The organism is Micromonospora sp. NBC_01796, assembly GCF_035917455.1.
Classification (GTDB): domain Bacteria; phylum Actinomycetota; class Actinomycetes; order Mycobacteriales; family Micromonosporaceae; genus Micromonospora_G.
Map to the genome: position 1 here is coordinate 286,981 of NZ_CP109078.1, position 227,224 is coordinate 514,204.

A 227,224-nucleotide genomic window follows, 5' to 3' on the forward strand; every position below is an offset into this window, starting at 1 on the left:
GTCGACGCCCCCGTCCTCGGCCGGCACGGCGAGCCCGGACTCCGGTCCGAGGAACGCCTGGTCCTGCATGCCTACCCGGTACTCCCCGGTGACCACCACCTCGGCGGTCGCGTCGGGGTCGCCGTACCGGACCGGGACGTGCCGGACCAGGTGTCCACCGGCCAGTGCCGCCTCGGCGTCGGTCACCGGATCGAGGACCTCGTAGTCGACCTCGATCCGGGCCACCGCCCGGCGGGCGGTCTCCGGGTGGTCGGCGGCGACGATCGCGATTGCCTCACCCTGGTAGTGGATCTCCGGCCAGGCCAGCACCGGCTGGTCGGCGGTCTCCAGGCCGTAGCACTTCGTGCCGGGCACGTCGTCGGCGGTGAGGACCGCGTACACCCCCGGCAGGGCGAGCGCCGCGGTCAGGTCGATGCGGAGCAGCCGGGCCCGGGGGTACGGGCTGCGCAGGGTCGCCCCCCAGAGCATGTCGTCGGCCCAGAGGTCGGAGGAGAAGGCGAACTCCCCGGTGACCTTCAGCCGCCCGTCCGGCCGTCGCGCGCTCTGCCCGACACCACCCTCCACGGTGGTGGCGGGGGCGGTGGTGCTGACCGGTGTGCTCATCCGCGGGACCTCCGGTTCAGGGTCCGGTGCGCCCGGCGGATCCGCCGCACCAGGTCCCGCTCGTCGGCCGTACGCAACTCGCCGCGCTCGACCACCGGTCGACCTCCGACGAGCAGCAGTTCGACCGGGGCGGGCGGGCCGAACACGAGCGCGGCGACGGGGTCGTCGATGCCGATGTGCCCGAGCCCGTCGATCCGCCACACGGCCAGGTCGGCGAGCTTGCCGGGCTCGATCGAGCCGATCTGGTCCTCCCTGCCCAGGCAGCGGGCACCGCCGGTGGTGCCGAGCGCGAGGGCCTGCCGGGCGGTGAGCGCGGTCGGGCCGCCGCGCAGCCGGGCGGCGTAGAGCGCCTGGCGGAGTTCGGCGCCGAGCTGGTTCGCCTCCTGCGAGGCGGGTCCGTCGACACCGAGCCCGACCGGGACACCGGCGTCGAGCAGGTCCCGGGTCCGGGCGATGCCGGCACCGAGGCGGGCGTTGGAACTGGGACAGTGGGCGACCGAGGTGCCGGTGGCGGCGAGCCGGCCGACGGCGTGGTCGTCGAGGTGGACCGCGTGCGCCAGCCAGACGTCCGGGCCGAGCCAGCCGAGGCGTTCGGCGTACTCGACCGGGGTGCAGCCGTGCGTCTCGCGGCAGTAGCCCTCCTCCTCGATCGTCTCGGCGAGGTGGGTGTGCAGCCGTACGCCCCGGCGGCGGGCCAGCGCGGCGGCCTCGGTCATCAGCTTCGGGGTGACCGAGAACGGCGAGCAGGGCGCGACGGCGACCCGGACCATGGCGTCGTCGGCCGGGTCGTGGAACCGGTCGATCGCCTCCTCGGTGGCGGCGAGCGCGGTGTCGGTGTCCTCCACGATGTGGTCCGGCGGCAGACCGCCGTTGGATTGGCCCAGGTCCATCGAGCCCCGGGCGGGATGGAACCGCAGCCCGATCTCGGTCGCCGCCTCGACCTGCGCGGCCATCAGGTCGCCGCCGTCGCGCGGGTAGACGTAGTGGTGGTCGGTGCTGGTGGTGCAGCCGGACAGGGCGAGCCAGCCGAGGCCGGCGGAGGTGGTGGCGGCGACCACCTCGGCGTCCAGCCCCGCCCAGACCGGGTAGAGCTCGCCGAGCCACCCGAAGAGGTTCTCCTGCTGGGCCATGCCCCGGGTCGCCCACTGGTAGAGGTGGTGGTGGGTGTTGACCAGGCCGGGGGTGACCAGACAGCCGGTGCCGTCGACCCGGCGTACGGAGCGGTGGTAGCGGCCGGCGTGGCCGGGGCCGACGGCGACGATCCGGCCCTCGTCGATCACCACGTGGCCGTCGAGGTACTCGGTCCCGTCGGCGTCGACGGTCGCCACCGCACAGTTCTCAATGATGATCATCGTGACCGTCCGTGGACGCGGGGGTGGCGGCGGCCAGTCGTACGGCCGCCATGATGTGCTCGTACCCGGTGCACCGGCACAGGTTCCCGGCCAACGCCTCCCGGATGTCCTGGTCGGCCGGGGACGGGTCGCGGGCCAGCAGGTCGTGCACCGCCACCATCAGCCCCGGCGTGCAGAACCCGCACTGCACCGCCCCGGCCGTGACGAACGCCCGCTGCACCCGGTCCAGGGTGCCGTCCGGGCCGGTCAGCCCCTCGACCGTACGCACCTCGCGATCCTGCGCCTGTCCGGCCGCCACCAGGCAGGCGCAGACCGGCGTACCGTCCAGGTAGACCGTGCACGAACCACATTCTCCCTGCTCACAGGCGTTCTTGGCGCCGGGCAGGCCGAGTCGTTCACGGAGCAGGTAGAGCAGGCTCTCCCCCGGCCAGACGTCGTCGGCGGTACGCACCTCCCCGTTCACCACACAGTTGACCCTCATCCCCGTCCCCCCTCCCGAAGGTCGCGCCAGGCCCAGTGCAGGGTCCGGCGGGCCAGTACGGCGAGCGCGTGCCGGCGGTAGGCGGCGGTGCCGCGTACGTCGTCGATCGGGCTGGCCGCCGCCGCGACCAGGTCACCGAACCGTCGGGCGAGCGAATCCGGCAACGCCCCGACGTCGTCCCAGGGCAGGTCGGCGGCGAGCAGGTCCTCGGCCGCCCCGGCCCGCAACGGGGTCGGCCCGGCCGAACCGATCCCGGTGCCGACCCGGCGCTTCACCGGGTCCAGGGCCAGCCCGAACGAGCAGACCGCGATCACCATCGCGTTGCGGGTGCCGACCTTCGCGAACTGCTGCGGTCCGCGCGCCGGGGGCACCAGGAACGCCGCGATCAGCTCGTCGGGTGCCCGTACGGTGCGTTTGGGTCCGGTGAAGAACTCGGCCACCGGGACCCGGCGGGTGCCGCGGACCGAGGCCAGCTCGACCAGGGCACCGGCGGCGAGCAGCGGCGGGTGCGCATCCCCGGCCGGCGACGCGGAACCGAGGTTGCCACCGACCGTTCCCCGATTGCGGATCTGCGGCGAGCCGACCGTACGCGCGGCCAGCGCCAGCCCCGGCAGGGCCCGGCCGAGTTCGTCGATGATCCGCCGGTACGTGACCCCGGCACCGACCCGGAGCAGTTCACCGTCGGACGACCACTCGGTCAGGGCGCCGACCCGACTCAGGTCGAGCAGCACCCCCGGTCGGCGCCGGTCGAAGTTCAGCTCCACCATCACGTCGGTGCCGCCGCAGATCGGCACCGCCTCCGGGTACGCGGCCTTCGCCGCAAGCGCGTCGGTGAAGCTCGCCGGGGCCAGGAACTCCATCACCGTCCCCCGCCGTCCGCCGGGTCGACGGTCCCGTCGTCGGCCCGGCGGACGGTGCCCTCGATCAGCCCGTACGGGCGGTCGGTCGCGACGAACACCTCGTTCGGGTTGTCCAGCCCGAACGGGGTCAGGTCGACCAGGAGGTGGTGTTTGTTCGGCAGCGACAGCCGTACCTCGGTGATCTCGGGCCGGTCGGTCAGCACCCGGTGGCCCATCGCGTACAGGGTCTGTTGCAGGGAGAGGCTGTAGGTCCCGACGAACGCGTCGACCAGCGCCGCACGGGCGCCCGCGTACGAGCCTTCCCAGTCGAGGGCCTCACCCCGGTAGCGCCACCGCGCGTCGACGGCGGTGGCGAGGATCCGGTCGTTCGTCTCCGGCAACGTCGTGTACGGGTCCTTGACGTAACCGTGGAACTCCGAGTCGGTGGAGTTGAGCAGCACCAGCCCGGTCAGCCCGGCCTCGACCTCGGTGCGCTCGTCGGTGCGGGTCACCGTGGCGGTACGGACCTCACCGCCGGCCCGCTGGAACGAGTGCGGACCGAGCCGGTGCCAGCCGTACTCCTCGATGTGGACGGTGGCGGTGTCGATCGTCGGCTGGGAGGTGACGAAGTGCCGGGCCAGCCGCAGCCCGAACTCCTCGATCCCGTTGACCCCGTGGGCGCGGGCGAAGGCGTACACCGTGTTCTTCTGCGAGTCGGTCGGCAGGACCACGGTGTTGTCGCCGGTCAGGTGGGTGGCGGCCAGGTCACCGGCGAGCGTCACGCTCACGTTGAGGTCGCGCAGGTCGTGCCGCCCACCGGTACGGACCACCCGGACCAGGCGCACCTCGGCCTTGCCGTACTGGTTGGCTCCGAGCACGATCGACATCGCTCAGCTCCCTCGGTAGGTGGTGTAGCCGTACCGGCCGAGCAGCAGCGGCACGTGGTACGCCTGGTCCGGATCGCGGAGCTGGAAGGCGACGGTGATCTCCGGGAAGAACGTGTCCCCGTCGAAGTACGTCTCGACGTAGAACACCAGCCGGTACCCGCCGGCCTGGCAGGCGTGCAGCGGCACCCAGTCCCGCAGCCGCCCGTCGGCGTCGGTACGCCCCTGCGCCACCAGGGTCCAACCACCGGAGTCGTGCCGTTCGAACCGGACGTGCACCCCGGCGGCGGGTGTTCCGCGTCCGGTGTCGAGGACGTGGGTGGAGATCCGGGCGTAGGTCTCGGTCATGACGCCGGTCCCGACGCTTCGGTCGTGGTGGCGGCCTCGGTGCCGAGCAGCCGCTCCAGGCGCAGCCGGGCGATCCGGCGCAGTTCCCCGTGGACCACCCGGCGCTCGGTCTCGTCGTCGTGGCCCAACCGCTGCCGAGCGGCGGCGAGCATCTCGTCCTGCGTCCGGCCACTGGCGAAGATCAGGAAGAGGTGGCCGAAGCGGCGTTCGTACTCCCGGTTGGCCTGCGCCAACGCGGCCCGGACGTCGGTGTCGGCGTCGGTGACGCCGGCCTGTTCCCGGCGCGACCAGGCCGACTCCCGGTCGGTCCCGGTGGGGCGCTCGCCGATGCGCGGGTGCGCGGCGAGGGCCTGCGCGACCTCCGCCCAGGTCAGTGCCGCCAGCGCGGCGTCGGCGGTCGCGACCAGCACCCCCGGATCCGGGTACGGCCGCCCGGCGACCACCGCCCCCGCCCACGCCGGTACGGCACAGCAGGCGAGCAGGTCGCGCTCGACCTCGTCGGCCGGTCCGGTGTTGAAGCTCTCGAGGGTGTGGCCGGATGCGTCGATGCCTTCCACCTCCCCAGCGGTTGCGAGAAGTACAACAGTCCGTCAGCGACAGATGAACCGGCAGCAACACCCAATTCGCAACAGTGGACCCGTAGGGTTTCCGTAGCTTCCTCCAAACCCGAGTCAACTCCCCGTGGCCCGACCGGAAGGAACCGCTCATGCTGCTACGCGAGGCGCTGCACCGGCCACGGTTGCGACTAACCCTGCTGACCGGCGCCGACGAGCTGGAACGACCGGTGAGCCGGGTCTACGTGACCGACCTGCCCGACCCCCGGCGTTACCTGTCCGGCGGCGAGATCGTGCTGACCGGGCTGGTCTGGTGGCGCGACGCCGGTGACTCGGAGGCGTTCGTCGCCGCCTGCGCGGAGGCGTCGGTGACCGCGATCGGCGCCGGTGACGCGGTTTTCGGTACGGTCCCCGACGACCTGGTCGACGCCTGCCGCCGGCACCGGATGCCGCTGTTCGAGGTGCCGATCGAGGTGTCCTTCCGGGACATCGTCGACGAGGTGAACCCCTCCCTGTGGGCGCAGCGGGCCAGTGGTCTGGCCACCGTCCTGGGCCGGCACCGGGGTCTGGTCGCGGCGATGGCGGCCGGCGCCCGCCTGGTCGACCTCCTGCCGCCGGCCGCCGCCGAACTCGGCGTGGACTGCTGGGTGCTGGCGCCGACCGGTCGCCCGATCGCCGGCACCACCGGTCTGGCCCCGACGGACCGGGCTGCGATGGCGCGTGCCTTCCTCGCCGCCGGTCGGCTGCCGGCACAGGTCACCGTGGACGGTCGCCGGGTCGCGGTGTTCGGTGTCCCCGGCCGTCCCGAACACCGGCTCGCCTCCTGGCTGCTCGCCTGCGCGGTCGCCCCGCGGCCCCCGCTGGCGACCGCCGGGCACACCAGGTCGCCCGGCGGGCACACCCCGACGGGCGGTGATCAGGCGGACGCGGCCGAGGCGAGCGGGCTGGCCGACGCGGCGGCCGAGCTGACCAGCCTGGTCGCGCTGGAACGGGCCCAGGTCGACGAGGCGCTGCGGATCGAGCGGCGCCTGTCGGACCAGCTCGGTGCCGCGCTCACCGGAAGCGAACAGGTCGACCTGCGCGGCCGGCTGCTCTCCTGCGGGCTGCCGCCGGAGTCGACGTTCCTGGTCCTGAACGCCAGCCTGACCGGCCTGCGTACGCCGCCGGAGCTGGCCGTCACCGTCTGCGCCGAACTCGTCGGGCCGGCCGCGGACCGGGTCGCGGTGACCGACGCGGGCTCACCCGACACCGTGCTCGCCGTGCTGGCCGTGTCGCCGGAGCAGGCACCGGCGGCGCTGGAGACGATCCGGGCCGGGGTCGCCGCGTACGGGCCGGGGCTCGGCAACGGTCGGTTGGCGGTCGGGGTGAGCGGGTTGGCGGCCGGACCGGGGGCGCTGGGCGGGGCGGTCGAGGAGGCCCGGCACGCGTTGCGTACGGCGGTCGCCCGCGACGAGCAGGTGAGCCTGGTCAGCGCCGACGAACTCGCCTCGCACCTGCTCCTGCTCGCCGGTGTACCGGCCGACACCCGGCGGGCGTTCCAGCGTCGGCTGCTCGCCCCGCTGCTCGCGTACGACCGGACGCACAACGCGAACCTGCTCCGGACCCTCGACTCGTTCCTTGCCGCCGGTGGGTCATGGACCCGTTGCGCGACCCTGCTGCACCTGCACGTCAACACGTTGCGCTACCGGATCGGCCGGATCGAGCAGCTCACCGGCCGGGACCTGTCCCGGTTCGAGGACCGGGTCGACTTCTTCCTCGCCCTCCGTCTCCCCCGCTGACCCGGCCCGCGCCTGTCCGAACGTACGGTGCGGGCGGGGCTGGTGGTTGCGGGCGTGGATCCGGCCCTCGGTGTGGGACAGGCGGGATCCGTCGCCGCCCCACCGGTTGGCCACGATCTCGGCGGCGATGCTGACCGCGGTCTCCTCCGGCGTACGGGCGCCGAGGTCCAGCCCGATCGGGGAGGCGAGCCGGGCCAGCGCCGCCTCCGGCACCCCCGCCTCGCGCAGCCGGGCCAGCCGGTCGTGGTGGGTACGCCGGGAACCCATCGCGCCGACGTACGCCAGCGGCAGGTCGAGCGCGACCCGGAGCACCGGTACGTCGAACTTCGGGTCGTGGGTCAACACGCAGACCACGGTCCGCTCGTCGAGCTGCCCTGCCTTTGCCTGCTCGGCCAGGTAGCGGTGCGGCCAGTCGACCACCACCTCGTCGGCGTCCGGGAACCGGCGGGCGGTGGCGAAGACCGGGCGGGCGTCGCAGACCGTCACCCGGTAGCCGAGGAAGGTGCCCACCCGGGCGACCGCCGCGGCGAAGTCGATCGCACCGAAGACGATCATCCGGGCCGGCGGGGCGTACGCGTTGAGCAGCAGGGTCAGCCCGGTCCCCCGGCGTTGCCCGTCGGTGCCGTAGTGCAGCAGTCCCGTGCGTCCGGCGGCGAGCAGCCCGCGCCCGTCATCGGTCGCCGCGTCGTCGAGCCGATCCGAGCCGAGTGACCCGCGCCGACGGTCGGGCCAGAGCACCATCCGCCGGCCGAGCCGCTCGGCCGGCCCCGCCACGCAGGTGAGTACGGCCACCGGGGTCCGTGCGGCGATCGACGCGGCCACGTCGGCGAGGTCGGGGAAGGTGCCCCGGTCCACCCGTTCGACAAACACCTCGATGCTGCCACCGCAGGTCAGTCCCACCGCGTACGCGTCGTCGTCGTGTACGCCGTACCGCTGCGACTGCGGCACCCCGGCGGCCACCACCTCCCGGCAGAGGTCGTAGACGGCTGCCTCGACGCAGCCACCGGAGACGCTGCCGACCGCGCTGCCGTCCGGTCCGACCAGCATGGTGGCGCCGGGCTGCCGGGGCGCGCTGCGCCAGGTGGCGACGACGGTGGCCATCCCGACCGGCGCGTCCGCGTGCCACCAGCGCATCAGATCGTCCAGTACCTCACGCATGGAACCAGTGTGGCCGCTCAGCCATCGACCACTGCCACGATCGACCCGCGCACCACCCGGTCGAGGTCGGCCGGGGTGTCGACATCGGTGCTGTCGGCGACGTCGGCGCAGGGCACCACCAGCAGGCTCGACTCGTGCTCGCGCAGGTAGCCGCGCGCACCCGCGTCCCCGATCGCGAGGGCGGACACCCCGGCCCAGTGTTCCCGGCCGAGCAGGACGGGGTGGCCGCGCCGGTTGCCGTACCCGGCGGTGGCGAGGGTGTCCGGACCGGCCAGCGCGACCAGCCGGCGGACCGCTGCCGGGGTGATGCCGGGCATGTCGACCAGGAGTACGACGGCGGCCACCGCGGCACTGTCGCCCAGGGCGGCGAGGCCGGCGCGCAGCGACGACCCCAGCCCGGTTGCCCAGTCGGGGTTGTCGACCGGTACGGCGCCGTCAAGGTCTGCCTCGGTCCGTACGGTGTCGGCCTCGGCACCGAGCACGGTCACCACCGGCGCGCAGCCGCCGGCGCGGGCGGTCGCCACCGCGCGCTCGACCAGCAGCCGGCCGTCAACCTCGATCAGGGCCTTGGGACGCCCGAAACGCCGGCCGCCTCCGGCGGCGAGGATCAGCGCGGCAACCGGCTCCGGAGCGTGTGTCGGCTCACATCCCACGCCTCGGAGCGTAGTCGGAGTCCGAAATTGGGCCTGATTTTTACCCTTGAGTGCAATATGAGAACTATATACATCGTACTTTCGGCTAGCATCCCGCTGACTAAACAGGTTATGGTGGCTGCACTGATCGGCCCTAAGCGAACAACCGGTCAGCTCACAGCAACACCGAACGACCTACAACGAACTTTTGTGCAGCACTTGTCTTGTCCGCGGACGAGGTGCAGGGAGGACCACCATGACCGCGTCAACCACCACCGAGCAGGACACCACCACAGCGGTAGCCGCCAAAGCAGCGCCGAAGCTCGACCCGAACGCGCTCACCGACTCGGCCACCGACCTGCTCCTCGCGATGACCGCCCTACCGGCGAAGCACCCCTCCCGCGCCGCCCTGCGCGACCGGGCCATCGAAGCCTGGCTCCCCCTGGCCAACCACCTCGCCCACCGCTACGGCGGACGCGGCGAACCCACCGACGACCTCACCCAAACCGCCGCCATCGGCCTCATCAAAGCCATCGACAAATTCGACCCCACCCGCGGCGTCGACTTCGCCGGCTACGCCATCCCCACCATCATCGGCGAACTGAAGCGCCACTTCCGCGACCGCACCTGGGACATCCGCGTCCCCCGCCGCCTCCAGGAACTCCGCCTCAGCATCAGCGAAGCCAACAGCACCCTCCTGCAAACCCTCGGCCGCTCCCCGACAGTCGCCGACATCGCCACCCACCTCAAAGTCACCGAGGAAGAAGTCCTCGAAGGCCTCGAAGGCGCCCGCGCCTACAACGCCGTCTCCCTCTCGACCCCCACCGGCGACGGCGAACGCGCCACCGAACTCGGCGACATGCTCGGCGGCGAAGACCCCGACTTCGAACAAGCCGAACTCCGCATCGCCCTCGGCCCCGCACTCGCCACCCTCGACGAGCGCGAGCAGAAGATCCTCACCCTCCGCTTCTACGGCAACCTCACCCAATCCCAGATCGCCGACCAGATCGGCGTCTCCCAGATGCACGTCTCCCGCCTGCTCACCCGCGCACTGACCAAGCTGCGCGGACAGCTCAGCGAGACCTACTGATTCTTTGGGGGAGGTACCGGCGTTGCGCCGGACGGCAGGGGCCGGGCCAGTACTGGCCCGGCCCCTGCCGCGTCACCGATCGGTCATCCCGCCGAGTTGACCGATTGGGCGTTCACCCTCCCGCCGGCCGCCACATGGGCCAGAACGGGGTGCCGTCGGGCAACCGGAACGGCTCGGCGACCTTGTAACCGTGCCGGGCGTAGAGATCCCGGCTGTCGGTGCTGCTCGCGTCGAGGTACGCCGGCAGCCCCTGCTCGTCCAGCCAGGCGTGCCGGTGCCGGAGCAAAGCCGACCCGATCCCCTGCCTCTGCCGGTCCGGTGCGACGGCGAGGAAGGCCAGGTGGTGGTGCGGGTCGTGCGGGTGGTTCGCCTCGAACAGGTCGTCGAGCAGCCGGAACCGGTCGGTCAGCTCGCCGCAGGCGGCGGCCAGACGATTGTCGTAGTCGGCCGGTGGGGGCAGCGGATCACCGACCGCCGGCAACCAGACCGCGACCGCCCGACGATCCTCGGTGGTCTCCACCAGACCCCACTCGATCGCGTACTCGACCAGGATGTGGAAGTCGTCGGTCAGGATCTTCGGCCGGACCGCCGGGTCCGGCACCAGCCAGGCGGTGGCGGCCAGCGGGTGGAACGCCTCGGCGATCAGTTCGGCCAACGCGCGGGCCTCGGCCGGTTCGGCCCGCTCGATCACCGGGGCGGTCACGGCCGCGCCTCGACCGGCTGCCGCTCGGCGGCCGGCGGCAGGACCGGCCCGCCGGTGGCGCTCTCCGGGCCGAGGCCGATGGTGGCGTACACCTCCGGACGGCGGGCCCGCAGGACGAGCGCCCAGATCACGCCGAGCACCGCGGCGACCGGGTAGACCGCCGGCAACGCCCAGCGCAGCACCGAGTCGGGCGCCACGCCGAGCAGGATGGCGAAGTTGTCCAGCGCGATGAACACGATGGCCGCCAGGGCCACGGTGGCCAGACCGGGGGCGATCATCCGGTGCCAGCCGCTCTCACCCGACGGGTTGCGGGCGAAGAAGGCGATGACCGCGATCGAGGTGGCGGTGATCAGCAGCAGTACGCCGAAACCGCCGCCGGTGCCGCCCCAGTAGAAGAGCTGGACCAGCGGGTCCCAGCCGGCGATCGCGTACACGGCGATGACCACCAGCCCGAGTACGCTCTGCGCGATCGACGCCGCCCGTGGTGCGCCCGTACGGGGTGCGGTGCGACCGAAGAGCGCGGGCAGGACCCGCTCCCGGCCGAGCGCGAAGGTGTACCGGGCGGTGGTGTTGTGGAACGAGATCATCGCAGCCAGGACCGAGGTCAGGAAGAGCACCTGCCCGATGCTGACGAAGGTGCCGCCGAGGTTGCCGTCGGCGAGTACGAAGATGAGTCCGACCCCCTCCGCCTGTGACGACTCGACGATCTTGTCCGGGCCGGTCGCGACCGTCATCGCCCAGGCGCTGAGCGCGTACAGGCCGGCGATGATGGCGACGGAGAGGTACGTGGCGACCGGGACGGTCCGCTTCGGATCCTTGCTCTCCTCGCTGAACACGACCGCTGACTCGAAGCCGGTGAAGCCGGTCGCCGCCAGCACCAGGATCGCCCCGACGCCGGGCACGAACAGGTTCGACGGGGCGAGCGTCTCCAGGCTGACGCTGCCCCCGGCCGGGCTGAGCAGGTCGGCCAGGTCGAAGGCGACGATGATGGCGATCTCGGTGAGCAGCAGCACGGCCAGCACCATGCCGTTGATGTCGACCCGCAGTACGCCGAGCCCGGCCACCACCGCCCAGGCGATCAGGGCGATCACCCACCACCTCGGCTCACCGATGCCGAACATCTGGTCGAGTACGGGCGCCGCCGCCGCACCGACCGCGCCGTAGAGCCCCACCTGCAACGCGTTGTACGCGATCAGCGCCACCCAGGCCGCGCCCACCCCGGCCGGCCGGCCGAGCCCACGGGAGACGTACGCGTAGAACGCCCCGGCGTTGGCGGTGTGCCGGGCCATCGCGACGTAGCCGACCGAGAAGAGGGCGAGCACCGCGCCGATCAGCAGGAAGGCCAGCGGAATGCCGGTCACACCGGTCACCGCGAACCCGGTGGTGACCACACCGGCCACCACGGTCAGCGGTGCGGCCGCCGACAGCACGAAGAAGACCACGGACGGGATGCCGAGCCGGCCACTGGCCAGCGCGGAGGAGACGTTGCTCGGTCGGGAGGTCGCTAACGGAGGGGCCATCGAATCTGCTCCGGGGGTGAGGAGGGGAGAGTGGCCGGACCGGGATTACCCGGGCGGTCAGGGTCGACCGTCGGCTCCGGCCGATCGGTCCCGCCGGTCGGAGCGGCCGGTCAGCTTCGACCGGTCAGAGGCGACCGGACAGCACAGCGGCCCCCACAGCCGCCTCGGTGTGCCGGGCCAGGTCGCCGAGGGGTGGCGGCAGCCCGTCTATCAACTGGTTGAGCCGGTACTGCGCACCGGGTTCGGTGCCCCACAGCACCTCGCGCAGCAGGTTTGTCGCGGCCAGCAGGGCGAGCAGCAGCACGTCCGCCACCGGCAGTGGTTCGCCGCGACTGAGCGACGCCCGCAGCCGGGTGACCGGCCAGGCGGCGGCGTTCATGTCGGCGGGCTGGTAGACGACCGTGGTACGCAGCAGGCGGCGGGTCTCCACCCGCCGTACCGTGCCGGCGCGGGCGAGCCGCTCGCCGACCGACTCGGTCGCGCTGTTGCCCAGAAACCCCAACCAGGTACGCACCGACCGGTGCTCCGGCTCCCCCACCAACTGGTCGAGCACGGTGTGCGCCAGGGCGTCGTCCGGTGGTCGACGGTCGACGACGGTGACCGTGCCCGCGGAGATGACGATGCGCCGGGCCAGCAGGAGTTCGCCGAGCAGCCCGGCCGCGAGCCCGAGCCCGGTGGCGGACGGGTGCAGCCGGGGTTTGCCCTTGGCGTCGTCATGGGCGATCAGGAAGAACTCGTCCGCGAGAAGCAAGACTCTCCCCTTCGTCCGGCGCGTGTGGACTGTCCACACGGGAAGGAAGTGCTGTTGATCGACGCCGGAGAAAAGGATGCACCGGGGGACGGATGCAATGCAACTCCCGGATTCAATCGGTTTCAAGACCGGGCGCCGGGCCCAAGGGTCCGGTCGTGGGAAACTCGGCGCCGTGACCGCCAGCCCAACCGTCCGCCGCCGCCGCATCGCCCGTGAGCTCCGTCAGCTACGCGAGCGGGGCGGGATGACACTCGACCAGGCCGCCCGCCAACTGGACATGTCCAAGAGCAACCTGTCCCGGATCGAGAACGCGCAGATCGGCATCAAGCCTCGCGACGTACGCGCCGCGCTCGCGCTCTACCAGGTGACCGGGGAGGAGGCCGAAGCCCTGATCGAGGTCGCCCGGGGCGCCCAGGAGCGCGGCTGGTGGCAGAGCTACAGCGACGTACTGCCCGACTGGTTCGAGTTTTATGTCGGTCTGGAGGCGGAGGCCGCCAACCTGCGGACGTACGAGGCCGAATCGGTGCCGGGGTTGTTGCAGACGGAGGAGTACGCCCGCGCGATCTACCTACTCACCGCGGGCGACAGCGGTGTGGAGCGGAAGGTCGCCGCCCGGTTGCAACGCCAGGCGGTGCTGCACCGCGATCCGTCGGTGCAGTTGTCGGTCGTCCTCAACGAGGCGGTCCTCCTCCGGGCGGTCGGCGGGGCGCACGTGATGGCCCGCCAACTGGACCACATGATCAAGGTTGCGGAGTTACCCAACGTTACAATCCAGGTACTTCCCTTCGCAGCCGGCGGACACCCGGCGATGACCACGCCGTACGTCATCCTGGGCTTCGCCGAGGCCGCCGACGGGTCCGTGGTTTACCTGGAAAACCTCACGATGGGGCTGGCTCTGGAGGAAGCCGATCATGTGCTCGGGTATACCCTGCTGCACGAGAAGCTGTGCCGGATGGCGCTGACTCCGGCGGAGTCGATGACCCTGATTCGGGAGGCTTCTCTTAACTATCCGTGATCATTCCGGTGGCTCATCGGGCGGAAGACAAGAGGTACCAATGACGGGGATCGACCTGGCCCGGGCCGACTGGCGTACGAGCCGCCGCAGCAGTGGCAACGGCAACTGCGTGGAGGTGGCTCTCCTCGACGCCACGGTGGCGGTACGGGACAGCAAGGACCGGCCGGGGCCCGTACTGCTGTTCGGCCGCGAGGGGTGGACGGCCTTCGTCAACGGCACCCGCGCGATGCCCGACACCGACTGACCCGGCGCGCCGACGCCCGTACCGGCCCCGGTGCGACACTGGCCCGGTGCTACCCGAGACGATCACCGAGGACCTGCCCGTCCGCCACGTCCTGCCGGAGCTGCTCGCCGCGCTCCGGGGCGAGGGCGCGGCGGTGCTGGTCGCGCCGCCCGGCACCGGCAAGACCACGCTGGTGCCGCTGGCGCTGATCGACGAGGTCGAGGGCCGGATCGTGGTCGCCCAACCCCGCCGGATCGCCGCCCGGGCTGCTGCCCGCCGGATGTCATCGCTCCTCGGCGAGCAGGTCGGCGGCACGGTCGGCTACGCCGTACGCGGTGAGCGGCGCGTCGGTGCGCGTACCCGGATCGAGGTGGTCACCACCGGTCTGCTGGTGCAGCGCCTCCAGCACGACCCGGAACTGGCCGGCGTCGGCGCGGTGCTGCTCGACGAGGCACACGAACGGCACCTCGACTCCGATCTCGCGCTCGCCTTCGCGGTCGAGGTACGCGCCACCCTCCGCCCCGAACTGCGACTGCTGGCGATGTCGGCGACCGCCGAGGCGGAACGGCTGGCCGGCGTGCTCGGCAGCACCGGGGAGGGGCCGGTGCCGGTGGTCGAGACCCCGGCGGCGCTGCACCCGGTCGAGGTGGTGTGGGCGCCGCCGCTGCGCCCGGTGGATCCGCCGCACGGGCTGCGGGTGGATCCACGGATGCTGGACCACGTGGCGGCCACGGTGCGCCGGGCCCTGCACGAGGCCGACGGCGACCTGCTGGTCTTCCTGCCCGGCGCGGGCGAGATCGGCGGGGTCAGCAACCGCCTGTCCGGCGTACGGGGCGAGGTCGACGTGGTGCCGCTGCACGGCCGGCAGTCGGGGCGGGACCAGGACGCCGCGTTGCGCCCCGGCACCCGTCGCCGGGTGGTGCTCGCCACCAACGTGGCCGAGACCAGCCTGACCGTGCCCGGCGTACGGGTGGTCGTCGACGCCGGGCTGAGCCGGGTGGCCCGTACGGACCTGGCTCGCGGGCTGGGTGCCCTGGTCACGGTGGCGGTGTCCCGGTCGGCGGCCACCCAGCGGGCGGGCCGGGCCGGCCGTGAGGCACCGGGTTGGGTCTACCGGTGCTGGTCGGAGGCGAGCCACGACCGGCTCCCGGCCCAGCCGGAACCGGAGATCGCCACCGCCGACCTGACCGCGTTCGCGCTGCAACTGTCGTGCTGGGGCCAGCCCGACGGCACCGACCTGGCCCTGCCCGACCCGCCGCCGGCCGCGGCCATGCAGGTCGCCCGGACCACACTCGTCGCACTGGGCGCGGTGGAGGGCGACGGGCGGGTGACCACGCGGGGCCGGGCCATCGCGGCGGTCGGCGCGCATCCGCGTCTGGCCCGCGCGCTGCTGGACGGCACCGAGACCCTCGGCGCGCAGCGGGCCGCGGAGGTGGTGGCGCTGCTCTCCGAGGACTCGGTGGCCGGTCGCGACGACGATCTGGCCGTGGTGTGGCGGCGGTTGCGCGGCAACACCGACCAGGCCGCCACCGCCCGCTGGCGGGCCGAGGTCACCAGGCTGCGCGGTTCCGCAGACTCCCAGTCCGCCGACGACGGTTCCGGGCCCGAGAACGGGACCGGCAACCGGAGCGGAAATGCCGCCGGAGCCGGGAGCGGCACCGCTGGTGGGAAGCGGCTGCCCGATGACCTGGCCGCCGGGCTGCTGGTCGGGCTCGCGTACCCCGAACGGCTGGCCAGGGTCCGCAAGTCGGGCGGGATGACGTACCTGATGGCCGGCGGAACCGCCGCGGACCTGGCGGCGGGGTCGGCGCTGACCGGGTCGGCGTGGCTGGCGATCGCGGTCGCGGACCGCGCGCCGGGCCGGCGGGGCGCGCAGATCCGGCTGGCCGCCGTGATCGACGAGGCGACCGCCCGGGAGGCCGGTGGCCCGCTGCTCGTGCAGGAGCGGGAGGTGGTCTGGGCCGGCAACGACGTGCAGGCCCGGGACGTACGCCGGCTCGGGGCGCTGGTGCTGGCCGAGCAACCGCTCAAGCCGGACCAGGCGGAACTGACCAACGCCCTGCTCGACGGCGTACGCAAGGTCGGGCTCGCCCTGCTGAACTGGACACCCGAGGCGGAGTCGACCCGGCTGCGGCTGGCCTTCTGCCGGGAGGCGTTCGGCGATTCGTGGCCGGCGGTGGACGACGAGTCGCTGCTGGCCGCGATGCCGCAGTGGCTCGCCCCGGAGCTGGCCGGTGCGCGGCGGCGGGCCGACCTGCACCGGATCAACGTCTCCTCGGCGTTGCGCCGGCTCGTCCCCTGGGCGCAGGCCGCCCGACTGGACGAACTGGCCCCGGAACGGCTGACCGTGCCGAGCGGTTCGCGGATCAGGGTGGACTACACCGACCCGACCGCGCCGGTGCTGGCGGTCAAGTTGCAGGAGACCTTCGGCTGGGCGGACGTGCCCCGGCTCGCCGACGGACGGGTGCCGGTACGGCTGAGCATGCTCTCCCCGGCCGGTCGTCCGGTCGCCGTCACCAGCGACCTGGCCTCGTTCTGGGAGACCGGCTATCCACGCGTACGCAGCGAGCTGCGCGGGCGCTATCCCCGCCACCCGTGGCCGGACGACCCGAGCAGGGCAAAGCCGAGTGGGCGGGTCAAGCCTCCTCGGCAGTGACAGCGGCGCCCGGAGCGGGCCGGGTCACGCGCCCGGGTCGTCGACGATGTCGGCGATCACCACGGTGATGTTGTCCGGCCCACCGGCCCGCAGGGCCAGGTCGATCAGCCGACGCGCGCAGGCGTCCCGGTCCGGAAACGACCGCAGGACCTCGGCGAGCGAGTCGGAGCGGACCACGTTGGACAGCCCGTCGGAGCAGAGCAGCCACCGATCGCCCTCGCGCGGCGGCTGGGTGGAGTACGCCGGATTGGCCGGCTCACCCTGCAACGCCTGGGTGACCACCGCCCGACGCGGGTGGCTGCGCGCCTGCTCGGCGTCGATCACGCCCTCGTCGACCAGCAACTGCACGAAGGTGTCGTCCCTGGTGACCTGGGTGAACACGTCGTCGCGCAGCAGGTACGCCCGCGAGTCGCCGATGTGGGCCAGCGCGAGGGAGGTGCCGGTCACGGAGAAGAGCAGGGCGGTGAGGGTGGTGCCCATGCCGTGCCGGGTCGGCTCCTCGTCCACGGCGGCACGGATCCGGACGCTGGCCTCGCCGAGCACACCCTGTAGCACCGCCACCAGGTCCTCGTCCGGGGTCGGCCGGTCCACCGGTGCGATCGCCTCGATGGCGATCCGGCTGGCCAGGTCACCGGCGGCCATGCCGCCCATCCCGTCGGCGACGGCGATGAGCCAGTCGCCGGTGTGCACGGAATCCTGGTTGCCGCTACGGATCAGGCCACGATCGGTCACTGCGGCGGCGCGCAGCTTGAGGGTCATGGCAGGCAGCCTGCCAGGAGAGGGGCCACAATGTCTCTAGTAGATCACCGGAGCCGGCCCACAAAAGCGGTGATTTAACTTTAGGTAGTCATCGCGTCACGGGAATCGCCGTATCAGGGGCGTCGTCGAACGGTCGACCGGAGCAGCGCGGGTCGGGGTCGGCGGGTGGGCGGCGCGGGATCGCCCACTCCAGTGCCGTCTCCTCCGCGTGCCAGCCGTGCACCCGTACGGTGCTGTAGGGGACCTGTTCGAGTTCGGGACAGAGCGTCTGCGACCGTACCCTGTCGTTGCGGACGAAACGCACCGAGCCCAGTTCGTCGAGCAGGGTGGTCGTCCGGTCGTCCACGGCGATCACCCGGCCGATCAGCACCTCCACCGGCTCGGTTGACGACCCGGCGGCCGGCGGTTCGGGTACCGCCGACACGGGTGTCGAGATGATCTCGACCGCCACCGTCGGCAGGATCGGCGCCCGCAGGAAGATCGCCCCCAGCAGGAACGGCGCGATGAGGGCCGCCGCGACCAGCACCCACCGGATGAGCACGGGCGCGACCGGCCGCGGGATCGGACCGGTCAGGAACACGGTCAGCAGTGGCGGCAGGGTCAGCAGGGCCACCGTCACCCACTCCTGCGCCCGTACGGCCGCGATCACCGCCGGTGCCACCCATGCCCCGGCGAGCACCGCCGCGACCAGTGGCAGTACCAGGCAGAACAGGTACCGGCGGAGGCGGTCCTCGCGATGCCGTTGCCGGGTGCGCAGGCCGAGGATGGCCAGGGCCAGCATCAGCAGGCTGGGCAGGAACCGGAACTGCCAGGTGAGCAGGGCCAGCAGCACCGCCGCCATGATCACCCAACCGGGCAGCCGGGCGGTGGCGCGGGCCAGCAGGGAACGCTCGGGGTCGAACCGGTCCGGGGCGCTGACCCAGAGCAGGGTGCCCAGCGCGGCCACCACCAGCACCACCAGCGGCAGCACCCAGATCAGGGTGATCAGCAGCGCGCTGACCAGGCCGAGCGGGCTGACGTACTGGACCAGGACCAGCATGGTCGACAGGTCCTGCCGGCTCAGGTGCCAGAGCCGCAGCACGAGCAGGAGCAGCGGGAACGCCGGGACCACGGTGAGCACCCAGTGCTGGGCCTGCCGGGCGCTTACCGTACGGTCGCCGGCACCGCCCTCGGTCGGATCGCCGCCGTCTCCCAGGGCCACCGCCGTACCTCCACCTCTTCCACGTCCGGCTGCTGTGCGACCGCGACCGGTTGGGGCAGGTTCACCGGCTGCTCGGGGCGCAGGTGCCGGTCGAACGCGTCCTCCCACCGGCGGTCCCGCGGATCGGTCAACGAGTCGTGGAGCGAGAGGTTCACCAGGTCCCGCAGCGCCTCGTTGGCACCGGTGTTGACGCCGTACATCTCCGACGGGTCGAGTCCGATGTCGTGGTGGCGCAACTGTTCCGGGTACCTGGCGACGAAGCCGGCCAGGATCGCGGCGTCGGTGGTGACGGCCTCCACCTGTTTGGCGAGCAGCGCGTCGACACACTCGCTGACCCGCTTCTTGCTGATCAGCTCGACCCCGGCCTTCGCGGCCGACGACTCCGAGGTGGCGGTGGAGAGGCTGCACACCTTCTTGCCGCGTAGGTCGATCAGGGTGTCGACGGGACCCGCGTAGTCCAACCGGGTGATCACGGACTGCTCGGTGGCCAGGTACGGCGCGGAGAACGTGACCCCGTTGAGCCGTTCCCGTTCCTCGGTGATGCTGTACGAGGCGATCACCAGGTCGACGATGACAAACTGGCCGTCGTCCGTACGTGCCTGCATCTTGGCCCGGTCCTCGCTCTCGATGGCGAGGAACCGTACGGCACTGGGCCGGAACCCGAGGTCGGCCGCGATCATCCAGGCGATGTCGATGTCGAAGCCGGAGTAGGCGCCGGTCTTCGGGTCGACCTGGGCGATGCCCGGCTGGTCGTCCTTGACCCCGATCAGCAGCTCACGTTTGCCGATCACCCCGGCCTCGCGGAGCAGGTCCTGTTCGGCCGGCGGGCCGGTGAGCAGCACGGTGGTGATGACGGCCGCGACCGCCACCACAAGACTCAGGAGCACCGCCACCAGCCGTACGCCACGGGTCACCGACCCACGACGGGAACCCTTGTCCTCCTGGGTCACCCTGCTCCCCCGATCGCCCCGGCCCGAACCATCCATTTTGGCCTATCCGCTACGTTCCCGACAGTCGTGGCGTCGCGCGCCCACTGTCGGCTAACCGATCGTGTTCGACAAGGTCGAGCCGTCGGTACGGGCCGGACCGAAAGCCGGTCCATCCAGGATCACCAATTGACAGTCCAGAAACGGCCTGGCAACATCGCTGTTGTCTGGGAGCGCTCCCAGTCATAGCTTTCGATACGTTCGCCGCGGGACCGGCCGAGTCAGCGGGATCGACCGGGTCGGCGTCACCGCGGGCACGCACCCCACCGGAAGGAAGCTCCGTGACCCGACCCCGACGCCTGCGGCGGGCCGTCGCGCTCCTCGCCGCGACCGCCCTCGCCGTCACCGGCACCGGCCTGACCGGCGGCGCAGCCCACGCCGCCCCCACCGAGCACATCGTCAACGGCACCTTCGACAGCGGCACCGCCCCGTGGTGGGCGACCGACAACCTCACTCTCGCCGTGGTCGACGGCCGGCTCTGCGCACAGGTGCCGGGCGGCCTGGCCAACCCGTGGGACGCCAGCCTCGGGCACAACAGCATTCCGCTGGTCGACGGGGCCGCGTACGCGCTGTCGCTGCACGCCACCGCCAGCGCCCCGACCACGGTCAAGGCGAACGTGCAGCTCAACGAGGCGCCGTACACGACGGTGCTGGCCCGGGATCTGACGCTCACCCCGGCCGGACAGACCTTCGGGTACGACTTCACCGGCACCCTCGACTCCACCAACGGCACCCTCACCTTCCAACTCGGCGGCAGCGCCCAGCCGTACACGTTCTGCCTCGACGACGTGTCGCTGAGCAGCGAGGCGGGCACCGATCCGCCGGACGACCCGGCCGGGCCGGAGCAGCTCACCAACGGCGACTTCGCCAACGGCAGCGACGGCTGGTACTCGTACGGGACCACCAGCACCGGGGTGCAGGACGGGAAGCTCTGCTCGGCGGTGCCCGGTGGGCTGGCCAACCCCTGGGACGGCGGGGTCGGGCAGAACGACGTGACGCTGGTCGCCGGGGCGGAGTACACCCTCGCCTTCGACGCCTCGGCGACGCCCGGCGCCACGGTGCGCGCGGCGGTGCAGCTCGGCGCGGAACCGTACACCTCGTTCTTCGCCGCGGACCTGCCGCTGACCGCGACCCCGCAGCGGATCACGCGGACCTTCACCGCCACCATGGACACCGAGCTGGGCCAGGTCGCGTTCCAGGTCGGCGGCAACGCCGCCGGCTACACCCTCTGCCTGGACAACGTCTCACTGCGCGGCGGTGAGGAGGAGCCGCCGTACGTGCCGGAGACCGGCCCACGGGTACGCGTGAACCAGGTCGGTTACCTGCCCGGCGGCCCGAAGAACGCCACCGTGGTCAGTACGGCCACCGAACCCCTGCCCTGGCAGCTCAAGTCCGCCGCCGGAGCGGTGGTCGCCCAGGGGCTGGCCACCCCGCGCGGGTTGGACGCCGCCTCCGGCCAGGAGGTGCAGACGATCGACTTCTCCGCCCACCGGACCGCCGGCACCGGTTACACGCTCACCGCCGACGGCGAGACCAGCCACCCGTTCGACATCACCGGCGACCTCTACCGGCAGCTCCGCTCCGACTCGCTCCAGTTCTTCTACATCCAGCGCAGCGGAACCGCGATCGACGGCGACCTGGTCGGCGACGAGTACGCCCGCCCCGCCGGTCACCTCGGCGTGGCCCCGAACCGGGGTGACACCGACGTGCCCTGCCAGCCCGGCGTCTGCGACTACCGCCTCGACGGCCGGGGCGGCTGGTACGACGCCGGCGACCACGGCAAGTACGTGGTCAACGGCGGCATCGCCACCTACCAGCTCCTGAACGCGTTCGAGCGGACCAAGACCGCACCCACCGGCGGCGCCGGTGCCGGGCTCGGCGACAGCACGCTGCGGGTGCCCGAGCGCGACAACGGGGTGCCGGACATCCTCGACGAGGCGCGCTGGGAGCTGGAGTTCCTGCTCCGGATGCAGGTCCCGGCCGGCAAGCCGAAGGCGGGCATGGCCCACCACAAGCTGCACGACCAGAACTGGACCGGGCTGCCGCTGGCCCCCGAGGCCGACCCGCAGTTGCGCGAACTGCACCCGCCGTCGACCGCCGCGACGCTCAACCTGGCCGCGACCGCAGCCCAGTGCGCCCGGCTCTACGCGACCTACGACGCGGCGTTCGCGGCCAGGTGCGCCACCGCCGCCCAGACCGCCTACGCGGCGGCCAAGGCCAACCCCGCCGTGTACGCCAGCCCGACCGACGGCAACGGCGGCGGCACCTACAGCGACAACGACGTCAGCGACGAGTTCTACTGGGCCGCCGCCGAGCTGTACCTGAGCACCGGCGCGGCGAACTACCTGGCCGACCTCACCGCGTCGCCGCACCACACCGGCAACGTCTTCGACGCCAACGGTTTCGGCTGGGGCAGCACGGCTGCACTCGGCCGGCTCGACCTGGCCACCGTGCCGAGCGGGCTGGCACCGCAGGAACGCGACCGGATCCGGGCCTCGGTGCTCACCGCCGCCGACGGCTACCTCACCACCCTCGCCGGCCAGGCGTACGGGCTGCCGATGCCGGGTGGGCCGGGCAGCTACTTCTGGGGCGCGAACAGCAACATCATCAACAACGCGGTGGTGCTCGCCACGGCGTACGACCTGAGCCGGGACGTGCGCTACCGCGACGGCGCGGTGCAGGGGATGGACTACATCTTCGGCCGCAACGCGCTGAACCAGTCGTACGTGACCGGCTGGGGCGAGCAGGCGTCCCGCAACCAGCACAGCCGGATCTTCGGCAACCAGTACGACCCGTCCCTGCCGAACCCGCCCGCCGGTTCGATCGCCGGTGGTGCGAACGCCAGCCTGGACGACCCGTTCGCGGAGAACCTCCTGGCCGGCTGCGCCCCGATGTTCTGCTACGTGGACGACATCGCCTCGTACGCGACCAACGAGGTGGCGGTCAACTGGAACTCGGCCCTGGCCTGGATCGCCTCGTTCCTCGCCGACCAGGGCGCCGCCGCCGCGCCACCGGCGGCGAACTGCCGGGTCGGCTACGTCAACTACGGCGCCTGGCAGGGCGGTGGCGGCTTCACCGCCCAGGTGACCATCACCAACACCGGCACCACCCCGGTCAACGGCTGGACGGCGAGCTTCGCCTTCACCGGTGACCAGCGGCTGCGCGAGGCGTGGATGACCCGGGCGACCCAGTCCGGCGCCACCGTCACCGCACGGAACGAGACCTACAACGCCCGCATCGCCCCCGGTGGTACGGCCACCTTCGGCCTGAACGCCACCACCCCGACGGGTGGTCCGAACCCGTCACCCGGCCTGTTCACCCTCAACGGCGTGGCCTGCACCTAGTCCACGCCCCGCTCGTGGCCGACCGCCATCCCCGGCAAGATGGCGGTCGGCCCCCCGTGCCGGCCCGACCCAATCGGCCAGATCACGGCTGCCAGTCGGCGGCTCGGGTGCGGTGACATGCCGAGGGAACGCGGTTGCGTCGCCTGGGCGGACACTCTCGTTGAGGACGTACATCGTCTTTGATGTGAGTACATCGAAGATGATGTACGAGTTCGCCGAGTCATACGTCCCAGACGGAGGGACATGGACGTCGGTCGCCCTGGCTCGCGCCGCGCCGAGCGGGCGACGTGATCGTTCGGGGGAAAGTGCGGGGATCTTGGAGTCAGGGCGCCGAACGGGTCCACAATCGGGGGATGACGGAGGTGACGGGCGGGGCGGTGGTGCGGAGTCGGTGCGCGACGATGCCGGTGCACCGGCGGCTGCTGGACACCCGCGAGGGGTACGCGACCGCCGCCGCCGAGATCGAGAACTTCACCTTCCACGAGTGCCGGCGCGGACGCTCCCGCCTCGACCAGGTGGTACGGATCCCGGTGGTGGCACACGTGGTGTGGCACGACGAGGCGCAGAACGTCAGCGACGAGCAGGTACGCAGCCAGCTCGACGTACTCAACGCGGACTTCCGGCAGCGCAACGAGGACTGGACCGGCGTACCCGAGGTGTGGCGGTCGGCGGTGGCGGACGCCCGGGTGGAGTTCTTCCTCGCCGAGACCGATCCGACCGGCGCGCCGACCACCGGCATCACCCGTACCCGGACCGACGTGACCGGGTTCGCGCCGGAGGACGACGCGGTGAAGTCGGTGACCACCGGCGGTGTCAACGCCTGGCCGGCCGACCGCTACCTGAACCTGTGGATCTGCCAACTGGTCGGCGGGGTGCTCGGTTACGCCCAGTTTCCCGGCGGCCCGGCGGAGACCGACGGGGTGGTGCTGCTGCACTCCGCCACCGGCACCACCGGCACCGTCGTGGCGCCGTTCAACGGCGGCAGGACCTGCACCCACGAGGTCGGACACTGGCTCAACCTGCGGCACATCTGGGGTGACGACGGGGACGGGTGCGGGGGCGACGACTTCGTTCCGGACACGCCCAACCAGGCCGGGCCGAACTACGGCCGGCCGAGTTTCCCCAGGGTGACCTGCGACAACGGGCCGGACGGGGACATGTTCATGAACTTCATGGACTACACCGACGATGGTGCGATGGTCATGTTCACCGCCGGGCAGGTCGCCCGGATGGCCGCGACCCTGGCCGGACCCCGCGCCACGCTGGCCGCCGGTGCCACACTGACAGGATGACCGAGCAACCGCCGGAGGCACTGTTCCGCCGCTGGGTGCACGTCCGCGAGGAGGACGACGCGGACGTACGCGTCTACCGTCCCGCCGACCGCCCGCTCCCGCCCGCGCGGGGCCGGGACGGGATCGAGTTCCGCCCGGACGGCACGTTCATCGACTACCTGCCGGGGCCGACCGACGCACCGACCCGCGCACCCGGACAGTGGCGTACGGACGCCGCCGACCGGCTGCGCCTGACCGGTCCCGCCGGCCGGGGCAGTACGGTCTTCCACCTGGTCGCGGTCGACGACAACACGCTGCGGCTGCGCCCGCTCGGCGGCGAACAACCGCCGAGCTGAGCGCACGGCGCCGGCTCAGGCGAACGGCCGCCCGGTCAGCCGACCTGTTCGTCGGCGTAGCACCAGCGCCACGACTCGCCGGGCTGGAACGACTGGATCACCGGGTGGTCCGTGGCGTGGAAGTGGGCGGTGGCGTGCCGGCGCGGCGACGAGTCGCAGCAGCTCACCCGGCCGCAGGTCAGGCAGAGGCGCAGATGCACCCAGTCGGACCAGCCGTTCTCCAGGCAGTCCTGGCAGCCGTCGGTGCTCTGCGGTTCCGGTTTGGCCGCCTCGGCCAGATGTGCGCAGCTCATCGCTCACCCTTCCGTCGCAGCAGCGACTCTTCCAGATCCAGATCGCGGTACGCGCGCACGAGCACCTCTTCCGTGATCCGCCCCTGGTCACGGGCGGTCCGGAACACCTCGCGCTCCGCGTCGATCATCTCCTGCCGCAGCCGACCGTACGCCTGCGAGGGCGTTTCCCGTCCGTCGCCCCCCAGCCGCTCCCAGGCGCTGTTGCTGCGATACTCGACCATCGCCCGGAGGCGCTCGACGACCGCCGGTGGCGAGCCCTCGGCCGCCGCCTCCAGTCGCGCCTTCGCCGCCGTGCCTGCCTGCTGCTGGACCGCGGCCTCGGCGAGGGCGTCCTTGGCCGGGTCGTCGGCCGGGAGCCGCAGCCGGCGGGCGACCATCGGCAGGGTGGCCCCCTGGACCCCGAGGGTCACCACGATCACCGCGAACGCGAGCCAGACGAACAGGTCCCTCGGGTAGGCCAGTTCGTCGCTGGGCAGCGGCAGGGCGAGCGCCGCACCGAGGGTGACCACCCCGCGCATCCCGGCCCAGGACAGGACGGCCGATATCCGGGCCGGCAGCGCGGTCCCGTTGCGGCGCACCTGCGGCACCAGCCGGACCAGCAGGCTGGCCGGGAAGATCCAGAGGAACCGGGTGAGGAAAACCGTACCCAGCACCGCGACGGTGACCAGCACCATCATCCCGATCTCGGTGTCGAGCCGGCTCAGCAGGTCCCGCAGTTGCAGCCCGACGAGCAGGAAGACCAGGCCCTCGAGCAGGAAGGTGACCAGCCGCCAGAAGGCCATCGTCTGGAGCCGGGAGGCGGCGGAGAGCAGGACCGGCAGCTTGTGTCCCAGGGCCAGCCCGACCACCACCACCGCGACCACACCGGAGGCGTGGATCTCCTCGGCGACGAACACCACGATGAACGGGGTGAGCAGCGACAGGGTGTTGTCCAGGATCGGATCCTTGATCCGCTTGTGCAGGTAGCCGATGACCACGACCCCGACCAGTCCGACCAGCAGCCCGCCGCCGGCGGTGAGGAGCACCTGCCCGGCGACTCCCCAGGCGTCGAGCCCGCTGCCGATCGCCGCCAGGGTGGCCACCCGGAGCAGGACCAGCGCGGTGGCGTCGTTGACCAGGCTCTCGCCCTCCAGGATGGTCACCACCCGTCGGGGCAGACCGATCCGACGCGCGACCGCGGTGGCGGCGACCGCGTCGGGCGGCGCGACGACCGCGCCGAAGGCCAGGCAGATCGCCAGCGGTACGTCCGGCAGCACCGCGTGCACCACGAAGCCGACCACGAACGCGGTGAACAGCACCAGCCCGATGGCGAGCAGCAGGATCGGCCGCAGGTTATGCCGGAACGCGGGCACCGAGGTCTGGATCGCGGCGACGTACAGCAGCGGTGGCAGGATGCCGACCAGGACCAGTTCGGGGTCGAGGCGTACCAGGGGGAAGCCGGGCACGAACGAGAGCGCCACCCCGGCCACGAGCAGCACGATCGGCGCGAGCAGACCGAATCGGCGGGCCAGGGCGGCGCCCAGGGTCGCGATCGCCAGGAACAGAACGACCTCGAAGAGTGCCTCCATGCGGCACAGCCTAAGGGGGCTACTCGCTGTGCGAACCAGCGCCGCCGGTGGCCGTGCCCTCCCCCACCCAGACCGTCTTGGTGTTGCAGAACTCCCGGATGCCGTGGGCGGACAACTCGCGGCCGTAACCGGAGTTCTTCACCCCGCCGAAGGGCAGCTCCGGGAAGGAGGTGGTCATGCCGTTGATGAAGACGCTGCCCGCGTCGAGATCCCGCGCGAAGCGTTCCTGCTCGTCCGGGTCCCGGGTCCAGGCGTTCGAGCCGAGCCCGAAGTTGGTCCCGTTGGCCAGCTCGATCGCCTCCTCGTACGAGTCGACCCGGAACAGTCCCGCCACCGGGCCGAACACCTCCTCGGTCCACATGCGCATCGACGGGGTCAGGTCGGTGACCACGGTCGGTGGGTAGAACCACCCGTCCCCCTCGGGCCGCTGCCCGCCGCAGAGCAGCCGCGCCCCCAACCGGACCGCGTCGTCCACCTGCTCCTCCACGTCGATGCGCCCCTGTTCGGTGGCGAGCGGTCCGACGTCGGTGCTCGGGTCCATCGGGTCGCCGACCTGCAACGCGTCCATCCGGAGGGCGAACGCCTCGGCGAACGCGTCGAAGACGTCGGTATGCACGATGAAGCGTTTGGCGGCGATGCAAGACTGGCCGTTGTTCTGGCACCGGGCGGTGGTGGCCACCTCGGCGGCCCGCTCGACGTCGGCCGAGGGCATCACCACGAACGGGTCACTGCCGCCGAGTTCCAGCACCGTCTTCTTGATCTCCTGGCCGGCGATCCGGGCGACCGACCGGCCGGCCCGTTCGCTCCCGGTGAGCGTCGCGGCACGCACCCTCGGGTCGACCAGCACCTGCTCGACCGCCTCGTAGCCGACGATCAGGGCCTGGAACGCGCCCACCGGGAACCCGGCCCGGCGGAAGAGTTCGTCCAGGTAGAGCGCGGTCTGCGGCACGTTCGACGCGTGCTTGAGCAGGCCGACGTTGCCCGCCATCAGGGCCGGTGCGGCGAACCGCATCACCTGCCACAGCGGGAAGTTCCACGGCATCACCGCCAGCACCGGGCCGAGCGGCTGGTAGCGGGTGAAGGCCCGGGTCGCGCCGACCGCCTTGGCGTCACCGGGCTCGTCGGCGAGGAGCCGCTCGGCGTTCGACGCGTAGAACCGGCAGGCCGAGGCGCACTTGGCCACCTCGGCGCGGGCCGAGACGAAGGTCTTGCCCATCTCGACGGTCATCAGCTGGGCCAGCTCGTCGCACTCCCGGAGCAGCAGGTCGGCCGCCGCGTTCATCCACCGGCCGCGTTCGGCGAAGGTGGTGGAGTGCAGCGTACGGAACGCGTCGGCGGCCCGTCCGATCGCCGCGTCGACCTGCTCCGGCGACATCGGGTCGTACGTCTTGAGCAGCTGTCCGTTGGCCGGGTTGATGGTGGCGATCGACATGTCGTACCCCTTGTTACTCGAAGAGCGAGTGGCTCGTGCCCGGCGGTTCCTCCCGGCGTCGCTGGGCCCGCCGCCGCATGATGATCACGAGGTCGACGACGGCCACGGCGGCGAGCACGAAGAGGATCACCGCGGGCACCCAGTGACCGGTGAGCACCACCAGCACCCCCAGCCCCGCGGAGACCACCAGCCCGAACGAGGCCAGCACCAGCCGCAGGTTGAGCGCGCTGTACGGATGCCCGACCGTCCCCCTTGCCCCGGTGGGCTGCGATTTTCCCGCCATCTGGTCGAACTACCCGGCCGGGTCGCCGGTTAACCTGTTCGGGTGTTCCGGGCGAAGCGGTTCCGGTTGTCGCCCCCGCCCGAGCCGGGTAGAACGAGATCATGACAACTGAGCCCACGGTCCCCTCGAGTCACGCGGATCTGCTCGAACGCCCGCTCTTCACGCACCTGGCCACGGTCCGCCCCGACGGCGCCCCGCAGAGCAGCCTGATGTGGTTCGTCTGGGACGGCGAGCGGATCCGGATGACCCACACCAGGGGGCGGCAGAAGTTCCGTAACCTGGCGCACGATCCGCGCGTCGCCCTCTCCATCGCCGACCCGGAGGACGGTTACCGGTCCCTGGAGCTACGCGGGGTGGTGGAGTCGATCGACCCGGACGACGAGCAGGCGTCGTTCTACCAGTCCCTCCAGCGGCGGTACGGCGCGGAGGGCGAGATCAGCGACATTCCGAACCGGGTGGTGGTCACGATCCGGCCGACCCGGTTCGTGGCGGTCACCGGCGGCGCGGTGCAACCACAGAGCTGACACCGGGGTGCAAGCGCAGAGCTGACACCGCAGGGTGTTCCGACCATCGGGGTGTCAGCGTAGAGTTACCGGGCCTGTGCTTTCCGCTGAAGGACCGGGGGAAAGAGTGTCTCGTCGCTGGACCACCACGGCCGCCGTCACCCTGCTCGCCCTCGCCGCCCTGGCCTGTGAGGGCGGCAGCGGCGGCGGGATCGGACAGCCCAGTGCCCCACCACCGGCCTCTCCGTCCGCCCGACCCGACCTACCGGTGTCGATGGCCGCGCTCGGCGACTCGATCACCACCGGCTTCGGCACCTGCCTGGTGCTGAGCAACTGCCAGCGCAACTCCTGGTCCAGCGGCGACGGTCTGCGGGTCGACAGCCACTACCGGCGACTGCTGGAGGCCAACCCGGCGATCCGCGGCAACGGGCACAACCAGGCGGCGGCCGGAGCACGGGCGCGTCAACTGCCGGAGCAGGCGACGGCGGCGGTGAACGCCAAGGCGGACTACGTCACCGTGCTGATCGGCGCCAACGACGCCTGTCGGGGCCGGATCGAGGACATGACCGAGGTGACCGACTTCCGGTCCGAGGTCGACCGGGCCCTGGCCGTACTCAAGCAGGGGCGGCCGAAGGCCCGGGTGCTGGTGGTGAGCATCCCCGACCTGTACCGGCTCTGGGAGATCGGCCACCCGGAGGCCCAGGTGGTCCGGGTCTGGGACCGGGGGATCTGCCCGGCGCTGCTGGCGAACCCGACCTCGACCGCCGACGCCGACACGAGCCGCCGGTCGCTGTTCCGGGCTCGGATCGACGCCTACAACAAGCAACTCGTCGCCGCCTGCAAGGCGTACGGGTCACGCTGCCGCAGTGACGGTGGTGCGGTGCACCGGGTGCGGTTCAGCGTGGACATGCTGAACCGGTTGGACTACTTCCACCCGGACGTGGACGGTCAGAACAAGCTCGCCGAGGTCACCTGGGGCGCGTCCGGCTTCAGTGGCTGAACCCGCCCCGGGTGCCCGCCCGGTCAGGACCCGCGCTGGGCCGGTGCGCTGATCGCGCGCCGGCCGTAGAGGTCGACCGTCCGCTTGGCCAGGTCGGTGGTGGCCGACGAGTTGGCCCAGGTGCCGAGGATGATCGCCGCGCCCGGTATCACCTTGGCGAAGACCCGCTTCGCCGCCCGGATCCCGGCCATCCTGGCCAGCCGTACGGTCAGCCGTAGCACCGCCTGGCGCAGTGGGGTGTTGCCACTGCCGAACAGCGCCCCGGCACGTTCCCGACCGGCCGCCACGCCCAGCGCCAGCCGCGCGGTCTCGGCGGCCTTGTGCACCTTCTGCAGCACCAACAGGTCGGTGGCCCGGTCCGGGTGCTCCGGGTCCACGCCGTACGCGGCGGCGATGTGCAGGACCATCCGGGCCTGGGTCCAGGCCAGGACCCCGATGTCGAGCACCGCTCCGGGCAGCCCGGCGGCTCCGGAGACCGCGCCGGAGAGGCGGGCGCGGGCTACGAACCGTTTCGTCGCGAGCTGCGCCAACCCGTCCCGGTCGAGTCCGGGTTGGGCGGCACGGGTGGACTCGACCCAGGCCTTCGCCTCCGGGCCGAGCCGGCGTACCGCCTCCAGGGCGAGGTGCTCCGGGGCGTACTGCGGGTCGTCGCGCATCCGTTCCCACAGCCCGGCCGGTGGGGCGGCGGTCGGTTCCCCGGCGTCCGCCGGGTCGCCACCGGGAAGATCCGGGGACGGGTCGATGCGGGTGGCCGGGGCGACGGTGGGGTCAGAGTCGGTCACGGAACACTCCGGGGTTCGCTGCACGGACATCAGACGGGAAGGGGGTACGGAACGCGGCCTGCCCGGTCAGCGGCGACGACCGTTGAACCGGGCCATGAGCTGGCGCAACCGCTGCTGGTTGCTCGGCTTGGCCATCTCCCGCCGGCCCCGGTCGACCAACTGCCGACCTCGGGGAGACTGGAGAAAGATCTTGACTCGTTGTACCAGTGATGACATCTCGTACCCCTCTCGTTGTCCCTCAGTTGTACCCACCCCGGTCGAGCGCCACACCGGATCAGCCCGACAACCCGTCCAAAGTGGGCGCCGGGCGCCTCGTACGGGCATCGATCGGAGGGGCCACCGTACGGGCGGTCCGGCTGGGGTAGCGTCGTCGGGCGTTGGACGGTCCGGGACGTACGGAGGACAACTTGGCCGGGACAGGCGACGAGCGTCCGGTACCACTACGGATCGGTGGGTGGCTTCCACCCAGCGGTCGGCGACCGGTGCGGCCGGAGGACGCCGCGGCGACGGCACTGCTCCCGGTGGTGACCGTGACGGGTCCCGACCCCTCGGATCCGGCCCCGGCGACCGGGGACCCCGGCCGGAGGCGGGGTGCCCGACGCGGTACGGCCCGGGGCGGGCGTTGGCGGGTCACCGCGCTCGTCGCGGTCGCCACGGTGGCGGCGGCGGTCGGCGTACCCGTCCTGCTCTCCCGTGGTGCTGACGAGTCCGGACCGGACCGGCAGGTGCAGCCGCCCCCACTCGCCCTGACCCGAGGGGCCGACCCGGAGAGTCCCCTGGCCACCACCCCGGTTCCCGGTTCGCCCAGCGGTGGCAGCCGTACGCCCGCGGCGAGCCGGAGCGCGACCCGTACGGCGATCGTCGCACCGACCGGCACCCCCGCGGTCCCGCCGGCGCCCCTCGGTGGTGCGGCGGTACCACCCCCGGCGGTACCACCCCCGGCGGCACCGCCCCCGCCTGCGCCGAACAAGCCGGACCAGTTGGCGCCGCCACCGCCACCGGCGGTGTTCACCGTGTCGGTCGAGGCCGAGGGCTCGTCGGCGGAACGCCGGGGCCGGACCGACACCCGGTCACGCAGCGGCGCGTCCGGCGGCGCGGTGGTCACCGGCATCGGCGACGGGTCCGGCAACACGGTCCGGTTCTCCCGGCTCACGGTGCCCGCCGCCGGCCGCTACACCCTCACCCTGTACTACGTCAGCAGCCAGCGACGGTCCGGCACGGTCACCGTGAACGGCCAGCAGCGCGAGGTGTCGTTCGCGGACACCGGTTCGGACAGTGCCCCGATCGGCGAGGTGTCGATCACGCTGTCCCTGCGGGCCGGTGACAACTCGGTCGAACTCGGCAACCGGCGCAGCCGGACCGCCGACCTGGACCGGATCGTGGTCACCGGTTCGGCGGGATGATCGCGTCGACCACCTCGGTCGCCGCACCCTCGTGCTGGGCGTAGTAGCCCGGGAACGCCGACACCTGTACGGCCTGCGCCGCGTCGGTCAACGCCATCTGCTGCCAGCCGGGGATCCGCCGGAGCGCGTTGAAGAACTGCGCCGTCGCGTACGCCGGGTCCATCAGCTTGTCGACCGGTCCCCAACCGCTGCTGGTCCGCTGCTGGAACAGGCCGACCGAGTCGTGGTCCCAGCCGGTGCCCTGGTGTGAGTGGTTCAGCGACTCGGGCAGGGCGTTGTTGGCCAGGTTGAGCAGGTTGCTCTCCTGCATCGCGGTCGCCACCCCGATCACCAGAGCGCGCCGGGGCATGCCCATGTCATGCCCGGTCCGCACGATGGCCTTGGCGTTGTCCATCTGCACCCCGGTCAGGCCGGCGACCGGGCCCGGGTCGACCGGCGGGGCGGGCGCGGGGGCGGCCGGTGCCGGTGTCGGTTGCGCCGCCGGTACGTCCGGGTCGGCCGTCGCCGCCGGGGCGGCCGCCGTACGCTTCTCCGACCGGGACGCGGCCTGTTCCGCCTGTGCCCGCTGGACCAGTGCGGACCGCGCGGCGCTCGGCTCGCTCTCGGCGGGTGTGTTCCCGGTCACGATCCGGCCCTGGGTGAAGGCGAGCAGGCCGAGGGCGCAGAGCAGACCGACGGCCACCGTACGGGGCACGGGGCGGATCTGCTTGAGCGAGCGCCCTCGCCGGACCAGGGCCCGCAGGTCCGATGCCCGCAGTTGCGAGGCTTTGGTGATCACGTTCAGTGACTCCCGCCGGAGTCCCGCGACTGCCGTCGCCAGTCCCTCGGTCCCGGTCGCGGTGACGCTCCGGACTCCGGTCGTCAGTCGGTCGAGCCGGCCGCGGATGTTGCCCTCCCGGCCGGACGAGCTGGTGGCCGGCTCGTCGGAGGCCGCATCGGCCGAACGGTCAGTGGTGCCTACGGCGTCTTCCTTGGGTTCAAGTCTGTCGTCGTCACGCATCCGACGAGGCTAGGCACGGAAAACCCCAACTACACAGGGTGATCGAGTGGCTCTCGCCACACTTACCGGTCGGGCAACCGGGCAGCGGGTGACGGGGCAGGAGCCGAACCGCCATCTCCGGCGAGGCGGTCATACCTCCGATAGCGCGACCGCCGGATCATCCCGGCATTTACCTTCGAACCACCCCGCGCCGCAGACCCGCCCGCCGCCCTCGACCGTTCGGTGGACATTCACCGGAACGACAGGCGTTCCCGGTATCGGCCGTTCGGACAACCGCGCTGGCAGGAGGCCCTGTTCCCGGTGTAGACCGGGGAGCGTACGGCCCGTTTTTCCAGCCGGGCGGCGACAACCCGACGCCACGACCCCTGCCCAGACGCTCGCTCGCGAGTCATGCTCAAGGGGGGTGACGGAGTCGCCGAACGGAATGGACCAAGATGGCGGAAGCGTTGCGTACACCGAGGTGTCGTCTGTCGTAGGCGCATCCCGTTGAGGAGGTCCTTACCGGTGCTCGATCCGCACGAGCTCTACCAGCTCACCGATGACCTGCCCGAGCTGGGTCAGCCGGTGTTGATCCAGGCGCTGACCGGCTTCACCGACGCCGGAAACGCGACCCGGCTCGCCCGGGAACAGCTCCTGTCGACGCTGGAAGGTCGGCCGATCGCCACCTTCGACATCGACCAGCTGCTCGACTACCGCTCCCGGCGACCCACGATGATCTTCGTCGAGGACCACTGGGAGTCGTACGAGGATCCCAAGCTCGAACTCCACCTGCTGCACGACGACGCCGGGACGCCACTGCTCCTGCTCACCGGCCCGGAACCGGACATGCAGTGGGAACGGTTCACCGCCGCCGTGATCGCGGTGGCCAACCGGCTCGGCGTACGCCTGACCGTCGGGCTGAACTCGATCCCGATGGCGGTCCCGCACACCCGGCCGACCGGAGTCACCGCGCACGCCACCCGGCCGGAGCTGATCAGCGGGCACGAGCCGTGGTTGCAGCGGGTCCAGGTGCCGGGCAGCGCCGGGCACCTGCTCGAATACCGGCTCGGCCAGCAGGGTCGCGACGCGATCGGCTTCGCGGTGCACGTGCCGCACTACGTGGCACAGACCGAGTACCCGGCCGCCGCCGAGCTGCTGCTCAGTTCGATCTCCCGGTCGACCGGGCTGCTCCTGCCCACCGAGAGTCTCCGTACCGCCGCCGAGTTGGTCCGGACCGACATCGACCGGCAGGTGGCCCAGACCGACGAGGCCGGCGCACTGGTGCACGCCCTTGAGGAGCAGTACGACGCGTTCACCCGTGGTCGCGGCGGCGCCAACCTGCTCTCCGCACAGACCGGACCCCTGCCGACCGCCGACGAACTCGGCGCGGAGCTGGAACGGTTCCTCGCCGAACAGCAGGGTCCCCGTCCGGGCGACACCCCCGGCACCTGACGAACCCGACGCCGGTCGGCCCCTGCCGGGCCGATCGGCGCCGAGCGGACCGTCGACTCCGGCCGGTGGCGAACCTCGCCCCCGACCGGAAGCAGTTCCGCTGCCGGCGACGGCGCGGCGCGCGGCTCGGGTGCCGGCAGCGGCGCGGCAAGGTCTGCAACCGGGCCCGGCGTACGGCAGGCTGTGCACATGCGCCTGGCTACCTGGAACGTCAACTCGGTCAAGGCCCGGCTCCCCCGGTTGCTGACCTGGCTGGCCGACACCGAGCCGGACGTCGTCTGCCTTCAGGAGACAAAATGCCCGGACGGCGCCTTCCCGGTCGCCGAGGTCGGCGAACTCGGCTACTCGACCGCGAGCCACAGTGACGGCCGGTGGAACGGGGTGGCGATCCTCTCCCGCGTCGGACTCGACGACGTGGTGGTGGGCTTCCCCGGCGAGCCCGGCTTCCCCGAACCGGAGGCCCGCGCCCTCGCGGCCACCTGCGGTGGCGTACGGGTCTGGTCGATCTACGTACCGAACGGGCGCACCCCGGACTCGCCGCACTACACGTACAAGCTGGCCTGGCTGGCCGCGCTGCGCGAGGCACTGGCCACCGAGCTGCGCCCGGACCGGCCGCTGACCGTGTGCGGGGACTACAACGTCGCCCCGACCGACGCCGACGTGTGGGACCCGGCGCTCTTCGTCGGGTCGACCCACGTCACCCCGGCCGAACGGCAGGCCCTCGCCGACCTACGCGAACTCGGGCTGCATGACGTGGTCCCGACCCCGATGAAGGGGCCGCACCCGTACACGTACTGGGACTACCGGGCCGGGATGTTCCACCAGAACAAGGGCATGCGGATCGACCTGGTGTACGCGACCGAGACGTTCGCCGACGCCGTCTCCTCGGCGTACGTGGATCGGGAGGCCCGCAAGGGCACCGGCCCCTCCGACCACGCCCCGATCGTGGTCGACACCGAGCCGTCGGTCGGTTCCGGGCCTCCGGTCGCCGTCCCGTGACCGACGCCCGGTCGGGCAGCTCGCCGTGCTCTGACCGACGCCCGGTCGCGCAGCTCGCCGTGCTCTGACCGACGCCCGGTCGGGCAGCTCGCCGTGCTCCGACCGGCACCCGGTCGGTCAGTTCGCCGGGAGTGACACGCGGCCGGTCGAGCAGCCTGGCGGGAGACGGCCGGCTGCGCAGCCCCTAGGCTGGTGCCATGGCAGTCGTGAAGATCAACGCTATCGAGGTCCCTCCGGGTGCGGGCGAGGAACTGGAGCGGCGCTTCGCCGCCCGCAAGGGCGCGGTGGACAACCAGCCCGGTTTCCTCGGCTTCGAGCTGCTCCGCCCGGTCGGCGGGGAGACCCGCTACTTCGTCTACACGAAGTGGGAGAGCGAAGAGGCGTACCAGGCGTGGGCCGCCGGCCCGTCCCAGGCAGCGCACGGCCAGGGCGGCACCCCCGCCGGGGAGCGCCCCAAGCCGGTCTCCACCGGCGCCAACCTGCTGGAGTTCGAGGTCGTACAGCTCGCCGGACCGCCGGCCGCGTAGGTTGCCCCGGGTGCGCCTGCCGCCAGCGAAACCAACGCCGCCGGTCGTACATCGTCTTTGGCGTAAATACATCAAAGACGATGTACGAGCTCGACGCGTTATGCGTTCGCCCGAAGTTCGCCGAGAGGGACCTCAGGGTGCCGGCAGTGGCTGTCCGTCCTGCCAGGTGTTATCCGGCGGCGTCGGCGGCGGACATCTTGCCGGCAGCGTCACCTGGCCCGGCAGGTGGCTGAACGTCGTCATCGTGAACCACTCGTCCAACTGCGGGTCGAAGAGGTTCTGGAAGCCGAACTGCAGCACCTGCCACCATTGGCTCGGATTCCCCTGGTCGACGTAGACGTCACCGAGCGCAATCGGAAACCGGAAGAACTCCCCCGGCTTGGTCGAACCCCCGACGACACCGACCCGCCAATGATCGACGTACCGGTCCTTGGCTCCCTGCAGGACCTCCGGTCCCACGAAGCGGGCGGTCCGCAGTGTCGCGTTGAGAATCTCGCGGTTGAAGATCCCCGGAATCTTGTCGCACGGGCGGGGTGGGTCCAGTGGAATGTTCGGCCACTTGTACGTGAGCGTGTAGAGCGTGTTCCGGTAGATCAGGTTGGTGAACCAGATCGGGTGCTCCGGTCCACCGGCGATCATCTGACTGTCGCCGCCCTTGCCCTGCCAGGTGAAGGGAACGTCGATACCGAGGTCGGGTACGAGGTATCGGCCGGCTCCCCGAAAATCCGCCGGCAGCTGAGGGGGATGCGGCCGCTCCGGGTCGGTCGTCCGGGTCGGCACGCTCGCGGTGACGTCGTCCGGAGCCGTACCGGGCACCGCGCTACCACCGGTCAACTCGCCGAGCGAGCGGGCCGGCGGCGAGGTGCTGGCGCCCAGCGCCAGCACCAGGACGGATCCCGTGGCGCCTACCAGGGTGGCCAGCTTCCACATGTCTGCCCCGTCTCTCAGCGGATGATCCCGCCCCTGATCCTCCTCACCCACCAGGCGAATCCGGTTCGCATCACCGTCCGGATCCACCGGTCGGGTGAACGGCGGTCGCGGGGTCAGGGGTCGCGGGGTCAGGGGTCGCGGGGTCAGGGGTCGCGGGAGTCGACCAGGGAGGCGAAGGCGACGATGTTGTCCGCGTAGCCGATCCCACCGCCGACCCACTCGCCGCCGCAGGTGATCAGGCGCAACACCGGCCGCTCGTACGAGCCGTAGAGCCGCTCCTCCGGAAGCTTGGCCTTGTCGAAGTGCTCGACCGAGTTGACCTCGAAGATGGCCACCGACCGGTCCTCCCGGGTCACCTTGATCTTCGCTCCCGGGCGGAGTTTGACCAGGTCGTGGAAGACCGACGGGCCCTGCTTGGTGTCCGCGTGACCGACGATGATGGCCGGGCCGAACTGTCCCGGTGTGGGGCCGCGCTCGTACCAGCCGGTCTCGTTGTGCTTCTCCAGCGCCGGTACGGCGATCGAACCGTCGTCGGCGAGCCCGACCCGGTGCACCGGTGCCCGTACGTCGATCGAGTCGATCTCCAGCTTGATCGGCGGGCTCGGCTCCAGCACCGGGAAGTCCAGCGGCGGTGGCTTGTCCGAGCGGCTCATCAGCGTGGCCCAGAGGCTGCCGCCGGACTGCCCGAGCCCGGCTCCGGTGGCGAAGACCCCGAGCAGCACGAGCACCACCGCGAGCGGGCCGATCCAGCGGCGGCGACCGGGGCGCTCCGAGCGACCGGCGCGGGGGCGGGGGGCCGGCTGGTACCTGCCGCGCGCCGACCCACCCCAGAAGTTCGTCCGGTTCGGGGCGGGGGGCTCCTGCTCCTGCGGCGGTCGGGACGGGCCGACGGTCGCACGGGGGCGCCCGAGCTTCGAGCGGGTGTGATCCGTTGTCAGCAGCGACCACTGCACCGACGACCGGGACGGGTTTCCCGGTCGGGGCGCGTTGGCCGGCGGGCCGGCTGAGGACTGGCGGGGCATCGGCGTACCGGTCAGGGAGCGTGCCGGCCGCGGGCCGGCACCGTTGCGCCACGGCGGCGCAGCGCGACCAGGCCGAGTACGGCACCGAGCAGGGTGACCGTGATCCCGCCGACGAGCAGCAGGTCACCGGCGTCCGGGCCGGCCGAGCCGCCGAAACCGGTCGCCGGACCGCGCTTGGGCCGGTCCGCCGCCACCACGTTCAGCATGGTCGAGGCGTTGCGGCCGTCCGGGCAGTTGAGCTTGACCCGGAACGTGCCCGCGTCGGTGCCCTCCGGCACCAGCGCCGCCGCGGTCAGCAGGCCGTCCTGCGGCTGGGCGGTGACGGTGCCAAAGGCCGCCGACTCGACCGTGGCCGGCACGGTGTTCTCGCTGCAACTGGCCCGGATGCCGACCAGGTAGCCGGCCTCGACGGTGCTCGGGCTGAGCTGGACGTAGATGTCACCGGCCTGCGCCGGGGACGGGACGAGCAGGACGCCTGCGAGCGCGAGGGTGGCGGCGAGCAGCGCGCCAGCGCGTCGATGTGGAGTCGCCATGACACCTCCCGGCACCGTCGGGCAGCACCGGGCGGGCGACACCTGGCCTGCCGTACGGAAGAAATTCTCTCATTCGGTGACCACGAGCACACGCGTTCGATCTCGCTGATCGCGTAGGCTCACGTTCCTGTGACCTCCACCGACCACTCCCGGAGCGATACCGTGCCCGCACGGCATGGCGCCGGGATCCGCACCTTCCATCCCCGCCGGGGTCGCCTCAGCGGGCGGCACCTCGACGCACTGGACCGGCTCTGGCCCAGTTACGGCCTGATGGTCCCGGACCCACCCGAGGTGCAGGTGGATCTGTCCACCCTCTTCGGTCGCCGGGCCCCGGTGGTGCTGGAGATCGGCTCCGGAATGGGCGACGCCACCGTGGCGATGGCCGCCGCCGACTCTGGCCGAGACTATCTCGCGGTCGAGGTGCACACGCCGGGAATTGCCAACCTGATGGCGGTCACCGAACGCCGCGCGCTGACCAACGTACGGGTCGCCCGGGGCGACGCGATCGAGCTGCTGCACTGCCTGCCCGAGGCGAGCCTGGACGCGATCCACGTCTTCTTCCCCGACCCGTGGCCCAAGGCCCGGCATCACAAGCGCCGGCTGATCCAGCCCGCCCACGTCGAGCTGCTGGGCTCCCGGCTGGTGCCCGGCGGGACCCTGCACTGCGCCACCGACTGGCCCGAGTACGCCCAGCAGATGCGCCAGACGCTCACCGACGACCCCGCCCTGGTCAACGCGTACGCCGGGTACGCGCCCCGGCCGGAGCACCGACCGGTGACCAAGTTCGAGCGGCGCGCCCTGGCCGCCGGCCGCCCCATCTCGGACCTGATCTTCCACCGCCGCTGAGCCCGCCGCCGATCCCGCCGTTGAGCATCCAGAGGGTGGACAGGAGGCGGATTGGCGTTGGCGGGGTGATCCAGGCACGATTGACCGGCCATGACGCTCACCGATCAGCTGCCGGGCAGCCCCGACCCAGACCTGCTCTTCGACGCCTTCGCCAACTGGGCCAAGGATCAGGGGCTCACCCTCTACCCCCACCAGGAAGAGGCGCTGATCGAGATCGTCTCGGGCGCCAACGTCATCCTGAGCACCCCGACCGGCTCCGGTAAGAGCCTGGTGGCGACCGGTGCCCACTTCGCCGCGCTCGCCGGCGACCGGGTCAGCTTCTACACCGCTCCGATCAAGGCGCTGGTGTCGGAGAAGTTCTTCGCGCTCTGCGACGTTTTCGGCGCGGAGAACGTCGGCATGCTCACCGGCGACGCCAGCGTGAACGAGGACGCCCCGATCATCTGCTGCACCGCGGAGATCCTGGCCAACATCGCCCTGCGCGACGGCGACCAGGCCGACGTCGGCTTGGTGATCATGGACGAGTTCCACTTCTACGCCGAGCCGGACCGGGGCTGGGCCTGGCAGGTGCCGCTGATCGAGCTGCCCCAGGCGCAGTTCGTGCTGATGTCGGCCACGCTGGGCGATGTCAGCCGGTTCACCGACGACCTGAGCCGGCGTACCGGGCGGGACACCGCCGTGGTCAAGAACGCCGAGCGGCCGGTGCCACTGCTGTTCTCGTACGTCACCACGCCGATGCACGAGACGCTCGAAGAGCTGCTCACCACCCACCAGGCGCCGGTCTACGTCGTGCACTTCACCCAGGCGGCGGCCCTGGAACGGGCCCAGGCGCTGATGAGCATCAACATCTCCACCCGGGCCGAGAAGGACGCCATCGCCGAGGCGATCGGCAACTTCCGGTTCACCGCCGGCTTCGGCCGTACGCTGTCCCGGCTGGTCCGGCACGGGATCGGCGTACACCACGCGGGCATGCTGCCGAAGTACCGCCGGCTGGTGGAGACCCTGGCCCAGGCCGGCCTCCTCAAGGTCATCTGCGGTACGGACACCCTCGGCGTCGGCATCAACGTGCCGATCCGGACCGTGCTGTTCACCGCCCTGTCGAAGTACGACGGCGTACGCACCCGGCTGCTCAAGGCGCGCGAGTTCCACCAGATCGCCGGGCGGGCCGGACGGGCCGGTTTCGACACCATGGGCCGGGTGGTGGTGCAGGCCCCCGAGCACGTGATCGAGAACGAGAAGGCGCTCGCCAAGGCGGGCGACGATCCGAAGAAGCGGCGCAAGGTGGTACGGAAGAAGCCGCCGGAGGGCTCGATCGGGTGGGGCCAGCCGACGTACGAGCGGCTGATCGACGCCGAGCCGGAGACCCTCACCTCCAGCTTCCACGTCAGCCACTCGATGCTGCTCAACGTGATCAGCCGGCCGGGCGACGCGTTCGCCGCGATGCGGCACCTGCTCACCGACAACCACGAGGACAAGGCCGCCCAGCGCAAGCACATCCACCGGGCGATCGCGATCTACCGGGCGCTGCTCGCCGGTGGGGTGGTCGAGCAGCTCGACGAGCCGGACGCGTCCGGTCGCCGGGTACGCCTCACCGTCGACCTCCAGTTCGACTTCGCGCTCAACCAGCCGCTCTCGCCGTTCGCGCTGGCCGCGATCGAGCTGCTGGACACCGAGTCGCCGACGTACCCGCTCGACGCCCTGTCGGTCATCGAGGCGACCCTGGACGACCCGCGCCAGATCCTCTCCGCGCAGCAGTTCAAGGCGCGCGGCGAGGCGGTCCAGCAGATGAAGGCCGACGGGATCGAGTACGAGGCCCGGATGGAGCTGCTCAACGACGTCACCCATCCGAAGCCGCTGGCCGAGCTGCTCGACGCCGCGTACGAGATGTACCGGCAGGGCCACCCGTGGGTCGCGGACTACGAGCTGGCCCCGAAGTCCGTGGTCCGGGACATGTACGAGCGCGCGATGACCTTCGTCGAGTACGTCGCCTTCTACGGGCTGTCCCGCTCCGAGGGACTGGTGCTGCGCTACCTGGCCGACGCGTACAAGGCGGTCAAGCAGACCGTGCCCGAGGACGCCAAGACCGAGGAGCTGATCGACCTCATCGAGTGGCTGGGTGAGCTGGTCCGCCAGGTCGACTCCAGCCTGATCGACGAGTGGGAGCGGCTGCGCAACCCGACCGAGGAGGGCGTGGAGGCGGTGGTCGACCTGCGCCCGCCGGCCGTCACCGGCAACCTGCGCGCGTTCCGGGTGCTGGTGCGCAACGCGATGTTCCGCCGGGTCGAACTGGCCGCCCTGCGCCGCTACGACGAGCTGGGCGAGTTGGACAACGAGGCGGGTTGGACCGGGGACGACTGGGCCGACGCGCTGGAGCCCTACTTCGAGGCGTACGACGAGATCGGCACCGGTCCGGCCGCGCGCGGTCCGGCGTTGCTCCTGCTCGACCAGCAGCGGGACAAGTGGACGGTCCGGCAGATCTTCGACGACCCGAACGGCGACCACGACTGGGGTATCAGCGCGGAGGTCGACCTGGCCGCGTCCGACGAGGCCGGCGCGGCGGTGGTCCGGGTGACCGAGGTCGGCCAGCTCTGACCGACCGGCGGGCCGCCTGAGCAAGCCCGACGGACCTTCCTCAGTGACCGGACCTATCCTGCGGTCTCCGCGGGGACGGGCCTCCGGTGATTCTTGCTGCGTTGTTGTCTTGGCCGCCGTTCGTGTTGGAAAGGGGCAGCCTCCTCGCCCAAGTCATGAACGCCGACAGCGTCAGCAGCACCGCGCCCACGGCACCGATGAGGACCGCGTACGGCGCCACGACGTCAGCCACGCTGATCCAGTTCGGTACCCCGGCGTCGTGCACGATGCCCAGGCGTTTCGGATCGCTGCCGTCGTTCGGCGCGGCCACCACCCAGCCGCCGCCGCAGACGGCGAGCACCCCGCAGATCGGCCCGATGACCCCGGGCGACCGCGATCCGGCGACGCGTGCCCGCCGCGCCGCGATCCACAGAATAGGCACCAGCAACGTCGTCACGCTCAGCCGTAGGTAGGCGAAGGCTCCCTCCAGCAGGTAGGCGATCGCCCCGTTCTGGCTGCTGCCGTAGTTGAACAGCGCTTTGAAATGCAGCAGGTCCCAGACGGTCACCCCGGCGTTGAGCAGCAGGCCGGCGGTGAGAACCGCGATCGGAAGCGGTATCCAGGTGAGCTGCTGTCGATGTCGGGGCAAGGCGGCGTCGATGGTCACGGTGGTGAACGTACAAGCCGGTTGTGAGCGAACGGTGGTGCCGGCGTGCAGGCACCGGGTACATCGGCGGCAGCGTGGACGGCACGTGGACACCGGGATCAATCACACCTCCTGGGCCAGATCCCCGCTCTCGCGACCCCAATCAGGCGGGCGAGGATCAAGGCGCTGACCAGCGACTCGCAAGGTAGGTCCGCACGGCTTGGGCGCGATTCGTTCGGACTTACCTTGCCGAGATCCTGATCTTGATACGTCAGATCGCGGCCAGGGCCTTGGCGATGTTCCACTCGGCCAAGTCCAGCATCCACCGGCGGTCCGGGAAGTCGGTGTCGGCGATCCGAAGGGGGCCATCGATCAGAGACAGGACCTGGGCATATCGGTAGAACTCCAGCCGGTTGGGGTCGAGTTCGACTGGGTGCAGCGCGGAGTACGCGTCACCGAAGCGCATACGCAGCCAGGCGTGCTCCCACTCCACGTCGAAGAACGTCAGCCCCTCGATGTCGACCATGGCGGGTTCACCGGAGGGCGTGACGAGCACGTGGTCGGGTCCGAGTTCGCCGTGTATCAGCCCGTATTCCTCGCGGGCGGTGACAGCGCCGCGCAGGTGCCGGACATGGTCGGTGATTCGTTCGCGGGCGTCGGCGAGCCGGACGTCGCGGGCTGCCGCCGCGTCGAGGTGACCGAGCGCTCGGTCCTGGATGATGTCCTCGGTGCTGCGGGCCTGGAGTGCCTCCCCGCGAGCAATGGCGGCGAGTTTGCCGTATTGGGAGCCGCGTGTGGTGTGCATGCGGCGCAGGGCGTCACCAAGCGTGGACAGTGGCGTCGCGGCTGCGGCTGGATCTTGTGCCATGAGAGCCTCGAGCGTCACCCCACCGACATCCTCCACCAGTGCAAGGTCGGCCGGGTGGTAGCGGCCGTCGCGGTCGAGCATCAGCAGCCGTGGCGTCCGCACGTCCGCGGCCGTGAGGGCTGCGTAGTTGGCGGCGAACAATTCGGCGCCCGACGCGTCGGTGAATGGATCGTCGGGGACAGCCCGCGCCGGGGGCCAGTAGTTCTCGCCGGCCGCCCAAACATAGAGAATCACTGTCGCCTGGTCGTCCAGCCTGAGCCGGTAGACGCCCTTTTTGCTGCCACCGGTCAGCCGCTCCAGGGCGGCGAGTCTGCGGTCTGTGCCGAACTGGTCCATCACCAAGTCGCGCAAATCGTCAGGTTGTAGGAATACCCGTGTCATGATCGCCTTCCCTCGTGTTGCCCGGCGATGGTTCCTGACGCGTCGGCATCGCGCAATCGAGTTGTCACCATTTCCTGGCTTATGGTCGGTCAGGCGCACTCTCGACGGACAGGCGGCTGTCGAGGGTTCTCGGCCGGGCGCGGACGGGCCAGGGCGCTGAGCTGACGGCGCCGCAAGGTTCGCGCGGACGGGACAGCGGACAGCAATATTCGCTGTCCGGTACGGCCGTTTTCGGCTGGGCGGAACGGCTCCGATCAATTAGAATGGGTGTACTAATCCGGCATCTGACCTGGGAGGACTGCCGTGACTGCGCCCGCCTCCAGTGCACCAACCGCAACCACCGCGCCCGCCGCCGCCACCCAGCCCGCCGCCCCCGTTCTTCCCTACGCGACCCTGCTCGCCTTCTCCCGCTACGTCGACCGCACCGGCCCGGCGAAGGCGAACTTCGTCGGTGGGCTACGCAAGCAGCGGGCCAGCCGCTCCGGCTTCAACCCCCACGGCCAGTTCGTCAAGGCCCTCAAGTCCGACCTGGCGTTCCACACCGGCGGCACCCACATCAACCAGGTCCCCGACCTGGTCAAGCCGCGCTGGCGCCCGCTCTACCAGGCGCTGGTCCCGGGCACGCTGGCGTACCTCAACTCTCTCGGCGACCCACGGTCGGTCGAACTGGCCCAGACCCACGACGCGCTCGGCCTGCTCGGCGGGCTACCCGTCAAGATCAACCCACACCTCGGGCTGCGGTTCGCGGATGGCCACGCCGAGGCGGTGCGGTTGCACTTCGACGAGGCGCCGCCGAGCGACGAACTGGTGCTGGCGAGCCTGCACCTGATGGCCCGACACATGGACCAGGTGCTCCCGCACGCCGAGCCGGTGCTGGTCGACGTCCGCCGGGGCGTCACCCACCGCCGCAGCCCCTCCGTCCGCGCCGAACAGGTCGAAAGCTGGCTCGCCGGCGAGGCCGCCGCCTTCAGCGCCATCTGGTCCACCGCCGCCTGACCCTCACCCCGCATCATCAAGATCTTGACTCGCACGGAAAAAGTGGCTATCCCCGCCCCGGATAGCCACTTTTTCCGTGCCGGCGAAGCTAGGGCTGGCGGTGCGCGAAGAGGACCGCGCCCGGAACGCCCTGGTCGAGTCCGATCAGCAACTTGGCCTGGACCGTGAACCCGGCCTCGTGCAGCCAGGCTGCCACCCGGTCGGGCTGGCGGCGGTGAAAGTAGACGTTCATCGGGTGGCCGCCATAGCCCTCAGTCCTGAGCACCGACTCGTCGCCGACGTGGAAGCCGAGCAGCAGCGGTCCGCCCGGACGCAACACCCGGTGAAAGTGGCCGAGAACCGTGGGGATCGCGTCGTCGGGGACGTGGATCAGCGACCAGAAGGCGAGCAGGGCGGCGGTCGAGGCGTCAGCGAGGTCGAGGTCGGTCATCGAGCCTACCTCGAACCGCAGGTCAGGGTGGTCTCGCCGAGCAATGTCGATCATCGCGGGTGACAGATCGATCCCGAAGGCGTCGACCCCCAGCTTTTGCAGGTGGGCGGTGATCTGTCCCGGTCCGCAGCCCACGTCCGCGACCGGGCCGCCGCCTGCGGCGTGGACCAGGTCGGCGAACAACGCCAGCGCCGCACGTAGATAGGCCTCCTTGTCCAGGGCCTCGCGCACGAAGTCGGCATAGCTCTCGGCGACCGTGTCGTAGGAGGTCCGGGTGTTCGCCAACCAGCTGTCCAGGTTCCCGCTCCGCGCCAGGGATGGGTTGTCGTCTTCCACCAGGCTCCCGGTTTCCGTCATCGGTCGACTCCTCCTGATCGGGCTGGAGTGGACATGATGCCCTGTGGACCGACCCCACCCGCAGCGCCCCCATGCGGAGAACGAGTGGCTGTCCGGGGTGGGACAACCACTCGTTCTCAACAAAGGCAGACCTCGAAGAGGAGGGCTGGGTCAGGCGGTGATGAGGTACTTTTCCAGGTCGTCGAGGATCTTGCCGGCGGCGGTGACGCCGATGCCGGTCATCCAGGTCTCGTCGGAGACGGTGTACGCCTTGCCCGCCTTCACCGCGGAGAGGTTGCGCCACAGGTTGCCGCCGGTCACCTCGGTCTGCCGCACGACGGCCTTCTCGCCGAACGCGCAGACGAAGATGACGTCGCCGTCGACCTCGCTGATCCGCTCCGGGCTGACCGAGTCGAACCGCTTGTCCTCCTTGTTCGCCAGCAACTGCCGCTCGGTACGGCCGAGGCCGACGTCACGCAGGACGATGCCGGAGAAGGAGTCGGGTCCGTACACCCGGATCTCGGTGGCCCGGAACCGGACGATGGAGATCTTCTTCGCGGCCGGGTCGCCGATCTTGGTGCCGACCTCCTTGGCCCGCTTCTCGTAGCCGGCCATCAGGTCCTTGGCTTCCTGCTCCTTGCCGAGTGCCTGACCGTCGAGGAGGAAGTTCTCCTTCCAGGTGATGCCGACCTTGTCGGTGAAGACGGTCGGTGCGATCGCGCTGAGTTCGTCGTAGAACTTCTCCTGGCGGAACTTGCTGCCCATGATCAGGTCGGGCTTGAGCGCGGTGATCGCTTCGAGGTCGGGCTCGGTGGTCAGGCCGACGAGCTTGATCGAGGCGACCTTGTCACCGAGGTAGGTGGGGAGCCCGTCAGACTCACTGGCGATGGCGGTGCCGACCGGGACGATGCCGAGCGACAGCGCACTGTCGATCTTGTCGCTGTCGAGCACCACGACCCGCTGGGGGTGGACCGGGACCTCGGTGGTGCCCATCGCGTGCACAACCTGGTGCGTCTGCGCCTCGGTCGCGCCGGCCACCGGGTCGCTCTTGGCGCATCCGGTCAGGCCGACACCGAGGGCGACGACCGCGGCAAGGGTGGCGGCGGGACGGCGCATGGGTGTTCCTTTCGGTTCAACTTCGACGGGTACGGCGGGTCGCCGCACCCTCTCGTGACCGGGTACGGCGTTCGGCCGTACCCGTTCGGGCGGGTCAGGCGGACACGGCGGTTGCCGTACTCGCCGGTGACGGGGTGGTGAGCGCGGGTACGACCAGCGGCGCGCCGCTCACCGGGCAGGGCACGACGACACATTCGAGCCCGAAGACGTCCCGGACCAGGTCGGCGGTGAGGATGTCCCGGGGCGGTCCGGCGGCGACCACCTCACCCGCGCGCATGGCGACCAGGTGGTCGGCGTACCTGGCCGCCTGGTTGAGGTCGTGCAGGACGGCGACCACGGTCCGGCCGCGCTCGGCCCGCAGGCGGTGCAGCAGGTCCAGGATCTCCACCTGGTGCGCCAGGTCGAGGAAGGTGGTCGGCTCGTCGAGCAGGAGCGCGTCGGTCTGCTGGGCCAGGGTCATCGCGATCCAGACCCGCTGCCGCTGACCACCGGAGAGGGTGTCCACCGCGCGGTCGGCCAGCGTGTCGACGGCGGCGAGCGTCATCGCCTCGCGTACGGCCTCGGCGTCCTGCGGTGACCACTGCCGCCACCAGCTCTGGTGCGGTTGCCTGCCCCGTCCGACCAGGTCGGCGACGGTCACCCCCTCGGGGACCAGCGGGCTCTGCGGCAGTACGCCGAGCCGCCGGGCCACCTCGCGGGTGGGCAGTTCCCGGATGGCCGTGCCGTCCAGCAGGACGGTGCCGGCGCGCGGGGTGAGCAGCCGGGCCATGGTGCGCAACAGGGTGGACTTGCCGCAGGCGTTGGGGCCGACGATGACGGTGAAGGCGCCGGCCGGCAGGTCGAGGTCGAGCCGGTCGAGCACGGTCCGCTCGTCGTATCCGGCAACGAGTTCACGGGTGGACAGCATCACGAATTCCTCCGGCGTCCGCGCACGAGCAGGAACAGCAGGTACGGCCCGCCGATGGCCGCGGTGAGTACCCCGGCGGGCAGTTGCGTCGGCGCGAACAGGCGCCGCCCGGCGAGGTCGGCGAGCACCACCAGCAGGGCCCCGACCAGCGCGGCGCAGACCAGTGGGGGCCGTTCGGTGCGGGCCAGCCGCCGGGCCACCTGGGGTGCGACGAGGGCGACGAAGTCGACCGCGCCGACCTGCGCGGTGACCATCGCGGCGACGAGTACGCCGACGCCGGCCAGGCCGATCCGCCGGGCGGTCGGGCGCAGCCCGAGTCCCCGTGCGGTGTCGTCGTCGAGTGCGCTGGTGTGCAGCGCCCAACCGGCCCAGAACAGCACCGGCAGCAGCAGAACGAGGGTGACCGCGATCCAGGTCGCCTCGGTCCAGCCCTTGCCGGCAAGGGTGCCGACGAGCCAGATCTGGGCCCGTTGCCCGTCGATCGGGTCGGCGGAGATCATGACGACCTCGGTGACGGCGCGCAGCGCCATCGCGACCGCGACACCGGCGAGGACAAAACGCTGGGCGGCCAGGCCGTGCCGGGCGCCGAGGGCGAACACCGCCGCGGCTGCGATCAGGCCACCGGCGAGCGCGCTCGGGGCGAGGATCGCGGCGGAGGCGCCGGTGGTCAGCGCGACGGTGGCGACCAGGCCGGCGCCCTGGGTGATGCCGATGATGTCGGGGCTGGCGAGCGGGTTGCGGGCGACGCTCTGGATCAGGGTGCCGGCGATGCCGAAGGCCGCGCCGACGGCCACCGCGAGCACCACCCGGGGCAGCCTGAGCCGGTTCACGACCACGTCGTACGGGGTGCCGGTGCCGTTCGGGTCGCCGAGGTTGCCCAGCGAGTGCAGTACGTCGACCGGTGCGACGTACGGGGTGCCGAGCGACAGGCTCAGCACCATGGCCCCGGCGAGCAGGAGTACGAGCACCACCGCGACCAGGATCGACCGGCGCCGGACGAGCACGTTGACCCGCCCGAGGCGCAGCAGGGAACGGCCGGGCAGCAGTTCGGTGGAGGCGCTCACGCGGTCACCACCCGGGCCCGGCGGACCAGCAGGGCCAGCAGCGGAGCGCCGATCAGGGCGGTGACGATGCCGGCGGGCACCTCACCGGGCGGGGCGATCAGCCGGCCGATGATGTCGGCGGCGAGCAGCAGTGCCGGGCCGAGCAGCACCGAGACGGCGAGGGTCCAGCGCTGGTCGACGCCGACCAGCGCGCGGGCAAGGTGCGGCACCGCGAGGCCGACGAAGGCGATCGGCCCGGCGGCGGCGACTCCGGCGCCGGTGAGCAGCACGGCCGCGGCTCCGCCGCCGATCCGGATCAGTCCAACCCGGTTGCCCAGGCCACGGGCGACGTCGTCGCCGAGGGCGAGTGCGTCGAGCCCTCGGGTGACCATCGCGGCGAGCAGCAGGCCGGCGATGACAAACGGGGCGACCTGGGCGGCAACGTCGACCCCGCGACCGCCGAGCCCGCCGACGACCCAGAACCGGTACTCCTCGAAGGTGCGGGCGTCGATGGTGAGCAGGCCGATGGTGACCGCCCCGAGGCTGGCGTCGAGGGCGGCGCCGACCAGGGCGAGCGTGACCGGGTTCGCACCGTCGCGGGTACGGCTGGCGACGCCGAAGACGAGCAGCCCGGCGAGGAGCGCCCCGACGATGCCGAACCAGACGTACCCGTTGAGGGTGCCGACGCCGAACACGGAGATGGCGGTGACCACGCCGAGCGACGCGCCCGCGCTGATGCCGAGGATGCGCGGCTCGGCGAGCGGGTTGCGGGTGAGGGCCTGGAGCAGCACCCCGGCGACGGCGAGGGCCGCGCCGACGGCCAGCCCGAGCACCGTACGGGGGATGCGCAGGTCGTGCACGATGCTGCTGGCCTCTCCCCCGTCCGGGGCGACCAGCGCGTGCCAGACCTCGGCCGGCGCGAGCGGCTTGCTGCCCAGCGCCAGGCTCGCCAGGACCAGCAGGCCGAGCAGGATCAGCGCTCCGAGGACGACCGTGATCCGGCTGCGCCCGGACCGACGGGTCGGCGTCACCGCCACCCGCGGTCGTTCCGCGACGTCATGCACCCGCTCTCACCTCCCCTGCTTAGGATCGGCTTACCTTAGGATCTTGCCGGTCCCCGGCCTAGTGAGAGATGACCGATCTCACCGTCAGCCGCCCCGCGCGCCCTAGCCTGGAGGCATGCACTTCGAGCACCACACGGTGGTCCTGGTACGTCGCCCGACGGCTCCGCCGGAGCTGCCCGCGGCGGCGCTGCTCCGGCTGTGGGACGCCCACCGGGCCCACCAGGAGGGGCTGGTCGGGCAGGGGCACGTGATCGCCGCCGGGCCGCTGGTGGGGCCCGACGGCACGGACGCCGGTGAGCTGTGCGTGTTCGTGGGCGAGCCGGAGCTGGCCGGGCGGCTCTACGACAACGACCCGGCCGTACGCGCCGGTCAGCTCTCGGTCGAGGTGCTGATCTGGGGTACGCCGCCGGGCAACGTCCGGTTCGCCAACGTGCCGTTGCCGGCCTCGCTGCTCGAGCCCGGTCCGTCGCCGACCTGACCCGACGCCGACCGTTGACGGTGCCGACTTCCGGGCGCCGATGCCCGACTTACCGGATGCCGGTGCGGTCGGTCCGGCAGGCTGGCGGCATGGGGGTCGACATCATCTTCGAGACGCACGCGATGACCACCGACGACGAGGCCGGACGGGCAACCGGCTGGCTGCCCGGTGAGCTGTCCGCGGACGGGCGGCGGTGGGCCAGGCAGCTCGGCGAACGCCGCCGGGGCGACGGGCTCAATGTGATCTTCTGTTCCGACCTCGATCGGGCGGTGGCCACCGTCGAGCTGGCGTTCCTCGGCGTCCGGATCCCGGTGCACCGGGACACCCGGCTGCGCGAGTGTGATTTCGGCGACCTCAACGGGGCGCCGCTGACCGAGGTGCTGTCCCGGCAGGCCGAGCACCTCGACCAGCCGTTCCCCAACGGGCAGGGCTTCCGGCAGGTGGTCGACCAGGCGTACGGCTTCCTGTGCGACCTGGCCGGCGCCTGGGACGGCCGCCGGGTGCTGGTGGTGGCTCATCCGACGAACCGGTGGGCCCTGGAACACCTGATCAACGGGCGGCCGTTGACGGACCCGGTGGCGGCGCCGGAGCACCGCCCGGAAGGCTGGGCGTACGCGCTGCCGTCGGGTTGGGCGGGACAGCGGGCGGACGACGGGGGATAACCAGGAGCACTCGTCGGCGACGCTGCCTATCCTTGGCAGCGACATGCAGACACCATCCGCCCGCGCGCTGCCCGACCCGATCCGCGAGGTGCAGGCCAGCCTGCCCGAACTGATCTTCCGCGACCAACGCCGGCTCCAGCGCCGGCTGGACGGCGTACGCCGGATCCGGGACCCGCTCAAGCGGGAGCTGGCCGGCGAGGAACTCGTCGCGGAGCTGGCCGGGGCGCAGGAGCGGCTGGCCCGACGGCGGGCCGCCGTACCGGTCATCACGTACCCGGCCGGGCTGCCGGTGAGCGAGAAGCGCGAGGACATCGCGGCGGCGATCCGGGACCACCAGGTGGTGATCGTCGCGGGCGAGACCGGCTCCGGCAAGACCACCCAGATCCCGAAGATCTGCCTGGAGCTGGGGCGCGGCGTACAGGGGTTGATCGGGCACACCCAGCCGCGCCGGCTGGCGGCCCGTACGGTGGCCGACCGGATCGCCGAGGAACTCGGCACCGAGCTGGGCGGCACGGTCGGTTACAAGGTGCGTTTCACCGACCAGGTGAGCGACCGGAGCCTGATCAAGCTGATGACCGACGGCATCCTGCTGGCCGAGTTGCAGCAGGACCGGATGCTGCACCAGTACGACACGCTGATCATCGACGAGGCGCACGAGCGCAGCCTCAACATCGACTTCATCCTCGGTTACCTCCGGCAGCTCCTCCCCCGCCGACCCGACCTGAAGGTGATCATCACCTCTGCCACCATCGACCCGCACCGCTTCGCCCGGCACTTCGGCGGCCTGACGGGCGCCGCCGGCACCGGGAGCGGGGACGGTAGCGGGGACGGGCACAGCAGCGGGGACGGCGACGGCAGCGGCGGGCCGCCGGTGGTGGAGGTGTCCGGTCGGACGTACCCGGTCGAGGTCCGTTACCGGCCGCTGGTCGAGGTCACCGAGGAGACCGAGGACGGCGACAACGTACGCGACCAGGTCCAGGCGATCGGGGACGCGGTCGAGGAGCTGGCCGCCGAGGGGCCGGGCGACATCCTGGTCTTCCTCAGCGGTGAGCGGGAGATCCGGGACACCGCCGACGCGTTGAGCCGGCTGGTCCAGGGCAAGCCCCGGCTGCGCGGCACCGAGATCCTGCCGCTCTACGCCCGGCTGTCCACCGCCGAGCAGCACCGGGTCTTCCAGTCGCATTCGAACCGCCGGGTGGTGCTCGCGACCAACGTCGCCGAGACCTCGCTGACGGTCCCCGGCATCAAGTACGTGATCGACCCCGGTACGGCCAGGATCTCCCGCTACAGCCACCGACTCAAGGTGCAGCGGTTGCCGATCGAGGCGGTGTCGCAGGCGTCGGCGAACCAGCGCAAGGGTCGCTGTGGGCGTACCTCCGACGGGATCTGTATCCGGCTCTACGACGAGTCGGACTTCCTCAGCCGGCCCGAGTTCACCGAGCCGGAGATCCTGCGGACGAACCTCGCCTCGGTCATCCTCCAGATGACCGCGATCGGGCTCGGTGACATCGCCGCGTTCCCGTTCATCGACCCGCCGGACCGGCGCAACATCGCCGACGGGGTGAACCTGCTGCACGAGTTGGGCGCCCTGGACCCCGCCCAGACCGACCTGAACCGCCGGCTCACCCCGCTCGGCCGCAAGCTGGCCCAGCTCCCGGTCGACCCACGGTTGGCCAGGATGGTGCTGGAGGGCGAGACCAACGGCTGCGCCGAGGACGTGATGGTGATCGCCGCCGCGCTCTCCATCCAGGACCCTCGGGAACGGCCGGTCGAGAAGCAGGCCCAGGCCGACCAGTCGCACGCCCGCTTCGCCGACCCGGAGTCGGACTTCATCACCCTGCTCAACCTCTGGCGGTACCTGCGCGAACAGCAGCAGGAGCTGTCCTCCAGCGCGTTCCGCCGGATGTGCCGGGCCGAGTTCCTCAACTACCTCCGGGTACGCGAGTGGCAGGACATCTTCAGCCAGCTCCGCCAGGTCACCCGTACGCTCGACGGCGGCAACCCGCGCGGCCAGCGACCGGGCCGCGACCGCCGGGGTCGGGGCGACGCCGAACCGGCCGCGACGACACGAGGCCAGGTCGAGCCGGCGCCGGACGGGGACGGCACCGAGGTCACCGTCGACCCCCGGCGGATCCACCAGTCGCTGCTGGCCGGTCTCCTCTCCCACGTCGGGGTCAAGGACCTCCAGGGTTCGGCGAAGGGTGCGCCGGCCGGGTCCGGCGGCGGCGGGCGCGGCAGCGAGTATCTCGGCGCCCGGGGCGCGAAGTTCGCCATCTTCCCCGGCTCCGCGCTGGCCCGCCGTCCCCCGCTCTGGGTGATGGCGGCGGAGCTCGTGGAGACGTCCCGGCTCTGGGGTCGGGTCGCGGCCAAGGTGGAACCGGAGTGGGTCGAGGCGCTGGCCCAGCACCTGGTGAAACGCACCTACAGCGAGCCGCACTGGGAGAAGAAGCAGGCCTCGGTGGTGGCCCAGGAGAAGGTCACCCTGTACGGCGTCCCGCTGGTCACCAACCGGAAGGTGAACTTCGGTCGGATCGACCCGGAGCTGTCCCGCGAACTGTTCATCCGGCACGCCCTGGTGGAGGGCGACTGGCAGACCCCGCACCGATTCTTCCAGGCCAACCGGGAGTTGCTCGACGAGGTCGAGGAGTTGGAGAACCGGGTCCGGCGACGGGACATCCTGGTCGACGACGAGACCCTGTTCGACTTCTACCAGCAGCGCATCCCGGCCGAGGTGGTCTCCGGCCGGCACTTCGACACCTGGTGGAAGCGGACCCGGCGGGAGCAGCCCGAGCTGCTCACCTTCGACCGGAACATGCTGATCAACAGCGGTCGCGGCGGGGTCGAGGAGGCGGACTACCCGGACGAGTGGCACTCCGGCGGGCTGGCGCTGCCGCTGACGTACCGGTTCGAACCGGGGACGAACGCCGACGGGGTCACCGTCGACATTCCGCTGCCGATGCTGAACCAGGTGCCGGCGGAGAGCTTCGACTGGCAGGTGCCGGGGCTGCGGGAGGAGGTGGTGATCGCGCTGATCCGGTCGCTGCCGAAGGCCGTACGCCGTAACTTCGTCCCGGTGCCCGACTATGCGCGGGCCGTGCTCGCCGCGATCAAACCCGGAGCGGAGCCCCTGGTCGACGCGCTCACCCGCGAGCTTCGCCGGATGACCGGGGTGACCGTCCCCCGGGAGTCGTGGGACCTGGAGAAGCTGCCCGCGCACCTGCGCCTCAACTTCCGGGTGTTGGACGACGAGAACAAGGCGGTCGCGCAGGGCCGGGACCTGACCGCGCTGCAACGGCAGCTCAAGACCGAGGTACGCCAGACCGTCGCCGCAGCCGCGCCGGAACTCGAACGGCACGGTCTGCGGGAGTGGAGCATCGGCACCCTGCCCCGCACGATCGAGCAGGTCCGGGCCGGTTACCGGGTGACCGCCCATCCGGCGCTGGTGGACGAGGGCGAAACCGTCGGCGTACGGGTCTTCGACTCCGCGACCGAGGCGCAGCAGGCGATGTGGGCGGGCACCCGTCGGCTGTTACGGCTCACCGTCGCGTCCCCGGTGAAGTTCCTCCAGGGGCGGCTGAGCAACGAGGCGAAGCTGGCGCTGAGCCGCAACCCGCACCGCAACGTACTGGACCTGCTCGACGACGCGTCCGGCGCGGCGATCGACAAGCTGATCGCGGACGCGGGCGGGCCGGCGTGGGACGCCGAGGGCTTCGCCGCGCTGCGCGACAAGGTCCGCGCCGACCTGGTCGACACCGTGGTCGAGGTGGTCGGCCGGGTCCAGCGGGTGTTGAGTGCGGCGTACGCGGTGGAGCAGCGCCTGGGTCGGACCACGAGCCTGACCCTGGTGGCGGCACTGGCCGACATCCGGGCACAGCTCTCCGCCCTGGTGCACCGGGGTTTCGTCACCGAGACCGGGTACGCCCGCCTGGCCGACCTGCCCCGCTACCTCACCGCGATCGAGCGGCGACTCGACCGGCTGCCACAGGACCCGGTACGCGACCGCAACCAGCTCGCCCGGATCACCCAGGTCCAGCAGGAGTACGACCAGATGCTGGCGAACCTGCCCCCGGCCCGCCGGAACGACGACGCCGTACGGCAGATCCGGTGGCTGATCGAGGAGTTGCGGGTGAACGTGTTCGCCCAGGCTCTCGGCACCCCGTACCCGGTTTCGGAGCAGCGGATCTACCGGGCGATGGACCTGGCCGAGGGGCGCTGACGGCGCTTTCGTCGGGCCGTGGCTCAGGCCATCGTGAAGGTCTGGCAGTCGGCGGCGTCGAGTCCCGGTGCGACCGTGATCGCCGAGGCGTGACACTCGAGGCCCTGGTTGTGTTGGCACTCGGTCCGCTTGCACGCGCCGACCTGCGCGCTCGCCTCGTCGGTGCCGCCCTTGTCCGTGCTGTCGATGAACGTGTCGCACTGGGAGTTGCCGAGGCCGATCGTGATCGCGAAGGCGTGGCATCCGTCGTGGTTGTAGCCGCAGTCGCTGACCGAACAGTCCTGTACGCGCGGCATTTCCAACATCTGGGTCATGGTTTTTCCTCTCCCTATTTCCCCACACGTTAGAGCCGCCCACTGCGCGAGGCAGCCGGTTCGGCGAATCAAACGCTCGACCTATTCCGGGCACCCCTATTAATAAGGCTTGCCTTTCCTTATGCCGAAAAGAGCGGCTTCGGGCGGCGGCGCGGTGCTCTCCCGGCGGATCAGTTCGGCCGGTACCTGTTCGGCGTGGTTCGGCTCCGGGGGTTGCAGGGCGAGGGTCATGGCGCGGGCGCCCATGTCGGCGAGGGGGAGGCGGACGGTGGTGAGGGTGGGGGTGACGTCGCGGGCGATGGGCATGTCGTCGAAGCCGGTGATGCTGATGTCGTGGGGGACTTTGATGCCTCGGGTGCGTAGGAGGGCGAGGGCGCCGATGGCCATGGTGTCGTTGAGGGCGGCGATGGCGGTGAGGTGGGGTTGGGTGTCGAGGAGGTGGGCGGTGGCGGTGGCGCCGCCGGTGCGGTCGAAGTCGGCGTAGGCGATGTTGCGGGTGGGGAGTTTGTGGCCGTGGTCGCGGGCGGCGTGGCGGAGGCCGGTGAGGCGGTCGGTGGTGGTGGTGAGGTGTTTGGGGCCGGCGATGACGCCGAGGTGGGTGTGGCCGAGTGCGTAGAGTTCGGTGCCGATGAGGTAGCCGCCGGTTTCGTTGGCGGGGATGACGGCGTGGCCGGTGTGTTCGTGGCGGCCGATGACGGCGATGTGTCCGCCGGTGGCTTGGTAGACGCGGAGTTTGGCGTCGAGGGTGTTGGTGAAGGTTTCGTTGTGGTGGCCGCTGCCGGCGAGGATGATGGCGGCGGCTTGGTGGGCGCGGAGGAGTTCGACGTATTCGAGTTCTTTGTCGGGGTCGCGGTAGGTGTTGCAGATGATGACGAGTCGGCCGTGTTCGGTGGCGACGCGTTGGAGTCCGCGGGTGATTTCGGCGAAGTAGGGGTCGGAGACGTCGTGGACGATGACGCCGACGGCGGAGCGGTGGTTGCGGGCGAGTAGTTGGGCGTGCGCGTTCGGGACGTACTGGAGTTCCTCGACCGCGGCCAGCACCCGGTCGCGCAGTTCGGGGGCGACCCTGCGGGAACTGCGGCTGACGATCCGGGACACGGTCGCCGGAGACACCCCGGCGAGCCGGGCCACGTCGGCGAGTGTGGTCATCGGCGGCCTCCGTCCGGACCAGCCCCGGCACGCGTACGCGTTGACGCTCGTCAACGCCGGAGACTAGCGTCAGACGGGCCGCAGGAAAACCCTTTCCCATGAACGGTGGTCCCCATGACCGGCCAGCCCGCCACGTATCCCCTGCCCCTGCCCGGTGGAGTCGGTGTCTCCCGGCTGTGCGTGTACGACACCGTCGCACCGGACGGCGCGGTCGGCGGTACGCCACACCTGCACCTGTGCTGCGCCGAGGCGTACGTGGTGGCGGCAGGTACGGGACTCGTGCAGACCCTGACCCTGGACGGGTACGCCGAGACGCCGCTGCGTCCGGGTGCGGTGGTCTGGTTCGCCCCGGGGACGATCCACCGCCTGGTCAACCACGGCGGGCTGGAGATCGTCGTGCTGATGCAGAACAGCGGGCTGCCGGAGGCCGGGGACGCCGTACTGACCCTGCCCCCGGAGGTGCTCGCCGACCCGGCCCGGTACGCCGCCGCCGTGGCCCTGCCCGGAGGCGGTGCGCCCGGTGGTGACCCGGCTGCCGCGTACCGCCGCCGTGACCTGGCGGTGCGCGGCTTCGAGGCGCTCCGCGACAGCGCGACCGGCGGCGACCTCGCGCCCCTGCGGGAGTTCCACGCCGCCGCGATCCGGCTGGTCCAGCCGCAGCTCGACGCCTGGCGGGGGCGCTGGCGCGACGGTGCGTTGCGGGCGGCCGAGCAGACCGGTCGGCAGTTGGACTCGCTCGTCCGGGGTGAGGCGCCGCACCTGGCGGAGGCCGCCGTGTACGCGTTCGCCGAGCCGCGCGAGCAGGGGCGCCAGGGCATGTGCGGGCTGTTGAACACGTACCCGGTGCACTGAGTCGGGGTGTGGTTCCCACCCCGCTCTTGCCGGGGAGCGGGGTGGGAACACACGTCTCAGGCGGATCGTCGCCGACGACCGGAGGGCGGGTCGGGAATCCAGCCGAAGAAGCGGGTATCCAGCTGCCTCGTCGACAGCTCGGGCAGTTGCACCGCCGCCCGGTCCTGGAAGTGGCGCAGGTAGATGCGCAGTTTCACCGGCTCCCGCCGGTAGAGCACCAGTAGGCGCCGTCGGATGACCGGGCAGGGCCATTCCCTGCGGCAGTCCACGCAGCGCCACCGCTCGTCGTTCCGGTGTACGGCGGTCAGGTCGTCACTCTCGCCGCAGGTGTGGGTAACGTCCACAGTCGACGGACTCGTCATCCACTGTCACCTCCCGATGCCCATATCAACATCGGGACGGGGGCGGGCGACGCACCCGAGGTGCGTCGCCCACAACGGAATCAGGCGAGCAGGGCGCGGAGCGCGTCGGCGTCGAGGGGTACGCCCGACACCTGCCAGAAGTCGGTGCTCCCGCCGGCGTACGTTCCGCCGTACGCCTTGCTGCCGGGCTCGAAGCGGCGGCCCTCGGCGAGCGGGCCGGCGTCGACGGTGTCATAACCGATCGCGTCGAAGAACGCGGTCACGGTCGCCTTCGCCGCCGGGTCGTCACCGGCGATGGCCAGCGCGCTGCGGTCGGCGGCGCCCACCGGACGGGCCAGCTCCCGCAGGTGGGTGTAGTAGATGTTGTTGAACCCCTTCACCACCTTGGCCGCCGGCAGGTGCTGTTGCAGCAGCTCGCTGCTGGTGGTCGAGCCGTTGTCGAGCTCCGGGAACTTCCCGTCGCGGTCCGCGTAGTAGTTGTTCGTGTCGATCACTACCTTGCCCGCCAGCGGTTCGACCGGCACGTTGCGGTACGCCTTCAGCGGGATGGTGACGACCACCAGGTCCCCGGCCTCGGCCGCCTCGGCCGGCGTCGCGGCACGGGCCGCCGGCCCGAGTTCGTCGACGAGTTCCCGGAGCGTCTCCGGCCCGCGCGAGTTGCTCAGCACCACGTCGTAGCCGGCGTCGATCGCCAGCCGGGCGACCGTGCCGCCGATCAGTCCGCTGCCGATAAGTCCAACAGTTGTCATGTCTTGGGCCAACCCCGGCCCCGGCGGCGGCATTCCCCGAAGCCCGTGTCCCGTCCGCCACTCCCGGTGCCGGAGCCGACACACCCGTCACCATCGATAACAATCGCATCGATGATCGTTATGGGAAAGGCCTTGCCCAAACCAGGACAAGCCTTCTACTGTCCCGAGAAAGCGCTTGCCCGCCCCGAGCGCCAGCACCGCCCGTACACCCCCACACCGCCCTCGCAGCAGCCCGACGGGACACCCGACCACCGAGGAGGAGTGCCCGTGTCCGACCGCACCGTGGACGACGGCATCGATGTGGCCGCCCCGGTCCGACCGACCGGCGACACCGCCGAGGCCGGCACCGATCCGGCCCCGGCGGCCGACCGACCGGCCGGATCCGCCGCCCGTACCGGCGCGTTGTCACCGCCGGAACACCGTCCCCGCGCCCGCCGCAGCGTCGGCAGCCGGGTCGGTCGGCTGGCCGACGCGCTCTGGCGCCCGGCCCTGCTGCTGGCCGCCCTGTTCGCCGTCTGGTGGTTCGTCGCCGCCCGCGAGTACGTGGCGAACTACCTGGTCCCGACGCCGGGTCAGGTCTGGACCACGATGGTCGACCAGTGGTCGTTCCTGCTCCGCAACACCTACGTCACGCTCTACGAGACGGTCATCGGGTTCGTCCTGGCCGCCCTGCTCGGGCTCGGCACCGCGATCCTGATCGCCTACTCCCCCACCATGGAGAAGGCGCTCTACCCGATCGTGCTCTTCGCCCAGGTCATCCCCAAGATCGCGATCGCCCCGCTGCTGGTGGTCTGGTTCGGGGTCGGCTTCACCCCGAAGATCGTGCTGGCCGTACTGATCGCGTTCTTCCCGGTGGTGATCTCCGGCGTGGCCGGTCTGCGGTCGACCGACCCGGAGCTGATCGACCTCGCCGCCACCATGGGCGCCGGACCGTGGAAGACGTTCCGCCGGATCCGGTTCCCGAACGCCCTGCCGCACCTGATGTCCGGTCTCAAGGTGGCGGTGACGCTGGCCGTGGTCGGCGCCGTGGTCGGTGAGTTCGTCGGCGCCGACGAGGGCCTCGGGTACGTGCTGCTGCTGGCCAACGGGAACCTCGACTCGGCCCTGCTCTTCGCCGACCTGTTCCTGATGTCGCTGATCGGCATCGTGCTCTTCCTCGTCGTCGAGGTGGCCGAGGCACTGCTCATCCCCTGGCACGCCAGCCGCCGCTCCGCCGTACCGCTCACCACGTCCTGATCCCGGCCCACGGACACCACCCATCACCGCACCGTCCCGCGACCCACAGGAGGCGCACCACCATGAGACGTCTCGCGTTCACCGCCGCCGCGTTCCTGCTGCTCGGATCGGTAGCCGCCTGCGGCGGTGCCGACGACGACCAGCCCACCACCGCCGACGGCCGAAAGCAGGTCACGCTCACCCTGAACTGGGTCCCGTACGGCGAGCACGCGCCGTTCTACTACGGGCTGAAGAACGGCTTCTACGAGGCCGAGGGGATCGAGCTGGAAATCAAGCCCGGCGGCGGGTCGGGCAAGACCATCCAGGCGGTGGCCCAGCAGCAGACCGACTTCGGCTGGGCCGACACCCCGCCGATGCTCAAGGCGATCGCCACCGGCATGAAGGTGAAGAGCGTCGGGGTGTTCCTCCAGAAGGGACCGACCTCGATCGAGTTCCTCGCCGACAAGGGGATCAGCAAGCCGGCCGACCTCAAGGGCAAGACCGTCGGCGGCACGCCCGGCGACGCCATCTACGCCACCTTCCCAGCCTGGCTCAAGGCGAACGGGCTGGCCGAGAACGACGTCAAGGTGGTCAACCTGGACGCCGCCGGCAAGGTCGCGGCGCTGGCCGAGGGTCGGGTCGACGCGATCCAGGGCTTCTTCCACGACCAGGCCCCGACGATCGAGGCGAAGACCGGCAAGAAGGTCGACTACCTGCTCTATGCCGACTGGGGCATGAACATGCTCGGCACCGGTGTGGTGGTCAACGAGGCCACCCTGAGCAAGGACCCGGAGCTGGTCAGGGCGTTCGTCCGGGCCACCCAGAAGTCCTGGGCCGAGTCGGCGAAGGACATCCCGGCGGCCACCGACGCGATGGTGGAGCTGGCGGAGAACGAGCCGGCCAAGGACGTACTGGTCAAGCAGCTCACGCTGGCCGTACCACTGCTGGAGCTGACCGGGGGTGCGCCCGGGGTGAACCCGCCGGCGAAGTGGACCGAGACGATCGACCTGATGACCCGGTACGCCGAGCTCAAGGACGCCGGTGGGCCGGAGAAGTACTGGGACAGCAGCTACACCAGCCAGGGATGAGCCGAGGATGACCAGCGCCCCGAGCACCACCGCCACCGGCACCGCAGTCGAGCTGACCGGGCTGACCGTACGGTTCCGGTCCAAGCGGTCGCAGACCACGGCGGTCGAGGACGTGACCCTGCGGGCGGAGCCCGGTGAGTTCGTCACCATCGTCGGCCCCTCCGGCTGCGGCAAGTCGACCCTGCTCAAGATCGTGGCCGGGTTGGTCCGGCCGACCAGCGGGTCGGTCTCGCTGCTCGGGCGGCCGGTCACCAAGCCGCAGCGGGACATCGGGTTCGTGTTCCAGCGCGCGGCCCTGCTGGAGTGGCGCGGCGCCCGCCGCAACATCCTCCTCCAGGCGGAGATGCGCGGGCTGGACCGCAGGCAGGCCGCCCGCCGGGCCGACGAGCTGATCGAGCTGACCGGGCTCACCGGGTTCGAGGACGCCCTGCCGCACGAACTCTCCGGCGGCATGCAGCAACGGGTGGCGCTCTGCCGGGCGTTGCTGCACCAGCCCAGGGTGCTGTTGATGGACGAGCCGTTCGGTGCGCTCGACGCTCTGACCCGCGAGCAGCTCAACACCGAGCTGAACCGGATCTGGCGGGAGACCGGCACCACGATCCTGCTGGTCACCCACTCCATCGCCGAGGCGGTCTTCCTCGGCACCCGGGTCGAGGTGATGAGTCCCAGACCCGGCCGGATCGTCCGTACGCTCCCGGTCGACCTGCCGGTGGAACGCAACTACGCGGCGGTGATGTCCGACCCTCGGTTCGACCGGCTGTCGACCGAGATCCGGGAACTGCTGGGGGCGGGAGCCAACCACTGATCGCGCCGCTGGGCGGGCAGTCCGCCCAACTCGACCCGCCCCGGCGGTGGACCGCCGCCGCCGGGGCCTGGCTGGGGCTGGGTGCCGCCCCGGCCGCCCTCATCCTGGGCGCGGGCATGGCCGACCGGCATCACGGGGCGGTGCCCGTACTGGCGTTCGTGGGTGGGGCGGCGCTGATGGCGTTGCTGCTGTTCGGGCAGGGCGCCCTCGGGGTCCGGCCGCCCTACGGGGAGGGCGGGACGCTGACCGAGGTGGCGCCGCGTTACCTGCCGCCGGCCGGGCGGACCGTACTGAGCGTGGTGCTCGGGGTCGCCATGATCGGCTGGTTCGGCTTCAACGTCGGGTTGGGCGGGGCGTCGCTGTCCACGGTGCTCCGGCTGCCCGGACCGGTCGGCGCGCTGCTGCTGGCGGGGGCGGTGATGGCGGTGTCGTACGCCTCGCCCCGGCTGGGCAACCGGATCGCGGTGGCCACCACGCTGGCCGCCCTCGGCCTGGTCGCGGTCTGCGTGGCCCAACTGCGCCCGGCGTCCGCGCCGGTCACCCTGGCAGCCGGCGGCTGGTCCACCGCCGCCGACGTCGCCGCCATGACCGGGTACGTCTCCGTGTTCGCGCTGCGTGCCCCGGACTTCAGCCGGGGGCTCGCCAGCCGGCGTGACCTGGGCTGGTGCGTGCTGCTGCTGGTGGCACCGGCGGTGGCGGTCGGGGTGGCCGGGGCGGGGGTGTGGCTGCGCACCGGCTCGACCGACGTGGTGGCGGTGCTGGCCGGCACCTCCGGCGTCGCCGCGTACGGCAATCTTTTTGTCACCGCCGCCGTCTTCGCACCGGCTCTGACCACGACGTACTCCGGTGCCCTGGCGTTGCGTGGCGGTTGGCCGGCGCTGTCGTCGACGGCCGGGATGCTCATCGTCGCGGTGCCCGGCGCGGCGCTCGCCGCCGCCCGGTTCGACCGGCTGCTGCTGCCCTGGCTGGCGGTGCTCGCCGCGACCCTGCCGCCGCTGATCGTGCCGATGGCCACCGAGGCGTGGCGGCGCCGACGGGGGCGTCCGCCGAGGACGGTGCCGGTCTGGACCTGGCTGCCGGCGGGCCTGGTCGCGACCGGGCTGACCGCCGCCGGGCTGACGATCGCGGCGGTCACCGGGTTGGCGATCGCGGCCCTGGCCACCGCCGTGCACGTGGGTGCCGGCCGACCCCGAAGGCCATGATCGATTACCGCAATGCCAGAAAGGGCTTTCCCGTTTCTTTGCCGGTACGCGAAAACGTCCGGACCCAACGCCCGACCTTCACACATTGACCATTTCGGATTGGTTACGTACGCTTGATCCGTCGGCGGCAGGAAAGCGCTTTCCATTTATCCGTCCCTATTACCGGGAGCGCCTGCATGAGACGCTTACGATCCATCCCGATCGCCCTGCTCGCGATCACGGCCCTCGTCCTGACCATTGCCCCGGCTCCCGCATCGGCAGCGGCCCGGTTCCGGGTACTGGTCTTCTCGAAGACCACGAACTTCTACCACGACTCGATCCCGGCCGGTGTCGCCGCGATCCAGCAACTCGGTCTCACCCACGACTTCGAGGTCGAGGCGACCACCGACGCGGCCGCGTTCACCGACGCCAACCTGGCCCGGTTCGACGCCCTGGTGTTCAACAACACCAACTCCACCCCGGAGGCCGGTAACCTGCTCAACGCCGCCCAGCGGACCGCCTTCCAGAACTTCGTCCGGCAGGGCGGCGGCTGGGTCGGGCTGCACGCGGCGACCGCGAGCGAGCGCGACTGGACCTGGTACGAGGGCCTGGTCGGCACCATCTTCGACTACCACCCGGACTTCGGCTCCACCGGTGGCGTCTTCCCCGGTCGGATCAAGGTGCTGGACAAGGCGCACCCCTCCACCTCGTCCCTACCGGAACTCTGGGAACGCAGCGAGGAATGGTACAACTGGCGAACCAACCCGACCGGCAAGGTGCACACCCTCGCCCAGATCAAGGTCCGCGACGGGATCAACGGGTTGGACGAAGGCGTCGACCACGCCTATTCCTGGTGCCAGAACTATGACGGCGGTCGATCCTGGTACACCGCCGGCGGGCACGCCTCGTCGTCGTTCAGCGAGCCGAACTTCCTCAATCACCTGCGCGGCGGCATCGAATGGGCGGCCGGCGCGGTGCCCGGCGACTGCGGCGCCACCAAGGCCAGCAACTTCCAGCGGGTGCCCCTGGTCAGCGCCGATCTGGCCGACCCGTTCGAACTGGCCGTGGCGGCGGACCGGCGGGTGTTCTACATCCAGCGCACCGGCGCGGTGAAGGTGATCAACCAGAGCACGCTCGGCGTCACCACCCTGGTCGACTTCGCCTACACCCCGGCCCAGACCAGCCAGTCCGACGGGTTGATCGGGATGACCCTGGACAACAACTTCGCCACCAACAACTGGATCTACCTGCTCTGGTCGGACAAGACGCTCAACCAGCTGAACCTGTCCCGGTTCACGGTCACCGGCAACTCGATCGCCCTGACCAGCGAGAAACGGCTGCTCGTCATCCCCACCTACCGGGGTGAGGGGCGGGCGAACTCGCACATGGGAGGCTCGCTGACCATGGACCGCCAGGGCAACCTGTACGCGGCCACCGGCGACAACACCGACCCGTTCGACTCCAGCGGCTTCACCCCGATCGACGAGCGCAGCGGGCGCCGGGCCTGGGACGCGCAGGCCACCGCCGGCAACACCAACGACCTGCGGGGCAAGATCCTGCGGATCAAGCCGCAGGCCGACGGTACGTACACGGTGCCGACCGGCAACCTGTTCGCGCCCGGCACCGCCCGTACCCGATCCGAGATCTACGCGATGGGCATGCGCAACCCGTTCCGGATCACCGTCGACCCGATCACGAACGCGGTGCTGGTCGCCGACTACGGTCCGGACGCGACCGCCGCGAACCCGAACCGGGGGCCGGAGGGCACGGTCGAGTTCAACCGGATCACCTCCGCCGGCAACTACGGCTGGCCGTACTGCGTCGGCAACAACATCCCGTTCAACGACTACAACTTCGCCACCTCGACCTCGGGGGCGAAGTTCAACTGCTCCGCGCTGGTGAACAACTCGCCGAACAACACCGGCCTGACCAACCTGCCGGCCGCCCGCTCCGCGCTGGTCTGGTACGCGTACTCGGCGTCGGCGCAGTTCCCGGAGGTCGGCACCGGTGGCGGTGGACCGATGGGCGGCCCGTCGTACGACTTCGACCCGGCCAACACCCGCACCACCAAGTTCCCGCAGTACTACGAGGGCAAGTGGATCGTCTACGAGCTGACCCGCAAGTGGTTCAAGACGCTCTCCACGCACACCACCGCACAGACCTTCAGCAACTCCCGGTTCGGTCCGACCGCCGTCGGCGACCTCCAGTCGATCAACGGCGTACTCGGTGACTTCTCCTGGATCCAGCCCTTCGACGCCGAGTTCGGCCCCGACGGTTCGCTCTACGTGATCGACTTCGGGGCCGGCACCGGCAGCGGCCGGGGCGGCACCAACGAGGGCGCGGGCATCTACCGGATCGACTACGTGGCCAGCGGCCGACCGCCGGTGGCGAAGGCGAGCGTCAACCGGGACAGCGGGCCGGCCCCGCTGACCGTCAACTTCTCCAGCGCGGGTTCGGCGTCGGGCGACGGAAACCCGATCAGCTACGCCTGGGACTTCGACGGCAACGGCAGCACCGACTCCACCGCCGCCAACCCGACGTACACGTACACCAACCGGGGCAAGTTCACGGCCAGGCTGACGGTCACCGGCACAGCCGGTACGACCGCGGTGGCCACCACCGAGGTCACGGTCGGCAACACCCGGCCGGTGGTCACTCTGAGCGTGCCGAACGGCGGGTTCTTCGAGTTCGGGGACCGGGTGCCGTACACCGTGACGGTCACCGACCCGGAGGAGGGCACGATCGACTGCTCGAGGGTGATCGTGCAGACCCAGCTCGGGCACGACTCACACGCCCACCCGCTGGACAACTACACCGGTTGCTCCGGGGTGGCGGTCACCGACAGCAGCGCCGGTGACGGGCACGGTCCGGGCCAGAACCTGTTCACCCTGCTCACCGCCCAGTACACCGACGGCGGCGCGACCGGCGGGGTGCCGGCGCTGGTCGGCTCGACCCTGGTCGAGTTGCAGGTGAAGCCCAAGGAGGCCGAGCACTTCGACGGCTCCCACGCCGGCATCCAGGTGCTCGACCGGGCGACCGCAAGGGCCGGCAAGCGCCTCGGCGACATCGACCACAACGAGTGGGTCAGCTACGATCCGGTGAACCTCCAGGGGATCAGCTCGGTGACCGTCGGGGCCAGCTCCGGCAGCACCGGCGGAAACATCGAGTTCCGGTCCGGTTCGCCGACCGGGCAACTGCTCGGCACGGCCACCATCCCCAGCACCGGTGGCTGGGACAACGTCATCTCCCCCACCGTCAACCTGACCAACCCCGGCGGGACCATCAACCTCTACGCCGTCTTCGTCAACCCGGCCCAGGTCGGCGGCACGCCGGACCTGATGTCCGTGGACTGGTTGCGGTTCAACGGGGCCGGCGTCAAACAGGAGAGCGGTACGACGGTGAGCGTCGCCGCCACCCCCACCTCGGGGACGGCGCCTCGGACGGTCGCGTTCACCGGTAACGCCGTTGTCGCCCCGGGTCGGACCATCACCGACTACGCCTGGGACTTCGGCAACAACGCCGCGGTGGTCCACACCGCCAACGCCAGTCACACCTTCACCCGCAAGGGCAGCTACACCGCCCGGTTCACCGTGACCGACAGCAGCGGCGCCACCACGTCGGCGCAGGTCGTCATCACCGTCACCTGACGCACTCCGGTCGTGACGCCGGATCGGAACGGGGCAACCCGTCGAGATCCGGCGTCACCACCGCTGACGGTGATCAGATGGGGATGACGGGGAGCTGATCGACGTCGTCCCCGTACGCCTTCGGTTCCGCCGTGAGGACGTAGGTGGTGTGTGCCATGGCGGCGGCCAGGTCGACGCGTCCGAGGATGCGGGTCCATTCGACGAGGACGCGCCACTCGTCGTCAGGGGTGGTGGTGACAACCGCACAGACATGTTGGCTGAGCAGCAGCAGTCGCGGTGTCTGGTCGTCATCGGCGAGGCGGCTGGCCTCGGCCAGGCACACGGCGGGGATGGCGAACCGTCCGCCTTCGTCGACCACCTCGGCGATCGTTTCGCCGACCGCGATCGAGGTACGGGCGTAGGCGAGGATGGCCGAGGTGTCCAACACCAGTCGGATTGCCCCGGTCACGACGTTGTCCGGCCTACCTTGCGTACCTTGTCCCATCCAGCGGCGGTCATCCTGCCTCGGGCACTCTCGAGCCGCTCCCGGGCCTCACGGCGGCCCTCCTCGGTGAGGTGGAAGCCGTGTGTCGCCAGCAGGCTGGTCGTCTGCTCACGATCCATCCGCTCCCGGACAGCCTCGGCCACGAAGGCGGAGGCGTTCTGCTCTGCTTCGAGGCGCGCCGCGACATCGTCCGGGAGGCTCACGGTCACACGCTGAGTCATACTCGAAGCGTACCTTGTTCATACCCTGGCCGAACAGGGAAAACGCCCCCGACGCGCCGCGAGCTATCGACCCTCTCCCCGTCGCCCCACACCCGAGAAATGAGGGCTGCCGAGCATTTGATGATCATGGAAGGGTCCACGGTTAGCAGCCTTGCCGGGCGCCGCCCACTCATGCGGGAGTGATAATTGTCGTTCGCTTCGCCCTGACCGAGGCTTGACAAGCAGCCGGGTCCGGAGTGGACGATCAAGCGTGAGAATTCTTGTGGTGGGTGGAAGTGGCCTGATCGGTGCCCATGTCGTGGACGTGCTGCGCGAGCGGGGCCACGCTGTGACAACGGTGGCGCGTACCGCCCGTCCGGGTGTTGACCACCTGCTCGATCTTGAGTCCGCCTCGATCGACGACCTGCGACCACTGCTCGCCGGACACGACGGTGTCGTGTACGCCACCCGCTCGGACGAGCAGCGGCCGCTGCCCAAGCCGATCCTTCCGGCGTTCCGCCGGGACATCGTCGAGCCCGTGGTACGCCTGTTCACCGCGGCCCGCCTCGAAGGTCTCAGCCGTGGCGTGATCATGGGCTCGTACTACACCTACTTCGATCGACTGCACCCACAGTGGCGCCTCGCGGACCGCCACACGTACGTCCGATGCCGGCTGGAGCAGGCCCTGGAGGGACGGGCCGCCGCTGGTCCGGAACTACCGGTTGCCGTACTCGAATTGCCCTTCATCTTCGGTCGGGCCGGCGACCGGCTGCCGAACTGGGCCGGTCCGCTGGACCGTTGGGCAAAGTCCCGTTCGCCGCTGGTCGCTCCCGTCGGCGGGAGTGCGGCGGCGGCGGCGCGCAGCGTGGCCGAGATCGCGGTCGACGCCCTGGAAAAGGCCAGCGGTGCGGACATTCCGGTCGCCGACGAGAACCTCACCTGGAACGACATGATCACGCGGATCGCGGAGGCGGTCGGTCGACCCCGCCGGGTCGGTCGCCTGCCCGCCGGAGCCGTACGGGCGTTCCTGCGATTCGGTGGCAGGATGCAGGCCCTCGGCGGCAAGGAATCGGGCATCAACCCCAGCTACTTCGGTGATTTGCTGACCACTGAGCTGTTCATCGAACCGACGACCGGCCGCCCACTGGACCCGGCGCTCCGCGAAACCTTCGCCGACACCGCGTCGGAAACGCAGCACGACCGGGTGCCGCCCTCGGCCTAATCCGAGTATCTCCGAACCTCCGCCGATGCCCGCACCACCGATTCCCTCGACGATCTTGCAGTTGTGGCGCCCGGATCAGGGCACTCATCCGGATTTGTGCCCCACCACAACTGCAAGATCGTCGCCCAGCCTCGGCCATTCCTCGGCGATGCGCAGGTGGGTGCCGCGATCCGGAGCCGACCGTGATCCCGTTCAGGCTGGTGTCGTCCCGCCGCCGAGGGCAACTGTCAAACGTTCCGACCCACCGTCATCGTCGAACGCCAGCGTCAGCGTGCGCGCCTCGTCCGGAGCGCCGGGTTCGAAGACCACGGTTTCCATCCACAGCCCTCCGCGCCGTTCTACGCTGCCGCTGCGGGACCGATACTGCGTTCCCGCATCGTCCCACCCGCGCCACCGTTTCAATCGGACCTGCATCCTGTCCAGCGAACCCGGATCGCGGGTGTCGGTGCCGGCATACGCCAGCCTTACCACGAACATCGTCGACCAGCGTTCCAGGCTGATCAGAGTGGCGGGCACCGCATCAGGCATTGGCGTGCGACCGGCCAGCGAGATCACCTCCCGCAACTGAGCAGGGTCGACAACCGGCTCCTGCCACTGCGCGCGTTCACGACCGTGCTGCAACACCAACTGTTGCCGGGCCTCGACCGGCAGAGGCGCCCAATGAGCGGGCGATACCCGGCCCTCGGCCGACGCGCGCGTCTCTACGCGGGCCAACCGGCCACGTCGCTCCAGTTCCTGATCCAGACCGGCGAGGATGCGTTCCATCTCCTCCTGAGCCAGGGCGCCGGCCGCCACCAACCCGATCGCCACTCCGCGGACCTCCGAACGGTCCAACGTCAGGCGACGCCCTTCCGGCGGCTGACCATGACCGGCCGCCAGTCGATCGGCAACGTACTTCTCCAGGTACGCTCGTCCCTCCATCCGCCCATCATCCGCGCGCACCCGAGCCAACCCGGCAAAGGGCACCTGGCCCAGCCCACCGCCACAACCAAATCAGGTGCACACACATGTCGTGATCTGCGCGCATCCTCCATCGCCGAACCGTGATCGCCGCGCCTACGGTGGTGTGGCCACCCGTATTCACGTCACCGGCTGGATCGGCGCTGCGTAGAGTACGGATCGTGCAGACCACGGCCGGCGTGCCGATACAGGACGCCGAAGCCACCACCATTCGCCCCACGGAACCGGAGCGCGGCTACCGGGCACTGGCCCGGAACTCGGCGATCGCGGCCGGGGCCGTCATCGCCAATGGACTGCTGAGCGCAGCGATCCTGGCGCTGTGTGCGGCGTTCGGGCAGACGGACGAGATTGCCGCGTACACGGTGATGACGTCGGCCCTGTCGTTTGTACTCATCGTCGCCAGCGGCGGATCGGCCCTGCTCTACCTCAACGGCACCGAGGAGCAACGCACCCTCGTACGCAGCCAGTGGACGCTGGTGGTCGTACCCGGCATGCTGCTCGGCGCGGTGGTGATCGCCGAGTTCTACGCCCGCCGGGGCTACAGTGCGACCGCGCTGGCGGCGGCGGGTGTGGTGACGCTCGGCAACGGCCTCGCCCAGCTCCAGATCGCCGACTTCAGCCGACGGATGCGGTTCCTGACCACCGCGGTGCTGATGTCGGCCAGCAAGGCGGCATCGCTGGTCATGGTGCTGTTCGGAGTACCGCTCACCATCGCGCTCGCCACCGCCGGGCTGGCGCAGCTCGTTGTCGGGGAGCTGATCCTCGGGCAGGACGGTTCGCTGCGGCGCGCGCGGTTCCGGGAAATCTCACTGCGGCGTGCCTTCGCGGGATACCGCTCCAGCCGGCATCTCTTCGGCTTCTCCCTCGGTGACCTGTACGTGACACGGCTCGCCACGCTCGTACTGTCACTGGTAGCGACGCCTGCGCTGATGGGCAGCTACGGGGCGCTCGTCACCGCCTATCAGGCCATCGGTGGCGTCGTACAGTCGGCGTTGCAGGTGCCGATGGTGGCGCGGACCCGCAGCCGCCTGGGTCTCGACGACTCGACGCATCCGGCGCACTTCTCGGTCGTGGTCGCACTAGTCTGCGCGATCCCGATGGCGGCGGGCGTCGCGGTGCTCGCGCCCTGGCTCACCGGCACGGTGCTCTCCCTGCCGCATTCGGAAGCTGCCGGCTGGCTGGCGCTGTTCATGCTGGCGCTGCCGTTCATGGCGGTCAGTCGGGCCCTGATGTTCGACTGGATCGGGGACGGCGACTACGGCCGGGCGACGAGGGCCATGGGCGTACTCGCGGTGCTGTTGACCGTCGCCGTCGCGCTCGGCGTACCCAGGTTCGGACCGCTCGGCGCGGCCGCCGCCACGGCGGCGGCGGAGGTGTCCGCCCTCGTCGTGATCCTGCTGATCGCCCGTCGCGTCAGGGCCCCGGGACCGCGCGATGTCGGGTGATTTCACGACGACGGTGCTCGACAGGTTCGGTGTCATCGGCCAGGCGTCGGTGGCGCGGATCGAGTCCCGGTCCGCCGCAGGGGTCGGTGCCGTACGCACGCCCGACGGGCAGGACGCCTACCTCAAGGTCACTCCCGCTGCCCTGGGGCGGCAGGCACTGGCAGCGGCTCGGCGGGAACTCGCCTTCTACCGGTACGTGGCACCGGTCGCGCCGTTGCGTACGCCGAGGCTTCTCGATTCGATAGATATCGAGGTCGGCGTGGCTGTGCTCCTTGAGGCGGCCGGCGAGACCCGGGCGGTTGCGTCATGGACTGACGGCATGTGGGCAGATCTTGGTCGGGAGCTTGCTGCCCTGCACAGCATGCCGCTACCGGAGGGTGCGGGCTGGAACCGCCCCGATGCACTCCACGAGGCACTGGTCAACCCGGACCTGGACGGGATCCACGACTTCTGGGCCGGCGTGCTTCCGCAGCTTGCCGACCTCGTCGCCCGACGCGTCGAACTCGAAGAGGACCTCGGAGCACTGCCGCCGGTCTTCGTCCACGGCGACTGCCACACCGACAACATCGTGCACTCCGCCGGGTCGCTGGTGTTCTGTGACTGGCAGGCGGCCGGCATCGGACGGGCCGTATCCGACCTGGCCTTCCTCAACGTCCGTGCCACACCTGCCGGGGTGACCGTTCCGCAGGCCCTGATCGACACCTACCTGGAACATCGGCCGTACGATCGCCACGCACTCCGGCGTGCACTGCTGGCCGAGGAACTCGCGATCCTCGTCTTCCTGTGGCCGCCCTTCGCCGCGTTCAACAGCCCGGCGGGAATCAACCGGATCCGCCGGAGAGCGCGCGAGCTAGCGGAGCAGTGGTTCGAAACACTGGCCTGAGAGACCGACGATGCCCCTCAGGCTCGTTGACGAGCCTCGTAGGCGGCGATGACCCTGGCCGTGGGGTCGGCACTTTCCGGCGTACGCAGACGGTCGGTCAGCAGGAATCCGGGCAAGGTAAAACCGGCGGCATGCTCGCGCTCGGACAGCAGGAACGTCCCGCCCCGCAGCTCCGGCTGCCAGCCGTGTTCCAGCCCGTAGCTGATGATCGTCCGTAGGTCGGCGGATGTGGGGTAGGAGCCGTCCGTCGCACACATGCTCCACGGTGACGGCCAGGCGTCCGACAGCAGATCCGCGTCGAGTGCCCGGCTGGTCTTGCCTGCACCCCAGACCCGGACGCGGATGCACCGGTGGCAGTCACCTGCGCCCCGCACGTGATGAATGTTCGCCCGCCACACGAAGGTCCGCGCGCCGACCCGTATCTCCCGCAGCCGATTCCGCATGTGAGTCACCCCCCGACGGATCTTGCCCGCTTCCCCGCGCCCCCGCCAACGTATTTGCTGGCGGCGCCGCGACGGATCACTGCGCAAGTGCGACCCAGTACGTCTGCTTGTGGCCACGCCGCTCCATCAGCTCGGCCAGCGCGTCTGGGCTTGACCCGTTTCGACGGACAGGGTCGTTGTGTTGATCTTAGTTAGGCGGCTCGGTCGATCGGTAGCGGTTGTGAGCTGGTGGTCTCGAAGGCCGCAGGGCTGAGGTAGCCGAGGGTTGAGTGTCGGCGGCGGGTGTTGTACCAGCCCTCGATGTATTCGAATATGGCCTGGCGGGCGGCTTGGTGGGTGGGCCAGGCCTGGCGGTGCAGGAGTTCGGTTTTGATGGTGGCGAAGAACGACTCGGCGACTGCGTTGTCCCAGCACTGTCCGCGCCGGCCGACGGACAGGCGGATGTCGTGACGGTGTGCCAGGCGGGTGTGCTGGGCGCTGACGTATTGCGTGCCACGGTCGGAATGAAACACCAGCCCGGGCTCGGGTCGGCGGCGTGCGACAGCGTCGGCGAGGGCGGCGTCGACCAGGTCGGTCTTGAGGTTGTCGGCCACGGCCCAGCCGACGACCCGGCGTGATGCGAGATCGATGACAGTGGCCAGGTAGAGCCAGCCCTGCCACGTGTTGATGTAGGTGATGTCGCCGCACCAGCGGGTATCGATTACGCCAGGATCAACACGGAAATCGCGGCCGACCAGGTCAGGTCGGAGCCCGGCGGCCGGATCCGGGATTGTGGTCGTGCGCCAGCGGCGTGGGCTCTTGCCGGCGAGTCCGGCGATGCGCATCAGCCGGGCGACGCGTTTGCGGCCGTGCCGTAGCCCCTGTTCGGTGAGGTCAGCGTGGATCCGCGGCGCCCCGTAGGTGCCCTTGGACCGTTCGTGCAGCACGGTGATCTTGTCGGTGAGCCGGGCATCGACCCGCTCGCGCTGCGACTGGGTGCCGGTTTTCTGCTGGTAGTAGGCGGATCGGGAGACCTCGAGCAGTTCGCAGGCACGTTTAACGTTGTGCTTGCCGGCCTGCTCCGCGGCGATGAACGGGAAGACGTTCACCGGGTCTCCTTCGCGAAGAAAGCCGTTGCCCGTTTGAGCACATCGACGTCTTCGCGCAGCCTGCGGTTCTCTTTGCGCAGCTGTGCGAGTTCGGCCCGTTCGTCGGTGGTCAGCCCATCGGCGCGGACGCCGGTGTCGAGTTCGGCCTGCTTGACCCACTCACGCACTGCCGTCTCGGTCAGGTCGAAGTCCTGGCTGACCTGCCGGAGCGTGCGGTCACCACGCTGACACAACTCGACGATCTCGGCCTTGAACTCCGGCGTGAACGAACGCCGAGGCCGCGGCCGCTTCTTTCCCATGCTCTCCATGATGCTGGACATCCTCCCGGAGACCCCAGGTCCCCTGATCTCGGATGTCCGTCAAAACGGGGCAGGCCCAGTCGGCATCCGTACGGGACTCCCGTCGCGCAACCTCGAAGCGGTTCCCGTTGTCGTCCTGGCGCCAGACCACCCACGACCCTTCCGGAAGCGTCGGCGCAACGTCGTCCTGCTCCTGGTCTCCTGACACCACACCTCGATCCTTCACCGGAGCTTCAACCACCGCAGGCCGGCGGGCTACCGGACACCGTCGTCCGCTGCCCCGGATCGCAACCGGTGCTGAATCGCGGTTTCGAGTTCGCTGGGAAGACGGAACCAACCGGCCGCCGCGAGCAGTCGGTGTCGCGGGTTGTGCTGATAGGAGCCGGCAACGGGTTGGCCGTCACGGACCTCGATCGAGCCGATGATGTCCTCCGGCGGCACTCGCCCGCCCGGATCCTGCGTACGTTCGTCCAGCAGGTAGAAGTAGCCGGCGCTTTGGAGATCGGCCCGACGCCGAATGTCGGCGCAGCGGTTGACGTTCTCGAAGATGACCCTCGACAGCAGCCGGAGAAAGGGACCGCTCTCCCGGACATCGACAGGCTCCAGGTCGTACGGGTCCGCTCCCTCGCGGACGACAGCCATCACCGCCTCAGGATGCAGGCCGTGCCGAGACACCCAGTCGGCCTCCAGCAACGACACGACCTCTCGCTCACCGCCGCCGAAGTCCAACCGGTAGCGGTACACCTCGCGATCATGTCCGGCCACGTACACACGCTATCCGTGCCGAGGGTCAGCACGAAGCCCCACCGTCAGCGGGACACTCGACCCGCCGAGCGCCCTCGGCTCCTTGATCGTCAGATGCTCAGCCTTGTGACACGCCGCGAAAAAGACAGCTAAGCATCTGACGATCATGGAGACACTCAAGGAAGCACAGTGACGCCAAGGTTCCATACGGCCAGGGCGGGGAAATCGCCGAGCCGATCGGGACCGAGGGTGACGCCGCGCTAGGTTGGGCGTCGCACCGATGACCTTGCCAAGGTCATTGGCTCGCAGATCCGCACCCCTTAGGTCACACGTGTCGAACTCCAGCTTGCTCAGCCGACAGTCCCAAAGCACAAGTTCCCGTAGGCCGCAGTTCGTCATGCTCATTCCGATAAGTCCGTATCGACAGTAGGCTATCTATTTGTGAGCCTCAGGTGGCGTCCGTGAGCCTTGCCGAGATCGCCGCCGGGCTCAGGGCCGTGCTCGAGCAGATCAAACGCCAGCGCGCCGTCCTGGCCGCAGCGCGATCCTCGGTCCGTGAGGAGTACCAGCGCTTACTAGCCATCAGCACGGGAGCCAACCACGCCCTGGTCCATCGAGCGCTCACTGCGGCGAGCACTGCCATCGAGCGGGTCCACAACGCCGACCAGCAACTCGCCGTCGTGCCGTCGCAATCAGCGAGTACGGGCAGATCATCGGTATTGACCTAACCTCGGCCAGCAGGGCGACACCATCCACCACGCCCCCCACTGGAGCGCCCCCTCACATAGCCGAACCCTCTCCCGCAATGCCCGCAACACCCTCGCCTCCGCCATCCTGGCTGGCGGACGCCGCCCGCACCCTGCCGGCGCGGCAGCCAAAGGACCCTACCCACGGTGTCGCGGTCATCGACGGCAGGCAGATCCCGATGATCCGATCCGGCCGAGAGGCCGAGGCCGCCGCCGACTTGAAACCGGCGTACCGGCTCATCGCTACGACCACCGACCACGTCGAGGCGAAACTAGCCGCCCGAATGCGCCGCGAACATGCCACCGAGGCGACCCTGCTGGTCAACAACCCGCCCTGCGAGTACACGCCGTACGGCTGCGAACAGATACTTCCCCGGCTCCTGCCCGCCGGCACTCGAATGACCGTGTATGTGCGCAATGATGACGGACAGGTACGGCACTGGCGGACCTACGTCGGCAACGGAAAGGCAATCGCATGAACCTCACGTGGGCCTACGACCGAGGCGACTACCGCGACAGCCACGAGACCGCCGTGACCGACCCCCGCGAGTTGGAGAAGGTCCTCCACGACATTCAGGAGCAACGGGAGCCCGTCGTCGTCACCATCTATGCGGACGCGCCGGTCGACCCGGACGACCTACCGCCCGGCCTACAGATCGGCCTCGGGCACGCCGAGCACGCCTTCGCCGTGCACATCACCGAAGACGGCGGCTACCTCGCCGACCCCCAGGTCAGCCCACCTCCCCGCCCAATCTCCTTCGACGTGGCAGGCGTACCGACGGAGGTGCCGCCGGAGCACCTGACGCTACGGCCTGACAGCGCCGTGTCCGCCGCCCTGGCCTTTCTCGCGAGCAACGGCCAGAGCGCCGGGTTCCGAGCCGCCTGACGCTACGGGGGAACCGACTCCCTGGCTCGAACCGCGATCGCCCACGACAGTTGCGGGCAGCCTGTTGGGGTGCACTGGCGGCAGGTGCCGGGCCGCCAGGTGTTGCCGCCGGGTTGGTGTTGCTGCCAGGTCAGGTCGGCAGACGTACGGATGACTTCGGGGTTGATCGGCTCCAGGTTCCGACTCATCGCGGCGGCTCCGGCTAGATCGGGTGTACGCGGTCGTGGGAGCCGTCCGGCTGGACGATCGTGAAGCGCCCCTCGGGTGCCAGGTCGGTCATCAGCGCGGCCAGCCGCAGCGCGAAGTTGATCGCATCGGTGCGGTTGGTGTGTATCGCGGCGAGTTTGGTCAGCGCGGCTTCGGCCGCCGGAGTCAGGTTGACGGTGACCTTGGTAAGTCCGCTCATCGCGTACGCCGTGCCGGAACCCAGCCGATGAAGCGCTCGTAGAGAACGCGTGGGTCGGGTGGCTGTCCGATGGCCGGGTCGATCGTGTAGAGGTCATCGAGCGCTTCGACGAACTGTGAAGCGAGGAACAGGGTCAGGTTGATCGTCTTGTCGCGGTACCCGTTGGTCAGGTCGAGTCGGGCGTCGGCGCACGGCCACGGATAGGCGTCGATTCGGCAGATCCACAGCGGGCGCAGCGGCAGGTGCAATGCGGCGGACGGCTTTGCCCCACTCCCCCTCATCCTTCGACCGTCCCGAGTTCGGTCATCGGCGGTCGCCGCCTGGTCGGCGTACCCGATAACCGAGCTGCTGCCCGTAGGTGAGCAACGGCCCGGCGTGCACGGTCGGCGCCGCCGCCCACCCCGGAGGCGGCACCGCGCTGCGCCCGGACGCGGCCGGCACCGGCACACTCCGCCGCGCCGCCCACGGCCACAGGCGACACCACCAGCGGCGGAACCCCCCGGTCGGGCGGGTGCGCGTCGGTTGCGCGGGACGAGGCCCGTCGGAGCGATGCCGCGGCCGAAGCAGCGCCACGTCCGACTCGGCGTGATTCCGGCGTACGCCGTAAAGCCCGGTCACGACCGATCCTCCTGCTCGGCGGCCATCATCTCCGGATCGGCCAGGCGGCTGTGCGCTCCCCGGAGCCGCCCACAGTCGCCGGGTTCGATGCAGTAGTCACACAACCTGCCACCCTCGTGCGCGGCGACAACATTGCGGGCCTGCTGCATCAACGCAGGCCAAAGCGACCGGCTGTAGGTGAGACGGATCGGGTTCGACTCGCTCATACCGACCGCCAGTGCGACCCACGGTTCTCCGGCCACCTCGCCCGGGTCCCGGCCCGCTGGACGGCAACCGGCTCCTCACCGCGTACGGGCCTCGCCTCGGCACCATCCGGCACGGCCGCCCTCAGATAACCACCGGACCGACCCCCGTACTGCGTCGCCGGCCCCACCCGATCAACGGCACCACTTGAGGTAGCGGCTCGGGACCACTTCAAAGAAGTGAACGAACCTCTGCGAATGGTTCGCGGCTGCGACAGAGAGTCCCCATCCGACCATGATCGAAAATATCGCCACCAGCGGCGGGTAAAACGCATCAGGGCACCTCCTCAGCGTCGGGCGGCAGGCCGATATCGGGGAAAATTGATGTCTGCCCTCTCACGTCCGGCTCGCTCGTCCGGGTCCATGACGGACGGTCCAGAACGGTCGGGCTACGCTCAGTTTTGTGAGCAGAGCACTACGCTCGGAAGGCAATCGATGCTTTCAGGACCTTTCAAGAAGGGGCACCCGGTGAGCGATCTCGGCGCCCAGCTACGGCAAGCTCGGACAGAGGCCAGCGTCACGTTGGCCTACATCGCGACCCGCTCCTGCTACTCGGCAACGCACCTGAGCAACGTCGAGGCAGGACGCCGGACCGCGACGGACGATGTCGTGCTCGCCTACGCGCGGGCGTTGGGAGACGCGGACGTGAACCGAAGGCAGGTGCTCGCGGCAGGCTTGGTCGGCCCCGTCGCGGCCAGTGAGCTGATCCGAACCGGCTTCAGCGCCGCGCTCGTCGGACGAGGCGCCGAGGAAGACTGGCGGGAGCGAGTCGCCCAGTACGGCCGCGACTACATGGAGATCGGCGCGGACGCCCTGCAACACCGGCTCGCTGGCGACCTAGTGGTCATGCAGCAGCACCTCGACACTCCCGTGATGTGGGCGAACGCGGCGCGAGCGCTCGCCGTCTACGGCAAGACCACGAAGGATCCCCGCGAGGCGATCAGGTGGTACGACCTCGCCGCGACAGCCGCCGACCGCTCCGAAGATCTCGGCGTCCGGGTATGGGTCCGGGGCCGAGCCGCAATCGCCCTCGCGTACGAAGGTGCCGTACTGCCCGTCGCAAAGCGCTACTCCGACGAGGCGATCGGACTGTCTGACGCGCCCTCGCTCGGGCGTCTCAACGCACTGATGGCACGGGCACACGTCGCGGCCGGGCGAGGCGACCTGACCGGGGCGGTTTCCTCGGACGAGGACGCACAGAGGGTGTTCGACCGAGTCGCGTCCGACGAACTGGTGTCCGACTTCGCGGTACCGGCCTGGCGAATGGCCACGTTCCGTTCGATGCTCTACGCCCGGCTCGGGATCGTCGGTCCGGGCGCCGAAGCACAGGACGAAGCCGATCGACTGAGGCCAGCCGCTCTGACCCGCTTCGCGACGCATATCGAGCTGCACAGAGGTCTGATGATGGCCAAGGCCGGCGACAAGGCCGGCGGCGTCACGCATGCCCGGCGAGCCTGGGCAGCGCTGCCAGCGGATCGACGCTCACAGACCCTCGGCCTCGTGCTCCAAGAGGTCGAACGAGCAGGCCGGTAACCAGCAGCTACTCGCACATCCGAAGGTGGAAGCGATGACCACCCCGCGCTGGACCAGCACATCCGACCCTTACGTCACGCCCGGCGCCGGCGACGCGTGGGCGAACGAGGCTGCCGCTCGTGGCCGTACCGGCACCCAGCAACTCCTGGGCGTCGAGACACTGACCCCCGAGACGCCCATCCGCACCGCCCTGGCCCTGGGCGAGGAGGGTCAAGCTGTGGTGCGGCGCCGGCTCATCCTGGAGGACGACCAACCCGTGGAACTGGCCGACTCCTACTACCCGTTCTGGCTGGCCAGCGGCACCCCACTCGCCGAGAACCGGAAGATCCGAGGCGGCGCCATCGCCGTACTCGCGCAACTCGGCCACACGGCGGCCACCATCACCGAACACATCACCGCCCGCCAACCCACCGAGGCGCAACGGACGCTGCTCGACATCGGCGCCGACGAACCCCTGCTCGTGATGAGGCGACTGAGCCGGAACACAGACGGCACACCGGTCGAGTACGTCGTCACCCACACCGTCTCTCGACTGTCCCCCGGCTTCACCTACTCCTACAGCGGTTCGACGCCCGGTGGCAGTGCGCCCTGTTCGGCGGCCGTACGCACGTAGTTGAGCAGGATTCCGCGCAGCGCCCGCGCGGCATGCGTCGGTACGGCCTCCCGCCGCCGGGCCAGCGCGATGGTCCGGCGTACGCCGGGCGGGGCGAGCTGGGTGACCCGGATCCGGGGCCGTCGGGCGACCACGATCCCCGGCACCAGTGCCACCCCGAGTCCCGCCTCGACGAAGCTGAGCACGGCGTCCATCTCGCCCCCGTCCACGGCCAGGGTCGGTTCGAAACCGGCGTCCCGGCACGCCTGGAGGGTGACATCGCGCAGGTCGTAGCCCTCGCGGAACATGACCAACGGCTGGTCGCGCAGGTCCTGTAGGCGCAGGGTGCCCATCGGGGTGGCCGCCGGCAGTGGGTCGAGGGAGGCGACGACCAGGCTCTCCCGCAGGATCGGTTCGACCCGCAGGGCGGGGTCGGGTCCGGGTGCCGGCTGGATGATCAGCGCCAGGTCGAGTTCGCCGCGCAGCAGGTCGCGTACCAGGTCCTGGGAGCCGCCCTCCTGGACCGACAGGTCGACGCCCGGGTGGTTGTCGCGGAACCGGCGCAGGATCTGCGGTGCCAGCGAGGTGACCAGGCTCGGCGTCGCGCCGAGCCGGACCCGACCCCGGCGTACGCCGACCAGCTCCTGCACCTCGCGGCCGGCGGTCTCGACGTCGGCCAGGATCCGCTTCGCCAGGGGCAGTAGGACCTCGCCGGCGGCGGTGAGGGTGATGTTTCCCCTAATCCGGTCGAAGAGCGGGGCTCCCAGGTCAACTTCGAGGGCGTGAATTTGCTTACTCAACGAGGGTTGGGTGATGCCGACATTGTCGGCCGCATGGGTGAAATGCCGGGTTTCGGCGACCGCTACGAAGGACCGTAACTGGTGTAGCTGCACCTGCATAGCCTATCGCTATCGACACTGCGCCCTTGATGCATTGGACGACTAATCACAGCTCCTCCTAGCGTCGTTCAGGTGGCAGTAGAGACGCGTTCGCCGGTCCGTTCGTCGGTCGGCAAGAAGGCAGTGATGGCGGTGACGGGCATCCTCCTGGTGCTCTTCCTCATCGCGCACATGCTCGGCAACCTCAAGATCTTCTTCGGCGCGTCCTCGTTCGATCACTACGCGCACTGGTTGCGGACGATCGGTACGCCCCTGCTGCCCGAGGTCTGGTACCTCTGGCTCCAGCGCGGCGCCCTGACGATCGCCCTGGTGCTGCACATCTGGGCGGCGACCTCGCTCGCCATCGCGGCCCGCAAGGCCCGCCCGGTCCGGTACGCCCACCGCAAGCCCGTACAGGCCAGTTACGCGGCCCGGACCATGCGCTGGGGCGGGGTGCTGATCCTGCTGTTCGTGATCTACCACCTGCTCGACCTGACCACCGGCACGGTCAACCCGATCGGCGACCCGCGCCGGCCGTACGCGAACGTGGTGGCCGACTTCGCCCCGGAACGCTGGTACGTGACGCTGTTCTACACCCTGGCCATCGTCGCGCTCGGCTTCCACCTGCGGCACGGCATGTTCAGCGCGTTCCGCAGCCTCGGTCAGCAGTCGCCCCGGGGCGAGCGCCGGGCCCGTGCCATCGCCCTCGTCTTCGCCGTCGGGCTCTGCGGCGGCTACCTGCTGGTCCCCTTCGCCGTACTAGCCGGATGGGTGTCATGACCATGGAGATGTTCAGCCTCGGCGAGCCGATCGCCGACCAGAAGGCACCGGAAGGGCCGATCGAGACCCGGTGGGAGCGGCGCCGGTTCGACGCCAAGCTGGTCAACCCGGCCAACCGCCGCAAGCTCACCGTGCTGGTCGTCGGGACCGGGCTGGCCGGCGGTTCGGCCGCCGCCACGCTGGCCGAGCAGGGCTACCGGGTGAAGTCCTACTGCTACCAGGACAGCCCGCGCCGGGCGCACTCGATCGCCGCCCAGGGCGGTATCAACGCGGCGAAGAACTACCGCAACGACGGGGACTCCGTACACCGGTTGTTCTACGACACGGTCAAGGGCGGCGACTTCCGTGCCCGGGAGTCGAACGTGCACCGGCTCGCCGAGGTCTCGGTGAACATCATCGACCAGGCGGTCGCCCAGGGGGTGCCGTTCGCCCGCGAGTACGGCGGACTGCTCGACACCCGCTCGTTCGGCGGCGCGCAGGTGCAACGGACCTTCTACGCCCGGGGCCAGACGGGTCAGCAGCTCCTGCTCGGGGCGTACCAGGCGTTGGAGCGGCAGATCGCGCTCGGCCGGGTCGAGATGCACACCCGGCACGAGATGCTGGAGCTGATCGTGGTCGACGACCGGGCCCGGGGCATAGTGGTCCGCGACCTGGTCACCGGCGAGATAACCACCGAGTACGCCGACGCCGTGGTCCTCGCCTCCGGCGGGTACGGCAACGTCTTCTACCTGTCCACCAACGCCAAGGGCTGCAACGTCACGGCCACCTGGCGGGCGCACCGCAAGGGCGCGTACTTCGGCAATCCCTGCTACACCCAGATCCACCCGACCTGCATCCCGGTCTCCGGCGACCACCAGTCGAAGCTGACCCTGATGAGCGAGTCGCTGCGCAACGACGGCCGGGTCTGGGTGCCGAAGCAGTCCGGTGACGACCGGAACCCGGCCGACATCCCGGACGACGAGCGGGACTACTTCCTGGAGCGGATGTACCCGGCCTTCGGCAACCTGGTCCCCCGTGACATCGCCTCCCGCGCGGCGAAGAACGTCTGCGACTCGGGGCACGGCGTCGGCCCGACCGGGCTCGGGGTCTACCTCGACTTCGCCGACGCGATCAACCGGCTCGGCCGGCACACCGTCGAGGAGCGGTACGGCAACCTCTTCGAGATGTACGAGCGGATCACCGGCGAGGACCCGTACCGGGTGCCGATGCGGATCTACCCGGCGGTGCACTACACGATGGGCGGGCTCTGGGTCGACTACGACCTCCAGGCCACCATCCCCGGCCTGTTCGTCATCGGTGAGGCGAACTTCTCCGACCACGGCGCCAACCGGCTCGGCGCCTCGGCGCTGATGCAGGGCCTGGCCGACGGCTACTTCGTGCTGCCGAACACGATCGCCAACTACCTGTCCGCCGGTCCGTTCGGCCCGATCGACGACAACCACCCCGAGGTGGTCGCCGCCCGCGCCGACGTCGAGGACCGGCTGGCCCGGCTGCTGGCGGTCAACGGGGACCGTACGGTCGACTCGTTCCACCGCGAGCTGGGTCAGATCATGTGGGAGCACTGCGGGATGGAACGCAGTGACGCGGGGCTGCGCAAGGCGATCGAGCAGATCCGGGCCCTGCGTGAGCAGTACTGGCGCCGGGTCAAGGTGTCCGGTGACGCCGACGGCATCAACCAGTCGCTGGAGAAGGCCGGCCGGGTCGCCGACTTCTTCGAGTTGGCCGAGCTGATGTGCATCGACGCGCTGCACCGTACCGAGTCCTGCGGCGGGCACTTCCGGGCCGAGAGCCAGACCCCGGAGGGTGAGGCGCAGCGCGACGACGACCACTTCAGCTATGTCGCCGCGTGGGAGTTCACCGGCGCCGACCGCCCGCCGGTCCTGCACAAGGAAGACCTGAACTTCGAGTACGTCCACCCCAGCCAGCGGAGTTACAAGTGAACCTGACCCTGCGCATCTGGCGGCAGTCCGGCCCGGCCGACCGTGGCCGGATGGTCTCCTACCAGGTCGCCGACGTCTCCCCCGACATGTCGTTCCTGGAGATGCTCGACGTGCTCAACGAGCGGCTGATCCTCGACGGGGACGACCCGGTGGCCTTCGACCACGACTGCCGGGAGGGGATCTGCGGCGCCTGCGGCATGGTGGTCAACGGCGTACCGCACGGGCCGGAGCGGGCGACCACCATCTGCCAGCTCCACATGCGGCACTTCTCCGACGGGCAGACGATCGACATCGAACCGTGGCGGGCGCGGGCCTTCCCGGTGATGAAGGACCTGATGGTGAACCGGAGCGCGTTCGACCGGATCATCGCCGCCGGTGGTTACATCTCGGTGCCGACGGGCAGCGCGCCGGACGCGCACGCCCAACCGGTGCCGAAGGTGGACGCGGACGCGGCGTTCGAGTCGGCCGCCTGCATCGGCTGCGGTGCCTGCGTCGCGGCCTGCCCGAACGGTTCGTCGATGCTGTTCACCGCTGCGAAGGTGACCCACCTGAGCATGCTGCCGCAGGGGCAGCCGGAGCGGGCCGGCCGGGTGCTCGACATGGTCGCCCAGCAGGACGCGGAAGGCTTCGGCGGGTGCACCAACATGGGCGAGTGCACCGCCGTCTGTCCGAAGGTGATCCCGCTGTCCACCATCGGGCGGCTGAACCGCGACTTTCTCAAGGCCGCCAGCACCCGCGGCGGCGCGCCGGGCACGGACTAGCTCTCCGCGTACGCCGGACCCGGGCCGACCCGTCGGCGGGCGGCCGGGCCCGGTGCACGCCGGGACGGTGCGGGAGCGTTCGACGGGCTGGTCAGGACTCGGTACGCTGACCCGCGGATCAGGCGCGATCATGAGGTGACGGCGGGGGCGACGACATGCTCATCACGGCGGACCAGGTGGTACCCGAAAATCTTGCCGAGGCGACCTGGCAGCTCTACAACAACGCGTTCGAGGAGTTGCGGGCCGCCGCCGTACAGCGGCACGTGATGTTCCGTGACGAGTTCGACGCGGTGCTCGCCGACCCCCGGGTGACGAAGTACCTCGGGCTCGACCCGGATCGGCCGGACGACGTACTGGCGTTGGCCACGTTCACCAACAACCTGGACGCCGTACCGCTGATCTCACCGGACTACTTCGCGCGCCGCTGGCCGGAGCTCTACGCCGAGCAGCGGATCTGGTACATCGGCTTCTTCGCGATCGACCCGGGGGTCCGTGGCGACGGGGCGTTCGAGCTGGTGATCGAGCGGATGTGGGAGCGGGTGCTGGCCAGCGGGGGCATCGCCGCCCTGGACATCTGCCGGCGCAACAACGACATCGGGCTGCCGAAGGCGATCCACCAGACCCTGGACCACCTCACCACCGGGGTCCGGACCACCCCGCTCGACGAGCAGGTCTACTGGCTGTTCGAGCCGCCCGAGTCGGCCTGACCGGCTTCCGGCCCGTCGTTGACGCGGGACCCGTCCGGTCCGACCGCCACCCCGGAACCGTCCGGTGCGAGGGCCAGGCCGGCACCGTCCGGTGCGAGGGCCAGGCCGGCGCCGTCCGGGCCGACGGCCAGGGCGGACCAGCGTTCGGCGAAGGGGTGCGGGCGTACCGGGCCGCCCCAGAGCCGGCCCTGGCCGAGTACCACCCCGAGGGTCTCCAGCACCCCGCGCTGGGTCGGGGTCTCGACCCCCTCGGCGACCACGGTCAGCCGGAGCGCGCTGCTCATCGCGACCACCGCCCGGACGATCTCCTCGTCCTCCGGGTTGCCGCCGAGCCCGGCGACGAACGCCCGGTCGACCTTCACCCCGGTCACCGGGTGCCGGCGCAGGTAGCCCAGCGCGGAGTAGCCGGTGCCGAAGTCGTCGACCACGATCCGTACGCCCATCCGGCGCAGTTCGAACAGGACCGAGTCGGTGCCGGCGGACGGGTCGACCATCACCGACTCGGTGATCTCCAGGACCACCACCCCGGTCGGTACGTCGTGCCGCAGCAGCGACTCGGCGATGCTGTCCGGCAGACCGGGGTCGCGCAGTTGCCGGGGCGACACGTTGACCGAGATCCAGAACTCGTCGTCCACCACACCGTCGGCCCGCCAGTCGGCGAGCTGCCGCAGCGCCTCGTCCAGCACCCACCGGCCGATGGCGGCGATCAGTCCGGTGTCCTCGGCGATGGAGATGAAGTCCAGCGGTGAGACCGCGCCCCGTACCGGGTGGTCCCACCGGAGCAGCGCCTCCGCGCCGACCAGCCGCCCGCCGCGCAGTTCGACGATCGGCTGGTAGACCAGGTGGAGCTGCTCCTTGGCCAGGGCATGCCGGAGTGCGAACTCGATCTCGACCCGGTCGCGTACCCGGTCGCGCATCGAGGTGTCGAACAGGGCCCACTTGCCCGGCCCCTCGGCCTTCGCGTGGTACATCGCGATGTCCGCGTCGCGCATCAACGACTCGGCGGTCACCGGTGCCGCGTCGTGCTGCTCGGCCGCCGCCGCCGTGGGCAGGCCGCCCCATCCGCCGGTGCTGCCGGTGGTTGCGTCCGGGTCGTGCGCCAGCTCGTCCGGGGTGCCGGTCGGCTCGCCCGTCGTCGCGAGGACCGTGGTGCCGACCATGCCGACGGACGTGCTGACCACCACCTCGATCCCGCCGACCTGCAACGGTGCGGCGAACGAGCCGAGGATCCGTTCGGCGAGCGCGACCGCCTCGTCGCGGGTGCCGCTGAGCACGACCACGAACTCGTCCCCACCGACCCGGGCGACGATCGCCGCCGCCGGCACCAGCGCCCGCAACCGCTTGCCGACCTCGACGATGAGCTGGTCGCCGGTGTCGTGGCCCCACGAGTCGTTGACCATCTTGAAGCCGTCGAGGTCGAGGAAGTACACCCAGATCCCGGTCGGGACGGCCGCCGCCCGGCGCAGCAGCCGGCCGACCTCGCGCGACAGCGCCCGCCGGTTCGGCAGCCCGGTCAGCGGATCGTGGGTGGCGTGGTGCTCGTAGCGGCGTTGGGCGGTGGCATATCCCTGCACCGCCGACACCGCGCGGACCAGCAGCAACGCCACCATGGTCGCCCCGGCGAACGCGGGAACCAGCCGTTCGACCGACGTCGGCCGGTCGAGTACGGCGATCAGCACGAACGGCGCGGCCAGCGCCGGGCAGATCAGCAGCAGCCTCGGCCAGGACCAGGCCTGCACCGGCAGCGGCATGGCCCGGCCCAGGAACACCACCGAGGGGTGCAGTGCGGCGGCACCGACCATGGCGAAGCCGAGCAGGAACGGCAGGTCCAGGATCGGTGCACCGGAGAGGGTGCCGTACAGCCCGACGATCGCGTACGCCAGGTCACCGAGGAGCAGCGACGACATCATGGCGACCAGCAGCCAGTAGCTGGGCCGGCGGGCGGCGGTGGTGAAGGCGAGGTTGACCAGGAGCAGGAGCAGCACCACGTCGAAGACCGGGTACGTGCCGGCGAGCGCCGAGACCATCACCGGTCGGCCCTGGATCGACGCCGCCGGTACGGCGAGCAGCAGCAGCGATACGCAGGCCGCGCCGAGGCAGACGATGAGGCCGTCGATGACGGCGTGCCGTTCCAGCCCTCCCCTGGCCCGGAGCAGCCCGCCCACGCCGAGGATCATCAACAGGTAGCCGGGCACAGTGAACGCGTCGGCGGCCAGGGCGGACAGTCCGCTCCGGTCCGCGGCCCAGGGTCGGACCAACGCCCCGACCAGGAACAACGAGCTGGCCGCACTGAGCAGGTACCAGGGGTGGCGGGGCACGGCGCGGTGCCACCAGGGCCCGATCACCAGGACGACGGCCGTACCGACGCCCACCGCGCCGAACAGGGCGGCGCCGAGTCGGTCGGAAAGGTTGGCGGCGTACAGCAGGGCGACGGCGACCCCGGCGGCGAGGAACGCCACCGAGCCGGACGCGGAGGCCCGGTCGACCGGGGTCGAGCGTCGCATCGAGATCGCCCCCAGCGAACCTTCCGTCATCTGACCGACCAGCAGGCGCACCACGCTACCAACCGGATCATCCGACGTGCTGTGGATGATCGACTGGACTTGGTGGGCCGATCGGATGAGTAACGCACTGCCTGTGCGATCACGCACGACAACTACCCCGAACGCCGGGCGCGGAATCCCGTTCCGCGCTCGTCGGGCGATCTAGGGACAACGGAGCGATTTGGGGTGGTCTATGGTGTCCGGGTCGAGCCCACGGGGGGTTCGTAACGGCTCCGAACGGAGAACTAACTTGTCCACCACGGTGAATCGCAGGACCGCACTGGGTTTCGGCACGGCGGCAACGGCAGGGCTGGTGTTCGGCACCGGCAGCGGCGCCTCGGCCGCGAACACGTCCGACCGGGGTGCGGCCACGGACACCCTCGGACCGGCCGAGCACCGGGTCGGGAAGATCTACTACCGGGCCTCGACCGAGGCGGGCGGGACCTGGCGGGCCCGGATCAGCGTCAACGCCCCCGACGGCAGCGCTCTGCCGGCGGTGGAACAGGGCGCCGACGACCAGGTCGAGGCGTACAGCGTGAACAAGGTGGCGGTGGCCGTCGCGGTGCTGGACAAGGTCGACCGTGGCCTGCTGCAACTGAACCAGACCGTCGAGGTGAGCGCCGCGATCGTGATTCCCGACGGTGACGGCATCTTCCGGCTCGACGGCGCGTACCCGAGCACGGTGACGATCGGGCACGCGCTCGCCGCCCTGCTCACCGTCTCGGACGACACCTCCGTACGGCTCTGCGGCCTGGTCTGCCCGGCACTGGAAATCAACCAGATCCTGGTCGCCAAGGGCTTCCCGAACACCCAGGTCGAGCCGGTCGCCAACCCCAACCGCTTCTTCCTCGGCACCACCACGCCCCGGGAGACCCACGACCTGCTCCGCGCCCTGGTCGCGGGCACCCTGCTCTCCCCCGCCTCCACCGCGTTCCTGCTGGCCGCGCTCCGGTCGCCGATCGCCTACCCGGACGGCATCCGGCACGACATGTCCTCCGCTGACCGGGAGCGGGTGGCGACCAAGGCCGGCTGGTTCAACGGTGGCCGCAACGAGGCCGGCATCATGTTCGGCACCGACGGCACGCCCCGGCTGACCTACGCGATCTTCGCCGACGGCCAGGCCGACCCGGACAACTTCGGCCCGACCCACCCGGCCACCCACGCCCGTGCGGTGATGGGCCGGCGGTTCCTGGAGACGGTCACCGAGCCGGGTGCCGCAGCGGCCACGTCCCGCGCCCGGTCGGCGTACCGGCCGAGCAACGGCGGCTGACAAATCCACGCCCGATCCGGGGGCCGGCCACCGGTCGGTTCCCGGACCGGGGAGGATGGGCGGATGGGTAGGGCGAAGATCGTGGGCGAACCGGGCCGGGGCCACGCCGACCGTTCAGGGGCGCGCCGCCGTCGGCGCCGCCGCGCCGGGGGTCTGCTCGCCCTGGCCGCCGTCGCCGCCGCGGCCTGGGCCGTCCGGGACATCCCGGTCGCGATGGGTGCCCGCGCCGCCGGTGACCGGGCAGCCAGGCTGCGGTCCTCCCCGCAGTACGAGGGCGACAGCTTCCGCAACCAGGCCAGCACCCGGACGATGGTCGCCGAATCCGGGCGCAACGTCCTGCTCCAGTTCCTCTTCGGCGGCCACCGGCGCAAGCCGGCCGACCCGGTCCCGCTGGTCGACCCCGGCACGACCGACCCGGCCACGGCGCCCGCCGACGAACTGGCCGTCATCTGGTACGGACACGCCTCGGTCCTGGTCGAGATCGAGGGCCGACGGGTGCTGGTCGATCCGATGTGGAGCGAACGGTGCTCGCCGTCGCGCCTGGTCGGGCCGCAGCGGCTGCACCCGCCACCGGTGCCGCTGGAGCAACTCCCCACGGTCGACGCGATCCTGATCTCGCACGACCACTACGACCACCTGGACCTGGCCACCGTACGGGTGTTGCTGCGGACCCAGTCGGCGCCGTTCCTGGTCCCGCTCGGCGTCGGCGCCCACCTGGCCCGGTGGGGTGTGCCGGAGTCGCGGATCGTCGAGCTGGACTGGACCGAGAACGTCACGGTCGCCGGGCTGCGGTTCACCGCGACCGCCGCGCAGCACTTCTCCGGGCGCGGCTTCACCCGCAACCGCACCCTCTGGGGCTCCTGGGTCATCAGCGGGGAGACCCGGCGGGTGTTCTACTCCGGCGACTCCGGCTACTTCTCCGGGTACGCCGAGATCGGCCGGGAGCACGGCCCGTTCGACGTCACGCTGATCCAGGTCGGTGCGTACGCGCCCGCCTGGCCGGAGATCCACATGTTCCCGGAGGAGGCGGTCACCGCCCACCTGGACCTGCGCGGGGAGTTGCTGGTCCCGGTGCACTGGGCGACGTTCAACCTCGCCGTGCACGCCTGGGCCGATCCGGTCGACCGGCTGTGGCGGGAGGCGAAGGCCCGCGACGTACGGCTGGCCGTGCCCCGACCCGGTGAGCGGGTCGTGGTCGACCTGCCGCCACCGGTCGACGGCTGGTGGCAGGACATCGTCTGACCCGTGGGCGGGTCCGGCCCCGGTGAACGGGGTCAGAGCACGAACGCGTCGGTCCAGAGCTGCCCGGAGCGGCCGGAGAGGGCGTCGAGCAACGCGACCGCCTGGCTGTCGGTCAGCGAGGCGACGAAGTCGATGATCGCCCGTCCGCGCGCCTTACCGGCCCGGCCCGGCGTACGCGGGTGCAACTCCGCCTCGGCGAGGTCGATCAGGTCGTGCAGCCTGCGCGGTAGCCGGGCCTCCTCGCGGGGGTCGAGGATCCAGTCGAGCAGGGCCTGGACCAGGGTGTCCAGCAGCCGGGCCTGTCCCCGCTGGTGCAGGGCCAGGTCGGGCCGGGCGAGCACGAACTGGTGGTGGACGAACTTGAGTACCTGCACCTCGTGCCACTGCACCGGGGCGAGCAGGACGTGCCCTGCCCGTACCGGCGGGTCGGGGACCACGGTGATGGCGTCCACCAGCCGGCGGGTCCACCGGGCGGAGAAGCCCGACACCCCCTGCTCGGCCTCGATCGAGCCGTCGAAGGGTGCGGCCAGCAGCCCGTCGACCAGTTCGAGTCGTACGTGTTCGACCGCGGCGGCGAATGCCTCGTCGTCGCTGATCCAGGCGTCCTTGCGGTGCAGTTGCCGGCGCAGCCGCTCGATCGGGGCGCCCTGCCGGCGCAGCCCGTGTTCGAGGGCCGCGTCGGTCATCGACCGGTACCGGTCGATGTCGCGCTGCCAGGCGAGCAGTTCGGCCGCGACGGCGCCTTGGCGCAGCACCCCGACCCGGTGGAAGTCCTCCACGTCGTGGATCGCGTACGCGATGTCGTCGGCGGTATCCATGATCGACGCCTCGACGGTCTGCTGCCAGTCGGCGATCCGCCCGGCGAACGGCGCCCGAGCCTGCCGCAGGTCCTCCACCTCAGTGCTGTAGGCGCCGAACTTCGCCGACCCGCTGTCCGGGTCGTCCGGCGGCGCGGTCGCCCCGCGCGGGGGCGGGTCGAACTGCCGGGGGTGCGGGTCGGGGTAACCGGACCGGGTCCACGGGTACTTCAGGATGGCCGCCCGGACCGCGGCGGTCAGGTCCAGACCGATGGTCGCCATGCCGCGGATCTCGGTGCTGGTGACGATCCGGTACGACTGGGCGTTGCCCTCGAACCCGTCCGGCAGCCCGAGCCGCTGCCGGGCGATCCGATCGAGCACCTCCTCACCGAGGTGCCCGAACGGCGGGTGCCCGAGGTCGTGGGCGAGCGCCGCGGCCTCGACCACGTCCGGGTCGCAGCCGCCGAGGGAGTCCAGCAGGTCGCGGTAGCGCTTGTCGGCGGTCAGCCGCTCCGCCACCGCTCGCCCCACCTGGGCGACCTTCAGGCTGTGCGTCAACCGGTTGTGTACGAGCAGCCCGGAGCCGCCCGGGGAGATCACCTGGGTGACGCCGCCGAGCCGGGCGAAGAAGGGTGAGCTGACGATCCGGTCCCGGTCGGCCCGGAACGGGCTCCCGGCGAGGTCACCGAGGGCACCGGCACTGCCGCCGAAGAGGCGTCTGGCCCGGGGATCGACCTTCGCCGCGTTCAGCGCCTCGTTCGCCGCCGAAGACTCCATGATCAGACGCTAGCCCAGCCGGACCCGGCAGGTGTGCGCAGCCCCGATCGATCACGCCTTGGCCTCGGCCCTCGGCACGGCACCGGCGGGTGGCGACGCCGGGACCGGTTCACGGGTCCCGCCCCCGATGCCGGCGTAGACCTCCGGTCGCATCGACCTGAGGGCGACCCCCCGGAGCAGGCCGATCAGGACGGCGAGCACGGGCAGGGCCGGCAGCAGGGCACGCAGGTAGGTGGGGGTGCCGGGGGCGAGCAACGTACCGAAGTCGGCCAGCAGGACGACCAGGACCACGCTGAGTCCCATGGTGGCGAGGGTGGGCGCGATCAGCCGCTGCCAGCGCGACTCGGCGGTGACCGTACGGCCGTTGAAGAACCCGACCACGGCCACCGAGGTCAGCGTCAGCAGGACCAGTACGCCGACCGCCCCGACCCCGCTGAGCCAGGTGAACAGGTCGGTCAGCGGGTCCCGACCGGCAGCGGCGAAGCCGAGCAGCACCGCGAGCGCCAGCCCGGTCTGGACCAGTGAGCCGGCAACCGGTGCGCCGGTGCGTACGCCGACCCGGCCCAGCCTGGCCGGCAGCACCCGTTCGAATCCGAGCAGGTAGAACTGGCGGGCGACGGTGTTGTGCCCGGCGAGCAGCGCGGCCAGTACGGCGGTGGCGAGCAGAGCCTGGGCGGTGACCGCCAGCGCCACCCCGCCGTGCCGGGCGAGGACGTCGGCGACCAGTCCGGGACCGGCGACGGCGGCCACGGTCGCGGTGTTGTCCGGACCGGTCGCCACGGTCAGCGCCCAGGCGCAGAGCGCGTAGCAGCCGCCGATGCCGGCGATGGCGAGGTAGGTGGCGCGGGCGACGGTCCGGCCCGGATCCCTGACCTGCGTACGGTGGGCCGGGCCCGATTCCACTCCGACGAAGGCGGCGACGGCGAGGGCGAGCACGGCACCGAGTCCGGCCACCGGAAGGTTCGCCGGGTCGAGCCCGGTGGTGGTGACCGAGGCGCCGGCCGGGTTGTCGAGCGCGAGGGCCACCAGGGCGGTCAGGACGAGCAGTTCCAGGACCAGCAACCCCAGCAGGACGGTCCCGGAGAGATCCAACTGGCGCAGCCCGAGCAACCCGACCACCGCCCAGGCGAGCAGAGCCCAGATCCACCAGTCGAGTTCGACGGCGAATTCGTCGCTGGCGAACTCGCCGAGAATCGCGCCGATCAGTCCGTAGAGGCTGATCTGGATCGCGTTGTACGCGACCAATGCGACGAACGCGGCGCCGACCGCCCCGACCCGCCCGAGCCCATTCGCGATGTACGAGTGCGACGATCCGGGGTTCGGCACGTACCGGCCCATCGCGGCGTAACCGACGGCGAAGACGCCCAGGACGACGGTCAGCACCAGAAAGCAGAACGCGGCGCCGACGTTGCCGCTGACGGCGTACAGGATGGGGATGGTCCCACCGACCGCGGTCAGCGGCCCGGCGGTCGCGGCGACGAAGAGGGCGAGCCGTCCGGTGCCGAGTCGACCGGGGTGCAGTGGGATACCGGGGGCGGGCGGCTCGGTTGGCATCGTGGATCGCTCCTGGCCGGTCGAAACATTGTCGATCGACAATCAGGAGAGGTTATGGCCGTTTCCGGCGGGCGACAAGTTCGTACGGAGATCCGACAGTTTCGCCCCCGTCGAGTCCATTGCCCGACGCAACGCCGAGAACGGGTTGAGCGCCGTGATTCCTTGCCGTAGCGTCCTGCATCAACACGCGGAGCAATCGAAGCGTCACGACGGTACCGGGCGGGGCCGGAGAGCCATGAACAACTTCCTGGGCGATACCGAACGACTCGCCGATGAGCTGTTCCTCATCGGACACGACGACTACAACGGCCGTCCGCTGGCCGCCGCCAACCTGCTCGACCCGGCCCTGGCCGGTGCGATCCTCGCCGAACTGGCCCTCGCCGGCCGGATCACCATCACCCGCGGCGAGGTCTTCGTCGCCGACAACCGGGCCTGGCAGGACCCGGTCGCGGACCGGGCACTGGGCGAGATCGTCCGGCACGGCGACGGGTACGACGCCCGGGGCTGGCTGGAGTTCATCCGCCCCCAGGTCCACGAGCAGGTCGGACTCCGGTTGGTCAGCGCGGGTGCGCTGCGGCGGGAGAGCCGGCGCGGGCTGAGTCTGCGGATGAAGGTGCGCTGGCCCGGCCGCGACCCGAACCGGGTGGCCGCACCCCGGGTCCGGCTCGCCGCCGTCCTCGAACGCTCGGACCAACCCCTGGACATCCGCAACGCGACGCTGGCCGCGCTGGTCCGGTCCGGTGGCATGATCGGCGTACTCGGCCTGCCCGAGCATGCCGTTGCGCAGCGCATCTCGGCCGCCCGTCGGCTGCTGCCGCCCGCCCTGGCCGACCTGCTGAACGCGGTCGACGCGACGGTGGCCGCCGCCACCCTCACCCCCCGCCGCTGAGGACCGCCTCTGTCGGGCGCCGGCCGGGCGGCGCGACGCGGACGGGTGGCGGACGGCAGAATGCGTACGTAACCCACCCGGAAAAGGCGGACCAGGATCGTGACGACGTCTGTTCATCAGCGGATCGCCGAGGAGCTCGGCGTACGCGAGCGGCAGGTAACGGCCGCCGTCGAGTTGCTCGACGGCGGGGCCACCGTGCCCTTCATCGCCCGTTACCGCAAGGAAGTCACCGAGATGCTCGACGACGCGCAGTTGCGCACCCTCGAGGAGCGGCTGCGCTACCTGCGGGAGTTGGAGGAGCGGCGGGCGGCGATCCTGGAGTCCATCCGGAGTCAGGGCAAGGTGGACGACGCCCTCGAGGCGCAGATCATGGCGGCCGACTCGAAGGCCCGGCTGGAGGACATCTACCTGCCGTACAAGCCGAAGCGGCGGACGAAGGCGCAGATCGCCCGGGAGGCGGGGCTGGAGCCGCTGGCCGAGCAGCTCCTCGGTGACCCGACGCTCGATCCGCGTACGGCCGCGACCGCGTTCGTCGACGCCGACAGGGGCGTGGCGGATCCGACGGCGGCGCTCGACGGGGCGCGGGCGATCCTGGTCGAGCGGTTCGCCGAGGACGCGGACCTGATCGGGTCGCTGCGCGAGCAGATGTGGTCGCGGGGCCGGCTCGCCGCCCGGGTACGCGACGGCCAGCAGGACGCCGGGGCGAAGTTCTCCGACTACTTCGACTTCAGCGAGCCGTACACCCGGCTCGCCTCGCACCGGGTGCTGGCGATGTTCCGGGGTGAGAAGGAGGGTGTACTCGACCTCACCATGGAGCCCGAGGAGGCGCCCGAGTCGGAGTCCGGCCCGGTCGGACCGACCCGGTACGAGACGGAGATCGGCGCCCGGTTCGACATCTACGACCGGGGACGGCCGGCGGACCGTTGGCTGACCGACACGGTGCGCTGGGCGTGGCGTACCCGGATCCTGATCCACCTCGGCGCCGACCTGCGGATGCGCCTGTGGCAGGCGGCCGAGGACGAGTCCGTACGCGTCTTCGCGATGAACCTGCGCGACCTGCTGCTCGCCGCCCCGGCCGGCAGCCGGACCACGATGGGCCTGGACCCCGGCCTGCGTACGGGGGTGAAGGTGGCGGTGGTCGACGCGACCGGCAAGGTGCTGGCGACCGACACCATCTACCCGCACGAGCCGCGCCGGCAGTGGGACGCCTCGATCGACTCCCTGTCCCGGCTGGCCCGGACCCACTCGGTCGACCTGATCGCGATCGGCAACGGCACCGCCTCGCGGGAGACCGACAAGCTCGCCGGTGATCTGATCCGGCTGCACCCGGACCTGAACCTGACCAAGGTGGTGGTCTCGGAGGCCGGCGCCTCGGTCTACTCCGCGTCGGCGTACGCCTCCCAGGAACTGCCCGGCATGGACGTGTCGCTGCGCGGGGCGGTCTCGATCGCGCGCCGGCTCCAGGATCCGCTGGCGGAACTGGTGAAGATCGAGCCGCGCTCGATCGGGGTCGGCCAGTACCAGCACGACCTCTCCGAGGCGAAGCTCTCCCGCTCGCTGGACGCGGTGGTCGAGGACTGCGTGAACGGCGTCGGGGTGGACGTGAACACCGCCTCCGCACCCCTGCTCACCCGGGTCTCCGGGATCGGGGCCGGGCTGGCGGAGAACATCGTCATGCACCGGGACACCCACGGCCCGTTCCGTACCCGCCGGGCGTTGAAGGAGGTCCCCCGGTTGGGGCCGAAGGCGTTCGAGCAGTGCGCGGGCTTCCTGCGCATTCCGGGCGGGGAGGACCCGCTGGACGCCTCCGCCGTGCACCCGGAGTCGTACCCGGTGGTCCGGCGCATCCTCGCCTCCACCGGAACCGACCTCGGCTCGCTGATCGGCAAGAGCACGCTGCTGCGGGCACTCAGGCCGACGGACTTCGTCGACGACACGTTCGGCCTGCCGACCGTCACCGACATCATCGGCGAGTTGGAGAAGCCGGGACGTGACCCGCGACCGGCGTTCCGTACCGCGACCTTCGCCGACGGCGTCGAGAAGATCGGCGACCTGACGCCGGGCATGCTGCTGGAGGGTGTGGTCACCAACGTCGCCGCGTTCGGCGCGTTTGTCGACGTCGGGGTGCACCAGGACGGGTTGGTGCACGTGTCGGCGATGTCGAACACGTTCGTGAAGGACCCCCGGGACGTGGTCAAGTCCGGTGACGTGGTCCGGGTGAAGGTGCTCGACGTGGACGTACCGCGCAAGCGGATCTCGCTGACGCTGCGGCTGGAGGACGAGGCGACGCCGGGCGCTCCGCGTACCGGTGGCGGTGGTGAACGCCGCGACCGCCCGGCGGGCGGCGGCGAGCGCCGGGACCGGGGCGGCGCCGACCGGGGTGGGCAGCGCGGTGGCGGTGGCCAGCCCCGGCAGGGGCGCGGTTCGTCGCCGGCTCCCGCTGCCGGCGGGGCGATGGCCGACGCGCTGCGCCGCGCCGGGCTCGACAAGGGGATCGGCAAGTCGGGCCGCTGACACTCACCGCCCGTCGCGACGATCCCTCGTCGCGGCGGGCGGTCTCTTCCACCCCCGGCGGTACGGTCTGCTGATGGTCGACGACGAGGCTGCCGCCTGGCGGGAGCAGCACCGCCACGCGGTCGAGGTACGGGCCGAGGCGGAACGGCTGCGCCGCGCGGCGGAGACCGGACAGGCGCGGGAGTTGGTGGCCGAGTTCGTCCGCGAGGCGCAGCGGCGTGGCCTGCCGGTGCGTCCGCTCACCGCCGTCGCCCCGACCGGTGCCCGCTACCGCACCGGCCTGACCGGCTGGTACGTCGACGTGAACCTGACCCGCGCGGTCACCACCGACGGCGAGTTCTACCTGTTGACCGTGCCGACGAGTCTGCGGGCCCGGTTGACCGGGGTGACGATCGAGCCACGGGAGCCGAAGCTGATCGTCGGCGAGGGCGGACGCGACGGCGAGTCGATGCCGCTGCGCCAACTCCTCGACCGCCGCCTCGACGCCGGCCCCCACTGGTAGGGCGGGGCGGGCTGTGGCGGGTAGGTGCCCCCATAGGGACAGTTGGTCGCCACAGCCCGGGCGATCGGATGTCCGCTTGACCGTGTCATCGGGCGTTGCGTTCTGCTGCGGCGTGCCACCAGGCGGGCGGGGTCGGGCCGGGGACCACTGCGGTCGGCTGGTCGGGGTGCAGGCCGAGACGGCGGAGAGCGGCGGCCCGGACGTGTACGCCGTACCAGCCGTGCCAGTGCCCGTCGGGGCCGATGCCGCAGGTCAGATCCCAGCGGATGTCGCTCGGCTCCAGGGGCATCCAGTCGATGCCCCGGTCACGCAGTCAAGCGCGTACGGCCGCCTGCGGCTGCGCACAGCCGGGCGCGTTCTCGTACGCCGCAATGATGATCCAGTCCCCCACACCGCTCATCATCCCCCACGGGGCAAACAAGCCAGCGTGAAGAGTTCGGCTCGCTCCAGCCGGCCGGACTCCCCCTGATCATGAAGACCCCTCAGGGGAGGGGCGGGGGCGGTGGGGTGGGAGGGTGGGAAAGGGCGGGGCGGGGTGCTGCTTCGGCGCGGCGGACCGCGAGGGTTACCCTGATCCGGCGCCGGGCCTCCCGGCGCCAACGCGCATCGTGGCTGGTCAGGTGGCCGATGGCCGCGCTGCCGTGTAGCTGACGTACCGACATGCGGGCTACCGTAGGTGGCCGGGTGTGAAGAACCGATCAAGAAGCGGTTGCCTCACCGTGCGTCGAAGCGGACGTCCGGTGCCATATGGGTTCCGCACCCTGTCTTCACGAATACTTAACGGGTCACCGGTTGAATCCGTACGACCGTTACCCGTCAGGATGGGGAGTCATGGGCGCGCGGATCCTGGTTGCCGAGGACGATCGTAAGCAGGCGAACCTCGTGCGGATCTACCTCGAACGCGAGGGACACAGCGTCCTGCTGGTCGGCGACGGCCGGGCCGCACTCGACCAGGTACGGATCCGCCGGCCGGACCTGGTGGTGCTCGACGTGATGATGCCGGTGGTCGACGGGCTGGACGTGTGCCGGGTGCTGCGGGCCGAGTCCGATCTGCCGATCCTGCTGCTGACCGCCCGTACCACCGAGGACGACATCCTGCTCGGCCTCGATCTGGGCGCCGACGACTACCTGACCAAGCCGTACAGCCCGCGTGAGTTGGCGGCGCGCGTACGGGCGCTGCTGCGCCGGGCCGGTGTGGTCAGCGCGGGCGGGCAGGCGGTGCTGCGGGTCGGTGACCTGGAGATCGACGCCGGGCGGTTCGAGGTACGGATCGAGGGCCGACCGATCACCCTGACCGCCAAGGAGTTCGGGATCCTGGAGGTGCTGGCCAGCGAGCCGGGTCGGGCGTTCACCCGCGCCCAGATCATCGACCGGGCGTTCGGGTTCGACCACTACGTCCTCGAACGCACGGTTGACGTACACGTGATGAACCTGCGCCGCAAGATCGAGGCTGACGCCACCGAACCCCGGTACGTCCAGACCGTCTTCGGCCGCGGCTACCGACTCTCCGACCTCGGTGTTCCGGCGACGGCCACGCCGTGAGTTTCCGGTTCCGGGTGCTGGGGCTGGTCATGCTCGTCGCGCTCAGCGCCACCGCCGCGACCGCCTGGCTGACCCTTCGGCAGGCCCGGCAGCAGCTCAGCGCCACGGCCAACGCGGACCAGGCCCAGGTCGACATGATCAGCTCCGAGCTCAAGTCGTACGGCACCCGGCAGGGCACCTGGGAGGGCGTACCCACCCTGGTCCAGCGGCTGCACCAGGACACCGGTCAGCGGATCCGCCTGGAGACGGATTTCGTGGTGCTGGTGGACTCCGACACCCAGGACAACCCCGACAGGGCCACCCGGCCCCTCGGCCCGCTCACCGCCGTGGTCAACCCGCGACCGACCCTGTCACTGGCCAACGTGCCCATCGAGAGCCTGGCCTCCAGCACCGTCAAGGCGATCGGGAACTACCGCTCCGGGGTGCTCTTCGCGGCCTGCCTCACCCGGGAGGGGATTGCGGTGACCAGCACGCCCGGCCCGCTCGGGGTGCCCGTGTTCGATGCCGGTCCGAACAGTCCACAGTCGGAACCGGAGTTGGTCAACAACTGCCGGGTGGGCACCGCCGAGGCGGGCCGGGACATCGCCACCGACATCGCCAGGGCCGGTGACTGCGGCGCCCCGATGGACGACCTGCTGCCACTCATCCACGGCGAGTCGGGCGCGGAGACCGAGCGTCCCGCGACCCCCACGAAGCCGCCGCAGGGATCGACCGACGGCGGCACCGGGACCACCGAGGACCGGGTGAGCTGCCTGACGCAGGTCTTCGACCTGCAGATCAACGACGTCGCACCGCAGCCCGTACGGCTGTATCTCGGTGCGGCGAGCGACCCCGGAGCGGCGTTGACCAGCGGCCCGATGCTGGCCGGGGTGGCCGGGGTCGCCGGGGTCGCCATCCTCTGCACGGCTCTGCTGAGCCACCGGGTGCTCCGCCCGATCGGCCGGCTCACCGCCGCCGCGCAGCGGCTCGGTCGGGGCGACCTCGGGGGCAGGGTGCCGGTGGAGGGCCGGGACGAGCTGGCCGAGCTGGGCCGCTCGTTCAACCAGATGGCCGACTCGTTGCAGCGCGGCGAGGAACGGCAGCGCCGGTTGGTGGCCGACGTCGCACACGAGCTGCGCAGCCCGCTGGCGAACCTGCGCGGTTATCTGGAGGCACTCAAGGACGGGGTGATCACCCCCGACCCGGAGCTGTTCGCCTCGTTGCACGAGGAGGCGGTGCTCCAGCAGCGGATCGTCGACGATCTCCAGGAACTGGCGCTGGCCGAGGCCGGCACGCTCGCGTACCACAGGGTGTATGTCGACCTGGCCGAGTTGCTGGAGACCTGCCGTACGGCGCACCTGGCGCTGGCCGAGGCGGCCGGGATCACGCTGCGGGTGGTCGCCGAGCCGGTCCTCGTCTACGCCGACCCCGACCGGTTGCGTCAGGTGGTGGGGAACCTGATCACCAACGCGCTGCGGGCCACCGCCGTCGGCGGCAACGTCACCCTGCACTGCGCCCGGACCGGTGCGGCGACCGCGCTGGTGCGGGTCGCCGACGACGGTTCCGGGATCGCCCCGGACGCGCTCCCGCACGTGTTCGACCGGTTCTGGCGGGCGGACTCGGCCCGTGGGCGCGGCACCGGCGGCAGCGGACTCGGGCTCGCCATCACCCGGCAGATCGTCACCGACCACGGCGGCACCATCGAGGTCACCAGCGAACTCGGCGCCGGTACCACCTTCCGGATCGTCCTGCCCTCCCCACTCGTCCCCGATGACCGAAAAGGATCCGTCCCTCGCTAATGGGTGGTAAAACACTTTGTAGCGATTTGGTCCGCTTTCGACCGGTTGAGTGGTCGGAACGCGGATCCGAACATCCGGGCCGGGGCGACCCCCGGAAGGGGGACGGCGATGAAGAGTTCGACGGATCTGACCAGCACCGAGTCCTGGGACCAGTTGTGGACGCAACCCAGGTCGGGCGGGGTGGCGAGTCGGGTCAAACAACGACTCAAGGCCACCCGGACCTGGCACCAGTTGCTGGCCGACCTGCTCGACAGCACCGGCCGCGAGGGCCCGGTCGACGTACTCGAACTGGGCTGCGCCCCCGGCAGCATGCTGCTCCAACTGCACCAACTGCGGCCGATGCACACCTACCACGGGATCGACTTCGCGCCCGAGGGCCTGAGCACCGCGCGGCGGCTCCTGCACTCGGCCGGCGTACCGGCGAACCTGCAGCTCGGCGACGTCCGTACGGCCGAACTGCCGCCGGTCGACCTCGTCCTCTCCTTCGGTCTGGTCGAGCACTTCGAGGAGCCCGGCGAGATCATGGCGCACCACCGGCGCTTCCTCCGCCCCGGCGGGGTAGCCGCGGTGACGGTGCCCAACTACGCCCACCCCGCCCTGGTCGCGCTCCTGCGGCGGTTCAGCCCGGAGACCCTGGCCACCCACAATCTGCGGGTGATGTCGGAGGACTCGCTGCGTACGGCGTTCGCGGCGGCCGGTCTGGTCGATATCGTGACCGGGGTGAGCGGCGGACCGACGATGCCGAACTCCCGCGTCCGGCCGGACCTGTCCGGCAGCTCGTACCGGCTCGCCGCCCGGACCTGGAACGCCTGTAGCGGACTGCTGCCGGACGGCTGGCCGTGGTCGGCGAACATCTGGGCCACCGGCGTACAGCCCGGATGATCCTCGACGGCCCCGCGGCCAGTACCGCGACTCCCACCAGCACCGCGACCGCCACCGGCCGTCCCGGTACGGTCGCCGGGCGCTCCGGCGGTCTGCATCGCAGTCGCCATGCCGTCGCCGGGCAGATCAGCTGGAGCCTGCTGGGCATCCTGGTCGCCTCCCTGGCGCAGTGGGTGGTGATCGTCGTCCTGGCCAGGTACGGCAACCCGGCCATGGTCGGCCAGTACGCACTCGGCCTGGCCGTGGCGGCACCGGTCCTCCTGGTCGCCAGCCTCGCCCTGCGGACCGTCCAGGTGACCGACGCGCGCTCGCGTTTCGGCTTCGACGACTACCTGCGGCTGCGCGTCCTCGGCATGGTCGCCGCCACCGTCGTGATCGCGGTCATCGCCGCCTTCGTCGGCTCGGGCGGTGCCCTGGTGGTGGTGCTGGTCGGCGTCGCCAAGGCGTTGGACGGCGTCGGTGACATCTACCTCGGCCTCTTCCAGCGGCACGGACGGATGCGCAGCATCAGCCTCTCGATGATCCTGAACGGGGTCGCCACGGTGCTCGCCGTGACGACGCTGCTCCTGATCACCGGCAGCGTGGCGTGGGCGGTGCTGGGGTCGGTCGCCGGATCCGCGCTCGGCGCGATCGGCTACTGCGTCATCACCGCGCGCCCGCTGCGTCGTGGCGCCGGCCCGGTGCCGGACGACGACACCCGGGCACCGGACGGCCGGCGAGGGGCGGTCGGGCGGCTGGCGAGCCTGGCGGCGCTCGCCCTCCCCCTCGGCATCGCCTCCGGCCTCGCCTCGTTCACCATCAACCTGCCGCGCTACCTGGTCGGCCACGAACTGGGCACGGCCGCGCTGGGCATCTTCGCCGCGATCGGGTACGTCGTACTCGCCGCCAACGCGATCTTCGCGGCGGTCGCCCAGACCATGCTGCCCCGGATGTCCAATCTGTACGCCGACGGCCAGGTCACCGCGCTCACCCGACTCGTCAACCGACTCGTCCTGGCCACGCTGGGCATCGGCGCACTGGTGGTCGGCGCGGCGGCGATGCTCGGGCGACCCGCCCTCGACCTGGTCTACGGCGCCGAGTACGCACGACACGCGTCGGTCCTGACCCTGCTCACCGTGGTCGCCGCGCTCAGCGGGGCGGTGTTCGTCGTGGGCACCGCCCTGTCGGCGCTGCACCGGTTCGGCAACCAGTTCACCGCGAGCGTCGCCACCCTGCTTCTGACCGTGGTCGCCGCGTACGTGCTGATTCCCCGCTACGGGCTCGACGGTGCCGCCTGGACGGTGGTGCTGACGGTGGCCGGTGACGGAACGCTCAAGGCGCTGATGCTGCGCCGTGCCCTGAAAGGACGGCCGTGGACCTGAACAGCACCACGGTGATCTGGGCCTGTGTCGCGGGAGCCGTCGCGGTTCCCGTACTGCTGCTGCTGCGCTCCGGGCGTCGGGACGTGCTGCCGTACCTGGCCGGCTACTTCGCGTTCTTCGGCCTCGGCCCGGCGCTCAACCACGTGCTGGGGCGGGAGATCTACCCCGGCATCGCCATCGACAAGATCGGCGCGGCGTCGTTCGGCCTGTTGCTCGCCTTCCTCGCCATGCTCGTGGTGGGGGTCGTCGTTCCGGTCCGCCGGGGCGCGCTGGACCGGACCCGGATCGACCAACCCGAGCACCGCCTCCCGCTGCTGGTGCCGTTCCTGCTCGCGCTGGCGCTCTACGCGCTGACGATCATGGCACTGCACGGTCCCGCGATGCTCTCCGGGAACAAGCTGGACCGGATCACCCTCGCCGGTCCCTGGCACTACGACTACCTGCTCTTGCAGACCATGGCCTGTTCGCTCTACTTCGCCGCCCGGTCGACCCGGCTCGGCACCATCGCGTACGCGGTGAACGTCGCCTGCTACGTCGGCTACTGCCTGGCCACGAACGAGCGGGACTTCCTGTTCGCGCTGTTCAGCGTTCTGCTGCACGTCCAACTGTTCCGTCGGCGTGCCATGTCGCTGCGGCTGGCCCTGATCGGTGTCGCCGGTGTCGTCCTCGCCACGTTCCTGGCCAGCATCCGCAGCCCCGGTGTCGGGATCGGCACCACCCGGGCCCTGAACGAGGGGACGGTGATGTTCCCGGACACGTACGTGATGAGCCTGGTGCCGCACCAGTTGCCGTTCGCGCACGGCGGGACGTACTGGGACGCGGTCCAGGGTGTCCTGCCCATCGGTCCCCAGTACGCGCTGGCGCAGTGGCTGGTCGACTCGTACGCCCCCGGTTCGCCCGGTGGCTACGGCTTCTCCCTGACCGCCGAGGCGTACCTGAACTTCGGCCTGGTCGGCATCCCCCTCGTCTTCGCCGCGCTGACCGCCGTGCAGCGCTTCCTCGTCAACCGGGCGGTACGCGGTGGCTTCTACACGTACGCCAGCGTCCTGTTCACGGTCACCTGGATGTACAACTTCCGGGGCGAGAGCTTCGCGCTGGTGAAGACCCTGGTGTACGGGGCCGTCCTCTACGGGATCCTGCACCTGTCCGGCAAGGTGCTGCGGACGTACGGACGCGACCGCAAGACGTCGGCGCCGGTCGCCGGATCGGCTGCCGGGATCGGCGCCCGCCCCGGCAGGATCGGTGCCGCCGCCGGCCGGGTCGGGGTGAACCGGCCCGCCGCCGTGCTCGCCCGGACGAGACGGGCACCCAGGGGTGCGTCCTAGTGGAGCACCCGCAGGTCGACCCTGGCATGCGCCGCCCGACCGGAACTCCGCTTCGGTCCGCCGGAGTCCCGCCTCGGCACCGCGAAGGCGAGCAGCACCACCACCGCCAGCGGCACGAACCGGCCGAGCAGGAACACCACGATGTTGTCCAGGTCGCTGCTGAGCACCAGCACGGTCGCGACGCCGAGCGACGGCGCGAGCAGTTTCGGCACCAGGTCCGGTTGGTCGCGGGCGCGCCGGTAGAGCCGCCGGGACCAGCGGACCAGCAGGGCGAGCGGGACGAACGACACCACCGCACCGGCCGCGCCGAAGTTGAGCATCGCCTCGCCGGCGATGCCGTAGATCCGGGTGGCCCACTGGCCGTTGTCCCGGTCGTAGCTGCCCGGCCCGAGCAGGACCTCGGTGCCGATGACGAGCTTGGTGGTCGGGCGTTCCGGCAGCAGCCAACCCGGCACCATCAGGGTGGCCGCCCCGAGGTACGTGACGCCGTACCCCAGGTCGCCCTCGCCGTGGCGCTTGCGTTCGAGCAGTACCGCCTGCATGTCGGCTCGGGCGAGGTCGTTGAGGAGCACTTTCGGCAGGTCCCGCCCTGTTTCCGAGGAGATCTCCTCGATGCTGCGGTCACCGCGTACGACGTCGATGACCTCGACCCCGGCGCTCTTGTAGAGGCCGTAGACGTACATGAACACGACGAAGATCAGGCCACAGACCAGCAGGGCCTTGCGGGAGATGGTGAAGACGATCAGGTGGACCAGGATCAGGGCGAGCAACATCGGCCAGACGGTGTTGCTCCGGCTGCCCCGCAGGCCACCGACCATGAACTGGACCAGGGCCAGGCCGATCAGCAGCCACACCACCAGGGAACGGCGGCGGGCCAGCACCTCCCGCCACCGGACGAGGACCAGGGCGAATCCGATCAGCGGGAAGGACTCGGCGAGCATCAGCAGCCAGCCCATCCCGCTGAGCGCGTCACGACCCTGGGTCATCACGGCGAGGAATCCGCTCAGGCCGCCGAACACCACGATCTCGAACCCGAACGCCAGCACCCCGGCCGCCACGGCCAGCGACCCGATCAGGTAGAACCGGGACACGTTGAGCTGGGGACCCCAGGCCGTGTGCCGGCCCCGGACCGGAAGGGACAGCAGCCACCGGTAGATCAGCAGCCCGACCAGGTTGAGAATCGCCATCGCACCGAGCGCGTCGCGCCACTCGGTCGGCGGGTTGACGAACAGTCCCCAGTGGTCGAGCGTCACGTGCAGGATCGGGGCCAGGTAGAAGAAGTGCAGCCCGAGCAGGCCGAGCAGGGCCTGCGGGTCGAAGATGTCGAGCCGGCGACGGGCGCAGGCGACCACGTCCAGGGCGATCAGCACACCGCAGCCGGTGACCGGGACGACGAACCAGTGCTGCATCCGGTCGTCGAGGATCACCAGCACCAGGCTGACCGCGCACACCAGCCCGCCGGCGAGCGCCCAGGTCACGGTGTCCGGGCCGGTTCGGCCCGACCGTCGGCCCCGGCCCGTGGGACGGCTCCGGCCCGCCCACCCGGTCCGGTCCGCCGAGGGTGGGGCATCGACGGTACGGGCCGGGCCGTCGACGGTGAAGATGTCCTCGCCGTCGCCGTCGGAGGTGTCGTCGTTCTGCCCGGTCGGGCCGATCCGCGCGGACCTCATCGGCGGCCGACCGTCCAGAGCGTCCGCCACTGGGTGACGGCGTTGGCCAGCAGGAACGGGGACGAGTGCAGGCTCCGGCGGATCTCCTCCCGGGCGACCGGGCCGAGCTGGATCTGGGCCACCGTCGCGTCCGCCCACCTGTACGGGCCGTCGGCGAGCGGCAGCAGCGCGAGTCCGCGTACGCGGGGTTCGACCTCGCGCAGGCACGGCAGGTCGGTGGCGACCACCGGAACCCCGGCGGCCAGCGCCTCCAGCACCACGCCCGGCAGCCCCTCCCGCCGCGAGGGCAGCAGCAGCACGTCGGTCGCGGCGAGTACCGAGGCGATCTCGTCGGTCTCACCGGCGAGCACGACCAGGGGATCGTCGACGATCTCCGGGTACGCCCGGATCAGGTCGCCGGGGCCGCCCGGGCCGACGACGAACAGCCGGGCATCCGGCCACCGGGCGCGTACGGCCCGGTGCACCTCGATCAGGAACGGTCGGTTCTTCTCCGGGGCCGAGCGCCCCAGGTACGCCAGCACCGGCACGTCCGTCGGCAACCGCCAGCGGGCTCTGGCCGCCGCCCGTTCCCAGCCCCGTACCCGGGCCGGGTCGACGCTGTTGTAGAGCACCCGGTAGCGGTCGTCCCCGGTCGGCGGGCCGGCGAGGGCGAGTGCCGCCGTGGTCACGCCCACCACGTCGGTGGCGACCCGACGCAGCAGCCGACGCAGCAGGGCGCGCCGGACCCGGCGGTAACGGGTGTCCGCCCGGCCGTCGCCCTCGCTCCAGAACCTGGCGATCCGTACCGGCACCCCGGCGAGGCGGGCCACCAGCAGGATCACCGCGCTGGTGAGGCTGACGTGCGAGACGACCACGTCGGGGCGGATCAGCCGCAGGCACCGCCACAGCCTCGGCCCGAACGTGCGCAGCGGGATGACCGGGCACTGGGCCACCTCGGCTCCGGCGGCCCGGAAGTCGTCGGCCAGGGTGCCTTCGCGCCCGTTGAGGGTGATGAAGGTCTGTTGTACGTCGTCCGGCGGGATCGCGCGGCAGATGTCCAGCGACACCGTTTCCGCCCCGCCCCGGTCCAGCCAGCCGATCACGTGCGCCACCCGTACGGTCGGGTCGGACACGGTCGGGCGTGGACGCTGCCGCTGCCGGACCGGTCTGCCGCCGCGCCGGGTCTGCTCCGCTCTGGAACTCGTCACGCGCGACCACCCACCGGTGTCCGGCTCGCGGTCGCGTCCCGTACACCTCGGTAGAAGAGGTCCCGGCGGGGGCGCAGCGAGGCGTGCGAGTAGTCCCGGGCCCGGTTCAGGTTGCGGGCCGAGGCGGCGCCGAGCCGTCCGGGCTGGGTGAGGAAACGACGGATCGCCTCGGCGAGGGCGGCCGGGTCGTCGGGGGGCACCAGGTCGACGTCGGCGAGCAGTTCGGGAATGCCGCCGACGGTGGTGCCGACCGCCGGCAGGCCCCGCGCCATCGCCTCGATCAACGCCCGGGGCAGCCCCTCGGTACGCGACGGCACGACCACCAGGTCCGCCGCGTCGAGGTGGGCGCGGACCGCCGCACCGGCCGGTACGGTCCCGACGAAGGTGACCCGGTCGGCCACCCCCAGTCGCCCGGCGAGCTGTTCGAGACGTGGCCGGAACCGCCCGTCGCCGAGGTGCACCAGGCGGGGGGCGACGCCGGTCCCGGCGAGCCGGGCGAGCGCCTCGATCACCGTGTCGATGCCCTTGTAGAGCTGGTCCAGCGAGCCGACCGAGATCAGGGTTCCCGGATCCGGCGGCTGTTCGACCTGCCGGGGGCCGGACACGAACGCGTCCTCGGGCAGGTCCACGCTGGAGTACGCGGTGCTGACCGCACCGGGCCGGCTCGGGTACCGGGACTGGAGGTGGCGCTCGGTGACGTACGCGACCGCGCCGGCGGACCGGCACAGGTGGCGCAACCGGGTGGTCCCCCACTGGCGCAGGAACGGCCGCAGTGGGTGGTCCACCACACCGGGGGCGAACACGTCGTACGGGTCACCGACGACCTCGATCGCGTACGGCAGCCGCTGCCGCTCCCGCCACCCGGCCAGGATCGAACCGGTCGGCGACGGTACGCGCAGGATCACCGCGTCGGTGGGCTGGGCGGCGGCGCGGACCGCCTCCCGGATCGACCGCCACCGGGACAGGTACTGGCGGGGGCCGACGTAGTGCGGGACCGGCCAGAGTTCGACCCCCGGACCGTCGACCCGGTGCGCGTCGGCGGGCGGTTCCTCGACGTGCCGGAGCCGGGCCACCACCCGTACGGTGTCGAACGCCGCGAGGTAGCGGCTGAAGAACGGGTACGCGGGACCGTCCGGGGTCCAGACCGAGCCGTCCGGCGTACGGGAGAACCGGGTCTCGGTCGTCACCACCACCCTCATCGCGACCGCACCCCGTTCGCGGTCCGCTCCACGATGTCCGCGATCATCTCGGCCGCCGGTCGGTGGTCGAAGAACTTGACCATCCGTTCGCGGGCGGCGTCACCCCGACGGGTGAGCACCCCGGCGTCGAACTCCCGGTACGCGGCCCCCAGCGCCGCCTCCAGCGGACCGGCCCGCCCCGCCGGGACCACCCACCCGCTGGCCTCGTCGACCACCTCGGGCAGCCCACCGGCGTCGCTGACGATGCTCGGCAGGCTCATCGCGCCCGCCTCGACCGGTGCGCCGTGCCCCTCGGACAGGGACGGGCTGACGCTCAGGTCGGACGCGTTGTAGTACGGCCGCACCTCGGTCACCGACTCGATCCAGGTGATGCTCGGGTCGGCGTCGGTGCCGAACCGGCGGACCAGTTCCCGGCGGTGGGTCTCCCCGGTGGCGGAGAACCCGCCCCCGATCAGCAGCAGGTGGGCGCGGGGGTGCCGGGCCTGGAACGCCTGCCACGCGGGGAGCAGGATGTCGTGGCCCTTGATCCCCCGCCCGTGGTACGTCAGCCGCTTGGGTGCGTACACGTAGGCGACCATGACCACGACGAAGGCGTTCTCGGCGATCCCCAGCTCGGCCCGGATCTTGGCCCGCAGTTCGGCCGCGGTCGGCCCCTGCTCGGCGACGAAACGCTCCCGGCTGAAGTGGTCGGTGTCGATGCCGGGGGTGGTCGACGGTCGGCGCTCCGGCGGGGCGCCGAGGGCGCCGTACTGGCGGGAGGTGTAGTCGGTGCCGCAGATGATGACGTCGTCCGCGCGCCAGAGCCAGCGTTCGACCGTACGGATGAGCCGGGATTCGAGGAACAGCGGGCCGACGACCACGTGCACCCGGCCCAGCCGGAGCCCGACCGAGGTGAACCGGGCCGCGAGGGCGGACGCGTACAGGTGGTACTTGAGGATGTCGAGGCGCAGGTCGCGCAGCAGCCGGCGGAGGCGCCACAGCCCGCGCAGGGTCGCCAGGTTGGGCCGGAAGCGGAAGTCGAACGGCGACTCGACCACCTCGAAACCGCGCCGGAGCAGTTCCGCCGGCAGTGGCCCGGTGCCCGGTGGCAGCACCACCATCACCTGGTGGCCACGGCGGCGCAGTTCCTCCACCTGGGGCAGGATCCATCGGCCGCTCTGCCGGTGTTTGTACAGGATGGCTACGCGCAGTCCTGCCACTGTCGGTCCTCTCCGGAACGAGGGTCGGAAACGGGGACGGGGTGGAGGGTCGGGGACGGGAGGACGGTCGGGCGGTCAGGTACGGGCGGCCGGGTCGAGGTGTCGGGCCGGTTTGGTGGGGCTCGGTTGGGACGGCAGTGGCGGGGTCGGGCCGCAGGCCCGGTCGACGTACTCCGGGGCGTCCGGGAGGGCGTCGAACTCCGGCCGGAGGATCGCCACCCGGGTCAGGTCGTGCCAGCGGCCCCGGCGGAAGACCGCCTCCCGGTCGCGCCCCTCGACCTGCCAACCGCACCGCCGGACGTACGCGCCGAAGCTGGCGGCGTTGAAGTCGAGAATGGTGCTGTGCAACCGGCGCAGCCCGACGTCGTAGAAGCTCCAGGCCATCGTCAGCATGATCGAGTCGCTGCCGGCGCCCTTCGGTGTCGCACCGGGCATCAGCTTGACCGCGGTGAGCGCGGACCGGTTGTGCCAGTCGATCTCCCACAGCCCGGTCAGACCGACCGGTCCGCCGGTGGCCAGGTCGACCACGGTGAGCCGGCGGTTGCGGGGGTCGTGGGAGGCGCCCTGGAACCAGTCCCGTTGGGCGTCGCGCGCCACCGGCCAGTCCCAGCCCACCACGTTGCCCCGGACCTGCGGCGCGTTCGCCAGGTCGGTGAGGAAGTCGAGGTCGTCGGCCTGCATCGGGCGCAGTCCGACCAGTCGGCCGGTCAGCATGGTTCTCCTCTTCCCCTACCGTTCGGTGCGGTTCCCCCGCTGCTCGGGACGGTTCCGCCGCTGCTCGGGACGCCGTCGCCGCCGGTACGGACCGGGTTCGCCGCGGTTGTCGGGTGGATCTCGCGTACCAGTTCGGCCACCTGGGCCAGGTCGGAGCCGGTGCACCGGTAGTCGGTGTGCAGGAAGAGCATCCGGCGGGAGAAGCTGACCCGGTCGTCCATGGTCAACTCGACCGGTGCCCGGTCCTCGGGTGCGGGATCGGGGCCGAGCCGCCAGAGCACCGCCGGGTAGACCCGACGGTCGATCAGCGCGTGCCGGACCGCCTCGCGTCGCCGGTGCGAGTCGAACTCCAGCACCACCCCGAGGGTGTGCGCGCGGGCGCGCAGCCCGGACAGCCCGGACAGTCCGGCGGCGAGCAGGGCGGCGTTCTCGATCCGACGGCGGCGGAGCCGGTCGGTCGGCAGCACCCGCAGCATCTGGCGGGAGAACTCCGAGATGCCACTGATCCCGCTGTCCCGGAACAGGTCCTCGCCGGCCGCGTACCGGGCCAGGTACTGCTGCTTGTCCACCGGACCGCCGCTCAGGTAGGCCGCCTTGAGGTACATGGCGGACAGGACCCGGTCGACCAGGCCGAGGTGGCGGGCGGTCGGCGGGCCGGCGGGCGGGACCGGGCGACCGGTGTCCGACCAGAGCGCCCCGCCGTCGGGCACCGGCAACGTCTTGCGCAGGGAGGCGAAGACGTAGTCGGCGCGTACCGAGGCGAGCCAGGGGGCGCGGGGGTCGTGGGTCGCGTCGACGACCAGGGTCGCCCCGGACGTCGCCGGCACCACCGGTGGCGCGCCGAAGTACGACACCGCCACCACCGCGTCGGTCGGCGCGGCGACCGGGGGCACCCCACCGGTCGGCCCGACCGGATAGCGCCGGACCGGCAGTACGTCGGCCACCTCGTCCACCACGTCGGCGCAGTAGTACGCGGGCAGGTGCAGCGCGGTCCAGCCGTACTCGCGCCGGCCGAACTCGACCAGGGCGCGCAGTGCCTGGCGGCCGGAGCCGAACAGTTCGCCGTACTGGGGGGTGGCGGACGGCGGGTCGGGGTGTCCGGGCGTACGGGCCCAGTCCGGCTCGGCCGGCAGGTGCAGCGGGAAGCTGGAACCGACCTCCCAGCGCTGCCCGAGCAGGGCGGGACCGTGTTCGCGGTGATCGTCGGCCATCGGTCAGCTCCGACCCAGCCGGTAGCCGGGGAAGTAACCCGACCGGCGCAGCTCGTCGACGTCGCGGCCGAGCGTACGGGCGTGCTCGGTGAGCAGGCCCGCGTAGCGCCGCTCGTCCAGCACCACCGCACCGGTCCAGAACTGGGTACGTCGACCGCCGAAGGAGCGTTTGAACTGGAACAGCCCGTCGTCGGGGCGTACCCCGCCGCCGAGGTGGACCAGGGCGCAGCCGTTCTCCGCGGCCCATTCCAGGATGGTCCAGAGCAGCAGGTTGTTGGCGCCGTCGCGGACGGTACGCGGGTCGGAGCCGGCGAGGTGGTAGTGCGCCCGGTCGCGGTGGCGCAGGACGAGGGCGGAGGCGACCACGGCTCCGCCGGGTTCGCGTACCTCGGCGATCAGCAGTGCCTTGCCGAGGCCGTCGACCAGTTTGCGGTAGTACTCCTGGGCGAAGAGGTATCCGGGGGCGCTGCCGACCCGGAGCATCGTCTGCTCGTACAGCCGGCGGAAGGGTGAGCCGGCAACCACGTCGTCGGGGTCGGCGGCCCGGATGGTGCCGCCGAGGCCGGCGTTGCGGGCCTTGCGGATCGCGGTACGCGACCGTCCCTCCATCCCGGCCCAGATCGCGGTGCTGCCCTGGTTGACCGGGACGGTGATGGTGTCCGCGCGGCGGGTCAGCTCGATCACGCCCAGCCGCTGTACGGCGACGACCGAGGCGAGGTCCAGCGGGGAGAACCGGAGGAAAAGGGTGACCATTCCGGTGTCCCGCCAGTGGTCGAGCGCCCCGCGCCAGAATCCGGCGAGTTCGGTCGAGGCGCAGTCGGTTTCGACGTGGATCCCCGAGTAGCCGTACGGGCTGACCGCGTCGGACGTGGTCGGATCGAGCCGGCGGACCACGTACGGAAGCAGGATCCGGTCCGCCCGGTGGGCGAGTTGCCAGGTGCCGGGTTCGGTGCTGGCCGCGGCCGTGCCGTAGCCGGCGGTGAAGTAGACGTCCGGGCAGTCCGCCCCGAGCAGGGGTCCGGCGGTGTCGGCGTCGACCACCGCCAGGTCCGTGTTCACCGGTCGGCCAGGAACTGCTCGATGGCGTGGAAGACCCTGCCTGTCTGGGTCTCGTCCAGCGCGGACCCGCTGGGCAGGGTGAGCCCGTCCTCGAAGAGGCGCTGGGCGGCACCGGTGAGGACCGCGCGGGCCTGGCCGAAGATCGGTTGCAGGTGCATGGGTTTCCACACCGGCCGGCTCTCGATGTCCTGGGCGGCGAGGTGGGCGCCGAGTTGCCCGGCCCGCCACCCGGCCCGGTCGGGATCGACGACGATGGTGGTGAGCCAGCAGTTCGCGCCGCGTGCGCCGGCACCGTCGGCGGTGATCCGGACCCCGGCCGGGATGCCGTCGCCGCCGGGTCCGCTCTCGTCACCCTCACCGAGCAGTCGTACGCCGGGCACGGCGGCGAACAGTTTCGCGTACCGTTCCCGCAGTTCTCGGCGGCGGGCGAGCATCTCGTCCAACCGGCTGAGCTGGGCCCGGCCGAGGGCGGCGAGCAGGTTGCTGAGCCGGTAGTTGTAGCCGATGTCCTGGTGTTCGTAGTGCGGGACGGGTTGCCGGGCCTGGGTGGCCAGGTGACGGCTGCGGGCGATGATCCCGGCGTCGTCGGAGACGAGCATCCCGCCACCCGAGGTGGTGATGATCTTGTTTCCGTTGAAGGAGAACGCGGTGACCCGGCCGAACGACCCGGCCGCCCGGCCCCGGTACGTGGCCCCCAGCGACTCGGCCGCGTCCACCAGCACCGGGACCCGGGCGGCGGCACAGACGGGCAGGAGTTCGTCGTAGTCGGCGCAGGCGCCGAACATGTCCACCGGCACCACCGCGGCGACCCGCCGGCCCTCGGCACGCAGCCGGTGCAGCAGGTCGGCCAGCAGGTCGACGTCGATATTGCCGGTGGCCGGTTCACAGTCGACGAAGACCGGTTCCGCGCCGGTGTAGACCACCGCGTTGGCGGTGGCGACGAAGGTCAGCGTGGGCACCACCACCACCTGACCCGGACCGGCGCCGAGGGCGAGCAGGGCGAGGTGCAGGGCGGCGGTGCCGGAGCTGACCGCGACCGCGTATGCGGCACCGACCCGCTCGGCGACCTCGCGTTCGAACGCGTCCACCTCGGGGCCGACCGGCGCCACCCAGCCGGAGCGCAACGCCCGGACCAGGTACGACTCTTCGAGCGGCCCGACATCGGGCGGGGACAGGTACACCCGGCCGGTCATCGTGCTGGCGTCGGGTCGGGGACGGCGCGACGCCGCCCGGAGTTGCCAGGACGAAGCTTCACGGGCACGGCCTCCGACCCCAAACACGCTCAAAGTATCCAAAGGGTTTGTATCAGTTCGAGCCCCGTACAAGGGTGCGTTTTGGCTATTCTGGTCAGATTCAACAATCTGCCCGGACAAGGCGGTACAGCATGGAGAACGCGGGAACGGGCACGCAGGTCGCGGGTCAACGCCGGCGATCTCCGGTGGCCTTCCTGACCGGGTCCAGCCTCGCCCAGTCGGCCAGCTACGCGCTCAGCGCCGTACTGGCCAGTACCCTGCTCGGACCACACCAGCGCGGGCTGATGGTGCTGGGCATCACCACCGGCAGCATCGCCGGGCTGCTCTCCGGCCTGGGTACGGGTTCGGCCCTGCGCTCCCGCCTGCCCGCCGTGACCGGTACGCCCGCCGCCCAGCGCCTGCTCGCCTCGTACACCTGGTGGTCGGTGGTCTCCGCGGTCACCGGGGGCGGGCTCGCCGTACTGCTGTCGATCCTCTCCGGACCGCTGATCGACCCCGGCCTGGCGGAGCCGCCGTTCCTGGTCGCCGTACTGGTGATCACGATCGGGTACGTGGCACTGACCCAGTTCCCCGACGTCTGGTACGCCGCCGGCCGGTTCCGCGCCGGCAGCGCCTGGGCGGCGGCGGTCGCCGCCGGTGGCCTGGTCGGTGTCCTACTCGGAGCGCTGCTCGACCGGAGCGCCTGGATCCTGCTGCTGGCCCAGGGGCTGGGCATGGTGACGGTCGCGATGGTCCAGTGCGCCCGGCTGCGGATGGTCGGCCTGGTCCCGCTGGACTCCCCCGACCGCCGGGAAATGGTCGATATGCTCCGGCACGGTTTCCGGGCGCTCGGCCTGACCATGGGGCTCGCTCTGGCCCTGCGCGCCGACCGGTACGTGCTGGGCGCGGTGGCGGGCGCCGCCACGGTCGGCATCTACTCCGTCGCGGCCACCCTGAGCGAGGGCCCCCGGGTGGTGCCCGCCGCCCTGGGACAGCTCGTCAACCGCGAGGTGGCACTCGGGGGTGGACTGTCCCGGGTGGCCCGTGCCCGGCGGACGGCCCTGCTGGCGGCGGCGCTGATCGGCCTGGTGGTGGCGGTCGGCGGCTGGTTCCTGATCGTCCCGGTGTTCGGGGAGGCGTTCGCCGACGCCCGCCCGCTGCTGCTGGTCCTGCTGGTCGCCGAGGTCGCCTTCGCGCCGTTCGCGGTGGCGAGCCGCGCCCTGCTCGGGGGCGGGTGGATGACCACCGCCGGGCTGCTCGGCGCGGCGGGCAGTGTGGTGGCGCTGATCCTGTTCGCACTGGCCATCCCCCTCTGGGGCGCGTACGGTGCGGCGATCGCCTGCATCCTCACGTACGCCGGACTGTCGGTGGCCTCGTGGCGGCTGCTGCGCCGCCGGCTCGGCCGCAACGTGGCACCCCGTCCACGCGAGACGGTCTCACCTCCGATTCGGATCGGACGGTCCACGTAACGCGTTGTCGGTCATCCCTGGTCACGAATTGCTCTCGGCTGCCATTCGAGACCCGGTACCACCTTTCTGCCGGCCATCCGATCAGGCATACTCCGCATAGAAAAGAGTCAATTGGAGGGGTCGGGGGCGCAGGCGAGGAGACCGGTGGTTGAACACGGATGTGCGCGCAAGTGATCCGGCACCATCGATGGTCGGAAGAATGGCGCGGTACGGCGGCCACGTGCTCCGGGAACAACTCGTCCGGCACCGGGCCACCGGACCGACGGACATACCCGTACGGACGGGTGAGGTAACCCGGGAGTGGCTGACCGCCGTACTCTGCACCGGAATTCCGGATGCGGCGGTGCGGGCGTACGCGGTGGCCGACGTGAGCAGTGGCACCTCGACCCGGTGGCGCGCCACGGTCAGCTACAACGACGCGGGTCGGGACGCCGCCCTGCCCACGGAACTGTTCGCCAAGACCACCCGGAGCTGGACCCAGCGCCTGTTGTTGGGGCTGGCCGACGTGCTCACCGGCGAACCGGGCTTCTACCGGCACCTGCGCCCCCACCTGGAGATCGAGACCCCGTACGGGTACCACGGGGCGGTCGACCCCGCATCGGGCCGCTCGATCGTGTTGATCGAGGACGTCGCCACCACCCGGCAGGCCACCTTCTGTACGCCGCAGACGCCGATCTCCCGCGCCGAGCTGGAGGACCTGCTCACCGGCATGGCCACCTGGCACGGGCGGCACTGGAACGATCCCGGGTTGGCCCGGCACCCGTTCCTGCACCAGACGCCGCGTACGTTCGTCGGCAACCTCGCCCGGTTCGCCCAGCTCCGCAGGCGCGGGCGGGTCGGCGTCCAGCGGGCCAGGACGGTGATCCCCGACCCCGTCGTGGCCCGCTACGAGGACCTCTACCTGGCCCTGTGGCGGTCGCTGGAGCTGACCACCGAGGGGCCGCTGACGCTGCTGCACGGCGACCCGCACATCGGCAACGTCTACCGGACCGGCGACGGGCGGATGGGGTTCGCCGACTGGCAGGTGGTCATGCGCGGTAGCTGGGCGTACGACGTGGCGTACACGATCGTGACCGGGTTGAGCGTCGACGACCGCCGCAGGTGGGAACGTGACCTGCTCGGCTTCTACCTGGGCCGGCTGGGGGCGGCCGGCGGCACCGCACCCGACTTCGACGACGCCTGGCTGGCCTACCGGCAGCAGACCCTCTGGCCGTACTTCGGTTGGCTGCTCTCCACCGGGCGCAGCGCCATCCAGCCGAGGTTCCAACCCGCCTCGACCAATTTCGGAATGCTCGAACGCACCTCGAACGCCATCCTGGACCTCGACGCCCTCGGCGCGGTCAGAGGCGCGATCCGACGGGAGCGGTGAGATGGACTGGGTCAAGGATTTCTACTCCCGGACGGGCAACTGGTGGGGTCGGGCCGAGGCGCGGGTCACCGAACGGGACCGGGCGCGGGTGGCGCTGCTGCACCAGCACTGCGGCGAGGAGCCGAAACGGGTGCTGGAGCTGGGCGCGGGCTACGCCGCGACTGCCGTCCAGACGGCGCGGGCCGGGCACACGGTCACCGCGGTCGACATCAGCGACCGGATCGACTTCGGCACCGAACTCGCACGGGACCTCGCTCCCGGCGCCCTGACCCTCGTCAAGGACAACTTCTACGCCGTACGCCTCGACGGGCCGCCGTTCGACGTCGTCTGCTACTGGAACGGCTTCGGCGTCGGCACCGATGCCGACCAGCGCCGGCTGCTCGGTCGGATCGCCACCGAGTGGTTGCGCCCCGGCGGTGTCGCCCTGCTCGACGTGAGCAACCCGTTCGTCTGGGCTCAATGGGACGGCGACGAGGAACACCGGATGCCGGCCCCGGACCGGGGCTACCACCACGAGCTGCGCGAGCGTACGACCTTCGACCCGGTGAGCTGTGTGGCGGTCGACACCTGGTGGGAGGTGTCGAACCCGAGTGAGCGGATCAGCCAGTTCCTGCGCTGCTACACCCCGGCGGACCTGGCACTGCTGCTCACCGGCACCGGGCTGGCGCTGACCGCGATCACGGTCGGGGAGCGCACGTTCGCCCCGACACCGCAGCCGGGCCTGCGTGAACTGCTGCACGAACGGTACGACTACCTGGCGGTCCTGCGACACGATCCGACGTGAGCGGTCGACGGGTCAGCGGCGGGAGGCGTACACGTAGTAGCGGACCCACGGCCGGGGATCCTCGGGACGCGTACGGACGCTGTAGCCGGCGGCCCGCAGCAGGTCGATGACCGGGGCGAAGGTCCGTTGCCAGGACCGGTCCGTCCCGTCGGCGTACGGGGGTTCGGACAGGAAGTCGTGGCAGGAGACGACGAGGTTCTCCACGATCGCGAACTGCTGGAACGACTTCTCCAGCACCGACAGTTCGGCGCCCTCGATGTTCATCTTGAGCAGGTCGATCCGGTCCACCCCGAGCGAGGCGACGATCTCGTCGAGGGTACGCCCGGCGACCTCGATCCCGCCGTCTGCGCCACCGGTCAGGCGGTTGCTGATGTGGTCGACCCGGTCGTCGGTGAGGTGGACCGGGCCGGGGTCGCCGACCACGGCGCACTCCAGAGCGGTCACGTTGGGCAGCCCGTTCAGTTCGACCGTACGGCGCAGGCAGGCGAAGGTCCGGGGGTGCGCCTCGATGCTCACCACCCGCCCGGCGAGCCCGACCAGGCGGGACAGGAGCCGCACCTCGCTGCCCACACCGGCACCGATGTCGAAGACGGTGTCACCGGGTTGTGGCTGGTAGTCGAAGAGGAAGACGTCCCGGGTCGCCTGGTCCTGGGCGCGGGCGGAGAGCCCGCCGAGGGTCGTGTTGACCACGACCCCGGTCGGGTACCGGTGCACCCAGTGGCCCTCGGCGTAACGGACCCGGCAGCGGGACTGCGAGCGGGCGGAGAGGAACAGCGAACCGAGCCCGGCGACCACGCGCCGGTCGACCCGCTCGTCCAGGGTGTCGAAGAGCCGTTTCCTGAGACTTGTCGACATGCGTCGTGCTCCGATCTCTGCGCCGAGCGGCGGGACTGGTCAGCGGGCGGGACCGCTCAGCGGGCGGGGCTGGCCAGCGGGGCCGGCTGCCGGGGCAGGGATCCCGTCGCGTCCAGCCGGTCGCGGTACCACTCGAAGGTGCGGCGTACCCCGTCGGCCAGTGGGACGGTGGGTTCGAAGCCGGTCAGCCGGCGGAGTTTGCCCAGGTCGGGGCGGCGTCGCGTGACCGATCCGGGTGGTGCCGGCAGCCGCTCGATGGTCGGGCTGACGCCGGCCAGGTCGAGCACGAGGTGCGCCAGGTCGGCGATGTTGGTCTCGGCGGTGTCGTCGCCGATGTGTACGACCTCGCCGGTCACCTCCGGGCGGGCCATCAGCCGCAGCACCGCCTCGACGGCGTCGTCCACGTGGCAGAACGCCCGGTACTGGTCGGCGCCCCAGACCCGGAACGGGTCCTCGCCGCTCAGCGCCCGCAGCGCCATCTCCGGGATGACGTGGTCGGTGCCCATCCTCGGGCCGTAGACGTTGTGGAACCGCCCAACGACCGCGGTGCACCCCTTGGCGGCGGCGCCGTGGATGAAGGCCGCCTCGCCGAGGAGTTTGCTGATCGCGTACGCGAACCGGGGCGAGGTCACGTCGGCCACCATCACCGGCACGTCCTCGGCGGTGGGTACGGGCACGATGCCGGCGTCGACGCCTCCGGCGTACACCTCGCTGGTGGAGCTGAAGAAGATCCGTTCGCCGGGCTGTACCCAGTCCAGCAGGTGCAGGGCGGTGAGCGTGTTGACCCGGATCACCCGGGCCGGGTCGGCTTCGACGTTGCGTACGCCGACCACCGCGGCGAGCAGGTAGATCTGGTCGTAGCCGGGTGGCAGTTCGGCCCATGCCCGCGCGCTGGTCAGGTCGGCGGAGCGGACGTCGACTCCGGGATGCGCGCGGAGCGCGCCGATCCGCTCGTCGTCCCGCCCCCGGGAGAAGTCGTCCACGATGGTGACGGTGTGCCCGTCGGCCACCAGCCGGTCGGCGAGGTGCAGGCCGACGAAGCCGGCGCCGCCGAGGATGAGTGCGCGCATCAGGCACCTCTCGCCGGGGTGGGTACGGGTGGGGACGGTGGCACCGCCGGGGTAGGCGCGGGCGTACGCGGAAGCGGCAGGTAACCGATGCCGGCGTAGCGGACACCGGCCGCGGTGATGGCCGACTCGTCCAGGATCCGCCAGGAGTCGTAGACCAGAGCAGGTCGTGGACCGCCCCCGGCGAGCAGGGTATCGACCCGGATCGCCCGGTAGTCGGGGTGGTCGTTGATGACGAGGACCGCGTCGGCGTCGCTGAACGCCTTGTCGATGCTGGTCGGCTCGCCACCGTAGCGGTGGATCACCTCGTCCGGCACCATCGGGTCGTGGCCGACGACGGTCAGTCCGGCGGACCGGAACACCGGCATCATGGTGGCGATCGGGGTGCCGCGCATGTCGTCGGTGGGCGGCCACCCCTTGTACGCCCACCCCAGTACGGCCAGCCGGGCGCCGATCGTGCCGCCGCGTATCTGGCGGAGCAGTTCCACGACCCGGTTGGCGACGTGCAGCGGGAGGTACTCGTTGAGCCGTCGGGCCGCGCCGACCAGGAACGGTCCGGGTTCGCCCCCGGCACTGTCGATCATGATGTACGGGTCCTTGGACAGGCAGCCGCCGCCGACGTACCCGGGCCTGCTCAGGTCCGGCCGGGGGTAGTCGAGGTTGGCCGCGCCGATCACCTCGAGCGGGTCGAGCCCGTGCCGTTCGGCGATCAGCGCCAGCTCGTTGCCGAACGAGTAGATCAGGTCGGTGTGGCAGTTGTTGGAGAGCTTGACCAGCTCGGCCGCCTCCAGGCTGGACACCGGCACCACCTGCGTGGCGAGCCCGCCGAAGAACTCGGCTCCGGCCCGCCCGCTCTCCTCGTCCAGTCCCCCGACCACCTGCGGCAGCTCGACCAGTTCGCGCAGGGCCTGGCCCTGGATGGTCCGTTCGGGCGCCATCACCAGCCGGGCCCGGCCCCACGCGGCCAGGAGTACGGGCAGCACCACCCGGCGGCTGGTGCCGACCGGTACGGTGCTGCGGACGACCACCAGCGTGTCCGGCCCGCACCGGGCGGCGACGTGCTCGGCGGCGGCGGCGAGGTTGGTCAGATCGGGTTGCCGGGTGTCGTCGTCGACCGGTGTGGAGACGGAGATGACCGCCACGTCGACGTCGGCCGGCAGGTCGGTGTGGACGAAGACGGTCCTGCCGACGGCTTCGGCGAACACCTCCTCGATGCCGGGTTCGAAGAGGTGGACCCGCCCCTGGCGCAGTGCGTCCCGGACGGCGGGCGAGGTGTCCACGCCGTGCACCTCGTAGCCCTTGCGCGCGAGCGCGGCGGCCAGGGTCAGGCCGACATAGCCGAGTCCCACAACGCCGATCTTTCGGTACAACTCAGGCCTCCTCAGGTAGGGAACACATCGGTTAGGGCAGGTAGCCGTCGGGTCAGGCGGGTACTCCGCTCGTCGCCGGGGTCCGGGCGGGGTCGGGGCCGATCCCGGTGGCGGTGGCGACCGCCGCGTCCCAGAGGTCGCGGACGGAGTCGACCAGGTCGTGGGTGGGTGCCCAGCCGAGCACCCGCAGGGCGAGCGAGTTGTCCCCGCACATCCAGGGCACGTTGGCCGTCCGGGCGGCGGCGGGGGCCGGGGCCTCCTCGCGGATGGTGCCGGTGAATCCCGCGCTCCGGGCCAGCATCCGCACCGCGTGCCGGGTGGCGACCGCGTACCCGCTGGAGATGTTGAAGACGACGTGGGGCGGCTCGGGCACGCCGATCGCGGCCCGGACCGCGAGCGCCACGTCGCGGACGTCGACAAAATCGCGGTACGCCCCGAGCGCGCCGAGCCCGATCTCCGGTGTCCCGGTCTCGCTCGCCTCCAGCAGCAGTGCCGCCGTCCGGCCGAGCACGTTCTCGGTGGACAGTCCGGGGCCGATCGGGTTGAACACCCGGAGCACCACCGCGTCGATCCGCCCGGCGGACCGGGCCAGTTCGACCAGTTGGGTGCCGGCGAGGTGGCTGAGGCCGTACTCGCTGACCGGGGTGGCGGGTTCGTCCTCGGCGACCGGGGCACCGAACGGGACCGGCCCGTACTCGCCGGCCGAGCCGAGCCGGACGAACCGGGCCCGGGGGGCGCCCGCCGAGACCGCCTCGATCAGCTTGGCGGTGACCAGGGTGTGCGCGCGGATCATCGTGTCCGCGCCGCCGGTGAGCTGCCCGGTGCAGTTGACCACCGCGTCCGGCCGGGCCGCGTGGACCAGTTCGGTCAGCTCCGCCACCTCGGCGGCGAGCAGGTCGCACTCGGCCCGTCCGGGGCAGGTCAGCTCGGTGTCGGGTTCGAGTACGGCACGTACCCGCGCCCCGACGAAGCCGGACGCGCCGAAGAGCAGCACCCGGCTCACACCGGCTCCCGTACCCCGGTGGGGAGCAGGGTCGACCGGAGGTCGTCGAAGGTCCGGTTCGCCTCGTCGTAGTCCTCGGGGCGGCCGATGTCGAGCCAGTACCCGTCGAACGGGTAGCTGGCCGGCAGCCGGCCCGCCCGGAGGAGGTCGATCATGAGCTGGTCGAAACCGAACGGCAGCCCGGCCGGGTACGCCGAGATGGTGTCCCGGGACAGGCCGTAGAGCCCCATGCTGACCTCGTAGTCGAGGGTGGGCTTCTCGGTGAACTCGACCACGTGGTCGCCCCGGCTGACCAGGACCCCAAAGTCGATCTTGACGCTCCGGCGGAAGGTCGCCACGGTCAGCGGGGCGCCCGAGACGCTGTGCGCGGCCAGCAGGTCGGCGTAGTTGAGGTCGGTGAGGATGTCGCCGTTCATCACCAGGAAGTGCTCGGGGAGCCGGTCCCGGAGCCCGAACAGCGGGCCGACCGTGGAGAGCGGCACGCGCTCCTCCACGTAGTCCACCCGCAGGCCGTAGCGGGACCCGTCGCCCACGAACGCGCGGATCAGCGATCCCATGTGGTTGATCGCCAGGGTCGCCCGGGTGAATCCGCAGTCCGCCAACTGGAGCAGGACGATCTCCAGGATCGCGTGGCTGTCTCCGATCGGCACCAGGGGCTTCGGCAGTGACGTGGTGTACGGGCGAAGCCGGACTCCCTTGCCGCCGGCCATGATCACCACGTGCTTGTCGTCTTCCACGCAACCCCCCACCCGCCTGGCCCGGTCCTCTGTCGTCAACGACGGGCCCACCGACGAGTCACGCAAAGGGGCCGACTGCGCAAATAAAGTGAATGTGATGCCAAATAAAGTGAAACAACCCACCTAACGCGAAAAGAGCGACTAAGTGTTTGTTACCTGACAGCACCCGCAGCAGCCGCAGGCCCGGACGCGGCGACGCCAGACCCGGATCAGGGAGTCACCCCATGCCACTTGCCGCAGTCCCCGCTCCCCACCTCCACCCCGTACGCCGACGACCGGGCGCCCGGCGTCGTACGGTGGCGCTGCTCGGCGTCGACACGGCCGCCTGGATCGCCGGCTTCCTCACCGCGGCCTGGACCCGGTACGAGTTCGACCTGAGCACCCAACTGGTGAGCCGGGTCCTCGTCGCCGCCCTGCTGGCCAGCGTGATCTTCACCGGTCTGACCACGCTGCACCGCCTCTACCTGGGACGACACCCGCTGGGCAGCCTCCTGGAGGCGCGTACGCTCACCGGCGCGGTCGCCGCCACCGCGGCCCTGATCGTGATCGGGGTGCTGCCACTGGACACCCACCCGATCCCGGCCAGCACTCCCCCGGTCGGCGGGGCGATCGCCCTGCTGCTCATGCTCGGGCTCCGGTCCGTGCACCGGCACCGGCGCAGCCGGTCGCTGCGACCGAGCACCGGGTCGGCCCGCCCGGTGCTGCTGTTCGGTCTCGGCTCGGCCGGTCAGTCCCTGCTCAAGGCCATGGTCAGCGATCCACGCGGCAAGTACCTGCCGGTCGGGCTGCTCGACGACGATCCGGAGAAGCGGCACCTGCGCCTGGACGGCGTACCGGTCCTCGGCGGACGCCCCGAGATCGCCACCGCGATCGGCCTGACCAGGGCGAACACCCTGATTCTGGCGATCGCCAGCGCCGAACCCGAGCTGATCCGTCAGGTCCGCGCGACCACCCTGGAGGCCGGCGCCGAATTCAAGGTCCTACCCCCGGTACGCGAACTCGTGGACCACCGGATCAGCGTCGCCGACGTACGCGACCTGAAGATCACCGACCTGCTGGGACGCCCGCACGCCGTCGCCGACCTGGGCACCCGGGGCGCGGAGGTAACCGGGCGGCGGGTGCTGGTGACCGGCGCCGGGGGCTCGATCGGCTCCGAACTCTGCCGGCAGCTCATGCGGGCCAACCCGGGCGAGCTGATGATGCTCGACCGGGACGAGTCGGCGCTGCACGCCCTGCAACTGTCGCTGACCGGACGGGCTCTGCTGGACGGACCGGAACTCATCCTCGCCGACGTACGCGACGCCGAGGGGATCGCCCGGGTGGTGGCCGAGCGCAAGCCGGACATCGTCTTCCACGCCGCCGCGCTGAAGCACCTCACGCTGCTGCAACGGCACCCCGGCGAGGCGATCAAGACCAACGTCTGGGGCACCCTGTCGGTGCTCAGCGCCTGCCGGGACGTGTCGAGGTTCGTCAACATCTCCACCGACAAGGCGGCGAACCCGATCAGCGTGCTCGGCTACTCCAAGCGGATCACCGAGCGGCTGACCGCGCACACCGCCGCCGCCACCGACGGCACCTTCCTCAGCGTCCGCTTCGGCAACGTACTGGCCAGCCGGGGGTCGGTGGTGGGGGCGTTCCAGGCCCAGATCGACGCCGGACTGCCGATCACCGTCACCCACCCGGAGGTGACCCGCTACCTGATGACGGTGCAGGAGGCGGTGCAACTGGTGCTCCAGGCATCGGCGATCGGCCGCGACGGTGAGGCGCTGGTGCTGGACATGGGCAGTCCCGTACGGATCGACGACATCGCCCGCCAGCTCGCCGCGCAGGCCCCCGGCGCCCCGCAGATCGTCTACACCGGCCTGCGTCCCGGCGAGAAGCTGCACGAGGACCTGATCGGTGCCGGTGAGGAGGACCTGCGTCCGCTGCACCCGCTGATCTCGCACGTGACCGTCCCGCCGCTCGACCCGATCGAGGCCAGCGCACTGGATCCGTTCGACACCCCGGCCAAGGTGATCGAGCGTCTGGCCTGGCTCTGCGAGCAGCCCGCCACCTTCGCCCCACCGGTCATGCACGTCCCCAACACCCGCGCCACCCACCCCCCGATCACCATCCCCACCGAGGGGTGAGGGTGGCGTCTCAGAGGCGTACGGGCAGCGCGGCCAGCCGCCACGCACCCGGCACCAGCTCGCGCCGGAGTTCGTCCGGCGGCACGGCGAGCGCGAGGTCGGGGAACCGGCGCAGCAGGGCCCCGAACGCGACCTCGCACTCCTGCCGGGCCAGTGGCGCGCCGAGGCAGTAGTGCAGCCCGTGGGCGAAGCCGACGTGCCGCTCCCCGCGTCCGTCCCGCTCGCGGGTCAGGTCGAGCCGATCCGGGTCGTCGAAGACGCGCGGGTCGTAGTTCGCGGCGACGAGGATGGGCATCACCGCCTCTCCCCGGCGTACGAGCACGTCGCCGATCCGGAGGTCCTCGGTCGCGAACCGCATCCGGGTCGCCTGGGCCGGGCCGCACCAGCGCAGCAGTTCGTGGACGGCGCCGGGCATCAGGTCGGGGTCGTCGCGCAGCAGGGCGAGCTGGTCGGGGTGGGTGAGCAGGGCGACCGTGCCGTTGCCGATCAGGTGCGCGGTGGTCTCGTGGCCGGCGATCAGCAGGGTCAGGATCATGGCGATCATCTCGGTGTCGCTGAGCCGGTCGCCGTCCTCGTCCTGGGCCCGGATCAGCCCGGTAATCAGGTCCTCCGCCGGTTCGGTCCGGCGTTGCCCGATCAACTGCCGGGTGTGGTCGACCAGGTCGGCCAGGGCTTCGGCCAGGCCTGCGCCGGACGGGTCGACCAGGGCCGCACTGGCCCGGCGCCACCGTGGACGGTCCTGCTCCGGTATGCCGACCAGGTCGCAGATCACGATGATCGGCAACGGGTACGCGAAGTGCCGCAGCAGGTCGACGGCACCGCCCTCGGCCGCGTCGGGGAGCCGGTCGAGCAGGTCCTCGGCGATCTCCTCGATCCTCGGGCGCAGTTGCGCGACCCGGCGGGCGGTGAACGCCCGTGACACCAGCCTGCGCAGTCGGGCGTGGTCGGCCCCGTCGAACTCGAGGATGTTGGCCAGCAGGTAGCGGGCGTGTTCGTCGGGGACCCCACGGGCCCTGAACACCATCTCGGCGAGGTTGACCCCGTTGCTGCCCGGCACGCTGGCCGGGTTGGTCACGAAGCGCGGATCCCCGAGGACCGCCCTGACGTCCTCGTGCCGGGTGACCACCCACGGCGGTTCGACGCCCGGAATCATGGCTCGGGCCATCGGTGTCTCCTCCCGGATCCGGGAGTATCCGGTGAACGGGTCGCGCAGCAACCGCTCGTCCATCAGGTCGAAGGTCCCGGTGCTGGCAGCGGCGTCGGGCGGGGTCGCGGTCATGGCTTCTCTCCCGGGGTGCTCAGATCTTGCACGGTGCTCAGAAGGCGAGCTGACGGCTCAACTGGTGGTGCAGGCGGTCGAGCGTGCGATGGAGCAGGGCGCGTACCTGCTGTGCCGCCGGGTCGGGTGTCCCGTGGGCGGGCGATGGTTCGAAGGCCGCACCGGCGATCCCGGCGACGAAGTCGGCGGTGGTCTCGGCGGCCGACGCCCCGACCGGCGCGCTGTCCTCGGTGAGCAGGTAGCCGGTCAACAGGGCGACGAATCCGTGGCACTGCTGCTCGGCGTCGGCATCCGTACGGGCCACCCCGTGCTCGCGCAGGATGTCGAAGTAGTCCGCGACGATCCGGTCCCGCTCGTGCGGGATGCCGGCGACGTCCGGGCTGTGCGCCAGCGCGCCGAGGGTGTCGGTGTCCCCGGTGAACAGTGCCCGGCTGATCGGCTCCTCCCGCAGCCACCGGTAGCCGAACCGGGCGACCCGGCCCGGTGACACGGCGGTCGGGTCGGCGTCGATGTCACGCAGCAGCGCGTCGACCAGCACCACCGCGGACCGGGTCAGCAGGGCCAGGAACAGCGCCTCCTTGGTGGGGAAATGCAGGTAGACGGTGCCCTTCCCGATGCCGGCCCGGCGGGCGACCTCGCCGATCGTGATCCGCTGGTAGCCCCACGACACCAGCAGGTTGCCGGCGGCGTCCAGGATCCGATCGGTCCGCAGGCCGCGCTCGACATCCACCTGGCCGGAGTTCTGGCGCTCGACCTGGTCCACCCGAAATCTCCCCTCGTGACCCCGTGACCAGATTTGACGATCTGGTCACGAGCTGCCTGGGGGCACAGTAGGGCAGCACGGAGTCCGTACGCAAGCCATCGGTCCCTGTGACAACGCCGGGGACCCCTATCCGGCGAAGACCTCGGGGATCCCGGTCCTGATCCGGTCCACGGTCTCGGCGACGTCGAGCCGGGTCGTGTCGATGCCCAGGTAGCGGTAGTCGGCGTCGGTCGCCCGCCGGAGGGTCGGGTCCTCCGGAATCAGGTCGACCATGTCCCGCCACTCCTGCGTGGTCCGCTTCGCCCGGGTGGTTCGCCGCAGGTCCCGTACGTCCTTGGCGACCAGCAGTTCCACCAGGAACACCGCCGAGGGCCGGGGCAGCAGTTGGCGGAAGGCCAGGTAGTCCGGATAGCCACGGAGGAAGCTGCCGGCGATGACGTTGACGTACCCCGCCGCCCAGAAGTTCTCCACCAGGCCGGCGACGTTCCGGCGGAGCAGGCCGAAGAACCGGTCGTCCATCGGGCAGGGGTTGGTCTGTCCGATGTCCTCCGCGTCGATCCGGGCACCGTCGGGCGCGTACGGCAGCAGGGCGCGGACGATGGTGGACTTGCCCGCACCCTCCTCGCCGTTGACGATGACGAGCCGGCGCTCCCGCCGCGGGTCGGGGGTTCGTTCCGGAGCAGACATCCACCGAGTATCACCGGACGGAGCCGCCGCTGACCGGTGCTGCCCGCCGCTGCCCGGTGGTCAGATCGAGCGGAGGCGGCGGCGTACCGGCGGGTTGTCGATCCAGCCGACGAAGCGCGCCTCCACCTGCTCCGCCGTCAACTGGACCAGTACGAGTGCCGCCCGGTCCCGGAAGTGCACCATGAACGTGGCCAGGCGGTCGTGGTCGTCCTGGTAGAGGACCCACATCCGGCGTCGGAAGACCGGGCAGGGCCACTGCTCGCCGTCGTCGCGGCAGAGCCAGTCCCCACCGGGTCGATGCGGGGCCACGAGGTCGTCGTCGTCCGCATCGTTCACACCCGCGCCCCCATCTGCGTCGCCAGTTCGGTGACCAGCGCGGGCGCCGTACCTTTTGTTCTCCGGAGGATGTCCGCCATCAGCTCGTGCGCGATCGGCCGACCCCGGATCTCCCACGGCGCGACCCGGTCCGCCTCGACCAGCGCCTCTCCGGCACAGCCGGTCTCGCCGACCAGGAGGTAACCACGGGCGAGGTCGAGCAGGTGGTGCGCCCGCCGCTCCGGCAGCAGCCCGGCGAGCGCCCGGTGGTTGAGCTGGTGCGCGTGGATCGAGACCGCCTGTCGGCCGTCCCCCAGCTCGACCGCCGCCGCCGCGCGGTGCAACTCCACGTTGGTCGGGCCGAAGCTGGTCCAGTATTCGTTCCGGTCCCCGCCGAGCATCTTCGCCGCCTCGTCGGCCCCCCGGAACAGGTCGTGCACGCCCGCGTTGTCGCCGAGCCGGGCCGCCGCCATCGCCGCCTGGAGCAGCAGTGACCCGTACACCGACAGGTGGGCCGGGTCGGCGGTGCCGAGGTCGGTCGGGGCGAGCCGGTGGGCCATGACCATGTTCGCCTCGAAGGCCGGGCGGGCCCGGCCCATCGCCAGGAGCGCGTTGGCCATCCTGCTGGTCGCCACCGCCGCGAGCAGGTCGTCCTCGGCTCGCCGGGCGGTCCCGATCGCCCGGTCGGCGGCCAGCCGGGCCAAGTCGCACTCGCCGAACTTCCGCAGCGCCGAGGAGGCGATCTGGAGCACCTGTCCGAGCAGGCTCGCCGCCTGCCGCCCGGCGTCGCCACGGTGGTACGCGTCCGCCGCCTGGGCGTCGCGCAACAGTCCCGGCAGCCCCCGGACCAGTACGCCGTACCGCGCGTACTGGTAGGTGAGCCAGGCGTGGTTCACCGACTGGGCCAGCTCGTGCAGCGGCGTCGCCGGGGCCCGACCGAGCGGGGCGACCGGCGCGGACCGCTCCAGCGCCTGCCGGAGATCGTCCAGCTCCCGTTGGTCGTAGCTGCCCGACGGGCTCGACCCCCGCTCGGGATCCCGGTTGAGCAGCATCGCCACGTCGATCTGGAGCACGACGGCGATCTGGTAGAGCATCGAGAACTTGTCGAGTCGCCGGTCCCCCCGCTCGACCTTGTCGACCCAGCTCTTGGACCTGCCGATCCGATCGGCGAACACCTGCTGGGACATCTTCCGCTGGCCACGCCAGTAGGCGACCCGACGCCCGATCGGCAACTCGTCCATCACGCGGTCGGGTTGCGTCGGATCCGACCGGACACCCCAATCGAAAAGAATTCGTACGGTTCAGAGGCCGACTTGGTGTTGAACCTCCCGCCGTTGCGGGGCTGTTTGCGATTTTCTGTTTCTGCCGGGACGACAGGGGTGGTTGTCACCTGTTCCGGGGTGACGGTCGTATCCGAGCCGAGCTTTGTTTGCGATTCGCGTTCCTCGTTGGACATCGCGCTCTCCCTTTCGTCGTTGGAAGGGGCCGCCCCGGACGCTGGCTGGGGAAGCCGGAGCGCCTTCCACGGTCGCACCCGGTCGACTTCGTTTGCCGCCAGATCCAAACACTTCCGCTAGTGACACTCTGCTGTGGAACCCCCTACTGTCGGGAGCGGTTACGCCCCGGCGTGGTTTGGTACCGAATCGACGGTCCACGCGTGAGACACGCGACGGACGATGTGAGGACGGTGTGGGATCCGATGGATGACCGGCTGCAATTTCTCCTGGACGAACTGCGCCACGCCCGCGCGTCGCGGGGCATGACGCAGGAGGATCTGGCCAGGGCGATGAACTACTCGCCCTCCACGATCGGGATGGTCGAGACCGGTGGACGCCGCCCGCCGCCCGGATTCTGGGAACTGTTGGACAAGGTGCTCAAGACGGGCGGCCTCTTCGTCCGCCTCCTGAAGCGACTCGGCTCCCCGCAGTGGATGCAGGAGTGGGAGGGCGCCGAACGCGAAGCCCTGGTGCTCCGGTCGTACCAGTCGATGGTGGTGCCGGGACTACTCCAGACCGAGGCATACGCCCGCTCGATGTTCCAAGCCGGAAACATGCTCACGGACGAGGAGATCAACAATCGGGTGACCAATCGCCTGGACCGGCAGTCGGTGTTCACCCGCGAGAAGCCCCCGCAGTTCACGGCGGTACTCGACGAGGCCGTGCTCCGCCGCCCGATCGGCAGCCCGCGCGTCATGCGCGAACAACTCCTGCACCTCGTCAAGGCGACCGAGCGCCCCCGCCTGCGCTTGCACATCGTGCCCTCATCCGTCGGGGCGTACCTTGGATTGGGCGGACCCTTTGTCCTCGCTACGCTGCCGAGCGGAGAGGACGTCGCCTATCTGGACAACCAGCTCAAGGGTCAGGTCATCGATCGAGCCGAGGACGTGACGCTGGTCCGGGAGGCGTGGGAGTCCATCCACGGCGAGGCACTTCCGCACCAGCAGTCAGTCGAGTTGATTTTGGGAGTGGCGGAGACATGGATCTGAGCGGCGCGATCTGGCGCAAGAGCACCCGCAGCAGCACCAACGGGGGTGACTGTGTCGAGGTGGCCGACAACCTGACCGGACACGTGTACGTCCGGGACACCAAGGACCGCGACGGCGGCACCCTGACCTTCGGGCCGAACGCCTGGCGTGCGTTCGTCGGCGCGGTCAAGGTCCGCTGATCCGACTCGTACGACGCCCCCGCGCCGCCTGGGCCGGGGGCCTCGTCCGATCCGCCGCTCTGAATCCGTGTCGCCGGGCCGCTTCCGTCAGGCCCGTGGCCGGCGCCGGGTCCGACCGGACATGCCGATCACGAAGGTCTTGTACGGCACCGACGCACCACCGCCGTTGGCCGTCGAGCCGTCGGGGTCTGCCGTCTTTCCCGATGTCGTCTTCGGGATGACGGTGGTCGGGCGCTTGGGCGTGGAGGTCGTGGTCGACTCGGACTCTTCGCTGGGCATCAGGAGCTTCCTCTTCGTTGGGATGTGTATGCGGTACCCAACCGTAGGAGCTGACAACCGCCGACCGTACGCATCGACATGGAACTTGATCAGAACTTGAGCCTCCGTACTGCGGGGCGGATGGTGGTGGGCCTCACAGTGCTTCGCCTGGTCACGCTCGGGGTCGTACGCCGGGAACGCCGGATAGCCTTGCCGGTTGGACGATGACCCCGACCGGGAAAAGTGGCAGCGATGAGCATCAGGCCCGACGAACACGACATCTCAGGTAACCCCGTCTGGTCGTCGCTGACCGGTCGGCATGCCCGTTTCGCCACCGCCCACGGTCGGGCCGTCCGCTTCCAGCCGGACATCTCACCGTTCTCCGCCGTCACCGACTGGCACGACGAGGGGGCCTGGTCCGACCTGGCGACGCTGGCCGGACCCGGTGCGATCGTTGCCGTCGCGGGCGTCGGACTCGTGCTGCCCGCAGGGTGGGACGTGGTGTGGCACGGGGAGGGGCTGCAAATGGTCGACGTCGCCGTGGAGGCGGCCGACGATCCGGAGGCGGTGACGCTGACCGGGGCTGACGTACCGGAGATGCTCGACCTGGTGGCGCGTACCGAGCCGGGGCCGTTCGCCCCGCGCACGATCGAGCTGGGGACGTACCTGGGGATTCGCCGGGGCGGTGCGCTCGTCGCGATGGCGGGCGAGCGGCTGCGGGTGCCCGGCCTAACCGAGATCAGCGCGGTCTGCACCGATCCCGGGCATCGGGGCCAGGGGCTGGCCAGCCGGCTGATCAAGGCGGTGTCGGCCGGGATCCGTCGCCGGGGCGACACCCCGTTCCTGCACGTCGCCGGGAACAACATCAACGCGATCCGGCTCTACGAGGCGATGGGGTTCAAGGTGCGTACGGAGATCACCTTCGCCGCCCTCCGTACCCCGTCGGCCGAACCGACCGGGATCGCCTGACCCGCGCGGACCGGGTCTTTCGAATTGATCGCGGCCGAGGCACCATGCCCACATGCGTGATCGGGAAACCCTGACCCCTGTCGAACCGCTCATCCGCCCGGCGGTGCCGGCCGATGTCGACGTGCTGCACCGTTTCGTGGTCGAGCTGGCCGAGGCGGTGCAGCTTCCGGAAGCCGTCACCGCCCAACCCGGGGACCTCGCCGAGGCGCTGTTCGGCGCGCGTCCCCTCGTCGAGGCGGTGGTGGCCACCGTGGACGGGCAACCGGCCGGGTTCGCCCTGTTCTACCCCACCTACAGCACGATCCTCGGTCGGCCCGGTCTGCACCTCGAAGACCTCTACGTCAGCCCCGGACACCGGGGCGGTGGCCTGGGCCGGGCGCTGCTCGTCCATCTCGCCGAACTGGCCGTACAACGTGGCTGTGCCCGGCTCGAATGGTGGGTGACGCGGACGAACGAGTCGGCGCAACGCTTCTACGACAGCCTGCACGCGCGCGGCCTGGACGAGATCGAGGTCCTGCGCCTCGACGGCGACCTGCTGCGGAACCTGGCGGGCGCTACTCGCTGAAGGCCCGCCGGGCGTGCACCAGCAACTCGCGCACGGCGGGGCTGTGCGCGTTCTTCCAGACCAGGGCGAGCAGGGCCGGCGTCTCCAGGTCGTCGATGGTGCGGGCGACGAGCCGGTCGGTGTAGCGGGTGGCCATCGAGTTGCTCAGGATGCCGACGGCGAGGCCCCGGGCGGCCAGGTCCGCGATGGCATCGGCGGCGCTGGCCTGTAGCGCGATCGTCGGCCGGAGGCCCCGCGCGGCGCAGGCCTGGTCGAACACCGTGCGCAGGCCGGTCCCGACCGGCATACAGACGATCGGGTACGCGTCCAGGTCGCGCAGGGCCACCCGTCGCTTGCTCGCCAACGGATGCCCCGCCGGGACCGTGACGACGAGCCGCTCACTGATGATCGTCACCGCCTCCAGCCCGTCCGGGGTGGCGGTCGCGCAGCCGACGAGTGCCAGGTCGATGCTGCCGGCACGCACACCCTCGACGAGCCGGTCGGAGTTGTCCTCCAGTAGTGCGACCTCCACACCGGAGTGGGCGCGATGGAAGGAGGCGAGGGCATCGAACAGCGGCGTGACGGTGCACCCGATGACCATCCCGACGGTGAGCCGCCCCCGGATCAGGTCGGTCACCTCACCCACCGCCTGCCCGACCGCCCCGGCGGCGGCGAGCGCGACGCGGGCGTGTTCGAGCGCCGCCTTCCCCGCGACGGTGAGCGTGGCGGTACGCGCCGAGCGGTCGAACAGGTCGGCACCCACCTCGCGTTCGAGCTGGCGGATCTGGGCGCTGACCCCGGACTGGCTGATGTGCACCCGCTCGGCGGCCCGGGTGAAGCTCTGCTCCTCGGCCACCGCGACGAAGTATTCGAGCTGCCTCAATTCCATAACCAGCGATTCTAGATCCCAGTAGATCCATCTGTTGGACTTCTGATCGCCGGGCTACCACGCTGGGAAGCAACCAAGCCCCACGCACCTCCCCACCGCCCCGAGAAACGCAGGTATCGACATGCGCAAGTGGCTGCCGCTGATGACGGTCTGCCTCGGTACGTTCATGCTCCTGATCGACGTCACCATCGTGGTCGTCGCCCTGCCCGACATGGTCGGTGACCTGGACGCCTCCTTCGGCGCCCTGCAATGGGTGATCAACGCTTACGCCCTGGCGCTGGGCGCCCTGGTGCTCGGGGCGGGTTCGATCGCCGACCTCGTCGGGCACCGCCGGGCGTACGTCGTCGGGCTCGCGATCTTCGCCGCCTCGTCGCTGGTCTGCGGCCTCGCCCCCAACACCGGCGTGCTGATCACCGCCCGTACGGTCCAGGGCATCGGTGCGGCGGCCATGTTCGCGACCACGTTCGCCCTGCTCAACAGCGCGTACGCCGGACGCGACCGGGGCACCGCGTACGGGATCTGGGGTGCCGTGTCGGGCGCCTCCGCGGCGGTGGGCCCGATCCTCGGCGGGCTGCTCACCGAGGGCCTGTCGTGGCGCTGGATCTTCTTCGTCAACCTGCCGGTCAGCGCCGTCGCCATCGTGCTGTGTCTGACCACGCTCGCCACCGTCCACGTACCGGGCCGGGGCAGGGTGGACATCGGTGGCATGGCCAGCTTCACGGCGGCAGCGGCCTGCGCAACGTACGCGCTCATCCGGGCGAACGAGGACGGCTGGTCCGATCCGGGGGTGTGGGCGCTGCTCGTACTGGCGGTGGCGCTGCTGGCCGGGTTCGTCGCGTTCGAGTCACGCTCCCCGTACGCGATGTTCGACCTCGCCCTGCTGCGCAACCGCTCGTTCGTCGCGGTGCTGCTCGCCGGCCTGCTGCTGACGTTCGCCGCCTTCGCCACGTTCACCTACACCTCGATCTGGCTCCAGTCGGTGCTGGGCATGACTGCGATCGGGGCGGGGCTGACCGGGCTGCCGATGTCGATCACGGCGTTTGCCGTCTCGGCGGTACTGGGACGGATCCTGCACGGGCGGCGGCCCGATCTGGTGATCGGTGGAGGGCTGCTGCTCGTCGGTCTCGGCAGCCTGCTCACCGCCGTGCTCGTACGCGGTTCGGCCGGCTGGCCGGCGCTGGTTCCCGGTCTCGCCGTGGTCGGGGTCGGCGTCGGCCTGGTGACGCCGATCCTCGGCTCGGTCTCCATGTCGCTGGTGCCGCCACAACGCGGCGGCATGGCCGCCGGTGCGGTCAACACCGCCCGCCAACTCGGCTTCGCCTTCGGCATCGCCGTGCTGGGCAGCGTCTTCGCCGCCCGCGCGCAGGCTGTCCTGTCCGGACGTGAGGTGCCGGACGCGGGTCGGGTCGCGCACGCCATTGCCGGGGGTCAGACGCCCGGCCTGCTGCACGCGGCCCCGCCGGACGGGCGGGAACTGCTCGACAGCGCGGCGCACGCGGCGGCGGTCACCGGCGTCCAGGGGACCTTCGCCGTGGCCGGAGCCGTCGGCATCGTCGCCGGCCTGGTCGTGGTCTTCCTCATGCGACCCGCCCCGGCTGGGATGAGGCAGGAGCACGAGCGCCCGCCGCTCCCCCAGCCGACGCCGCGCTGACACTGGGGCGTGCGCGGTCCACCGGCTCCCACCGTGCTGTGGCGTGCGCGGTCCACCGGCTCGGCCTGCCGAACCGGTGGACCCCCCACGTCCGCCCAGCGGCTCGCCGCCGAACGACGGTGACTCGATCAGGGCTTACATACCCAGCGGAGTAGGTACATCAAAGATGATGTAAAGAAAATTCGCGTCGTACGGCTCAGGCGGTGTCCGTTGCCTTCTTGATCACTGCCCAGCCGGCGCCTCCGGTCGCCCAGGGTCAGCGTCTCAGCGACGACCGCCCGGGCCGTACCACGGGGTCAGGCCGCCGGGCGGTCGGACAGTGGGCGTCGGCGGCGGGCCGGGTCGGTCAGGGACACGGGACGCCAGGCGCCGTCGGGGTGGTAGACGTTGGTGCCGGGCGGGACGATCTCGTCGATCCGGTCCAGGGTGGCGTCGTCCAGCACCAGCGAGGCGCCCTTGAGCGACGCTTCCAGGTGCTCCATCGTGCGCGGCCCGATGATCGCCGAGGTGACGCCCGGGTGGGCCACGGCGAAGGCCAGGGCAAGCTCCGGCAGGGTGCAGCCGATGCCCTCCGCGACCTCGACGAGCTGTTCGACGATCTCCAACTTGGTCACGTTGACCGGGAGGGAGGGGTCGAACCGGCCCGGGTTGAGCCGGGGACGGCCGGTCGAGAGGTCGACGGACTCCCCCCGGCGGTACCGACCGGAGAGAAAGCCCGAGGCGAGCGGGCTCCAGACCAGGACGCCCATGCCGTACCGCTGGGTCACCGGGAGCACGGAGGTCTCGATCCCCCGGGCCAGGATCGAGTACGGCGGCTGCTCGGTCCGGAACCGCCCGATGGCTCGGCGCTCGGCCACGTGGTGCGCCTCGACGATCTCCTCAGGTGGGAAGGTCGAGCACCCGAAGGTACGGATCTTGCCTTGGCGTACGAGGTCGTCCAGGACCGACAGGGTCTCCTCGATGTCGGTGGTGTGGTCGGGGCGGTGGATCTGGTAGAGGTCGATCCAGTCGGTCTGCAACCGCTTCAGGCTCTCCTCGACCTCCTTGAGGATCCAGCGCCGGGAGTTGCCGCCCCGGTTGCGACCCTCGCCCATGTGGAAGTGGACCTTGGTAGCGAGGACCACGTCGTCGCGCCGGCCCTTCAGGGCCTTGCCGACGATCTCCTCGGACTCCCCCAGGGAGTACATGTCCGCGGTGTCGACGAAGTTGATCCCCTGGTCGAGGGCGGCGTGGATGATCCGGATGCTGTCGTCGTGGTCGGGGTTGCCGACGGAGCCGAACATCATCGTGCCGAGGCAGTGGATGCTCACTTCGATGCCGGTGCCGCCGAGAATTCGATAACGCATGGACGGCAACGTATGACCTAGAGTCGACTCTAGGTCAAGCTCGTATCCTTGGCGGCATGGAGAGCACCCGGACCGAGAGCCCCGGTCTGAGCATCGGACAGGTCGCCGAACGCACCGGACTCAGCGTGCACGCCCTGCGCTTCTACGAGCGCGAGGGCATCATCGAGCAGGCCGTACGGCGCGACGGCGGAGGCCGCCGGGTCTACACCGAGTACGACGTGGCCTGGCTGCGGGTCTGCATCATCCTGCGCGCCTCCGGCATGCCGCTGCCGACGATCCGCCGCTACACCGAGATGGTCCGGCAGGGCACCGGCAACGAGACCGAACGCCTCGCCCTCATGCTCGAACACCGCGACCGGGTCAACGCCCAGATCGCCCAGCTCACCCGGTCCCTCGACCTGATCAACCACAAGGTCGGGGTGTACGAGGACATCCTCGCCGCGAACCCCGCCGACCCGTCCGCCTCCTGCGTCATCCCGGAGGGCTGACGCAGGGCGGGGACGCCGGTCGGGGCCACGCCGGTCGGGGCGACGGCGGGGGCGACGCGGAGGCTCACCGGGTGGTCGTCCGGTCGACGGCGACGAAGCGGAACTCGGCGCAGTAGCGGCGGCCGGCGGTGTCGGCGAGCCAGAGCTGGTCCGGGCCGGGCAGCATCTCGGTGACGGTCACCCGGGCACCGTCCGGGTCGAGCCGGGTCGCCCGGCGGACCGCCCGCGCGAGCACGTCCACCGAGGCGAGACTCGTCAGGTCCAGGTGGATCGGCTTGCGCTCCCCGGTGACCCGGGCGAAGACGTACCGGGGCAGGCCGTGGCGGGCGACCCAGCGGCGTACGGCGAGGAACCGGTCGGCCTCGTCCGGCTCGGCGAACAGGGTCAGGTCCCCGGGCCCGAAGGTCCACGACTCGCGGTGGATGACCAGCCGGTCGACCTGCACCCTGGGCGTGTGCGGGGCGGGCGGCAGCAGCCGGAACTGCTGCACCAGCCGGGCCGAGACCAGGTCGGCGACGACCTCCAGCAGCTCGTACTCCGGGCCGCCGGAACGACGACGGACCACCAGGCGACCGCCGGAGTCGTACAGCTCGCAGGCACCGACGAGCAGGTCCCGGTCCGGGTCGTACCCGCAGGTGTCGGGGGCGAAGACCAGCCGTACGTCGCCCGGCCCGGCCAGTTCCGGCGCGGTACGCACGGGTGTCCCGCCCTGCGCCTCGGTCGCCCCCATCAGCACCACGCCCGGCGAAAGATCCGCCGCCATCGCCGCCCGCATCCGCTCCGGCTCCGGGTGGTACGCGTACCAGCTCGCGTACCGCATGGTGTTCGCGCCGGGGTGCAGCTCACCGAGGATCCACTCGAAGTCGCCGGCCTCGATCGCGGCCGGGTCGGCGGCGGCGAGCATCAGGTCCGGGCTGTGCTGCACCGCGCCGGTCCAGCCCGGTCGGGCGGCCGGGAACGCTCCCCGGACCGCCGCCCGCAGCGCGGCGCTGTCCCGGTGCACCCGCCGTCGCTCCGGCCCACCGATCCTGGGCGTGGTGCCACCAGGCGTCCCGACACCGAGAACCTCGCCGCCGAGCGTGCCGGCACCGGGAGCGTCGGCGGTGGGCAGCGCCAGGATCCGGGCCCAGCGGGCCTGCAACGCCCGGGTCAGCGGCCGGACCAACGATTCCGCCGGCTGGACCAGCAGGTCGTGGGCGAGCAGCCAGAACTCGGCGAACGGGACCGGACCGGCACCGGTCGGGCCGGCGAGTTGCCGGTAGAGGTCGCGGAACGCCCGGCGGTAGAGCGCCGCGCCGGCCGAGGTGAACCAGCGAGCGCTGTCGAGGACCAGCCCGAGCGGGGCCCGCAGCGGCTCCAGCAGTGCCGGACCGAGGGTCACCTCGTCGGCCCGCCGGCACTCCTCGAACACCAGCGTCCGGCCCGCGTACGCCTGGCCGTTGTCGCGTCGGGCCGCCAGGTCGGTGAGCCGGGTGAAGGTGGCGTCGAGCCGGTCGAGGGCCGGCAGCAGCGCCCGGTCGTCCCCGCGTGCCGCCGCGACCGCGTCACGGGCGGCGGTCAGCTCGGCCAGGGCGGCGACCGCCGGGGCACGCACCGCCGGATCGTCCACCCGGTCCAGGATCCCCCGCAGGGTGATCTCCGAACGCAGGTCGTCGGCCGGTGCCTCCAGGTCCCAGGTGATCCACCGGGCCGCGTGCAGGCGGTCGAGGGTGGCGAACACCTCGGCCGGGTCGGTGGTCGCGGTGCTCGGGTCGGCCAGCACCTCGGCCACGATCCGATCCGGCAGACGTACGCCGTCACAGGCGCGCAGTACGGCCGCCGCGCACGGGTCCAACGGGACAGGGTCGGCCAGCGGCACCCGCAACGCACCGTCGACCACGTCGAGCAGCGGCATCCGGCGGGGTGCCAGCCACCGGCGCAGTGCCGGGGCGTGTGCCACCGCCACCGCCGCCACCGCCCAGTGCTCGAAGTAGAGCGTCCGGGCGGCGACCGGGTCCGCCGTCCGGCTGTGCCGCAGCGGGGTGACCTGGTCGGGGACGATCTCGGCCCAGCCGACCGGGCCGAAGAAGCCGATGGTGTCGTTCTTCGCGCAGTACCGGTGCAGATAGTTGGTGACCAGCGCCTCGTACCGGCGGTGCCGGGCTGTCCGTACGACGGTGTCCGGGTCGCGGCGCAGGAGGGTGTCCAGTCCGGTGCGTACGGCGTGCGGGTTCTGCCAGGTGACCGCCTCCCGGAAGCGCGGCTCGGCCGCGACCCGGTGCAACGCCGCCGCCAGGTCCCGTCCGGCCACCCGGAACCGTTCCCGGTACGCCTCGGTCCCCGCCGCCGGCGCGCCCGATGTGATCAACTGGTCGGCGGTGGCCGCGAGTGCCGGGCTGGCCAGCCCGTCGAGCAGGTCGAACGGGAAGCCCGTGCCCCGCAGGCAGACCGACCACCAGAGCGCCCACTCGCCGTCGACCAGGGGTGTCAGGTGCGGGGCGGCCCCGGTGACCCGCTCCCCGGCCGGTGCTTCGTCGAGGTCGGCCGGCACGGGTTTCCTCCACAGGAGACGGTGGATCGGGCCGCGCAACGGTAACGCGAACGGGTGCCTACGGGACATGGCGAAACAGTGGGTTACCAACCGGTCACTGATCGCCGTAGAGCAACCGATCGAATCATTGACACGTCTGAGCCGGCACAGAATGCTCGCGCGTAGAGATCCTTCGAACGAGGGGGCGCAATGCGCAAAACACGGCTGGCGATCGCCGGCGTGTTCACTTTGGTCGGCGTTCTGGTGCTGACCACACCGGTAAGTGCGAAGCCACCGGCCACACCGGATGGCGGCAACAGCAACCTGGAGGTGTACGTCGGCTCGGCCGATGCGAAGCAGATCGACGTACTCCGAGATAGCGGGGTCGACGTCGGGCACGCGGTCGGTGCCGTCGACAAGGCCGGCAACTCCGCCGTACAGGTGGTGATCACGAAGGAGCAGGCCGCTCGGCTGGCCACCAAGGGTGTCAAGCTGACGGTCAAGAAGGTACGCGGCAAGGAGGCCTCCCGGGCGCTGCGCGAGCAGTCCGCCAACGGCTGGTCGGCGTTCCGGTCGTACAGCGAGCCCGGCGGCATCCGGGACGAGATCACCTCGACCGCGGCCCGGTTCCCGAAGCTGACCAAGGTCGAGACGATCGGCAAGACCACCCAGGGCAAGCCGATCCTCGCCATCAAGGTCACCAAGAACGCCAAGAACGTCGAGGACGGCAAGCGCCCGGCCGTGCTCTACGGCGCCACCCAGCACGCCCGTGAGTGGATCACCCCGGAGATGACCCGCCGGCTCCTGCACCACGTGCTGGACAGCTACGGCACCGACCCGGAGATCACCCGGCTGGTCGACACCACCGAGCTGTGGTTCCTGCCGGTGTCGAACCCGGACGGTTACGACTTCACCTTCACCGAGGGTAACCGGTTGTGGCGCAAGAACCTGCGCGACAACAACGGGGACGGTCAGATCACCTCCGGCGACGGGGTGGACCTGAACCGGAACTTCTCCTACAAGTGGGGCTACGACAACGAGGGCTCGTCGTCGGACCCGTCGAGCGAGACCTACCGTGGTCCCGGCCCGAACTCCGAGCCGGAGACGAAGGCGCTCGACGGCCTGTTCCGGCGGGTCGGCTTCGAGTTCTACATCAACTACCACTCGGCCGCCGAGCTGCTGCTCTACGGCGTCGGCTGGCAGGTCGACACCCCGACCCCGGACGACGTGATCTACGAGGCGATGGCCGGTGACGACGCCAACCCGGCGGTCCCCGGCTACGACCCGGACATCTCGGCCGAGCTGTACACCACCAACGGCGACACCGACACGCACGCCACGGTCCGCTACGGCACGCTCGGCTTCACCCCCGAGATGACCACCTGCGAGACCGTGTCGGACTCGGACCCGAACGACGAGTGGCTGTCCGAGGACTGCGCCAGCGGCTTCAACTTCCCCGACGACGAGGACCTGATCGCCGCCGAGGTGGCGAAGAACATCCCGTTCGCGCTCGCCGTGGCGAAGTCCGCCGCGACCCCGGACAACCCGGTGTCGGTGGTCGGCCGCAGCACCCCGGACTTCGAGGTCGACAAGTTCGACACCTCGTACGGCAGCCGCCAGCCGGTGGCCACGATCGCCCGGCGTTCGCTGAAGAACGTACAGATGCACTACGTGATCAACGGCGGTCGCCCGAAGTCGGTCGAGGTCAAGGAATGGCGTGGTGGCGAGCGGTACGGCGACACCCACGACGACTACTACGCCGAGGTACGCGGCACGGTGACCGGCGCCAAGGCCGGTGACCGGGTGGAGGTCTGGTTCACCGGCACCAAACCCAAGGGCGGCGGACCCACCGCCAGTGAGCACTTCACGTACCAGGTCAGCACCGACATCGGTGGCGACGTGCTGGTGCTGGCCGTCGAGGACGTGACCGGGCCCAGCCCGGTGCAGACCGGCACCAGCGCCAAGTACGCCGACGAGGTGGCCGCCGCGCTCACCGCCGCCGGCAAGACCAGCGACGTCTACGACTTCGACACCCGTGGTCGCAAGGCGCCGCACCCGCTCGGGGTGCTGTCGCACTACGACGCGGTGGTCTGGGAGACCGGCGACGACGTGATCCTGCGGGCGCCGGGCCAGGTGGCCGGCACCACGGCGAAGGCCGCGATCGAAACCGAGTTCGCGGTCCGGGACTACCTCAACGAGGGCGGCAAGCTCCTGGTCAGCGGGAAGAACGCGCTCTTCGCGCAGTCCGCGGACGGTGCGTACTACTACGCGCCGGGCGCACCGCCGGAGTGTCCCGCACCGGGCGGGACCTGCCTGCCGATCCTCAACGATTTCCAGCAGTACTACCTGGGCGCGCACACGTACGTCAGTGGCGGCGGCCAGGACGGCGACGGGAACCCGTACCCGGTGGTCGGCAACGACGGTGCGTTCGCCGGGTTCAACGGGGTGCTCAACGCGCCGGGCTCGGCGGCCAACCAGGACCACACGGCGTCGTTCCTGACCACGTCGAGCTTCCTCCCGCCGGACCAGTTCCCGCAGTTCACCAGCACGGCACCGGTCGGCTGGGGCCGTCCGGGCGGTGCGCCGTTCGACCCGCGTACGGGTGACTGGTACCTGTTCAGCGGCCAGGCGGACGTGTCGTACAAGCGGCTGACCCGGACGGTCGACCTGACCGGGGCGACCAGCGGTGCGTTGAACTTCTTCATCTCGCACGACATCGAGGCGGACTGGGACTTCCTGTTCGTCGAGGCGCATGAGGTGGGGACCGACAACTGGACCACGCTGCCGGACGCCAACGGGCACACCGGCACCGGCACCGGCGAGAGCTGCGCGTCCGGTTGGGTGGCCGAACTGCACCCGCAGCTCGCCCACTACATCGGCGAGGACTGCTCGCCGACCGGCACCACCGGCACGTGGAACGCGGCCACCGGCGCCTCCGGTGGCTGGCAGGAGTGGTCGGTCGACCTGTCGGCGTACGCCGGCAAGCAGGTCGAGCTGTCCATCTCGTACGCGTCGGACTGGTCCACCCAGGGCCTCGGTGCCTTCGTCGACGACACCAAGGTGATCAAGAACGGTGTCGCCGTCGAGGAGACCTCGTTCGAGACCGACCTGGGCGGCTGGACGGTGGCCGGTCCGCCGGCCGGCTCCTCCCCCGGTTCGAACGACTGGTCGCGCAGCCAGACGGCGTTCGAGGAGGGTTCCGTGGTGACCACCCCGGACACCGTCTACCTCGGCTTCGGTCTGGAGGGGCTCGCCCCGGCGGCCCGTGACGACCTGGTGGCCAAGTCGCTCACGCACCTGCTCGGCAGTGGCGCGAAGAAGCCGCTGTCGTAACGGAACCACGCACCACGGCGGGGCGGTCGGCGCGAGCCGGCCGCCCCGTCGGCGTCAAAACCCTTTGCGGTACGGGTGACGGCGCTGACAGGATCATCGGATGCCCACCCTCACCAGCGTTGACGGGACCCTGCTCGCCTACCACGTCACGGGAACGGGTGAGCCGCTGCTCGTCCTGCCCGGCGGGCCGATGCGCGACTCGGCGTACCTCGGTGACCTGGGCGGGCTCGGGGCGCACCGGACCCTCTACCGGCTGGACCTGCGGGGCACCGGGGAGTCGGGTATCCCGGCCGACCCGGAGTCGTACCGGGCCGACCGTCAGGTGGCCGACGTCGAGGCGTTGCGCGAGCACCTGGGCCTGGACCGGATCGACCTGCTCGCCCACTCGGCCGGCGGCGACCTCGCCACCCTGTACGCGGCCCGCCACCCGGACCGGGTCAGCCGGCTGTTGCTGATCACGCCGGCCCTGTACGCGCTGGGTATCGCGTTCACCGCCGAACAGCGCCAGGAGGGGGTCGCGCTACGGGCGGGGGAGCCGTGGTACGCGGAGGCGGTGGCCGCGTTCGGCAACATCGCCGCCGGCAACCCGACCGACGAGGACTGGCGGGGTATCGTGCCGTTCACCTACGGCCGGTGGGATGCCGCCGCGCAGGCGCACGCCGCGGCCGGTGTCGGGCAACGCCACGCCGAGGCGGCCGAGCGTTACTACGCCGTGGAGGCGGCCGACCCGGCCGGCATCCGTTCGGCGATCGCGGCGCTCGACGCCCCGGTCCTGATCCTCGCCGGAGAACTGGACACCAGCCCGAGGCCGGCGACCGCACGGGAAGGGGCAGCGCTCTTCCCCAAGGGTGAGAGCGTCGTCCAGCCGGGCGCCGCGCACTACCCCTGGCTGGACGACGCCGAGACCTTCACCCGCCTGGTGGCGGATTTCCTGCGCTGATCCGGGAGCCGCTACCGCTTGTTGCGGTAGAGGTACATGGTGACCGGGCCGAAGACCCCGACCAGCACCGCGCAGGTCAGCAGCACCGCAACCAGTTGACCGGCGGTGACCGTACCGGCCATCAGGCCGCGTACGGCGGTGGAGGCGTGACTGATCGGGTTGGCCCGTACCGCCGCCTCCAGCCACCCCGGCATGGTGCCCGGGTCGACGAAGATGTTGCTGCCGAAGGTCAGCGGGAAGAGCACCAGCATGCTCACCCCCATCACCGAGTTCTGGGTGCGCAGCAGCAGACCGAACATCGTCCACACCCAGGTCAGGCTGAACGAGAAGACCAGCACCAGGAGCACCCCGAGCAGTACGCCGAACACGCCGCCACCGGGTCGGAAACCCAGTGCCAGTCCCAGTCCGAGCACCACGACCGAGGCGAGCGCGTACCGGACGGCGTCGCCGAGCAGTGCGCCGACGATCGCCGACGGCCGCCAGATCGGCAGCGTACGGAACCGGTCGAAGATGCCCTTTGCAATGTCGTTGTTCAACGTCATGCCGGTGTACATGGTGATCATGACAACGGTCTGGAGCAGGATGCCCGGCAGCAGATACTGCAGGTATTCGCGGGGTGATCCGGCCAACGCCCCACCGAGCAGATAAGTGAAGATCAGGGTCAGCATCACCGGGAAAATGGTGACGTCGAAAAGCTGTTCCGGCACGTGCTGGATCTTGCGCATGGCCCGCCACCCGAAGGTCACCGAGGCCGACAGCGCGCTGGGGCGGGGCGGCCGGTCCCGGGTGGCGAGCACCGTACGCAGCGCGTCGGAGTCGACCGGACGGGTCGGGGTGGTGGTTGTCGTGGTGGTGGTCATGCGGGCACCTCTGCCTTGGTCTCGTCCGCGCCCTCCCGGGCCGGGTGGCCGGTCAGGGCCAGGAAGACCTCGTCCAGGCTGGGCTGCCCGAGCGAGAATTCGGTGACCGCGAGTCCGGCCCGGGTCAGCGCGGCCAGCGCACCCGCCACCCGCTCCGGGTCGTTCACCCTGGCCGAGAGCGCCAACGGGTCGGACTCCAGCGTCACCGGCACACCCAGCGCCCCGGTCAGTACGAGTTCGGCCGCCGGTCGCTGCTCGGCCTCGCCCAGCCGGACGCGTACGGCACCGGCGCCGACCGACGACTTGAGCTCGCCGCTGGTCCCCTCGGCGATCACCCGCCCGTGGTCGATGACCGCTATCCGGTCGGCAAGCTGGTCCGCCTCGTCCAGGTACTGGGTGGTGAGCAGCACCGTCGTGCCCGAGGCGACCAGGGCCCGGACGATGTCCCAGACCTGGTTGCGGCTGCGCGGGTCGAGCCCGGTGGTCGGCTCGTCCAGGAACAACAGGTCCGGCGTGACCACGATGCTCGCCGCGATGTCGAGCCGACGGCGCATCCCGCCGGAGTAGGTCTTCACCAACTTTCCGGCGGCCTCGGTCAGGCCGAACGCGGCGAGCAGCTCGTCGGCCCGCCGACCTCCCGCCGCCCACCGGAAACCGAGCAGCCGGGCGAGCATGAGCAGGTTCTCCCGGCCGGTCAGCTCGTCGTCGACCGAGGCGTACTGGCCGGTCAGGCCGACCCTGGCGCGTACCGCGTCGGCCTGCCGGACGATGTCGTGGCCGAACACCCGCCCGGTGCCGCCGTCGGGGCGCAGCAGGGTGGCGAGCATCCGGATCGTGGTGGTCTTGCCGGCACCGTTGGGTCCGAGGAAGCCGTAGACGGTCCCGGCCGGTACGGCGAGATCCACCCCGTCGACCGCCCGGTTGTCGCCGAAGATCTTCACCAACCCCGACGTTTCAATGGCGAGATCCGTATCTGAACTCAAGAAACCGTCCTCCAGTGGATCAGCATCACCGGGCCCCGGTTCTCTGTCGCCGCGCCCCCGGTCACAGTTGCCCGACGTTATAACAGCGCGGTACGACATTCAGACGAATAAAACCGAACAAGGGCCGCTCTGTTGTCGACCGGCGACGACAAAGCGGCCCTGTTGCGATTCCGGATCAGCCCACGACGGTGCCGGAACTCCATATTGGTCGACCCGCGGAATAGATCACCAGGTTGCCGTCGCCCTGGACGTAGAACACGGTGTCGGATTGGCCGGCGGTGGCCGTACGCCAGATGGTCTCGCCGGTGGAACCGGTCAGGGTGAGGTCGCCGTCGGACCGCAACGCCGCCTGGGCGACCGCGCGCCCGGCCGTCCCGGTGGACCAGAGGACGGCGGTGCCCTGGTAGAGCACCAGGTTGCCGTCGCTCTGGAGGCGCAACTGGAACTGACCGTCGCACGACGCCAGGGTCTGGCCGGTGGTCAGGCCCTGGCCCGGCAGCAGCCGGCCGCAGGCGGTGGGGGCACCGATCGGCGTGGTCGGCGGCGGGGTGCCGCCACCGGTGAACAGGTTCGGGTTGACCGCGTTGGCGATCGCCTGCAGTCCCGCCTCGTTCGGGTGCAGGTGGTCGCCGGTGTCGTACGCCGGCAGGAACCACGTCGGCCGGGCCGGGTCGTGGGTGGCGTTGTCCTGGTCGACGACGCCGTCACAACCGCTGCCGGCGCTGCGTACGAAGTTGTTGATCGCCGCCCGCGACTGCTCGCCCTCGGCGGACCAGCCACCGGAGCCCTGGAACGGGGTGAGGGTCGAGCAGAGGAACCTGACCCCGCGCTGGTGCGCCCGGTCGATGAGCTGCCGGAGCCCGGCGATGAGCTGGTCGGCGCCCGGTCGGCCGCTGCCCGCCCCGAGGTCGTTGATCGGGTCGTCGGAGAAGATCACCCACCGTACGCCCGGCTGGTTGAGGACGTCCCGGTCGAACCGCTTCAGCGCGCTCTGCCCGGCCCCGTCCTGGAGCAGCTTGTTGCCGCTGATCCCCTGGTTCAGTACGCCGATCGTCCGCCCGGCGGAGGCCAGGTTGCGGGCCAGGTGGTTGGGCCAGCGGCGGTTGACGTCGAACCCGGAGCCGATCCCGTCGGTGATGGAGGCGCCGAGCGTCACCACCGCCCCCTCGGCGGCCGGGTTCTGCACGTCGAGGTTGGCCAGGAAGTAGTAACTGCCGTTCGTCTGCGCCCCGGTCAGGGTGGCGCTGCCGCTCTGGTTGCCGGCCGCGACATAGTTGTTCTGCAACCCGCTCTGGTGGTAGGTCGCCGGCCCGGTCGGCTGGGGCAGGTAGAGGCTGACCACCACGTCGGCGCCGGTCGGGACGGTGAACGCGACCGCGTCGCTGGCCGCCAGCGCACCGACCGGGATGGTCACGCCCGGCTGCCCGCCGAAGGTGACCCGCCGGTCGGTGCCCGGGTCGATCGAGGAGCCGGAGGTGCGCCGGGCGACGTGCACCTCGCTCACCACCAGCGGCCGGTCGCCGAAGGCGTTCGAGAGCTGGATCCGGGCGGCGGTTCCACCGATGCTGGTCCGGACGATCTGCCGGATCGTCTGCTGGTTGAAGCTGGTGCCGCCGCTCTGCGGTGACGCGGCCCAGGTGCCGGTCCAGGTGTCCGCGGCGGCGGCGGCCTGCGCGGGCCCGGGTGGGGTGAGGGTGAACGCGAGCATCGTCACCGCCCCCAGTGCGGCGCCCCAACGGGTGACTCTCATCCTGACTTTTCCTTCCTCTCCGACCGGTACGGGTACGTCACGTACCGGTCGGGTGATTTCGGACCAACCGGGTGGGTTTACCCACCTGCGGTACGAAGATCACAAAAGGAAAGATCACGTTCGGACAACAGGAGTGAGCCGGGTCACACCTTAGCCAGGACCTCGGTCACCAGGGCCCGCGCCTCCTCCTGGATCCGGGTCAGGTGCTCCGGACCCCGGAACGACTCCGCGTAGATCTTGTAGACGTCCTCGGTGCCGGACGGGCGGGCCGCGAACCACCCCGACTCGGTGGTCACCTTCAGCCCGCCGATCGCCGCACCGTTGCCCGGCGCACTGGTCAGCGTCGCCGTGATCGGCTCACCGGCCAACTCGGTCGCGGTCACCTGGTCCGGCGAGAGCTTGCCCAGCGCCGCCTTCTCCGCCCGGCTGGCCGGGGCGTCGATCCGGGCGTACGCCGGGTCGCCGAAGCGGGCCACCAGGTCGGCGTAGTGCTGGCTCGGCGAACTGCCCGTACTCGCCTGGATCTCGGCGGCGAGCAGGCAGAGCACGATCCCGTCCTTGTCCGTGGTCCAGACCGACCCGTCCCGGCGCAGGAAGGAGGCGCCCGCGCTCTCCTCACCGCCGAAGCCGACCGAACCGTCCAGCAGCCCCGGCACGAACCACTTGAAGCCCACCGGCACCTCGATCAACGTACGTCCGAGGTCGGCGGCGACCCGGTCGATCATCGAGGACGAGACCAGGGTCTTGCCGATCGCCGCCTGCGGGGACCAGTCCGTCCGGGTCCGGAACAGGTGCGCGATCGCCACGGTCAGGTAGTGGTTCGGGTTCATCAGGCCACCGTCGGGCGTGACGATCCCGTGCCGGTCGGCGTCGGCGTCGTTCCCGGTGGCGATCTGGTAGTCGGCGCGGGCGGCGATCAACGACGCCATCGCGTACGGGGACGAGCAGTCCATCCGGATCTTGCCGTCCCAGTCCAGGGTCATGAACCGCCAGGTCGGGTCGACACCGGGGTTGACCACCGTCAGGTCCAGCCCGTGCCGGTCGGCGATCTCGCCCCAGTAGCCGACGCTCGCCCCGCCCAGCGGGTCGGCGCCGATGCGCACCCCGGCGGCCCGGATCGCCGCCACGTCCACCACCGAGGGCAGGTCGTCGACGTACGCGCCGAGGAAGTCGTACCGGTCGGTGGTGCCCGCCGTCCGGGCCCTCGCGTACGGGATCCGCCGGACCCCGGCGAGGCCGTCGGCCAGCAGTTGGTTGGCCCGGTCCTGGATCCACTTCGTGGCGTCGGTGTCCGCCGGCCCCCCGTTGGTGGGGTTGTACTTGAACCCGCCGTCCGACGGCGGGTTGTGCGACGGGGTGACCACGATGCCGTCGGCCAGGCCGCTGTTCCGCCCCCGGTTGTGGGTGAGGATCGCGTGCGACAGCGCCGGGGTCGGGGTGTATCCGTCCCGGCTGTCGATCAGCACGGTGACGTCGTTGGCGGCCAGCACCTCCAGCGCGGTGACCAGCGCCGGCTCGGAGAGGGCGTGGGTGTCCCGGGCCAGGAACAGCGGGCCGTCCACACCCTGGTCCCGCCGGTACTCACAGGTCGCCTGGGTGATCGCGGCGATGTGGTCGTCGTTGAACGCGGTGTTCAGGCTCGATCCCCGGTGCCCGGAGGTGCCGAACGCGACCTGCTGGCCGGGATCGGCCGGGTCGGGATGCTCGGCGTAGTACGCGGTGACGAGGTGCGCCACGTCGATCAGGTCGGCGGGGTCGGCGGGCTGGCCGGCACGGGCGTGGACCGACATCGGCGATTCTCCTCCTGGGTGTGGCACGGGCTGTACAAGCTGACCTTACGGCTCGACCCGTTGGCCCTTGCCGATGACGACGATCCCGCCGTCGGAGACGGTGTAGCGGGTCCGGTCGAGTTCCAGGTCGACGCCGATCTCGGCCCCCTCGGGGACCACCACGTTCTTGTCCAGGATGGCGTTGCGGACCACCGCGTGCCGACCGATGTCGACGCCCTCCATCAGCACCGACCCCTCGACGTGCGCCCAGGAGTTGATCCGGGCGTTCGGCGAGACCACGGAGTTCTCCACCAGGGCGCCGGAGACGATCACACCGGGCGAGATCAGCGATCCGATCGCCCGACCCACCCGCTCCTGCCAGCCGTGCACGAACTTGGCCGGCGGCCACGGCGGGTGGTCGGTGTAGATCGGCCAGGCCGAGTTGTAGAGGTTGAAGATCGGGTGGATGGCGATCAGGTCCATGTGCGCCTCGTAGAACGAGTCCAGCGTCCCGACGTCGCGCCAGTAGCCCTGGTCCCGTTCGGTGCTGCCTGGGACCTCGTTGTCGCGGAAGTCGTAGACGTTCGCCTCGCCCCGCTCGACCAGCATCGGGATGATGCTCCCGCCCATGTCGTGCCGGCTGGTCTTGTCGGCCGCGTCGCGCTCGACCGCCTCGCAGAGCACGTCGGTGGTGAAGACGTAGTTGCCCATCGAGGCGTAGATCTCCCCCGGCGCGTCCGGCAGGCCGCGGGCGTCGGTGGGCTTCTCCCGGAACGCCTGGATCCGGCGCCCGTCGGCGGCCACCTCGATCACCCCGAACTGGTCCGCCTGGCTCAGCGGCTGGCGGATCCCGGCCACGGTGACACCGGCACCGGAGGCGATGTGGTCCTCCACCATCTGCCGGGGGTCCATCCGGTAGATGTGGTCCGCCCCGAAGACGATCACGTAGTCGGGCTTCTCGTCGTTGATCAGGTTGAAGCTCTGGTAGATGGCGTCCGCCGAGCCGGCGAACCACCAGGGTCCACGGCGCTGCTGGGCGGGGACCGGGGCGACGTAGTTGCCGAGCAGGTTCGACATCCGCCAGGTCTTGGTCACGTGCCGGTCCAGCGAGTGCGACTTGTACTGGGTCAATACGACGATCTTGAGATAGCCGCCGTTGGCCAGGTTGGACAGCACAAAATCGATCATGCGGTACATACCGCCGAACGGCACGGCCGGTTTGGCACGGTCTGCGGTCAACGGCATCAGGCGCTTGCCCTCGCCGCCGGCCAGGACGATGGCGAGGACCTTGGGCGACATGCACCGACGCTAACCACACCCGGCCGTTCGCACCAGTCGTACCGGGCAACATGCTGGACTAGTGTGCGGAACGTGGCCGAAACCGCTCCGTACGACGGACGACTCCGGATCGATCTGCTGACCCGCGAGTACCCACCCGAGGTCTACGGCGGGGCCGGGGTGCACGTCGAGTACCTCGCCCGGGAACTGCGCCGGCTGGCCGACCTGCGGGTGCACTGCTTCGGCGCGCCGCGTACCGGTCCGGACGACCCGCCGGGGGTGACCGCGTACCCGGAACCGGTGGAGCTGGCCGGCACCAACGCCGCGCTCCGGACCATGGGCGTCGACCTGGCCATGGCCGCCGGAACCGCCGGGACCGACCTGGTGCACAGCCACACCTGGTACGCCAACCTCGCCGGTCATGTGGCGAAGCTGCTGCACGGGGTGCCGCACGTCGTGACCGTGCACAGCCTGGAGCCGCTGCGGCCGTGGAAGGCCGAGCAGCTCGGCGGCGGTTACGCGCTCTCCTCCTGGTGTGAGCGGACCGCGCTGGGCGCCGCCGACGCGGTGATCGCGGTCTCCGCCGGGATGAAACGGGACCTGCTGGGCGCCTATCCGGAGGTGGCACCGGAACGGGTCCGGGTGGTGCACAACGGCATCGACACCCGCCAGTACGCCCCGGACCCGGAAACCGACGTGCTGCGCCGGATCGGGGTGGACCCGGACCGGCCGAGCGTCACCTACGTCGGCCGGGTGACCCGACAGAAGGGGCTGCCGTACCTGCTCCGGGCGGCCAGGTCGCTGCCGCCGGAGACGCAGCTCGTCCTGCTCGCCGGTGCCCCGGACACGGCCGAGATCGCGGCCGAGGTGGAATCCCTGGTGGCCGAGCTGCGGGCCAGCCGGTCCGGGGTGTTCTGGGTGGCCGAGATGCTGCCCAAGCACGAGGTGGTGCAGGTGCTCACCCACAGCACGGTTTTCGTCTGCCCGTCGATCTACGAGCCGATGGGCATCGTCAACCTGGAGGCGATGGCCTGCGAGACGGCGGTGGTGGCCACCGCCACCGGCGGCATCCCGGAGGTGGTCTCCGACGGGGAGACCGGGCTGCTGGTCCCGATCGAGCAGGCCGCCGACGGCACCGGCACCCCGCTGGCGCCCGAGGTCTTCGTCGAGGACCTGGCCGGGGCGATCAACAAGCTGCTGGCCGACCCGGCCCGTACCGCCGAGTTCGGCCGAGCGGGACGCCGTCGCGCGGTCCAACACTTCTCCTGGGACGCGATCGCGGAGCGGACGATGGGGGTCTACCGCTCGGTCCTGCCCGCCCTCTGACCGGAAACGGCCGTCCGACCTGCGGCGGCGGGGATGATCGGATTTCGACCGGGCGCCGGGACTGCCGGGGCAGTAGGTTGGCACCGTGACGGGACGGTTTCCGATCGAGAAGATCACGCCCTCGGTGGCCTGCGGTCGCTACCCGGCCAAGGCGGTGGTCGGTGAGCTGGTGCCGGTCTCCGCGCGGGCCTACCGGGAGGGGCACCGGGCGCTGGGCTGCAACGTGGTCTGGTCCGGCCCCGACGGCGAGACGCGCCCGTTCACCCGGATGCGCCCCGGCCGGGACGACCACTGGCACGCGACCATCTCCCCGGACGCGGTCGGCGACTGGACCTTTGCCGTGGAGGCGTTCGACGACCCGTACCTGACCTGGCGGGACGCGGTCACCAAGAAGTCCGCCGCCGGGCAGGACGCCACCGAGCTGGGCAACGACCTGGCCGAGGGCGCCGCGCTGATGGACTCGGCGTCCGCGCTGGTCCCGGCCGAGTTCCAACCCGGCGTACGGGCGGCAGCGGCGGCGCTGCGCGATCGGGAACTGCCGCTGGAGCAGCGCCTCGCCCCGGCCCTGGACCTGGCCGAGCTGCTGTGGTCGTACCCGGTGCGCCGGCTGGTCACCCGCAGCGACGACCATCCACTCTGGACCGATCGACCCCGCGCCCTCTTCTCCGCCTGGTACGAGTTCTTCCCCCGCTCCGAGGGGACCGCCCCGCCGGGCGAGGGCAAACCGGCCGAGCACGGGACCTTCGCCACCGCCGCCGCCCGTCTCCCCGGTGTCGCCGCGATGGGTTTCGACGTGCTCTACCTCCCGCCGATCCACCCGATCGGCCGGGTCAACCGCAAGGGCCCGAACAACTCCCTGGCCGCCGGCCCGGACGACCCCGGTTCGCCGTGGGCGATCGGCGCGGCCGAGGGCGGCCACGACGCCATCCACCCCGATCTCGGTACGGCCGACGACTTCCGCCGGTTCGTCGCCTCGGCCGCCGAGGTCGGCCTGGAGGTGGCGATGGACCTGGCGCTGCAGGCCGCACCCGACCACCCCTGGGTGACCGAGCACCCGGAGTGGTTCACCACCCTCGCCGACGGTTCGATCGCGTACGCCGAGAACCCGCCGAAGAAGTACCAGGACATCTACCCGCTGGACTTCGACCGCGACCCCGACGGGATCCGGGCCGAGGTGCTGCGGGTGGTGACGCACTGGATCGACCACGGGGTACGGATCTTCCGGGTGGACAACCCGCACACCAAGCCGTTCGACTTCTGGCAGTGGCTGATCCACGAGGTCAAACAGCTCGACCCGGAGGTGATCTTCCTGGCCGAGGCGTTCACCCGACCGGCGGTCATGCACGGCCTGGGCAAGATCGGGTTCACCCAGTCGTACACCTACTTCAGTTGGCGGTACAGCGCCGACGAGCTGCGCGAATACTGCACCGAGCTGATCGACGCGGCCGACTACATGCGCCCCAACTTCTGGCCGAACACGCCCGACATCCTGCCCGAGCCGCTGAAGCTCGGCGTACCGTCGATCTTCAAGATCCGGGCGGTGCTGGCCTCCCTGCTCTCCCCCTCCTGGGGCATCTACGCCGGTTTCGAACTCCTCGAACACGAGGCCCTGCCCGGCGCCGAGGAGTACGCCGACAGCGAGAAGTTCCAGCTCCGTCCCCGGGACTGGACCGCCGCCGAGGCGCAGGGACGGTCGCTGGCGCCGTACATCGCCCGGCTCAACGCCGTACGGCGGAAGAACCCGGCGCTGCACTGGCTGCGCAACCTGCGGTTCCACCACAGCGACAACCCGGCCCTGTTCTGCTGGTCGAAGCGGGACGAGCGGACCGGGAACACCGTCCTGGTGGTCTGCTCGCTCGACCCCTTCCAGGCCCAGTGGGGCAACCTCAGCCTCGACCTGCCGGCGCTGGGCCTGGACTGGGCCGACCGGTTCACCGTCTACGACGAGATGAGCGGCGCCCGGTACGACTGGGGGCAGCACAACGTCGTCGGGCTCGACCCGAACCAGCCGGCGCACGTGTTCACCGTGCACCACAACGGTCCGCCACCGCCGCCGGCCACCGCCCCGACCGTGCCCGCCACCACCGAGACCGCGAAGTGAGCCCGCCAATGGACGTTGACCTGGACTCGCTCGTCGCCGGGGTGGCGTACGACCCGCACGCCCTGCTCGGGGCGCATCCGCGCGGCGGGCAGACGCTGGTCCGTACCTGGCGGCGCGGTGCCCGGGAGGTCTCGGTGCTGGTCGCCGGGGACCGGTACCCGATGCGCAGGGTGCACAACGAGGGGGTCTTCGAGGCGACCGTGCCCGGCACGGTGCTGGACTACCGGATCGAGGTCGACGGGGAGCCGCGCGACGACCCGTACCGGTACCCGCCGAGCCTGGGCGAGGTGGACCTGCACCTGATCGGCGAGGGCCGGCACGAACGGCTCTGGTCCGCCCTCGGCGCCCGTCCCCGCACGGGTGGCGGGGTCGCCTTCGCGGTCTGGGCGCCGAACGCCCGGGGCGTACGCGTGGTCGGCGACTTCACCGGTTGGGGCGCACACGAGGGCTGGCCGATGCGGTCGCTCGGCGGCAGTGGGGTGTGGGAGATCTTCGCCCCCGAGGCGGCGCCCGGCCAGCGGTACAAGTACCGGATCCTCGGCCAGGACGGGATCTGGCGGGACAAGGCCGACCCGATGGCCGCGCACACCGAGGTCCCGCCCCGGACCGGCTCGGTGATCTACCAGTCGTCGTACGAGTGGAACGACGCCGAGTGGCTCGCCGACCGCGCGCAGCGCCACCCCCACCGGGAGGCGATGAGCGTCTACGAGGTGCATCTCGGCTCGTGGCGCCCCGGTCTCGGCTACCGGGAGTTGGCCGACCAGCTCACCGCGTACGTGGTGGACCTGGGCTTCACCCACGTGGAGTTCATGCCGGTGGCCGAGCACCCGTTCGGCGGTTCCTGGGGTTACCAGGTGACCGGCTACTACGCCCCGACCTCCCGGTTCGGCACCCCGGACGACTTCCGCTACCTGGTGGACCGGCTGCACGCCGCCGGCATCGGGGTGCTGCTGGACTGGGTGCCGGCGCACTTCCCCCGCGACGAGTGGGCGCTGGCCCGGTTCGACGGAACCGCCCTGTACGAGCACGCCGACCCGCGTCGCGGCGAGCACCCCGACTGGGGCACGTACGTCTTCGACTTCGGCCGCCGCGAGGTACGCAACTTCCTGGTCGCCAACGCGCTCTACTGGTGCGCCGAGTTCCACGTCGACGGGCTGCGGGTGGACGCGGTCGCCTCGATGCTCTACCTGGACTACTCCCGCGAGGACGGCAAGTGGCTGCCGAACCAGCACGGTGGGCGGGAGAACCTGGAGGCGATCGGCTTCCTCCAGGAGACGAACGCGACCGTCTACCGGGAGTATCCCGGCGTGGTGATGATCGCCGAGGAGTCCACCGCCTGGCCGGGGGTGACCCAGCCGACCCACGCCAACGGGCTCGGCTTCGGCTTCAAGTGGAACATGGGCTGGATGCACGACACCCTGAGCTACCTGAGCAAGGAGCCGGTCCACCGCCAGTGGCACCACAACGAACTGACCTTCTCCCTGGTGTACGCCTGGAGCGAGAACTACCTGCTGCCGATCAGCCACGACGAGGTGGTCCACGGCAAGGGTTCGTTGGCCGGCAAGATGCCCGGCGACACCTGGCAGCGGCTGGCGAACGTCCGCGCGCTGCTGGCGTACATGTGGGCGCATCCGGGCAAGCAACTGCTCTTCATGGGCAGTGAACTCGCCGACGACCGGGAGTGGAGCGAGGACCGGGGACTGGACTGGAACCTCGTCTACGACCCGGCACGGGCCGGGGTGCAGCGGCTGGTCCGGGACCTGAACCGGGCCTACCGGGCCGCCCCGGCGCTCTACTCGCAGGACACGTCCCCGGACGGGTTCCGGTGGATCGTCGGGAACGACTCGGGCAACAACACGGTGGCGTTCATCCGGATCGCCGCCGACGGGTCGCCGCTGGTCTGCGTGGCGAACTTCTCCGCCGTACCGCACGAGAACTACCGGCTGGGCATGCCGGTGGCCGGTGTCTGGCAGGAGACCCTGAACACGGACGCGGAGAGCTACGGCGGCTCCGGGGTGGGCAACCTCGGCACCGTACGGGCCGAGCCGATGCCGTGGCACGGGCAGCCGGCCTCGGCCACCCTCCGGATCCCCCCGCTCGGTGTCCTCTGGCTCCGCCCGGCGCCCCGCTGACGGTTCGCTCAGCGGGGCAGCAGGCCGGCAAGGTACGACTGGCTGAGGTCGTACTGCCCGTCGAAGTCGGTGGACCGGCTGACCTCGGCCCACCGGGAGGTCTCCTGGGCCCGTGCCACCGACGCCTGTTCGGCCAGTTGGAGGGCGTCGGAGCCGAGCAGGAGGCGCAGCGGCGGGTCGGGCAGCGCGACGACGCCGACGATCACCTGGGCGGCCCGCCCCGGATCACCGGGCTGCTTGCCGTCCGCCTCCCGGCGGTAGGCGTGGATCCGTCCCACCGTCTCCTCGTAGGCCGCCCCCACCTCGGCGATCCGCATGGACGAGCCACCCCAGTCCGTACGGAACGCGCCCGGCTCGACGATCGTCACCTTGACCCCGAACGGCTTGACCTCGTTGTTCAGCACCTCGGAGAAGCCCTCCACGCCGAACTTCGCGGTCTGGTACGCGGCCAGCCCCGGGGTCCCGCCGACCCGGCCGCCGATCGAGGAGAACTGGAGGAAGTGACCGGAACGCTGGCGGCGCAGGATCGGCAGGGCCGCCTTGGTGACGTTGACGACGCCGAACAGGTTCGTCTCGATCTGCCGACGGAAGTCCTCGTCCGAGGTCTCCTCGATCGGCGCGCTGTCGGCGTAACCGGCGTTGTTCGCCACCACGTCGAGCCCGCCGAACACGTCCACCGCGACCTGGACCGCGGTGTGCGCGGCGGCCGGGTCGGTCACGTCGAGGGCGACCGCGCGGACCCGGTCGCCGTACGTGTCGACGAGTTCGGCGAGTTGTTCCGGGCGGCGGGCGGTGGCGACGAGGTTGTCACCGCCGGCAAGGACGGCGCGGCTCAGTTCCCACCCCAGTCCACGGGAGCTTCCGGTGACGAGCCAGGTCTTGGCCATGGTCGAGAATCCTCTCCTGATCCTGCCCGCTGCCTGTGGTTGTGTCAGACCGAGCTTCGCAGGAGGCTCGTCCGCTCGCGGGGCGCCTGTTAAAGTGGAGGCGCGCCTCCAGATTAACGGAGGGGTGCCTCCGGTACAAGTCGGGTCGATCACAGCCCGTCGGATCGGCCACAGCTCGGGAGGAACGGTGACGGAGCAGAGGTCCGGAACGCCCCGGGTCGCGGTGCGCCGCCCGCACCGGGCCGACGCCCGCCGCAACTTCGACGCCCTGCTCGGCGCCGCCCGCGAGGTCTTCGCCGAGAGCGGCACGTCGGCCTCCCTGGAGGAGATCGCCCGTCGGGCCGGAGTCGGCATCGGCACCCTCTACCGGAACTTCCCCACCCGCCAGGACCTCTTCGACACCGTCTACCTCGGCGAGGTCGAGGAACTGTGCCAGGCCGCCGACGAGGTCGCCGACCTGCCGCCCTGGGACGGCTTCGTGGTCTGGCTGCGCCGGTTCGTCGACTACGTCGCCACGAAACGAGCCATCTACGAGTCGCTGAACCGGGACTCGGAGACGTTCCGCTCCTGCCGGGTCGCCATGTACGGCGCCGGCGAGCCCCTGTTCGAACGCGCCCAGGCGGCCGGCGAGGCGCGTACGGACGTCAGTTTCGACGACGTACTGCGCATGATCACCGGGCTCACCGCGACCGGGTTCACCGACGAGCGGCAACGCGACCGGGTGCTCGGCATCGCCCTCGACGGCGTACGGAGACGACCGGCGGGGTAAGCGGGTGGCATGGAGAACCCGAGGGGTGTGCTCTTCGACATCGACGGCACCCTGGTCGACACCACGTACCTGCACACGGTCTGTTGGTGGGAGGCGCTGCGGCAGGCCGACCACGACGTACCCATGGCCTCGATCCACCGCTCGGTCGGGATGGGCGCGGACAAGCTGCTGGAACACGTACTCGGGCCGGAGCACGACCGCGACGGCGACCAGCGGATCCGCGGCGCGCACGACAGTCTCTACGCCGAGTACTGGCCCCGGCTGCGCCCACTGCCCGGCGCCGTCGCCCTGCTGCGGGCCTGCGCCGGCCTGGGGCTGCGGGTGGTCCTGGCCAGCTCCGCTGCCGAACACGAGGCGTCCGCCCTGCGCGCGGTGCTGAACGCCGACGACGTCATCGCCGCCGTGACCACCTCGGCGGACGCCCGGGAGAGCAAACCCGCCCCGGACATCGTGGCCGCCGCGCTCGACCAGTCCGGCCTGGAAGCCTCGCGGGTGGTGTTCGTCGGCGACTCGGTCTGGGACGTCGCCGCCTCCGGCCAGCTCGACATCCCCTGCATCGGCCTGACCTGCGGCGGAACCAGCCGGGGTGAGTTGGCCGGTGCGGGCGCGGTGGCCGTCTACCACGACCCCGCCGACCTGCTCGCCGCGTTGTCCGAGTCCCCGATCGCCGCCCTGTCCTGAGTCCCCCGACAGTTTCCCGGCCTGAGTCACCGGCCACTTCAGGAGTGGGCGGGGCCGCGCCGGGGAAAGGCTAGGCACCACCTGCCCGTCGGGCAGATCGGGAGGGGTGGTGGCGTGGAGCCGGTCGATGTGGCGTTCGCTCTGGTCGGGATCGGTGCACTACTGGCCGGGATCCTGCCCCGGATGGTGGAACACCGGCCGCTCTCCATGCCGATAGCGTTCCTCGGGCTCGGCATGCTGGTCTTCCTGCTGCCGACCGGGCTGCCCAGCCCCGATCCGCTCGCCCACCCCCAACTGACCACCCACCTCACCGAGATCGGCGTCATCGTCGCCCTGATGGGCGCCGGTCTGAAGATCGACCGCCGGGCCGGGTGGCGACGCTGGTCGTCGACCTGGCGACTGCTGGCCATCGGCATGCCGCTCTGCATCCTCGCCGTGGCCCTGCTCGGGTGGTGGTGGGCCGGGCTGGTGCCGGCCGCCGCGCTCCTGCTCGCCGCCGCGCTCGCACCCACCGACCCGGTGCTCGCCGCCGACGTACAGGTGGGTGAGCCGACCGACGTCGAGGACAACGAGGACGAGGTCCGGTTCGCGCTGACCTCGGAAGCCGGGCTCAACGACGGGCTCGCGTTCCCCTTCGTGTACGCCGCCATCGCGATCGCCGCCACCAGCCTCGCCCCGGCCGACTGGCTCGGCCACTGGCTCGCCGTCGACGTCCTCTACAAGATCGCCGTCGGGGTGGGTGGTGGGCTGCTCGTCGGCTGGCTGCTCGGCAAGCTCTTCTTCCGGGCCCCGTCGCAGTTGCGGCTGGCCCGCCACGCCGAGGGCTTCGTCGCCATCGCCGCCACCTTCCTCGCGTACGGGCTGATCGAGGTGGTCGGCGGCTACGGCTTCCTCGCCGTCTTCTTCGCCGCACGGGCGATCCGGGCATCGGAGCGTACGCACGAGTTCCACGGGGTGCTGCACGACTTCGCCGAGCAGATCGAGCGGCTGCTGACCGTACTCCTGCTGTTGTTCCTCGGCGGGGCCGTGGTCGACGGCCTGCTGGCACCGCTGACCTGGCCCGCCGCCCTGTCCGGGCTCGCCCTGCTGTTCGTGATCCGCCCCCTGTTCGCCTGGCTCTCGCTGCGCGGTGCACCGGGGCGGCCCGCCGAGCACTGGGTGATCGCGTTCTTCGGCATCCGTGGCGTCGGCTCGATCTACTACGTCGCGTACGCCGCCAGCCACGCCGAGATCCCGCAGCTCGACCTGGTCTGGGCGACGGTGGGCCTGGTGGTGATCGTCTCGGTGGTCCTGCACGGGATCGCGGCCACGCCGGTCATGCGCCTGCTCGACCGCACCGGCGAACGGACCGGGGAGGAAAACGAGCGCCGGTCCGCCCCCGGTAAGCCGCCCGCCGAGCGGACCCCGGTCGACGTCCCCCGTGCCGGCTAGCCGGGGTGTGGCGTGCGAACGGCGGGACCGGACGGGAACGGTAGATTGCCGGCATGACGGACCAGGCGGCCGAGAAGGTCGTGGAGATCTACACCGACGGCGCGTGCAGCGGAAACCCCGGACCGGGCGGCTGGGGTGCGGTGCTGCGCTACGGCGAGCACGAGCGCGAACTGTACGGGGGCGAGTCGGCACCGACCACGAACAACCGGATGGAACTGATGGCCGCCATCCAGGCACTGGAAAGCCTGAACCGGCCGGTGACCGTACGCCTGCACACCGACAGCACGTACGTCCGCAACGGCATCACGAGCTGGATGGCGAGCTGGAAGCGCAACGGCTGGCAGACCTCGGCGAAGCAGCCGGTCAAGAACGCCGACCTGTGGCAACGCCTGGAACTGGCGGTCAAGTCCCACAAGGTCGAGTGGCTCTGGGTGAAGGGACACAACGGCGACCCCGGCAACGAACGAGCCGACGCGCTGGCCAACCGGGGCGTGACGGACGCCCGGAGCGCCCTGTCCGGACGTTGAGTCGGCACCTCGGAGCGGGGGACTCATAATCCCCCCTCGCCGTGGATGATCCGGCGTTCAGTGTTCGTACATTGCGTCTCCAGTGCTCCGCTCTAACTTGACTGGTGCCAGGACTCTGGCCAGTCCATCCACGAGCGGAGCCAGCCGTGAAGACCAGCCACATCACGCCGCTGCGGGTACCGAGGAACGAAGTCGACCTCGAGGAATGGATCTTCTCCCTCAGCGACGAGGACTACCGGGCCGCGTCACCGCAACACCGTGCCGCCGGCTTCACGCGCTCGGGCGGCGTACGCGGGAGCATCAACGTCGAGTCGATCGGCGGGACCCTCATCATCCAGCACTACCGGGAGGTCGCCGCCGACGCAGGTGGGTTCGAGCTGCTGTCCGAACGCAGCCGGGCATACCTGTTCCACGTCGTCCCGGTTCGCGCCGAGGTGCGGTGGACGATGACCGTCGAGTCGGGCGGGAACGGCGCCTCGCAGCTTCGCTGCACGGTCGAACTCAACCTGTCGCCTCTGCTGAGTCTGCTGTCGGCGACGATCGCGACGCCGTTCTTCATCCGCCGTCACGTACGGAACGAAACAGTCGGTTTCGCCCGCGACATCGAGCGCAAGCACGCCGCCCGGCAGGCGGAACAGGGCGGGGCCGTTCCTCGGGGCGCTGCGGCGCAATCCATCCAGTTCCCGGCCTGAGGAGGTCAACCATGTTGGTTCTCGTGACCGGCGGTTCCGGGTTCGTCGGCGCGCACTGCATCCGGCAGTTGCTGCGCCAGGGTCACCGGGTCCGCACGACCGTGCGTACGCCCTCGCGGGAGCAGGCGGTGCGGGCGATGGTGGAGCCCGATGCGGACGTGTCGTTCGCGGTGGTCGACCTGAACTCCGACGTCGGCTGGGCGAAGGCTGCCGAGGGCTGTGACGCCGTGCTGCACGTGGCCTCGCCGTTCCCGGGGAGCGCCCCGAAGCACCCCGACGAGCTGATCGTGCCGGCCCGGGAGGGGACCCTGCGGGCGCTGCGCGCGGCCCGTGACGCGGGCGTCCGGCGTACGGTGCTGACGTCGTCGTTCGCCGCCATCGGGTACGGCCACCGCGACTACGACCGGGTCTTCTCCGAAGCGGACTGGAGCGATCCGGACGGGTCCGAACTGATCACCTATTCGCGGTCGAAACTGGTCGCCGAACGGGCCGCGTGGGACTTCGTCGACCGGGAGGGCGGCGGGATGGAACTGGCGGTGATCAACCCGGTCGGCATTCTCGGCCCGGCGCTCGGCCCGGATCTGTCGGTCTACGTCGAGGTGATCGAACAGCTCCTGAACGGGAAACTGCCGCTGCTCCCCCGCTTGAACTGGGGCGTGGTCGATGTTCGCGACGTCGCGGACCTGCACGTACGCGCGATGGTCGAGCCGGCCGCCGCGGGCCAGCGTTTCGTCGCCACCGCGGGCACGACGTCGCTGCCGCGGATCGCGAGCCTTCTGCGCGCCCGGCTCGGCCCGGCAGCAGGCCGGGTGCCGGCCCGGACAGTGCCGGACTGGGCGGTCCGCCTCAGCGCGCGGATGAGCCCTCGGTTCGCGACGGTCGTCCCGGACCTCGGTGTGGTGCGCGAGGCGTCGAGCGCGAAGGCGCGCGAGGCTCTGGGCTGGCAGCCGCGGCCGATCGACGACACGATCCTGGACACCGTGAGCAGCCTGGCGGGCCTGGGACTGCTCAGCGACACGACACGAAGGGCCGCCGCGTAGACCAACCCAAGTCGAACGTGAGCGACCCGTACCCGATCACCGTTCGGCAGCGTTCGTTGTCATGGTGGTGGCGTTCTCCGGCGACCCGGTGGCGGCACGATTCAGAAGTCGTCCAGTACCTGTCAACTGGGTCTCCCTATCGTCGGAAGCAACGGGATCCCGGCTTCCCTGCCGGGGACCGGATCGTCCACCGAGAAGCTGAGGGTGATCTTGACCGCGCAGGAGGAAGCCGATGTTGTCGTGGTCGGATCGGGCATGGGCGGTCTGGCGGCGGCCCGCATGCTCGCGCAGTTCGGCCGGAAACGGGTTCTCGTCCTGGAACAGCACTACACCCTCGGTGGGATGACGCACGAGTTCTCCCGCGAAGGGCGGTACAAGTTCGGGACCGGACTGCACTACATGAGCGCGAACGCCGGTCCCTTCCTCGACTTCATGACCGACGGGCGGGTGCAGCTCTGGCCGCTGCCGGACGACTACGACGTCCTGCACTTTCCGGGATTCGATTTCACCGTACCCGCCGGCCGGGAACAGTTCCGGGCCCGACTCAAGGACCGGTTCCCGGGCGAGGCCGAGGCCATCGACCGCTATTTCCGGACGGTACGGCAGGCGATGGCCGGGCTCGCCACGCGCAATATTCTCTCGTCGATGCCCGCGCCGGTGCGCAGACTCGGGTTCCCGATCGTCGAGCGACTCTTCCCGGCCACGTACCGGTCGTCGCGGGACCAGATGGCCCGCAGCTTCCGGGACCCGAAGCTCCGGGCGATCCTGGCCGCGCGGTGGGGGCTCTACGGGACGCCGCCCGGGTCGAACGCCTTCGGCTACCACGCCGCGGTGCCGACCACGTTCTTCATGGCGGGCACCGCGCATCCCGTGGGCGGCCCGAGGGCGCTCAACCAGATCGTTCTAGAGATCCTCGAACGGTACGGTGTCGAGCTGCGGACCCGTCAGCAGGTTCAGCGGATCGTCCTCGAGCGGGGCCGGGTGGCCGCTGTCGAGGTGGAGGACCGCGCCACCGGACGCACCTATCGGGTACGGACCCCGGCCGTCGTCTCGGCGGCGGGCGTCCGCAACACGTACGCCTTACTGGAATCTGCGGCCGAGCCACAGTGGAAGCGCGAGGTCGCGAACCTGCCGGCGGAACCGTCCGCGATCATGCTGTTCCTGGGCCTGGACCGGTCACCGGCCGCGTTCGGCCTGCACGGGGAGAACCACTGGTTCATGCCCGACCTCGACGGTCATGACGGTTTTCACCGGCAGCTCGGTGACGGCACGCTCTACGTCTCGTTCGCCTCCCTCAACAACCCGGCCGCTCGCCACCACACGGTCGAGGTGGTGGAACTCGTCGACCCGGCGGCGTTCGACCAGTGGCAGGGGACGCCCGACGACGAGCGGCCGGACGACTACCACAGACTCAAGGACGCACTGACCCGGCGACTGATCGACCGCCTCGACGAACGGTGGCCCGGCATCCGGGAGTCCATCGCCTTCGCCGAGCTCGCCACACCGCTGTCGTTCGAGACCTACCAGCGCAGCGTCCGGGGTTCCTTCTACGGCCTCGCGGCGACCCCGGAACGGCTGCGCTCGCCGCTGGCGGGGGCGCGTACGCCGGTGCGGGGCCTGGTCGTGGCCGGACAGGACGCCTGGGGTTCCGGCGTGGTCGGGGCGCTGGCCGGAGGGCTCGTCGCGGCCGGCGCCGTGCTGCGGCCGAGGCAGACCGGAGCGATGTGGAGATCCATCTTCGCCCGCAACCCGGTACGCGAACCGACCACCACCTGGCAGGGCTACCTGCGCGTCACCGAGATCGAGGCGCTCACACCGACGATCCGGAAAATCCGGCTGGAAGCGATGGACGGCGGCACGGTGCCGTTCTCCTTTGCCGCGGGCCAGTACCTCAAGATCGACCTGCCCGTGGCGGTCGAGCCGATCGAGCGCTCCTACTCGATCTCGAGTGGCCCGGGTGCGAAGCATCATGTCGAGATCGGGGTGAAGCGGGATCCGATCGGCCTCGGCTCCACCTTCCTGCACGACGACCTGGAGATCGGGCAGGCACTGCGGGTGAGCGGCCCGTTCGGTGAGTTCACCTGGGACCCACAGCGCGACATCGGTGGCGGCACGCTGCTGCTGATCGCCGGCGGTGTCGGGATCACCCCCCTGGTCAGCGTCCTGGCCGCAGCGGCGGACGCCGGTCATCACGGCCGCATCGTCCTGCTGGCCGGCTGCCGGACCGAGGACGAAATCCCGTACCGGCAGGAACTGGAGCAGCTTCAGGCCCGGCTGCCCGGGCTCGAGGTGGCCGTCTTTCTCACCCAGCCGGGTGCCGGGTGGCAGGGCCGGCGTGGCCGGATCGACCTCGAAGCGCTCCGCCCCTACGTCGCCGGCGTCACGCGCGTCCACCTCTGCGGCCCGGCGCCGATGATGCAGGACGTGCTCGGTCTGCTGACCGCACTCGAGGTGCCCCGCGACACCCTCCACACCGAAGCCTTCGTGTCGGGCCGCAGCACACAGACCCGCCGGGAAAGGGCGCACGCCATCGCCGTCGCCGCCGAGCAGGCCGGCGTCACGGGCTACACGATCGCCGAGCGGGACCGGAGCACGACGTTCGCCTGCCCGCCCGGGCAGACGGTCCTCGACGCCGCCAACGCCGCCCGCATCCCGTTCCCGCAATCGTGCGGCGAGGGCGCCTGCGGCACCTGCAGGGTCCGGATCCTGTCCGGCAGCTACGAGACGGACACCCGGGGGATGTTCTCCACCGAGGAGATCGACCAGGGCTGGCGGCTCGCCTGCCAGACGCTGCCCACCGAAGACCTGGTGATCACCCGCGGTACGTGATCGCAGGAACCAACGTCCGCCGAACAATTCGAGATGCGAGGACACCGAGATGAAGACAAACCATTCCGCGAGCCCTGCCGATTCTGACCCGGTGCGCGCACGCGCCATCCGCCGGCTGCGCCAGAAGATGGGCGTGCAGGCCCACGTGCTGGTTTACCTGTTGGCCAACATCACCCAGGTCATCGTGTGGTGGGCCTACACTCCGGACCAGTTCTTCTGGCCGCTGTGGTCGATCCTCGGCTGGGGCGTCGGGTTGATCTTCCACGTCTGGGCGGTGAATTCGTGGTCGGGCCTGGACGAGGGTCGTATCGCCCAGGAGATGAACCGGATCGAGCCCACCGGACCGGCTCAGAACTGAGCGTTTAGTCCACCCTCCTCCACCGTCCTCGTCGTCCGGCAGCGATCTGCGGGAGGTCATCCGAGGACGGTGCAGGTTGGTCCGGAGACCCGCCCGTACCCGGATCCGTCGCCGACCCGGACGCCCTCCGCGGTCGAAACGCCCACTCGATCCATATCTACAAGGCCGAGATCGCCACCGTCTCTACTCCGCCGGACGCTCGGCGGCGCTGCGGAGCATGCAGAACTCGTTGCCCTCCGGGTCGGCCAGCACCGCCCACCCCGTTCCGTCCGGCCGTCGGCGGTCGTCGACCATCGTCGCGCCCAGACCGAGCACCCGTTCCACCTCCCCGTCCCGGAGCTGGTCCGGTTCGAGGCAGACGTGCAGCCGGTTCTTGACCGTCTTGGGCTCGGGCACCTCGGCGAAGTACAGCGTCGGCCCCTCCGACATCTCGACGACAACCTCCTCGTCGCCCGGCTTGTCGTCGGCGCCGAGCGGTCGACCGACCACGGCGCTCCAGAACGAGGCCAGCTCGTACGCGTTACGGCAGTCGAAAACGATGTTCTGCAGTCGCATGGCCGGAACGTTATCGCCCGGCTGCCATCGCTCGTTGAACCGGTAGGTGCCCCGGTAATCCGCAACCGCGCGGACCGTGGCGGCATGTATGCGACCGTTACGGGAACGAGGCATCTTCCGGCCCGGAGGGAGTGGAGCGCTGATGACGCTGGTCGACATGCGGTTCGTCGGCGGTCCCGCCGACGGCGAGATCCACCAACTCCCGGTCGACCCGGACGGGATGCCACCGGCGCGTTGGGTTCTGAGCCATCGTGGCGAAGGCGACCGCCTCCCCGAAATCGATCATCTTTATCAGCGTCAGCCCGTCGGCAACGGCGGCTGGGAGATGAGCTTCGTCCGGTCCGACCCCATGGGCATGACCGAATAGCGGGTACGACCCGGTGGGGGTGGGCCCTGTTCGGGCGCACCCCCACCGGTATCTCCCCGTGAGTGAAGATCAGTCGGACGTACGGGCGTGGCGTACCGCCCAGTCCAGGGCGTAGTCGGCGACCTCTTCCCAGCCGGGCTGGGCCGGGAGCAGGTGGCAGCGGCCGGCGTACTCCTTGACCTCGGTGACGGTGTTCGAGGTGTAGTGCTTGGCGTTGGAGTGCTGGACGGCCGGCGGCATGAGGTGGTCCTCGCCACCGGCGACGAACAGCAGCGGCGCCCGGTTGTCGTTGGCGTAGTCCACCCACGCGGCCTGGTGGCCGGGCTGGAAGTTCGCCAGTACGCCCGCCCACACGATCTGTCCGGGGCCCGGGATCGCGTACCGGGCGTAGAGCTGCCGGGACTCCTCCTCACTGAAGGTGTTGGTGAAGGCGTAGTGCCACTGGTCGTGGGTGAAGGCGACGGCCCGGTGCCGGTTCGCCGGGTTCTTCAGCACCGGGAACGTCGACTTCACCTGCGAGGCCGGCAGCACGGTGACGCCCTCGGTCGGGGCCGAGTTGATCGCCACACCGACGGCTCCCACCCCGTGGTCGAGCAGGATCTGAGTGAAGACCCCACCGGCGGAGTGGCCCATCAGGATCGGCGGGCGGTCCAGCTCGGCGATCACCGACTTCAGGTGGCTGACGATGCCCGGGATGGTCACCGCCTCGATCGGTGACGGGTCGGCGTTCAGCGCCTCGACCTCGACCTCGAATCCGGGGTACGCCGGAGCGATGACCCGGTAGCCCCGCTTCTCGTAGTGCTCGATCCAGTGTTCCCAGCTTCTCGGCGTCACCCAGAGGCCGTGGATCAGCACGATGGTGTCGGGTGCGGTACTCATCGGTCGTCCTTAGCTGTTGAGGAAGGCGAGCAGGTCGGCACCGAGCTGCTCCTTGTGCGTGTCGGTGATGCCGTGCGGGGCCCCCGGGTAGACCTTCAGGACCGCACCCTTGACCCGCTCCGCCGATGCCTTGCCGCCGACCTCGAACGGGACCACCTGGTCGTCGTCCCCGTGGATGACAAGCGTCGGTACGTCGAACGCGTCGAGGTCCGCGCGGAAGTCCGTGGCGGAGAACGCGGCGATGCACTCCAGGGCGTTGCGGTGTCCGGCCTGCATGCTCTGGAGCCAGAACGCGTCCCGGATGCCCTGGGAGACGTTCGCGCCGGGCCGGTTGTTGCCGAAGAACGGGCCGTCGGCGAGGTCCTTGTAGAGCTGGGACCGGTCGGCCAGCGAACCGGCGCGGATCCCGTCGAAGACCTCGATCGGCACCCCGCCGGGGTTGTCGTCGGTCTTGAGCATGAACGGCGGCACCGCCGAGACCAGGACGATCTTCTCCACCCGGCCGGTGCCGTACCGGCCGATGTAGCGGGCGACCTCGCCGCCACCGGTGGAGAACCCGACCAGGGTCGCCTCGCGCAGGTCGAGGGTGTCGATCAGGGTGGCGAGGTCGTCGGCGTACGTGTCCATCTCGTTGCCGTGCCAGGTCTGGGTGGAACGGCCGTGTCCGCGCCGGTCGTGGGCGATCACCCGGTAACCGTTCGCGGCCAGGAACAGCGCCTGCGCCTCCCAACTGTCCGAGTTCAGCGGCCAGCCGTGGGAGAGGACAACCGGCTTACCGGTCCCCCAGTCCTTGTAGAAGATCTGCGTACCGTCCGAAGCGGTGACGAACCCCATCGTGGATCTCCCTGTGCTCAGCGGACGGTGGTCCGGGCGGCGTCGGTGACGAGGTCGACCACGGCGGTCGGCTTCGACATCATCGCCACGTGCGAGGCGTTGACCTCGACCTTGTGGGCGTTCGCCCGACCGGCCATGAAGCGCTGCGCGGCGGCCGGGATCAGGTTGTCGTTGCGGGCGACCAGGTACCAGGACGGGATGGTCTTCCACGCCGGTGCCCCGGCCGGTTCCTGGAGCGTGTGCCCGTCGCCGGGACGCTGGGTGGCGGCCATGACGGCGGTGGTGGCGGCCGGCAGGTCACCGGCGAAGATGTCGCGGAACAGGGCCGGCTTGACGTAGCCGTCGACGCTCGGGCTGCCGTCCGGCAGCAGGTACGGGCGGAAGTCGAGTGCCGCCGGGCTGAGCTTGCTGCCCGGGAACTTCGTCTGCAGCCCCTCGACGGTGTCACCGGCGTCGGGTGCGAACGCGGCCACGTACACCAGGGCCTTGACGTTGGGGTTGCCGTTCGCGGCGGCGGTGATCACCATGCCGCCGTACGAGTGTCCGACCAGGACGATCGGGCCGGTCAGCGTCGCCAGGATGCTGGCCACGTAAGCCGAGTCGGAGGCGACCCCGCGCAGCGGGTTGGCCGGTGCGATCACCGGGTAGCCCTGCCGCTGGAGCTGGCGTACCACGTCGTTCCAGCCGGAGGCGTCGGCGAAGGCGCCGTGCACCAGAACCACGGTCGGCTTGGTCCGGTTTGCGGTTGCGGCGGACGCGACCGGGGTCGCGGCGAGCCCTCCGGCACCGAGCAGCAGCACGAGGGCGACGAGCATGCTGATCAGGAGCGGACGACGCCGGCGGGCGGAATCGGTAATCGGAACTGTGGTCATGCGCTCTCCCTAGATGGCCGGTCCGTGTCCACGCCTGGGCGTGGCACGACCGGTCGGGACTGACGGGACGATGCAGGGGTGCGGTCGTCGGACCCACTGCCCGGCACATTCCAGAGCGGGCCGGTAGGGTATTGCGCCCGACCGCCGCGATAATGGGCAGGTGACCTGCCCATCGGTGTGTGCCGGGGTCGACCGTAGGCCGGGCTGCACAGGGAAAAACTGAAGAAGAAGTGAGGGCCCGCCAGCCGGGCCGTCCGTAACGGGGACGCAGGAGTCAGTGACAGAGGAAAAGACCGATCCGGTACGCCTCACCGTGCTCGGCCCGGTGCGTCTGTGGCGGGACGGGACCGAGGTACAACTCGGCGCCCCCCAGGTACGCGCACTGCTTGCCGTACTGCTCGCGCAGGTCGGGACACCGGTCAGCCTCGCCGAGATCGTGGACGTGCTGTGGGGGCAGGACCCGCCGGCCACCGCGACGAACGCCGTACACGGGCACGTCGGTGCCCTGCGTCGACTCCTGGAACCCTCCCTCGGCGCCCGGGAACACGGCCGGTGGCTGAGTCGCTCCGCCGGGGGCTACCAGCTCGCCGGGGACGCGGAGAGCGTCGACCTGCTCGACTTCCGCCGCCTGCTCGGGCAGGCCAGGGCGGCCGTCGCCGCCGGTCGGGACGGTGCGGCGGTGGCCCATTTCGTCGCCGCCCTGCGGCTCCCGCAGGGTCCCTGCGCCGCCAACGTCAGCGCCACCGTCCGGTCGCATCCGATCTTCGGCGGGCTCGAACGGGAGTGCCTCGCCGGTGTCCGGGAGGCGGCCGACTGTGCGCTGCGGGCGGGGCGGGCGGCCGAACTCGTCGCCGGCATCCAGCGGATAGCGGAACGTTTTCCGCTGGACGAACCGTTGCAGGCCCGGTTGATCCTGCTGCTCGCGGCGAGCGGACAGCAGGCGCAGGCGCTGGCCCTGTTCGGGCGGGTGCGTACCGCCCTCGTCGACGACCTGGGCATCGACCCGGGGGCGGAACTGCGGGCGGCGTACGAGGCGGTGCTCCGCCAGCAGCACGGCACCGGCACGGCTGCCGTCGGCGACCGGCGACCGGACACCACCCGTCCGGATGCCGCCGGGCCGACCGGATCGCCACATCCGGTACGCCCGGCCCAGCTCCCACCCGACCTGTCGACCTTCGTCGGCCGCCGGGGCGAACTCGCCCGAGCCCTGTCGCTCATACCCGAGGAGGGCGCCGAGCCGGGAACAGTCGTGATCAGCGCGATCAGTGGAATGGCCGGTGCGGGGAAGACGACGCTCGCGGTCCGCTGGGCGCACCGGGTCATCGGGCGGTACCCCGACGGCCAGCTCTACCTGAACCTGCACGGCTTCGGTCCGAGCGACGCGGTGGTGAGCCCGGACGACGCGCTCCGGGAGATCTTCGAGACGCTGGGGGTGGCACCGGACCGGATCCCGGAGAGCCTGGACGGGCGGACCGCCCTCTACCGCAGCCTGCTCGCCGGCAGGAAAATGCTGGTGGTGCTCGACAACGCCCGCGACGCCGACCAGGTACGCCCGCTGCTGCCCGCCAGCCCCGGTTGCCTGGCGATCGTGACCAGCCGCAACCAGCTCGCCGGACTGGTCGCCGTGGACGGGGCGTACCCCCTGGTCCTCGACACCCTGCCGGTGCGGGACGCGCACAAGCTGCTGTCGCTGCGGATCGGCGGGGACCGGCTCGACAACGAACCCGAGGCCACTGCCGCCATCCTGCGCCGGTGCGGTGGGCTGCCGTTGGCACTCGCCATCGTCGCCGCGCGGGCGGCGACCTATCCGGCCCTCTCCCTGGCGAGCATCAACGCCGAACTGGACGACGAGGAGGGTCCGCTGGACGTCTTCGCCGACGCGGACAGCGCCGTCGACCCGCGTGCCGTCTTCTCCTGGTCGTACCACGCCCTCAGCCCCGGTGCGGCGCGGCTGTTCCGGCTGCTCGGCGGGGTTCGCAACGGCCACGACATCGGCCAGCCGGCCGCGGCCAGTCTGGCCGGCGTACCGGTCCGGGAGGTCCGCCCGCTCCTCACCGAGCTGACCAGGGCGAGTCTGGTGCTCCAGGGCGACGGCTCCCGGTACACCATGCACGACCTGCTCGGCGCGTACGCCGACGAGCTGGCCCGGCAGCACGACAGCGAAGCCGAACGCCGGGAGGCCTGGCACCGGTTGCTGGACCACTACCTGCACACGGCACACGCCGCCGAACGGCTGTTCTCCCCGCTGCGGCCCACGGTCCCCCTCGGGCCGGCACCGTCCACGATCACCGTGGCGCCGATGTGCTCGGCGGACGAGGCGCTGTCCTGGTTCGTCGCGGAACGTCACACCCTGGTGGCGTCGATCGCCCGGGCCGCCGCCGACGGGCTCGCCGGACACGCCTGGCAGTTGGCCAGGGCGCTGGAACCGTTCCTCTTCCTGCGCGGGCACTGGGAGGGCTGGCTGCCGACGATGGTGAGCGTGCTGGCGGCGACCGAACGGGACGACGACCGGACCGGGCAGGCGTACCTGACCCGGGTGGTCGGGTCGATCCTGGTCAGGTACGGCCGGTACGACGAGGCGAGCGTCCACCTCGCCCGTTCGCTGCGACTCTTCGGCGACCTGGGTGACCGGGTGGGGCAAGCGGTGGGCCACCGCTGTCTCAACGACATCCGGGACCGGCAGAACCGGACGGAGGAGGCGCTCGAACACGCCCGGCAGGCGCTCGCGCTCTACGCCTCGGTCGACGACCGCAACGGGCAGGCGCTCGCGCTGAACGCGATCGGTTGGACCCATGCCCGGATCGGCGAGTACGAACCGGCGGTCGAGCACTGCAACCGGGCGCTCGTGATCTTCGAGGAGGTCGGCAACCCGCGCGGTCTGGCGGCCACCTGGGACAGTCTGGGCTTCGTCCACCACTGCCTGGCCGAGTACGCGCAGGCCACGCAGTGTTATGACGAGGCGATCCGGATTCGGGGCGAGATCGGCGACCTGACGTACGAGGCGGCCAGTCTCGACCGGCTCGGCGACACCCTGCTCGCCGGGGGTGAGCTGGACGCGGCCCTCTCCACCTGGCACCGAGCGCTGGTGATCATGGCCGAGGTCGGCCATCCCCGGATCGACCAGGTGCTGGCCAAGCTGGCCGGCCACTGAACGATGACCACAATGGACAATCTTCGAAGCGGGGCACCGGTACGCCTGACCGTGCTCGGGCCGGTGCGACTCTGGCGGGGCGGCGAAGAGGTCCAACTCGGCGCACCCCAGGTACGGGCCCTGCTCGCCGTACTGCTCGCCCGGGTCGGCACGCCGGTCAGCCTGGCCGAGATCGTCGACGTGCTCTGGGGGCAGGATCCACCGCCCACCGCGGTCAACGCCGTACACGGGCACATCGGCACCCTGCGCCGGTTGCTGGAACCCGCGCTCGGTCCACGGGAACCCGGCCGGTGGCTGGGCCGCTCCGCCGGGGGTTACCAGCTCACCGGGGACGCCGACAGCGTCGACCTGCTCGACTTCCGGCGTCTGCTCGGGCAGGCCAGGGCCGCCGTCGCCGCCGGTCGGGAAGGCGCGGCGGTGCCACATTTCGCCGCCGCGGTGCGGCTGTGGCAGGGGCCGGGTGCCGGCAACGTCAACCCCGCCATCCGTACGCATCCGGTCTTCGGCGAACTCGACCGGGAGTACTTCGACGCCGTCCGGGAGGCGGCCGACTGCGCGCTCGGGTGCGGGCAGGCGGACGAACTCGTCACCGACATCCGGCGCGCGGCCGAACGGGCGGTGCTGGACGAGCCGCTACAGGCCAGGCTGATCCTGCTGCTGGTGGCATCCGGTCAGCAGGCGCAGGCGCTGGCGGTCTTCGCCCGGGTCCGGGCCGCCCTCGCCGAGGAACTCGGCATCGACCCCGGTGCGGAGCTGCGGGCCGCGTACGAGACGGTGCTCGACCGGCAGCGGGGCAACTCCGTACCGGAGGCTGACCGGCCGACCCCGACCGGCCCGGTGGTACGCCCGGCGCAACTCCCGCCCGACCTGTCGAGTTTCGTCGGACGGCGGGGAGAGCTGCGGCGGGCCCTGGCCCTCGTCCCCGAGCAGGGCACCCCGTCGACGGCCATGGTGGTCAGCGCGATCAGCGGCATGGCCGGTACGGGTAAGACGACGATCGCGGTCCACTGGGCCCACCGGGTCGCACCGAGCTATCCCGACGGGCAGCTCTACGTGAACCTGCGCGGCTTCGATCCGACCGGTTCGGTGATGAGCCCGGCCGAGGCGCTGCGCGGGATGCTCGACGCGCTCGGGGTCGCCCCCGAGCGGTCGCCGCGCACCGTCGAGGGGCAGACCGCGCTCTACCGCAGCCTGCTCGCCGGGCGCCGGATCCTGGTGCTGCTCGACAACGCCCGCGACGCCGAGCAGGTACGTCCCCTCCTGCCCGGCGGTCCCGGGTGCCTGGCGATCGTGACCAGCCGCAACCAGCTCTCCGGTCTGGTCGCCGCCGACGGTGCGCATCCGCTGGTGCTCGACATCCTGCCGCCGACCGACGCGCGGGAACTGCTGGCCCGCCGGGTCGGCGCCGCCCGACTGAACGCCGAACCCGAGGCGACCGGGGCCATCCTGGGCCGGTGCGGCGGTCTGCCGCTGGCGTTGGCGATCGTCGCCGCCCGGGTGGCCACCTCGCCGGCCCGGTCGCTGGCGGGAATCGCGGCCGAGTTGCACGACGAGGAGGGCGGGCTGGACGGGTTCGCCGATCCGGACGACGTGGTCGACGCGCGGGCGGTCTTCTCCTGGTCGTACCGCGCGCTGAGTGCCGACTCGGCCCGGCTGTTCCGGCTGCTCGGCGGGACCAGGACCGGGCCGGAGATCAGCCTCCCGGCCGCCGCCAGCCTGGCCGGTGTGCCGATCCGGCGGGCCCGTGCCCTGCTCGCCGAACTCGTCCGGGCCAACCTGGCCGTCCAGCCCGTGCCCGGCCGCCACACGATGCACGACCTGCTGGCCGCGTACGCCGGGGAACTCGCCGCGACCAGCGACGATGCGGGGCAGCGGCGGGCGGCCCGGCACCGGTTGCTCGACCACTACCTGCACAGCGCCCTGGCGGCGGACCGGCTGCTGTCCCACCACCGGCCCTCGCCGGGACCCCCGGCGGGTGCACCGGGGTCGTCCGCTGTCCCGCAGGCGCAGCCCGGCAGCGCCGCCGAGGTGCCGTCCGACGTGGACGCCGCCTGGGCCTGGTTCACCACCGAACGTTCGACCCTCCTGGCGGCGGTCGACCGGGCCGCCGTGGACGGTTTCCCCCACCACGCCTGGCAGCTCACCTGGGCGATGGTGCCGTTCCTGCACCGGCGCGGCTACTTCGACGACTGGGTCAGTGCGCAGGAGACCGCGCGGGCGGCGCTCGACCCGCGTACGGACCGTCTCGGGTTGGCCCACACCGGCAGCCAGTTGGGCCTGGCCTACACCGAACTCGGCCGGTACGACGACGCCAGGGCGCTGCTCACCCGGTCGGTGGCCCTCTTCGCCGAACTCGGCGACCACACCGGCCAGGGCGACACCTACCGTCGCCTCGGCGGGATCGCCTACAAGGAGGAGCGGTACGACGACGCCCTCGCACACACCCTGGCTGCGCTCGACCACTACGCGGCGGCCGGTGACCGTCCCGGCCAGGCACATGCCCTCAACGGCGTCGGGTGGGTGCACGTGCTGCGCGGCGATCACCACCTTGCGATCGACTACTGCGGCCGGGCGCTGGTCATCCTCCGGGAGGTCGGCAACCGGCAGGGTGAGGCGGCCACCCGGGACAGTCTCGGTTACGCCCACCACCACCTGGGCGAGTACGCGCACGCGGCCGAGTGCTACCGGGAGGCGATCCGGATCCGTCGGGAGACCGGTGACCGGGTGTACGAGGCGAACAGCCTGCACCGCCTGGGTGACAACCACCTGGCCGCCGGTGAGCCCGACGAGGCGTACGCGGTGTGGCGGCAGGCGCTCGACATCATGACCGAGATCAGCCACCCGGACACCGAGAAGGTACGGGCCAAGCTGGCCACCCGGCCCGAATAGCGCCCGTATCGAAGTCGACGGGTCATCCGGAGGTTGACCGCACGTCAACGACGGGAGCGGTGGTGGTGGCGAGGATCCCGGCGAGTGCGGACCGCGCATCCTGGAGCGTGGAGATCTTGTTGTCGAGGCCACGAAGTTGTTTCCACAGTGTCGGCGCCGCGCAGTGCTCCAGTTCCGGGCCCGGACCCTCGACGCAGGGCAGCACCTCGCGGATGACGCTGGTGGTCAGGCCAGCAGCGAGAAAGGCCCTGATATGGCCGACCACAACCGGCGCGTCATCGGCATACCGCCGGTGGCCACCTCCGACGCGGTGCGAGGTGAGCAGTCCCTGCTCCTCGTAGTAGCGCAGTAGGCGCGGGCTGACGCCGGTCTCGCGCGACAGGTCCCCGATCTTCATCTCCGTGTGATCTCCCTCATCCGCGCTTGAAACTCACACCGGTGTCAGATCGTACGTTGCCGATATGACCTCTTTCGTTGTTCAACGTAACGGCCGTCCGGCGACCGCCGAGGAGTTGGCGCCGCTCGCCTTCGCAGGCTATGCCCACTTCACCGCCGTGCAGGTGCGTGGAGGCCGGGTCCGGGGTCTCGACCTCCATCTGGAGCGGCTGCGGTCCGCCTCGGTGGAGTTGTTCGGTCAGGCACTGCCCGACGATCGGGTCCGGTCCTGTCTGCGGGCGGCGCTCGATGCCGGTCCGGCCGACCTCTCGCTGATGGCCACGGTGTACTCGCCATCAGGCGAGTTCACCGTGGCCGGGCCCGAGGTGGAGCCTGAGGTGCTGGTCCGTACCGGGCCGGCCGCGTCCGGCCCGCAGGGCCCACTGACACTGGCGACGGTCGAGCACGAACGGGTCCTCCCGGCCGTGAAGCACGTCGGCGAGATGGCCAAGACGTATTTCCTCCGTCAGGCCGTTGGACAAGGCTTCGACGATGCCGCTTTCGTCGACCGTCGGGGTCGGCTCAGCGAAGGGTCGATCTGGAATCTGGCCTTCTGGGACGGCACGGCAGTGGTGTGGCCCGTGGCCGAGATGCTGGGTGGGACCACAATGGGCATTGTCCGTCGGCAGCTGGATCGAATGGGTGTCCCCCAGCGCGTCCAGGAGGTCACCCTCGCCGACCTGCCGGCGATGGCCGGGGGTGTGGTCATGAACTCATGGACGCCGGGTGTGGCGGTGCACCGGATCGGCTCTGCGCCCTTGCCCGAGGCGCCGTCCTTCTACGCGTTGCTCCACCGGGCCTACCAGGCCGAACCACTCACCTCGCCATGAGACCGGACAACGTATCGAGGGGAGTATTCGCGTACGCGCCTAGGTGATCTCGGTGTCGCGGAGCAGGCGCCACAGACCGGCGCCGTCCGGGGCGTACAGCCACGGCTGACCGGCCAGGCCGGAGGCGCGCGGGTCGCCGTTGTGGTGGCCGGGCAGGCCACCGGCGAGCACCGACTGGGTCGGGGAGAGCCGGCGGATCGCGACCGCGGCCACGTTCTCCGGGTGGGCGGCGGCGAACTCGGCGTAGATCTCCTGGTCGTGCTGGCCGTCGTCGCCGACGAGCAGCCAGCGGACCTTCGGGAACTCGCGGGCCAACTGGGCCAGGGTGGCCCGCTTGTGTTCCCGCCCGCTGCGGAACCACCGGTCGACCGTCGGCCCCCACTGGGTGAGCAGCAGCGGACCGGCCGGGTAGAGGTGCCGGGAGAGGAACCGGGTCAGCGTCGGGGCCACGTTCCAGGCGCCGGTGGAGAGGTAGAAGACCGGGGCGCCGGGGTGGGCGGTGACGAGGCGCTCGTAGAGCACCCCCATGCCGGGTACGGCCATCCGGGCGTGTTCGTCGAGCACGAACGTGTTCCAGGCGGCGAGCAGGGGCCGGGGCAGCGCGGTGACCATCACCGTGTCGTCGATGTCGGAGAGGATGCCGAACCGGGCCTCCGGGTCGACCACGCGTACCGGGGCGTCGACGGGTTCGGCGCCGGGGCTGGTCAGTCGCGCCGTACCCCAGCCGGGGGGCAGGTCGGCCTTGATCACGGCGTCGATGAACCCGCTGCGGTCCGTACGCGCCTCGTGCCGGCTCCCGCCCGCCTCGATCAGCACCGGGGCGTCCTTCACCGGCAGGGTGACGAAGCTGCGCCAGCCGCGTACCTTCTCGGCGGGTCGGGGTGCACGGGGGTCGATCCGGGTGAGCAGCATCCGGCCCATCACGCGCAGCCAGCCCTGGCCGCCGTAACCGGCGTACGCGACGATCGTGGGCGGCCATCCCCGTTGCCGCAACCGGCGTGCGAACAGCTCGTGCACCGCGTCCTCGACCCGGGCCGCCCGGTGTGGGCGCCGGGTCACTTCCGACGATCGGGCGGGTACGAGCGACACCCCTGACACCCTGCCATAAGCGGTCCCCGCCGGCCATGCGAGCACCGGGCACAATGATCAAAAATTCCCCGGACCTGCCCGTTTTGCCGAGATGAACGGTTTTCACCCTATTCAACGTGCGACACTGCCTGCGGGACGACGACGGGGGCGTTGGTCGTGTCAGTGGCCGTGGAGCAGACCGAACGGCAGCGCCGGTGGCTCGATGCGCCGGGGCTGGTGGCCCTCCTACTCGGGCTGGTCGGTATCGGTTACCGGCTGGTCCTGATGCTGCTCACCGTGCCGGGCGGGAACAGCGACGAGGCGACCTTCGGGCTCGCCGCGGCACACATCGCCACCGGCAGGGAATGGCCGATCTTCCTCTACGGGCAGCACTACATGGGGGTCGTCGAGTCGTACCTCGCGGCGCCGCTGTTCGCCGCCTTCGAACCGAGCTGGGTACTGCTCCGGCTGCCGCTGATCTTCCTGTACGCCGCCTTCGTCTACCTGATGTACCGGCTCACCCGGCGGCTCTACTCCCCCTGGCTCGCCACCCTCACCGTCGGGCTGTTCGCGCTCGGCTCGGAACGGATCATCCGGGACCAGCTCACCGCGGTCGGCGGACGGCCGGAGGTCAAACCCGCCGTCGCCCTGCTGCTGCTGATCGCCCTGGCCCTCGGCGAGCGCCGGATCGTCCGCCGCCGCTGGCTCGCCTTCGGCGCCTTCGGCCTGGTCACCGGGCTCTGCGTGTGGGACGACTGGTTGATCCTGCCGTACCTGGCGGTGGCCGCGCTCGTGCTGCTGATCGGCAACTTCCGGGAACTGCTCGGCTGGGCGGGGCTGCTGCTCGTCGCCGGGTTTCTCCTCGGCGTACTGCCGCTGATCCTGGACAACGTGTGGGCCCCGCCGGGGCAGGACTCACTGTCCGTACTGTCCCAGGTCAGCGCCGGGGAGGGCGGGGACACCTCGACCGTCGACCAGTTGCACGGCAGCGTACTGGTCGGCATCCCGCTCGCCACCGGGATCTGCCTGCCGACCGCCTGCACCGGGTGGCAGATGGCCTGGGGTGCGCTCTACCCACTGCTGTTGCTGGTCGCGGCGGTGCTCGCCGTACTCTGCCTGCGCCGGCCGGGACCGGTCGAGTCCGCCGCCGATCACCGTGGCGGGCCCGCCGCCGGGGACACGCCGCTCGTCCGCCGGCTGCGGTACGTCACCCAGCTCGCCCTGCTCGCCGGTGCCGCCCTGACCCTGGCCGGGTACGCCCGCAGCTCGCTCGCCGCCACCGCACCGCTGGCCAGCGCCCGGTACCTGTCGATCCTGCAACTGTCCCTGCCGGCCGTACTCTGGCCGCTCTGGCTCGCGGCCGGCTGGGTGCGGCGGGGCAGACAGGGGGCGAGGGTGGCCGGGGTCCTGGCGAGCGGGGTGCTGGTGGTGTTGGCGGGCACGATGGTCTACACCACGGTCGACCTGATCAGGGAGGTGCCGACGATCAGGGCCGAGGAGGGTCGGTCACGGGAACTGGCGACCGTACTGCGCCGGGCCGGGATCACCCGGGTCTACGGCGACTACTGGACCTGCAACCGGCTGATCTTCAACAGTCGGGAACGGGTGCTCTGCGCCGTACTCGGGGACACCCTGCGGCCCGGTCAGGACCGCTACCCCGCGTACCCGCGCCAGGTGCACGCGGCCGACCGGCCGGCGTTCGTGTTCGGCCGGCTCGAACCGGCCGACCAGGCCTTCCGCGACCTGCTCCGGGAGCGCGGCATCGGGGCGCGGACGATCGAGTTCGCCGAGTACCGGATCTACCAGCCCGAGGTCACCGTCCGGCCCGGCCGGTGACGCTCCGGCTCAGCCGTAGAGGCGTTCGGCGTACGCCGGGCCGTAGTAGCGCTCCAGCTCCTCGAGGGACTGGTCGGGGGACTCGAGCGCCTTGGCGATGCACGCCCGCGACGGCACCACGTCCGGCTGCCAGCTCTCCGGCCGCCACAGGTCGGAGCGGAGGAACGCCTTCGAGCAGTGGTAGAAGATCTCCTCGACCTCCACCACCATGGCCAGGGTGGGCACCCGGCCCTTGACCGCGAGTCGGGGGAAGAACGGGGCGTCGCGGACCAGCCGGGCCCGACCGTTGATCCGCAGCGTGTCGCCCCGGCCGGGGATCAGGAAGACCAGCCCGACGTGCGGGTTGTCGAGCACGTTGTGGAAACCGTCGGCCCGCCGGTTGCCCAGCCGGTCCGGGATGACGATCGTGGTCTCGTCAAGGACCAGGGTGAAGCCGGCCGGGTCACCCTTGGGCGAGACGTCGCAGGTGCCGTCCGCGCCGGCGGTGGACATCAGGCAGAACGGCGACGCGGCCAGCCACTGCCGGTCGTAGTCGTGCAGGGACTTGCGCGCCTTTTCCGCCACCCGTCGCAGCGGTGCGCCGAGCAGCTCGCGCAGCTCGTCGTGCGAGGTCACCTCGACCAGTTCATCCGTGTCCGTCATCGCGCCACTCCCCCGTGCCGTCGGCTCCACCGGGTCCGAACCGTCCGAACCAAGCCTAACCAGGCACGCAAGGCGTTACCGTCCCGGAAGTCCGGGTGGCGTCACCCGGCGGTCGTGTCGAGACCGAGTACGCCGTCGGTGCGCCGGACGATGCCCAGCGGATTGCCGTCGCGCAGCGCCACCGGCAACAGCTCCTGCGGAAGTCCCTGGTACGCGACCGGGCGCAGGAACCGTCGGGCGGCGGTCTGACCCACCGACGTGTGGATCGAGGCGGTGGTCGCCGGCCACGGACCGCCGTGCTGCATCGCCCAGGTGACCGCCACCCCGGTCGGCCAGCCGTTCCAGATGATCCGGCCGGCACGGGCGGTGAACACCTCGACCAGGTGCCGGGCGAGTACGTCGTCGTCGGGCAGTTCCGCGTGCAGGCTCGCGGTCAGGCTGCCGGGCAGGACCGCCAGCGCCGCGAGCAGTTCGGCGTGGTCGGCGTACTCGACCAGCAGTGCGGCCGGGCCGAAGCACTCGGCCAGCAGGTCGTCGGGGCGGGCCAGCAGGTCGGTCACGGAAACCGCGAGCAGCCGGGCCGGCACCCGGTAGCCGGCTCGCTCCGCGTCGTCGACCGGGGCGAGGTCCCGTACGCCGGGCACACCGGCCAGCGTGGCGGCGACGGCGGTGTAACCGTCCCGGATCCGGTTGTTGAGCAGCGGTCCGATCGTGGCGGCGCGCAGCGCGTCCAGCAGCGCCGGCTCCAGCCCGTGGCCCGCCGGCAGGAACAGCAGGCCGGGCTTGGTGCAGAACTGCCCGGCGCCCATGGTGAACGAGGCCACGAACCCGGCCGCCAGTTCGGCGGACCGGGCGGCGATCGCGGCCGGGGTCAGCACGGTCGGGTTCAGCGAGCCCAGCTCGCCGTAGAAGGGGATCGGGTCGGGGCGAGCGTTCGCCAGGTCGAACAGGGCCCGGCCGCCGGCCTCCGAGCCGGTGAAGCCGACCGCCCGGATCGCCGGGTGGGTGACCAGTGCCCGCCCGGCCTCGATGCCGTGCACGACGGCGAACGACCCCGGTGGTGCACCGGCGGCGGTCAGCGCGTCGGCCACGATCCGTCCACTGAGTACGGACAGGCCGGGGTGGCCGGGGTGGGCCTTGACCACGACCGGACAACCGGCGGCGAGGGCGCTGGCCGTGTCACCACCGGCGACCGAGAACGCGAACGGGAAGTTGCTGGCGGCGAAGACCGCGACCGGTCCCAGTGGCACCAGGATCCGGCGCAGGTCCGGCCGGGGTGCCGGCAGAGCCGCCGGGTCGGCGGGGTCGACCACCGCCTCCAGCAGTGACCCCTCCTCCAGTGCGGCGGCGAAGAACTCCAACTGGACCGTGGTACGGGTCAGTTCGCCGCCGAGGCGGACCGGGCCGAGTCCGGTCTCCCGGTCGGCGAGTTCGACCAGTTCGTCGCGCGCCCCTTCGAGCGCCGCCCCGACCGCACGCAGCAACCCTGCCCGCTCGCCCGGCAGCAACCCCGCCAGTACGGGAGCCGCGGCGGCGGCCGCGCGGGCCACCCGGTCCACCCGCTGGGCGGAGGTGTGCGCCACCGGGGCGCCGACCGCCGTCCCGGTCTGCGGGTCCATGCCCTGGTCGAAACCGGTCGTCTCCACCGCGATCCCTCTCCAACTCATCGTCACACCGTCGGCCGGTCGATCACTGCGCCGCACGACACTCAGCCGGCGATGACCAGCTCGCGCAGTTGGGCGTCGAGCGCCGACGCGTCGAGACCGCCGGGCCAGCCGCGCAGCAGCGCACCGCCCTTGGCCACGACCGCCACCGCGCCCGGCTCGCGGACCGCGTACGACTGCCAGGTCGTCTGGGCCGGGTCGAAGACCACCGGGAACTCGACCTTGTGTTCGCGCAGGTAGGGCTCCAGGTCGGCGGGTTCGTCCTCACTCACGACGCCAACGAAGACCACCCGGTCGCGGTAACTGCGGGCGAGGTCGCTCAGCGCGGTCTGGCGCTCGGCGCAGACGGTGCACCAGGAGCTGAAGAAGACCAGTACCACCGGGCGCTCGGCCCAGAAGTTCGCGATGGTCAGCGGGCTGCCGTCGGTGAGGGTGCCGGTGAAGGCCGGGGCGGCGGGGGCTCCGGACGGGGCCGGACGCAGCGCCAGCCCGGCGGGGACCGGGCCGGGCAGGGTGTCCGCGCCGCCGGCCGCCGCCGGGGCGGAGGATTCCCCGGCGGCGGACTCCGAGGCGGGGCCGGAGCAGGCGCCGAGCGCGAGCGCGGCCACGACCAGCATCGCGGGCAGCAGCGCCGTACGGTTGCGCAATCGCCTCACGACGGCACCACGGCGACCAGCGCCGGTCCCTCGTCGTTGTTGGCGGTGAGGTCGATCGGGGCGCGATCGTCGACCACCAGCCGGTAGCGGTCCCGTTCGGGCACCGTCACGGGGATGGCGAACTCGCAGTAGGTGGGGATGCGCGCCACTTCGAGATCCTCCTGGAAGGTACGCACCGAGGTGCCGGACGGCAGCTTGCCCTCGGTCAGGGTCTTGCCGTCGCCGTCCACGACCCGGTACGGCGCCTTGTTGTGGATGAAGAGGTAGGGACCGGTTCCGGCACAGTCCACCCCCTCCTCACGGATGTTGATGTCCCGCACCAGCACCCGCACGGTAGTGGCGGAGGCCGCCTCGGGCTCGTCCGAGCAGGCGGTCAGCCCGGTTCCGGCCAGGAGCGCGCCGAGCAGTAGCGGCGCGAGGGCCGCCGGTCGGGCGTACCCGATGGTCCGTCGCCGCATCGTGTCTCCTCGCTCCGTTGGTGCCCGGCGCAGGTCGTCGGGTCGGGATCGGCGAACCCCGACCCGACGACCTGTCCGGTGGTCAGTTCCGGTGATCAGTCTTGACGATCGGTCAGGACTTCTCGACCCGGCACTGCTTGGTGACGGTCTTGCTCGGGTCGCTGACCGAGGTGGCGGTCAGCTTGACGAACCCGGTCGCGGCGGCGTCGCTGTTGGCGGCAACCGAGACCTTGACCGTGGTGGACTTGCCGAACTGGGCGGTGGCGAGTGCGTTCGGCAGCTCGGACCGCCAGCCCTTACCGGCAACCTCGGTGGAGAGCCGGTAGACGTCGGACTTGAGGTACGCGCTCACGTCCTCCGGGTGCTGCTGACCGCCGGCCGAGTACGTCCCGGTGTTGGTCAGGTCGAACGAGCAGGTGACGCCCTTCTTGGTGGGCGCACCGGCGCTGGTCACCTCGCCCTTGCCGAGGTTGACACCGCGGGCGCTCGGCCCGCCGTTGCCGTCCAGCGACTGGACCGCGACGGTGTACGACAGGATGCCGTCAGCGTTGCGCTTGATGTCCAGGACGTAGAAGTGCAGACGGTTCGGACCGTCGACGTACTCGTACTCGCTGCCGGAGTTGGTGCCCGCGTGGAACAGGGCGTCCGAGAGCTGCCGGTAGTCACCCATGGTGATCTTCTGCGGGGTGCCGTTCGGCTGGTAGAAATCGATCATGTCGATGTCCTGCGGGTTGGCATCGATGACCCACTGGAACGGCGCGCTGTCCGCGTTCTTGGTCTTGCTGACCATGACACCGGCGTCCGGGGTGAACGAGTCCGCACCCATGCGGTCCACGACCTCGACCGTGTAGTTGTTGAAGTTTCCACCGTCGCAGAGCGGGTCGGTGGAGGTGTTGCAGGCGGGCTGGAGATCCTTGTTCAGCGCGATGTTGATGCCGGTCAGACCCTTCGGGCCGGCGTCGACAGCACGCGCCTTGATCTCGGCGACCACGAGGCCGGACGAGGCCAGGGCCTCACGGGACAGCCGCAGCGCGTGCTCCTCGCCGAGGAGACCGATCTTCAGCTTGTCCCGCAGGGTGTGCAGGGAACCCATCGAACCGCCGTTGAGCGGCGGAATCTGCCAACGGGTGTGCGGACCACCCGGGCCGTTGAACGACCCGCGCGACATCATGCTCCACACACCGGTGTACGCCCGACGCAGCGGAACGCCGTACGGGTTGTTGTAGTTGTCACCGATGCTGAGCAGGTGACTCAGCTCGTGGGCGTACGTGCCCATGCCGGAGCTCTCCGCCTGGGTGGAGGAGCCGCCACCGGCGTTCGGCCAGATCGTCGCCGCCGACTTCCACGAGGTCCAGTCGACGTACCGGGTCTTGGCGTAGTTCGGCATCGCCGGGTCCGGCGGGCCCCACGCGTCCGGGACGTCTTCCTTGGTCTGGAACATCATCTGGCCGAATTCCTGCCAGGTCGACGACTCGTCCTGACCGGCACCGAGGATGAAGACCAGCTCGAACGAGTCCGCGACCTCGTCGCCGACGGCCGCGCGCCAGGCGCCCAGACCATCGGTACGGATGTTGCGGTTGCAGGTCTCACCACCGGGGCACATGCCCGGGTTCATGTCGTTGGTGATGCCGTACTGGTACGACTTCGCCGGCATCGTGTACGGGCCGAACCCGTTCAGGTCGACGCCGTACCGGCCGTTGGAGTCCTGCATCCAGTACTCGTGCAGGGTGTGACCCTTGTTCAGGTCGTTCGGCTTGTTCAGGAAGTCCTGGTAGAACTGCGGGACCTGGTCGCGCGGGACGTTCTGCGCGGTTGCCTGGGGGTTGCCGAAGACCGACGACCGGGCCCGCTGGGTGATCACGAACGGCTGGTCGACGTAGTCGAGGGTGACCAGCGCGATCTTGAAGTTACGGATCGAACCGCGCACCGTCGGGTCGTTCCAGTTGGTGCCCGGGGCGGCCTTGAAGTCGTCCCAGGTCATCGTGTCCGGGAATTCCCAGTTCTGCGGGTCGAGGACCTGGAACGGGCCCGTACCGCCGGCGGGATTCGCCGGAGCCGCCGACGCGCCACTGGTTGCCACGGAGACGACCAGGGCGGACGTGACCGCGGCGACCAGAATGGAACGCCGTACGTTTCTCTTGTTGAACGGAAGGTGCATGTAGTCGCCCTTCGTCGCGGGGGTTCGACGCGGGAGGCGCCGAGGATGCCGGGCGCCCCCGAAGGGTCCGCGCCGCGCAACGAATGTAGAAGCATCGCTACTTCCCGGTCACCGTGCAGATGTCGGCAGGTCAACCAGCGTCTTTCGACACCTGAAGGAGCAACCGGGCCGTTACGTTCGACGCTGCGTCGGGGCGGGTCGGCGGAGGTCGATGGCTTGATCAACGGGCCATCGGCGTAGCGCTATTTCGAGTAGTGTCGGTGCGTTGTCGGGCGCCGTCCCGGCCTCGACGGAGGGAAGACACCCGTGGTCGCCGCGAGCAGACGAAACCTCCTCGCCATGGTCGCCCTGGCCGTACCCGCCGTGCAGGTTCTCGGCTCCGGGGCGGCTGGCGCGGCGGACGCGTACCCTTCGAACACCGCCCTCTACGCGGAGACCGACCTGGTCGAGGGGGTCGACTACGCCCGCCGCTACCAGCGTCACCGCTACTTCGACGACAGCCTGTCGCAGCGGTATCCGTACGCGAAGACCACGATCCTCGCCCCGCACGGCGGCGGAATCGAGGTCGGCACCTCGGAGCTGTGCCTGGCCGTGGCCGGATACCACCCGGCGAGCCTGGCGGTAACCCCGGCCGGCGGCACCACCCACGACTACTGGATGTTCGAGGGGCTGCGCGCCTCCAACAACGGCGAACTGCACGTCACCTCGTCGCACTGCGACGACGGTGTGGCGCGCGCGCTGTGCGCGGGTGCCCTCAACGCCCTGGGCCTGCACGGCTGCACAGCCGCCCAGGCCGGCGAGGGCGAAGACGCCGCCGCGATCCTGGTCGGCGGCCGCAACAACACGTTCAAGCAGTACCTGCTGGAGGAACTGTTCTCGGCCGGGTTCCGGGCCATCGACGCGATCAACCACGAATCGCTCAACGGCAACGATCCCGACAACATCGCCAATCGCACCCTGCTCGGTGCCGGCGGCCAACTGGAGATCACCACCCCGTTGCGGCTGGCGATGTTCGAGGTCAACACCCGGGCGCAGCGCAAGAACACCACCACGCCGCTGTTCTGGAGCTTCGTCGCAGCCGTACGGACCGCGATATCCCGGACCGAGGCGGGCCAGGTCATCGCCTGACCCCGCCGTCCGCCGACACAAGAACTCAGGAGGTACGGGCCAAGCCCGCCGAAAAGAGACCTATCCCTGGTTCGGCTCAGTCCGTCGGTGGTGTGGCGTAGTAGCGGCCGAGCATCGCGGTTGACCAGGGCGCCTGGTTGACCTCGCCTCGTGGCCCGAACTCGCCGAACCATGGCTTGATGTCGAGCACCGGAGTGCCGTCTACGGCGTCTAGCTCCTCCACGTGCAGGTCAAGCCCGTCGACCTTGAGCAGCCGGCAGCGCGAGACGCCCAGCCAGTTCAGCCGACGCATGTTGCGGTGGCCGAAGATGCCGACCGGAGGCCACTCGGGGTTGTCCCTGGGCCGTCGTGCGCCGAGGTTGAGATCGGTCGGGTCGGTGAGGTGGAACCGGAAGACGATCTCCAGGTGAGAGAACTCGTCAAGCCCGGCCGTCGCATCCGCGTCGAACCGCGATCCGTCGATCCTGATGATGGCGCGGGTCCCGCCCCAGTAGTCGTCGGTCGGCTCCACCCGCCCACCGACCACGTACGCAACAGGCTCGACCTGAAACGACTGACCTGTCATGGCTACCCTCTTCCCGTCCTAGAAGCTGCCCAGAAATACTTGGTGCATATCTTCGTCGCCCTCGTGATTACAACGGCCATCACCTCGCCCACCTCAGGCCATGTCGGCCAAGTGGAGCGCCACGCGGGCATCCAGCTCGACAACGGTCCGGATACCGCGCTGACGGAACGGCGAGAGAACCGAACGCATGTTGGAGGCGACCTGACGAGTACGACCTGAGCGAATCCCATCCATGGCGTCCAGTGCACTCGACCAGGTGGAGCACGCCTCCTCAATCGCACCCTGCCGTGCCTGCACATCACCGAGGTATCCGAGCGTCACAGCATGAGTACGGGTGAACGTCGCCGCCTTGCGAGTACGGACACTTCGGCGGAACTCATGGGCAGCACCGACCAAATCTCCAGTGTCACGCAAGGCGCAGGCCGTCTCGTGCGCAAGGCTGGCTTCGCCAAAGAAAAACACCCTGTTGGGCTCGTCGTCGCCCTGCTGAGCAGCGGCCAGATCATTCTCGGCACGTATGAGCGCCTCGGCCGCAGCGCTCTTCTGCCCGTTCATACCGAGCGCACGTGCGTACACAACACCGAACAGCGCACGTTCGCGCGGGCAAGCCCGCGTGTATCGCTGTCCGTCCATTGAAGCGGCGGCGAGGTCGAGGGCCTTTCGGTGATGCCCCAGGTCGAGGGCCTGGTGCGCCATCGCTCGAAGAACATGCCCGGCCATCGGAGAATCGTCAGCCTCAGCAGCTAGCTTCACAGCCACCCCGAAGTAGCGCTGCGCGATGGAATGCTCCGCATTATCGAACGCCATCCAACCCGCAAGATAGGCCAGTTCGCTAGCGACAGAGAACATTCCATGACGCACCTCGTCGTCGGGAAATCTGCCCTGGAGGTGACTCGCAACATCCGATGTCAGGTACTGGACGACCGCCGTACGAGCATGGCCACCGCCGCGCCGCTGGTCAACACGAGAGAAGAGCGACGCCATGTCACGAACAGCATCCAGGTCACCGCGCCCGATGCTACGTACGCCAGCAGCGCCACGAGTACCACCGCGTTCGGCCATCTGGGTCCACCAGGTGCCACCGGGCAGGGCAAGCGCGGCCACCGAGTAGGCAGCACCCTCAAGAACGCGCCTGCGGTCCACGTCCACGTCGACTCTCCCGAGGTTCGTCAGCTCCACCAGCGTATCGATACGCCAGTCCAGCGCGCTCCCCGAGGAGGCGCCCTCCGCCACGAACCCGACCTCATCAGGGGTGATGGTCCGGCCAACACGCCGGCTAAGCACCTCACACAAGATCACGACTCCTCGGCCTGACGGCTTGGAGCCACCGACCCAGTGCGAGACGTGTGACCTGCCCACTCCGGCGAACTCGCGAGCATCGTTCTCCAGAGCCACACGGACAAACGCCTTGGCAACCTGGGCATGCGACAGACCCGTCTCCGCGATTACTGCTGCGAGCTTGGCATTTGCTTGGCGTGCTTGCACCATCGTGCGGCCCCTATCCGCTAAACGATCTTTCACCACTCTCACCACCACAGCACCCTGAGAGAGTACCGACGCGCGACGATCCAGGGTTCGCTGTAGGTGTCCACAGAGACCCTGTCCTTCGGCAAAAGGAGAGGCGGCTCTGAGACATACGGTGACGCCCACCCGCAGGGCATTTCCGATTGGGGCCGCACCGGCTTCCCACGCTACAGGTCGGGGCGGCCCCTCACCATACCTGGGAGGAAAGAGCATTGATCTTCAGTGGAGATTACGAGCCTACGATGTCCGACCCGAGATCGCTGATCAAGGAGATCGAATCGAGGCGGGAAGTGCTGCGCGGAACTGAACCCCCGCCGTCAGAAACGGCACCAAGGGAAATGACTCCGGACTTGCCCCCAGCTACCCCCAGACGCGTCGCCAACAAGGGGCCGGGGTACGACAGCCCACCCGCCGCTGCCCAGGAGAGGTTCGCGGCCGGGGTGTCCGGTCGGGTACAGCGGAACGCGGCCGATCCGGCGTGACCGCTCGCCTCCGTACGCTGAGACGGCCGCATCTACCGATGCGGCCGGCGTGGCGATGCAGAGTCTGTGCGGCGGCCTGGCCGTGCAGTCCGGCTCGGCTCGCGCTGCTGACAGAATTCGTTAACAACCGGGTCGGACTCTGCCAGTACCTCGCCACCCAGTACGTCCAGGCGCTCGACGACCTCTCCCGGCACGCCCCGAACGTGCCTCGCCGTGGCCTCTACACGCGGTTCCTCGGCTGGCCGTCGGGCTCCCGCCGATGACGAAATCCGATCGGCCCCGACTCGTCAAGATCACGCTCAATCTGACGAACGCCGCCGACACTGCGCTGACCAAGTTCGCCAACGACCAGGACACCAACCGCACCGACGCGGTGAACCGCGCGATCCGGCTGGCGGCGCTGCTGCACGACCTCGCCCCGGGCGGGCAACTCACGATCGCCGCTCCGGACGGTGCCCTGACCCGGATCTATCTGCTGTGAGGGAGGGCGATGGCTGCCTTGGACAGAGACAATGAGCCTCCTGGCCCGCTGACACGGAGCATGCACCTTTCAGGGCCAATCTTTGTAGCCATCGAAGGGCCCACCGGGGTCGGGAAGACCACCCTCGCCCAACGACTGGCAACCCGTCTCGGTTTCCAACTCATGCTCGACCCGTTCGAGCACAATCCTTATCTATCGGATCTATACAACGAAGGCGCAATCGCCCGTAGCAGCCTCGCCGTCAAGGTAGAACTCACCTTCCTGGCCCTACGCGTTGCCCAGCTTCACGACATCGCCGATCTGCTCGCAGCAAACACACCAGTCGTAGCGGACTGGGGGCTGATCAAACAGCCTCTCTTCGCCGCCGACACCCTGCCTCCCGCTGTCGCCGACCGGGTCGCCAGCACGTGCGCGATGTGGGCACCCATACTGCCGGCTCCGGATTGGCTTGTTGCCATGTCCGCGCCAGTGCCGATCCTCAGACAGAGGATCCGTGGACGAGAACGCGACATGGAGCAGGGCATCCCCGACAACGACCTGCTCGCCCTCGCCGACCGCTTCGAAAAGGCGTTCAGCGTCTACCCCTACCCCCTGATCCGCCGCAGCGCCGCCACCTTCGACTCACTGCGCGACATCGATCTTGACGCGCTCGCCGACGAACTTCGAGGAGGAATCCGTGCCGCAACCCGCGACCACGGCGGTGACGCCCGCCGAGACGGGCCGACTATGCCGGCGTCTACTGATCACCGGCCCCAACAAAATCGAGGTGGTCGAGGAGCACCTTCCGCCCGTCGGCCCGGGTGATGTCCTCGCTCGAAGCATCGTGTCGGGTATCAGCCACGGCACCGAGATGGCCTGGGTGAAGGGCACCGCAGCCGCCCTGCACCGTTCCTGGAACGGGGAACATCGCACGTACGTCACCGGCGCCGGGCGGGACTATCCGGTGGCACCAGGCTACGAGACCATTGCCCGAGTGGTGGAGGTCGGCGACGAGGTCACCGGAATCCGTGTCGATGACCTCGTCATGCTCGACCGACCGCACGCTGAATATCACCTCGTCAATGCCGCCACCGCGCCCGTTGTGCCACTGCCGGCCGGCACCGACCCCGAGCGGGCCGTATTCGGGATCCTCGCCCGGGTCGCCCTCGGCGGTGTCCATGACGCGGCCATCAAGGTCGGGGAGACGGTCGTCGTCAGCGGCCTCGGTACCGTCGGCCTGCTCGCCGCCCAGCAGGCCCGGCTGGCGGGCGCCGCCCACGTCATCGGCGTCGACCGGTACCCGCTGCGTATCGCGGCCGCCCGCAGCCTCGGTGTCAACGGGCTGCACGCCGCATCTGGGGTGGACATCGCTGCCGAAGTCCGTCGACTGGTGGGCAGCACCGAGGGTGCCGACGCGGCAATCGAGGCATCCGGCTCCTACGCCGGTCTACACGAGGCCATCCGCACCCTGCGGGTGGGTGGCCGGGTCGCCACAGTCGCCTCGTACCACGGCGACCAGCCGGGACTACGGCTCGGCGAGGAGTACCACCGCAACCGGATCACCATGATTTCGTCCATGACGGTCAACGGGTGCCCGCAACGTGACCACCCAGCGTGGACACTCGACCGGCTCAGCACCACCGCCCGGCGACTCCTCGCCGACGGGCAGATCCGCGTCGACAACCTGATCACCCATCGGATCCGGTTCCGGGACGCCGCCGCCGCGTACCGACTCATCGCTGACAACGCGCAGACAACGATCAAGGTGGTGTTGACTTATGACGACTAGCGTCAGCTACGACGCGAGCCGGCCAATTGACGACCGATACCTACCGCCGGACTGCGACGAGCTCCAGGCAGTCCGTGACGTGCTTGACGACGGCCGTCTGTCAGGAGGAGCGGCCGTCCTGCCCCTGTACGAACGCGCCCTCGCCCGGTGGTTCGGGGTTCCGCACGCCGTCGCCGTCAACTCCGGATCCTCCGCCCTCCACGCCGCGCTCGTCGCGTTCAAGACGGGGCCGGGTACGGAGGTGATCGTGCCGGCGACCGCACCGTTGCCGACCGTCATGCCGGTCCTCACCTGCGGTGCGACCCCGGTCGTCGTCGACACTCTGCCGGGATCCCTCGCGCTCGATCCGACGGACGTCGAGCGGAAGCTGACCGTACGCACGCGGGCGGTGATCACCCTTCCGCTCTGGGGTTACCCTGCCAACGACCATCGGTTGGCCGCCCTGCTGGCCCCTACTGGTGTGCCGATCGTCGAAGACGCCTGCCAGGCCCACGGCACCGAGATCGCAGGCCGGTACGCGGGCACCCTTGGTCGGGTTGGCTGCTTCTCGACCCACGACCGTAAGTTGCTATCTACCGGCGAAGGCGGATTTCTCCTCACCGGGGACCGGGAACTCGCTGCCCGGCTCGACGACTACACCCACCTCGGCCACCTGCGGGGCGCCACCCACGGCGTCAACTACAAGCTGGCCGGACCGCTCGCCGCTATCGGCCTGCGTCGGCTGGAACAGCTCGACGCCCAGATCACCCAGCGGCGCGCCAACGCGCGGGCGATCCTTGACGCCCTCCCGGTCGACGGGCGTCTTCGCGAACTACACAGCGCCAATGGCGACCAGCCGAACTACTACAATCTCGTCCTCGTGGCGGAGAGCAGCCCAGCGCTGATCGCGGCGGAACTCGCCGCGTCTGGCCTCCCCCCGGACTCGGTCCGGTACGGCTACCGTCCCCTCCATAAGCAGCCACTTTTTCGGGCATACGCGACGGAGTGCCCGAATGCCGAGATGCTCGCGGCGACGACCCTGCAACTTCCGTGCCACCCCGGCATGTCGCCGGAGACGATTGAGTGGGTGGCTCGGCGGACGGCCGCTATCGCACGAAGGGGAACCTGACATGACCGTTCGGCACAACACCGCCTCCGCCATAGTGCTCGACAGTAGGGATCGAGTGCTCCTCGTCCATCATCGGAAGTCCGGGTTGTGGCTGTACCCGGGTGGGCACGTCGACCCGAACGAGGATCCGGCAGAGGCCGCTGTCCGGGAGGCTCGCGAGGAAACCGGCATCGACGTCGACATCGTCGGCAAGCCCTCGTTCGAGCATTCGGCGGTGCGGAGCATCGTTCCGCCGTTCGCGATCATCGAGATGGAGGTCATCGACTCGCGGGATGGACAGCACCGACACATCGACTTCGTTTATGTGTGTCGCGCCCAGCCTGGGGCACTGACCCCTCAGGTTGAGGAGGTGGCCGGCGTGGAGTGGGTGGCCGTTGACGCGGTCGCCGACTTGAATGTTCCTCTGGAGTTGCCCGCGCTCGTCGCGGCTGGCGCTCGGTGGGCGGCAACATTCGGAGCCTTGGCCAACGCCAACTGAAGACGAAACACCGCAGGGGCACAGCCTGGTTGGCCGTGCCCCTGCGGCTTCCGCGACAAGCCCTGCGGAGCCAACGGGCTGTTCAATCTAAAAACGGCCTCTCAACCCTTGCCCCTCCGCTGTGTCTCCACCTGGCTGCCTAAGTGGCGCAGAGCGTGGCAATGATGAAGCGCCTCACACTCAGATCAAGAAGCCCTCGGGGAACGGGTCCTCGGGGTCGAGCAGGTACTGCGCGGTGGCGGTGATCCAGGCTCGCCCGGTCACCGTCGGAAGGACGGCGGGGAGGTCGCCGACGGTGGTGGTGCCGGTCAGGCGGCCGGTGAACCGGGTGCCGATCGGCGACTCGTTGACGAAGTCGGTGTCCAGTTCGAGCAGGCCACGGGCGTGCCGCTGGGCCATCCGGGCCGACGTACCGGTGCCGCACGGGGATCGGTCCACCCAGCCGGGGTGGATGACGACGGCGTTGCGCGCGTCGGCGCCATCGCGTCCCGGTTGGACGATTTGGATGTGCCGGCAGTCGTTGATGCCCGGATTGGTCGGATGCACCGGCGGTGCCTGCTCGTCGATCGCCGCCATGATCTTCAAGCCCCGGCGGATCAGTTCCGGCACCGTGGCCGGCTCGACCGACAGGCCGAGCGACTCGGCTTCCACGATGGCGTAGAAGTTGCCGCCGAAGGCCATGTCGTAGCGGACTGACCCGATCCCGTCCCCCACCTTGACCTCCTGGTCAGCGGCGAGCAGGAACGACGGTACGTTGCGGATGGTGACCGCGGCGGCCCGGCCGTCGCGTACCTCGACGTCGACGGTGACCAGGCCGGCCGGGGTGTCCAGCCGGATAGTGGTCACCGGTTCCACCACCGGGACCATCCCGGTCTCCACCAGCACGGTCGCCACCCCGATGGTCCCGTGCCCGCACATCGGCAGCAGGCCGGAGACCTCGATGAACAACACCCCGAAGTCGGCGTCCGGACGGGTCGGCGGTTGCAGGATCGCACCGGACATCGCGGAGTGGCCGCGCGGCTCCAGCATCAGCAGCCGGCGCAGCCCGTCGCGGTCCCGCTCGAAGAGCTGCTTGCGCTCGAACATGGTCGCACCGGGCAGCACTCCGACCCCACCGGTGATGACCCGGGTCGGCATCCCCTCGGTGTGCGAGTCGACCGCGTGCAGGACCATCCGGCTACGCATCCGTACCCACCGGGGTCACGGCGAGGGCGCGGGCCATGTCCTTGCGGACCTGCGCCTCGGTCTCGGTGGAGAGCGGGCCGCGCGGCGGGCGGCAGGGTCCGCCGTACCGGCCGGCGAGTTCCATCCCGAGCTTGATCGCCTGTACGAACACCGGCCGGCTGTCCCAACCGAAGATCGGGTGCAGGGCGGCGTACAGCGGCAGCGCCTCGGCCAGGTTTCCGGCGCGGGCGAGTTCGTAGAGCTGCACCGAGAGCCTCGGCAGCGCGTTCGGGAAGCCGGCGATCCAGCCCTTCGCCCCGCACACCACCAGTTCCAGCAGGACGTCGTCGGCGCCGGCCAGCACGTCGAGATGCGGGCTCAGGTCGAGGATCCGGTGCAGCCGGCGTACGTCGCCGCTGAACTCCTTCACCGCCACGATCCCGTCGGTCTCGGCGATGGTGGCGAGCAACTCCGGGGTGAGGTCCACCTTGGTGTCGAACGGGTTGTTGTACGCCACCACCGGCAGCCCGACCGAGGCCACCTCACGGAAGTGCGCGACCACCTCGGGGTCCCGCGCCGCGTACGTGTTCGGCGGCAACGCCAGTACGGCGTGCGCCCCGACCGACGCGGCGTGCTCGGCCCAGCGGCGTGACTGGCGGCTGCCGTACCCGCCGACACCGGGGACCACGGCGAACCCGGCGGGGGCCGCCTCGACGGTGGCGCGTACGACGTCGGCGCGTTCCTCGTCGCTGAGGTTCTGGTACTCCCCCAGCGACCCGCACGGGGTGACACCGTGACAGCCCTCGTCCGCCAACCAACGCACGTGTTCCTGCAGCCGGTCGAAGTCGACGGAGAGGTCCTCGCGGAACGGCGTCGGTATGGCGACCACGACGCCCTGCCACGGCTTTCGAGCTGTCACGGGGTTGTTCCTTCCTCGGCGACGGTGCCCAGTGGCACCGGCATGGCTATGTGACGGTTGGCGAAGGTGTCGAGCGGCTGCGGTCGCCCGCTGACCTTGCCCAGCAGGCAGGCTGCGGCCCGCCCGCACATCCGACCCTGGCAGCGGCCCATCCCGATCCGGGTGACCAGCTTGAGTGCCCGCAGGTCGTCGATGCCGTACGCGGTGATGTCGGACCGGGTACGGCCGACGGTCACCTCCTCGCAGCGGCAGAGCACGGTGTCCGCCCGCAGCCAGTGGGTCCAGCCGTCCGGCACCGGGTAGACCTTGTGCAGTGCGGTGGCGAACCGGCGTTGGCGGGTGATCCGGCGGCGCAACGGACCGGCGGCACGTCCGAACGCGGTGGTGTCGAGCCGGCCGATCCGGTGCAGGACGGCCAGACCGGCCAGCGTGCCCTCGTACCGGGCCAGGTCGGCGCCGCCCACTCCGGTCGCCTCACCGGCGACGAAGACCCCCGGTACGGTGCTCGCCTGACTGTGGTCGACGCTGACGACGAGGCTGCCGTCGGCCGGGTCGTGGTGGGTGGCGCAGCCGAGCGCGACGGCCAGTTCCACCGACGGGGTGAAGCCGTGGCCCACGCAGACCGCGTCGACCGCGACCGCACGGGTCACCGCTCCGGGGCGCCAACCGGCGTCCACCCGGCGCAGGGTGGCCCGGAGCCGGTCGCCGTACGGTTCGACCATGGTCACGGCCTCGCCGGACCAGATCGGGATCCGGCGACGGCGCAGCGAACCCAGGTAGCGAACCGCTTCGCCAACCTTGCCGGGAGTGCCGGCGATGGCGCCGAGGTGCCGCCCCCACCGGCTGGTCCGGGACGCCTCGACCACACCGGCCACCTCGGCTCCGGCGGCGGCGAGCCCGTCCGCGACGGTGAGCAGGAACGGCCCGGTCCCGGCGACCAGGACCCGCTGGCCGACCAGCACACCCTGCCCCTTCGCCAGGGACTGGGCGGCACCGGCGGTGACCACACCGGGCAGGTCCCAGCCGGGGAACGGCACCACCCGGTCGTGTCCGCCGGTGGCGAGGACCAGCACGGACGGGTGCAGCGTGACCGGGCCGACCGGCCCGAGCAGTCGCAGGGTGAAGCCGGGGCCGCCCCGGTTGTCGAGGTGCGGGATCGCGTCGGCGGCGGCCTGCCAGACCTGGTGGCCGGTCAGGAAGGTGATCCGGGGATGGTCGCGGGTGTGGTCCAGCAGCCGGTCAGCGGCGGCGCCGTGCCGTACGGGCGGCAGACCGGCGACGGCGGGCTGCCGGAGGTACTGCCCGCCGGGCAGGGCCCCGAGGTCCACCACGGTCACCTCGGCACCTCCGTCGGCGGCGGCGAGCGCGGCGGCCAGTCCGGCCGGTCCGGCACCGACGACCACGATCTGCGGGTCAGCCACGGTCGCTCCCCGTTCCGTACGCACCGACACCGGTCTCGATGACGGTGCCGGTCTCGATCACGTCGCCGGGGGCGACGGGGCGCAGGCAGGAGCGGACGCCGGGTTCGCCGTTGCAGACGACCAGGCAGTCGAAGCACGTCCCGATGCCGCAGAACACTCCGCGCGGGCGGCCCTCGATCCGGGTCCGGCGGGTGGCCAGCCGGCCGCCGCCGAGCAGGACCGCCGCGACGGTCTGCCCCGGACGAACCGGGACCCGTACGCCGTCCACGGTGATGTCGAATCCGGTGGCGGGCGAATGGTCAGGCTGCGGCATCCTCGACCACCTCGTCTCCGGACGCGAACCGGGTCGGGCTGAACGGGCTCAGGTCCAGCTCCGGTTGTTCGCCGACGACAACCTGGGCGACCAGCTCACCGGTTGCCGGGGCCAGGCCGATGCCGGCGCCCTCGTGACCGTGCGCGTGCACCAGGCCGGGGGCCCGCGGATCGGCTCCGATCACCGGCAGGTGGTCCGGCGAGAACGGGCGGAAACCGTGGTAGAGCCGCATGATCCGGATCCGGGCCAGCACCGGGAAGAGCGACACCGCGCCGTACGCGAGCCGGCGGATCGCCTCCGGGTTCGGGGTCGGGTCGAAGCCGACCAGTTCACGGGTGGCGCCGATCAGGATCGTGCCGCTCGGGGTGCCCTCGACCACGGCAGACGACTGGAGGTCGGAGTCGCCGCTGGCCACGTTGTCGAGGTAGTCGGCGGCGTAGACCTTGTGCCGTACCAGGGGTGGGGCCGGTTCGGTGACCAGGATGAAGCCGCGTCGGGGGGTCACCGGGACGGCCGCACCGGCAAGACCGGCGACCCGACCGGCCCAGGCTCCGGCCGCGTTGACCACCTGCCCGGCGCCGACCACACCAGCGGCCGTCACCACCCCGGTCACCCGGCCGGTGCTGTCCCGCCGCAACGCGGTGACCTCGGTACGCAGCCGTACGCGGGCGCCGGCGTCCCGGGCCGCGGCGAGCAGGACAACCGCCGCCCGTGCCGGCATGAGCTGCATGTCCTGCGGATAGAAGACCCCACCGGCGAGCCCTTCGGTGATCTCGGGCTCCAGTTCGCGCAGCCGGTCGGCGCCGACCGGTTCGACGGTGACGCCGTCGGCCGCCTGCCCGGCCGCGAAGTCGGTCAACGCGGCCAGCCCGGTGTCCGTACGGGTGACCATCAGGCCGCCCTTGCGTTCGAGTTCGAAGTCGCCGTACCGGTCGGACAGTTCGGCGTCGAGGGTCTGCCAGAGCCGGTTGCTGAGCAGGGCCAACGCCAGTTCGGGGCCGGGTGCCTTGTCGGAGATGAGCAGGTTGCCCTCGCCCGAGCCGGTGGCTCCGCTGACCAGGCCACCGCGTTCGAGCACCGCCACCGACAGGCCCCGCCGGGCGCAGGCGTACGCGCAGGCGGCACCGACGATCCCGGCGCCGATCACCACCACGTCGTACCCGTCGGTCATCTCGTCTCCTCCCCCGCGCTTCGGGGCAACCGTAAGGACGGCGGTTACGGCCAGTCTTCGGACAGTTGCCGAAACAGCGGGGGGCCCGGCAGTGACTTCTGTCGGTAGTTCGCCCCGACTTCTGCCGGTAGGTGGGTCCGCCCTTCGGTCTTGACTTGGTAACGACCACTTGCGCTCGGACCAATATCAACGCGAAGGTAGGGCCTGGCGGTCCAACGGCTCCGGTCGGATTCCCGGGGCACCTGCCCCATTGGCAACCAGGGACGACCAGGGGATGACATGCAGGCTGAGCTGCAACGCATCGTCGATGCCGTCGCCGCCCGCGTCGGTCGGCCGGCGCTCATCGAAGACCGACGACAACGCGTCGTCGTCTACAGCGAACACACCGGTGTGCTGGACAACGTCCGGCGGGCCTCGATCCTGCGCAGGCACACCACGCCCGAGGTGATCGCCTGGTTCCGCAACGTCGGCATCATGAAGGCCCGTGAACCGGTACGCACCGAGGCGTGCGAGGAACTCGACCTGCTGCCCCGGGTCTGCGTACCGATCCGGCACGACGACCTGCTGCTCGGTTTCGTCTGGTTCATCGACGACGACGGTGGCATGACCGACGCCGACATCGAGACCGCGAACAGTGTGATGGCCGACCTGGCGCTCGCCCTGTACCGGGAGAACCTGCTCGGCGAACTGGCCTCGCAGCGGGAGACCGAAGCGGCCCGGACCCTGCTGGTGGAGAGTGTGGAGGCCCGCCGGCACGCGGTCCGTACGCTGCTCGAAGAGGGTGTGATCGCCGGTGACGGCGCGGCCACCGGGCTCGTCGCGCAACTCGTCGTGCCGCGCGGTCAGGTGCCGGACGAGGTGGCCCGGATCGCCCTGGAACAGGCACTGGTCACCACCCGCCGCTGGCTCGGCACCCGGGAGGCGTTGCACCTGGTCCGGCACGACCACGGGGTGCTGCTGCTCTGCGGCGGCAGGGTCGCCGGTCGACCCGCCCCGGAGGCGGTGGCCCGGCACCTGGACGAGGCACTCCAGCACGCCACCCGGGGCCTCGGCTCGGTCGTCCGTACGGTGATCGGCATCGGTGGGTCCCGAGCCGGGCTGGTCGACGCCGTCGGCTCGTACGAGGAGGCGGCGCAGGCGGCCCGGGTCGGCGTCCAGTTGCCTGCGCTGGGCCGGGTGGTCTCCTGGGCGAGCCTGGGCATCTACCGGGTGCTGTCCCGCCTGGACGACCAGCACCTGGACGTGGCCGGGGTGCATCCCGGCCTGGAACGGCTGCTGCGCGACGACGCCAACCACGTCCTGCTGGAGACGCTGGAGGCGTACCTGGACCTGGCCGGCAACGCGCACGCCACCGCCGAACAGCTCCGGCTGCACCGGACCACGCTCTACTACCGGCTGCAACGGGTGGAACAGCTCGCCGAGACCGACCTCAAGGACGGCAACGAGCGGCTCTGTCTGCACCTGGCGCTGAAGCTGGGCCGGCTCACCGGCAACTACCGCCCGCAACAGTAGGGAGTTCCCCCATGTCCGAGCCGCTCGACACCGGCAGCCACGATCTCGCCATTCCGGCCGCCCTGGCCGAGTTCATGGGGACCGGGTGGAGCGAGCCGGACGCGCCGACCGAGGTCCACCCGGAGGTGGCGGCCTGGGCCGCGAAGCGCCGGGCCCGGCTGGCCGGGATGTTCCCGGGCGAGCACCTGGTGGTGCCGGCCGGAGCCGCCCCGGTACGCAGCAACGACCAGTTCTACCGGTTCCGTCCCGGTGCCGACTACACCTGGTTGACCGGGGACGGGAACCGGGGCGGAACGCTGGTGCTGGCCCCGGACGGGGAGGCGACCCTCTACACCGACGAGCCGCCGAAGCTGGGCAGCACCGCGTACTGGGCGGACCGGACGACCGGGGTGGTGTGGAACGGCGCCCGAACCGATCTGGTCACCCTGGGCCGGGCCCTGGACCTGCGCTGCCGCCCGCTGGCGGAGCTGCCGGCCGCGCTGCGTACGAGCCGGCGGGCGCGGCTGCTGCGGGGCATCGACCCGCACCTGGACGCGCTGGTTCCGGTGACCGATCCGGCAGGGGACGCGGACCTGGCGGTGGCCCTGGCCGACCTGCGGCTGATCAAGGACGAGTGGGAGGTCACCCAGCTTCAGCACGCCGTGGACGTCACCGCCCGTGGGTTCGAGGACGTCGTACGGGCGTTGCCGCAGGCCACCGGCCCCGGTGGCGAACGGTGGCTGGAGGGGACGTTCTGGCGGCGGGCCCGTACCGAGGGCGAGGAGGTCGGGTACCACTCGATCGTCGCCGCCGGTTCGCACGCGGCAACCCTGCACTGGAAGGACAACACCGGCCCGGTGCAGCCCGGCCAGTTGCTCCTGCTCGACGCGGGGGTGGAGGTCGGCACCCGGTACACCGCCGACATCACCCGGGTCCTGCCGGTCAGCGGCCGGTTCACCCCGGTCCAGCACGACGTCTACGAACTCGTACGCGCCGCGAACGACGCGGCCATCGACGCCCTGCGTCCCGGTGCCGCGTTCCGTGACTACCACTGGGCGGCGATGGCGGTGCTCGCCACCGGGCTGGTCGACCTGGGCCTGCTCCGCTGCTCGCTGGACGAGGCGCTGGACCCGCAGCGGCAGCTCTACCGCCGGTGGACGCTCTGCGGTTCCGGGCACATGCTCGGCCTGGACGTCCACGACTGCGCCCGAGCCACCCCCGGCCGGTACGCCGACGGCGAGTTGCAGGCGGGCATGACCCTGACCGTCGAGCCGGGGTTGTACTTCCAGCCGAACGACGAGCTGGTTCCGGCGGAGCTGCGCGGCCTGGGCATGCGGATCGAGGAGGATCTGCTGATCACGGCGACCGGCAGCCGGAACCTGTCGGCGGCGCTGCCGCGCAGTGCCGCCGACGTCGAGTCCTGGATGGCCGCCCTGGCGGGGTAGCCGCTGACGCGGTCAGCCCTCACCGGGGTAGCCGTGGCCCTCGGGTCAGGCCTGCCGGCGCGCTTCCTCCAGTACGGCCAGGTAGCCGCCGGCCACGATCTTCTTCGCCCGGTCGGTGTAGAAGTCGGGGTCGTCCGGCAGCGCGGTGGCGAGTCCGTCGACGTAGCGGTTGAACATGCAGAACGCGGCCGCGATCAGGACCGTGTCGTGGATCTCCTGGTCGGTGGCGTCCTCGGCACGGGCCGCCTTGACCAGGTCGTCGGTGACGGCCCGTCCGGTGTTCTGCACGGCGGCGGCGATCCGGAGCAGTGCCCGCAGCTTGGCCGAGACGGGTGCCCCGTCGATGTCGGCGCGTACCTGCTCGACCAGTTCCATGCCCTCGTCGAGCTGCGCGGCGGCGTACGCGGCGTGCGCGGAGTAGCAGTAGGTGCACTCGTTGAGCGCCGACACGTACGCCGCGATCAGCTCACGCTCGCCCCGACTCAGCGTGCCGGGTCCGCAGAGCAGTACCTCGACCAGCCCGTTGAGCGGAAGGGCCGTCTCGGGGCGGAACCGGAACAGTCCCCGGATCCCCGGCTCGTGCAAGGTCAGGTGCGGCATCTGCGCTCCTTTTCCGATCCCGGCACCGGGATCACGGCTCGGCTCGCCGACCAGGCTCGGCGATGGGCGTCCGGCCGTCAACAGAGCCGAAACCCGGCGGAATAGCCCGATAGGCGACTTCGATTTCGGGCAGTCGGCGCATCGGGGGCCGAATCGGCGGGTCGCCACCGCACGAATGAAGATGCCCGAAGCCGCGCCGTCGGTGCGTCCGGTCGACCTCCGTAGCCTTGTACAGGTGACAACATCGGTGCGGGAGCGGATCAGGTCGGTAGTCGTCGGCTCGGTGGACTATGAAACCGGGCTGGACGCGCTGACCGTCACGCCCCCGGCCGAGGTTGATCCGGCGCTGGTCGCCGTACTGAACGAGGCGTGCGCGGGGCTGTGGCGGCGGGGGTGGCAGCCGGTCGAGCTGCACCGGGTGGTGGGCCGGCGGGGGCAGCCGACGCACACCCAACTGGTGACCGATGCGATCGCCGCGCACCTGCGCCACGTCTCCCGCAAGCGGGTGGACGAGCGGTGGCTGGCGCAGGCGAACGCGCTCGAGGCGCGGGTCTGGTGGCGCAGCGACGCCACGTACCTGGACGAGGTCGCCGTCCGGTGGCGGTCGGACCGGGTGGCCGTACTCGATGCGGTGTTGACCCTGCTCACCATCCTGGCCGAGCTGCCGCCGATCGAGGTGCTCGTGCCGCCACCCGGAACCGCGCCGCAGCCCGGTCGCCGGTCCGGCAGCGCCGGCGGCGGGCGGATCGACGAGCGCCTGCTGGATCGGGTACGGGCACTGCTGGCCAAGGCCGAGTCGAGCACGTATCCGGCGGAGGCGGAGGCGTACACCGCCAAGGCCCAGGAGTTGATCACCCGGCACAGTCTGGACGAGGCGCTGCTCCTGGCCCGGTCCGGCGACACCGCCGTGGTCCCGTACGCCCGCCGGATCGGCGTCGACCACCCGTACGAGGGCGAGAAGGCGTCCCTGCTCGACGCCGTCGCCCGGGCCAACCGCTGCCACACGGTCTGGTCCCCGGAACTCGGATTCAGCACCGTCTTCGGGTTCGACGCCGACATCGACGCCGTCGACCTGCTCTACACCTCCCTGCTGGTGCAGGCGCACCGGTCGATGGCGCGAGCCGAGCCGCCGGGCGGCAAGGCCGGCCGGGCCAGGCTGAAGGCGTTCCGCCAGTCGTTCCTGGTGGCGTTCGCGATCCGGATCGGTGAGCGGCTGGCCGGCGCCGCCAAGGCCGCCCTGACCGAGGCGACCCGCGACACGGACGAGATCGGTACCGCCGAACCGGTCAACCTGCTGCCGGTGCTCGCCGCCCGTGACGAGCAGGTACGCGAAACCATGCGGAAGGTGTTCCCGCAGACGGTCCGGGCGCGCGGCAGCCGGGTCGACAGCCGGGAGGGTTGGGAGTCCGGCCGGGAGGCCGCCGACCGCGCGACCCTGCCCACCCCGTAACCCGGCGGCGCGCTTCGACCCGGTCAGCCTCCGGCGGGGGTACGGGCGGGGCCGACGTCGACGAACCGGAACGTGCTCAGCAGCGGGGCGTCCCCCAGCTCCTCCATGATCAGACCCTTGGTGGGTGAGAACTGGAGGAACGCGCCCTGGTTGCTGATCGCGTACGCGCCCTTGCCCTGGGCGGTGATGGTGAACCGCTGGGCCGGGTTGTCGGGGTCGCAGAGGGCCCCCTCGACGGTCAGCGACCGGCCGGAGTTCGGGTTGTACACCTGCCAGCAGGACGGCTCGTCGGCCGCGGGGTGGTTGTTCGCCCGGGTGTACGACAGGACCTGGAAGAGGTCCCCGCCGAGCGGCTTGGTGACGAACCGCTGCCGGCCGCTGTCGTCGTCCACCTCGGCCAGCCGACCGTCGAGCGACAGCCCGCCCTCGGACGCCTGCACCCGCACCATCGTGACCTCCCGCGTCCCCGAGAGCAGGGGGTCGGACGTACCGGCCGGGGTGGTCGGTGGCGCGGGGGAAGGTGTGGGGGTCGTCGTCGCGGAGGGGGGCGTGGAGGGGCCGGCGGATGCGGGCGGGGCGGCGGGCGGACCGGTCTGTGGACCTCGGGCCGGCTGGGTCACCGCGATCCCTGCCGTGAGCAGGCCCACCAGTGCGACACCGAGTGCCGCGGAGCCTGCGTACCTGCGCTTGCGGCGTTTGTCGCCCCGTTGGCGGACGTCGGCGGGGACGTTGGGGAGCCGGCCCGTACGCCCGGCGTGTGCGGCAAGCGAACGCAGAGCATCGTCGAGGTGGTCGTCGGGCATCATGGCCGTTCCCCATCCATGACGTACTGCTCGCTGCCGAGGTGTTCGGCCAGGGCCCGGCGGCCCCGGGCGAGCCAGGTCTTGACCGTGTTGGCGGACGTGCCGGTCTCGACGGCGATCTCGGCGACGCTGAGACCGACAAGATGGTGCAGGACGACGACCCTACGCTGATCTTTGGAGATCTTGCGCAGGGCCTGCACCAGCGCCACATGGTCGGGGCTGATCGCGTCGACGTGATCATCGGTCGCGTCCCGGTGATGCGCCCGGAGCCGGTTCGTCGCCTTGCGCCAGGCGGAGACCGCGATCCGGTACGCGACCCGGCGCACCCATGCCTCCGGGCTGTCGCACTCGCGTACTCTGCTCCACCGGTCCCACGCCCTTAGGTACGCCTCGGCGACGGCGTCCTCGGTCTCGGCGTAGTTGCCGACCATCACGTACACCTGGCCCAGCACCCGCCGGGAGGATGCGGCGTAGAAGTCGTCGAACTCCTCGGCGTTACGCATGTGCCATGTACTCCCGCCCCGACCGGACAACCGCGTCCGGGACCCATCTACCCAGGGCGCGGCCTCGGTATTCGCCAGCCTGACATCGACTCCCGCCGAAGAGGGTAGGCGCCGGCCGGCACGCTGCCGGCACGGGGGTGGAGCGGGCGCGGCCGTCGGTCGGGGAGGTGGTTCGTCCACCGCCTCCCACGACCGTCGGCGTGCGCGGACCTGCTCAGCCACCGGCCGGAGTACGGGCGGGGCCCACGTCGACGAACCGGAACGTGCTCAGCAGCGGCGCGTCACCCAACTCCTCCAGGATCAGGCCCCTGGACGGGGAGAGCTGCAGGAACGCCGACTCGTGGCTGATCGCGTACGCGCCCTTGCCCTGGGCGGTGATCGTGAATCCCTGGGCCTTGTTGTTCGGGTCACACGCCGCACCCTCGACGGTCAGCGGCTCCGAGGACCTCGGGTTGTAGACCTGCCAGCAGGTGGGCTCGTCGGCGGCGGGGTGGTTGTTGGCCCTGGTGTACGACTTGACCAGGTACTTGTCCCCGCCGAGCGGGGTGGCGACGAACCGCTGGCGACCGCTGTCGTCGTCCACCTCGGCCAGCCGACCGTCGAGCGACAGCCCGCCCTCGGTCGCCTGCACCCGCACGATCGTCATCTCCCGCTTGCCGGACAGCAGGGGGTCGCTCGTGTTCGCCGGGGGCGGCGCGGCGGACGACGGTGCCGAGGACGGTGTCACGGCGGCGGTCGGCGCAAGCGTCGGCGTCGCGGACGAGGAGACGGAGGGTCCGGCGGATGCGGTCGGATCCGCGGGCGATCCGGTCCCGCACGCCACCAGCGCACCGGTGCACGCCAGCATCGTCGCGCCGGTAACCCATCTCACCTTGGGCATGGCCTACTCCTCACACACCGCCCGCACCTGGCTGCCGGGCAATCGACATGGACGCCGTGCCGGCTCACTGCGCCAACACCCCCCAAACACGCCTGCCGCCGTCCGCCGGTTTCAAAACGTCGCGGAATTTTCCGGTGCGCCGGCGCCGGCCGTTGCTCCGAGGGAACGGGTTCGGGACGACCCGGTTATTCGGTTGGCCCGGACCGACGGGCTGGTTACCGTGGCCACATCGTTCCGACCTCCGAAGTGGGTGCTTTTGATGCCGGCGAACAGCGTGCTGATCCGGACCGACCAGCCTCAGCGCCAGTTCACCCGTACCTCGGACGTCAGGAGCCTCAGAAATGGATCTTCCACGTAGCGTCACCATCCGCGAGGGCGACCTTCGCATCCTCAACCCGTTCACCTCGGAGAAGCTGGCCACCCTCGGGCAGGCCGTGCACCTGCGCGCCGGGATGTCGCTGCTCGACCTGGCCAGCGGCCGGGGCGAACTGCTCTGCACCTGGGCCCGGGACCACGGCGTCTCCGGCACCGGCGTCGACATCAGTACGGTCTCCACCGACGCCGCACGGGCCCGCGCCCTCAGCCTCGGCGTGGCCGACCGGGTCACCTTCGTGCACGGTGACGCCGCCGGGTACGTCGCCGAGAAGCCCGTCGACGTGGCCTGCTGCATCGGTGCCACCTGGATCGGCAACGGTGTCCCCGGCACCCTGGAACTCCTCGAACGCAGCCTCCGGCCCGGTGGGATGCTGCTCGTCGGGGAGCCGTACTGGCGGATCGACCCGCCCGACGAGGAAACCGTCCGCGCCTGCTACGCCAGGACGAAGGACGAGTTCCGGAGTCTGCCGGGTCTGGTCGGCCTGTTCCGGGACAGCGGTTGGGACCTGGTCGAGATGGTGCTCGCCAGCCAGGACAGTTGGGACCGGTACGCCGCCGCACACTGGCTCAACCTGCGTACCTGGCTGGACGCGAACCCCGACGACGAACTCGTCGGGGAACTGCGCCAGGAGTTGACCGACGATCCACTCCGCTACGTCCGCTACGTACGCGAACACCTCGGCTGGGGAGTGTTCGCGCTGATGCGGCGATAGCGGTTTCGGACGAGTCGGCCGGTCCACCCGGCCGGGCGCGGGCGCACCCACCTGCTCATTCAAGATCTACCGAAGGTCCGCTCAAGACGGGGCCACCAGGCTGCCTCCCATACTCGGCCACGTGCATCCAGGTAAGGAAGGCCACGGGATGAAACTCCTGAAGACGCTGGCGATAGCCGCCGCGACGACCGCCATGCTGGTGCTGGGGGTTGCGGGACCGGCGCATGCCGACGCTACCGCCTACAACGACTACGGCACCGCCACCTTCACCAGCAACGGGGACTACTTCGTGGTCACCCAGTTCGAGCAGGGCCAGTTCCCGGAACCATGGGCGACGTACGCCGAGTGGTACACCAGCTACGGCAGGACCGGGGAGTGCGGCGACACGATCGGCGGTCGGATCGGCTGCAACGAGGACGTTGCGGAGAACCGTTACATCACCATCCGTGTCTGCACCCGGTACGGCTTCTACGACCAGTCCATCTGCGGTGGTTGGAGAACGTCGGCCACCTGAGCCGGACGGGGACCGGTGCCGCCCTCCGGATCGCACGGGGGGCGGCACCGGGGGTGATCGCCCGTCCGCTCCCGGTCCTGCGGACGCCGACGAGCGCTCGGGCCGGTCGGACGATCGACCCGTGTTGCCGGGGTGTCCCACAATGATCATGCGAGCCGTCGCACCACTCGGGCCCACACCGGCCTTCGGGTGTCCATCGGTCACCGAGGCAGGCAGACGTGTCGGAAAATGAATCCCGATCGGGGCGTCGACCGGCCCGGTACCTCGTCGTCTCGGTGCTCGTCGGTGTGGCGGCCCTCCTGACGGTCGGCTTCGTCGCCGTACGCGACCGGCCCGAGGACGCCGCGCCGGCCGACGTCATCACCGGGGTCGACTGGGCACGAACGGTCATCGACCTGCCGACGGATTCCGGGATCGGCTGTCCGACCGGCCGGCAGCACCTCCAGCCGGTCGTCGAGCTTATGGTGCCGTCGGGCTTCGCCTGGGCGCCTGCGGACGAGGATCGGGGGAAGCTGCTCGTCAGCCGAAGTGAGATCAGCTATGGCGACCTCACCGGCGACGGCGTCCCGGAGGCGGTGCTGAACGTCCGGTGCGGCCCGCTGTCGGCGCACGATCTCCGCAACGACCTCCCGGGCGGTCGGCTGCTCGTGGTCACCATGCGTGCCGACCACTCGCTGGCGGGGCTCGGGTTCGCGGGTCAGCCCGGCGCCCGACACCTGTCCTTCGAGGTGGCGGACGGGGCCCTCGTCGCCGAGGTCTGGTACGCGCAGACCGAACGCGGCATCTCCGGCCCCTCGCTGTACGCACCTCCCCACTCCCGTAGCTACCGGTGGGACGGCGCCCGGTTCGTACAGGCGGCCGGTCGTACGGCACCACTTTCCCTGATCTCGTCGGCGGAATCGGAACAGGGAATGACGGGGTCGGCGGTGCAACTCGCCACGATCATGCGCGACGGCAAGGTGGTCTGCCCGGGGCGGACGGTGCAACCCCTGACCCGGACCGGGGACCAGTTCGAGGCAACCACCGACATCAGGCCGGTCGACCTCGATCACGACGGCAACGGCGAACTCCTCGCCCGGGTACGGTGCACGTTCGACGGTGCGACGTACGAGTCCCTCTACCTGTTCGGCCAGGGCGAGCAGGGATTCGTCACCCGCGACGTGCCCGTGGCGAACGGCGGGCAGTACGTCATCCAGGACGGCTGGCAGGTGGAGTACGACGTCCTGACCGTCGCGGTACGGCACACCGCGACCGGGGAGACCACCACCCACACGATGCGCTGGAACGGCAGCACCTTCGTCGACACGCTCGGCACCTACCGGAACTGACCCGGCCGCCGACTCCTCACCGGTCGTCGGTACGGAACACGTGCCGGTACGTCTGCGGCGAGACGCTGGTGACCCGGCGGAAGTGCCGGCGCAGGCTGACCGGGTTGCCGAACCCGGCCACCCGGGCGATCCGCTCCACCGGTTCGTCGGTCGTCTCCAGCAACTCCTGGGCCACCCGTACCCGCTGCTCGACCAGCCACTGCAACGGGCTGGTGCCCACCGTGTCACGGAACCGCCGGGCGAACGTACGCGGGCTCAGGTGCGCCCGGTGCGCCAGTTCCGCCACGGTCAGCGGCCGGTCCAGGTGCCCTCGCGCCCAGTCCAGCAACGGGGACAGGTCCGGGTGCGGTTCGCCCCGGGTGACCGGTCGGGCGTACTGGGCCTGGCCACCGTCGCGGTGCGGGGGCACCACCATCCGGCGGGCCACCTCGTTGGCGACGGCGGTGCCGTGGTCGAGGCGGACCAGGTGCAGGCACAGGTCGATGCCGGCGCCGGTGCCGGCGGAGGTGAACAGGTCGCCCTCGTCGGTGTAGAGCACGTCCGGTTCGACCCGTACCCGAGGGAAGCGGTGGGCGAAGTCGACCGCGTTCATCCAGTGGGTGGTGGCCCGGCGCCCGTCGAGCAGGCCGGCGGCGGCCAGGACGTACGCGCCACTACAGATGGAGACGATCCGGGCGCCCCGGTCGTGTGCCTGGCGCAGGGCGTCGAGCAGCGGCGCGGGCGGGTGCAACTGCACCGACCGGTTGCAGGCGGCCACGACCACGGTGTCCGCGTCGGTCAGTGCGTCCAGCCCGTACGGAGCCTCGACCCGCAGGCCGAGGGAGGTTCGCAGCGGGCCGGGAACGGCCGCGCAGAGGCGCAGGTCGTACCAGGGGTCGACCAGGTCGGACCGGTCGATCCCGAAGACCTCGCACGGTACGGCGAACTCGAACACCGGGATCGCGTCGGTGACCACGAGGGCGACCGTGTGGGGCGACTTCATGGCAGGAACGTACCGCAGATCGTCATTCCTGCCACTGGCCGGCGATCGCCGGGTGCAGCAGGTTGGACCCGTGACCGACTCGTTGATCGAAAACAGCAGCACCGTACGAACCGGCGGTCGGCTGACCGTCGCCCAGGGCACCGCGCTCTACGTCGGGGCGGTGCTCGGAACCGGCGTGATCGCCCTGCCCGCGCTGGCGGCCGAGGCGGCCGGACCGGCGTCGCTGCTGGCCTGGCTGGCCCTGGTCGTCCTGTCGATGCCGCTCGCGGCGACCTTCGCCGCGCTGGGCGCGCGCTACCCGGACGCGGGCGGTGTCTCGACGTACGTCCGGAACGCCTTCGGTCCGCGGGCGGCGGCCATCGTGGGTTGGTGTTTCTACTTCGCGGTCCCGGCCGGCGCGCCCGCCGCGGCGCTGTTCGCCGGCGGTTACGTGGCGGCGGCGCTGGGCGGCGGTGCGACCACCATGGCGGTCACCGGGGCGATCCTGATCGTCGTCGTGACCGTGACGAACGCGCTCGGGCTCCGGGTCTCCGGGCGGGTGCAGCTCGTGCTCGCCGCGCTGCTGGTGGCGCTCCTGCTGACCGCCGTGCTGGCCGCGTTGCCGCACCTGCGGTGGGACAACCTGCGCCCGTTCGCGCCGCACGGGTGGCTGGCGGTCGGTCCGGCGGCGGCCCTGCTGGTGTGGAGCTTCGCCGGCTGGGAGGCGATCACCCATCTGGCGGCGGACTTCCGGCGGCCCGGGCGCGACCTGCCCCGGGCGGCCACCGTCGCGGTGGTGGTGGTCGGGGTGCTCTACCTCGGCGTCGCCGGTGCCACCGTACTCGTCCTCGGTCCGGCCGCCGGTCAGAGCGAGGCACCGCTGGCGGAGTTGCTCGCCCTCGGGATCGGCGGCGAGGTGCACCTGCTCGCCGCCGTCGCCGCGCTCCTGCTCACCCTCGGCACGATGAACGCGTACTTCGCCGGGGCGGCGAAGCTCGGCGCCGCGCTCGGCCGGGACGGCGCACTGCCGGCGTGGCTTCACCGGGGCAGCAGCGCGGGCGAGGTGCCCCGGCGCAGCCTGCTGGTGGTGTCGGTGCTGGCCGCGGCCGCGATGGCGGTCGCGGTCGCCGCCGGGATCGGCCCGAAGCCGCTGGTCCTGCTCACCACCGGCTGTTTCGTCCTGGTGTACGCCCTCGGTACGGCCGCCGCGCTCCGGTTGCTGCCGCGCGGCACCCGGGCGCACCGTTCGGCGCTGTTCGCCCTGGTGGCGGTCACCGCGCTGCTGGTGATGACCGGTTGGTACCTGCTCTGGCCGCTGCTCCTGGCCGCCGGTGCCCTGCTCTACCTCCGGCTGCGACCGTCCACGTCGGAAGGGCGGTGAACCTCGGGGTGCTCGCATCCGACGGGGTAGCTTGGGCGCCGTCCCGCGCCTAGGATCCCGGTCCGGGACGGTCGCACACGATCACCACGGGGGGCACGGAGATGACCGACACGAACTGGATGAACGCGGATCCCGAGCGGCCCGACGCGCCCTCGGTCGACCTGCGTACGGACCGACCGCACCCGGCCCGCGTCTACGACTACCTGCTCGGCGGCAAGGACAACTTCGCCGCCGACCGGGCCGCCGCCGAGCAGGGGCTGAAGGCGAACGGCAACAGCCGGATCCCGCCCCGGGAGAACCGGGCCTTCCTGTCCCGGGTGGTGCGTCACCTGACCGAGGAGGCCGGGATCCGGCAGTTCCTCGACATCGGGACCGGCATCCCGACCGCGCCCAACGTGCACCAGGTCGCCCAGGCCATCGCCCCGGAATCGCGGATCGTCTACGTCGACAACGATCCGATCGTGCTCGCGCACGCCCGCGCCCTGCTCACCGGGACCCCGGAGGGAAGGACCGAGTACCTCGCCGCCGACCTGCGCGACGTGGACCAGATCCTGGACTCGCCACAGTTGCGCCGGACGCTGGACCTGGACCAGCCGGTCGGGCTGCTGCTGATCGCCATCATGCACTTCGTGCCCGACTCCGACGACCCGTACGCGCTGGCGAACCGGCTGCTGGACGCGCTGCCCTCCGGAAGTTACCTGGCGCTTTCCCACCTGACCGGCGACTTCGCCCCGGAGGCGTGGGAGGCGGTCGCGGCGATCTACCGCAGAACCGGGGTGACCATGCAGGTACGCCCCAAGCCGCAGATCGAACGCTTCTTCGACGGTCTGGACCTGGTCGAGCCGGGGGTGCGGGTGCTGCCGGACTGGCGGCCCGACCTCGGCCCGACCAGGACCGGGGAGCGCCCCAGCGACGTGGCGGTCTCGGTCTACGGCGGCGTGGCCCGCAAGGGCTGACCTCCCCCGGACCCGCTAGCTCCCGGTCGGTACGTGGGCGCCGATCTCGGCCTCGCTGACCCGGGTCGGTTCCAGCACCCGGTGCAGGAACTCCCGGGTACGGGGCTCGCGCGGGGACCCGAAGACCTCCTCCGGCGGACCCGACTCGACAACCGTGCCGCCGTCCATGAAGACCACCCGCGACGCGACCTCACGGGCGAAGCTCATCTCGTGCGTGACGACCAGCATCGTCATGCCCTCGGCAGCCAGTCCCCGCATCACCGCGAGCACCTCACCGACGAGTTCCGGGTCGAGTGCGCTGGTCGGCTCGTCGAAGAGCATGAGCTGCGGGTCCATCGCCAGCGCTCGGGCGATGGCGACCCGCTGCTGCTGCCCACCGGAGAGCTGTGCGGGATAGGCGTCGGCCTTGTCGGCCAGGCCGACCCGGTCGAGGTTCACCGCCGCGATCCGGTCGGCCTCGGCGCGCGTACGGCCGAGCACCCGGCGCTGGGCGATGGTCAGGTTCTCCCGTACGCGCAGGTGGCCGAAGAGGTTGAACTGCTGGAAGACCATGCCGATCCGGCGGCGTACGTCGTCGATGTCGCAGTCCGGGTCGGTGACCTCGACGCCGGCCACGTGCACCGACCCGCTGGTCGGCTGTTCCAGCAGGTTGACGCAGCGCAGCAGGGTCGACTTGCCCGAACCGGAGGGTCCGATCACGCAGACGACCTCGCCGGTCTCCACCGACAGGTCGATGCCGCGCAGCACCTCGAGCTTGCCGAACGCCTTGTGCAGGTTGCGAATCTCGATCGCCGGCACCGCCGGGTCACCTCTCCTTCGCGGCCCGGCGTTCCAGCCACCGGACCAGTTGCGACAGCGGCAGCGTGATCGCCAGGTACAGCAGACCGGCCACCACCAGCGGGGTCGGGTTGACCCTGGTGTTGAGGGCGTCGCCGGCGAACTTGGTCAGCTCGATCGTGGTCGCGGTGACGCCCAGGACGTACGCCAGCGAGGTGTCCTTGGTGAGCAGGATGATCTCGTTGGTCAACGGCGGGATCACGATCCGGAACGCCTGCGGCAGCACGATCGAGACCATCGCCCGCCCGTGCGACATGCCCAGGGTCCGGGCCGCCTCCAACTGTCCCTTCGGAACGGCCTGGATCCCGGCCCGGATCGTCTCGGCCATGTACGCCGCGGCGGTCACCCCGAGTCCGATGGTGACCGCCCCGTACACCCCGCCGGGGATCTCCCGGTTGGGGAAGGCGAGCGGCACGCCGTACCCGACCATGAACAGGACCAGCAGCGACGGCAGGCCGCGGAACAGCTCGATGTAACCGGTGGCGAACCAGCGGTACGGTCCGACCGACGACAGGCGCATCAGCGCCAGCACCAGGCCGAGCACCAACCCGAAGGCGAACGCCAGCAGGGTGTAGACGATGGTGTTGCGCAGCGCGACGGTTATCGCCTCGGGGAACATCTCCCCGGCGACGTCGAGCCGGAAGAAGGCGTCGGCCAGGGTCCCCCAGTCGGCCGCCGCCACCACGGCGAGCAGCAGCGCGACGAAGACCAGGTATCCGGCCGTACGTCCGAGCCGTTGCCGTTGGCGGCGGCCGAGCCGGCGGCGTCGGACCGGCGGCGGGACCGGGGCGGGTGGTGCCCCGCTCCCGGCCGCGAGCGTCTCTGGTTCTGCCATGCCTCCCCCAGATCGCCCGGCGGCGGGTGCCACCGGGCGATGTTGTTTCCCGGACCCGGTCAGCTCGCCGGCTTCGCGCCGATCCACTTCTCGTAGATCGTGTCATAGCTGCCGTCCGCCCGTGCCGCGGCGAGCGCGTCGTTGATCGCCGCCAGCAGCCTCGGGTCGCCGCCCTTCTTGACCGCGAAACCGTACTGCTCGCCGGTGTCGAAGCCGCCCGCGACGACAACCTTGCCGGGGTTGGCCTTGACGTACTCGTTCCACACCGGCAGGTCACCGACGGCGGCCTCGATCTGGCCGGTCGCCAGGGCCTGCTGCTCGGCGCCGAGGTCCTTGTACGAGACCACCTCGATCTTCAGGTTCTGCTGCGCGACCTGGGCCTTGACGTAGTCCTCGCCGGTGGTGGCGCCCTGCACCCCGAGCCGCTTGCCGACCAGGTCCACCAGCGTCTTGTACGGCTTGCCGACCGGCACCACGAGGGCCTGGGTGGCGTCGAAGTACGGGGCGCTGAAGTCCAGCACCTCCTTGCGGGCGTCGGTGATGGTCATGCCCGCCGCCGCCACGTCGCACTTGCCGGAGTTGAGGTCGGCTCCGGACTTGATCCCCTCGAACGGGGTGTCGATGATCTCCTGCGTGACGCCGAGCTTCTTGGCGGCGAGGTCGACCAGGTCGACGTCGAAGCCGACCACCTTGCCGCTGCCGTCCTTGGACTGGAACGGCGAGTACGGCAGGTGGGTGCAGGTGGTGAGCTTGCCTGCCGAGACCAGCTTGACGCCGTCGGCCGTGGTGGCGCCGGTGTCGTCCTTGGCGCACCCGGCCAGGCCGCTGATCGCCAGTGCCGCGCCCATGACCAGTGCCGCACCCCGTCGGGCGCCTCGAAGCTTTCCCATCCGCACAACCTCCCCAGGTGAACAAAACGTACGTTCCCTATAGGTTATGCCAAGATCCGCTGGTACGGATCGCCGGCCTGCGCGAGGTGGCGTGGCTAACCCGGCAGGGTTGCCTCGATCCCGGTGAGGATCCGGTCGAGCCCGCGCTCGAACCGGGTGTCGAAGTCCCGGTCCGCACCGGCCCGCACCACCCGGGTGAAGTACGGGTAGTTCCCGCTGGCGGTCAACGTCTCCAGGTAGCGGGACATGCTCTGCTGCCACTCCCGCTCGTCCATCCCCCGGTCCCGGCGGGCCGCCTGCTCGGCGACCTCCTCCTGGACGAACCCGCCGACCCAGCTACTGACCAGGGCGAAGATCTCCAGCATGTCGGCGGTGTCCAGGTCCAGCCGGTCCAGGATGGACATCCCGTACTCGAAGATGTCCAGCATGTTCGGCCCCATCGCCGGTCGACCGGCGGCGATCCGGGCCAGCCACGGGTGGCTGAGCTGCGCCCGACGCAGACTCCGGGCCACTTCGGCCAGGTCGACCCGCCAGTCGCCGGTCGGTTGGGGCAGCTCGGTCTCGCCGAACATGTGGTCGAGCATCAGCTCGCAGAGGGCTTCCTTGTTGTCCACGTACCGGTAGAGGCTCATCGGGCCGGTGCCGAGGGCGGCGGCGACCCGGCGCATGGAGACCGCCTCGATGCCGTGCTCGTCGGCGATTTTGATCGCGGCGGCGGCCACCTGCGCCCGGCTGTACGTTGGGGCGGGTCCGCGCGAGGAGGGCGGGGAGGGGAGGCTGACCCGTACCGCCGTGGGCAGGTCGGGAGCCGGCCCGTGCCGGGAATCGCCGCTTCGCCTGTCGCCTGTTGCCACCAACGTGCCTTCCGGTGTCGCTGTCGTATGTGGACGCCGTCGATCCGGTCCCGCTCTTGCGTACAGCGTACCCGGTTAGCTAGCGTGCAGGACATCCAACCGCGTACGGCGTACCCAGTGGGAGGTTCCGTGGCACAGGCACCAGGCGACCCGGTTGTCGTGGCGGAGGGACTACACAAACGGTTCGGTTCCACCCGGGCCCTCGCCGGACTCGACCTCTCGGTGCCCGCCGGCACCGTCTACGGGCTGCTCGGCCCGAACGGCGCCGGCAAGAGCACCGTCGTCCGGATCCTCGCCACGCTCACCCGGCCGGACGCCGGGCGCGCCTTCGTCGCCGGCCACGACGTGGTCCGCGAAGCCGTCCGGGTACGTCACCGGATCGGCCTCGCCGGCCAGTACGCCGCCCTGGACGAGGGACTCACCGGCCGGGAGAACCTGCACATCTTCGGTCGCCTGTTCCACCTCACCCGAGCCACCGCGAAGCGCCGCGCCGACGACCTGCTGACCCGCTTCGACCTCGCGCACGCCGCCGACCGACTGGTCCGGACCTACTCCGGAGGCATGCGCCGCCGGCTCGACCTGATCTCCAGCCTGATCGTCTCCCCCGCCGTGCTCTTCCTGGACGAACCGACCACCGGGCTCGACCCGCGCAGCCGCAACGAGATCTGGCAGACCGTCCGGGAACTCGTCGCCGACGGCATGACCGTCCTGCTGACCACCCAGTACCTGGACGAGGCCGACCAGTTGGCGCAGCACATCGCGGTGATCGACCACGGCAGGGTGGTCACCTCGGGCACCCCGGACGCTCTCAAGGCACAACTCGGCGCCCGGATCGACGTGGTGGTCCGGACGCCGGGCGAACTCGAATCCACCGGGGCGGTGCTGGCCCGGCTGGCCGGCGCGGCACCGGACGTCGACCCCGATCGGCGGCTGCTCAGCGTGCCGATCGGCGCCGACACCCTCACCCTGCCCGCAGTCGTACGACTGCTGGACCAGGCCGGGGTGGACCCGCAGGACGTGGCGGTACGCCGCCCGACCCTGGACGAGGTGTTCCTCAGACTGACCGGCAACCCGGCCGAGGAAAGCCGGGACAGCGACGGCGCGACGCTCAAGGAGACCGTCGGATGACCACGATCGGCACCGGCGTCGAACCCGTCGGCGTGACCGACAGCGTCGGGCTGGCCCGACTGCGCTGGCGGGTCACCGACATCCTGACCATCTGCCACCGCAACCTGCTGCAACTCAAACACGCACCGGGCCAGATCGTCGGTACGGTCGCCTTCCCGCTGACCGCGGTGGTCCTCTTCGGGTACGTCTTCGGCAGCGCCATCCCGATCGCCGAGGGAGCCAACTACCGGGCGTACCTGATGCCCGGCCTGTTCGTGATGTCGACGGTGACCACCCTGGTCACCGCGATGATCACGCTCGTCGGTGACAGCGACCTCGGGGTGATGGACCGGTTCCGGTCGATGCCGGCCGAGCGGTCGTCCATCCTGTTCGGACAGACCCTGTCCGACCTGCTGACCAACGCGGTGAGCCTGCTGGTGATGGCCGGCGCCGGACTGGTCGTCGGCTGGCGGGTGCAGACCGGTCCGGGATCCGCGCTGGCCGGGTTCGGGCTGCTGATGCTGTTGCAGTTCGCGATCTCGTGGGTCGGACTCTTCCTCGGGACGGTGATCCGCAACGTGCAGACGGCGGCGAAACTCGGCCCGCTGATCATGCCGGTCACGATGATCTCGAACGTCTTCGTGCCGACCGAGGGAATGCCGACCGTGCTGCGTACGGTCGCCGAGTGGAACCCGGTCAGCGCGTCCGTCGCCGCCTGCCGTCAACTCTTCGGCAACCCGGCCAGCACCGCCGTGGACCCGGCCTGGCCGATCGCCCACCCGATCATCGCGACGGTCGGCTGGTCGGTGCTGCTGATCGTGATCTTCATGCCGCTGGCCATCCGTCGGTTCGACACCGGCCCGAACTGAGGCGCCGGCCGCCGATCGGACGGGTACGGATCAGACCGGGTAACCCCACTCGGCCAGCGGCTTCTCCAGCACCCGCTCGACCGCGCCGAGCTGGGCAGGGCTGAGTTCGTCCCGGTACGCCGCGGCCCGCCCCGGCGGGAAGTCGTACCGGGCGAAGCCCTTCTGGAACGCCGGTGACCAGTCCAGCCCGAGGAAGTCGAGCATCCGACCGACCTCCTCGCGCGGCTGTGCGACCAGGTCCTCGTACCGGACGTCGAGCCACTGGTCGGCCGGGTGCCGCAGCCGGGCCTGTGCGAACGCCTCCATCAGCATCTTCCAGCCGAGAGCGGCGAGCACCTGGAACGACTGGCCGGACTCCGCCCACTCCTGGCGCAGGTCGTCCGGGAGCGAGCCGTAGATCCAGTTGTCCGGCCCGCGCCACCCGTCCCACCAGCCCATCTGGAGCCAGGAGTTGGCCACCGCCCGGCCGTCCCGGACCACGTTGAGCACCCGCAGATCCGGGTACGCCGCATGCAGGAAGCCGGTACGCGGCCACCCGGTCACGTGCTGCACCAACTGCTCACAGCCCTGCCGGGCGATCCGGTCGTCGAAGAAGGCGCGCAGCCGACGGGCCACGAACGGGGTCAGGTCCTCGGCGAGCAGGTCCCGGCACGGCCGGGAGAATCCGCCCAGCACCTGCCGGTCGAGCAGGTGGTACGCCTCCGACGGCGCCACCCGCAGCCGACCCCGCTCCAACAGCCGGCGGCTGTGCCGCAGCGAGGTCATGCCGGCCGGGCGCGGAGCGGAGCGCCGGTAGAGCGCGCCGTTGAACCGACCCTTCGGGTTGAGCCGGGCGAGCTTGTCGTCCAGCCCGGAGACGAACCCGACCGCCGGGTGCCGGGAGAGCAGCTCCTGGACCAGCGTCGAACCGCACCGGCCGGTGCCCACCACCAGTGAGAGCATCGTTCAGCCTTCCTGCCGGGTGGCGGGTGAGGGGGAAACAGCGGTCGGTTCGGGTTCGCCGGCGGCCACGGGAACGGCTGCCGGGGCGGCGGGGCGGCGGACCGGGTAGCCGAACCGGCGCAGGGTCGGCCCGGTCAACCCGGTCACGGTGACGTACGCCCTGGTCGGGAGCGCGGTGAGCCACTCGCTGTCGGCGACCACCCCGACCACGCCGGTACGGTGCCGGGAGGGGTTCCCGGCGACCGAGTGGGTGGCGGCGAGCCGGACCGTGTCCGGAGTCGGGAACGGCAACTCGCCCGGGGTGACGCCGACGAACCGGGCGATCCGGGCGGTGGTGTCGGCCGGAGCGGCGACGAAGTCCTCGTACCGGACCCGGAGATACCGGTCCGACGAACCCCACAGCCGTACGGTGGTGTTGTTCCAGACCAGCCAGAGCAGGGCGGCCTTCCACACCGGGGGGCGGCTCATCAGCCGGTCGTCGGTGCCGCCGTCCAGCCCCCGCCGACGGCGCCAGGAGAACGCGGTGGCGCGCGGGTCCCTGACCACGTGCAGGACGTACAACTCCACACCGGGAAGGCTGCCGAGCAGCGCCCCGTACGGGGGCAGTTTCGACGAGTCGACGATCACGCCGCCCGTACCGCCGGGGAAGGCGTGGGCGGCGATCGAGGCGTACAACAGGGTCAGTTGGTCGTCGTCGGGGTGACCGGGCACCGGCGGGTGACCACGACCGTGGCGGCGCAGCAACGCGGGCAGCCGGCGCAGCCGGAGCCGGTCGGCGAGCCGGCCGGCGATGCCCGCCGGATCCGCGTCCGGCAGGTCCCGCAGGACGGCTGTCCAGATCGGACAGTCGCCGAGCGGGAGCCCGCACCCGCAGGGGCGGTTGTCCAGGATGCCGCGACGCCACAGGTAGCGCAGCTCACCGGCGGCGAAGAAGCCGGGCAACTGGCCCAGGACGGTGGTGACCAGGGTGCTGCCGCTGCGCCCGCTGCCGGCGAGGTAGAGAACCCGGACCGCGCTCACCGGACCACTCCCCCGTCCCCCGGGGCGCTCGGGAGGGCGCCGACCGGCGACGGTACCCGCCGGTCGCGGGCCGGCAGGACCTCGGCGGCCTGGTGGTACAGCTCGCGGATCCGGTCCAGGTGCCGCTGCGGGGCGAAGTCGCGGGCCACCCGCGCCCGACCGGCCCGCCCCATCTCGAACGCCCGCACCGGGTCGGCCACCAGCTCGACCAGGGCGGCGGCGAGCCCGGCGGCGTCGTCCGCCGCGACGATCATCCCGTCCACCCCGGGTTCGACCAGCTCCGGCAGGCCACCCAGGTCGGTGGTGACCACCGGAACCCCGCAGGCGTACGCCTCCAGCACCGCCATCGGCTGGTTCTCGTGCCACCGCGACGGGACCGCCACCACCGCCGCCGACCGGACCAGGTCGTGCAGCCGGGACTTGTCCAGCCGGCCGTGGAACCGGATCCGGCCCGGAACCATCCGCGCGGCGAGCGCCTCCAGCGCCGTACGGGCCGGACCGTCCCCGGCGATGTCGACCGGCACCCCGTCCGGCAGCGCGGCGACCGCCTCGACCAGCACGTCGACGCCCTTCTCCGGGGCTAGCCGGCCGGCGAACACGACACCGCCGCCGGGTTGCCCCTTGGCCGCGATCCCGGTCAGGTCGACGAAGTGGTTCACCACCCGCAACCGGTCCGGGTACACCCCGGCGCGACGCATCACGTCGGCCAGGAAACCGCTCGGGCTGACGAAGACCTGCACCGGGTCGTACGCGTGCAGTTCGCGGTGCAGCCAGGACTCGACCGCGAGCAGGGCGCTGCGGGACAGCGAGCCGTCCTTGCACCGTCGCCGGGCCGCCTGCAAGGGGCCGCCGGTGACGCACGCCTGGCAGGGCCGACCCTGGTCGAGGAGCTGGTAGCTGGGGCAGGCCAGTTTGTAGTCGTGCATCGTCAGCAGGCACGGCACCCCGGCGGACCGGGCGGCGGCGAGCACCGACGGGGAGAGCTGGTGGTAGATGTTGTGCAGGTGCAGCACGTCCGGCCGGAAGTCCTCGATCACCCGGGCCAGTCCCCGACGGCTCGACGGTGACCAGAGCATCCGGGCGGCGGCCGTCGCGCGGGGGCGCAGTCCGCTCGGCGCCGGCTCCAACTCCACCTCGGTCGGGAAGTGCCCGGCGTACGGCAGCGGGGCCTCGTTCTCCGGGTGGGTCATGCCGAAGTAGGCGACCGTGTCGCCGGCTGCCCGCTGCAACGCGGCCAGGTCGAGCAGGTAGCCCTCCGCACCGCCACGGCGGTAGAGGTACTTGTTCACATGCAGCACACGCATCGACTCGGCCCGCTCACGTCGATCGGGCGAACCCGGCCCGGGGGTGGTGATCGGGGCCTGCCTGCCCCGACCAGGGCTCACGGTATGCAGGGCGGGTCGGGGAGTCCAGTCATGTGCCTGAACGGATGATCTTTGTGTGCCCGTACGGCCCGCAGCCTGGCCTCCCGCCATGATCTCCCGATAACCTGGCTCCGCCGCCGGCCGTACCCCGCTTTCCCGCAGGGTAGTGCCGGTGCCCGAGCGAGGAGGACCGTGGCAGCCGACAACGAGGTCTCCGCGTTCGCGTACACCGCCAGGCGGGTGGCGCGGCATCTGCGCTGGGCCCGTACGGAGGGGATCGGCCGGCTGATCGAGGAGGACCGGCTCAATCCGGTCGACCGGATCGGCACCGCGTTGGCGAAACGACGCTGGCGGCGGCGGGCCGGGCGCGCACCCGGTTCGGCGATGCCGGTCTACCTGGTCGGTCTGCAGCGCTCGGGCACGAACATGCTGGTCCGGGGGCTGGATTCGGCCCCCGAGGTCGAGGTACGCAACGAGAACGACCAGACCGTCTTCCACCGCTTCCAGCTCCGCCCCGACGACGTGCTGACCGCGACGATCCGGCGCAGCCGGCACGCGTACGTCCTGGTCAAGCCGCTCTGCGAGAGCCACCGGGTGGACGAGCTGCTGGCCCTGCCGGGACTGGCGCCCGGACGCGCGCTCTGGGTCTACCGGGACGTCGACGACCGGGCCCGGTCCGAGGTGGCGAAGTTCGGTGACGCCAACCTGCGGGCGGTGCGCGCGATCGCCGACGGCAGCATCGGCGAACGGTGGCAGGGGCAGCGGCTCGACCCGGCGACGGTGGAACTGATCCGGGACTGCGACCCGAAGCGGCTGGACCCGCACAGCGCCGCCGCACTCTTCTGGTACGTACGCAACTCGCTCTACTTCGGCCTCGGCCTGTCCGAGCGCCCCGACGTCCTGCTCTGCCGATACGACAACCTGGTCGCCGATCCGGAGGCGCAGCTCCGCCGGCTCTGTACCTTCCTCGACTTCCCCTACCACCCACGGCTGCACGCGCACATCGCCCCGCGCCGGTCCCACGGCGCATCGGACGGATCGACCGGGCGGCAGCTACCGATCGACCCACGCGTCCGGGTGATCTGCGACGAGCTGACCGCCCGGCTCGACCCCGCCGCCGCCCTGAGCACGCCCACCACCGCGGACGCGCCCGTCGCCGCTGATGCTGGATCCGACCGGAAGGCGGCCGACCGTGGCTGAGCCCGAACCCCACACCGCGCCGATCTTCCTGGTCGGTTGCCAACGGTCCGGCACCACGATGCTGCGGCTGGTGCTCGACTCGCACTCCTCCATCAGCTGCGGGCCGGAGACCCGGTTCCTGCCGGACCTGCAACGGATCGTCGGACGGGACTGGGAACGGCTGTCCCGCTTCGGCTTCCCGCGCGAGGACTGGCTGCGCCGGATCCGGGAGTTCTTCGGCGGTGTACACGCCGACTACGCCGCCGCCCGGGGCAAGACCCGGTGGGCCGACAAGACCCCGCTGTACGCGATGTCGCTCGACTTCGTCACCGAGGTCTTCCCGGACGCCCAGATCGTGCACCTGATCCGGGACGGGCGGGACGTGGTGGTCTCGCACCGCAAACGGTTCGGCTACTGGTCGGCGGTGAAGTGCGTGGTCAAGTGGCCGCGCTACATCCGTACCGCCCGTGCGGTCGGCGCGACCCTGCCGGCGGACCGCTACTACGAGCTGAGGTACGAGCAGACCGTGACCGAGCCGGAGAAGGCGATGCGGGGGCTGTTCGAGTTCCTCGGCGAACCGTGGGAGGACGGCATCCTCGACTACGGCAGCAAGCAGCACGACGTGGCCCAGAAGTACACCACCGAGGCGGACAGGCGGCGGGCGGCGGCGGACGTGTCCGCGCCGATCTACCCGTCCCGGGTCGGCACCTACCGGCGCGAACTGGACCCGTTCCTGCGCCTGCTGGTCTGGATCTTCTCCGGGCGTACGCTGCGCGCCCTGGGTTACCGGTGACGCGCGTGGGGCGGGGCCGGGCGCGTGCGCTGGCCGCCGCCGTACTCGCCGCGGTGGTACTGGTCGGCGCCGGGTGCACCTCCGACGGCGAGCAGGCGCCGCCGCCGGCATCGCCGGGCAACGGCTCCCCCTCCGGTACGCCGGCACCCGGCGACACCGGGCCGGGGCGCCCCGTCGACGGGGTGAGCAACCCGTTCGGGGCCCACTGGGACTGGTCCCGGTACGACCAGTTCGCGCCGTACCTGGCGAAGATCGGCGGCTCGGCCACCTACGAGGAACTCACCTGGTGCGAGATCGAGCGGACCTCGGGGCAGCTCGACTGGGCCGAACTGGACCGGATCGCCACCCGGAGCCGTGACCTCGGCATCAAGCTGCACCTGAAGATCCGTACCGGGGTGTGCTGGGCGACCGGGGGCACCGCGGCGTACACCCGGGGGGCGGCGAACAAGACCGAGTCGGCGATGCCGACCGACCTGGCCGCGTACCGGAAGTTCGTCGGGGCGGTGGTGGCCCGCTACGCCCCGTACGGGGTGCGCGAGTACGCGATCGAGAACGAGGTCAACGCGCCGAGTTACTGGGCCGGCAGCCCCGAGGACTACGTACGCCTGGTGAAGGCCGCCGCCGAGACGATCCGCGCGACCGATCCGCAGGCACTGGTGGTCGACTCCGGGATCAGCAGCGTCGCGTACGGCATGGGGGTCGCCGACCGGTTGCTCCGGGCCGGGCGGGTGCCCGACGCGGTCGCCGCCTACCAGGCGTACTTCCAGCGGCGGGTCGGCACCCGGGGCCAGCAGATCCCGGTGGTGACCGGGGAGGCGGCGCTGCGCAAGGCGCTCGGCACCGACACCAACACCCGCAGCCTGCGGTTCCTGGCCGCGACCGAGACCCTGTTCGCGGACCGTACGGTCGACGTCCGGCAGCTGCACTTCTACGAGCACTTCGACGGGGTGCCGCCGCTGCTGGAGTACCTGCGGGCGCAGACACCGGCCGGGGTGCCGATCCAGGCGTGGGAGGTCGGGCAGTTCTGGCGCGACGGGGACGGTGATCCGGCCAGCCGGGCCGCCGAGATGGTCAAGACCGTCACCCTGCTGGTCGCCGGTGGCATCGGCGAGATCGCGTGGCTGCCGTTGGCGTACAACCCGAACAACGCCGCCGGCAGCGAGGTCCGGTACGGACTGCTCGACCCGAACGGCACCGAACGCGAGGCGGGCGCGATGATGGCGAGCCTGGCCGAGGCGGCCCGGGACGCGACCGTCACCCCGTTGCCCGCCTCCGCCGCCGGCAAGCTCAACGGGGTCGCCTTCGTCCGGGGCGGCGCCAGCACGCTGGTGCTCTGGTCCGCGTCCGGTACGCCGGTCACGGTGCCGGCGGCACCCGGTGGGCAGAGCGGGGCGGTCGGCGCACCGCTGCGCGCGGCCGGCGGTGCCGGCACGACGGTCGGCGCCACTCCCGTGCTGCTCCGCGCCGACCAGCCGGTGGACCGGATCCTCGCCGGCCTCCGCTGACTCATCCGGCTACGGAACCGACCGTGCCCCGGGACCATGAAACGGTCCCGGGGCACGACCCCCGCTCTACGGAGCCTGGTGTTGGTGTTACTTGATGATGTCGATCTTGCGCTCGTCGTACACGGTCTTGCAGCCGACGTGGTCGCAGACCTCGAGTCGGGCCGATCCGAACGCGACACCCTTGCGGTAGGGCTTCAGATCCGGGGTCACCGCGACGTTGAGCTTCTGCTGGTCGCCGGTGCACTCCTGGATGGTGACCGTCTTGTCGCCCTTGGCGATGTTGTTGCCCACCGCCTGGGTGACCTCCACCGTCAGGGCGGCGTACGAACCGGGCGTGCAGGCGACCTTGACCGGCGCGAACACCACCGCGCCGTTCGCGTCGAGCCGGGCCTTGCCGCCCAGGGTCACGGCCGCCACCGAGGGCGACTCCGACTGCACGCTGACCGCCGCGCCGGCCGGCAGGGCGAACGCGATCACGCCGCCCACCGCGATGGCCACCAGGGCGAGTGCTGACGCCCGGAAGCGGGACATCTTCATTGCTTCTCCTCTACTACCGTCGAACTGGGTTGGATCTCCCCGGTGGCGGGCGCGGCGAGCCCGACGAGCAGTGCGCCGACGAGCGGCAGAACCGCGATGTGCCACAGGAAGTCGAAGCCGCTGTGCACGGCGAACGCCGTGAGTGCGGCAAACGCACCGGCCCTGATCCCGGCCCGGTGCTGGTCCGCACCGCCCCGGCGGACGGCCAGGGCCATCGCCGCGAGCAGTGCCAGTAGTCCGATCCCGCCGACCACGCCGAGGTCGACGAGAAGTTGCAGGTACTCGTTGTGGGCGTAGAGCGCCAGGGCGCCGTTTCCGTTGGGCGTCACCCAGAGGAAACGGGCCTGGCCCACGCCGGTCCCGATCCACGGGTTCGCCGCGACCAGGTCGAACGCGGCCGTCGCGGCACCGCTGCGGCCGGGCGAGTTGAAGTTGCCCCGGCTCGCCAGGACCGCCCGCAGGTGCTCCGAGTCCCACTGGCTCAACAGGGTCAGCCCGCCGGCCAGCACGGTCACCAGCATCGCGACCACCCGTACCCGGACGGGCAGCAGGACCGAGCCGAGGACGATGAGGGCTCCGGCCGCGAGGCCGAACATGGCGAGCGCGGGTTGTGGTTGCCCGGTGGCCGGGGTCGACGGTACGAGCGTGACCACGGCGATTCCCGCGCCCAGGATCAGCGGGCCCGCCCGGGAGATGGTCAGCCACGGACCGGCGGCGATCGTGAGCACCACCAGTCCGGCCACCAGCGCGATCAACCCGGCCCGGCTCAGTGCCGCCCCCGTGCCGACCAGCAGCAGGTACGCAGCCCCGGCGCGGACCAGCGACCCGACGCGCTCCGCCCGTTGCGCCGCGACACCACCGTCGGGCCGGGCGAGCAGCAGCGCGATCGCGAGCAGTGCGAGCGGGGCGAGCAGCGCCGCGGCGGCGTTGGGATAGGTGAGTGTGGACGCACCCCGCCACAGTCGACCCTCGACCAGCACCGCGAACCGGGGCACCCGGTACGCCACCCCGATCCAGGCGGTCACGGCGACCAGCACTCCGAGGCCGACCAGCGCCTCGGCCAACCGCTCCCGCTCCACCAGGGTGGTACGCGTCAGAATCAGCACCACCGCGGCGACGCCGCCGAGTGTGGCGACCGCCCCGAGCGCCACCGGGTACGCGTCCGCGATGACCGCCCGTACCAGGATCCAGCCGGCCAGGGCACCGCAGGCCGCCACCACCGGCCAGGCGTCACGCCGTACCCGGGGCCGGAGCCGGAGGGCGACGAGCAGGGCGACCGCCACCAGTACGGTGACCAGCCACCGCCCGGCCGGGTAGTAGCCGCCCTGGGCGACCACACCGGCCGAGAGCGCCGCGATCAGTACAACAACATGTGCGGGCAGCGTGGAGCCGCCGGATTCGGTGGCCGGGTCGGCGCTGCGAGCAGCGTCCAGCCCGGATCGCGCAGAAGTACGCATCTGTCCCCCGTGGACTTCCGTCGCGTTTCTGTGATCCATGTTGATCAAAACGAGACCGGTGCCCGCCGCCACCCTTCAGCGCCGGGCACTCCCCCCGTCAGTGACCGCGTCCAGCCCGGAGCTTCACCCCCGCACCACGCTCACGGAGATAGCACGCCCCACCCCCACCCAAGGTTGCACCCACCCCAGCAACATTCCCGACACCCCACCCCCATTGACTCACACCGTTGATCATGAAGTTAGCGCGCCGCCAAGCGCTTTCCGAGGTCGCTAACTTCATGATCAACAGCGGTCAGGGGGTGGGCCAGGGGGTGGGCCAGGGGGGTGGGGTGGGGAGGAGGGTTGATAGGTGGGTGTTGTGGGGGGCGAAGTGGTGGGTTAGGCGGGTGGTTAGGGCTGGGGTTAGTTGGGAGGGGCCGGGGTCGACGCGGCGGGTGTGGTGGGTGAAGGTCTCGGGGGTGAAGGGGGGCAGGTCGAGGTGGCGCAGGATCCCGGCGTACGTTCCGGCCGGGTCGGTGTGCAGGTCCTCGGTGTAGGCGACGTGGATCCGCTCCCGGGGGATGTGCGCGTACCAGCGTTCGAGCTGCTCCGCATAGCGTCCACGGGCGACGTACGAGTGGTTGCGCAGCGCCCGGTGGGCGGTACGGGTGTCCGGCCCGTCGCGCAGTGCCAGCGCCAGCCGCTCCTCCTCCGCGTCGAGCGCGTCCGCGAACGAGAGCGGCTCCGTGCCGTACGAGCGGGTGTGCAGGTAGTGCGAGTACGCCCGCTGCACCGGATCGCGCAGCAGGGCGACAAAACGCGCCTCGGGCAGGTCCGCCGCGATCCGGGCCGGCACGCTCGGATGGAACAGGTAGTACGGGCTCGCCTCGAAACTCCGCTCGCCCGGCGCGAGGTCGGGGAAGTGGCCCCGGTACCAGCGCAGCCCCCGGGCGTGGTGCAGGCTGAAGAACTGCAACTCCTTGCCGGTGGCGCCGCGTACGAGCGGGTGGGCGGCGAGGTAGTGGTAGAGCGACGTTGTCCCGCACCGCTGACCACCGATCACCAGGAAGTCCGGCAGCGGTCCCGGCGGTCCGGGACGGGCGGCCCGTCCCCACGCCCGCGCCGCCCGCACACCGCGCCGCAACCGATCCGTCGCCAGCCGACGGCCGACCCCGCTCACGACCGCACTCCGGCCGGTCCGGCCACGCCGATCCCGCTCACGACCGCACCCCTGCCAGTCCGGCCACGCCGATCCCGATCACGACCCGACCCCGGCCGGTTCAGCCGTCCCGGCCCGACCGGAGCCAGTGCCACCAGCACCCGTGCCATCGGCACCCGGACCACCTGCACCCGGACCACTGGCACCGGCGGCACGGCGGGCGCCCCGACGGGTCACCGCGCGCAACACCATCACGTCCTCCCGACTGAGCCCGAGGGCGAGCACCGCCCCCAGGTAGACCAACGCGATCACGGCCAGGCCGACCGCGAGTTCGGCAACCCAGCCGGGCACCAGCCACCGGGCGGCGAAACCGGCGCCCAGGGCGAGCACCGCCGCGGCCAGGCCCTTGAGCATGCCGACGGTGACCGGGACCGCGTGCACCAGCACCCGTACCTGCCAGACCCGGGCGATGTTCACCGCGGCCAGCGACACCGCCCAGGCGACCGCCGCGCCGAGGATGCCGTACGCCGGGATGAGCCAGAGGTTGAGCAGGATGTTGAGCACCAGCGCGGCGAGGTTGTCGACCATGTTGACCGACACCCGGCCGGACATGTTCAGCAGCGTCCCGCAGGGGCCGGTAGCCGCGTTGACGAGCTGACCGAGCGCCAGGGCGATCGTCACCGCCGCACCACCGGCCAGCGCGGACCCGTTGACCAGGTGCAGCAACTGGTCCGGCAGGACCAGCAGGGCCACGAACGCGGGCAACGAGAGGCGTACGACCCAACCGGTGGCGACCGCGTAGATCCGGCGTACCTCGTCCATCCGGCCCTGGTGGTAGAGGTGGGCCAGGTACGGGCCGAACGACGCGTTGATCGGGGCGAGGACGAACACCGCCACCGTGACCAGCCGCGTCGCCACGTGGTACGCGCCGATGTCCTCGTTGCCGTAGAAACCGAGCAGCAGGGTGTCCACCCAGATCAGCCCGGTGGAGGAGAGCGAGGACACCCAGCTCACGGTGGAGAACCGGAACAGCTCGGTGGGCCGGTACGCGGGTCGGGCGGCCCCCACCCGGCGCAGCATCCGGGCCAGGGCGACGAGGGCGAACCCGGCCGCGCTCCAGCTCGCCACCACCACCGCCCAGAACGCCCCGGTCAGCCCGGCGCCGGCCACCAGCGCCACCACCGTGAGCAGGAGCCGGGCGCCCGGCTCGTAGACCTGCCCGATCAGGGCGTACGCCCGCTGGGTGCGCCAGCCTCGGGTGGCGGCGAGCGCCGCCTCGCAGACGGTGGCGGCCGGCAGGGTCAGCGCGGCCAGCCGTAACCCGGTGGTGAGCTGCGGATCGTTGAGCGCCTCCGCCAGCCACGGTGCGCCGAGCGCGAGCCCGACCGCGATCACGGTGGACGCGGCGGCCGAGATGCCGACACCGAGCCGGATGGTGCCCCGGATCGCGGCCGGGTCGTCGTCGGCGAGGTGCACCGCGACGAACCGGGTCAGCCCGGCCCGGAACCCGGAGAGGGAGAGCAGCCCGAGCAGCGACAGGACCGCGTAGACCTGGGCGTACCGGCCGACCTCCCGCAGGCCCAGCACCCGGGCCAGCAGCAGCATGATGAGGAACAGCGCCGCCTGGCTGAGGATCGCCCCGGCCAGGTTCAGCACCCCGCCACGGGCCATTCCGCGTACCTGTTGGTCGCCGGACTCCGGCTCGGCCGGCGGCCGGCCGGTCAGCTCGCCGCTCACCCGGCGGTCCGGTCCCGACCGGTCACGACCGGACCGGGGTGGCGGTGTCGGCCGGAGCGGGCACCGGTGCGTCCGTCGGCGCGTCGGCGGTCGCGCCGATGGCCGCCGGGGCGGGGGTCGGCCGGGCCGTCGGGCGCAGCGCGGCCCGACCCCGTGACAGCAGTTCGAGTACGCCCACCAGCAGCACCCCGAGCAGCACCCCGGCACCTGCCACCGGCAGTGCGGTACGGATCAGCTCACTGATCCGGCTCACCGCGTGCACCTGCCCGATGCTGGTCACCTGCGCCGGGTCGGCCGCCTGGGTCTGCGCCCGAGCCGCCTGCAACCCCTGCCTGGCCTGGGACAGCGCACCGGTCGCCGCGTCCCGCTGGGCGAGCAGCGCCTGATAGTCGGGGAGCTTCGGACCCAGCTCGTCGAGTTTCTTCTGGGCGGTGCTGATCGCACTGGCCGCCGCGTCGGCCCCCCGGCTGTTGCCGACCGCCTGCATGGACAACTGCTGCTGCCGCAGGCTGGTCAGCTCGCTCAGGGTGGCCTGGTAGATCCGGTCGGGCTGGGAGACCTTGTTCAGCTTCTCCCAGTCCCCGATCGCCTTGGTCGCCGCGGTCACGTCCGCGTTGGCCGCCTCGACCTCCCCGGTGGCGATACCGACCTGGGAGGAGAAGAGGAACGCCAGGGCGCGGGTGGTGGTCGCGGTGAGCACCGGGGCCACGTTCGCCCGCTTGGTCGCGGCGTACCGGACCTCGAGTTGGCTGCTCGCGCCGACCTGGGTGACGGTCAGCCCGTCGCGCAGGCGTTCCGGTGCCACCCCGGTGTCGGCGGCCACGTCGGCGAGTACGCGGGGCGAGGTGACCGCCGCGCCGAACGCCGCCACGAACTGGTTGGCCGCCTGGGTGCCGCTGTACTGCGTACCGGCGGCACCACCGACCAGGGCCGGCGCGGCCACGTACGCGGTCCCGCTGTACTGCTGGGGTGCGAGCAGCACGATGCCGGCCGCCGCACCGGTGGCGAGCACCGGCACCCCCACGAGTACCCAGAGCCGCCGCCGGGCGACCCGCAGGTAGTCGACGATCTCCACGCTTGTTACCCCAATGCTTTCGTTGCGTGCGACGGGACGGGTGTGTTCCGTGACCGCGCGCCGGCCGGTGCTGGAGCCGGCCGGCGGGCGATAGCGCTGGCCGCCGCGGCGAAGGCGACGAAGTACCAGAGCGTGACCACGTTGGAAATGACGTTGGAGGCGGCGCTGACCGCCACGAACGCGGTGGCGCAGCCGGCGAAGCCGACCGCCACCCCACGCTCGAAACTGCCGGGTGGTGCCCGGCGCAGGGCCGTACGGGCGGTGTAGAGGAAACCGAGCAGCATCGCCAGGTACGCCCCGAGGCCGAGCAGCCCGGTCTCGACGTACGCCCGGAGGAAGTCGTTGTGCGGCTTCTTCGCCTCGTCGGTCTCGCGCTGGGTCATGTTCGGCCCGATGCCGGTCAACGGGTTCCGGTTGGCCAGGGTGACGATCTCGGTCCAGTAGCCGATCCGCCAGGCCAGGGTGTTGCCGGTCGGGTCGCCACCGACGGCCCGGGAGTCGGCGAGCTGGGCGAACCGGGCACCGACCGCCGGCACCAGGGTCACCCCGGCGACCGCCACCACGCAGAGCGTCACCAGCATCCGCTTGCTGCGGTGCAACAC

The 227,224-nt window shown here is 71.0% G+C and carries 211 protein-coding genes and 2 pseudogenes (2 of these 213 running past the window's edge); 95 read left to right on the top strand and 118 right to left on the bottom strand.

Annotation, left to right across the window (positions count from 1 at the left end):
- The 7 genes in view from pucD to uraD are tightly spaced (at most 3 nt apart) and all read right to left on the bottom strand, a layout consistent with a single transcriptional unit that may run on beyond the window.
- A protein-coding gene (pucD, locus tag OIE47_RS01320; RefSeq protein ID WP_326559620.1) for a xanthine dehydrogenase subunit D crosses the window boundary here: on the bottom strand, positions 1 to 603 show its 5' portion. It extends 1,650 nt beyond the left edge of the window; 603 of the gene's 2,253 nt are visible here — the first part of the coding sequence; its start codon is at positions 601 to 603; its stop codon lies beyond the left edge, outside the window.
- Entirely contained in the window at positions 600 to 1,955 is a 1,356-nt protein-coding gene (locus tag OIE47_RS01325; RefSeq protein ID WP_326559621.1) for an 8-oxoguanine deaminase, read from the bottom strand. The genes pucD and OIE47_RS01325 overlap by 4 nt, the downstream gene beginning before the upstream one ends.
- Positions 1,942 to 2,436, bottom strand: a complete 495-nt coding sequence (locus OIE47_RS01330) for a (2Fe-2S)-binding protein (protein WP_326559622.1) — start codon at positions 2,434 to 2,436, stop codon at positions 1,942 to 1,944. Before OIE47_RS01330 ends, OIE47_RS01325 begins: the two co-directional genes overlap by 14 nt.
- Positions 2,433 to 3,296 carry an FAD binding domain-containing protein gene (locus tag OIE47_RS01335; protein ID WP_326559623.1) on the bottom strand — a complete coding sequence of 288 codons (864 nt, stop codon included), beginning with the start codon at positions 3,294 to 3,296 and terminating at the stop codon, positions 2,433 to 2,435. Before OIE47_RS01335 ends, OIE47_RS01330 begins: the two co-directional genes overlap by 4 nt.
- A complete protein-coding gene (gene pucL, locus OIE47_RS01340; RefSeq protein WP_326559624.1) occupies positions 3,296 to 4,162 on the bottom strand; it encodes a factor-independent urate hydroxylase in 867 nt (288 codons plus the stop codon). The genes OIE47_RS01335 and pucL overlap by 1 nt, the downstream gene beginning before the upstream one ends.
- A gap of 3 nt (positions 4,163 to 4,165) precedes the next feature.
- The gene (gene uraH / locus OIE47_RS01345) at positions 4,166 to 4,507 is read right to left on the bottom strand and encodes a hydroxyisourate hydrolase (protein WP_326559625.1); all 342 of its coding nucleotides are present in this window, start codon (positions 4,505 to 4,507) and stop codon (positions 4,166 to 4,168) included.
- Positions 4,504 to 5,064 carry a 2-oxo-4-hydroxy-4-carboxy-5-ureidoimidazoline decarboxylase gene (gene uraD, locus OIE47_RS01350; protein WP_326559626.1) on the bottom strand — a complete coding sequence of 187 codons (561 nt, stop codon included), beginning with the start codon at positions 5,062 to 5,064 and terminating at the stop codon, positions 4,504 to 4,506. The genes uraH and uraD overlap by 4 nt, the downstream gene beginning before the upstream one ends.
- 149 nt (positions 5,065 to 5,213) lie before the next feature.
- Between uraD and OIE47_RS01355 the strand changes: the two genes are divergently transcribed.
- Positions 5,214 to 6,839: a PucR family transcriptional regulator gene (locus OIE47_RS01355; RefSeq protein WP_326559627.1), complete on the top strand. Its 1,626-nt coding sequence runs from the start codon at positions 5,214 to 5,216 to the stop codon at positions 6,837 to 6,839.
- Between the two features lie 126 nt (positions 6,840 to 6,965).
- On the opposite strand, the pseudogene OIE47_RS01360 reads toward OIE47_RS01355, so the two are convergent.
- Together OIE47_RS01360 and OIE47_RS01365 are read right to left on the bottom strand one after the other, a co-directional pair.
- A pseudogene (locus OIE47_RS01360) lies at positions 6,966 to 7,997 on the bottom strand (XdhC family protein); the annotation flags it as partial.
- 17 nt (positions 7,998 to 8,014) lie between these two features.
- Complete coding sequence (locus OIE47_RS01365; RefSeq protein WP_326559628.1) at positions 8,015 to 8,650, bottom strand: nucleotidyltransferase family protein; 636 nt, start codon at positions 8,648 to 8,650, stop codon at positions 8,015 to 8,017.
- Between the two features lie 235 nt (positions 8,651 to 8,885).
- Between OIE47_RS01365 and OIE47_RS01370 the strand changes: the two genes are divergently transcribed.
- Complete coding sequence (locus tag OIE47_RS01370) at positions 8,886 to 9,719, top strand: SigB/SigF/SigG family RNA polymerase sigma factor (RefSeq protein WP_326559204.1); 834 nt, start codon at positions 8,886 to 8,888, stop codon at positions 9,717 to 9,719.
- Between the two features lie 112 nt (positions 9,720 to 9,831).
- Here OIE47_RS01370 and OIE47_RS01375 read toward each other — a convergent pair whose 3' ends face one another.
- The 3 genes from OIE47_RS01375 to OIE47_RS01385 form a co-directional block, all read right to left on the bottom strand.
- A complete protein-coding gene (locus OIE47_RS01375) occupies positions 9,832 to 10,422 on the bottom strand; it encodes a GNAT family N-acetyltransferase (RefSeq protein ID WP_326559629.1) in 591 nt (196 codons plus the stop codon).
- Positions 10,419 to 11,942, bottom strand: a complete 1,524-nt coding sequence (locus OIE47_RS01380; protein ID WP_326559630.1) for an APC family permease — start codon at positions 11,940 to 11,942, stop codon at positions 10,419 to 10,421. The genes OIE47_RS01375 and OIE47_RS01380 overlap by 4 nt, the downstream gene beginning before the upstream one ends.
- Positions 11,943 to 12,066: 124 nt before the next feature.
- A complete protein-coding gene (locus tag OIE47_RS01385) occupies positions 12,067 to 12,693 on the bottom strand; it encodes a GOLPH3/VPS74 family protein (protein ID WP_326559631.1) in 627 nt (208 codons plus the stop codon).
- Between the two features lie 172 nt (positions 12,694 to 12,865).
- Between OIE47_RS01385 and OIE47_RS01390 the strand changes: the two genes are divergently transcribed.
- The 3 genes from OIE47_RS01390 to hrpB are packed head-to-tail and all read left to right on the top strand — an operon-like array spanning position 12,866 to position 16,587.
- Positions 12,866 to 13,708: a helix-turn-helix domain-containing protein gene (locus tag OIE47_RS01390; RefSeq protein WP_326559632.1), complete on the top strand. Its 843-nt coding sequence runs from the start codon at positions 12,866 to 12,868 to the stop codon at positions 13,706 to 13,708.
- A gap of 40 nt (positions 13,709 to 13,748) precedes the next feature.
- Positions 13,749 to 13,952, top strand: coding sequence for a DUF397 domain-containing protein (locus OIE47_RS01395; RefSeq protein ID WP_326559633.1), 204 nt, complete (start codon positions 13,749 to 13,751; stop codon positions 13,950 to 13,952).
- Positions 13,953 to 13,998: 46 nt separating this feature from the next.
- Entirely contained in the window at positions 13,999 to 16,587 is a 2,589-nt protein-coding gene (gene hrpB, locus OIE47_RS01400; RefSeq protein ID WP_326559634.1) for an ATP-dependent helicase HrpB, read from the top strand.
- A gap of 24 nt (positions 16,588 to 16,611) precedes the next feature.
- On the opposite strand, the gene OIE47_RS01405 is transcribed toward hrpB, so the two are convergent.
- The 3 genes from OIE47_RS01405 to OIE47_RS01415 all read right to left on the bottom strand — a co-directional run bounded on the left by OIE47_RS01405 (position 16,612) and on the right by OIE47_RS01415 (position 19,497).
- Positions 16,612 to 17,346: a PP2C family protein-serine/threonine phosphatase gene (locus OIE47_RS01405; protein WP_326559635.1), complete on the bottom strand. Its 735-nt coding sequence runs from the start codon at positions 17,344 to 17,346 to the stop codon at positions 16,612 to 16,614.
- A gap of 88 nt (positions 17,347 to 17,434) precedes the next feature.
- The gene (locus OIE47_RS01410; RefSeq protein WP_326559636.1) at positions 17,435 to 18,547 is read right to left on the bottom strand and encodes a hypothetical protein; all 1,113 of its coding nucleotides are present in this window, start codon (positions 18,545 to 18,547) and stop codon (positions 17,435 to 17,437) included.
- Positions 18,490 to 19,497, bottom strand: a complete 1,008-nt coding sequence (locus OIE47_RS01415; protein WP_326559637.1) for a transporter substrate-binding domain-containing protein — start codon at positions 19,495 to 19,497, stop codon at positions 18,490 to 18,492. Before OIE47_RS01415 ends, OIE47_RS01410 begins: the two co-directional genes overlap by 58 nt.
- Positions 19,498 to 19,814: 317 nt before the next feature.
- Here OIE47_RS01415 and OIE47_RS01420 point away from each other — a divergent pair, with 317 nt between their 5' ends.
- The 3 genes from OIE47_RS01420 to OIE47_RS01430 all read left to right on the top strand — a co-directional run bounded on the left by OIE47_RS01420 (position 19,815) and on the right by OIE47_RS01430 (position 24,504).
- Complete coding sequence (locus OIE47_RS01420) at positions 19,815 to 22,877, top strand: glycoside hydrolase family 9 protein (RefSeq protein ID WP_326559638.1); 3,063 nt, start codon at positions 19,815 to 19,817, stop codon at positions 22,875 to 22,877.
- A 353-nt stretch (positions 22,878 to 23,230) separates the two neighbouring features.
- Positions 23,231 to 24,169 (top strand): zinc metalloprotease, encoded by a 939-nt coding sequence (locus OIE47_RS01425; RefSeq protein ID WP_326559639.1) that lies wholly within the window; start codon positions 23,231 to 23,233, stop codon positions 24,167 to 24,169.
- On the top strand, positions 24,166 to 24,504 hold the full coding sequence (locus OIE47_RS01430) for a hypothetical protein (protein ID WP_326559640.1): 339 nt from the start codon (positions 24,166 to 24,168) through the stop codon (positions 24,502 to 24,504). Before OIE47_RS01425 ends, OIE47_RS01430 begins: the two co-directional genes overlap by 4 nt.
- 35 nt (positions 24,505 to 24,539) lie before the next feature.
- On the opposite strand, the gene OIE47_RS01435 is transcribed toward OIE47_RS01430, so the two are convergent.
- The 4 genes from OIE47_RS01435 to OIE47_RS01450 are packed head-to-tail and all read right to left on the bottom strand — an operon-like array spanning position 24,540 to position 28,080.
- The gene (locus OIE47_RS01435) at positions 24,540 to 24,797 is read right to left on the bottom strand and encodes a UBP-type zinc finger domain-containing protein (protein ID WP_326559641.1); all 258 of its coding nucleotides are present in this window, start codon (positions 24,795 to 24,797) and stop codon (positions 24,540 to 24,542) included.
- Positions 24,794 to 26,365, bottom strand: coding sequence for a Na+/H+ antiporter (locus OIE47_RS01440; RefSeq protein ID WP_326559642.1), 1,572 nt, complete (start codon positions 26,363 to 26,365; stop codon positions 24,794 to 24,796). Before OIE47_RS01440 ends, OIE47_RS01435 begins: the two co-directional genes overlap by 4 nt.
- A 19-nt stretch (positions 26,366 to 26,384) precedes the next feature.
- A complete protein-coding gene (locus OIE47_RS01445; protein ID WP_326559643.1) occupies positions 26,385 to 27,797 on the bottom strand; it encodes an NADP-dependent succinic semialdehyde dehydrogenase in 1,413 nt (470 codons plus the stop codon).
- Between the two features lie 13 nt (positions 27,798 to 27,810).
- Positions 27,811 to 28,080, bottom strand: coding sequence for a DUF6343 family protein (locus tag OIE47_RS01450; protein WP_326559644.1), 270 nt, complete (start codon positions 28,078 to 28,080; stop codon positions 27,811 to 27,813).
- 101 nt (positions 28,081 to 28,181) lie between these two features.
- On the opposite strand from OIE47_RS01450, the gene OIE47_RS01455 reads away from it, so the two are divergent.
- Together OIE47_RS01455 and OIE47_RS01460 are read left to right on the top strand one after the other, a co-directional pair.
- The gene (locus OIE47_RS01455) at positions 28,182 to 28,604 is read left to right on the top strand and encodes a PPOX class F420-dependent oxidoreductase (RefSeq protein WP_326559645.1); all 423 of its coding nucleotides are present in this window, start codon (positions 28,182 to 28,184) and stop codon (positions 28,602 to 28,604) included.
- 106 nt (positions 28,605 to 28,710) lie between these two features.
- Positions 28,711 to 29,583, top strand: coding sequence for a GDSL-type esterase/lipase family protein (locus OIE47_RS01460; RefSeq protein ID WP_326559646.1), 873 nt, complete (start codon positions 28,711 to 28,713; stop codon positions 29,581 to 29,583).
- A gap of 23 nt (positions 29,584 to 29,606) precedes the next feature.
- Here the strand turns inward: OIE47_RS01460 and OIE47_RS01465 are convergent, their stop codons facing one another.
- Positions 29,607 to 30,326 (bottom strand): EcsC family protein, encoded by a 720-nt coding sequence (locus tag OIE47_RS01465; RefSeq protein ID WP_326562967.1) that lies wholly within the window; start codon positions 30,324 to 30,326, stop codon positions 29,607 to 29,609.
- Between the two features lie 105 nt (positions 30,327 to 30,431).
- Positions 30,432 to 30,581: a hypothetical protein gene (locus OIE47_RS01470; protein WP_326559647.1), complete on the bottom strand. Its 150-nt coding sequence runs from the start codon at positions 30,579 to 30,581 to the stop codon at positions 30,432 to 30,434.
- 266 nt (positions 30,582 to 30,847) lie between these two features.
- On the opposite strand from OIE47_RS01470, the gene OIE47_RS01475 reads away from it, so the two are divergent.
- Entirely contained in the window at positions 30,848 to 31,768 is a 921-nt protein-coding gene (locus OIE47_RS01475) for a hypothetical protein (RefSeq protein ID WP_326559648.1), read from the top strand.
- Here the strand turns inward: OIE47_RS01475 and OIE47_RS01480 are convergent.
- Positions 31,749 to 32,768, bottom strand: a complete 1,020-nt coding sequence (locus OIE47_RS01480) for a peptidase M23 (protein ID WP_326559649.1) — start codon at positions 32,766 to 32,768, stop codon at positions 31,749 to 31,751. The genes OIE47_RS01475 and OIE47_RS01480 overlap by 20 nt on opposite strands.
- A gap of 504 nt (positions 32,769 to 33,272) precedes the next feature.
- Here OIE47_RS01480 and OIE47_RS01485 point away from each other — a divergent pair.
- From OIE47_RS01485 to OIE47_RS01495, 3 genes are all read left to right on the top strand, one after another.
- Entirely contained in the window at positions 33,273 to 34,199 is a 927-nt protein-coding gene (locus OIE47_RS01485; RefSeq protein ID WP_326559650.1) for a proteasome assembly chaperone family protein, read from the top strand.
- Between the two features lie 189 nt (positions 34,200 to 34,388).
- Entirely contained in the window at positions 34,389 to 35,198 is an 810-nt protein-coding gene (locus OIE47_RS01490) for an exodeoxyribonuclease III (RefSeq protein ID WP_326559651.1), read from the top strand.
- Positions 35,199 to 35,395: 197 nt separating this feature from the next.
- Complete coding sequence (locus OIE47_RS01495; RefSeq protein WP_326559652.1) at positions 35,396 to 35,725, top strand: antibiotic biosynthesis monooxygenase family protein; 330 nt, start codon at positions 35,396 to 35,398, stop codon at positions 35,723 to 35,725.
- A gap of 132 nt (positions 35,726 to 35,857) precedes the next feature.
- On the opposite strand, the gene OIE47_RS01500 is transcribed toward OIE47_RS01495, so the two are convergent.
- The 3 genes from OIE47_RS01500 to OIE47_RS01510 all read right to left on the bottom strand — a co-directional run bounded on the left by OIE47_RS01500 (position 35,858) and on the right by OIE47_RS01510 (position 38,210).
- The gene (locus OIE47_RS01500) at positions 35,858 to 36,655 is read right to left on the bottom strand and encodes a hypothetical protein (protein WP_326559653.1); all 798 of its coding nucleotides are present in this window, start codon (positions 36,653 to 36,655) and stop codon (positions 35,858 to 35,860) included.
- A 143-nt stretch (positions 36,656 to 36,798) separates the two neighbouring features.
- Entirely contained in the window at positions 36,799 to 37,677 is an 879-nt protein-coding gene (locus tag OIE47_RS01505; RefSeq protein ID WP_326559654.1) for a class F sortase, read from the bottom strand.
- An 11-nt stretch (positions 37,678 to 37,688) separates the two neighbouring features.
- Complete coding sequence (locus OIE47_RS01510; protein ID WP_326559655.1) at positions 37,689 to 38,210, bottom strand: hypothetical protein; 522 nt, start codon at positions 38,208 to 38,210, stop codon at positions 37,689 to 37,691.
- Positions 38,211 to 38,339: 129 nt separating this feature from the next.
- Between OIE47_RS01510 and trmB the strand changes: the two genes are divergently transcribed.
- Together trmB and OIE47_RS01520 are read left to right on the top strand one after the other, a co-directional pair.
- On the top strand, positions 38,340 to 39,056 hold the full coding sequence (gene trmB / locus OIE47_RS01515; RefSeq protein ID WP_326559656.1) for a tRNA (guanosine(46)-N7)-methyltransferase TrmB: 717 nt from the start codon (positions 38,340 to 38,342) through the stop codon (positions 39,054 to 39,056).
- A 90-nt stretch (positions 39,057 to 39,146) separates the two neighbouring features.
- Positions 39,147 to 41,648, top strand: coding sequence for a DEAD/DEAH box helicase (locus OIE47_RS01520; protein WP_326559657.1), 2,502 nt, complete (start codon positions 39,147 to 39,149; stop codon positions 41,646 to 41,648).
- A 40-nt stretch (positions 41,649 to 41,688) separates the two neighbouring features.
- On the opposite strand, the gene OIE47_RS01525 is transcribed toward OIE47_RS01520, so the two are convergent.
- The gene (locus OIE47_RS01525) at positions 41,689 to 42,294 is read right to left on the bottom strand and encodes a hypothetical protein (RefSeq protein ID WP_326559658.1); all 606 of its coding nucleotides are present in this window, start codon (positions 42,292 to 42,294) and stop codon (positions 41,689 to 41,691) included.
- A gap of 250 nt (positions 42,295 to 42,544) precedes the next feature.
- Complete coding sequence (locus tag OIE47_RS01530; RefSeq protein WP_326559659.1) at positions 42,545 to 43,522, bottom strand: phosphotransferase family protein; 978 nt, start codon at positions 43,520 to 43,522, stop codon at positions 42,545 to 42,547.
- Between the two features lie 303 nt (positions 43,523 to 43,825).
- Between OIE47_RS01530 and OIE47_RS01535 the strand changes: the two genes are divergently transcribed.
- Complete coding sequence (locus OIE47_RS01535; RefSeq protein WP_326559660.1) at positions 43,826 to 44,518, top strand: hypothetical protein; 693 nt, start codon at positions 43,826 to 43,828, stop codon at positions 44,516 to 44,518.
- Positions 44,519 to 44,606: 88 nt separating this feature from the next.
- Here OIE47_RS01535 and OIE47_RS01540 read toward each other — a convergent pair whose 3' ends face one another.
- From OIE47_RS01540 to OIE47_RS01560, 5 genes are all read right to left on the bottom strand, one after another.
- Positions 44,607 to 45,305, bottom strand: coding sequence for a class I SAM-dependent DNA methyltransferase (locus OIE47_RS01540; protein ID WP_326559661.1), 699 nt, complete (start codon positions 45,303 to 45,305; stop codon positions 44,607 to 44,609).
- 150 nt (positions 45,306 to 45,455) lie between these two features.
- Positions 45,456 to 46,400, bottom strand: coding sequence for an ABC transporter substrate-binding protein (locus tag OIE47_RS01545; protein ID WP_326559662.1), 945 nt, complete (start codon positions 46,398 to 46,400; stop codon positions 45,456 to 45,458).
- A 94-nt stretch (positions 46,401 to 46,494) separates the two neighbouring features.
- A complete protein-coding gene (locus tag OIE47_RS01550) occupies positions 46,495 to 47,307 on the bottom strand; it encodes an ABC transporter ATP-binding protein (protein WP_326559663.1) in 813 nt (270 codons plus the stop codon).
- The gene (locus tag OIE47_RS01555; protein WP_326559664.1) at positions 47,307 to 48,371 is read right to left on the bottom strand and encodes a FecCD family ABC transporter permease; all 1,065 of its coding nucleotides are present in this window, start codon (positions 48,369 to 48,371) and stop codon (positions 47,307 to 47,309) included. Before OIE47_RS01555 ends, OIE47_RS01550 begins: the two co-directional genes overlap by 1 nt.
- The gene (locus OIE47_RS01560) at positions 48,368 to 49,414 is read right to left on the bottom strand and encodes a FecCD family ABC transporter permease (protein WP_326559665.1); all 1,047 of its coding nucleotides are present in this window, start codon (positions 49,412 to 49,414) and stop codon (positions 48,368 to 48,370) included. The genes OIE47_RS01555 and OIE47_RS01560 overlap by 4 nt, the downstream gene beginning before the upstream one ends.
- Before the next feature lie 115 nt (positions 49,415 to 49,529).
- Here OIE47_RS01560 and OIE47_RS01565 point away from each other — a divergent pair, with 115 nt between their 5' ends.
- The 3 genes from OIE47_RS01565 (at position 49,530) to hrpA (ending at position 54,770) form a co-directional block, all read left to right on the top strand.
- Positions 49,530 to 49,892, top strand: a complete 363-nt coding sequence (locus OIE47_RS01565) for a hypothetical protein (protein ID WP_326559666.1) — start codon at positions 49,530 to 49,532, stop codon at positions 49,890 to 49,892.
- Between the two features lie 89 nt (positions 49,893 to 49,981).
- Complete coding sequence (locus OIE47_RS01570; RefSeq protein ID WP_326559667.1) at positions 49,982 to 50,554, top strand: histidine phosphatase family protein; 573 nt, start codon at positions 49,982 to 49,984, stop codon at positions 50,552 to 50,554.
- A gap of 43 nt (positions 50,555 to 50,597) precedes the next feature.
- Positions 50,598 to 54,770 (top strand): ATP-dependent RNA helicase HrpA, encoded by a 4,173-nt coding sequence (gene hrpA, locus OIE47_RS01575; RefSeq protein ID WP_326559668.1) that lies wholly within the window; start codon positions 50,598 to 50,600, stop codon positions 54,768 to 54,770.
- A gap of 23 nt (positions 54,771 to 54,793) precedes the next feature.
- Here the strand turns inward: hrpA and OIE47_RS01580 are convergent, their stop codons facing one another.
- Together OIE47_RS01580 and OIE47_RS01585 are read right to left on the bottom strand one after the other, a co-directional pair.
- Positions 54,794 to 55,084 carry a DUF1540 domain-containing protein gene (locus OIE47_RS01580; protein ID WP_326559669.1) on the bottom strand — a complete coding sequence of 97 codons (291 nt, stop codon included), beginning with the start codon at positions 55,082 to 55,084 and terminating at the stop codon, positions 54,794 to 54,796.
- 99 nt (positions 55,085 to 55,183) lie between these two features.
- Entirely contained in the window at positions 55,184 to 56,233 is a 1,050-nt protein-coding gene (locus tag OIE47_RS01585) for a LacI family DNA-binding transcriptional regulator (RefSeq protein ID WP_326559670.1), read from the bottom strand.
- A gap of 114 nt (positions 56,234 to 56,347) precedes the next feature.
- On the opposite strand from OIE47_RS01585, the gene OIE47_RS01590 reads away from it, so the two are divergent.
- Positions 56,348 to 57,085: a cupin domain-containing protein gene (locus OIE47_RS01590; RefSeq protein ID WP_326559671.1), complete on the top strand. Its 738-nt coding sequence runs from the start codon at positions 56,348 to 56,350 to the stop codon at positions 57,083 to 57,085.
- 56 nt (positions 57,086 to 57,141) lie between these two features.
- Here the strand turns inward: OIE47_RS01590 and OIE47_RS01595 are convergent, their stop codons facing one another.
- Entirely contained in the window at positions 57,142 to 57,447 is a 306-nt protein-coding gene (locus OIE47_RS01595; RefSeq protein ID WP_326559672.1) for a hypothetical protein, read from the bottom strand.
- A gap of 80 nt (positions 57,448 to 57,527) precedes the next feature.
- On the bottom strand, positions 57,528 to 58,196 hold the full coding sequence (locus OIE47_RS01600) for an NADPH-dependent F420 reductase (protein WP_326559673.1): 669 nt from the start codon (positions 58,194 to 58,196) through the stop codon (positions 57,528 to 57,530).
- A 267-nt stretch (positions 58,197 to 58,463) separates the two neighbouring features.
- Between OIE47_RS01600 and OIE47_RS01605 the strand changes: the two genes are divergently transcribed.
- The 5 genes from OIE47_RS01605 (at position 58,464) to OIE47_RS01625 (ending at position 66,132) form a co-directional block, all read left to right on the top strand.
- Positions 58,464 to 59,432 (top strand): ABC transporter permease, encoded by a 969-nt coding sequence (locus OIE47_RS01605; RefSeq protein ID WP_326559674.1) that lies wholly within the window; start codon positions 58,464 to 58,466, stop codon positions 59,430 to 59,432.
- A gap of 62 nt (positions 59,433 to 59,494) precedes the next feature.
- Positions 59,495 to 60,499: an ABC transporter substrate-binding protein gene (locus OIE47_RS01610; RefSeq protein WP_326559675.1), complete on the top strand. Its 1,005-nt coding sequence runs from the start codon at positions 59,495 to 59,497 to the stop codon at positions 60,497 to 60,499.
- 7 nt (positions 60,500 to 60,506) lie between these two features.
- Positions 60,507 to 61,304 (top strand): ABC transporter ATP-binding protein, encoded by a 798-nt coding sequence (locus OIE47_RS01615; RefSeq protein ID WP_326559676.1) that lies wholly within the window; start codon positions 60,507 to 60,509, stop codon positions 61,302 to 61,304.
- Positions 61,305 to 61,420: 116 nt separating this feature from the next.
- A complete protein-coding gene (locus OIE47_RS01620; protein ID WP_326559677.1) occupies positions 61,421 to 62,506 on the top strand; it encodes a hypothetical protein in 1,086 nt (361 codons plus the stop codon).
- Between the two features lie 176 nt (positions 62,507 to 62,682).
- Positions 62,683 to 66,132, top strand: coding sequence for a ThuA domain-containing protein (locus OIE47_RS01625; RefSeq protein ID WP_326559678.1), 3,450 nt, complete (start codon positions 62,683 to 62,685; stop codon positions 66,130 to 66,132).
- Between the two features lie 73 nt (positions 66,133 to 66,205).
- Here the strand turns inward: OIE47_RS01625 and OIE47_RS01630 are convergent, their stop codons facing one another.
- A complete protein-coding gene (locus tag OIE47_RS01630; protein ID WP_326559679.1) occupies positions 66,206 to 66,580 on the bottom strand; it encodes a hypothetical protein in 375 nt (124 codons plus the stop codon).
- Positions 66,577 to 66,837: a hypothetical protein gene (locus tag OIE47_RS01635; protein ID WP_326559680.1), complete on the bottom strand. Its 261-nt coding sequence runs from the start codon at positions 66,835 to 66,837 to the stop codon at positions 66,577 to 66,579. The genes OIE47_RS01630 and OIE47_RS01635 overlap by 4 nt, the downstream gene beginning before the upstream one ends.
- 250 nt (positions 66,838 to 67,087) lie before the next feature.
- Here OIE47_RS01635 and OIE47_RS01640 point away from each other — a divergent pair, with 250 nt between their 5' ends.
- Complete coding sequence (locus OIE47_RS01640; protein ID WP_326559681.1) at positions 67,088 to 68,038, top strand: NAD-dependent epimerase/dehydratase family protein; 951 nt, start codon at positions 67,088 to 67,090, stop codon at positions 68,036 to 68,038.
- A 192-nt stretch (positions 68,039 to 68,230) separates the two neighbouring features.
- On the opposite strand, the gene OIE47_RS01645 is transcribed toward OIE47_RS01640, so the two are convergent.
- A complete protein-coding gene (locus tag OIE47_RS01645) occupies positions 68,231 to 68,959 on the bottom strand; it encodes a hypothetical protein (RefSeq protein ID WP_326559682.1) in 729 nt (242 codons plus the stop codon).
- 200 nt (positions 68,960 to 69,159) lie between these two features.
- On the opposite strand from OIE47_RS01645, the gene OIE47_RS01650 reads away from it, so the two are divergent.
- Together OIE47_RS01650 and OIE47_RS01655 are read left to right on the top strand one after the other, a co-directional pair.
- Positions 69,160 to 70,443, top strand: coding sequence for a lipopolysaccharide biosynthesis protein (locus tag OIE47_RS01650; RefSeq protein ID WP_326559683.1), 1,284 nt, complete (start codon positions 69,160 to 69,162; stop codon positions 70,441 to 70,443).
- On the top strand, positions 70,433 to 71,326 hold the full coding sequence (locus tag OIE47_RS01655; RefSeq protein ID WP_326559684.1) for an aminoglycoside phosphotransferase family protein: 894 nt from the start codon (positions 70,433 to 70,435) through the stop codon (positions 71,324 to 71,326). The genes OIE47_RS01650 and OIE47_RS01655 overlap by 11 nt, the downstream gene beginning before the upstream one ends.
- Positions 71,327 to 71,343: 17 nt before the next feature.
- Here OIE47_RS01655 and OIE47_RS01660 read toward each other — a convergent pair whose 3' ends face one another.
- The 4 genes from OIE47_RS01660 to OIE47_RS01675 all read right to left on the bottom strand — a co-directional run bounded on the left by OIE47_RS01660 (position 71,344) and on the right by OIE47_RS01675 (position 73,921).
- Complete coding sequence (locus OIE47_RS01660) at positions 71,344 to 71,769, bottom strand: integrase (RefSeq protein ID WP_326559685.1); 426 nt, start codon at positions 71,767 to 71,769, stop codon at positions 71,344 to 71,346.
- Between the two features lie 191 nt (positions 71,770 to 71,960).
- On the bottom strand, positions 71,961 to 72,857 hold the full coding sequence (locus tag OIE47_RS01665) for an IS3 family transposase (protein WP_326556611.1): 897 nt from the start codon (positions 72,855 to 72,857) through the stop codon (positions 71,961 to 71,963).
- The gene (locus OIE47_RS01670; protein ID WP_185755210.1) at positions 72,854 to 73,156 is read right to left on the bottom strand and encodes a transposase; all 303 of its coding nucleotides are present in this window, start codon (positions 73,154 to 73,156) and stop codon (positions 72,854 to 72,856) included. Before OIE47_RS01670 ends, OIE47_RS01665 begins: the two co-directional genes overlap by 4 nt.
- 255 nt (positions 73,157 to 73,411) lie before the next feature.
- The gene (locus OIE47_RS01675) at positions 73,412 to 73,921 is read right to left on the bottom strand and encodes a hypothetical protein (RefSeq protein WP_326559686.1); all 510 of its coding nucleotides are present in this window, start codon (positions 73,919 to 73,921) and stop codon (positions 73,412 to 73,414) included.
- A 440-nt stretch (positions 73,922 to 74,361) separates the two neighbouring features.
- Between OIE47_RS01675 and OIE47_RS01680 the strand changes: the two genes are divergently transcribed.
- The 3 genes from OIE47_RS01680 to OIE47_RS01690 all read left to right on the top strand — a co-directional run bounded on the left by OIE47_RS01680 (position 74,362) and on the right by OIE47_RS01690 (position 75,532).
- On the top strand, positions 74,362 to 74,628 hold the full coding sequence (locus tag OIE47_RS01680; protein WP_326559687.1) for a hypothetical protein: 267 nt from the start codon (positions 74,362 to 74,364) through the stop codon (positions 74,626 to 74,628).
- A 77-nt stretch (positions 74,629 to 74,705) separates the two neighbouring features.
- On the top strand, positions 74,706 to 75,125 hold the full coding sequence (locus tag OIE47_RS01685; protein WP_326559688.1) for a DddA-like double-stranded DNA deaminase toxin: 420 nt from the start codon (positions 74,706 to 74,708) through the stop codon (positions 75,123 to 75,125).
- Complete coding sequence (locus tag OIE47_RS01690) at positions 75,122 to 75,532, top strand: Imm1 family immunity protein (protein WP_326559689.1); 411 nt, start codon at positions 75,122 to 75,124, stop codon at positions 75,530 to 75,532. Before OIE47_RS01685 ends, OIE47_RS01690 begins: the two co-directional genes overlap by 4 nt.
- A gap of 2 nt (positions 75,533 to 75,534) precedes the next feature.
- Here OIE47_RS01690 and OIE47_RS01695 read toward each other — a convergent pair whose 3' ends face one another.
- The 5 genes from OIE47_RS01695 to OIE47_RS01715 form a co-directional block, all read right to left on the bottom strand.
- Positions 75,535 to 75,720 (bottom strand): hypothetical protein, encoded by a 186-nt coding sequence (locus tag OIE47_RS01695; protein ID WP_326559690.1) that lies wholly within the window; start codon positions 75,718 to 75,720, stop codon positions 75,535 to 75,537.
- A 14-nt stretch (positions 75,721 to 75,734) separates the two neighbouring features.
- Positions 75,735 to 75,938, bottom strand: coding sequence for a hypothetical protein (locus OIE47_RS01700; RefSeq protein WP_326559691.1), 204 nt, complete (start codon positions 75,936 to 75,938; stop codon positions 75,735 to 75,737).
- On the bottom strand, positions 75,935 to 76,219 hold the full coding sequence (locus OIE47_RS01705) for a hypothetical protein (protein ID WP_326559692.1): 285 nt from the start codon (positions 76,217 to 76,219) through the stop codon (positions 75,935 to 75,937). The genes OIE47_RS01700 and OIE47_RS01705 overlap by 4 nt, the downstream gene beginning before the upstream one ends.
- 22 nt (positions 76,220 to 76,241) lie before the next feature.
- Entirely contained in the window at positions 76,242 to 76,379 is a 138-nt protein-coding gene (locus OIE47_RS01710; RefSeq protein ID WP_326559693.1) for a hypothetical protein, read from the bottom strand.
- A gap of 173 nt (positions 76,380 to 76,552) precedes the next feature.
- Entirely contained in the window at positions 76,553 to 76,705 is a 153-nt protein-coding gene (locus tag OIE47_RS01715) for a hypothetical protein (RefSeq protein ID WP_326559694.1), read from the bottom strand.
- Between the two features lie 561 nt (positions 76,706 to 77,266).
- Between OIE47_RS01715 and OIE47_RS01720 the strand changes: the two genes are divergently transcribed.
- Both OIE47_RS01720 and OIE47_RS01725 read left to right on the top strand, forming a co-directional pair.
- The gene (locus OIE47_RS01720; protein WP_326559695.1) at positions 77,267 to 78,331 is read left to right on the top strand and encodes a helix-turn-helix domain-containing protein; all 1,065 of its coding nucleotides are present in this window, start codon (positions 77,267 to 77,269) and stop codon (positions 78,329 to 78,331) included.
- A 34-nt stretch (positions 78,332 to 78,365) separates the two neighbouring features.
- Positions 78,366 to 78,944 (top strand): UTRA domain-containing protein, encoded by a 579-nt coding sequence (locus OIE47_RS01725; RefSeq protein ID WP_326559696.1) that lies wholly within the window; start codon positions 78,366 to 78,368, stop codon positions 78,942 to 78,944.
- On the opposite strand, the gene OIE47_RS01730 is transcribed toward OIE47_RS01725, so the two are convergent.
- On the bottom strand, positions 78,887 to 79,822 hold the full coding sequence (locus tag OIE47_RS01730; RefSeq protein WP_326559697.1) for a LysR family transcriptional regulator: 936 nt from the start codon (positions 79,820 to 79,822) through the stop codon (positions 78,887 to 78,889). The two genes, OIE47_RS01725 and OIE47_RS01730, sit on opposite strands and share 58 nt — an antisense overlap.
- Before the next feature lie 72 nt (positions 79,823 to 79,894).
- On the opposite strand from OIE47_RS01730, the gene OIE47_RS01735 reads away from it, so the two are divergent.
- From OIE47_RS01735 to OIE47_RS01750, 4 genes are all read left to right on the top strand, one after another.
- Positions 79,895 to 80,581 carry a succinate dehydrogenase cytochrome b subunit gene (locus OIE47_RS01735; RefSeq protein ID WP_326559698.1) on the top strand — a complete coding sequence of 229 codons (687 nt, stop codon included), beginning with the start codon at positions 79,895 to 79,897 and terminating at the stop codon, positions 80,579 to 80,581.
- 2 nt (positions 80,582 to 80,583) lie between these two features.
- Entirely contained in the window at positions 80,584 to 82,521 is a 1,938-nt protein-coding gene (locus OIE47_RS01740) for a fumarate reductase/succinate dehydrogenase flavoprotein subunit (RefSeq protein WP_326562968.1), read from the top strand.
- Positions 82,518 to 83,282: a succinate dehydrogenase/fumarate reductase iron-sulfur subunit gene (locus OIE47_RS01745; protein ID WP_326559699.1), complete on the top strand. Its 765-nt coding sequence runs from the start codon at positions 82,518 to 82,520 to the stop codon at positions 83,280 to 83,282. Before OIE47_RS01740 ends, OIE47_RS01745 begins: the two co-directional genes overlap by 4 nt.
- Positions 83,283 to 83,437: 155 nt before the next feature.
- On the top strand, positions 83,438 to 83,989 hold the full coding sequence (locus OIE47_RS01750) for a hypothetical protein (RefSeq protein WP_326559700.1): 552 nt from the start codon (positions 83,438 to 83,440) through the stop codon (positions 83,987 to 83,989).
- Here OIE47_RS01750 and OIE47_RS01755 read toward each other — a convergent pair.
- A complete protein-coding gene (locus OIE47_RS01755) occupies positions 83,956 to 86,523 on the bottom strand; it encodes a putative bifunctional diguanylate cyclase/phosphodiesterase (RefSeq protein WP_326559701.1) in 2,568 nt (855 codons plus the stop codon). The genes OIE47_RS01750 and OIE47_RS01755 overlap by 34 nt on opposite strands.
- Before the next feature lie 271 nt (positions 86,524 to 86,794).
- On the opposite strand from OIE47_RS01755, the gene OIE47_RS01760 reads away from it, so the two are divergent.
- Positions 86,795 to 87,802, top strand: a complete 1,008-nt coding sequence (locus OIE47_RS01760) for a serine hydrolase (RefSeq protein ID WP_326559702.1) — start codon at positions 86,795 to 86,797, stop codon at positions 87,800 to 87,802.
- Positions 87,803 to 87,865: 63 nt separating this feature from the next.
- Positions 87,866 to 89,044 (top strand): MBL fold metallo-hydrolase, encoded by a 1,179-nt coding sequence (locus OIE47_RS01765; RefSeq protein ID WP_442792038.1) that lies wholly within the window; start codon positions 87,866 to 87,868, stop codon positions 89,042 to 89,044.
- A gap of 32 nt (positions 89,045 to 89,076) precedes the next feature.
- Here the strand turns inward: OIE47_RS01765 and OIE47_RS01770 are convergent, their stop codons facing one another.
- Complete coding sequence (locus OIE47_RS01770; RefSeq protein WP_326559703.1) at positions 89,077 to 90,618, bottom strand: deoxyguanosinetriphosphate triphosphohydrolase family protein; 1,542 nt, start codon at positions 90,616 to 90,618, stop codon at positions 89,077 to 89,079.
- Positions 90,619 to 90,669: 51 nt separating this feature from the next.
- Positions 90,670 to 92,172, bottom strand: coding sequence for an APC family permease (locus tag OIE47_RS01775; protein WP_326559704.1), 1,503 nt, complete (start codon positions 92,170 to 92,172; stop codon positions 90,670 to 90,672).
- A 235-nt stretch (positions 92,173 to 92,407) separates the two neighbouring features.
- Between OIE47_RS01775 and OIE47_RS01780 the strand changes: the two genes are divergently transcribed.
- From OIE47_RS01780 to OIE47_RS01790, 3 genes are all read left to right on the top strand, one after another.
- Positions 92,408 to 93,061: a GOLPH3/VPS74 family protein gene (locus tag OIE47_RS01780; RefSeq protein ID WP_326559705.1), complete on the top strand. Its 654-nt coding sequence runs from the start codon at positions 92,408 to 92,410 to the stop codon at positions 93,059 to 93,061.
- 99 nt (positions 93,062 to 93,160) lie between these two features.
- Entirely contained in the window at positions 93,161 to 95,575 is a 2,415-nt protein-coding gene (locus OIE47_RS01785) for a Tex family protein (protein WP_326559706.1), read from the top strand.
- A gap of 73 nt (positions 95,576 to 95,648) precedes the next feature.
- A complete protein-coding gene (locus tag OIE47_RS01790; RefSeq protein WP_326559707.1) occupies positions 95,649 to 96,077 on the top strand; it encodes a hypothetical protein in 429 nt (142 codons plus the stop codon).
- Positions 96,078 to 96,162: 85 nt separating this feature from the next.
- On the opposite strand, the gene OIE47_RS01795 is transcribed toward OIE47_RS01790, so the two are convergent.
- Positions 96,163 to 96,366 (bottom strand): hypothetical protein, encoded by a 204-nt coding sequence (locus OIE47_RS01795; protein WP_326559708.1) that lies wholly within the window; start codon positions 96,364 to 96,366, stop codon positions 96,163 to 96,165.
- Between the two features lie 542 nt (positions 96,367 to 96,908).
- Here OIE47_RS01795 and OIE47_RS01800 point away from each other — a divergent pair.
- The 5 genes from OIE47_RS01800 (at position 96,909) to wzy (ending at position 102,965) form a co-directional block, all read left to right on the top strand.
- Positions 96,909 to 97,619, top strand: coding sequence for a response regulator transcription factor (locus OIE47_RS01800; protein WP_326559709.1), 711 nt, complete (start codon positions 96,909 to 96,911; stop codon positions 97,617 to 97,619).
- Complete coding sequence (locus OIE47_RS01805) at positions 97,616 to 99,397, top strand: sensor histidine kinase (RefSeq protein ID WP_326559710.1); 1,782 nt, start codon at positions 97,616 to 97,618, stop codon at positions 99,395 to 99,397. Before OIE47_RS01800 ends, OIE47_RS01805 begins: the two co-directional genes overlap by 4 nt.
- Positions 99,398 to 99,505: 108 nt before the next feature.
- On the top strand, positions 99,506 to 100,279 hold the full coding sequence (locus tag OIE47_RS01810) for a class I SAM-dependent methyltransferase (RefSeq protein WP_326559711.1): 774 nt from the start codon (positions 99,506 to 99,508) through the stop codon (positions 100,277 to 100,279).
- Positions 100,276 to 101,640 (top strand): lipopolysaccharide biosynthesis protein, encoded by a 1,365-nt coding sequence (locus OIE47_RS01815; RefSeq protein ID WP_326559712.1) that lies wholly within the window; start codon positions 100,276 to 100,278, stop codon positions 101,638 to 101,640. Before OIE47_RS01810 ends, OIE47_RS01815 begins: the two co-directional genes overlap by 4 nt.
- Entirely contained in the window at positions 101,631 to 102,965 is a 1,335-nt protein-coding gene (gene wzy, locus OIE47_RS01820; RefSeq protein ID WP_326559713.1) for an O-antigen polysaccharide polymerase Wzy, read from the top strand. The genes OIE47_RS01815 and wzy overlap by 10 nt, the downstream gene beginning before the upstream one ends.
- Here the strand turns inward: wzy and OIE47_RS01825 are convergent.
- From OIE47_RS01825 to OIE47_RS01860, 8 genes are all read right to left on the bottom strand, one after another.
- Positions 102,962 to 104,635, bottom strand: coding sequence for a hypothetical protein (locus OIE47_RS01825; protein WP_326559714.1), 1,674 nt, complete (start codon positions 104,633 to 104,635; stop codon positions 102,962 to 102,964). The two genes, wzy and OIE47_RS01825, sit on opposite strands and share 4 nt — an antisense overlap.
- Positions 104,632 to 105,822, bottom strand: coding sequence for a glycosyltransferase family 4 protein (locus OIE47_RS01830; RefSeq protein WP_326559715.1), 1,191 nt, complete (start codon positions 105,820 to 105,822; stop codon positions 104,632 to 104,634). The genes OIE47_RS01825 and OIE47_RS01830 overlap by 4 nt, the downstream gene beginning before the upstream one ends.
- Complete coding sequence (locus tag OIE47_RS01835) at positions 105,819 to 107,021, bottom strand: glycosyltransferase (RefSeq protein ID WP_326559716.1); 1,203 nt, start codon at positions 107,019 to 107,021, stop codon at positions 105,819 to 105,821. Before OIE47_RS01835 ends, OIE47_RS01830 begins: the two co-directional genes overlap by 4 nt.
- Positions 107,018 to 108,220 (bottom strand): glycosyltransferase family 4 protein, encoded by a 1,203-nt coding sequence (locus OIE47_RS01840; RefSeq protein ID WP_326559717.1) that lies wholly within the window; start codon positions 108,218 to 108,220, stop codon positions 107,018 to 107,020. The genes OIE47_RS01835 and OIE47_RS01840 overlap by 4 nt, the downstream gene beginning before the upstream one ends.
- A 75-nt stretch (positions 108,221 to 108,295) precedes the next feature.
- Positions 108,296 to 108,934 (bottom strand): GNAT family N-acetyltransferase, encoded by a 639-nt coding sequence (locus tag OIE47_RS01845; protein ID WP_326559718.1) that lies wholly within the window; start codon positions 108,932 to 108,934, stop codon positions 108,296 to 108,298.
- Positions 108,928 to 110,145, bottom strand: a complete 1,218-nt coding sequence (locus tag OIE47_RS01850; protein ID WP_326559719.1) for a hypothetical protein — start codon at positions 110,143 to 110,145, stop codon at positions 108,928 to 108,930. Before OIE47_RS01850 ends, OIE47_RS01845 begins: the two co-directional genes overlap by 7 nt.
- Before the next feature lie 3 nt (positions 110,146 to 110,148).
- Positions 110,149 to 111,204 carry a lipid II:glycine glycyltransferase FemX gene (locus tag OIE47_RS01855; protein ID WP_326559720.1) on the bottom strand — a complete coding sequence of 352 codons (1,056 nt, stop codon included), beginning with the start codon at positions 111,202 to 111,204 and terminating at the stop codon, positions 110,149 to 110,151.
- Positions 111,201 to 112,397: an aminotransferase class I/II-fold pyridoxal phosphate-dependent enzyme gene (locus tag OIE47_RS01860; protein WP_326559721.1), complete on the bottom strand. Its 1,197-nt coding sequence runs from the start codon at positions 112,395 to 112,397 to the stop codon at positions 111,201 to 111,203. Before OIE47_RS01860 ends, OIE47_RS01855 begins: the two co-directional genes overlap by 4 nt.
- Positions 112,398 to 112,588: 191 nt before the next feature.
- Between OIE47_RS01860 and OIE47_RS01865 the strand changes: the two genes are divergently transcribed.
- The 3 genes from OIE47_RS01865 to OIE47_RS01875 all read left to right on the top strand — a co-directional run bounded on the left by OIE47_RS01865 (position 112,589) and on the right by OIE47_RS01875 (position 116,058).
- Positions 112,589 to 113,905, top strand: coding sequence for a lipopolysaccharide biosynthesis protein (locus OIE47_RS01865; protein WP_326559722.1), 1,317 nt, complete (start codon positions 112,589 to 112,591; stop codon positions 113,903 to 113,905).
- Positions 113,906 to 114,104: 199 nt separating this feature from the next.
- Positions 114,105 to 115,274, top strand: a complete 1,170-nt coding sequence (locus tag OIE47_RS01870) for a phosphotransferase (protein WP_326559723.1) — start codon at positions 114,105 to 114,107, stop codon at positions 115,272 to 115,274.
- A gap of 1 nt (position 115,275) precedes the next feature.
- On the top strand, positions 115,276 to 116,058 hold the full coding sequence (locus tag OIE47_RS01875; RefSeq protein ID WP_326559724.1) for a class I SAM-dependent methyltransferase: 783 nt from the start codon (positions 115,276 to 115,278) through the stop codon (positions 116,056 to 116,058).
- Between the two features lie 12 nt (positions 116,059 to 116,070).
- Here the strand turns inward: OIE47_RS01875 and OIE47_RS01880 are convergent, their stop codons facing one another.
- The 5 genes from OIE47_RS01880 to OIE47_RS01900 are packed head-to-tail and all read right to left on the bottom strand — an operon-like array spanning position 116,071 to position 121,090.
- Positions 116,071 to 116,913, bottom strand: a complete 843-nt coding sequence (locus tag OIE47_RS01880) for an FkbM family methyltransferase (protein WP_326559725.1) — start codon at positions 116,911 to 116,913, stop codon at positions 116,071 to 116,073.
- Between the two features lie 56 nt (positions 116,914 to 116,969).
- On the bottom strand, positions 116,970 to 117,983 hold the full coding sequence (locus OIE47_RS01885) for an NAD-dependent epimerase/dehydratase family protein (RefSeq protein ID WP_326559726.1): 1,014 nt from the start codon (positions 117,981 to 117,983) through the stop codon (positions 116,970 to 116,972).
- A complete protein-coding gene (locus OIE47_RS01890; RefSeq protein ID WP_326559727.1) occupies positions 117,983 to 119,350 on the bottom strand; it encodes a nucleotide sugar dehydrogenase in 1,368 nt (455 codons plus the stop codon). The genes OIE47_RS01885 and OIE47_RS01890 overlap by 1 nt, the downstream gene beginning before the upstream one ends.
- Before the next feature lie 52 nt (positions 119,351 to 119,402).
- Positions 119,403 to 120,353: an NAD-dependent epimerase/dehydratase family protein gene (locus tag OIE47_RS01895; protein ID WP_326559728.1), complete on the bottom strand. Its 951-nt coding sequence runs from the start codon at positions 120,351 to 120,353 to the stop codon at positions 119,403 to 119,405.
- Complete coding sequence (locus tag OIE47_RS01900; RefSeq protein WP_326559729.1) at positions 120,350 to 121,090, bottom strand: sugar phosphate nucleotidyltransferase; 741 nt, start codon at positions 121,088 to 121,090, stop codon at positions 120,350 to 120,352. The genes OIE47_RS01895 and OIE47_RS01900 overlap by 4 nt, the downstream gene beginning before the upstream one ends.
- Positions 121,091 to 121,314: 224 nt before the next feature.
- On the opposite strand from OIE47_RS01900, the gene OIE47_RS01905 reads away from it, so the two are divergent.
- Positions 121,315 to 123,219, top strand: a complete 1,905-nt coding sequence (locus OIE47_RS01905) for a polysaccharide biosynthesis protein (RefSeq protein WP_326559730.1) — start codon at positions 121,315 to 121,317, stop codon at positions 123,217 to 123,219.
- 10 nt (positions 123,220 to 123,229) lie between these two features.
- Here the strand turns inward: OIE47_RS01905 and OIE47_RS01910 are convergent, their stop codons facing one another.
- The 6 genes from OIE47_RS01910 to OIE47_RS01935 form a co-directional block, all read right to left on the bottom strand.
- Entirely contained in the window at positions 123,230 to 124,498 is a 1,269-nt protein-coding gene (locus tag OIE47_RS01910; RefSeq protein WP_326559731.1) for a cytochrome P450 family protein, read from the bottom strand.
- Positions 124,499 to 124,535: 37 nt separating this feature from the next.
- Entirely contained in the window at positions 124,536 to 125,261 is a 726-nt protein-coding gene (locus OIE47_RS01915) for a TetR/AcrR family transcriptional regulator (RefSeq protein WP_326559732.1), read from the bottom strand.
- Between the two features lie 126 nt (positions 125,262 to 125,387).
- Positions 125,388 to 125,948, bottom strand: coding sequence for a hypothetical protein (locus OIE47_RS01920; RefSeq protein WP_326559733.1), 561 nt, complete (start codon positions 125,946 to 125,948; stop codon positions 125,388 to 125,390).
- 60 nt (positions 125,949 to 126,008) lie between these two features.
- Complete coding sequence (locus OIE47_RS01925; protein WP_326559734.1) at positions 126,009 to 126,284, bottom strand: hypothetical protein; 276 nt, start codon at positions 126,282 to 126,284, stop codon at positions 126,009 to 126,011.
- Entirely contained in the window at positions 126,281 to 127,504 is a 1,224-nt protein-coding gene (locus tag OIE47_RS01930; RefSeq protein WP_326562970.1) for a helix-turn-helix domain-containing protein, read from the bottom strand. The genes OIE47_RS01925 and OIE47_RS01930 overlap by 4 nt, the downstream gene beginning before the upstream one ends.
- A complete protein-coding gene (locus tag OIE47_RS01935) occupies positions 127,504 to 127,719 on the bottom strand; it encodes a hypothetical protein (RefSeq protein WP_326559735.1) in 216 nt (71 codons plus the stop codon). The genes OIE47_RS01930 and OIE47_RS01935 overlap by 1 nt, the downstream gene beginning before the upstream one ends.
- A 243-nt stretch (positions 127,720 to 127,962) precedes the next feature.
- Between OIE47_RS01935 and OIE47_RS01940 the strand changes: the two genes are divergently transcribed.
- Positions 127,963 to 128,748 (top strand): helix-turn-helix domain-containing protein, encoded by a 786-nt coding sequence (locus OIE47_RS01940; RefSeq protein WP_326559736.1) that lies wholly within the window; start codon positions 127,963 to 127,965, stop codon positions 128,746 to 128,748.
- On the top strand, positions 128,739 to 128,927 hold the full coding sequence (locus OIE47_RS01945) for a DUF397 domain-containing protein (RefSeq protein ID WP_326559737.1): 189 nt from the start codon (positions 128,739 to 128,741) through the stop codon (positions 128,925 to 128,927). The genes OIE47_RS01940 and OIE47_RS01945 overlap by 10 nt, the downstream gene beginning before the upstream one ends.
- Before the next feature lie 87 nt (positions 128,928 to 129,014).
- Here the strand turns inward: OIE47_RS01945 and OIE47_RS01950 are convergent, their stop codons facing one another.
- A complete protein-coding gene (locus OIE47_RS01950) occupies positions 129,015 to 129,206 on the bottom strand; it encodes a hypothetical protein (protein WP_326559738.1) in 192 nt (63 codons plus the stop codon).
- A gap of 231 nt (positions 129,207 to 129,437) precedes the next feature.
- Here OIE47_RS01950 and OIE47_RS01955 point away from each other — a divergent pair, with 231 nt between their 5' ends.
- Both OIE47_RS01955 and OIE47_RS01960 read left to right on the top strand, forming a co-directional pair.
- Positions 129,438 to 130,154 carry a GNAT family N-acetyltransferase gene (locus tag OIE47_RS01955; RefSeq protein WP_326559739.1) on the top strand — a complete coding sequence of 239 codons (717 nt, stop codon included), beginning with the start codon at positions 129,438 to 129,440 and terminating at the stop codon, positions 130,152 to 130,154.
- 52 nt (positions 130,155 to 130,206) lie between these two features.
- Positions 130,207 to 130,719, top strand: a complete 513-nt coding sequence (locus OIE47_RS01960; protein ID WP_326559740.1) for a GNAT family N-acetyltransferase — start codon at positions 130,207 to 130,209, stop codon at positions 130,717 to 130,719.
- Here OIE47_RS01960 and OIE47_RS01965 read toward each other — a convergent pair.
- On the bottom strand, positions 130,709 to 131,587 hold the full coding sequence (locus tag OIE47_RS01965; RefSeq protein WP_326559741.1) for a LysR family transcriptional regulator: 879 nt from the start codon (positions 131,585 to 131,587) through the stop codon (positions 130,709 to 130,711). The two genes, OIE47_RS01960 and OIE47_RS01965, sit on opposite strands and share 11 nt — an antisense overlap.
- Before the next feature lie 121 nt (positions 131,588 to 131,708).
- Here OIE47_RS01965 and OIE47_RS01970 point away from each other — a divergent pair, with 121 nt between their 5' ends.
- Positions 131,709 to 133,238: an MFS transporter gene (locus tag OIE47_RS01970; protein WP_326559742.1), complete on the top strand. Its 1,530-nt coding sequence runs from the start codon at positions 131,709 to 131,711 to the stop codon at positions 133,236 to 133,238.
- Positions 133,239 to 133,534: 296 nt separating this feature from the next.
- Here the strand turns inward: OIE47_RS01970 and OIE47_RS01975 are convergent, their stop codons facing one another.
- Positions 133,535 to 134,584: an aldo/keto reductase gene (locus OIE47_RS01975; RefSeq protein WP_326559743.1), complete on the bottom strand. Its 1,050-nt coding sequence runs from the start codon at positions 134,582 to 134,584 to the stop codon at positions 133,535 to 133,537.
- 56 nt (positions 134,585 to 134,640) lie between these two features.
- On the opposite strand from OIE47_RS01975, the gene OIE47_RS01980 reads away from it, so the two are divergent.
- Positions 134,641 to 135,072, top strand: coding sequence for a MerR family transcriptional regulator (locus tag OIE47_RS01980; protein WP_326559744.1), 432 nt, complete (start codon positions 134,641 to 134,643; stop codon positions 135,070 to 135,072).
- Between the two features lie 64 nt (positions 135,073 to 135,136).
- On the opposite strand, the gene OIE47_RS01985 is transcribed toward OIE47_RS01980, so the two are convergent.
- Entirely contained in the window at positions 135,137 to 137,602 is a 2,466-nt protein-coding gene (locus tag OIE47_RS01985; protein ID WP_326559745.1) for a lantibiotic dehydratase, read from the bottom strand.
- A gap of 189 nt (positions 137,603 to 137,791) precedes the next feature.
- Between OIE47_RS01985 and OIE47_RS01990 the strand changes: the two genes are divergently transcribed.
- Both OIE47_RS01990 and OIE47_RS01995 read left to right on the top strand, forming a co-directional pair.
- Positions 137,792 to 140,914, top strand: coding sequence for a M14 family metallopeptidase (locus tag OIE47_RS01990; protein ID WP_326559746.1), 3,123 nt, complete (start codon positions 137,792 to 137,794; stop codon positions 140,912 to 140,914).
- 100 nt (positions 140,915 to 141,014) lie between these two features.
- On the top strand, positions 141,015 to 141,854 hold the full coding sequence (locus tag OIE47_RS01995) for an alpha/beta fold hydrolase (RefSeq protein ID WP_326559747.1): 840 nt from the start codon (positions 141,015 to 141,017) through the stop codon (positions 141,852 to 141,854).
- Positions 141,855 to 141,865: 11 nt separating this feature from the next.
- On the opposite strand, the gene OIE47_RS02000 is transcribed toward OIE47_RS01995, so the two are convergent.
- The 5 genes from OIE47_RS02000 to glgC form a co-directional block, all read right to left on the bottom strand.
- Complete coding sequence (locus OIE47_RS02000; protein WP_326559748.1) at positions 141,866 to 142,714, bottom strand: ABC transporter permease; 849 nt, start codon at positions 142,712 to 142,714, stop codon at positions 141,866 to 141,868.
- Positions 142,711 to 143,697 carry an ATP-binding cassette domain-containing protein gene (locus tag OIE47_RS02005; RefSeq protein WP_326559749.1) on the bottom strand — a complete coding sequence of 329 codons (987 nt, stop codon included), beginning with the start codon at positions 143,695 to 143,697 and terminating at the stop codon, positions 142,711 to 142,713. The genes OIE47_RS02000 and OIE47_RS02005 overlap by 4 nt, the downstream gene beginning before the upstream one ends.
- A gap of 175 nt (positions 143,698 to 143,872) precedes the next feature.
- Positions 143,873 to 145,447, bottom strand: coding sequence for a GDSL-type esterase/lipase family protein (locus OIE47_RS02010; RefSeq protein WP_326559750.1), 1,575 nt, complete (start codon positions 145,445 to 145,447; stop codon positions 143,873 to 143,875).
- 143 nt (positions 145,448 to 145,590) lie between these two features.
- The gene (gene pgm, locus OIE47_RS02015; RefSeq protein ID WP_326559751.1) at positions 145,591 to 147,237 is read right to left on the bottom strand and encodes a phosphoglucomutase (alpha-D-glucose-1,6-bisphosphate-dependent); all 1,647 of its coding nucleotides are present in this window, start codon (positions 147,235 to 147,237) and stop codon (positions 145,591 to 145,593) included.
- 45 nt (positions 147,238 to 147,282) lie between these two features.
- Positions 147,283 to 148,515: a glucose-1-phosphate adenylyltransferase gene (gene glgC / locus OIE47_RS02020; protein ID WP_326559752.1), complete on the bottom strand. Its 1,233-nt coding sequence runs from the start codon at positions 148,513 to 148,515 to the stop codon at positions 147,283 to 147,285.
- A gap of 72 nt (positions 148,516 to 148,587) precedes the next feature.
- Between glgC and glgA the strand changes: the two genes are divergently transcribed.
- The 3 genes from glgA (at position 148,588) to glgB (ending at position 154,053) form a co-directional block, all read left to right on the top strand.
- Positions 148,588 to 149,820, top strand: coding sequence for a glycogen synthase (gene glgA / locus OIE47_RS02025; RefSeq protein ID WP_326559753.1), 1,233 nt, complete (start codon positions 148,588 to 148,590; stop codon positions 149,818 to 149,820).
- Between the two features lie 85 nt (positions 149,821 to 149,905).
- The gene (locus OIE47_RS02030; protein ID WP_326559754.1) at positions 149,906 to 151,921 is read left to right on the top strand and encodes an alpha-1,4-glucan--maltose-1-phosphate maltosyltransferase; all 2,016 of its coding nucleotides are present in this window, start codon (positions 149,906 to 149,908) and stop codon (positions 151,919 to 151,921) included.
- A gap of 20 nt (positions 151,922 to 151,941) precedes the next feature.
- Positions 151,942 to 154,053, top strand: a complete 2,112-nt coding sequence (gene glgB / locus OIE47_RS02035) for a 1,4-alpha-glucan branching protein GlgB (RefSeq protein WP_326562971.1) — start codon at positions 151,942 to 151,944, stop codon at positions 154,051 to 154,053.
- Positions 154,054 to 154,061: 8 nt separating this feature from the next.
- Here the strand turns inward: glgB and OIE47_RS02040 are convergent, their stop codons facing one another.
- Positions 154,062 to 154,940 (bottom strand): oxidoreductase, encoded by an 879-nt coding sequence (locus tag OIE47_RS02040; protein WP_326559755.1) that lies wholly within the window; start codon positions 154,938 to 154,940, stop codon positions 154,062 to 154,064.
- Between the two features lie 187 nt (positions 154,941 to 155,127).
- Here OIE47_RS02040 and OIE47_RS02045 point away from each other — a divergent pair, with 187 nt between their 5' ends.
- The 8 genes from OIE47_RS02045 (at position 155,128) to OIE47_RS02080 (ending at position 163,267) form a co-directional block, all read left to right on the top strand.
- On the top strand, positions 155,128 to 155,709 hold the full coding sequence (locus OIE47_RS02045) for a TetR/AcrR family transcriptional regulator (protein ID WP_326559756.1): 582 nt from the start codon (positions 155,128 to 155,130) through the stop codon (positions 155,707 to 155,709).
- 9 nt (positions 155,710 to 155,718) lie between these two features.
- Positions 155,719 to 156,390: an HAD family hydrolase gene (locus tag OIE47_RS02050; RefSeq protein ID WP_326559757.1), complete on the top strand. Its 672-nt coding sequence runs from the start codon at positions 155,719 to 155,721 to the stop codon at positions 156,388 to 156,390.
- Between the two features lie 114 nt (positions 156,391 to 156,504).
- A complete protein-coding gene (locus OIE47_RS02055; protein WP_326559758.1) occupies positions 156,505 to 157,821 on the top strand; it encodes a cation:proton antiporter in 1,317 nt (438 codons plus the stop codon).
- Positions 157,822 to 157,874: 53 nt separating this feature from the next.
- On the top strand, positions 157,875 to 158,348 hold the full coding sequence (rnhA, locus tag OIE47_RS02060; protein ID WP_326559759.1) for a ribonuclease HI: 474 nt from the start codon (positions 157,875 to 157,877) through the stop codon (positions 158,346 to 158,348).
- Between the two features lie 146 nt (positions 158,349 to 158,494).
- Positions 158,495 to 159,040: a hypothetical protein gene (locus OIE47_RS02065; RefSeq protein ID WP_326559760.1), complete on the top strand. Its 546-nt coding sequence runs from the start codon at positions 158,495 to 158,497 to the stop codon at positions 159,038 to 159,040.
- A gap of 11 nt (positions 159,041 to 159,051) precedes the next feature.
- A complete protein-coding gene (locus OIE47_RS02070; RefSeq protein ID WP_326559761.1) occupies positions 159,052 to 160,080 on the top strand; it encodes an SDR family oxidoreductase in 1,029 nt (342 codons plus the stop codon).
- 204 nt (positions 160,081 to 160,284) lie between these two features.
- Complete coding sequence (locus OIE47_RS02075) at positions 160,285 to 162,909, top strand: FAD-dependent oxidoreductase (protein WP_326559762.1); 2,625 nt, start codon at positions 160,285 to 160,287, stop codon at positions 162,907 to 162,909.
- A gap of 49 nt (positions 162,910 to 162,958) precedes the next feature.
- Positions 162,959 to 163,267, top strand: coding sequence for a 2TM domain-containing protein (locus tag OIE47_RS02080; RefSeq protein ID WP_326559763.1), 309 nt, complete (start codon positions 162,959 to 162,961; stop codon positions 163,265 to 163,267).
- A gap of 183 nt (positions 163,268 to 163,450) precedes the next feature.
- Here OIE47_RS02080 and OIE47_RS02085 read toward each other — a convergent pair whose 3' ends face one another.
- Positions 163,451 to 163,822 (bottom strand): VOC family protein, encoded by a 372-nt coding sequence (locus tag OIE47_RS02085; protein WP_326559764.1) that lies wholly within the window; start codon positions 163,820 to 163,822, stop codon positions 163,451 to 163,453.
- A gap of 142 nt (positions 163,823 to 163,964) precedes the next feature.
- Between OIE47_RS02085 and OIE47_RS02090 the strand changes: the two genes are divergently transcribed.
- Positions 163,965 to 164,189 (top strand): hypothetical protein, encoded by a 225-nt coding sequence (locus OIE47_RS02090; RefSeq protein ID WP_326559765.1) that lies wholly within the window; start codon positions 163,965 to 163,967, stop codon positions 164,187 to 164,189.
- A 69-nt stretch (positions 164,190 to 164,258) separates the two neighbouring features.
- Here OIE47_RS02090 and OIE47_RS02095 read toward each other — a convergent pair whose 3' ends face one another.
- The 3 genes and pseudogenes from OIE47_RS02095 to OIE47_RS02105 all read right to left on the bottom strand — a co-directional run.
- Entirely contained in the window at positions 164,259 to 165,068 is an 810-nt protein-coding gene (locus OIE47_RS02095) for an alpha/beta hydrolase (RefSeq protein ID WP_326559766.1), read from the bottom strand.
- Between the two features lie 9 nt (positions 165,069 to 165,077).
- Positions 165,078 to 166,112: an alpha/beta fold hydrolase gene (locus tag OIE47_RS02100; RefSeq protein ID WP_442792039.1), complete on the bottom strand. Its 1,035-nt coding sequence runs from the start codon at positions 166,110 to 166,112 to the stop codon at positions 165,078 to 165,080.
- A pseudogene (locus tag OIE47_RS02105) lies at positions 166,016 to 166,774 on the bottom strand (alpha/beta fold hydrolase); the annotation flags it as partial. The pseudogene OIE47_RS02105 and the gene OIE47_RS02100, both read right to left, overlap by 97 nt.
- Positions 166,775 to 167,051: 277 nt before the next feature.
- On the opposite strand from OIE47_RS02105, the gene OIE47_RS02110 reads away from it, so the two are divergent.
- Positions 167,052 to 169,925, top strand: coding sequence for an AfsR/SARP family transcriptional regulator (locus OIE47_RS02110; protein ID WP_326559769.1), 2,874 nt, complete (start codon positions 167,052 to 167,054; stop codon positions 169,923 to 169,925).
- A 12-nt stretch (positions 169,926 to 169,937) separates the two neighbouring features.
- Positions 169,938 to 172,814 carry an AfsR/SARP family transcriptional regulator gene (locus OIE47_RS02115; RefSeq protein ID WP_326559770.1) on the top strand — a complete coding sequence of 959 codons (2,877 nt, stop codon included), beginning with the start codon at positions 169,938 to 169,940 and terminating at the stop codon, positions 172,812 to 172,814.
- Between the two features lie 22 nt (positions 172,815 to 172,836).
- Here the strand turns inward: OIE47_RS02115 and OIE47_RS02120 are convergent, their stop codons facing one another.
- Positions 172,837 to 173,211, bottom strand: a complete 375-nt coding sequence (locus tag OIE47_RS02120; RefSeq protein ID WP_326559771.1) for a MerR family transcriptional regulator — start codon at positions 173,209 to 173,211, stop codon at positions 172,837 to 172,839.
- A gap of 64 nt (positions 173,212 to 173,275) precedes the next feature.
- Between OIE47_RS02120 and OIE47_RS02125 the strand changes: the two genes are divergently transcribed.
- Positions 173,276 to 174,079, top strand: coding sequence for an aminotransferase class IV family protein (locus tag OIE47_RS02125; protein ID WP_326559772.1), 804 nt, complete (start codon positions 173,276 to 173,278; stop codon positions 174,077 to 174,079).
- 39 nt (positions 174,080 to 174,118) lie between these two features.
- On the opposite strand, the gene OIE47_RS02130 is transcribed toward OIE47_RS02125, so the two are convergent.
- The gene (locus OIE47_RS02130) at positions 174,119 to 175,168 is read right to left on the bottom strand and encodes an App1 family protein (RefSeq protein WP_326559773.1); all 1,050 of its coding nucleotides are present in this window, start codon (positions 175,166 to 175,168) and stop codon (positions 174,119 to 174,121) included.
- 156 nt (positions 175,169 to 175,324) lie between these two features.
- On the opposite strand from OIE47_RS02130, the gene OIE47_RS02135 reads away from it, so the two are divergent.
- Complete coding sequence (locus OIE47_RS02135; RefSeq protein ID WP_326559774.1) at positions 175,325 to 176,983, top strand: hypothetical protein; 1,659 nt, start codon at positions 175,325 to 175,327, stop codon at positions 176,981 to 176,983.
- A gap of 9 nt (positions 176,984 to 176,992) precedes the next feature.
- Here OIE47_RS02135 and OIE47_RS02140 read toward each other — a convergent pair whose 3' ends face one another.
- The 5 genes from OIE47_RS02140 to OIE47_RS02160 all read right to left on the bottom strand — a co-directional run bounded on the left by OIE47_RS02140 (position 176,993) and on the right by OIE47_RS02160 (position 182,561).
- On the bottom strand, positions 176,993 to 177,625 hold the full coding sequence (locus tag OIE47_RS02140; RefSeq protein WP_326559775.1) for a pyridoxamine 5'-phosphate oxidase family protein: 633 nt from the start codon (positions 177,623 to 177,625) through the stop codon (positions 176,993 to 176,995).
- A 101-nt stretch (positions 177,626 to 177,726) separates the two neighbouring features.
- Entirely contained in the window at positions 177,727 to 179,292 is a 1,566-nt protein-coding gene (locus OIE47_RS02145; RefSeq protein WP_326559776.1) for an aldehyde dehydrogenase (NADP(+)), read from the bottom strand.
- 41 nt (positions 179,293 to 179,333) lie between these two features.
- Positions 179,334 to 179,945 (bottom strand): TlpA family protein disulfide reductase, encoded by a 612-nt coding sequence (locus OIE47_RS02150; RefSeq protein ID WP_326559777.1) that lies wholly within the window; start codon positions 179,943 to 179,945, stop codon positions 179,334 to 179,336.
- Complete coding sequence (locus tag OIE47_RS02155; RefSeq protein ID WP_326559778.1) at positions 179,942 to 180,403, bottom strand: hypothetical protein; 462 nt, start codon at positions 180,401 to 180,403, stop codon at positions 179,942 to 179,944. Before OIE47_RS02155 ends, OIE47_RS02150 begins: the two co-directional genes overlap by 4 nt.
- A gap of 112 nt (positions 180,404 to 180,515) precedes the next feature.
- Positions 180,516 to 182,561 carry a M6 family metalloprotease domain-containing protein gene (locus OIE47_RS02160; RefSeq protein WP_326559779.1) on the bottom strand — a complete coding sequence of 682 codons (2,046 nt, stop codon included), beginning with the start codon at positions 182,559 to 182,561 and terminating at the stop codon, positions 180,516 to 180,518.
- 306 nt (positions 182,562 to 182,867) lie between these two features.
- Here OIE47_RS02160 and OIE47_RS02165 point away from each other — a divergent pair, with 306 nt between their 5' ends.
- Entirely contained in the window at positions 182,868 to 183,689 is an 822-nt protein-coding gene (locus OIE47_RS02165; RefSeq protein WP_326559780.1) for a poly-gamma-glutamate hydrolase family protein, read from the top strand.
- Between the two features lie 76 nt (positions 183,690 to 183,765).
- Here the strand turns inward: OIE47_RS02165 and OIE47_RS02170 are convergent, their stop codons facing one another.
- Both OIE47_RS02170 and OIE47_RS02175 read right to left on the bottom strand, forming a co-directional pair.
- Positions 183,766 to 184,254, bottom strand: coding sequence for an SAM-dependent methyltransferase (locus OIE47_RS02170; protein ID WP_326559781.1), 489 nt, complete (start codon positions 184,252 to 184,254; stop codon positions 183,766 to 183,768).
- Positions 184,255 to 184,347: 93 nt separating this feature from the next.
- Complete coding sequence (locus tag OIE47_RS02175) at positions 184,348 to 185,787, bottom strand: Tat pathway signal protein (RefSeq protein ID WP_326559782.1); 1,440 nt, start codon at positions 185,785 to 185,787, stop codon at positions 184,348 to 184,350.
- A gap of 732 nt (positions 185,788 to 186,519) precedes the next feature.
- On the opposite strand from OIE47_RS02175, the gene OIE47_RS02180 reads away from it, so the two are divergent.
- The 5 genes from OIE47_RS02180 to OIE47_RS02200 are packed head-to-tail and all read left to right on the top strand — an operon-like array spanning position 186,520 to position 190,095.
- Positions 186,520 to 186,741 (top strand): hypothetical protein, encoded by a 222-nt coding sequence (locus OIE47_RS02180; RefSeq protein WP_326559783.1) that lies wholly within the window; start codon positions 186,520 to 186,522, stop codon positions 186,739 to 186,741.
- A gap of 60 nt (positions 186,742 to 186,801) precedes the next feature.
- Complete coding sequence (locus OIE47_RS02185; RefSeq protein ID WP_326562972.1) at positions 186,802 to 187,545, top strand: deoxynucleoside kinase; 744 nt, start codon at positions 186,802 to 186,804, stop codon at positions 187,543 to 187,545.
- Between the two features lie 19 nt (positions 187,546 to 187,564).
- Positions 187,565 to 188,509 (top strand): zinc-dependent alcohol dehydrogenase, encoded by a 945-nt coding sequence (locus OIE47_RS02190; protein WP_326559784.1) that lies wholly within the window; start codon positions 187,565 to 187,567, stop codon positions 188,507 to 188,509.
- Positions 188,499 to 189,617, top strand: coding sequence for a DegT/DnrJ/EryC1/StrS family aminotransferase (locus OIE47_RS02195; RefSeq protein ID WP_326559785.1), 1,119 nt, complete (start codon positions 188,499 to 188,501; stop codon positions 189,615 to 189,617). The genes OIE47_RS02190 and OIE47_RS02195 overlap by 11 nt, the downstream gene beginning before the upstream one ends.
- A gap of 1 nt (position 189,618) precedes the next feature.
- Positions 189,619 to 190,095 (top strand): NUDIX hydrolase, encoded by a 477-nt coding sequence (locus OIE47_RS02200; RefSeq protein ID WP_326559786.1) that lies wholly within the window; start codon positions 189,619 to 189,621, stop codon positions 190,093 to 190,095.
- A 180-nt stretch (positions 190,096 to 190,275) separates the two neighbouring features.
- Here the strand turns inward: OIE47_RS02200 and OIE47_RS02205 are convergent, their stop codons facing one another.
- From OIE47_RS02205 to OIE47_RS02225, 5 genes are read right to left on the bottom strand one after another with little or no spacing between them, the layout of a single operon-like run.
- Positions 190,276 to 191,280, bottom strand: coding sequence for a proline racemase family protein (locus tag OIE47_RS02205; protein ID WP_326559787.1), 1,005 nt, complete (start codon positions 191,278 to 191,280; stop codon positions 190,276 to 190,278).
- Positions 191,273 to 192,178 carry a dihydrodipicolinate synthase family protein gene (locus OIE47_RS02210; RefSeq protein WP_326559788.1) on the bottom strand — a complete coding sequence of 302 codons (906 nt, stop codon included), beginning with the start codon at positions 192,176 to 192,178 and terminating at the stop codon, positions 191,273 to 191,275. Before OIE47_RS02210 ends, OIE47_RS02205 begins: the two co-directional genes overlap by 8 nt.
- Positions 192,175 to 193,599 (bottom strand): FAD/NAD(P)-dependent oxidoreductase, encoded by a 1,425-nt coding sequence (locus OIE47_RS02215; RefSeq protein WP_326559789.1) that lies wholly within the window; start codon positions 193,597 to 193,599, stop codon positions 192,175 to 192,177. Before OIE47_RS02215 ends, OIE47_RS02210 begins: the two co-directional genes overlap by 4 nt.
- The gene (locus OIE47_RS02220) at positions 193,592 to 193,912 is read right to left on the bottom strand and encodes a (2Fe-2S)-binding protein (protein ID WP_326559790.1); all 321 of its coding nucleotides are present in this window, start codon (positions 193,910 to 193,912) and stop codon (positions 193,592 to 193,594) included. The genes OIE47_RS02215 and OIE47_RS02220 overlap by 8 nt, the downstream gene beginning before the upstream one ends.
- Positions 193,899 to 195,083: an NAD(P)/FAD-dependent oxidoreductase gene (locus OIE47_RS02225; protein ID WP_326559791.1), complete on the bottom strand. Its 1,185-nt coding sequence runs from the start codon at positions 195,081 to 195,083 to the stop codon at positions 193,899 to 193,901. Before OIE47_RS02225 ends, OIE47_RS02220 begins: the two co-directional genes overlap by 14 nt.
- A 279-nt stretch (positions 195,084 to 195,362) precedes the next feature.
- On the opposite strand from OIE47_RS02225, the gene OIE47_RS02230 reads away from it, so the two are divergent.
- Positions 195,363 to 196,595, top strand: coding sequence for a PucR family transcriptional regulator (locus OIE47_RS02230; RefSeq protein ID WP_326559792.1), 1,233 nt, complete (start codon positions 195,363 to 195,365; stop codon positions 196,593 to 196,595).
- Positions 196,596 to 196,606: 11 nt separating this feature from the next.
- Positions 196,607 to 198,019, top strand: coding sequence for an aminopeptidase P family protein (locus OIE47_RS02235; RefSeq protein ID WP_326559793.1), 1,413 nt, complete (start codon positions 196,607 to 196,609; stop codon positions 198,017 to 198,019).
- 45 nt (positions 198,020 to 198,064) lie between these two features.
- Here the strand turns inward: OIE47_RS02235 and OIE47_RS02240 are convergent, their stop codons facing one another.
- Positions 198,065 to 198,619 (bottom strand): carboxymuconolactone decarboxylase family protein, encoded by a 555-nt coding sequence (locus OIE47_RS02240; protein WP_326559794.1) that lies wholly within the window; start codon positions 198,617 to 198,619, stop codon positions 198,065 to 198,067.
- A 235-nt stretch (positions 198,620 to 198,854) separates the two neighbouring features.
- Between OIE47_RS02240 and OIE47_RS02245 the strand changes: the two genes are divergently transcribed.
- A complete protein-coding gene (locus tag OIE47_RS02245; RefSeq protein ID WP_326559795.1) occupies positions 198,855 to 200,069 on the top strand; it encodes a DUF2786 domain-containing protein in 1,215 nt (404 codons plus the stop codon).
- 23 nt (positions 200,070 to 200,092) lie between these two features.
- Here the strand turns inward: OIE47_RS02245 and OIE47_RS02250 are convergent, their stop codons facing one another.
- The 3 genes from OIE47_RS02250 to OIE47_RS02260 all read right to left on the bottom strand — a co-directional run bounded on the left by OIE47_RS02250 (position 200,093) and on the right by OIE47_RS02260 (position 202,255).
- Positions 200,093 to 200,875, bottom strand: coding sequence for a hypothetical protein (locus OIE47_RS02250; RefSeq protein ID WP_326559796.1), 783 nt, complete (start codon positions 200,873 to 200,875; stop codon positions 200,093 to 200,095).
- Positions 200,872 to 201,375, bottom strand: coding sequence for a SigE family RNA polymerase sigma factor (locus OIE47_RS02255; RefSeq protein WP_326559797.1), 504 nt, complete (start codon positions 201,373 to 201,375; stop codon positions 200,872 to 200,874). The genes OIE47_RS02250 and OIE47_RS02255 overlap by 4 nt, the downstream gene beginning before the upstream one ends.
- A 214-nt stretch (positions 201,376 to 201,589) precedes the next feature.
- Positions 201,590 to 202,255 (bottom strand): hypothetical protein, encoded by a 666-nt coding sequence (locus OIE47_RS02260; RefSeq protein WP_326559798.1) that lies wholly within the window; start codon positions 202,253 to 202,255, stop codon positions 201,590 to 201,592.
- Positions 202,256 to 202,596: 341 nt separating this feature from the next.
- Here OIE47_RS02260 and OIE47_RS02265 point away from each other — a divergent pair, with 341 nt between their 5' ends.
- The 3 genes from OIE47_RS02265 (at position 202,597) to OIE47_RS02275 (ending at position 205,185) form a co-directional block, all read left to right on the top strand.
- Positions 202,597 to 203,343, top strand: coding sequence for an SAM-dependent methyltransferase (locus tag OIE47_RS02265; RefSeq protein WP_326559799.1), 747 nt, complete (start codon positions 202,597 to 202,599; stop codon positions 203,341 to 203,343).
- 148 nt (positions 203,344 to 203,491) lie between these two features.
- Positions 203,492 to 203,857 carry a hypothetical protein gene (locus OIE47_RS02270; RefSeq protein ID WP_326559800.1) on the top strand — a complete coding sequence of 122 codons (366 nt, stop codon included), beginning with the start codon at positions 203,492 to 203,494 and terminating at the stop codon, positions 203,855 to 203,857.
- A gap of 218 nt (positions 203,858 to 204,075) precedes the next feature.
- Positions 204,076 to 205,185, top strand: a complete 1,110-nt coding sequence (locus OIE47_RS02275; RefSeq protein WP_326559801.1) for a hypothetical protein — start codon at positions 204,076 to 204,078, stop codon at positions 205,183 to 205,185.
- Between the two features lie 16 nt (positions 205,186 to 205,201).
- On the opposite strand, the gene OIE47_RS02280 is transcribed toward OIE47_RS02275, so the two are convergent.
- Entirely contained in the window at positions 205,202 to 206,167 is a 966-nt protein-coding gene (locus tag OIE47_RS02280) for a helix-turn-helix domain-containing protein (RefSeq protein ID WP_326559802.1), read from the bottom strand.
- 70 nt (positions 206,168 to 206,237) lie between these two features.
- Between OIE47_RS02280 and OIE47_RS02285 the strand changes: the two genes are divergently transcribed.
- Positions 206,238 to 207,527 carry an APC family permease gene (locus OIE47_RS02285; RefSeq protein WP_326559803.1) on the top strand — a complete coding sequence of 430 codons (1,290 nt, stop codon included), beginning with the start codon at positions 206,238 to 206,240 and terminating at the stop codon, positions 207,525 to 207,527.
- 101 nt (positions 207,528 to 207,628) lie between these two features.
- On the top strand, positions 207,629 to 208,483 hold the full coding sequence (locus tag OIE47_RS02290; protein ID WP_326559804.1) for an SAM-dependent methyltransferase: 855 nt from the start codon (positions 207,629 to 207,631) through the stop codon (positions 208,481 to 208,483).
- Positions 208,484 to 208,498: 15 nt separating this feature from the next.
- Here the strand turns inward: OIE47_RS02290 and OIE47_RS02295 are convergent, their stop codons facing one another.
- The 4 genes from OIE47_RS02295 to OIE47_RS02310 form a co-directional block, all read right to left on the bottom strand.
- Positions 208,499 to 209,281, bottom strand: coding sequence for an amino acid ABC transporter ATP-binding protein (locus OIE47_RS02295; protein ID WP_326559805.1), 783 nt, complete (start codon positions 209,279 to 209,281; stop codon positions 208,499 to 208,501).
- Between the two features lie 7 nt (positions 209,282 to 209,288).
- Positions 209,289 to 210,155 carry an amino acid ABC transporter permease gene (locus tag OIE47_RS02300; RefSeq protein ID WP_326559806.1) on the bottom strand — a complete coding sequence of 289 codons (867 nt, stop codon included), beginning with the start codon at positions 210,153 to 210,155 and terminating at the stop codon, positions 209,289 to 209,291.
- Positions 210,156 to 210,214: 59 nt separating this feature from the next.
- Positions 210,215 to 211,045, bottom strand: a complete 831-nt coding sequence (locus OIE47_RS02305; RefSeq protein WP_326559807.1) for an ABC transporter substrate-binding protein — start codon at positions 211,043 to 211,045, stop codon at positions 210,215 to 210,217.
- A 95-nt stretch (positions 211,046 to 211,140) separates the two neighbouring features.
- A complete protein-coding gene (locus tag OIE47_RS02310; protein WP_326559808.1) occupies positions 211,141 to 211,899 on the bottom strand; it encodes a TetR/AcrR family transcriptional regulator in 759 nt (252 codons plus the stop codon).
- A 129-nt stretch (positions 211,900 to 212,028) separates the two neighbouring features.
- Here OIE47_RS02310 and OIE47_RS02315 point away from each other — a divergent pair, with 129 nt between their 5' ends.
- Positions 212,029 to 213,027 carry an ATP-binding cassette domain-containing protein gene (locus tag OIE47_RS02315; RefSeq protein WP_326559809.1) on the top strand — a complete coding sequence of 333 codons (999 nt, stop codon included), beginning with the start codon at positions 212,029 to 212,031 and terminating at the stop codon, positions 213,025 to 213,027.
- Positions 213,024 to 213,875 carry an ABC transporter permease gene (locus OIE47_RS02320; protein WP_326559810.1) on the top strand — a complete coding sequence of 284 codons (852 nt, stop codon included), beginning with the start codon at positions 213,024 to 213,026 and terminating at the stop codon, positions 213,873 to 213,875. The genes OIE47_RS02315 and OIE47_RS02320 overlap by 4 nt, the downstream gene beginning before the upstream one ends.
- Positions 213,876 to 213,905: 30 nt before the next feature.
- Here the strand turns inward: OIE47_RS02320 and OIE47_RS02325 are convergent, their stop codons facing one another.
- From OIE47_RS02325 to OIE47_RS02335, 3 genes are read right to left on the bottom strand one after another with little or no spacing between them, the layout of a single operon-like run.
- Positions 213,906 to 214,817, bottom strand: coding sequence for a sulfotransferase family protein (locus OIE47_RS02325; RefSeq protein WP_326559811.1), 912 nt, complete (start codon positions 214,815 to 214,817; stop codon positions 213,906 to 213,908).
- 3 nt (positions 214,818 to 214,820) lie between these two features.
- A complete protein-coding gene (locus OIE47_RS02330; RefSeq protein WP_326559812.1) occupies positions 214,821 to 215,837 on the bottom strand; it encodes a hypothetical protein in 1,017 nt (338 codons plus the stop codon).
- Positions 215,834 to 217,141: a glycosyltransferase gene (locus tag OIE47_RS02335; RefSeq protein WP_326559813.1), complete on the bottom strand. Its 1,308-nt coding sequence runs from the start codon at positions 217,139 to 217,141 to the stop codon at positions 215,834 to 215,836. The genes OIE47_RS02330 and OIE47_RS02335 overlap by 4 nt, the downstream gene beginning before the upstream one ends.
- A 252-nt stretch (positions 217,142 to 217,393) precedes the next feature.
- Between OIE47_RS02335 and OIE47_RS02340 the strand changes: the two genes are divergently transcribed.
- From OIE47_RS02340 to OIE47_RS02350, 3 genes are read left to right on the top strand one after another with little or no spacing between them, the layout of a single operon-like run.
- Entirely contained in the window at positions 217,394 to 218,401 is a 1,008-nt protein-coding gene (locus OIE47_RS02340; RefSeq protein ID WP_326559814.1) for a hypothetical protein, read from the top strand.
- Positions 218,394 to 219,173 carry a sulfotransferase family protein gene (locus OIE47_RS02345; RefSeq protein WP_326559815.1) on the top strand — a complete coding sequence of 260 codons (780 nt, stop codon included), beginning with the start codon at positions 218,394 to 218,396 and terminating at the stop codon, positions 219,171 to 219,173. Before OIE47_RS02340 ends, OIE47_RS02345 begins: the two co-directional genes overlap by 8 nt.
- Positions 219,170 to 220,678 carry a hypothetical protein gene (locus OIE47_RS02350; protein WP_326559816.1) on the top strand — a complete coding sequence of 503 codons (1,509 nt, stop codon included), beginning with the start codon at positions 219,170 to 219,172 and terminating at the stop codon, positions 220,676 to 220,678. Before OIE47_RS02345 ends, OIE47_RS02350 begins: the two co-directional genes overlap by 4 nt.
- 87 nt (positions 220,679 to 220,765) lie before the next feature.
- Here OIE47_RS02350 and OIE47_RS02355 read toward each other — a convergent pair whose 3' ends face one another.
- The 6 genes from OIE47_RS02355 to OIE47_RS02380 form a co-directional block, all read right to left on the bottom strand.
- Entirely contained in the window at positions 220,766 to 221,215 is a 450-nt protein-coding gene (locus OIE47_RS02355) for a hypothetical protein (RefSeq protein WP_326559817.1), read from the bottom strand.
- Entirely contained in the window at positions 221,212 to 222,672 is a 1,461-nt protein-coding gene (locus tag OIE47_RS02360) for an O-antigen ligase family protein (protein ID WP_326559818.1), read from the bottom strand. Before OIE47_RS02360 ends, OIE47_RS02355 begins: the two co-directional genes overlap by 4 nt.
- Positions 222,673 to 222,964: 292 nt before the next feature.
- Positions 222,965 to 223,831: a sulfotransferase family protein gene (locus OIE47_RS02365; RefSeq protein ID WP_326559819.1), complete on the bottom strand. Its 867-nt coding sequence runs from the start codon at positions 223,829 to 223,831 to the stop codon at positions 222,965 to 222,967.
- Positions 223,832 to 223,909: 78 nt separating this feature from the next.
- Entirely contained in the window at positions 223,910 to 225,547 is a 1,638-nt protein-coding gene (locus OIE47_RS02370; RefSeq protein WP_326559820.1) for a flippase, read from the bottom strand.
- A 22-nt stretch (positions 225,548 to 225,569) separates the two neighbouring features.
- On the bottom strand, positions 225,570 to 226,622 hold the full coding sequence (locus OIE47_RS02375; protein ID WP_326559821.1) for a Wzz/FepE/Etk N-terminal domain-containing protein: 1,053 nt from the start codon (positions 226,620 to 226,622) through the stop codon (positions 225,570 to 225,572).
- 5 nt (positions 226,623 to 226,627) lie between these two features.
- Positions 226,628 to 227,224, bottom strand: the end of a protein-coding gene (locus tag OIE47_RS02380) for an O-antigen ligase family protein (RefSeq protein ID WP_326559822.1). It continues 915 nt past the right edge of the window; 597 of the gene's 1,512 nt are visible here — the last part of the coding sequence; its start codon lies beyond the right edge, outside the window — the gene reads right to left on this strand; it ends in the stop codon at positions 226,628 to 226,630.

What these genes read in the sequence shown, in the direction of transcription:
- uraH (WP_326559625.1), bottom strand. Translation starts at nt 4,507, where the DNA reads ATGACCGAGACCTACGCCCGGATCTCCACCCACGTCCTCGACACCGGA.
- OIE47_RS01430 (WP_326559640.1), top strand. Translation starts at nt 24,166, where the DNA reads ATGACCGAGCAACCGCCGGAGGCACTGTTCCGCCGCTGGGTGCACGTC.
- OIE47_RS01495 (WP_326559652.1), top strand. Translation starts at nt 35,396, where the DNA reads ATGGCAGTCGTGAAGATCAACGCTATCGAGGTCCCTCCGGGTGCGGGC.
- hrpA (WP_326559668.1), top strand. Translation starts at nt 50,598, where the DNA reads ATGCAGACACCATCCGCCCGCGCGCTGCCCGACCCGATCCGCGAGGTG.
- OIE47_RS02090 (WP_326559765.1), top strand. Translation starts at nt 163,965, where the DNA reads ATGACGCTGGTCGACATGCGGTTCGTCGGCGGTCCCGCCGACGGCGAG.
- OIE47_RS02320 (WP_326559810.1), top strand. Translation starts at nt 213,024, where the DNA reads ATGACCACGATCGGCACCGGCGTCGAACCCGTCGGCGTGACCGACAGC.
- OIE47_RS01960 (WP_326559740.1), top strand. Translation starts at nt 130,207, where the DNA reads ATGCGTGATCGGGAAACCCTGACCCCTGTCGAACCGCTCATCCGCCCG.
- OIE47_RS01860 (WP_326559721.1), bottom strand. Translation starts at nt 112,397, where the DNA reads ATGACCGGCCGGGTGTACCTGTCCCCGCCCGATGTCGGGCCGCTCGAA.
- OIE47_RS02270 (WP_326559800.1), top strand. Translation starts at nt 203,492, where the DNA reads ATGAAACTCCTGAAGACGCTGGCGATAGCCGCCGCGACGACCGCCATG.
- OIE47_RS01965 (WP_326559741.1), bottom strand. Translation starts at nt 131,587, where the DNA reads ATGGAATTGAGGCAGCTCGAATACTTCGTCGCGGTGGCCGAGGAGCAG.
- OIE47_RS02230 (WP_326559792.1), top strand. Translation starts at nt 195,363, where the DNA reads ATGCAGGCTGAGCTGCAACGCATCGTCGATGCCGTCGCCGCCCGCGTC.
- OIE47_RS02290 (WP_326559804.1), top strand. Translation starts at nt 207,629, where the DNA reads ATGACCGACACGAACTGGATGAACGCGGATCCCGAGCGGCCCGACGCG.
- OIE47_RS01625 (WP_326559678.1), top strand. Translation starts at nt 62,683, where the DNA reads ATGAGACGCTTACGATCCATCCCGATCGCCCTGCTCGCGATCACGGCC.
- OIE47_RS01935 (WP_326559735.1), bottom strand. Translation starts at nt 127,719, where the DNA reads ATGTCCAACGAGGAACGCGAATCGCAAACAAAGCTCGGCTCGGATACG.
- OIE47_RS01595 (WP_326559672.1), bottom strand. Translation starts at nt 57,447, where the DNA reads ATGACGAGTCCGTCGACTGTGGACGTTACCCACACCTGCGGCGAGAGT.
- OIE47_RS01685 (WP_326559688.1), top strand. Translation starts at nt 74,706, where the DNA reads ATGCCCGCAACACCCTCGCCTCCGCCATCCTGGCTGGCGGACGCCGCC.
- OIE47_RS01585 (WP_326559670.1), bottom strand. Translation starts at nt 56,233, where the DNA reads ATGACCACACTCGCCGACGTGGCCCGGCTCGCCGGGGTGTCTCCGGCG.
- OIE47_RS01920 (WP_326559733.1), bottom strand. Translation starts at nt 125,948, where the DNA reads ATGTCTGCTCCGGAACGAACCCCCGACCCGCGGCGGGAGCGCCGGCTC.
- OIE47_RS01610 (WP_326559675.1), top strand. Translation starts at nt 59,495, where the DNA reads ATGAGACGTCTCGCGTTCACCGCCGCCGCGTTCCTGCTGCTCGGATCG.
- OIE47_RS01570 (WP_326559667.1), top strand. Translation starts at nt 49,982, where the DNA reads ATGGGGGTCGACATCATCTTCGAGACGCACGCGATGACCACCGACGAC.
- OIE47_RS01990 (WP_326559746.1), top strand. Translation starts at nt 137,792, where the DNA reads ATGCGCAAAACACGGCTGGCGATCGCCGGCGTGTTCACTTTGGTCGGC.
- OIE47_RS01380 (WP_326559630.1), bottom strand. Translation starts at nt 11,942, where the DNA reads ATGGCCCCTCCGTTAGCGACCTCCCGACCGAGCAACGTCTCCTCCGCG.
- OIE47_RS01870 (WP_326559723.1), top strand. Translation starts at nt 114,105, where the DNA reads ATGGCGCGGTACGGCGGCCACGTGCTCCGGGAACAACTCGTCCGGCAC.
- OIE47_RS01750 (WP_326559700.1), top strand. Translation starts at nt 83,438, where the DNA reads ATGCTCATCACGGCGGACCAGGTGGTACCCGAAAATCTTGCCGAGGCG.
- OIE47_RS01645 (WP_326559682.1), bottom strand. Translation starts at nt 68,959, where the DNA reads ATGGAGGGACGAGCGTACCTGGAGAAGTACGTTGCCGATCGACTGGCG.
- OIE47_RS01780 (WP_326559705.1), top strand. Translation starts at nt 92,408, where the DNA reads ATGAACAACTTCCTGGGCGATACCGAACGACTCGCCGATGAGCTGTTC.
- OIE47_RS01725 (WP_326559696.1), top strand. Translation starts at nt 78,366, where the DNA reads ATGACCACCCCGCGCTGGACCAGCACATCCGACCCTTACGTCACGCCC.
- OIE47_RS02180 (WP_326559783.1), top strand. Translation starts at nt 186,520, where the DNA reads ATGACGAAATCCGATCGGCCCCGACTCGTCAAGATCACGCTCAATCTG.
- OIE47_RS01810 (WP_326559711.1), top strand. Translation starts at nt 99,506, where the DNA reads ATGAAGAGTTCGACGGATCTGACCAGCACCGAGTCCTGGGACCAGTTG.
- OIE47_RS02355 (WP_326559817.1), bottom strand. Translation starts at nt 221,215, where the DNA reads ATGAAGATGTCCCGCTTCCGGGCGTCAGCACTCGCCCTGGTGGCCATC.
- OIE47_RS02255 (WP_326559797.1), bottom strand. Translation starts at nt 201,375, where the DNA reads ATGCGTAACGCCGAGGAGTTCGACGACTTCTACGCCGCATCCTCCCGG.
- OIE47_RS01565 (WP_326559666.1), top strand. Translation starts at nt 49,530, where the DNA reads ATGCACTTCGAGCACCACACGGTGGTCCTGGTACGTCGCCCGACGGCT.
- OIE47_RS01930 (WP_326562970.1), bottom strand. Translation starts at nt 127,504, where the DNA reads ATGGACGAGTTGCCGATCGGGCGTCGGGTCGCCTACTGGCGTGGCCAG.
- OIE47_RS01970 (WP_326559742.1), top strand. Translation starts at nt 131,709, where the DNA reads ATGCGCAAGTGGCTGCCGCTGATGACGGTCTGCCTCGGTACGTTCATG.
- OIE47_RS01615 (WP_326559676.1), top strand. Translation starts at nt 60,507, where the DNA reads ATGACCAGCGCCCCGAGCACCACCGCCACCGGCACCGCAGTCGAGCTG.
- OIE47_RS01795 (WP_326559708.1), bottom strand. Translation starts at nt 96,366, where the DNA reads ATGCCCCTGGAGCCGAGCGACATCCGCTGGGATCTGACCTGCGGCATC.
- glgC (WP_326559752.1), bottom strand. Translation starts at nt 148,515, where the DNA reads ATGTCGCCCAAGGTCCTCGCCATCGTCCTGGCCGGCGGCGAGGGCAAG.
- OIE47_RS01580 (WP_326559669.1), bottom strand. Translation starts at nt 55,084, where the DNA reads ATGACCCAGATGTTGGAAATGCCGCGCGTACAGGACTGTTCGGTCAGC.
- OIE47_RS01835 (WP_326559716.1), bottom strand. Translation starts at nt 107,021, where the DNA reads ATGAGGGTGGTGGTGACGACCGAGACCCGGTTCTCCCGTACGCCGGAC.
- rnhA (WP_326559759.1), top strand. Translation starts at nt 157,875, where the DNA reads ATGACGGACCAGGCGGCCGAGAAGGTCGTGGAGATCTACACCGACGGC.
- OIE47_RS01445 (WP_326559643.1), bottom strand. Translation starts at nt 27,797, where the DNA reads ATGTCGATCGCCACCATCAACCCGGCCAACGGACAGCTGCTCAAGACG.
- OIE47_RS01775 (WP_326559704.1), bottom strand. Translation starts at nt 92,172, where the DNA reads ATGCCAACCGAGCCGCCCGCCCCCGGTATCCCACTGCACCCCGGTCGA.
- pucL (WP_326559624.1), bottom strand. Translation starts at nt 4,162, where the DNA reads ATGTCGATCGTGCTCGGAGCCAACCAGTACGGCAAGGCCGAGGTGCGC.
- OIE47_RS02080 (WP_326559763.1), top strand. Translation starts at nt 162,959, where the DNA reads ATGAAGACAAACCATTCCGCGAGCCCTGCCGATTCTGACCCGGTGCGC.
- OIE47_RS01620 (WP_326559677.1), top strand. Translation starts at nt 61,421, where the DNA reads ATGGCCGACCGGCATCACGGGGCGGTGCCCGTACTGGCGTTCGTGGGT.
- OIE47_RS01660 (WP_326559685.1), bottom strand. Translation starts at nt 71,769, where the DNA reads ATGCGGAATCGGCTGCGGGAGATACGGGTCGGCGCGCGGACCTTCGTG.
- OIE47_RS01670 (WP_185755210.1), bottom strand. Translation starts at nt 73,156, where the DNA reads ATGGGAAAGAAGCGGCCGCGGCCTCGGCGTTCGTTCACGCCGGAGTTC.
- OIE47_RS01480 (WP_326559649.1), bottom strand. Translation starts at nt 32,768, where the DNA reads ATGCGTGACGACGACAGACTTGAACCCAAGGAAGACGCCGTAGGCACC.
- OIE47_RS02260 (WP_326559798.1), bottom strand. Translation starts at nt 202,255, where the DNA reads ATGCCCAAGGTGAGATGGGTTACCGGCGCGACGATGCTGGCGTGCACC.
- OIE47_RS02185 (WP_326562972.1), top strand. Translation starts at nt 186,802, where the DNA reads ATGCACCTTTCAGGGCCAATCTTTGTAGCCATCGAAGGGCCCACCGGG.
- OIE47_RS02325 (WP_326559811.1), bottom strand. Translation starts at nt 214,817, where the DNA reads ATGCTCTCACTGGTGGTGGGCACCGGCCGGTGCGGTTCGACGCTGGTC.
- OIE47_RS01715 (WP_326559694.1), bottom strand. Translation starts at nt 76,705, where the DNA reads ATGCAGCAGGCCCGCAATGTTGTCGCCGCGCACGAGGGTGGCAGGTTG.
- OIE47_RS01910 (WP_326559731.1), bottom strand. Translation starts at nt 124,498, where the DNA reads ATGACCGCGACCCCGCCCGACGCCGCTGCCAGCACCGGGACCTTCGAC.
- OIE47_RS01635 (WP_326559680.1), bottom strand. Translation starts at nt 66,837, where the DNA reads ATGACTCAGCGTGTGACCGTGAGCCTCCCGGACGATGTCGCGGCGCGC.
- OIE47_RS01325 (WP_326559621.1), bottom strand. Translation starts at nt 1,955, where the DNA reads ATGATCATCATTGAGAACTGTGCGGTGGCGACCGTCGACGCCGACGGG.
- OIE47_RS02235 (WP_326559793.1), top strand. Translation starts at nt 196,607, where the DNA reads ATGTCCGAGCCGCTCGACACCGGCAGCCACGATCTCGCCATTCCGGCC.
- OIE47_RS01790 (WP_326559707.1), top strand. Translation starts at nt 95,649, where the DNA reads ATGGTCGACGACGAGGCTGCCGCCTGGCGGGAGCAGCACCGCCACGCG.
- OIE47_RS01435 (WP_326559641.1), bottom strand. Translation starts at nt 24,797, where the DNA reads ATGAGCTGCGCACATCTGGCCGAGGCGGCCAAACCGGAACCGCAGAGC.
- OIE47_RS02155 (WP_326559778.1), bottom strand. Translation starts at nt 180,403, where the DNA reads ATGCGGCGACGGACCATCGGGTACGCCCGACCGGCGGCCCTCGCGCCG.
- OIE47_RS02240 (WP_326559794.1), bottom strand. Translation starts at nt 198,619, where the DNA reads ATGCCGCACCTGACCTTGCACGAGCCGGGGATCCGGGGACTGTTCCGG.
- OIE47_RS01825 (WP_326559714.1), bottom strand. Translation starts at nt 104,635, where the DNA reads ATGAGGTCCGCGCGGATCGGCCCGACCGGGCAGAACGACGACACCTCC.
- OIE47_RS01955 (WP_326559739.1), top strand. Translation starts at nt 129,438, where the DNA reads ATGAGCATCAGGCCCGACGAACACGACATCTCAGGTAACCCCGTCTGG.
- OIE47_RS01370 (WP_326559204.1), top strand. Translation starts at nt 8,886, where the DNA reads ATGACCGCGTCAACCACCACCGAGCAGGACACCACCACAGCGGTAGCC.
- OIE47_RS02085 (WP_326559764.1), bottom strand. Translation starts at nt 163,822, where the DNA reads ATGCGACTGCAGAACATCGTTTTCGACTGCCGTAACGCGTACGAGCTG.
- OIE47_RS02040 (WP_326559755.1), bottom strand. Translation starts at nt 154,940, where the DNA reads ATGGCCAAGACCTGGCTCGTCACCGGAAGCTCCCGTGGACTGGGGTGG.
- OIE47_RS01885 (WP_326559726.1), bottom strand. Translation starts at nt 117,983, where the DNA reads ATGCGCGCACTCATCCTCGGCGGCGCCGGCTTCGTCGGCCTGCACCTC.
- OIE47_RS02160 (WP_326559779.1), bottom strand. Translation starts at nt 182,561, where the DNA reads ATGCACCTTCCGTTCAACAAGAGAAACGTACGGCGTTCCATTCTGGTC.
- OIE47_RS02360 (WP_326559818.1), bottom strand. Translation starts at nt 222,672, where the DNA reads ATGCGTACTTCTGCGCGATCCGGGCTGGACGCTGCTCGCAGCGCCGAC.
- OIE47_RS01995 (WP_326559747.1), top strand. Translation starts at nt 141,015, where the DNA reads ATGCCCACCCTCACCAGCGTTGACGGGACCCTGCTCGCCTACCACGTC.
- OIE47_RS01730 (WP_326559697.1), bottom strand. Translation starts at nt 79,822, where the DNA reads ATGCAGGTGCAGCTACACCAGTTACGGTCCTTCGTAGCGGTCGCCGAA.
- OIE47_RS01905 (WP_326559730.1), top strand. Translation starts at nt 121,315, where the DNA reads ATGCCACTTGCCGCAGTCCCCGCTCCCCACCTCCACCCCGTACGCCGA.
- OIE47_RS01655 (WP_326559684.1), top strand. Translation starts at nt 70,433, where the DNA reads ATGTCGGGTGATTTCACGACGACGGTGCTCGACAGGTTCGGTGTCATC.
- OIE47_RS01815 (WP_326559712.1), top strand. Translation starts at nt 100,276, where the DNA reads ATGATCCTCGACGGCCCCGCGGCCAGTACCGCGACTCCCACCAGCACC.
- OIE47_RS01510 (WP_326559655.1), bottom strand. Translation starts at nt 38,210, where the DNA reads ATGGCGACTCCACATCGACGCGCTGGCGCGCTGCTCGCCGCCACCCTC.
- OIE47_RS01875 (WP_326559724.1), top strand. Translation starts at nt 115,276, where the DNA reads ATGGACTGGGTCAAGGATTTCTACTCCCGGACGGGCAACTGGTGGGGT.
- OIE47_RS01865 (WP_326559722.1), top strand. Translation starts at nt 112,589, where the DNA reads ATGGAGAACGCGGGAACGGGCACGCAGGTCGCGGGTCAACGCCGGCGA.
- OIE47_RS01530 (WP_326559659.1), bottom strand. Translation starts at nt 43,522, where the DNA reads ATGACACGGGTATTCCTACAACCTGACGATTTGCGCGACTTGGTGATG.
- OIE47_RS02250 (WP_326559796.1), bottom strand. Translation starts at nt 200,875, where the DNA reads ATGATGCCCGACGACCACCTCGACGATGCTCTGCGTTCGCTTGCCGCA.
- OIE47_RS01455 (WP_326559645.1), top strand. Translation starts at nt 28,182, where the DNA reads ATGACAACTGAGCCCACGGTCCCCTCGAGTCACGCGGATCTGCTCGAA.
- OIE47_RS01425 (WP_326559639.1), top strand. Translation starts at nt 23,231, where the DNA reads ATGACGGAGGTGACGGGCGGGGCGGTGGTGCGGAGTCGGTGCGCGACG.
- OIE47_RS02095 (WP_326559766.1), bottom strand. Translation starts at nt 165,068, where the DNA reads ATGAGTACCGCACCCGACACCATCGTGCTGATCCACGGCCTCTGGGTG.
- OIE47_RS01540 (WP_326559661.1), bottom strand. Translation starts at nt 45,305, where the DNA reads ATGACGGAAACCGGGAGCCTGGTGGAAGACGACAACCCATCCCTGGCG.
- OIE47_RS02265 (WP_326559799.1), top strand. Translation starts at nt 202,597, where the DNA reads ATGGATCTTCCACGTAGCGTCACCATCCGCGAGGGCGACCTTCGCATC.
- OIE47_RS01490 (WP_326559651.1), top strand. Translation starts at nt 34,389, where the DNA reads ATGCGCCTGGCTACCTGGAACGTCAACTCGGTCAAGGCCCGGCTCCCC.
- OIE47_RS02280 (WP_326559802.1), bottom strand. Translation starts at nt 206,167, where the DNA reads ATGAAGTCGCCCCACACGGTCGCCCTCGTGGTCACCGACGCGATCCCG.
- OIE47_RS01980 (WP_326559744.1), top strand. Translation starts at nt 134,641, where the DNA reads ATGGAGAGCACCCGGACCGAGAGCCCCGGTCTGAGCATCGGACAGGTC.
- OIE47_RS02050 (WP_326559757.1), top strand. Translation starts at nt 155,719, where the DNA reads ATGGAGAACCCGAGGGGTGTGCTCTTCGACATCGACGGCACCCTGGTC.
- OIE47_RS02225 (WP_326559791.1), bottom strand. Translation starts at nt 195,083, where the DNA reads ATGACCGACGGGTACGACGTGGTGGTGATCGGCGCCGGGATCGTCGGT.
- OIE47_RS02010 (WP_326559750.1), bottom strand. Translation starts at nt 145,447, where the DNA reads ATGAGAGTCACCCGTTGGGGCGCCGCACTGGGGGCGGTGACGATGCTC.
- OIE47_RS02335 (WP_326559813.1), bottom strand. Translation starts at nt 217,141, where the DNA reads ATGCGTGTGCTGCATGTGAACAAGTACCTCTACCGCCGTGGCGGTGCG.
- OIE47_RS01440 (WP_326559642.1), bottom strand. Translation starts at nt 26,365, where the DNA reads ATGGAGGCACTCTTCGAGGTCGTTCTGTTCCTGGCGATCGCGACCCTG.
- OIE47_RS01470 (WP_326559647.1), bottom strand. Translation starts at nt 30,581, where the DNA reads ATGTCATCACTGGTACAACGAGTCAAGATCTTTCTCCAGTCTCCCCGA.
- OIE47_RS01545 (WP_326559662.1), bottom strand. Translation starts at nt 46,400, where the DNA reads ATGCGCCGTCCCGCCGCCACCCTTGCCGCGGTCGTCGCCCTCGGTGTC.
- OIE47_RS01755 (WP_326559701.1), bottom strand. Translation starts at nt 86,523, where the DNA reads ATGACGGAAGGTTCGCTGGGGGCGATCTCGATGCGACGCTCGACCCCG.
- OIE47_RS01740 (WP_326562968.1), top strand. Translation starts at nt 80,584, where the DNA reads ATGGAGATGTTCAGCCTCGGCGAGCCGATCGCCGACCAGAAGGCACCG.
- OIE47_RS02115 (WP_326559770.1), top strand. Translation starts at nt 169,938, where the DNA reads ATGGACAATCTTCGAAGCGGGGCACCGGTACGCCTGACCGTGCTCGGG.
- OIE47_RS01500 (WP_326559653.1), bottom strand. Translation starts at nt 36,655, where the DNA reads ATGTGGAAGCTGGCCACCCTGGTAGGCGCCACGGGATCCGTCCTGGTG.
- OIE47_RS01550 (WP_326559663.1), bottom strand. Translation starts at nt 47,307, where the DNA reads ATGCTGTCCACCCGTGAACTCGTTGCCGGATACGACGAGCGGACCGTG.
- OIE47_RS01505 (WP_326559654.1), bottom strand. Translation starts at nt 37,677, where the DNA reads ATGCCCCGCCAGTCCTCAGCCGGCCCGCCGGCCAACGCGCCCCGACCG.
- OIE47_RS02170 (WP_326559781.1), bottom strand. Translation starts at nt 184,254, where the DNA reads ATGACAGGTCAGTCGTTTCAGGTCGAGCCTGTTGCGTACGTGGTCGGT.
- OIE47_RS02195 (WP_326559785.1), top strand. Translation starts at nt 188,499, where the DNA reads ATGACGACTAGCGTCAGCTACGACGCGAGCCGGCCAATTGACGACCGA.
- OIE47_RS01450 (WP_326559644.1), bottom strand. Translation starts at nt 28,080, where the DNA reads ATGGCGGGAAAATCGCAGCCCACCGGGGCAAGGGGGACGGTCGGGCAT.
- OIE47_RS01405 (WP_326559635.1), bottom strand. Translation starts at nt 17,346, where the DNA reads ATGACCCTCAAGCTGCGCGCCGCCGCAGTGACCGATCGTGGCCTGATC.
- pgm (WP_326559751.1), bottom strand. Translation starts at nt 147,237, where the DNA reads ATGTCGGTCCACGCCCGTGCCGGCCAGCCCGCCGACCCCGCCGACCTG.
- OIE47_RS02070 (WP_326559761.1), top strand. Translation starts at nt 159,052, where the DNA reads ATGTTGGTTCTCGTGACCGGCGGTTCCGGGTTCGTCGGCGCGCACTGC.
- OIE47_RS01845 (WP_326559718.1), bottom strand. Translation starts at nt 108,934, where the DNA reads ATGCTGACCGGCCGACTGGTCGGACTGCGCCCGATGCAGGCCGACGAC.
- OIE47_RS01700 (WP_326559691.1), bottom strand. Translation starts at nt 75,938, where the DNA reads ATGAGCGGACTTACCAAGGTCACCGTCAACCTGACTCCGGCGGCCGAA.
- OIE47_RS01705 (WP_326559692.1), bottom strand. Translation starts at nt 76,219, where the DNA reads ATGAGGGGGAGTGGGGCAAAGCCGTCCGCCGCATTGCACCTGCCGCTG.
- OIE47_RS01765 (WP_442792038.1), top strand. Translation starts at nt 87,866, where the DNA reads ATGGGTAGGGCGAAGATCGTGGGCGAACCGGGCCGGGGCCACGCCGAC.
- OIE47_RS02200 (WP_326559786.1), top strand. Translation starts at nt 189,619, where the DNA reads ATGACCGTTCGGCACAACACCGCCTCCGCCATAGTGCTCGACAGTAGG.
- OIE47_RS01950 (WP_326559738.1), bottom strand. Translation starts at nt 129,206, where the DNA reads ATGCCCAGCGAAGAGTCCGAGTCGACCACGACCTCCACGCCCAAGCGC.
- OIE47_RS01850 (WP_326559719.1), bottom strand. Translation starts at nt 110,145, where the DNA reads ATGGCCGACGATCACCGCGAACACGGTCCCGCCCTGCTCGGGCAGCGC.
- OIE47_RS01800 (WP_326559709.1), top strand. Translation starts at nt 96,909, where the DNA reads ATGGGCGCGCGGATCCTGGTTGCCGAGGACGATCGTAAGCAGGCGAAC.
- OIE47_RS01520 (WP_326559657.1), top strand. Translation starts at nt 39,147, where the DNA reads ATGACGCTCACCGATCAGCTGCCGGGCAGCCCCGACCCAGACCTGCTC.
- OIE47_RS01590 (WP_326559671.1), top strand. Translation starts at nt 56,348, where the DNA reads ATGACCGGCCAGCCCGCCACGTATCCCCTGCCCCTGCCCGGTGGAGTC.
- OIE47_RS02220 (WP_326559790.1), bottom strand. Translation starts at nt 193,912, where the DNA reads ATGCCGCAGCCTGACCATTCGCCCGCCACCGGATTCGACATCACCGTG.
- OIE47_RS01770 (WP_326559703.1), bottom strand. Translation starts at nt 90,618, where the DNA reads ATGGAGTCTTCGGCGGCGAACGAGGCGCTGAACGCGGCGAAGGTCGAT.
- OIE47_RS01335 (WP_326559623.1), bottom strand. Translation starts at nt 3,296, where the DNA reads ATGGAGTTCCTGGCCCCGGCGAGCTTCACCGACGCGCTTGCGGCGAAG.
- OIE47_RS01945 (WP_326559737.1), top strand. Translation starts at nt 128,739, where the DNA reads ATGGATCTGAGCGGCGCGATCTGGCGCAAGAGCACCCGCAGCAGCACC.
- OIE47_RS02140 (WP_326559775.1), bottom strand. Translation starts at nt 177,625, where the DNA reads ATGACGGACACGGATGAACTGGTCGAGGTGACCTCGCACGACGAGCTG.
- OIE47_RS01355 (WP_326559627.1), top strand. Translation starts at nt 5,214, where the DNA reads ATGCTGCTACGCGAGGCGCTGCACCGGCCACGGTTGCGACTAACCCTG.
- OIE47_RS01690 (WP_326559689.1), top strand. Translation starts at nt 75,122, where the DNA reads ATGAACCTCACGTGGGCCTACGACCGAGGCGACTACCGCGACAGCCAC.
- OIE47_RS02300 (WP_326559806.1), bottom strand. Translation starts at nt 210,155, where the DNA reads ATGGCAGAACCAGAGACGCTCGCGGCCGGGAGCGGGGCACCACCCGCC.
- OIE47_RS01975 (WP_326559743.1), bottom strand. Translation starts at nt 134,584, where the DNA reads ATGCGTTATCGAATTCTCGGCGGCACCGGCATCGAAGTGAGCATCCAC.
- OIE47_RS02000 (WP_326559748.1), bottom strand. Translation starts at nt 142,714, where the DNA reads ATGACCACCACCACGACAACCACCACCCCGACCCGTCCGGTCGACTCC.
- OIE47_RS01395 (WP_326559633.1), top strand. Translation starts at nt 13,749, where the DNA reads ATGACGGGGATCGACCTGGCCCGGGCCGACTGGCGTACGAGCCGCCGC.
- OIE47_RS02305 (WP_326559807.1), bottom strand. Translation starts at nt 211,045, where the DNA reads ATGGGAAAGCTTCGAGGCGCCCGACGGGGTGCGGCACTGGTCATGGGC.
- OIE47_RS01695 (WP_326559690.1), bottom strand. Translation starts at nt 75,720, where the DNA reads ATGAGTCGGAACCTGGAGCCGATCAACCCCGAAGTCATCCGTACGTCT.
- OIE47_RS02120 (WP_326559771.1), bottom strand. Translation starts at nt 173,211, where the DNA reads ATGAAGATCGGGGACCTGTCGCGCGAGACCGGCGTCAGCCCGCGCCTA.
- OIE47_RS01600 (WP_326559673.1), bottom strand. Translation starts at nt 58,196, where the DNA reads ATGACAACTGTTGGACTTATCGGCAGCGGACTGATCGGCGGCACGGTC.
- OIE47_RS02145 (WP_326559776.1), bottom strand. Translation starts at nt 179,292, where the DNA reads ATGAGTTGGAGAGGGATCGCGGTGGAGACGACCGGTTTCGACCAGGGC.
- OIE47_RS02205 (WP_326559787.1), bottom strand. Translation starts at nt 191,280, where the DNA reads ATGCGTAGCCGGATGGTCCTGCACGCGGTCGACTCGCACACCGAGGGG.
- OIE47_RS01330 (WP_326559622.1), bottom strand. Translation starts at nt 2,436, where the DNA reads ATGAGGGTCAACTGTGTGGTGAACGGGGAGGTGCGTACCGCCGACGAC.
- OIE47_RS02125 (WP_326559772.1), top strand. Translation starts at nt 173,276, where the DNA reads ATGACCTCTTTCGTTGTTCAACGTAACGGCCGTCCGGCGACCGCCGAG.
- OIE47_RS01940 (WP_326559736.1), top strand. Translation starts at nt 127,963, where the DNA reads ATGGATGACCGGCTGCAATTTCTCCTGGACGAACTGCGCCACGCCCGC.
- OIE47_RS01880 (WP_326559725.1), bottom strand. Translation starts at nt 116,913, where the DNA reads ATGTCGACAAGTCTCAGGAAACGGCTCTTCGACACCCTGGACGAGCGG.